Origin of the sequence: Frigoribacterium sp. ACAM 257 (assembly GCF_007954365.1) — a bacterium.
GTDB lineage: Bacteria > Actinomycetota > Actinomycetes > Actinomycetales > Microbacteriaceae > Frigoribacterium.
Genome location: NZ_VOLO01000001.1, coordinates 113986 through 342173 on the forward strand (window position 1 = coordinate 113986; position 228188 = coordinate 342173).

Sequence of the window (228188 nt, forward strand, 5' to 3'; positions counted from 1 at the left end):
CGTCGTCGAGAGGCAGGTTGCTGTACCAGCCGAGGCGTGGACGATGCAGATCACCCGATCGGACCGCACGGGTGAGGTCGCGATCCGTCGCGCCGGCCTGCCGGAGCTGCCGCCGGGTGGCGAAGCCCCCGGCGTTGCTGACGATGTCGATGAGGGCGGCGGTGTGCATGCCGACACTGTCGCGGGGGATCCGCTCCCTTCGCTCGACCTCTCGGCACCACTGTGGAGAACGACGGCTGCTCGACGGGCGGGGGAGGAGTGTGGCGGGAGGGGCTGCCCCGGGCCACGACGCGTGGTGCTGTCGACGGTTCAGGTGCGGACGCCTGCCCCCGGGCAGGCCCGGCGTGCCCACGCAGGCGGCCGACTGCGTCTCCTGAACCGTCGACCGCGGGCGCGGCCTCGGCCCTGCCCACGTCCTTGACTCACCGTCGAGCCCGTTCATAAGGTGGAACGGCGGGGTCACGGGCGACCAGTGGCCTTCGCGCACGATCGACACGTCGAGGAGGACGCATGCAGATCGACCGCAGGGGGCTGCTCGCCGGGGCAGCGGGACTGGCAGGCGTCGCGGCGCTCGCGGGCTGCGCGCCGCGAGCGCAACGGACCGACATCGCCGACTGGCCGACCGAGGTCGGCGACGAGCCCGTCACCATCGACTGGTGGAGCGCCAACATCGCCACCAACGAGGGCGGCGACCTCCGCCCTCGCCTGATCGAGGAGTTCAACAAGCAGTACCCGAACGTGCGGATCAACCTCGTCGCGGCACCTGCCGACACCGACACGAACCGAACGACGCTGACCACCCAGATCGCGGCCGGCTCCCAGAGCCCCGACGTCATCCACGGCGACATCGCCTGGCCCGGCCAGTTCGCCGAGAACTCCCTCGCCACGCCCCTGAGCACCCTCGTCCCCGACGACTTCTGGGACCAGTACCCCGAGGGCCTCCGCTCCGCCGCGAGCGTCGACGGCGAGTACTACATGTTCCCCGTCTACATCGACAACTCGTTCCTGGTCTACCGGCAGGACCTGCTCGACAAGCACGGCCTCCAGGTCCCGGGGTCGTGGGAGGAGGTGGTCGAGACGAGCAAGGCGCTGATCGACACGGGAGACGTCGACTACGGCTTCGTCTTCCAGGGCAACGTGTACGAGGGCATGACGTGCAACGCGGTCGAGTTCGTGGCCGACGCGGGCGGCCGCTTCACCGACGACGACGTCACCGAGTCCACGGCGACGAGCTCGGAGGCGCGACGCGGGCTGGAGTTCATGGCCTCGCTGGTCACCGAGGGCGTGACGCCCCGCGCCTCCTTGACGTACATCGAGCAGGCGAGCCTGGACGCCTTCACGACGGGGCGGGCGGCGTTCCTCCGCAACTGGTCGTACGCGTACGACACCGCGAACAGCCCCGACGCGTCGAGCGTCGCGGGCAAGATCGGCATCCGGTCGCGACCGGGCTTCGACGGCACGGACGAGACGCACACGACGATCGGCGGCTGGGGCAGCTACATCAACCCGCACACGGCGAAGCCCGCGGCGGCGTTGGCGTGGGCGCGGTGGCTGGCCGACGAGGACGCCCAGCAGCTGATCGTGCGCGAGGGCGGCGTCATCCCGGCGCGGACCGCCTCGCTGACGAGCCCCGACGCGAAGGCCGCGGCCAAGCCGCAGTACGAGATCGCGGCCGACTACACGCTCGTGCCGAGGCCGTCCGCGACCGCCTTCTACCCGAAGGTCTCGCAGGGCATCTACGTCAACGCGAACTCGATCGCCGCGGGGCAGTCGGCAGTCGAGACGGGCACCAGCCGGATGCAGCGGCAGATGGACGTGGCACTCGCCGGGCAGGCCCTGTGATGAGCGTTCAGGAGAAGACGTCGGCCTCCCGCCCGACCTCCGGGCTCGCGCCGGCGCCGGGGTCGCCGTCGCCTGAACGCTCAGCGCGCACCTCCCTCGCGCGCACCCGAAATCGCGCCGCGTGGCTCTTCGCGAGCCCGGCCCTGCTCGTCATCCTGCTGGTGACGGTGTTCCCGGTGATCTACTCGGTCGTGCTGAGCTTCGCGCGGGTCACGATCGACTACGACGGCTTCCAGGTCGAGGAGTACACGCTCGCCAACTACGGCGCCCTGCTGCAGAGCCAGGACTGGTACCGCGCCCTCGGCTTCACGATCCTCTACACGGTCATCACGGTGACCATCGAGCTCGTCCTCGGCATGCTCTCGGCGCTCGTGCTCGAGCGGCTCGGCGTGACCCGGGGCTGGATGCTCGCCCTGCTGCTGATCCCGTGGTCGCTCGTGACGATCGTCTCCGCGCAGCTCTGGAAGTACATCTACGACTCGACCTACGGCATCGCGACGTGGGGCATCGCCCTGTTCACGGACAGCCCGCCGGTGATCCTCGGCGAGCCGGTCACCGCCGCCGCCGCCTTGATGGTCGCGGACATCTGGAAGACCACGCCGTTCGTCGCGATCATCCTGCTCGCGGGCCTGGTGATGATCCCCGACGAGCAGTACGAGGCCGCCGAGCTCGACGGCTCGAGCGCGTGGTCGACCTTCTGGCGAGTGGTCATGCCGCAGCTGCTGCCGACGTTCACGATCGCCGTCCTCTTCCGCGTGCTGCAGGCGTTCGGCGTCTTCGACCTGCCCTTCGTCCTCACCCAGGGCGGGCCAGGCACCTCGACCCAGACCCTCGCGATCATGGGCTACAAGGTGCTCTTCCAGGACATCAACATCGGCCCGGGAGCCGCGATCGCCACCTCCACCGCGCTCATCGTTGGGCTCGGCTGCCTGCTGTTCCTGCGGGCGTTCCGCAACCAGGCGAAGGGAGGCGAGTGATGGCTCGCACCAAGATCCGCCGTGGCTGGCGCCGCTGGGTCAACGTGGTCAACATCGGCGGCGTCCTCATCGCGCTCGTGACGGCGATCCCCCTCTACTGGCTCGTGGTGTCCTCGTTCAAGACGGCACCCGAGGTCGCGGCGTCGCCTCCCACGGTCGTGCCCCGGACCTGGACCCTCGAGAACTACGTCACCGCCTTCGTCTCGAACGACCTCGCGGTGTACATGCTCAACAGCGTGATCGTGGCGGTCAGCACGACGGTGCTCGTGCTGGGGCTGGCGCTCTTCGCCGGCTACGCGCTCACCGGTCGCAAGCTGAAGGGCGGCACGACGATCATGACGACGTTGCTCATGCTCTCGGTGTTCCCCGCGATCGCCGTCCTGACGCCGATCTACCTGATCGAACGCCAGCTCGGCCTCCTCAACAGCTACCCGGGCCTGATCATCCCCTACGTCGCGTTCAACCTCCCGTTCGCCATCTGGATCATGCGCAACTACCTCGCCGGCATCCCCGCCACCATCGAGGAGGCGAGCGAGATCGACGGCGCCTCGCCCCTCCGCACGGTGTTCTCGGTCATCCTGCCGATGTCGAAGCCCGGTCTCTTCACGGTCGGCGTCTTCACCTTCACGGCGTCGTGGAGCGAGTTCCTCATGGCCCTCACCTTCAACAGCGAGACGTCGTTCCGCACCATCCCCGTCGGCATCGCGCTCTTCGGCACGCAGTTCACGGTGCCCTACGGGGCGATCTTCGCGGCGTCGGTGTCGGCGACCGTGCCGATCGTGATCCTGGTGCTGATCTTCCGCCGCTCGATCGTCTCCGGGCTGACCTCGGGGGCGGTCAAGGGCTGAGACGAGGAGGCGCGGGCCCGGTCGCGTCGAGGACTCAGGCAGCCCAGGCGGTCGGCTCCCCGGATCCGCGGGGCGGGCTCGGGCGCGGACGTCGTCACCTGATTGCTCGACGGCCTCGGCCGTGCCTGCGCGCTGCGCCCCTGCGCAGCTGCGCGCTGCGCGCCTGCGCCCCTGCGCGCCTGCGCCCCCTGCCCGCCGAGCAGGGCGTGGCCTTGTCGGTACGGTGGGTCGATGACCGACATCGCTGTGACCGTCCTCCCCTCCCGCGACTCGTCAGGTGGGGGAGGCGACGTCTGGGGCGTCGAGCCGGCGATCCGCGCCGTGGCGGCGGCAGGGGCCAAGCTCGTCGAGCTCGGCGACGCCACGCGGTTGATCGTCGTCGGTGGTCGTGTCGACCAGGCCGAGCTGCGCCGTGCGATCGACGAGCACCCTCGCGTCTCGGTCGTGCAGCTGCCGAGCGCCGGCGTCGACTCGTACGTCGAGACGATGCGGGCCACTCGCCGCGACGGCCTGGTCTTCACCAGCGCGAAGGGCGCGTACAGCGCACCGGTGGCCGAGCACGCGCTCGCCCTCACCCTGGCGACCCTGCGGTCGTTGCCGCTGCGCGCCCGTGCGACCTCGTGGGAACACGAGCAGCGCGGCATCTCGCTCAACGGCTCACGGGTGCTGATCATCGGGGCAGGTGGCATCGGCACCGAGCTGCTGCGCCTGCTCGGAGTCTTCGACGTCGAGGTCACGATGGTCGTCCGGACGCCCCGTGAGGTCCCGGGCGCCGCCCGCACCATCACGTCCGAGCGCCTCCCGGAGGTGCTGCCCGACATGGACGTCGTCGTCGTCGCGGCTGCGCTGACCGACGGCACGGCGAAGATCGTCGGCCGAGCCGAGCTCGAGGCGATGAAGTCGACTGCCGTGCTGGTCAACATCGCCAGGGGTCCGCTCGTCGACACCGACGCCCTGGTGGCAGCGCTCGCCGCGGGGCAGATCGGGGGTGCCGGCCTCGATGTGGTCGACCCCGAGCCGCTGCCTGACGGGCACCCGTTGTGGGACGAGCCCCGCGCGCTGATCACGCCTCACCAGGCCAACACGAACTCGATGACCGAGCCTCTGTTCCAGGCTCGCGTCGAGGAGAACGTCCGCGCCCTCGCCGAGGGCGGGCAGCCCGTCGGCGTCGTCGACGTCGACGCCGGGTACTGAACCCGACTCGTCTCGATCGCCTGCAGGCAGGCTGCAGGCCGCGAGGCGCCCTGCGGCCTGCGGCCTGCGGCCTGCGGCCTGCGGCCTGCGGCCTGCGGCCTGCGGCTTGCGGCTTGCGGCCTGCGGCTGGCCTATCGTCGAGGGATCAGGAGACGGACGCCGCGACGTCGCCGTCGTGCGGCGGGCACGGCCCGTCCCGCTCCCGTCGCCTGAATCGTCGACGCGCCAGCCCGCGTAGCCTCGCCCGCATGCCCTCGTCCAGCTCCGTCCGCTCCTCGCCGAGCCCGTCTCGCCCGCCCCGTCCGTCGCGCGCCCCCGACGACCGGTTCCGTGGGCGCATCGCCGGCTTCGGCACCGCTTCCGGCACCCGTGTCGTGATCGGCATGTGGGACGACTCGCCGCTCGGCCGGTTCGCCGACGTGATGCTCGAGGACGAGGCCGGCCACCGCGTCCTGCTGGCGCCGTCGCCCGAGGTCGCCGACTACGTCTCGTCGACCTACTCGTTCGACGAGGTCCAGGTCGTGCCCGTGAGCCGGCGCCGGGTCGACGGCGGCATCGCCGTGACGGCTGGCGACCTCGAGGTGACGCTCGTCGTCGGGCCGATCTCGTGGCTCGGAGTGCTGCTGCGGCTCGTGCCTCGCGGCCTCGCGACCCGACCGGCCTGGCTCACCCTGGTCGATCCCGTCGCGCGCGTGCTCGTCCGCGGCGCCCGCACGGCCGGCACCGCCGGCGGAGGCCGCCGCGAGTACTACGGCGTCACCCTGGCCCGTGACCTCGCCGGCGTCACGGCCACGCGCGGCGGCGTCGACCTCGGCGCCCTCGCCCCGCTCTCGCCCCCGGTCCGCTTCGGGTTCGGCTCGGCGCCCGCGAGGCCGAGCCTCGTCGACGTCGTCAGCACGATCCGTCGCCCGACCTGAGCCGAGGAGGCGCGCGGCAGCCCCGCGAGGACGCGTGCGCCCAGGCCGACCGCACCCGCCGCAGCGGTCTGCGGGAATATCCCGCGCCTCCTGCGGGTCTGCTCCCGTGGGCGTACGTGACACGTCATCGATCCGCGCCCCACCTCACCAAGGAGACCCCATGACCCACGTCCTCGTCCTCGTCGGCAGCCTGCGCGCCGGATCCACCAACAAGCAGATCGCCGAGACCGCGGTGCTGAACGCCCCCGAGGGCGTGACGCTGAGCGTCTACGACGGCATCGCGCACCTGCCCTTCTACAACGAGGACATCGACGTCGACGGCGCCCGTCCGGAGGCGGCGGTCGCGTTCCGCAGTGCGCTCAGCGGCGCCGACGCCGTGCTCGTCGTCACGCCCGAGCACAACGGCACCATCCCGGCCGTGCTCAAGAACGCGATCGACTGGGCGTCGCGCCCCTACGGCGAGAGCCAGATCTCCGGCAAGCCCGTCGCCGTGATCGGCAGCGCGTTCGGCCAGTTCGGCGGCGTGTGGGCGCAGGACGAGACGCGCAAGTCGTTCGGCATCGCGGGCGCGAACGTGCTCGAGGACGTCAAGCTGGCGATCCCCGGCTCGGTCGTGCGCTTCGCCGAGGTGCACCCGAAGGACGACGCCGAGGTCGTGGCACAGCTCGCCGAGGTCGTGTCCGCCGTCGTGGCGTCGACGCGCAGCGTCGCCGCGTAGGCGACTTCTCGCGAGCATCGTCGCAGACGCGACGAGCCAGCAGGAGGCGGGCGAGACCGTCGCGGTCTCGCCCGCCTTCTCGCGCGGTCGCCCGACACCCCGAATTCGGCGTCCCGAAGTTGTCTGATCAGGCCTTTTCTGGCGTGAGCACCGCCTCCGGCGTGCCAAGATCGAGAGGTTCCGGGGCGACGACGCCCGCCGTCGCCGCCACCGAAAGGACCCGTCGTGAGCTTCTGGGCCCTCCTCCTCATCGCCCTCGGCGTCTCTGCCGACGCCTTCGCCGTGGCGCTCGGCAAGGGCCTGCACATGCGCCAGTTCTCGGTGCGCGGGGCGGCGGTCATCGCCGTGACGTTCGGCGTCTTCCAGGCGGCGATGCCCCTCGCGGGCTGGCTGCTCGGCACCGCCTTCGCGAGCTACATCGCGGACTTCGACCACTGGATCGCCTTCGGCCTGCTTAGCCTCATCGGCGCGAAGATGCTCTGGGAGGCGTTCACCAAGGGGGGCGACGACGAGGCCGACGTCGATCGGATCTCCATCCGCGAACTGCTGCTGCTGGCCGTCGCCACGAGCATCGACGCCCTCGCCGTCGGCGTGACGCTCGCGTTCCTGCCGGTGTCCATCGGCGGGGCCGTGCTCTTGATCGGCGTGACGACGACCGTCCTCACCTTCGTCGGCGTGCTCGTCGGCCACCGCGTCGGGGCCCGCTTCGGCAAGCCTGCCGAGATCGCGGGCGGCGTCGTGCTGATCGTGATCGGCACGAGCATCCTGCTCGAGCACCTCGGGGTCCTGGCCTAGCCGTTCCGCAGACGACGGAGGCGCGGTGCCTGTCGCACCGCGCCTCCTCGTGTCCTGCCGCCCGTGTCAGCGGCGGCCGAGCCGGCGCTCTCCGCCGGCGCCCAGCGCGTAGGGGAGGCCGTAGTGGGCGAAGACGTCCGCCTCCTGGGAGGCCTCCAGCTCGCCGTCCGTCTCGATCGACGGCGCGTCCTTGACGAGCTTCTTGTCGAACTGGACCTTGACGTGCTTGGGCGCGACGACGGCGCCGTCGAGCGGCACGAAGAGCAGCTTCTTGCCCACGAGGCCTGCCTGGACCGTCGCGAAGGACGGGCTGTCCGACGACGTGTCGAAGTAGACGCTCTCGAGCTGCCCGATCTTGTCGCCGGCCAGGTCGACGACCGGCAGGCCGATCCAGTCGCGCAGGTTCTCCGCTTCGAACATGACATCCCTCTCTGCTGCACGGATCAGGGCCGGCACGCGTGCCCCCGACGGTAGTAGCCCGGCGTGTGTGCGGGCCGGGCCCGGACGCCCCGTCGAGGACTCAGGCGTGCGCGTCGCGCCCGGCCGCCCCGTCGAGCGCCTGGCACGATGTCGGCATGTCCGACCTGAGTCCTCGACGCGACCCCGCGTCGCGCCCCGTCCTCCTCGTCGTCGACGTCGCCGACGGCGGGCGCGGCGACCCTGCCTTCGAGGCCGAGCTGCAGCGCCTGACGGCCAGCGTCGTGGCGGCGGCCGGCTCCGTCGGCTTCCTCGTCGACCGGGTGCCCGCGGCGCAGACTCCGCAGGACGAGCTCGACGCGCGGCTGGCGGCAGCCGACGCAGTCGTCGTCACCGGGGGAGAGGACGTCGACCCGTCCTTCTACGGCGGCGACCTGAGCGAGCCGCACCTCGGCCAGACGTTCCCGGCGGCAGACCGGGCCCAGGTCGCGCTGGTCCGCAGCGCCGTCGCGGAACGCATCCCGCTCGTCGGCATCTGCCGGGGCATGCAGCTCGTCAACGTCGCCCTCGGCGGCGACCTGGTGCAGCACCTGCACGACGGCGGACACGTCAGCGACGACACCGCGGACAGCATGGTCGACCACCGCGTGCTCGTCGAGCCCGGCAGCGAGCTGGCCAAGGCGCTCGGCGCGACGGAGCTCGACGTGCGGAGCTCCCACCACCAGGCCGTCGGCCGGGTCGCCGCGGGGCTCAGGGTCGTCGCCCGCGCCGACGACGGCACGATCGAGGCGGTCGAGCACGAGGAGGCGCCCGTCTGGTGCGTGCAGTGGCACCCGGAGGACGTGGGCTCGCGCGGCACCGTGCTCACCGATCTGCTGGAGGCGGCGCTGGCCGCTCGCCGCGCCTCCTGACGTCGCCACTGCCGCGCCGCCTGCAAAACCGAATGTCGCTCTGGATCTTGCGGAGGGGCCGGGGGATCGTGTCACACTGGAGGGACGCCCTCGTCGTGGAGTGGCCCATCCCCGAACGCCCGCCCCTCCGCCGCGACGAGCGCGTTCCGCCTCCCGACACCGCCTGCGTCACCGCACCTGGTCCTGTCGGCTGAGCGGTCACTTGACGAGCTCTTCGTCGTGCGCGCCCGGCCGGCCCGTCCAGGAAGGACCGACCGTGACCCAGGACACCCCGCGTCCCGACGACGCCCGCACCGGCACGAGCGCCGGCACGAGCACCAGCACCGGCAGCGTCGCCCTGGCGCCCGAGCGCCCGGCCTCGACCTACACGGGCTCGATGCGGGTCAGCGCCATCGAGGCTCCTGCGCCGCGTCCGACCCACGGCCACGACGGCACGCCGCACGTCCTCACCCCCTCGGCGATCGTCGGGATCGCCGTGCTCGGTCTGGCCACCTTCTTCGCCATCACGACCGAGCTGATGCCCGTGGGCCTCCTGTCGACGATGAGCGCAGACCTGGGGGTCACCGAGTCCCGCATGGGCGTCGTCATCACGGTCTACGCCCTCGCGGTCGCCCTGCTCGCGCTGCCGCTGACGTGGGTCACGGCGCGCGTGCCGCGGAAGGCCGTCCTCGTCGCGACCCTCGGCGGCTACACGGCGTCCAACCTGATCGTCGCGCTCGCCCCGAACTTCGAGACGGTCTGCGCGGGACGCGTCGTGGGCGGCGTCGCCCACGCCCTCTTCTTCTCGGTGGCCTCGGCTTACGCCACGCGCATCGTCCCGCCCCGGCTCGCGGGCCGCGCCATCGCGTTCGTCTACTCGGGCAGCTCGCTCGGCTTCGTGCTCGGCGTGCCCCTGGCGACGGCGGTCGGCGACCACCTCGGCTGGCGCTCCGCGGTGTTCGCCGTGGCGGTCGCCTCCGCCGTCCTCGCCGTCGTGGCGCTGGCGTTCCTGCCCGCGGTCCGGGGGGACTCGTCGCCGCACCTCGGCTCGGTCGCGGCCTGGGCTCGTTCCGGCCTGCTCGCCGTGGTCGTCGCCGACCTCCTCCTCTTCGCCGGGCACTACGTCGTCTACACCTACGTCGGCCCGTACCTCGTGACGGCCGGCCTCGGCGACGACGCCGTCGCGCCCGCCCTCCTCGTGCTCGGGGTCACGGGCATCGTGGGGCTGCTGACCGCGGGGGCCTTCGTCGACCGTGCGCCGCGGCAGACCCTGATCGCGGCCGTCGCCGTCATGGCGCTCGCCCTCGCCGCGCTGCCCCTGGTGCACGGCTCGCTCGTCGGCACCTTCGTCGTCGCCGGGCTCTGGGTGGCGGCCAACGGCACGACCGGCACCTTGTTCATGGCGGCGGCGATCCGCACCGGAGGCGTCAGCCCGGACATCGCCGGAGCGCTCGTCAACGCAGGATCCAACGTGGGCATCGCCGGCGGGGCCGCCCTGGGCGCACAGGTGTTCGGCGCAGCCGGGCTCGGCCTCGGAGCGCTGCCCTTCGTCGCCGCGGTCGTGGTCGGGACGAGCCTCGTGGTCGTCGTCCTCGGTCGCCGGGGCTTCCCCGCCTCGGGCCACGCGCAGTCGACCCTGTCGACCTCGAGCCTCCGCACGATCACGTCGTCCGTGTCGGTCGTGACGGCGTCGATCGCCACCGTGCAGGCCGTCCGTACGGGATCGGTGCCGGCAGGGCCCGCGGTGCGCGGCGGGCGAGGCCGCCGGTAGCTGCCGTGGGGTCCCGGCCGCGCGGTGCCCGGCCGCGCGGTGCCCGGCCGCGTCGAGGACTCAGGTGTCGACCGCTGCCACGCCCCCGAGGTGCTGTCGGCGACGGGCCGCGCGACGTCATCGCCTGAGTGCTCGACCTGTCCTGAGGTCTGAGGCCCGAGGCCCGAGGCCTGAGGCCTGAGGCCTGAGGCCCGAGGCCTGAGGCGCGGCGGCCGCAGCCCGCCGCGCCCGGCCGGGCATCAGCCCCCGGCGAGCCCGTTCTCGTACGCGAAGATCACCGCGTGCACCCTGTCCCGCAGGGCGAGCTTCGCCAGCACGCGGCCGACGTGCGTCTTCACGGTCGACTCCGACAGGTAGAGCTCACCGGCGATCTCCGAGTTGCTGAGGCCCCGTCCGATGGCGACGAGCACCTCGTGCTCGCGCTCCGACAGCAGGTCGAGCGAGGAGGCGCGGCGGGCGCCTGCACGATCGGGCAGCCGCCCCCGGTACAGGTCGAGCATCGCCCGGGTGACACGGGGCGACACGATGGCGTCGCCCGCGGCGACGGTCCTGATCGCGGCGACGAGCTCGGCGGGAGGCGCGTCCTTCAGCAGGAAACCGCTGGCGCCGGCGTTGAGGCCGCCGAACGCGTACTCGTCGAGGTCGAACGTCGTCAGCACGAGCACGCGGGCCTCCGGGCGAGCAGCCACGATGCGGCGGGTGGCCTCGATGCCGTCGAGCCCCGGCATCCGGACGTCCATGAGGACGACGTCAGGGCGCAGCTCGGCATCGCGCTCGACGGCGGAGAGGCCGTCGGCGGCCTCGCCCACGATCCGCAGGCCCGGCTGTGCCCCGAGCACCATGGCCATGCCGGCGCGGAGCAGGTCCTGGTCGTCGACGAGCATCACGGTGGTCTCGGTCACGGCGCCTCCTCGGGCATCGGGTCGGCGTCCCCGACGGGCTGAGCGCCGCCGGCTGCGGTGCCGCGGGCGTCGTCGCCCGGGGCCGGGAGGACGAGGCGCAGCCGCCAGCCTCGACCGCCCAGCTCGTCGCGCGGTCCAGCCTCGAGTCTGCCCCCGAAAAGCGCCGCGCGCTCCCGGAGGCCGACGAGCCCCCGTTCCGTCCCGACCGACGCGGCGGGGACGGCGCCCTCGCCGTCGTCGACGACCTCGACGGTCACCTCGCCGAGTCCGTGTCGGCGGCGGCCGCCGCCCGGCTCGGCGCCCCGCGACGCCGGGCCCCGCAGGACGACCGCGACCCGCGCGGGCCGGTCGGCGTACCTCAGGGCGTTCGTCAGCCCCTCCTGCACGGTCCGGTACAGCACCACCTGCACGGCGGGAGCGGTCGGCAGGTCGCCCTCCCGGGTCAGCGCGACGGGCAGGCCGGCCGAGCGGTAGGTCTCCACGAGGTCGTCGAGCCCGTCGAGGCCCGGCTGGGGAGCGAGCGCCGCGTCCTCGTCCCCGTCGTGCAGCACGCCCAGTAGGCGGCGCATGTCGGCCAGCGCCTCCCTGCCGACGACGCCGATCTGGCGCACCGCGTCCCGGCTGCGTGCCGGGTCGGCGTCGGCCACGGCGTCGGCCCCGTCGGAGAGGCTGATCATGACGGACATGCCGTGGGCGACGACGTCGTGGAGCTCGCGGGCGATCCGCGCGCGTTCCGCGCCCGCGGCGAGGCGCGCCTCCTGGTCACGGTCGCGTTCGAGCTGTGCAGCCCGGTCGATGAGGGCGGCGAGGTACTGGCGCCGGCTGCGCACGTTGAGCCCGACGAGCACGACCACCACGATGCCGAACGCCGCCACCAGGGGCGACTCGAGCTGCGGCACGAGCGTGGCCGAGAGCGCCCCCAGGAGCCCCACGACCGCTGCCGAGCAGCCCCAGGCCCAACGAGCGCCACGGTGCGCCGCGACGGAGTAGAGGGCGATGAGCAGGGCCCAGGGCAGGGCGGGCTCATCGAGCGCGGCCTGGCCGACGAGGGAGACGAAGGCGACCGCGACCACGGTGACCGGCAGGCGGCGGCGCAGCAGCAGCCCGCCGTAGGCCAGGGCCCAGAACACGTACCAGGGCCACGTGGCCGACAGCACGACGACCCACGGAGCGAGCTGCGAGATCCCGCCGGCGAACCCGACCGCGCCGACGACCAGGGCCACGACCACGTCGGTCGCGACGGGGTGCGCGGCGAGCCGACGCCGGACGGCCCCGGGCGGACGCGGGGCCGTCACGACGTCGGCGGCGGCGCGCGCGCGGCCTCCCGGCCCCGGCACGTGGTCGGGCCCCGACGACGAGGAGGCGCGTCTCGAGGTCATCTCAGATGTCGCGGCGCGCAGTCGCCCACGCCGCGGCCGCGGTCGGCACGACGAGCCACGCGGCGAGCACGCCCAGGTCTCGGCCCAGGTCGGCAGCGGGCTCGGTGCCCGAGAAGAGGTGGCTCATGGTCGTCTCAGCGTACGTGAGGAGCAGGACGGACCAGTCGGCGCCCTCGCCCGCGGTCACGAGGACCACGGCCACGGGCAGCACGAGCAGTACCCCGAGGACGATGGCGATCGCCCCGGCCGAGCTCCGGACGAGGGTGGCGACCATCACGGTGAACACCGTGAGCACGACGAGCCACGCCGCCGCGGAGCCGACGGCCTGCAGCACCGGGGGGTCGACCAGCGAGGTCCGGAGGCCCGTGCTCGACAGCACGAGGCTCGACGCCGTCCACGCCGCGACCGACGAGGCCGCCGAGAGCACGACGGCGGCGCCCGCGGCGACGAGGGTCTTGGCCGCGAGCACGTGCAGGCGACGGGGCACGGCCGCCCAGGTGGTCCGCTTCTGGCCGGTCGCGAACTCCTGGGTGACGAAGAGCACGACCAGGACGGTCACGAAGAGCTCGACGACGGTCGTCGCGGGCGCCATCGTGCGGAGGGTCGTCGCCACGCCGCCGGCCAGTGCCCCGGCAGGGTCGGAGGCGTCGGTGAGGGCGACGGCGGCACTCGCCGCGGCGGACAGAACGACGGTCAGCGCCGCGATCAGCCAGGTCGAGCGCAGGCTCGTCAGCTTCGTCCGCTCCGACCGCGCCACCCCGGCGAAGGTCAGGCGCGGCGCTCGGTCGAGGGGGGCGAGAAGGGGTGCGGCGATGGTGGTCACGAGGTGTCTCCGATCGGGAGGGACGAAACGGGAAGGCGAGGGGAAGAGGCAGAGAGGGGGAAGAGAAGGAGGGAGCGCGTCAGCGACGAGCTCGAGCCGGGGCAGCAGGCAGGCCCGCCGTCGAGGACTCAGGAGGTGCTGGTCACGGCACCCCGGTCACGGGCGTCGCCGAGGTGCGCCGGCCGCTCACACCTGAGTCCTCGACCCCGACCGGTACTCGACCGAGTCGTCCGTCAGCCCGAAGAAGGCGTCCTCGAGCGACGTCTGCGTCGGCGTCAGCTCGAAGAGCAGCACCCCCGCGGGCGCGGCCGCACGGGCGACCTGCTCCGCGGTGAGCCCCGTGACCTCGAGGCGGTCGGCCGAGAGGCGTGAGACGGTGCCGCCGAGCTGGCCCAGGAGGTCCTCGAGGCGGTCCGGCGAGTCGGTCCTGACCACGACCTTCCCGCTGCCCTGGCCCGCGAGCACGTCCGCGACGGAGGCGTCGGCGATCACGCGGCCACGGCCGAGCACCACGAGGCGGTCGGCGGTCTGCGCCATCTCGCTCATCAGGTGGCTCGAGAGCAGCACGGCCCGGCCCTCGGCGGCGAGCGAGCGGCAGAGCTGTCTCACCCAGATGACGCCCTCGGGGTCGAGGCCGTTGACCGGCTCGTCGAGCACGAGCGTCCCGGGGTCGCCGAGCAGGGCGGTGGCGATCCCCAGCCGCTGGCCCATGCCGAGCGAGAAGGTGCCGGCGCGGCGCCGGGCGACGGACTCGAGCCCGGCGAGGCCGATGACCTCGTCGACGCGGCGGTCGGGGATGCCGTGCGTGCGGGCGACGGAGCGGAGGTGGTCGCGGGCGGTGCGTCCCGGGTGGACGGCGCCGGCGTCGAGCAGGACCCCCACCTCCTGCAGGGGAGCGGGGCTGTCGGCGTAGCGGCGCCCGTTGACCGTGACCGTGCCCGAGGTCGGCCGGTCGAGCCCGACGACCATCCGCATGGTGGTCGACTTGCCGGCGCCGTTCGGCCCCAGGAACCCGGTGACGGTGCCCGGCGCGACGGTGAACGAGACGTCGTCGACGGCGAGGGAGGTGCCGTGGCGCTTGGTGAGGTGGCTGGCTTCGATCATGTCCACGACGGTACGGAGCGTCGTCCTCGCGCAGATCGGAGCACGGTGCCGTCGTCCTGGCACCGGAGTACCACGCGTCGCGGGAAGTCACGTGCCCGGCCGGTGCCCCGCGCCTGTGGCAGGGTCGACCAGGTGAGCGACCACACCGACGACACCGCCCTGACGCCCGGCACCGCCCCGACCCCCGGCACCGCCCCGACGCCGATGACGGTCCCGACCCCCGACGTCGCCCGCGGTGCGAAGAAGCCGCTGATCCTCAACCTCTTCGAGATGAACTGCGTCGGCCACATCACGCACGGTCTCTGGCGGCTGCCCGGCAACCACCGTCGTGAGTACACCGACATCCGCTACTGGACCGAGCTCGCCCGCCTGGCCGAGCAGGGCGGCTTCGACGCCGTGTTCCTCGCCGACGTGCTCGGCACCTACGACGTCTACGGCGACAGCCCCGCGCCGGCCCTGATGGAGGGCATCCAGGCACCGGCGAACGACCCGATGCTCGTCGTGCCGGCGATGGCGGCGGTGACCGAGCACCTCGGCTTCGGCGTCACGGCGTCGACGAGCTACGAGCCGCCCTTCGCCTTCGCGCGCCGCATGTCGACGCTCGACCACCTCACGGGCGGGCGGGTCGGCTGGAACGTCGTCACCTCGTACCTCCCCTCCGCCGCGCGCAACTTCGGGCTCGACGACCAGATCCCGAAGGAGGAGCGCTACGCCAGGGCGGCCGAGTACCTGGACGTGCTCTACAAGCTCTGGGAGGGCTCGTGGGAGGACGACGCCGTCGTCGCCGACCCGTCCGCCGACGGACTCGCTCCCGGGTCGGGGGTCTACACCGACCCGTCCAAGGTGCACACGATCGACCACGACGGTCGCTTCTACAAGGTCGCCGGGCCGCACCTCAGCGAGCCGTCGCCGCAGCGCACCCCCGTGCTGTTCCTCGCGACCGCGTCGCCGACAGGTGTCGAGCAGGCCGCCCGCAACGCCGAGGTCGTCTTCACCGGCGGTCGCGCGGTGGCGCGCGTCGCCGAGGCCACGCGTGCCGCCGCGGTCGAGGCGGGCCGGGCCGCTGACGACGTCCGCTTCATCGTCCAGGCCGGCGTGGTCACGGCCGAGACCGAGGAGGCGGTGGCAGAGAAGCTGGCCCTCTACCGGTCGTTCGCCAGCGAGCAGGGCGCGCTCGTGCACCGCAGCGTCCCCTTCGACGCGCCGTCGCACGACCCCGCGACGACCGTCCGCGAGGCCCTCGTGGCCGAGGGGCGTCTCGACCACCCGGGGGCCGCCTCCTTGCCTCTCGACATCACGGTCGGCGAGCTGATCGCCAGCGTCGACGAGGCCTGGGGCGGTGCGTTCTTCGTCGCGGGCACGCCGACGGTCGTCGCCGACGAGATCGAGCGCTGGCTCGACGAGGAGGGCATCGACGGGATCAACCTGCGGCAGTACCACTCGTACGACACGCTGCGCGACTTCGTCGAGCTGGTGGTGCCCGAGCTGCGCCGCCGTGGCCGGGTGCGCGAGGCGTACGTGCCGGGCGAGACGCTGCGCGAGCGGTACACGGGGGGCGGGCCGCGCCTCCCTGCCTCGCACCCCGCGGCGGCGTACCGACGCTGAGGAGGCGGCTGCCTAGGCGGCGCGGCGGACGCGGTAGCGCGCGGGCACGGACGGCACGCGCAGCCACGTGGTGCGGCGGACGCCGTCGGACGAGGTCCACTCGACGAAGATCGTGCCGAGCTCGGCGAGGGCGCCGATCTCGGTCGGCGTCGCGACGCCCATCGTCGATCGGCGGCGCAGTGCGTCCGTGCGGCGGGCGACGCCGCCGGGGAGCTCGACGACCACGTCGCGGGGCGTCTGGCCGCCGACGCGGCGGAGCACGAGGCAGGCGCCGAGCGGCAGGGCCGGGTCGCTGCCGTCGTTCGGGACGTCGAGCCAGGTGAGGAAGAAGGAGGGAGCCCGGCGCAGTCGGACGACGCGCTCGGGGCGGACGCGCCGGTCGTCGCCGAGCTGCTGCGGAGCGGAGGCGCGGACGGCGTCGGTGCCGTGTGCGGTCGAGTCCATCGTGGTGTTCCCCTGGGTCGTGGTCGGTCGGCGGCGGTCTCCCGGTGCCTGTACCCAGCGAACCGCGTCCCGGGCCGGGGGACAACGGGGGACGCGGCCCCGGTCCGGGGGGTCGCCGGTCCCCAGTGAGGGGGACACGGGCCTCGCCGCGGGGGGCGCGGGTGCACGGCGGGGGCTCAGCGAGCCCCCCGTCGGGGGTCGTGTCGACGATTCAGGCGTGGACGTCCTCGCCCGGCTGCGCTGCCCGGTGCCACGGGGCGCCGCGACGACGTCTCCTGAATCGTCGACGCACCACCGACACGGCGTCGACGACGCCCGCCTCGGGCCCCGTAGAGTGAGCGCTCACTAGACTGGACGCCGTCACCGAGTCGAAGGAGTCTCATGCACAACTGGGCCGCGAACGTCGAGTACACGACGACCGACCTCCGCACCCCGACCTCGGTCGACGAGCTGCGCGACATCGTCGCGTCCAGCCGTCGGGTCAAGGCGATCGGCTCGCGCCACTCGTTCAACCGGGTCGCCGACACCGACGGGGTGCTCGTCTCCACCGAGGCGCTCGGGCTGCCGATCGAGCTCGACCAGGCCGCCGGCACCGTCCGCGTCGGGGCCGGCACCACGCACGCCGTCCTCGCCCGCGAGCTGCAGTCCCGCGGCCGCGCCCTGCCGAACCTCGCCTCGCTGCCGCACATCAGCGTGGCCGGCGCCGTCCAGACCGGGACGCACGGCTCGGGCGTGCGCAACCCCGCGCTCTCGGCCAGCGTCGCCGCCGTCGAGATCGTGCGGGCCGACGGCTCGCTCGACGTCGTCCGTCGCGGCGACGACGCGTTCGGCGCCTCCGTCGTCGGGCTCGGCGCCCTCGGGATCGTCACCGCGCTGGTGCTCGACACCGTCCCGACGTTCGACGTCGTGCAGACCGTCCACCACGACCTCCCGTGGGAGGCGGCCCTCGAGAACTTCGGCGCGCTGATGGCGCACGCCTACAGCGTCAGCCTCTTCACCCGGTACACCGGCGACGTCGTCGGCCAGGTCTGGGCGAAGGCGAGGGTCGGAGACGCCCCGCTCGCGACTCCGCTCGACCTCGTCGCGCTCGGGGCCCGCCCCGCCTCCGAGGCCGTGCACATGCTGCCCGACACGGCGGCCGACGCCGTCACCCCGCAGCTCGGCGTCCCCGGCCCCTGGCTCGACCGGCTGCCGCACTTCCGCGCCGAGTTCACGCCGAGCGCGGGGGAGGAGATCCAGAGCGAGTACCTCGTCCCCGCCGAGCACGCCCCGGCCGCCGTCGAGGCCCTCCGGGCGATCGGCGAGGGCCTGGCCGACGTGATCTTCGTCAGCGAGATCCGCAGCGTCGCCGCCGACGACGCCTGGCTCAGCCCGAGCGGCGGCCGCGACAGCATCGCGTTCCACTTCACCTGGCGCCGCGACACGGAGGCGGTGCTCGCGGTGCTCCCGAGCGTCGAGGAGGCGCTGGCCCCGTTCGACGCCCGCCCCCACTGGGGCAAGGTGGCCGGCCTCGACCACGGGGTGCTGCGTCGTCGCTACCCTCGACTCGACGACTTCGCGGCCCACGCCGCCGCCGTCGACCCCGACGGGCGGTTCCGCAACGCTCACCTCGACCACCTCGTCTTCGGAGGAACAGCCCGTGCCTGAGACCACCACCACCGCTGTCGCCGGGCCGACGACACCTGCCGCCGTGCCCGTCAGCGGCGTGCCGACCGTGCTCGAGCACGGCCCGTACCGGGCCGAGATCGCCGGCGTCGGTGCGACGCTGCGTTCGCTGACCCACGACGGCCGTGACCTCGTCGTCCCGTTCGGCCTCGACGAGGTGCGTCCGCTGTACCGCGGCGCGCTGCTCGCCCCGTGGCCCAACCGGGTCGTCGACGGCTCGTGGGACGACGACGGGGTCGAACGTCAGCTGCCCCTCAACGAGATCGAGCGGGGCCACGCGCTGCACGGGCTGGTGCAGTGGGCGGACTGGGCGGCCGACCCGGCCGACGAGGACGGCTCGCACCGCGCCTCCCTCGTGACCCAGCTCGCCCCGAGCGACGGCTATCCCTACCGGCTCGAGCTCCGAGCGACGTACGAACTCGGCGACGCCGGCCTGGTCACCACCGTCACGGCGACCAACGTCGGACAGGGCACGGCTCCGTACGGCGTCGCCCCGCACCCGTACCTCGTCGCCGGCGAGGGCCGGGTCGACGACTGGTCCCTGCTGCTCCCGGCGGCGAGCTACCTCGAGGTCACCGAGGAACGCCTCGTCCCGACCGGCGTGCACGGCGTCACCGAGCGTGACGGCTTCGACTTCCGCGAGGCCCGCACCGTCGGCGACCTGTTCGTCGACCACGCCTTCACCGAGATCGACGCCGGTGCGGACGGGCGTGCCACGGTCGAGGTCGTCTCCCGCGACGGGAGCGGCGTCGCGATGTCGTGGGCCGTCTCCGAGCTGCCCTGGGTCCAGGTGCACACGGGCGACCGCCCGGAGCCCGAGCTCGACCGCCTGGGCCTCGCCGTCGAGCCGATGACCTGCCCGCCCGACGCCTTCACCAGCGGCGTCGACCTCGTCCGGCTCGCGCCGGGGGAGTCGCACACCGCGTCCTGGACGATCTCCGCGATCGCCTGACGCGACCCCGCAGGAGGCGCCACCCGGCCTCCGAGGGAGGCGCGACTCGGCCGGGCAGGCCGGGTCGCGCCCGGCCGGGGTCGGCCTACGCGCCGATCGGCTCCGCGCCGAGAGGCTCCGTCTGCCAGGTGACCGCCGAGACGGCGCCGAGCGACCACCGCGCGAGCACGCCGTCGAGGGCGCGACGAGTGCGCCGTGCGGCGAGCTCGTCCCGCACGACGACGTCGAAGCGCAGCATCTCGGTGAGCTCGGTGAGCAGCACCGTCCCCGCGTCGGCGAGCTGCACGAGGTACTGCCCCTCGTCGACCCGCGCCGTCGTGTGCTCGGCCAGGAGCCGACGGGACAGCCAGAACAACCCGGCGCTGTCGTGCGCGGTGTGGACGGTGGCCGTGACGGTGATCATGCGCACATCGTGCCCCGCGTTCCGCTCAGGCCCGTGAACGGCGTGTATCCGGCGTGTGAACCCTGACCCCCGTGTGCGCGACTTGACATCGGTCCCGGCCTGCCTCATAGTTGCCCCGGACCGCAGATGTGAGCGCTCACATGAAACGGTCACATCAGCGTCACCGGGTCGGCACAGCAGCCGCACCGGCGACGTACGGGCCGGACATCGGCACCCGCACGCTCGGCCCGGCAAGACCCCCGCACCTTCCGCGCACCAGCGACACACCACCTGACGAAGAGGTCACCTGTGAACCGCACCGCCCGCACCGCACCCGCCGCCTCGGCTCCCCGCCAGGCCGCACGCGCCTCCTCGGCCCTCTGCCCGGCGGCACCGGCACCGGCCCTCCGCGCCGCCGCCTCCTCGGCCGCCTAGGCCCCCAGCTCCGGCGCACCTCCCCGTGCGCCGGCCGGCCCGACGCGACCCCGGTCGCGACCCGCCGCCCCCGGCCCGGTCCCGCGACGTCCCGCCGCTCGCCCCCGCCGATCCCTGCACCACCCACGCAGCACACCATCCGTCATCGACGACGCCGTCGAGATGACACGGACACGAAGGAATCCCCGTGAACAAGAAGAAGCTCCTCGTCGGCATCGTCGCCGCAGGTCTCGCCGTCTCCCTCGCCGGCTGCGCCGGCGGCGGCCGTGGCGCCGACAGCGGCAGCGGCGACAGCGGCGGAGACAACTCGGGCGCCCTCATCGGCGTCGCGATGCCCACCAAGGTCTCCGAGCGCTGGATCAAGGACGGCGACGCCGTCAAGAGCGCCCTCGAGAAGAAGGGGTACAAGGTCGACCTCGAGTACGCCGACAACAAGATCCCCCAGCAGGTCCAGCAGGTCAGCAACATGATCACCAAGGGCGCGAAGGTCCTCATCGTCGCCTCGATCGACGGCGGCTCGCTCAGCGACCAGCTCGACTCCGCGGCCGCGGCCGGCATCAAGGTCATCTCGTACGACCGCCTCCTGACGGGCAACGAGAACGTCGACTACTACGTGTCGTTCGACAACTACAAGGTGGGCGTCGACCAGGGCACCAGCCTGCTGACCGGCCTCGGCCTCGCCGACGCCGACGGCGCGAAGGTCGACGGCGCCGAGCCCAAGACCATCGAGGTCTTCGCCGGCAGCCCCGACGACAACAACGCGCAGTTCTTCTTCAACGGCGCGATGGACACCCTCAAGCCCTACATCGAGGACGGCTCGCTGACCATCGGCTCCGGCCAGGACCAGTTCACGCAGGCCGCCACGCAGCAGTGGGACCCCGCGACCGCCAAGGCCCGCATGCAGAACCTGGTCGCGTCGACGTACTCGGGCGGCACCAAGCTCGACGGCGTGCTCTCGCCCTACGACGGCATCTCGATCGGCATCATCTCGGCGCTCGAGGGTGCCGGCTACTCGGACGACGCCCTCCCGATCGTCACCGGCCAGGACGCCGAGGCCGCCTCGGTCAAGTCGATCATCGCCGGCCAGCAGTACTCGACCATCTACAAGGACACCCGTCAGCTCGCTGACCAGTCCGTCGTGATGGCCGACGACATCCTCAACGGCAAGACGCCCGAGACGAACGACGACAAGACGTACGACAACAAGGTCAAGGTCGTCCCGACCTACCTGTTCCAGCCCGTCACCGTCACGAAGGACAACTACAAAGAGGTCCTGATCGACAGCGGCTACTACACCGAGGCCGACCTCAAGTAGGTCTCCCCTCCCCGGGGCGCAGGAGGTGCGGTGCACCCGCTCCGCACCTCCTGCGCCCCACAGCTCCGCCCCACCCCATGCACGAAAGAAGGAACACGTGGCGAACACGATCCTCGAGATGCGCGACATCACGAAGACGTTCCCCGGCGTCAAGGCCCTGCAGGACGTCACGCTGGAGGTCGAGCGCGGCCAGGTCCACGCGATCTGCGGCGAGAACGGCGCCGGCAAGTCGACGCTGATGAAGGTGCTGTCGGGGGTCTACCCGTCGGGCTCCTTCGACGGCCAGATCCTGCTCGACGGCCAGCCCGTCGACTTCAAGAACATCAACGACTCCGAGGCCGCGGGCGTCGTCATCATCCACCAGGAGCTGGCCCTCAGCCCCTTCCTGTCGATCGCCGAGAACATCTTCCTCGGCAACGAGCAGTCCAAGGGCGGCTTCATCGACTGGAACAAGACCAACCTCGACGCGGCCGGGCTCCTCGCCCGCGTGGGGCTGCGCGACAACCCGATCACGAAGGTGACCGACATCGGGGTCGGCAAGCAGCAGCTCGTCGAGATCGCCAAGGCCCTCTCGAAGCGCGTCAAGCTGCTCATCCTCGACGAGCCGACCGCCGCCCTGAACGACGACGACTCCGCCCACCTGCTCGACCTGATCAAGAGCCTGCAGGGGCAGGGGATCACGTCGATCATCATCAGCCACAAGCTGAACGAGATCAAGACGATCGCCGACAAGGTCACGATCATCCGCGACGGCAAGACGATCGAGACCCTCGACATGCACGCGGGCGAGGTCACTGAGGACCGGATCATCAAGGGCATGGTCGGCCGCGACCTCGAGAGCCGCTACCCGTCCCACGAGTCCCGCATCGGCGAGGAGCTCCTCCGCATCGAGGACTGGACCGTCCACCACCCCCTCGACTCGAGCCGCGAGATCATCCACCAGGCGAACCTGAGCGTGGCGGCCGGCGAGATCGTCGGCATCGCGGGCCTCATGGGCGCCGGGCGCACCGAGCTCGCCATGAGCGTCTTCGGCAAGAGCTACGGCACCGGCATCTCGGGCACCGTCTACAAGCGGGGCGAGAAGATCGACACCAGCACGGTGAGCAAGGCCATCGACGCCGGCATCGCCTACGCCACGGAGGACCGCAAGAAGTACGGCCTCAACCTGATCGACGACATCACGCGCAACGTCTCCGGCTCGGCTCTCCGCAAGCTCGCGAAGGCCGGCTTCGTGAACAGCTCGGAAGAGAGCACGGTCGCCGAGGGGTACCGCAAGAGCATGAACATCAAGGCGCCGAACGTGGCCGCCCTGACGGGCAAGCTCTCCGGCGGCAACCAGCAGAAGGTCGTCCTGTCGAAGTGGATGTACACCGACCCCGACGTGCTCATCCTCGACGAGCCCACCCGCGGGATCGACGTCGGCGCCAAGTACGAGATCTACACGATCATCAACCAGCTCGCGGACGCCGGCAAGGGCGTGATCGTCATCTCGAGCGAGCTGCCCGAGCTGCTCGGCATCTGCGACCGCATCTACACCCTCTCGGAGGGGCGCATCACGGCCGACGTGCCCGTCGCCGAGGCGACCCCCGAGTTCCTCCTGAAGTACATGACCCTCGAACGAGAGAGCCCCGTCAATGAGCGCGCCTAGCCCCACCCAGGCCTCCGACCCGAAGCCCACGGGCGGGTCGCCCACCTCCCGCCAGCCGCAGAGCGGCTCCGGCGGCAACCCGCTGGTCGGCGCGGTGTCGTACCTCGGCAGCCAGCTGCGCCAGATCGGCCTCTTCATCGCGCTGATCGTCATCGTGCTGTTCTTCCAGATCACGACGAACGGCATCACGCTGGCGCCGATCAACGTGTCGAACCTGGTGGTGCAGAACAGCTACATCCTGATCCTCGCCATCGGCATGGTGATGGTCATCATCGCCGGCCACATCGACCTCTCGGTCGGCTCCATCGTCGCCTTCACCGGCGCCATGGCCGGGGTCATGATCACGCAGTGGGGCCTGCCCTGGCCCGTCGCGGTCGTGCTCTGCCTCGTCCTCGGCGGCCTGGTCGGCGCCTGGCAGGGCTTCTGGATCGCCTACTTCGGCATCCCGGCCTTCATCGTCACCCTGGCGGGCATGCTCGCCTTCCGCGGCGCGGCCCAGATCGCCCTGCAGACGCAGCAGATCTCGCCCTTCCCCCAGGGCTTCCGCGACATCGGCTCCGGGTTCCTCCCGGCCTTCGGCTCGACCGGCTACGAGCCGCTGACGCTCGTGCTCGGCGCGATCGCCGCCGTGGCCCTGATCGGCACAGGGCTCCGCGGCCGTGCCACGCGCCGCAAGTACCAGCTCGAGGACGAGCCGTTCCTGTGGTTCGTCACGAAGATGGTCTTCACCGTCGGCCTCGTGATGTACATCGGGTTCCTCCTCGCCAGCTACTCGGGCACCCCGATCGTGCTGGTCGTCCTGGCCGTGCTCGTGGTCGTGTACTCGACGGTCATGAAGAACTCGGTCTTCGGCCGCCACGTCTACGCCATCGGCGGCAACCTGCACGCCGCCGAGCTCTCGGGCATCAAGACGAAGCGCGTCACGTTCCTGCTGTTCGTCAACATGGGCGTCATCTCGGCCCTCGCCGGCCTGGTCTTCACGGGCCAGCTGAACCTCGCCAGCGGCAGTGCCGGCAACGGGTTCGAGCTCGACGCCATCGCGGCCGTCTTCATCGGCGGCGCGGCGGTCACGGGCGGCATCGGCACGGTCACCGGCGCCATCGTCGGAGGCCTGATCATCGGCATCCTGAACAACGGCATGTCGATCCTCGGCGTCGGCAGCGAGTACCAGTCCCTGATCAAGGGGCTCGTGCTGCTCGCCGCGGTCGCGTTCGACGTGTTCAACAAGCGCCGGGCCGGCTCCAGCGGCAAGTAGCGGCGAGCGAGCTGCCGGCAGGGCAGCTCGACGAGGCTCGTCGACCGGTCGGTCGGTCGACGAATCAGGAGGCGCGGCCCAGGGGGGACCGCGCCTCCGTCGTCCCCGGTCGGTCCCGACGTTCGTGCCTGAGTCCTCGACACGATCAGGGCCCCGGCCCCTGCCTGGCCGGCCGGCCGGCGGGCCCCGGATCGGAAACCGAACGACCTTTAGGATCAGACAGTGGCAACCCTCTTCGACGTCGCGGCCGCGGCCGGCGTCTCGCACCAGACGGTGTCGCGCGTCGTCAACGGCGACCCCACCGTGCGCCCAGCCACCAAGGCGAAGGTCGACGCCGCCGTCGAGAAGCTGAGCTACCGGCCGAGCCTCACCGCGCGGGCGCTCGCCAGCCGCAAGACCCGCTCGATCGGGCTGATCAGCACCGGGTTCCCCTTCTACGGGCCCTCGAGCACGATGCACGGCTTCAACGGCGCCGCGCGCCGAGCCGGCTACCAGGTGTCGATGGCCACCCTCGACGGCGACGACGCCCGGGCCGTCCAGCAGGCCGTCGACGCGTTCGTCGGGCAGGCGGTGGCCGCCATCGTCCTGATCGCGCCCGACGCCGAGGCCCTCGAGGTGCTTCGCTCCTCCCGGGTGGCCGTGCCGCTGGTGACCGCCGACAGCGTCGCCGAGGACGGCCACCACGCCGTGTCGATCGACCAGGCGAGGGGGGCGGAGCTGGCCGTCGAGCACCTCGCGTCCCTCGGGCACCGTTCGGTCGCCCACGTCGCGGGCCCCGAGGCGTGGATGGACGGGCGCGACCGCGAGCGGGGCTGGCGAGACGCGTGCGAGCGCCTGGGCCTCGACGCGGGTCCGCTGCTGCGGGGTGACTGGACGCCCGCCTCCGGCCACCGACTGGGCCTCGAACTGGCAGAGCGGGGCGACGTCACCGCGGTCTTCTGCGCCAACGACCAGATGGCCCTCGGCGCCGTGCACGCGTTCTGCGACGTCGGCCGCGAGGTGCCGCGCGACGTGAGCGTCGTCGGCTTCGACGACGTGCCGGAGGCGGCGCACTTCCTGCCCCCGCTTACGACGGTGCGGCAGGACTTCGAGGCCCTCGGCCGCCGCATCATGGACACGGTCGAGGCGGTGCTCGCCGGCGACGACGGACCCGTCGAGGCCGTGCTGCCCGAGCTCGTCGTCAGGCGCTCGACGGCGGTGCCCCCGCACTGAGGCGAGTTTGCCCGACCCTCGGCAGGACGCGGCCGCGTTGCACGCGGAGCACGCGGCGTGTGAGAATGTGAGCGCTCACTTTCGCGTGGGCAGACCACCAGACCCGCCCCTCCGGGGCTCGCACCACCAGGACAAGGACGTTCCATGGCAGACACCACCGCCGCGCCCGACGCACACGTCGTCGGCGTCGACTTCGGCACGCTGAGCGGACGGGCGGTCGTCGTCCGCGTGTCCGACGGGGCCGAGCTGGGCACCGCCACCCACGAGTACTCGCACGCCGTCGTCGACCGCACGCTGCCCGTCGGCGGCGCGCGCCTCCCCGCCGACTGGGCCCTGCAGGTGCCGAGCGACTACGTCGACGTGCTCAAGGAAGCCGTGCCGCGCGCCCTGGCCGAGTCGGGCGTCGATCCTGCCTCGGTGATCGGGATCGGCACCGACTTCACCGCCTGCACGATGGTCCCCACCACGGCCGACGGCACGCCCCTCAACGAGCTCGAGCAGTTCGCCGACCGGCCGCACGCCTACGTCAAGCTGTGGCGTCACCACGCCGCCCAGGGCCAGGCCGACCGCATCAACGAGCTCGCTCGCGAGCGCGGCGAGTCGTGGCTGCCGCGCTACGGCGGGCTCATCTCGAGCGAGTGGGAGTTCGCGAAGGGGCTGCAGCTGCTCGAGGAGGACCCCGAGGTCTACGCCGCGACCGAGCACTGGGTCGAGGCCGCCGACTGGATCGTCTGGCAGCTCAGCGGCCGGTACGTCCGCAACGCCTGCACGGCCGGCTACAAGGGCATCCTGCAGGACGGCGAGTACCCGAGCGCCGACTTCCTCGCGGCGCTCAACCCCGACTTCGCGGACTTCGCCGAGGCGAAGGTCGCGCACGAGATCGGCGCCCTGGGCGACGCCGCCGGCACGCTGACGGCCGAGGCGGCCGGCTGGACCGGCCTGCCCGAGGGCATCGCCGTCGCGGTCGGCAACGTCGACGCCCACGTCACGGCCCCCGCCGCCAAGGCCACGCAGCCCGGCCAGATGGTCGCGATCATGGGCACGAGCACCTGCCACGTCATGAACGGCGCCGAGCTCGCCGAGGTCCCCGGCATGTGCGGCGTCGTCGACGGCGGCATCACCGAGGGCTTCTTCGGCTACGAGGCCGGTCAGTCGGGCGTGGGCGACATCTTCGCCTGGTACGTCCGCAACCAGGTGCCGCAGTCGGCGGTCGACGCGGCGGAGGCGGCCGGCACCAGTGTGCACCAGTACCTGACCGACCTCGCCTACGAGCAGCCCGTCGGCGCCCACGGCCTCGTCGCGCTCGACTGGCACAGCGGCAACCGCTCGGTGCTCGTCGACCACGAGCTGAGCGGCGTGATCGTCGGCCAGACGCTCGGCACGACCCCCGAGGACGGCTACCGGGCGCTGCTCGAGGCCACGGCGTTCGGCACGCGACGCATCGTCGAGGCCTTCAACGACTCCGGCGTCCCCGTCACCGAGTTCATCGCCGCCGGCGGCCTGCTCAAGAACCGCCACCTGATGCAGACCTACAGCGACGTGCTCCGCATGCCGATCTCGACGATCCGCAGCGAGCAGGGCCCCGCGCTCGGCTCCGCGATCCACGCCGCCGTCGCCGCAGGTGCCTACCCGGACACCCGCGTGGCCGGCGACGCGATGGGCAGCCTGGACCGCGCCTCCTACACGCCCGACCCCGCCGCCGCCGATGCGTACGACGCCCTGTACGCCGAGTACCTGCTGCTGCACGACTGGTTCGGGCGCGGCGGCAACGACGTGATGCACCGCCTCAAGGCGATCAGCAGGGAGGCGCGGGGCGGCTCGCACGCACCGGTCGCCGAGCCCGAGGCGCCCGCCGCCTCCGGCGGCTCGTCTGCTGCCGACGCGGCTGCCGCCGCGGAGGTGACCGCGTGAGCTTCATCGACCGCGCCACCGAGACCGCCATCGACGAGACGCGTCGCGCGGTGTGCGACCTGCACGCCGAGCTGACCCGCTACGGCCTCGTGGTCTGGACCGGCGGCAACGTCTCGCAGCGCGTTCCCGGCACGAACCTGTTCGTGATCAAGCCGAGCGGCGTCGACTACGACGACCTGACGCCCGAGAACCAGATCCTCTGCCACCTCGACGGCAGCGTCGTCGAGGGCAGCCCCGGCAGCGAGCGCAGCCCGTCGAGCGACACCGCCGCGCACGCCTACGTCTACCGCCACATGCCCAAGGTCGGGGGAGTCGTGCACACGCACTCCACCTACGCGACGGCCTGGGCGGCCCGCGGCGAGTCGATCCCGTGCGTCATCACCGCGATGGCCGACGAGTTCGGCGGCGAGATCCCGATCGGCCCCTTCGCGATCATCGGCGACGAGTCCATCGGCGAGGGCATCGTCGGCACGCTCGAGGGCCACCGCAGCCGTGCCGTGCTGATGCAGAACCACGGTGTCTTCACGATCGGCAAGGACGCCCGCGACGCCGTCAAGGCCGCCGTCATGACCGAGGACGTCGCCCGCACGATCCACCTCAGCCGCCAGCTCGGCGAGCCGATCCCCATCCCGCAGGAGAGCGTCGACGCTCTCTTCGACCGCTACCAGAACGTCTACGGCCAGAAGCCCTCAGGAGCACTCGCATGAGCACCGACACGACCAGCACCTCCCGCAGCGCCGCTGCCGCCTCGTCCCACCTCGTCGACCCCGAGGCGTTCCTCGCCTCGAAGCAGGTCTGGTTCCTGACCGGCAGCCAGGGCCTCTACGGCGAGGACACGCTGCGGCAGGTCGCCGAGCAGTCCAAGGCCATCGCCGACGAGCTCGCGGCCGCCGCGGGCGTGCCCGTCGAGCTGGTCTGGAAGCCCGTCCTCACCGACGCCGAGACCATCAAGCGCACGATGCTCGAGGCGAACCTCGACGACTCCGTGATCGGCGTCACCGCGTGGATGCACACATTCAGCCCGGCCAAGATGTGGATCGGCGGCATCGACGCGCTCCGCAAGCCGCTGCTGCACCTGCACACGCAGGCCAACGTCGAGCTGCCCTGGGCCGAGATCGACTTCGACTTCATGAACCTGAACCAGGCCGCGCACGGCGACCGCGAGTTCGGCTACGTGCAGACCCGCCTCGGCGCCCCGCGCAAGACCGTCGTCGGCCACGTCAGCGACCCTCGCGTGCAGCAGCAGGTCGGCACCTGGATGCGCGCCGCTGCCGGCGCCGCCGCGATGCGCTCGCTCAAGCTCGCCCGCTTCGGCGACAACATGCGCTTCGTCGCGGTCACCGAGGGCGACAAGACCGAGGCCGAGCTCGCCTTCGGCGTGCAGGTCAACACCTGGGGCGTCAACGAGCTGGCGGAGGCGGTGGCCGCGGCCCCCGAGACCGCGGTCGACGACCTCGTCGCCCTGTACGAGCGCGAGTACGACGTCGTCCCTGAGCTGCGTGCCGGGGGCGAGTGCCACCAGTCGCTGCGCGACGGCGCCGCGATCGAGATCGGGCTGCGCTCGTTCCTCGAGGCCGGCGGCTTCGGTGCGTTCACGACGAACTTCGAGGACCTGGGGGCGCTGAAGCAGCTCCCCGGCCTCGCCGTGCAGCGCCTGATGGCCGAGGGCTACGGCTTCGGCGCCGAGGGCGACTGGAAGACCGCGGTCCTGGTGCGCGCCGCCGCCGTGATGGGTGCAGGCCTGCCGGGAGGCGCCTCCTTGATGGAGGACTACACCTACCACCTGGTGCCCGGCGCCGAGAAGATCCTCGGCGCGCACATGCTCGAGGTCAGCCCGTCGCTGAGCTCGGCCCGCGCCTCGCTCGAGGTGCACGAGCTCGGCATCGGAGGCAAGGACGACCCGGTGCGCCTGGTCTTCACGGCCGACCCCGGCGAGGCCGTCGTCGTCGCGATGAGCGACGTGCGCGACCGGTTCCGCCTCACGGTCAACGTCGTCGACGTGGTCGAGCCCGACGCCGACCTGCCGAACCTGCCCGTCGGCCGCGCCGTGTGGGAGCCGCGCCCGTCGTTCGCCGTCTCGGCCGAGGCCTGGCTCACGGCCGGTGCCGCCCACCACACCGTGATGTCGACCTCCGTCGGCCTCGAGGCCTTCGAGGACCTCGCGCGCATCCTCGAGACCGAGCTGCTGATCATCGACGAGCACACCACCATGCGCGAGTTCACGCGTGAGGTGCGCTGGAACGCGGCCTACCACCGCCTGGCGCGCGGCCTGTAGCAGCCGGCAGAGCCAGCCGAGGAGGCGGTCCGTGCGGTCCCGAGGGACGCGACGGACCGCCTCCTTCGTCGTCGGGGCGGCACCCGTGGGAACACCGTCCGCGCCTCCGTGGTTGCAGCCCCCATGACCGTTCCCCTCTCGATCCTGGACCTCGCCCCCATCGCACCCGGAGAGACGGCGCGCGACAGCTTCGCGGCGTCGGTCGCCCTCGCGCAGCAGGCCGAGAAGAGCGGCTACCGACGCGTCTGGTACGCCGAGCACCACAACATGGCGACGATCGCGTCGAGCGCGACGTCGGTGCTGATCGCCCACGTGGCGAGCCAGACGTCCACCATCCGGCTCGGCTCGGGCGGCGTGATGCTGCCGAACCACTCGCCGCTGACCATCGCCGAGCAGTTCGGGACCCTCGAGACCCTGCACCCGGGACGCATCGACCTCGGCCTCGGCCGTGCCCCCGGCAGCGACCAGGCGACGTTCCGCGCGCTGCGGCGTGACCCGGCCTCGTCCGAGCGGTTCCCGCAGGACGTCGTCGAGCTGCAGGCGTTCCTCGCCGGCCAGTCCCGCGTCCCCGGCGTCAGCGCGACGCCCGGAGCCGGCACGAACGTGCCGCTGTACATCCTCGGCTCGTCGACCTTCGGGGCGCAGCTCGCCGCCGCGCTCGGCCTGCCGTTCGCCTTCGCGTCGCACTTCGCGCCGGACATGCTGCACGACGCCGTGGCGATCTACCGCCGCGAGTTCCAGGCGTCGACGCAGCTCGACGCCCCGTACGTGATCGCGGGCGTCAACGCGATCGCGTCGGACGACTCCGACGACGCCCACCTGCAGCTGGCCGACGTGAAGCGCGCGCGCCTGCTGATGCTGCTCCGCCAGAGCGGCCAGATCACGGTCGACCGCACGTTCGGCGACGACGAGCTCGACCACCTGCTCCGCACGCCGGTCGGGGCGCACGTCGCGAGCATGACGACCTTCACCGGCGTCGGCACCGGGGAGGAGGTGGCGGACTACGTCGCCGAGTTCGCCCGCAGCGCCGATGCGGACGAGGTCATCGTCGCGCACTCGTCGCTCGCCACGTCGGCCCGCCTGCGCTCGGTCGAGCTGCTGGCCGACGCGCACGCCCGCGTCGCCGCCTAGCCGGAGCGCCCGGCCGCGGGGGCTGGCCCGCCGGCTCGATGCCGCCGGTCGTCGAGCGTTCAGGAGACGACGTCGTCCACGGTCCCGACGGAACGCGTCGCGACCGGGGTCGACCGCCGTCGCCTGAGTCCTCGACGCAGCCGGCCGGGCGGCGTCGTGTCGAGGAGTCAGGAGACGACGTCGCGGGCGGCGCGGCCGGAGGGCGCCGAGCCGGGGTCGCGACGTCGAGACCTGAATCATCGACACGGCCCCGCCGCGGCGATGCAGCACGCGGGCGCGGACACGGGGGAGGCGCGGGCCCTGTCGGACCCGCGCCTCCGGTCGATCTCCCGCCGGGGCTACAGCCCCGAGTGGTCGATCAGCGTGCGGCGACGTCGACGCGCGACGAGCACCGTGCCGGCGCCCGCGAGCAGCAGGGCGAGCACGAGGGCGGGCAGCGCCTCCGAGCCGGTGAAGGCGAGCGGGCCCGAGCCCGCCGCCGTGCCGGGACCGGCCGCGGCGCCGTTGCCCGAGCCGCCGGTGCCGACGCCGCCGGCCCCGCCGGCCCCGCCGGTGGCGGGAGCGGAGGGCGACGGCGAGGCGACGGGGCCGGCCACGATCGTGACGGCGGCGCTCAGCACGGTGCGGGTCTGGACACCGGTCACGGAGACCGTGCGGTCGCCGAGCGTCGCAGGCGCGGTCACCGAGAACGTCGCGACGCCGTCGACCACGTCGACCGTGCCGAGGCTGCTTCCGTCGACCGTGCCCGACGCCTGGCGGTCTCCGTCGAGGCCCGAGACGACGACGTCGAACGTGGCGCCAGGCGCGACCTGCGTGGGCGCGGCGATCGTCGCGTCGGCGCTCAGCGAGACCAGGTCGCGGTCGAGCTGCAGCGCGTTCGCGATGGTGAAGAAGTTGTCGGTCTGGTCGATCAGGCCGACGACGTTCGCGGCTCCCGGGCCGTAGCCGGCGACGCGCAGCTGCGTGCCGGTGTGCTGCTGCGACCCGCCGGCTGCGGCGGTGCCGTAGGCGATCTTCATCGTGCTGCCGTCGAGCGTCGTCAGCGCGGTGCTGAGCGTGGCCGGAGGAGTCGAGTCGACGATCTGGCTCGTGTGGGCGTGGTCGGCCGTGACGATGACGAGCGTCTCGCCGTCGGCCTCGGCGAAGTCGAGGGCCGAGCGGACGGCCTCGTCGAGGTCGAGCACCTCGCCGATCTGGCCGCACGCGTCCGCGCTGTGGTCGCGCTTGTCGATTGAGGCGCCCTCCACCTGTAGGAAGAAGCCGTCGTCGCCGTCGAGCAGGTCGATCGACTTCTCGGTGAGCGAGGCGAGCGACAGGTCGGTGCCGAGGCGGGCCGGATTCGGCTGGCAGGTCTGAGGGGCGAGGTCGGCGCCTCCGACGGTCGCGGTCGTCGACGCGAACCGCGTGGGGAAGTTGCCGTCCGCGAAGGTGCCGAGCACCGGTGCGGTCTGGTCGGCGGCCGTCAGGGCGTCGAGGCCGGCCTGGTCGGTGACGCGCTGGTAGCCGCGGTCGGTCGCCTGGGCGTCGAGGGTCTGGCCGGTCCACTGGCCCGCGCGAGCCGTCTGGCGGAACGACGCCGCGCCTCCGCCGAGGGTGAGGTCGGCGCGGGTGCCGATGATCTGCTCGCTGATCGAGCCGAGGCCGCCCTGGTCGAGGGCGTCCGCGCCGCACTGCGTGACCGAGTCGGGCCCGTAGCAGCTGCGCGCGGCGACGTGGGCGGCCTGCACGGCCGGGGTCGCGTCCTGCAGCTCGGCGGTCGACACGTTGCCGGTCTTGAGGCCGTTCGCCTTGGCGATCTCGACGAGGGTGTCCTGTGCAGCGCCGGCGATGTCGACCGAGATGGCGTTGTCGTACGTCTTCGTGCCGGTGGCCCAGGCCGAGCCGGTGGCCGCCGAGTCGGGGACGTAGTCGGGCTTGCCGTCCTTGCCGAGCGAGTAGGTCGTGTACTGGCCGGTGAGCGGCAGGGCGTCGATGCCGGGCAGCGTCCCGCCGGCGCCGTAGGCGTAGTTGCGGGCCGACGTGATCTCGCTGTCGCCCATCCCGTCGCCGATCAGCAGGATGACGTTCTTCGCCGGCCCGGCCTTCACCGAGTCCAGCAGGGCTGCGGTGCTGTCGTCTGCGCTGCGGGCCGCCCCGCCGTTCTCGGCGACGTCGGCCGGCGTCGCCGCGAGGGCGACGGCCGGGCTGAGGACGAGGGCGAAGGAGGCGAGGGTCGCCGCCGCCCCCGTGGCCAGTGCCGCGCGGCGGCGGCGGGTGTTCGTGGGGGTCACGTGTCTGCTCCAGTGATCGTGGTCGCGAGTGGGCGTGCACTCCCTGCACGTCCGTGCCCAGCAGAACCCGTGCCCGTGTCGTCCCGGTGAACGGGCGCGGTGCGGCAGGTGAACACCCCCGGACGGGGGACGCGACATCGTTTCGCTGCGGTGCGCCACGGCGCGCTGCGGCGTGCGCGGCTACGGCGCGACGTACACCCAGAGCAGCACGACCGCCACGGGCTGCAGGGCGATCCCTCCGACGAGCAGCGTCCGCCTCACGACGGGCCGCTCGGAGACGGCCGGGGCGCCGAGCAGCGGCGTGAGCGGCAGCAGCAGCCGGAAGAGGCTCTGCTGCGGCAGGAACACCGCCACGAGGTAGAGCGCGAAGCTCGCCGTGAACGCGACCGTCTCGTGGCCGAGGCGCAGCGTCGACCGGCGGGTGAACCACACGGCGGCGAGCACGAGCAGCGCGAGCACGAGGGCGATGCCGCCGATGCCGAGCCACCGCCCGGCGAGCAGGAACCACGGCGTCAGGGGCACGAAGGCGGGGCGGCCGACGTAGTCGACCCACCAGGCCATCTCCGTCTGCAGGTAGGCGTCGTGCTGACCGGTCGCGAGGTGCGCGACCACGGGCCAGGCGAGCCCGGCGGCGGCGATCGCCGCCCCCGCCGTCACGATCTGGACGAGGTCGCGCCGGGGCAGCACCTGCCACGGCCACGACGACCCCGACGACGGCCCCGACGACGACGGCCCCGACGACGACGACGGGTCGGCGCGACCTTCCGTCCGCCACCGCACCACCAGGTGCACGGCGAGGGCGAGCGCGAGCGCCAGCGCTCCCGGTCGCGTGAACGCCGCGACCACGCCGCACGCGAGCACGAGCCCGTACCGCCGCTGCTGCATCGCGAGCACGCCCCCGAACAACAGGAACAGCATCAGCCCCTCCGCGTAGCCGACCGAGAACAGGAACCCCAGGGGCCCGAAGCAGAGCAGCAGCACGGCCCAGATCGCGCCCCGGTGACCGACGGCCGAGTCGACGAGCCGGTACAGCACGAGCGCCGCGCCGGCGCCGAAGGCGGTCGACAGTAGCAGCGCCGCGCCGCTGAACGGCAGGCCCGTCGCCACCATCAACAGGTGGCAGAGCGTCGGGAAGACGGGCAGGAACGCCCACTCGTTCGGCAGCACGTTGCCGGCCGCGTCCGTCGGCAGCACGGACGGGTAGCCCTGCAGGGCGATCGTCCGGTAGCGGTCGGCGTCCCACGAGGTGGTGAAGTCGAGCAGCGACAGCCCCGCGCCCGGCGTGCGGAACTCGAAGCCGGCCAGGTGCGCCACCTCCCACACCACGGCGAGCAGCACCAGCGAGAAGACCCGCGACGCCAGGTAGACGGTGAGCACCGTCGACCAGCGGGCGGGCAGCCACGACGCGAGGTCGGGCGACCGGCGCCGGCGGACGGCAGGGCGCAACGAGGAGGCGGTGGTCGCCCCGTCGCTCACGGAGCGTCCCCGGAACTGGTCATCCGGAAGACGTTACCCCGCGACGGCCGGCCGGGTCGCCGCGGGGCACGCCGGGGTCGCCCAGGGGCCAGCGGGGCCGGTCGGGTCGCCACGGGACGCCTCGGCAGGGCACGATGTCCAGATGACCCTGCCCTCCCTCGCCGCGCTCGGCATCGACCCGGTCACCGCCGCGGTCTACGAGTTCGTGCTCACCTGCGGCGACACCGTCGACGTCGCCGCGATCGCCGCGGCCCGCGAGCTGGACGACGCCGTCGTCGTCACCGCGCTCGAGCAGCTCCGCAACATCGGACTCGTGCACCGGACGGCCGAGGGCCACGGCCGACAGGCCCCCGGCTACGGCGCCGTCGACCCTCGCGTCGCCGTCTCCGCCCTCGTCGCCGCGCACGACGAGCAGCTCGCCGACGCCCGCACCGCCGTCTCTGGGCTCGGCGCCCTGTTCGACGACGGTCGGCGCGTCGCCGACCCGTCGGGCACGACGACCGTGCTCACCGGCCACGCGGCGGTGGGCGACTGGTACTCCCGGCTGCAGCACCGGGCGCGGGGCGAGTTCCTCGCCTTCGACCGGCCGCCGTACGTCGTCGCCACCAACGAGTCCGTCGAGCGCGGCGCGCTGAACCGCGGCGTGCACTGGCGGGCGATCTACACCGTGGCCAGCTTCACCGTCGACGGCAGCCTGCAGGGCGTCCACCGCCTCGGTGCCGACGGCGAGGAGGCGCGGGTCACCCACGACCTGCCGGTCAAGCTGGCGATCGCCGACCGCCAGGTCGCCCTCGTGTCTGTCGGGCCGCTCGACGACCCGACGGCGGCCCCCGAGGCGCTCCTCACGGAGTCGCCCGCGCTGATCGCCGCCCTCTGCGACCTCTTCGAGTCGCGCTGGCGGACGGCCGTCCCCGTGCCCGCCCTGGCCGAGACGGCAGGCGCCTCGGGCGAGGGCGCAGGCGCCGCCGTCGACTGGTCCGAGGTCGCGGCCCGGCTCGCGGCGGCCACGCAGGGCTCGAGCCCCGGCGTCCCCTCCGCCGTGCTCGGAGCAGCGGGCAGCCGTGTCTCCGTCGACGGCCCGCCCGACCCGGCGACCGGCCTCCGCGCCCCGACGGTCGACGAGCGCGACCTGCTCGCGTTCGTGGCCGCGGGCGCCACGGACGACGTCATCGCCCGCCAGCTCGGCATCTCGCCGCGCACCCTGCGCCGTCGCCTGCACGACCTCTTCGACGAGCTCGGCGCGAGCAACCGGTTCCACGCGGGCGTCGAGGCGGCGCGACGCGGCTGGGTCTGACGGCCGCCCTGCGCGCCCCTGCCGCGCCTCCTCGGCACGTACCCCGCCCAGGAGGCGCAGGCACGACCGCGTCCCTGTCCAGTGGGCATCGTGGGGGACCGCGCGTACCCCGTCCGGGTGCTTCCGTGTAAATTTCGTGGCCGGTCGAGGACAGTGGCCGGGTTCGGCCATGGCCCCCGGTTGAGGGTCGTCGAATTCTCAGGTAACTCTTACGGATCGACCGTGCCCGACCGGGTGCGGCACCCGGAAGGCATCCTGTGATCACATCGTCCGGCCGACGACGGCCGAAGGCTCCACTCTCCGCACTGCTCATCTCGGGACTCGTCGCCGTCGGCGTCGTCGCGCTGCCGGCCACCTCGGCCGTCGCGGCCGACGGTCCTGCCGTGGTCGGCGACTCCCAGTTCGCGAGCGGGTCATACATCGTCACGCTGCGCGAGCCCGCGGCCGCGACCTACGAGGGCGGCAAGGCCGGCTTCGCCGCCTCAGCAGCCCCCGAGGGCGCGCGTCTCGACGCGCAGGCCGCGCCGGTGCAGGAGTGGTCCGAGCACCTCGAGCAGACCCAGGCCGACGCGGCCGGGGCCGTCGGCGCCACCGTCGACGCGCACTTCTCCGTGACGACGAACGCGTTCGCCGCCGACCTCAGCGCCGACCAGGCTCGGGCGCTCGCCGCCGACCCGTCGGTCGCCGCCGTGTCGAAGAACGAGCTGCTGAAGCTCCAGGCCACGCCGTCGACCGATTTCCTCGGCCTCGGCGACGCCGAGGGCAACGGCGGCGTGTGGGACGAGATCGGCGGGCGTGACGCCGCGGGCGACGGCGTGGTCGTCGGCATCATCGACTCGGGCATCGCCGCGGGCAACGCCTCGTTCGCGGGCGACTCGCTCGGCGAGCAGGACAGCGCCGAGCCGCACCTCGACGGCGACTCGATCGTCTTCGACAAGGGCGACGGCGGCACCTTCACCGGCGTCTGCCAGACGGGCGTCCAGTTCACGGCCTCCGACTGCAACACGAAGCTGGTCGGCGCGCGCTACTTCGTCGACGGCTTCGGCGTCGACAACATCGGCACGGAGGAGCAGGGCGAGTACCTGTCACCTCGTGACGGCAACGGCCACGGCTCGCACACGGCCTCGACCGCGGCGGGCAACGCCGACGTCGAGGTGACGATCGGCGACCGCGACTTCGGCACGATCTCGGGCGTCGCCCCGGCCGCGAAGATCGCGGCCTACAAGGTCTGCTGGGACGGGCCCGACCGGGTCGCCACCGACGACGACGGCTGCGCCACGCGCGACCTCGTCGCGGCCATCGAGGCTGCGGTGACCGACGGCGTCGACGTCATCAACTACTCGATCGGCGGAGGCGGCGCGACGAGCACCTTCTCGGCCACCGACCAGGCGTTCCTCGGCGCGGCGTCTGCGGGCGTCTTCGTGGCGGCCTCGGCCGGCAACGACGGCCCCGCGCCCACGACCGCGGACAACGCGGCGCCCTGGATCACGACCGTCGCTGCCAGCACGATCCCTAGCTACGCGGCCACGGCGCTCACCGGCGACGGCGCGTCGTACCTCGGCGGCTCGATCACCGTGCCGACCGGCACCGAGGGCGTGAGCGGCCCCCTCGTCGACGCGGCGACCCTCGCGGTCGACGGCGCCACGGCAGCCGACGCGGCCCTCTGCCGACCCGACTCCCTCGACGCCGACGCGACCGCCGCCTCCGGCGCGATCGTGCTCTGCGACCGTGGCGTCTACGACCGCACGGCCAAGAGCGCCGAGGTCGAGCGCATCGGCGGCATCGGCATGCTGCTCGTGAACCCCACGCCCAGCTCGGTCGACCTCGACGAGCACGTCGTCCCCACGGTGCACGTCGACGCGGCGTCCCACGACGCCCTGCACGCCTACGCGGCCACCGAGGGCGCGACGGTCACCCTCGTCGACGGCAACCCCGCTGGCCTGCCCGAGCCCGCCACGCCCCAGATCGCCGGCTTCTCGTCGCGCGGCCCGGTGACGGCCGACGGCGGCAACCTGCTGAAGCCCGACATCTCCGCGCCCGGCGTGGCGATCCTGGCCGACGGCGCCAACGCCGCCGGCGAGCCCGGCAGCTACGAGTTCCTCTCGGGCACGTCGATGTCGTCGCCGCACGTCGCGGGCCTCGCGGCGCTCTACCTGTCGCGCACCGTGCACCCCGACTGGACCCCGGCCGAGGTGAAGTCGGCGATGATGACCACCGCCTACGACCTCGTCGGCGCCGACGGCGCCCCCACCCAGGACGTCTTCGCCCAGGGCGCGGGCCACGTCGACCCCACTGCCTTCCTCGACCCGGGCCTGCTGTACCGCAGCGGCACGGCCGACTGGCAGGCGTACGTCGACTCGATCGACACGATCGAGGGCACCGACTCGTCGCTCAACCTCCCGTCGATCAGCGTCGGCTCCCTGGCCGGCACGACGACGGTGACCCGGTCGGTCACCGCCACGGCCCCCGGCACCTGGACCGCCGAGCCGGTCACCTTGTCCGGCGTCACGGCCGCGGTCTCGCCCTCGACCCTGACCTTCGCCGAGGCAGGCGAGACGCAGGACTACACGGTGACCCTCACCCGCACCACCGCCGCGCTCGACGCCTTCGCCACCGGCTACCTCACCTGGACCGACGGCACCCGTGACGCGCGCAGCCCCCTCGCGGTGCGGCCCGTCCAGCTGGACGTCGCCGCGGAGTTCGCGGGCGAGGGAGTGACGGGCGAGGCGACGGTCGACGTGACCGCCGGCGACGCCCTGTCGCTGCCGCTCGCCGCCGAGGGCCTCGCCCTCGGCCAGGTCGCGACGGGCTCCGGCGCTGCCGGCGCCGACGCCGCCCAGGTGCCGCTCACGGTCGCCGAGGGCACGACGCACGCCCGCTTCGTGCTCGACTCGGCCGAGGACACCGCCGACCTCGACCTGCTGCTCTACACGGCCGACGCGTCGGGCCAGCCCGACGAGCTGGTCGGGGCCGCCGCCACCGGCTCGGCCGACGAGCAGCTCGACGTCGAGGCGCCGGCAGCAGGCCGGTACGTGCTGCTCGTCGACTTCTACTCGGGCGCGGGCGACCTCGGCTACACGCTGACGTCGTACCTGCTCGACCCGGCCGCGGCGCAGGGCGGCCTCGCAGTCGACCCGGCCGTGCTCGAGGCGGGACTCGGCGAGACCACGACGGTCACCGCCTCCTGGTCGGACCTCGCGTACGAGAGCAGCTACCTCGGCCGCGTCGTCTACGGCGACACGGGCACGGCGAGCTACCTCACCGTCACCACCGGCGAGGAGCCCGAGACGCCCGTCGACCCGGGCCCCGGCCCGGGGGAGCCCGGCGGTCCCGGCCACGGCGGACCGGGGCACGGAGGGTTCGACCTGCCCGGCCTGATCGGCTGGATCTGGAACGCCATCGGCGACCTGTTCCACCGGTGGTTCCCGGGGCTGCCCTGGCGCTGAGCCGCGGCTGACGCCGCAGCAGGCTGACGCCGCTGCAGGCTGACCGCGCAGGAGGCGGTCCGTACCTTCCCCAGGAGGGTGCGGACCGCCTCCTCGTCGGTCGACCGCGACGCGCCGCATGGCCGCTGAGCGCGACCCTGCGCCTCGTCGAAACACGGAGGGACTAGGTTCGTCACTCGTGACTGGACAGAGCGGCAACACCATGCGCGTGGTGAGCTACAACCTGCGCGAGCACACGGCCAAGGGCGAGATCCGAGCCCTCGCAGAGGACCACAGCGCCGACGTGCTGTGCCTGCAGGAGGCCGACACGAAGGACATCCCCGACGAGTTCGGCGAGTTCTCGCTCGCCGCGTCGACCCGGAACAACCGTCTCGGGCTCGCGGCGTACTACCGCCGCTCGCGCTTCGAGCTGCTGGGCACGAACGTCTACGCGCTGAAGAAGAGCATGCACGACCGCGTGATGTCGCCGGCCCACGAGCGTCTGCTCGCGATGCACCTGCACGACCGCATCTCGGGTGCCGACGTGCTGATCGGGTCGTTCCACGCGGCGCCGCTGACGGCGACGAACGGCCTGCGCAAGAAGCAGGTCGAGTCGGCCCACCAGCTGATGCGGGCCCTCGCGCCCGGCGTGCCGATGCTGATGGTCGGCGACTTCAACTACCCGTGGTTCCACGGCGGGCTCAAGAAGCGCATCGAGCGCGACGGCTTCGTCCTGACCCGCAGCAGCACGCCCACCTACCTCGGCTACAAGTACGTCAAGGGCCACTTCGACTTCGCGACGAGCTACGACCTCACCATCGAGGACGTCGTGACGCTGCCCGCCGGCATCAGCGACCACCGGCCGATCCTCGTGCGCGCCACCGGGCTGGCCACGGCCTAGCGCGTTCCCGGCTCGTCTCTCGACGACGACGAGAGGCCCCGGTGCAGGTGCACCGGGGCCTCTCGTCTGTCGTGCTGTCGTGCCGTCGACGCGCTGGGCGCGACGGGCGTCGAGGAGGCGGGTCGCGCCTCCTCGGGACCGCCTAGGCGGCGAGCGCGAGCGCGTGGGCGCTCACGGCGTAGGCCTGCACGATGGTGCGGCTGGGCTCGCGGCGCCAGCTGCGGCCGGGGATGACCCAGCCCTGGGCGCCCTCGACGGTGACGGTCGCGCCGACACGGACGTCGTCGGTGACGACGTCGCTCCAGGCGCGAACGACGAACTCGGCGCCGGAGGCGTCGACGACGACGAACTCGGCGAGGCGGGCGGTGGACAGGACGGGCTCGGTGGTGACCGTGCCGCTCAGGGTGGTGATGTTCTCGTTCATGCGTGTTCTCTTCTTCGATGTGTGCTGTGTTGCTCAGCGTCGTGGCACGCAGCGCGGGGCATGCGTGGATCGCCGTTCTCGGCGGTGGGGCGGACGGATGTCCTCAGGCTCGGGGAGCCTGGTCGGGCCTCGTCTCGGGCGACGACCGGTGAGTAGGCGAGCGGGTGAGGCTCGGACCGGTGTACACGAGAGCTACAGACGGGATCTGCAGGCTGTTCGACTCGGCCTGCGTGTGGACGACAGGGCCGTGAGTCGGGAACGATCTGAGAGGATCGTTGCCAAGCGACCTGCAACGGTAACACGGCTCTTCCGAAAGCACCAGGGCTGATCCGTGACGTCGCTGAGAACGCCGGAGGAGGCGGTGGTTCGATGAGTGCATGACATCGATCCCCACAATCACCCTGAACAACGGCGTCGAGATCCCCCAGCTCGGCTTCGGCGTGTACCAGGTCGAGCCCGACGAGACGAAGGACGCGACGCTCACCGCCCTCGAGGTGGGCTACCGCCACATCGACACGGCGCAGATGTACGGCAACGAGGCAGGCGTCGGCGAGGCGCTGCGCGAGTCGGGCCTCGACCGCTCCGAGATCTTCGTCACCTCCAAGCTCAACAACGGCTTCCACCGTCGCGACGACGCCCTCAAGGCGTTCGACGGCACGCTCGACGCTCTGAAGGCCGACTACGTCGACCTGTTCCTCATCCACTGGCCCCTGCCGACCACGGACGTCGACTATCTCGAGACCTGGAAGGCGCTCGAGGAGATCTACGCCACGGGCCGCGCCAAGGCCATCGGCGTCTCGAACTTCCACCAGCCGCACCTGCAGCGCCTGCTGGACGAGGCCGACGTCGTGCCCGCCGTCAACCAGATCGAGGTGCACCCCTACCTCGCCAACGATTCGCTGCGCCTCTTCGGCGTCGAGCACGGCATCCACACCGAGGCGTGGTCGCCCATCGCCCAGGGCAAGGTCCTCGAGGACCCGACCCTCGTCGAGATCGCGGAGCGCGTCGGCAAGTCGACCGCCCAGGTGACCCTGCGCTGGCACGTGCAGCGCGGCGACATCGTGTTCCCCAAGTCGGTCACGCGCTCGCGCGTCGAGGAGAACTTCGCCCTCTTCGACTTCGAGCTGTCCGACGCCGACGTCGCGGCCATCACGGACCTCGACAAGGGCGAGCGCACGGGTCCCGACCCCGACACGTTCGACTACATCCCCGGCTGAGCCGCGGTCAGGTCAGGTGACCTGACCTGGATCGTCCGGCCCGCGGGCCGGACCCGGCTGTGCCGACGGGCCGGTCTCCCCGCAGGGGGAGACCGGCCCGTCCTAGTAGGGTCGTCGTCTGCACGGGAGGCCTACCCGAGGCGTCCCCGCGCTACCAGGAGCGAGTGAACAGGGTGCGAACAGTCGTCGGCGTGCTGCGCCTCGTCGTCGCCGCCGTGGGCACGGCCGCCCTCGTGTCGTACTTCTTCTACACGCTCGGCTTCTCGACCTTCTCCACGGTCAACTACTTCGCGTACTTCACGCAGCAGAGCAACACGGCGAACGTGGTCGTCCTCGCCGTCTCGGGGGCGCTGTCGCTCCGCGGCCGACCCGAGGGTCGCGCCTTCGCGGCGGTGCACGCGCTCGTCACCACCTACGTGGTCGTCTCGGGGATCGTCTACGGCATCATCCTGATCGAGTCGCTCAGCAACGACTTCGCCATCGGGGTGCCCTGGTCGACCCAGGTGCTGCACTTCTGGATCCCGGGGTTCCTCGTCGTCGACTGGGTCCTCGCCCCCGGGCGCACCCGCGTCAGCTGGGCGATGCTCTCGGTCGTGCTGGTGTTCCCGGTCGTCTGGGGGATCGCGACCATCGTGCGCGGCGCCGACGTCGGCTGGTACCCGTACTTCTTCCTCGACCCGGCCCAGGTGCGCTGGCCGGACGAGTTCGTCATGTACAACGCGATCGCCCTGGCCGTCATCGTCGGGGTGATGTCGGCCCTGATCGCCCTCAGCCACCTGCGGCCCGGGCCGCGGCCGAGCGTGCTGCTGCGGCGTGGCGAGCGCGCCGAGGCTGCTCAGCCGGCGGGCGCCTCCGAGGAGTCCGTGCCCGTGTCGGGCTCGGGCGCCGGCGTCTCCTCGGCTACGAGGTCGAAGTAGGGCGCGAGGCCCGCGAGCGCATCGGCGACGGCCTCGTCGTCGCCGAGCTCGAGGCTCGCGACCGCGTCGTCCCCGCCCGCCAGCGCGACGAGCACCGGCTCGCCCGTCGAGGGCATCAGGTTGACGAAGACCCGGAAGCCCGAGGAGCCGTCGACGGTCGTCAGCACCGTCGCCTCCGTGCTCCAGGCCCGCTCGTCGAAGCGCAGCCACAGCACCTCCTGCTGGGCGACGCCGAGCGTCTCGATCGCCGCCGTGTGCGTGGTCGGCAGCTCCGGCGAGAACTCGGTCGTCCCCTCCTTCAGGACCCCCAGCGGCAGGGTGACCACGACGCGGTCCACCGACAGGCTCTCGCCGGTGGCGAGCCGGAGCCCCACGCCCTGGTCGCCGTACTGGATCCGCGCGACGGTGCTGCCCCGCAGCACGTCGAGGCCGTCGAGCTGCGCCTCGACGAACGCGGACAGGTCGCCGGTGGCGAACGGCTCGCCGAGCGGGAACAGGCTGCCGAGGTCGGCGGCGACGAGCTCGCCGACGTCGCCCGGGTCCTGTCGCTCGGCGAGGTCGTCCGGCCCGGCGCCCCAGCGCACGGGCAGCGCCTCGTCGAGCACGAACTGCAGCCGGGCGGCGTCGGACACGCCCGTCGCGTCGGGCTCGAGCGACTGCTGCTCGGGCCCGGTGCCGGCGCCGGTGACGGCCTGCGCGACCGTGACGGAGGCGGCCTGGTCGTCGGCCCACCCGGCGGCCGACGCGAAGGAACGCTCGGGGACGCCGTCGAGCGAGGTCGTCTGCCCGCCTGAGGACCGCACCTCGAGCACCTCGCCGAGGCGCACGGTGTCGACCCGGCCGAGGGCGAGCGCGGCGACGAGGGCGGTGGCCGCCTCGCCGTCGAGGGAGGCGGCGCCCAGCTGGACGGGGAACGGCCAGTCGCCCCCGGTGTAGCTGGCGACCCGGCCGCCGACCCGGTCGCGGGCCTCGACCACGACCACGTCGTAGCCCTGGTCGGCGAGGCTGCGGGCCGCGGTGGCCCCGGCCATGCCAGCTCCGACGACGGCGATCCGCTCGCCGGGCTCGGCCACGTCGGCCACGGCCCGCGCGACGTCGAAGCCGCTGGCCCGCGCGCCGCCGAGGGTGCCAGGGGCCGTGCTCGCGGCGGCCTCGCCCGCGAAGAAGAGGCGGTCGTCGACCGGGCTGCGGAGCGCCGCACGGTCGGCCTCGGACGACGACGTCGTGAGGTAGCTGCCCGAACCCCGGGCGAACGGGTCGTCGGCCCAGCCGCTGCGGCGGAACGCGGACGGCGTCGGACCGGCCGAGGGGGTCACGGTGGGGGTCGGCGTGGGCGTCGGAGTGCTGCTCGGCGTCGTCGGTGCGGGGGAGGGGCCGTCGGTCGTGCAGGCCGCGAGCAGCAGCACGGCGGCCCCGGAGGCCGACCCCCTCAGGAACGCGCGACGACTGATGCCCATGGTGCGTCCATCATCGCAGGGCGGGGGCCCGTGCGGCGACGTGGACCGCGGTGTGCGGGGCGCGGCGGACCGCGGCGTGGACGCGCCTCAGGCGTCGACGGCCTCGAGCCAGGTGCGGAGCAGGTCGGTGACCTGGTCGACCGGCATCAGCGACGACGCGTGGTCCTGCCCGACGAGCTCGAAGAACGCTGCGGTCGGCATCCGGCGCGCGGCGTCCTGCGACTCGCGGTGCCGTGCCTCGTCGCGGGTGCCGGCGATCAGCAGGGTGGGCACCGACACGTCGTCGAGCTGTCGGGCCGTGAGCCCGCCGCCCGTCTCGGCCGCCCGGAAGAACGCCGCCAGGGCCAGGGCGTCGTCGTTCATGAAGGCGAGGCGCGTCGCCGGGTCGAGGCGGCGGCCCATGGTGTGCTCCCAGCGCTCGACGAAGGCGGGCATGCCCCCGGTCAGGAGCGCCGCCTCCCAGTCGGGTGCGAAGGTGGCGCCGATGTTGCCGTTCATCGGCGCCCAGCTGCCACCGATCGTCGTGAGCGTGCGGAGAAGCTCGGGCTGGTGCGCCGCGATCGACAGCCCGATGCGGGCGCCGAACGAGTAGCCGACGAAGTGGACGGGCGCGAGATCCGTCGCCTCGAGGACGGCCGCGACGTCGCCACGGTGCAGGGCCATGTCGTACGAGGCGACGTCGTGCGGGGCCCCGCTCCGACCGTGGCCGCGCAGGTCGAGGGCGACGACGGTGAAGTCGCGCTCGAGGTCGCGGAGGTAGCCGAGGCCCCGCCATGCGCCCTTCGACAGGCCGGAGCCGTGCACGAGCAGCAGCGGCGGGCCGTCGCCGGCGACCTCGTACGCGATCTCGGTGCCGTCGACGGGGTTCTGGACGTGATCGCGCATCGGACCAGTCTGGCAGTGCGCCGGCCCGTCGACGATTCAGGCGTCGTCGTCGTCCGGCTGCCCCGGGGCCGGTCCGCTCCGGGTCGCCGTCGCCCGTCGCCTGATTCCTCGACGCGATCCGCTCCGCCCCGCCGCGCCCTGTCGCTCCGACGTCGCGAACGTCGACGGCGGGTCTTCCGGGTCGAGGGCGGGTCACGGACTACCCGCCCTCGACCCGGAAGACCCGCCCTCGGCAAGCACGCGGCGCTGAGGGCGGCACGGGCTGTACGTGGCGGGCGGGCTGCGCGCGCGTGCGGGGGGAGCTGCGAGCGCCGACGCGCGCGGGGGCGGCTGCGGGCGGGCACGATGGGGCGATGATCGACGCGTGGACTGCCGCACAGGTGAAGGCGGCCGAGCAGCCGCACCTCGACGCGGGCGAGCCGCTGATGCAGCGAGCGAGCGAGGGCCTGGCGCGTGAGGTCGAGCGTCTGCTCCGCACCTCCGGCCGGTGGCCCGCACCGGTCGTGCTGCTCGTCGGCAGCGGCAGCAACGGAGGCGACGCGCTGTTCGCCGGTGCCCTGCTGGCCGACGGGGGCTGCACCGTCACGGTCGTCCCGACGGGCAGCCGGCTGCACGAGGAGGGGCTCGCCGCGGCCCGTGCCTCCGGCGCCGTCGTCGACGACGCGGCCCGGTGGTCGACCATCGAGGAGGCGGGCGCCGGGCTCCGGGAATCGGGCGCGGCAGTCGTCATCGACGGTGTGCTCGGCACCGGCACGAGCGCCCACCCCGCCCTGCGCGGCGCGGCCCGGGACGTCGTCGCGGCCCTGCTGCCCTGGGTCACGGCTCCCGAGGGCCCGCTGGTCGTCGCCGTCGACGTGCCGAGCGGCATCGGCCCTGACGACGGCGCCGTCCCCGACCAGACCGTGCTGCCCGCGACGCTCACGGTGACCTTCGGCGCGCACAAGGCCGGGCTCCTGCTCGAGCCCGCCGCCGCGCTCGCCGGCGAGGTGGTGCTCGTCGACATCGGCCTGCTGCCCGACCTGATCGCGGTGCCGCCGGCGGTCAGCGTGCCGGGGCCCGCCTCCTGAGGGCCGGGTCCCGAGCCCGCAGGGCGCCCTCGATCGGATCTAGGACCTGCCCGAGCCGCCCTTGCCCGGCGGCACGACCGACAGCGGGCTCGTGATCGACTCGAGCGACTTCCGCTCGGCCGACACCCCGAAGACGAACGCGATCACGCCTCCGACGAGCATGATCCCCGCGCCGAGGAAGTACCCCGCCGTCAGCGGCCCGCGGTCGGTGCCGTCGCCGATCAGCGAGCCGTAGAGCGTCGGGGCTACCGCGCCGGCGATCTGGCCGAGGGCGAAGAAGTAGCCGATCACCTGGCCGCGCAGCTCGAGCGGGAAGATCTCGCTCACCGTGAGGTAGGCCGAGGAGGCGCCCGCCGACGCGAAGAAGAACGACACGCACCAGAACACGGTCTGGGTCGTCGCGCTCAGCACGTCCATGTGGAACAGCACGGCCGACACGGCGAGGACGACCGCCGAGACGCCGTAGGTCAGGAGGATCATCTGGCGTCGGCCCCACGTGTCGAACAGGTGGCCGAGGAGCAGTGGGCCGAGCAGGTTGCCGATGGCGAACGGGAAGAAGAAGTACTGGGTCGACGCCGGGTCCGTGCCGTAGAAGTTCTGAAGCACCAGCGCGTAGGTGAAGAAGATCGCGTTGTAGAGGAACGACTGCGTGATCATCATCGTCGCGGCGACGAGGGTGCGCTTCGGGTAGTCCTTGATGAGGGTGCGCAGGATGACGCTGAACGGGATCCGGCCCTGGTCGGTCACCTCGAGCGCCTGGTCGTCGCGGACCGGCTCGAGGGTGCGGCCCTCCGCCTCGACGCGGTGCTCGATGTCGGTGACCGTCGCCTCCGCCTCCTCCTCACGGCCGTGGGTCATCAGCCAGCGGGGGCTCTCGGGGATGTGCCGGCGCAGGTAGATGATGATCAGGCCGAGCACCGGGCCGATGAAGAAGCCGATCCGCCAGCCGACGTTCTCGGCGAAGTAGTCGGTGTTCAGCAGGAAGAGGTTGGCGGCCGAGCCGAGGGCCGCGCCGCCCCAGTAGGTTCCGTTGATCGCGATGTCGACGCGGCCGCGGTAGCGCGACGGGATGATCTCGTCGATGGCCGAGTTGATCGCGGCGTACTCTCCGCCGATGCCCATGCCGGCGATGAACCGGAACACCGCCAGGAACGCGAAGTTCGGCGACAGCCCGGCCAGCCCGCTCGCGACCAGGTAGATCGCGAGCGTGAGGATGAAGAGCTTCTTGCGGCCGAGCGTGTCGCTCAGCCGGCCGAAGACCAGGGCACCCGCCACCTGGCCCAGCAGGTAGATCGTGCCGAGGTAGCCGACCTGCGCGGCGGTCAGGCCGAGGTCGGCCTGGAACCCGGCGGAGGCGACGATCTGGATCTCGAGGCCGTCCAGCACCCACGAGAAGCCGAGCCCGACGACGATCGTCCAGTGGAACTTGGTCCAGGGGAGACGGTCCATGCGGGCCGGGACCAGGCTGCGGACGCTGCCGCCGCCTCCTCGGGCCGTGGTCGACGACGAGCTGCTCATGGTGGTCTCCCCTGTGCGCGGTGTGCATCCGTGCAGAGGATGCACGAACATCGGCGACGGTACTCCCGGCGCCGGACGCACGACCGCCCTCCCCGGTCGTCGGGAAGGGCGGTCGTGGGGGGAGCCCCCGGCGGGGCTGCCGACCTGGCTAGTGCGCGACGATCGGCTCGGCGCCCTCGGTCACCGGGGGCCGGCGGACGAAGAACGCGCCGACCACGGCGAACAGCGAGATGATCGCGCCCACCAGGAAGGCCGCGCGGACGCCGGCGCTCGCGGCGGCGATGTCGCCGGCCCCGCCGCTCGCCGCGGACACGGTGGCCAGCGTCATGACGGTCACGAACACGGCCGTGCCGGCCGCGCCCGCGACCTGCTGCACCGTGCCGACGATCGCCGAGCCGTGCGAGTAGAGACGGCCGGGCAGCGAGCCGAGGCCCGACGTGAAGAGCGGCGTGAACATCAGCGCGAGGCCGACGCTGAGGGCGACGTGCGCGCCGAGCACCATCGGGATCGGCGTGGCCTCGGACACCGTCGAGAGGAACCACAGCACCGCGCTGACGAGCACCGTGCCGGGCACGAGCAGCACGGTCGGGCCGTGCTTGTCGAAGATCCGGCCGACGATCGGCGAGAGCACGCCCTGCAGCAGGCCGCCGGGCAGCAGCAGGAGGCCGGTCGCCAGCGGGTCGAGCCCGTGGACGTTCTGCAGGTAGATCGGCAGGACGATCAGGGTGCCGAAGAGGGCGATCATGCCGACGCCGAGCACGAGGACCGAGGTGGTGAAGGTGCGCGAGAGGAACGTGCGCAGGTCGAGCAGCGCCTTGTCGTCGCGCTGCAGGGCACGCTGGCGCAGGACGAACGCGAGCAGCGCGACGACGCCGACGCCGATCGGCAGCCACGCGGGCACCGCCGCCTCGGCGCCCTCGCCGATGGAGCTCAGCCCGAACACGATGCCGCCGAAGGCGAAGGCGGACAGGATGACGGAGAAGACGTCGAGCGGCACCGTGCGGGGGGTCGTGACGTTCTTGACGCGCGCGGCGCCGAGGGCCAGGGCGCCGAGCGCGATGGGCAGCACGAGGATGAACATGAAGCGCCACTCGAAGACGCTGAGGATGAGGCCCGAGATGGTGGGGCCGATGGCGGGGGCGACCGAGATGACGATCGAGATGTTGCCCATCGTGCGTCCGCGCGTGGCGGCGGGCACGAGCGTGAGCACGGTCGTCATCAGCAGCGGCATCATGATGGCCGTGCCGGACGCCTGCACGACACGGCCGAGCAGTAGCACGCCGAAGCCGGGCGCGATCGCCGAGATGGCGGTGCCGAGGCTGAACAGGCTCATCGCCGTGATGAAGACCGGGCGTGTGTTGAACCGCTGCAGCAGGAACCCGGTGATCGGGATGACGACCGCCATCGTCAGCATGAAGCCGGTCGTCAGCCACTGGCCGGCGGTCACGGTGATGTCGAGGTCTCGGGTCAGGCTCGGCAGGGCCACGCCCATGATCGTCTCGTTGAGGATCACGACGAAGGCGCTGACGAGCAGCAGGCCGATGACGAGCTTGTTGCGGGCCGCGAGGGCGGTGTCGTCGCCGTCGGTGGTCGCGCGGACCGAGCCGGTGTCGGCGGCGGTGGACGCGGCGGTGTCGCTCGTCATGTGGTCTCCCTGCAGGGGCTGGCGGGTGGCGGTGTCGGTGTCGGTGTCTCGCCGTCGAGACACCGGTGCAGCGCTCAGGGGCCGTCGTTCATTCCCGACCGGCGACGACGGAGGTGGACGGCAGGGGGCCGAACGCGGCGAGGGCCGACGTGACCAGGTGGTCACGTCGGCCCGTGCCGCCCGGGAGGAGCGGCGGCGGACTAGACGTCCCGTCGCTTCACGAGGGCGAGCGCGACGGCGAACAGCACCACGACCCAGCCCACCAGCACGAGCAGCGCCTGCCAGGGCTCGAGGACGAGCGAGCCGTCGACGCCCGGCATCGTGAGCATCGAGGTGCCGTCGAGCGGGTAGTCGTAGAGGCGGGTCGCGGCCTGGGGCGGAGTGAACTCGTTCAGCGTGTAGATCCAGCCCTTGCCGACGAGGCCCTGCGCGATGCCGAAGATGATCGGCAGCACGAAGACGACCCCGATGGCGGCGGCGATGCCGGCCGCTCCGTTCCGGATGATCGCGCCGAGGCCGAACGAGATCATCGCGGTGAAGGCGACGGCGGCGGCGGCGCCGACGACCGAGGCCCAGAGCCGACCGTCAGCCAGGTCGACGTCGACGCCCTGCCCCGCGAGGAGCGGCGTCGCGACCAGGAGCGCGATCGCCAGGGCGACCAGCGAGACCACGAAGGTGCCCGCGCCGACGAGCACGATCTTGGCGACGAGCGCGGACGTGCGGCGGGGCACCGCGGTGAAGGTGGACCGGATCATGCCGGTGCCGTACTCGCCCGTGATGATGAGGGCGCCGAGCACGGCGGCGACCAGCTGCGCGAAGGGCGAGCCGAAGGTGATGATCGTCACCGCGATCGACTGCTGCTGCTCGGGCGTGGCCTCCGAGCCGGCGAAGACCGACGACAGCGCGGCGCCGAGGGCGGCGAAGCCGATCAGCAGCACGGCGATGACGGCGAAGCACCAGGCCGTCGAGCGGAGGCTGCGGAGCTTGATCCACTCCGAGCGGAGAACGTGGGCGAACGAGACGCCCGAGCCCGCCGCGTGGGCGTGGGTCGTCGGGCGCGGCGTGGTGGTCGTGGTCATCGCGTCGCTCCCGACGTCGTGGCGGATGCGGCGTCGGCGGCCGCGGGGGCGCCTCCTGCGGGGGCCGTGCCTCCCGCGTGGTACTCGACGGAGTCCTGGGTGAGGGTCATGTAGGCCTCCTCCAGGGAGCGGACCAGCGGGGTCAGCTCGTGCAGGACGATGCCCTGTGCGGCGGCGGCCTCGCCGACCTGGGCGGCCGTGACGCCCCGCAGGTCGAGCGCGCCGTCGTCCGTCGTCGTCGCGACGACCTCGGCGTGGCGGGCGAGCAGGTCGGACAGCTGTGCGAGGTGCGGGCTGCGAACGCGCACGCCGTCCCCGGACGCCTGCGCGACGACCTGGCTGACGGGGGCGTCGGCGAGCACGCGGCCCCGGCCGAGCACGATGAGGTGGTCGGCGGTCTGCGCCATCTCGCTCATCAGGTGCGACGAGAGGAACACGGTGCGGCCCTCGCTCGCGAGGTGCCGGGCGAGGGTCCGCACCCACACGACGCCCTCGGGGTCGAGGCCGTTGACGGGCTCGTCGAAGATCAGGGTCGCCGGGTCGCCGAGCAGCGCGGCGGCGATGCCGAGGCGCTGGCCCATGCCGAGCGAGAAGCCGCCGACGCGCTTCTTCGCCACGGGCTCGAGCCCTGTCAGGCCGATGACCTCGCGGACGCGCGCCTTGCCGATGCCGTGCGTCGCGGCCATCGCGAGGAGGTGGTCGGAGGCGCTGCGGCCGCTGTGCACGGCCTTGGCGTCGAGCAGCACCCCGACCTCGCGGAGCGGCGCCCGGTGGTCGGCGTAGGGGCGACCGTTGACGGTCACGGAGCCGGAGGTGGGGCGGTCGAGCCCGACGATCATGCGCATCGTGGTCGACTTGCCCGCGCCGTTCGGGCCGAGGAACCCGGTGACGATGCCGGGGCGCACCGTGAAGCTGACGTCGTCGAGCGCCACCTTCGAGCCGTATCTCTTGGTGAGTGATCGAGCTTCGATCATGGGGGGTGCCTCTCGTCGTCGTGCGGGTGTCGACGCCCCGGGGCGCGCATCGTCACGTGCGGGGGCTGCCGACCTGCGTCGAGCCTAGGAGCGGAGCGCCGCCGCCGACATCCGCCGACCGGACGACCCCGGCCCGCCGCGGCCTGCGACCACCGGGGGAGGAGGCACCCCCGATCAGGCTGTCGTTACACTCGCCCGGTGACGACAGCCACCCTCCTCGCCTCCCTGCCCCTCGCCTCCGGCGGCTTCCTGCTCTTCGACCCCGAGGCGCTCCTGCCGGCCCTCGGGCCCTGGGCGCTCGCGGGCATCTCCCTGATGGTGTTCATCGAGTCGGGCGTGCTGTTCCCTTTCCTGCCGGGCGACTCGCTGCTCTTCACGGCGGGGCTGCTGCACGAGGCCCTAGAGCTGCCGGTCTGGCTGATCGCTCTCTGCGCCTTCGCCGCCGCTTTCCTCGGCGACCAGGTGGGGTACTTCCTCGGCAACCGGTTCGGCCGGCGCTGGTTCCGGCCCGACGCCCGCGTGCTGAAGACGGCCCACCTCGCCAAGGCCGAGGCCTTCTTCGCTAAGTACGGCGGCCTCTCGCTCATCCTCGGTCGCTTCGTGCCCATCGTCCGCACCTACGTCCCGCTCGCCGCGGGCACGGCGGGCTACCGCTACCCGGCGTTCCTCGCCTTCAACGTCATCGGCGCGTTCCTCTGGGCCGTGGGCCTCACGGTGCTCGGCTCGCTGCTCGGCGGCGTGCCGATCATCGCCGACCACATCGACGTCTGGGCGATCGTGATCGTGCTCGTCTCGGTGCTGCCGATCCTGATCACGGTGCTCCGCAAGGCGATCTCGGCGCGGCGCGCGACGCCCACGCCGGGCGCCTGAGGCCTCGGCCGTGCCGCTGAGCCTCGACGACGCGGTCGCGCAGGTCGCCGGCCTCCGTCCCACGGGCCGACACGTCGTCGTCGGCCTGGCAGGCGAACCGGGCAGCGGCAAGAGCACGACCGCCACGGCGCTCGCGGAGGCGCTGGTCGCGGCCGGGATGTCGGCCGTCGTCGTCCCGATGGACGGCTTCCACCTCGCCGGCGCGGCCCTCGCCCGCCTGGGCCGGCTCGACCGGAAGGGCGCGATCGACACGTTCGACGGCTCGGGCTGGCTCGCCCTCCTCCGTCGGCTCCGACGGGTCGAGCACGGCGAGACGGTCTGGGCACCCGACTACGTCAGGGGCCTCGAGGAGGCGGTTGCCGGCTCGATCGAGGTGGCCCCCGACGTCGAGGTGGTCGTCGTGGAGGGCAACTACCTGCTGGTCGACGAGGAACCGTGGAGGAGCGCCCGTGCCGAGCTCGACCTCGCCTGGTGGGTGGAGGTGCCACAGCCCGAGAGGATCCGCCGGCTCGTCGCGCGGCACGTGCGGCACGGCATGTCCGAGGAGGCGGCGCTCGCCTGGGCGTCCGGCCCCGACGAGCGCTCGGCCGCGCTGGTGCGTGCCACCCGCGAGCGCGCCGACGCCGTGCTCGCCGGCTGACCCGGCGCGCGTCCGGAACCCGCGCGGCCGCCGAGACCCGCGGAACCCGCGTGGACCCCGCTGCGCGCGGGAGGGTGCCCGCGGGTCCGAGGGGTGCGGCAGCGGGGGCCGCGCCTGGGGCGGTGTCGGCGGCCGACCGTAGGGTGGGAAGCCATGCACCTCTACCTCATCAGACACGGTCAGACCCCCGACAACGTCCATGGCGAGCTCGGCACGACCGTGCCCGGCCCCGTCCTCACCGACCTCGGCCTCGAGCAGGCCGCGGCGCTGCCCGAGGCGCTCGTCGCGGCGGGCATCGGCGCGCTGTCGACGAGCACCATGGTCCGCACCCAGCTCACCGCGGCCCCGCTCGCCGCCTCCCTCGGTCTCGTGCCGACCGTCCGTGACGGCCTGCGCGAGGTCGAGGCCGGCGAGCTCGAGCTCCGCTCCGACCAGGAGGCCGTGGCGTCCTACCTCGGCACCGTGCTGCGCTGGGTCGACGGCGACCTCGACGCCCACGTGCCCGGGGCAGAAGACGGCCACGCGTTCTTCGCCCGCTTCGACGGGGCCGTCGACGAGGTCGCTGCCGGGGGCCACGACGTCGTCGCAGTCGTGAGCCACGGTGCGGCGATCCGGGGCTGGGCAGGTCGGCGGGCGTCCAACGTCGATGCCGAGTTCGTGCGCGCCCACCAGCTCGCGAACACCGGCGTGGTCGTGCTGGAGGGCGACCCGGGCGAGGGGTGGGTGCTCGTCGAGTGGGCGGGCGAGCCGGTCGGCGGCGCGGCGCTCGACGACCCGGGCGCGAGCGACCCGACCGGCGAGGCCGTCTGACCGGAGGCCTTCAACAGGGCCGAACGGGGTACAGATCGTGAGGCCCGTGTGACTCGTGTTGCTCGTGTCGTGCCGTGTGGCCCTAGCTCTGGGGGTCACCGGGTGACGAGCGAACCTTCTACCTCGGGTTTACCCTCGTGCTCTTCGGCCGTAGGGTGGTCACGCATCCGACCCCACGACGAGCCGCCGACAGGCAGCCCGACGCAGGTCGCCCCCCTCGAGTCAGGACACGATCCCGTGAGTTCTCCGCTGCCTGCACCGCTCCTGCCGGCCCTGCGCTCGCGCACCGCGTTCACCGTCGTGTCGACGCTGCTCCTCGCGATCGTCTTCGTCGTGGCCGGGGTCGTGGTCGGCGGCTCGCCGGCGCGCGCCGCGTCGTACCCCACGTGGGACGACGTCAAGGCCGCGCAGGCGAACGAGTCGTCGAAGCAGGCGCAGATCTCCGAGCTGCAGGGGCTGCTCGACCAGCTGCAGTCCGACGCCGTGAACGCGCAGGCCGAGGCCGAGCGCCTGGGCGCCGCGTTCCAGGCCGCCCAGGACCTCGCGGACCAGGGTGCCGCCAAGCTCGCGGAGCTGCAGGCACAGGTCGACGAGAAGACCGCGATCGCCGACGAGAGCGAGAAGCGCGCCGGCCAGGTGTCCGCGCAGCTCGCCCGCACGGGCGGCGGCGACGTCTCGACGCAGCTCGTCGGCGACGGCGAGGCCGCCGGCGACCTGCTCTACCGCCTCGGCGCGATGAGCAAGATCACCGAGCAGGCCGACGGCATCCGTCAGCAGGCCGTCTCCGACCGCAACGTCGCACAGTCGCTCGGCGACCAGGCTGCCGTCGCGAAGGAGGCGCTGGTCGGCCTGCGCGACACGGCCCAGGTCTCGATGGACGAGGCGCAGGCCGCGGCCGACGCCGCGACCGCTGCGGTGACCGCACAGCAGGAGAACGAGTCGCGCCTGCAGGCGCAGCTCGCCGTGCTGCAGGACGCCACGGCCCAGACCGAGGAACAGTACGAAGCCGGCGTCGAGGCGGAGCGCCAGCGCCTCGCCGCCGAGGAGGCCGCCCGCGCCGCCGAGGCCGCCCGCCAGGCGGAGGAGCTGCGACAGCAGCGCGCCGCGGCAGCAGCGGCCGCGGCCGCCGCGGCGGCAGTGCGCCCCGCCCCGGCCCCCGGGGCTCCTGCCCCTGCGCCCGCAGCGCCCCCCACCTCCGGCGGAGGCGGCGGCTCGGGCTCCGGCTGGGTCCGTCCCAGCGGGGGCGGCATCTCGAGCGGCTACGGCTACCGCGTGAACCCCGTCTCCGGCCAGTGGAAGCTGCACGACGGCGTCGACCTCGCGCCCGGCTGCTCGACCCCCATCTACGCCGCCGCCTCGGGCACGGTCACCTACGCCGGCGGCTACGGCGGCTACGGCAACTACGTGCGGATCTCCCACGGCGGCGGCCTCAGCACGGCGTACGGCCACATCGTCAACGGCGGCATCAGGGTCGGCAACGGCCAGTCGGTCGTCGCGGGCCAGCTCATCGCGCTCGTCGGCTCGACCGGCAACTCGACCGGCTGCCACCTGCACTTCGAGACCCGGGTCAACGGTGCCTCGACCGACCCGGTGCCGTTCATGGCAGCCCGGGGCGTCAGCCTGCGCTAGCGCGGCGTCGACCCGGAGCGCAGGGCCTGCACACCGTGCAGCGAGTGCCCGGGCAGGGATGGCAGGATGTCTCGGTGACGAACGCCGCTCCTCTTGCCCAGAACGCTCCTTCCGTCCCTGCCGCTCTCCCTGCACGGCACGTGCGCCACGTCGCGTGGGACGACCCCAGGGCCCGAGAGCTCCGTTCGCGGATGGACGCCGAGATGAACGAGCGCTACTCCGACCCCGACGTGGTCGAGGACCCGGCCGTCACGGCCCGTCGTGACGCCGCCCTCCGCGTGCACCCCGAGCAGGTCCACACCACCGTGCTCGTCACGGACGACGCCGGTCGTGCCGTCGCGCACGCCGCGCTGCGCGACCTCGACGGCGAGTGGGAGGTCAAGCGCGTCGTCGTCGACCCGGCGGAGCGCGGACGTGGCCTCGGCCGGCTCCTGATGGACGAGCTCGAGGTCGTCGCCCGCGCCGGCGGGGCGGCGCGGCTGATCCTGCAGACGGGTGATCGCCAGCCGGAGGCGGTCCGTCTCTACGAACGCGCCGGCTATCGCCAGATCCCGACCTACGAGCCGTACGTCGAGGCCCTCCCGAACTCGATCTGCTTCGAGAAGGTGCTCGTCGGCGTCTAGGCTGAGCGCGATGATCACGCGACGAGACGCTGCGCTGCAGCTCGATATCCCGCTCGAGATGGCGGTGCGCCACGGCATCCCCGCGAAGCTCACGCTCGACGAGCTGCTCGAGCTGGAGAAGACGCCGCCCGCGTGGCTGCTGCAGTCACGGGCCAACCGCACGGGCAAGCCCGTCTGGGTCGACCTCGCCTGCGTCGTGTGCGGCTACCACGAGGCTTCCCGGCCGAAGAAGTGGTGGCCGGCGTGGACGCACCTGAGCTGCGACGACCACGGCGTCGACGAGCTCCCCGAGCCCGAGCAGGGCACGGCCCGCAGCGAGGTGGCCGGTGTGGGCAGTCGCTTCGTCGCCATCGTGGACGAGCGGCCGTAGTCCGTCCGGCCGGCCGGTCAGCCGCGGTAGCCGACCGACGCCGGGGCGTCGAGGCCGGCCAGCAGGTGCACGAGCGCCTGGCGGGCGTCGTCGGCGAGCATCTGTCGTTGGATGTGCTGGTCGTGCCAGTGCACGAGGTCAGCCGTGCTGACGCCGCTCGTGGTGTCGTCGTCGACCGCCTCGCCTGCCTCGTCCGCCTCGGCGACCACGTAGCGGAACGCCCACGGGTCGCCCTCGTCGGCGAGCGTGGTCCGGTGTCCGAGCAGGCGACCCGTCGAGACGTCGACGAGGACTTCGTGCCCTGGGTCGCCGGGATCGGGAAGCCGGACGTCGACCCGTCCGTGGGGCGACGTCTCGTCCGGCCCCGCGACGCGGGTCCCGAGGACTGCCGTGCCGATCGAGCTGCCCTCGACGGCCCTCGGCACCCCGGATCGAGGAGGCGCGCTCCGGTCGAGCCCCGACACGACGTCGTCGACGACCCGGGTCACCGCGGCCTCGACCGCGTCGTCCGCGGACGCGAGCCGCCGTGCGGAGGCGCGCATCCACCTCTCGAGCACGACGAGCTCGTCCGGCGTGAACGGGTCGGGCTCGAGCGAGTGGACGGAGAAGTCGGCGGCCTCGACCGACCACTCCCACGAGAGGACGACGCGCACCATGGCGGTGCTGCGCGGAAGGAGCGCCAGCACCCCGCGCCGCAGACCAGGGGTCCAGTGCAGCTCGGGGTCGTCGAGCAGGGGGCGCAGCCGGTCGGCCGACGCCCTCGCGCCGGAGGGGACCTCGAACTCGACCAGCACGTTGCGCCAGGGGGTCGCACGGCCGGGGACGACGTCGTGCTCCCGTCGCACGGTGAGGACGGTCGCAGTGTCGTCACCGCGCCGTCGTGGGCCGGAAGCGTCACGGGAGGCAGGGTCGACAGGCACAGGGACGGATCCTGCCACGCTCACCTCCGACCGAGCCGAGCCGAGCCCAGCCGAGCCGAGCCCAGCCCAGCCCAGCCGAGTCCGGCCGGGCCCGACCAGGCTGGGTCCTGCGCGGCTAGAACGTCAGCTGGTCGGGGGAGTCGAGCGGCACCCACCCCTCGGGCAGCCCCGACGGCGGCCGGACCGTCGGCACGACCTGCAGCGAGTCGGCCTCGGCGAGCTGGGCGAGCTCGAGGCCGGTCAGCGAGGCGATGTCGCGCACGGGCACCTGGAAGGTGCGATACGGCCCCAGCGGGGGCAGCTCGTCGTCGTCACGGGCGCGCAGCACGGCCTGCTCCAGCTCGGCGTCGTCGAGCTGGGGGGACTGGTCGAGCAGGTACCCGGCCGTCCGCAGCGCCGCGCCGTCACGTGTCGCCCACGCGGCGACCTTCCAGAAGCGCAGCGGCAGCTGGACCCCCCGGTACGTCGGGTCGTCGGGGTCGAGCACCGGGCCGGTCAGGACGGTCAGCCGCTGCTGGTGCGCGGCGGCGTACTCGAGCACGTGGTCCTCGAGGCCGAGCCAGAGCTCGGACGACTGGTTGAAGTCGCCCGCCTGGGGCGCGGCGTTCGTGTAGGTGAAGGTGTCGAGATTCGCGCGCGAGGCGACGGCGGGCGTTCCCCAGACCGGGTCACGACGCCGCACGAGGTGGCCCCGGTCGAGGTCGTTGCGGGCGTAGACCCCCGGCCCGCACTGCTCAGCGACGGGGACCCGCTCGTCGAGGTGCCAGTCGTCGCCGCGCTCGAGGTCGACCAGGGAGGCGCCGTCCACGTTCACCGCGGTCGCGGCCGCGAGGCGTCGCACCGGGTCGAGCAGCACGGTGAAGTGGGCGTAGGGCAGCTCGCGCACGTCGCGGGGGCCTGCGGCCGGCAGGGGGACCTGCACGGCGAGGAACCCGGGATCGTAGCCGAGGGCAGCCGCCGCCTCGGGCTGGTCGTCTGCGATGGTCATCCGCGCCTCCTGCTGGTCGGTGGGTGGTCTCGGCCCATCGTGCACCGCGCCTCCGACACCGGCCCGCGCCGCGCCGCGCCTGCCGGGCGGGCCGGCCGGCCGACGTCAGTCGGCGAGGATCGCGTAGAGCGCTCGCCGCGTCTCGTCGAGCTTGGCGGTCGCGGCGGCGCGCTGTGCGTCGGTCACGCCGGAGCGGAACTGCTGCACGACGCCGAACAGCTTGCCGAGGCTCTCGCGGAACTCGTCCGAGGCCTCGTCGCCGGTCGTGGCGGCCCAGGCCGCCTCGACGGCGTCCGCGTGCTCGGCCACGTAGCTGCGGCCGGCCTCGGTGAGCGAGTACTCGCCCTTGGCGGCCTCGTCGCCGGCGACGATCAGCTCTTCGTCGACGAGCTGCTGCAGCGTGGGGTAGACCGAGCCGGGGCTCGGCTTCCAGACGCCGTCGGTGCGCTCGGCGATGGCCTTGATCAGGCCGTAGCCGTTCGACGGCGCGTCGGCCAGCAGCGACAGGACCGCGAGGCGGACGTCGCCCTTGCGGGCACGGCCGCGGCCGCCGCGGTGGCCGCCGGGGCCGAAGCCGGGGAACCCGGGGAAGCCGCCGAAGGGGCCGGGGCCCCCGGGGCCGGCGCCGAAGCCGGCGCCGCCGGGACGGCCGCCGCGGGCGAAGGGGCGGCCGAAGCGGCCCCCACCGGCGAAGCGGTCGTGCTGGTCGCGGCGGTCGGAGTGGTCAGGGTGGTCGGGATCCATGTGGTGGTGTGCGTTGCCCATGGGGAAACGTCCTCTCGTTCTCAAGACTGTGTCGCGGTGGTTGTCGCGATGTGTCAAAGATATGTCGTTGACTATCGTTTGTCAACAGTCAGGACAGAACGAAGGAGGCGCACCCTGGTGGGTGCGCCTCCTTCGTCCTGTCCTGGGTCGGCTAGCTGGCCGGGGCGACGCCGAAGGCCGTGGCGAGCTTCTCGATCTTCTGCGCGCGGCCGAGGCGCGGCAGGTCGCTGCCGTCGCGGATGACGCGGCCGCGGCCCTCGAAGTCGGCGAGGAAGTCCTGCGCCCAGGCGACGTCGGAGGGCGTCGGGCTGATGACCTCGTTGATGACGGGCAGCTGCTCGACGTCGAGGCAGAGCTTGCCCGTCAGGCCGAGGGCGACGGCGACGCCCGCCTGCTCGCGGAGCACGGGGTGGCTGCTGCCGACCGTCGGGCCGTCGATCGGGCCGGGCAGGCCGCCGATGCGGCTCGCGACCACCAGGCGGGAGCGGGGGTAGGCCATCGCGAGGTCGTCGGCGCTCGTGCCGGTGTCGCGGCGGTAGTCGCCGCTGCCGAACGCGAGGCGGAACGCGCCGCGCGCCTTGGCGATCGAGGGGCTCTCCTCGATGCCGAGCGCGGACTCGACGAGGGCGAGGACGCGCACCGCGCCTCCCAGGCGGTCGAAGGTCTCGGTGACGTGCTCGGGCGCCTCGGTCTTGGCGAGCATGACTCCCTGCAGGCCGGGCAGGCCCAGCAGGGCGTCGACGTCGTCGGACCAGAAGTCGGTCGAGCGGTCGTTGATGCGGACCCAGGCGCGGCCGCCGGCGGTGAGCCAGGCGACGACGTCGTCGCGGGCGGCGGGCTTGCGGGCAGGGTCGACGGCGTCCTCGATGTCGAGCACGATCTGGTCGGCACGCGAGCGTGCGGCCTGGTCGAAGCGCTCGGGAGTGGTGCCGGGCACGAGCAGCCACGAACGGGCGATGTCCGCCGGCGGCTTCGAGCGGCCCGTCGTCGTCGAGCCCGTGGCGGCGGAGCCGGACGGAGCGGCGTCGGGGGCGCCGGCGGTGGTGGCTGTGTCGGTCATGGGACGTCCTCGTCTGTCTCGTCGCGTGTCGCCGTGTCCGCTCGTCGCGGGCGGCGTGCCCCACCACGCTACCGGCCCCGTCGCGGCGCACGAGCGGCGGCGCGCAGCCGCGCGTCTCCGCGTGCCGGGCGAGGGCTCCCGCCCGGCAGCCGCCGTCGGGCGTACCGTTCAGCGAGACCACAGGCGACACCCGGGGTCACGGAGCACTTCGCGCGTGCCCGGGGCGTCGCGAGGCCACGATCACGAGGAGCTGCCATGACCGACGCGAACACCCCGAGAGACCGCGCCGACGAGGGCGACGCCCGCGACCGCGCCCCGCGCGAGCCGGCCCGCGACCCGCTCGACGACGCCCCGCAGGCCGACCGCGACCCGAGTGCAGGCCCCGCCGCCGACGGCCCTGCCGTCGACTTCGGCGCGCCCGCCGGCTCGAGTTCACCCGCCGTCGACCTCGGCGGACCGGCGGAGCCCGCCGTGGCTCCCGAGGACCGCGTCGAGCTCTCAGGTGAGGGCGACCGCGACGGCTCGGCCGACGGCCGGGCCGACGACGGCTCGGCGACGTCTCCTGACTCGTCGACGGGCCCGGCCGCGCCGCCGGCCGTCTCGTTCGGCGACGCGCCTGCGGACCACGCGAGCGACGTCGCGCGCGACGGTCGCGTCGAGGACTCAGGCGATGACGACGCCCGCGACGGCGTCGACGCGTTCGCAGCACCGGCGGCGACCACGGCACCTGACTCCTCGACCGACGACGAGCGCCTGTCGGGCCCGGACGGTCGTTCGTCGTCTGACCACGCCGACACCGACCACGCCGACACCGAGGTCCTCCACGACCGGGTCGAGTCCGACCGTCGTGACGACGTCGACCGTCGTGACGACGTCGACCGTCGTGACGACGAGGCCCGGGTCGTCCCGCCCGTGGTCGCGCCGACGCCCCCGGCGTCCCGAGCCTGGTCCGCCGCTCCGCAGGACGACTCCGGCCGTCCCCTGCACGACGACGACGCCCTCCGCGCCGCCGAGGCGCACGGTGCCCCGGCCGACGACGCGTCGACCGACGCCGACCGCCGCGACGCCGACCGCCGCGACGACGCGCCGACCGTGGTCGCCCCCGTCGCGGCGCCCGGCCGTGGCGACGACGCGCCCACGACGGCGTGGCGCACTGACGACGGCCGGGTCGCCGGTCGTCCGGGAGGCGCCGGCTCGGCCACGGGATCACAGGCGTATCCGCTCGTGGCCGAGACCGCGGACCCCGTCGCGCTCCGTCGTGAGCTCCTCACCGAGCAGAAGCAGGAGTTCTCCGGCATGCGGTTCGGCGCCGGCCTGCTCGGCTGGTTCGCGGCGACGGGCTTCGGCGTGTCCGTGTTCGTCGTCTTCGCCGCGATCGCGTCGGCCGTCGTCGCCGCCTCGTCGGGCTCGAGCCCGGACGGCTTCCGCGGCTACCTGGGCGACAACGCCGAGGTCCTCTCCCTCACGACCGGGATCGTCGTCCTGGTCATCGTCTTCGCCGGGTACTTCGTCGGCGGATTCACCGCGTCACGCGTCGCTCGCTTCTCCGGGTTCAAGCAGGGGCTGGCCACCTGGCTGTGGGGGCTCGTCATCACGATCGTCGTCGGCGTGATCGGCGCCGTCGTCGGCGTCCAGGCCGGCGACCAGTCCGCACCGAACCCGATGATCCCCTCGATGGACGACATGTCGTCGACCTCCGTCGAGTCGTTCGTCTTCCTCGGTCTGCTGCTGGTGCTGAGCTTCGGCGGGGCCGTGCTCGGCGGCCTCCTCGGCCAGCGCTGGCACCGCAGGGTCGACCGCTTCGTGCCCGAGCACCAGGTCTGATCCCCCAGGTCCTGACGGTCGGTCGGCCGGCCGTCAGGCCCGTCCGGTCATCCCGGATCCGCGACACCGAACCACAGACACAGCCACACGCAAAGGACCCTCATGCACCTCCTCGACCGCTCCTCCTTCGTCCGCAGCACCCTCGCGGCGGTCGCCGCGGGCACGCTCGTGCTCGGCCTCGCGGCCTGCTCGTCCACCTCCGACTCGGAGAGCAACAACACCGCGCCGACGCATCCCGTCAACGCCACCGAGCCCGCGGAGGAGTCGACGGAGGCGCCCCTCGCGATGATCCCGGCGCTCACCGGCGGCGTGGACACGCAGGTCGCCGTCGACGCCTCGTTCGTCGACGCCCTCGGCACCCTCGGCCTCACCCCCGGGGTCGTCGGCACCGCGACGTTCACCGACGGGACGTTCTCGTTCCCCATCACGGGCGGCACCGTGACCTACTACGACCCCGAGGGCGACGTCCGTCCCTACGTGCAGGGCAACATCGACCACGACGCCTCCGGCCTGTCGCTGACCGCGGCCGACGGCACGGTCGTCGAGCTGGGCGACTTCCGCATCGATCCGGGCGAGAGCAAGCTCTTCGGCACCGTGACCGTGGACGGGACGGTGGCGGCCCAGGACGCCTACCTCTTCACGCTCTGGGGCGGCACCCTCGAGCCCCTCAAGACGGAGGGGGCGAACGCCGTGCTCGAGGGCACGACCGTGCACGTAAGCCCCGATGCCGCAGCCCTGCTCAACGCCACGTTCGACACTGACGCGGTCCAGGACCAGATGCTCGTCGGCGTCGCGAAGATCACCGTCGCCACCCAGTAGCCCCGACCGGCGCACTCCGCCGGCAACGGCCGTCGTGGCCGTCGCGGCCGTCGCGGCCGTGACCGCCGTGGCCGCCGTCGCAGGAGCCCCGTCCCGCAGCTCGGGACGGGGCTTCCTGCGTTCGTCGACCCGCGCCTCCTTCGCCGCCCTCCCCGCCGGGGGAGAACGGCAGCGATCAGGACGTCCCCAGCCTCCGTTCCTGGATCGTGCACGGATCAGGACTCGCGGCACCGCCCTCGCGCAGATCAGGACACATCTTCCTGAATGAGGAGGGGGACGGGGAGGCGGGGACGAGCAGGGTTCAAGGGTGCAGCAAGAGAAAGTTCGGCATGCCGAAAGCTGTGTAGGGTCGATGCATGGCGACGACACGACCCCGAGGCTCCGCCGTGCAGGAGGCGCCTGGTCGGCGCCCTGACCGGCGCCCGCACCCGAGGCCGCGAGGCACACTGCTCGGCCCGGCGTTCGTCGCGGCCATCGCGTACGTCGACCCGGGCAACGTCGCGGCGAACCTCACCGCAGGGGCGCAGTTCCAGTACCTCCTGCTCTGGGTGCTCGTCGCGGCGAACGCGATCGCCGTGCTCGTGCAGTACCTGTCGGCGAAGCTCGGGGTCGTCACGGGGCAGTCGCTGCCCGAGGTGATGGGCCGGCGCCTCCCTCGTCCGGCCCGGCTGGCGTACTGGGGGCAGGCCGAGGTGGTCGCGGCGGCCACCGACGTCGCCGAGATCATCGGCGGCGCGCTCGCCCTGCAGCTGCTCTTCGGCGTGCCGCTCGTCGTCGGCGGCCTCATCACCGGGGCCGTCTCGCTCGGGCTGCTGATGCTCACGCAGTACCGCGGCGGGCACGTCTTCCAGTCGGTGATCATCGGCATGCTGGCGATCCTCACGGTGGGGTTCTGCGCCGGCCTGTTCTTCTCGCCGCCGTCGGGCCCCGGCATGCTCGAGGGCCTGGTGCCGCGCTTCGAGGGCGCGCAGTCGGTGCTGCTGGCCGCCTCCATGCTGGGCGCGACGGTCATGCCTCACGCCGTGTACCTGCACTCGGCCCTGGTCCGCGACCACCACGGCACCGTCACCGAGGGCGACGACCGTCGTCGGGTGCTGCGGGCCACGCGCTGGGACGTGGTGCTGGCGCTCGTCGTCGCGGGCGGCGTGAACATCTCGATGCTCGTGCTGGCCGCCTCGACGCTGCCCGGCCGCACCGGCACCGACACGATCCCCGGCGCCCACGACGCCATCCGCGACGCCCTCGGGCCGGTCGTGGGCGTGCTCTTCGCGATCGGGCTGCTGGCGTCGGGGCTCGCCTCGACCTCGATCGGCTCGATGGCCGGCGCCGAGATCATGCACGGGCTGCTCACGGTGAAGGTGCCCCTGTTCGTGCGCCGGGTCGTGACGCTGGTGCCTGCCCTCGTGCTGCTCGCGACGGGCATCAGCCCGACCTGGCTGCTGGTGCTGAGCCAGGTCGTGCTCAGCTTCGGGATCGCGTTCGCACTCGTCCCTCTCGTCGTCGTCACCAGCGACGCCCGCCTGATGGGCACGGGGCGGAACGCGACCGGCACGCGCGTCGCCGCGTGGGCCGCCATCGCCGTCGTCGTCGCGCTGAACGTCGCGCTGATCGTCCTGACGGTGACGGGCGGGGCCTAGGTGCCCGCAGCCTAGGAGGCGGTGGTCCGGTCGTCCGGGTCGGCGCGGCGGGCGTCGTCGGCGTCCTCGTCGCCGGCCGTCGCCTCCTCGTCTCCCCGTCGTCGCTCGGCGCGGTCGTGGGCGGCGAGCATCGCCTCAGCGTGATCCGACTTGGCCTGCCCGATCGCGTCGTCGTCGCCGCGGGCGATGGCGACCCCCTCCCGCACGGTCGCCAGCATCGCCTTCGCCGCCTCCTCGGGAGTGAAGTCGAACTCCCCGCGCTCGGTGCCGTCCCCGGCGTCGGCGTAGTGCCTCAGCTCGTCGCCCTCGCCGGGACGCGGCGGCTGCTCGGCGTGCTCGACGCAGAGCCGGGCGACCTCCTCGGCGTGGGCGTGCATGACGGAGTGCGCCGCGCCCGGCATCTCCCAGAGCCGCGACGACGGCACGAGCCGACCGATCTGCTCGACCCAGCTGCGCGGCGCGACCGCGTCGTGCTCGCCCCGGATGACGAGCGTGTGCGCCCGCACCTTCGGCAGCTGCCGCTCGATCGGGTAGGTCATCATCTTCGGCAGCACCTGCGAGAACCAGTGCACGCCGCAGACGAGGTAGGCCCGCAGCGCGAGAACCTTGACCCGGCCGGGTTCGTGCCAGGCGGCCTGCAAGAACCTGCGCGCCGCGACGGTGACGCGCCGCTCGGCGGGGTTCACGACGGGGCCGATCAACACGAGCGTCGACAGCTCGGGGCGCCGGGCCGCGAGGTCGGTGACGATCTGGGTGCCCATGGAGTGGCCCACGATGATGGGGTCCTTCAGCCCGAGGTCGTCGATGGCGGCGCCCACGAGGTCGGCGAACTGGCGGATCGTCAGTGCTCTGCGGGGATGCGTCACGCCCGCGAAGCCCGGCAGGTCGAGGGCGTGCACGGGGCCGAACGAGTTGAGGTTCGGGGCCAGGCGCTCGAAGTAGTCGGACGAGACCCCGATGCCGGGCACCAGCACGAACGGGCGCTCGCCGGTCGTGCCTATCGTGCTGACTCGGACCCAGAGGTCGCCGCGCTCGACGCGGCTGACGCGGACGCGGGTGCTGGACTCGTCGCGGCCCCGCCTGCGCGTGTGCGTGCGCGGGCTCGAGCCGGTGCGTGTGACGGCCATGCGCCTCCTCGTCGGTGTCCGCGCCGCAGGGCTGCCGGGGGCAGGAGGTGCGGGTCGGTGGGCGTCCAGTCTCGCACCACGGGGGAGGCGTGGGCTCAGCCCCGCAGGACCGGGTCGAGCGCGCGCAGGTTGCGGCGCAGCAGGAGGCGCAGCGCGATCCCGGAGGCCGGGCCGGCGAGGCGCATCCACCAGGCTCCCGGTCGCCAGACGACGCGGATGTCGAGGGTGACGCGGTCGTCGGGGTGGTGCGTGACGAGGTAGCTCTCCCAGCCGCGCTGCGGGTGCCCGACCAGGGCGGCGTGCAGGAACCCCGTCGAGCGGGGCAGCGCGGGCGGGCCGCCGTGCCGCGCCGGTCCGCGCGTGTCGGCGGGCCCGTCGGGGGGCTCGTCGACGGGCACGCCCTCAAGCACCCGGACGACCTTGCAGGCGACCCGGGGCCGCAGCGGCCCGAACGGGATCGCCCACGTGCTGATCGCGCCGACCTGCACCCGCTCGGGCACCTGCAGCGGGACGAAGCCGGAGCCCCGGTGCACCTGCCAGTCGAGGACGGCGTCCCCGGCGATCCGTGCGTCGTCCGGACCGCGGCCGACGAGTCGCGAGACGGCCGTCACGTGGAAGCCCGTCGGCACCGGGCCCGACAGCGTCGGATCGCCCTCGAAGGCCCACGCGTCGACGAACCCGGACGGGACGCTCTGTGACGACATGGGTCGAGCCTGGCACGTCCGCCGGCGCCGCTCGGGCAGGATCGGCGGATGACGACGAGCGCGCCCGGGTTCCTGCTGCTGCACGGCTGGCAGAACAGGCGACCCTCCGATCACTGGCAGCACCTCCTCGCCGACGACCTGCGGGGGCGGGGCCTCGCCGTGCGCTACCCGCAGCTGCCCTCGCCCGACGAGCCCGACCCGTCAGCGTGGGAGGCGGTGGTCAGGTCGGAGCACGCCGCCCTCGGTCCCGGCCCGGTGACGGTCGTCTGCCACAGCTTGTCGACCCTGCTCTGGCTGCGGATCCAGGCCGGGGGGCGCCCCCTCGCGGCGGACAGGGTCGCGCTCGTGTCGCCTCCGTCGCCTGAGCTGATCGCCGGCCAGGACGCCGTGCACGCGTTCGTCGACGGGGGCGAGGCCGACGGCGCGGCCGGGGGCGAGGCCGGCGGTGCGGGGTCGCCGGACGCGCTGCTGTTCGACGGCCGCCTCCTCGGGACGGGTGCCCTCGGCGACGCCGTGGTCGTCGCCGGTGACGACGACCCGTGGCTGCCCCTCGGCCTCGGCGACACCTGGCGGGGGCGCCTGGAAGCCCGCCAGGTCGTCGTCCACGGGGGCGGGCACCTCACTCCCGACTCGGGCTTCGGGCCGTGGCCGGCGATGACTGCCTGGGCCCTCGGCCAGCGAGGAGAGGTCGCGCTCGGCTGATCAGCGGCCCGGCGGCCGGCCGCCAGCTAGCCGCCGGACGGCCGCGCCGGCTGGGCGGGCGGGCGGGTCCGTCGTGCCCGGGCGCACACGAGGGTCCGCTGACGACGAACCCGCCCGCGCGGCGCGCACGGCGCCCTAGGAGGCGGGGGCCAGGAACGCGGCGGCGGCAGCCGACAGGGAGGCCGGGTCGTCGACGCCGCAGAGCTCACGGGCCGAGTGCATGCCGAGCAGGGGGACGCCGACGTCGATCGTGCGGATGCCGAGGCGGGTCGCCGTGATCGGCCCGATGGTCGAGCCGCACGGCACGCTGTTGCTCGAGACGAACTCCTGGAACGGCACCCCGGCCTGCTCGCACGCCCGCACCCACTCGGCGGCGCCGAGGCCGTCGGTGGCGTAGCGCTGGTTGGCGTTGATCTTGAGCAGCGGCCCGCCGTTGACGACGGGCTGGTTCGCGGGGTCGTGCCGCTCGGGGTAGTTCGGGTGGACGGCGTGCCCGGCGTCGGCGCTGAGGCACCAGGAGGCGGCCAGTGCGCGTCGGTGGTCGGTCGCGTCGGCGCCGAGGCCGGCCGAGACCCGCGCGAGGACGTCCTCCAGGAACGGCCCGGCGGCGCCGGAGGGCGTGGCCGACCCGACCTCTTCGTGGTCGAACGCCGCGAACACCGCGACGTGGTCGAGCTCGGCGTCGGCGTCGGCGATCGAGACGAGGGCCGCGAGCCCGGCGTGGGTCGAGGACAGGTTGTCCATCCGGCCGGCCGCGAACAGCTCGCCCGAGAGGCCCAGCACGGCGGGTGCGGCGGTGTCGGCGACGACCACGTCGTAGCCGACGACGTCCGAGCCCGACAGCCCGGCCAGGCCCGCGAGGTGGCCCAGCACGTCGGCCTGGTCGAGCGGACCTGCGCCCACCACGGGGGCGAGGTGACGCTGGGGGTCGAGCTTGAGGCCCTCGGAGTTGACGCCGCGGTCGAGGTGCACGGCGAGCTGCGGGATGCGCAGCAACGGACCGGTGCGCACCAGGTGCGTCTCGCCGGAGCGGGCGACGAGCCGCCCGGCGAACTCGAGGTCACGGTCGAGCCAGGAGTTGAAGAGCGGGCCGCCGTAGACCTCGACACCTGCCTGGACCCAGCCCCGCGTGCCGGTCGTGGGCTTCGGCTTGAGCTTGAAGCCGGGGGAGTCGGTGTGCGCCCCCACGACCCTGAACGGCGTGGTCGACGAGGCGCCGCCCGGCTCGACCCACGCGATCACGGCGCCGTCGCGGACGACGTAGCGCCGCCCCGGGCCTGTCGGCCACGCGGCCGTCTCGTCGAGCGCCGTGAAGCCGGCCGCGTCGAGCCGGCGGGCAGCCTCGGCCGCGGCGTGGAAGGAGGAGGGGGACGCCTGGATGAAGGAGGCGAAGTCGTCGAGGTGCGCACGCGAGGAAGTCATCCCCACCAGCTTGCACCATGCCGCCGACGGCACGTCGCCCTCAGCACCTGGCCGTCAGCACGCCGTCACCCGGGTTCGGCCCTCAGCGGCCGCCGCTGCCGGTGACCTGGGCGCCGGGCTCGGCACCGCTCTCCCCGCGGCCGTCCTCGTCCTCCGCGGTGAGACCGGCCGTGCGGTCGCCGGAGACGCCTGCCGGGTCGACGGCGACGTAGCCGTCCTCGCCCGACATCGGGCCGCCGAGACGCTCGGTGACGTCGCCCTCGGGCGTCACGTCCGTGCCCCGGGCTGGACGGCCCTGGGTGTCGGTGGCGCCGTCGGCCGGGTGGCCGGCCGCCCCGGCGGCGGATGCGTCGTCGTGTGAGGCGAGCGCCGCCTCCTCGACACGCTCCTGCAGGGCGCTGCCCTCGGTGGCGTGGTCGTCGTGGGCCTCGTGGTCGTGGGTGGTGCTCATGGGGCGTCCTCTCGTGGGCGGGGCTGGTCCGACAGTAGGCGTCGGCTCGGTCGTGGGTCAGGGGACGGTCGGCAGCGCGTGCGACCAGAGGTGGAAGAGCGCGTAGGCCCGCCACGGCGCCCAGGGTGCCGAGGCGATCTCGGCCTGCTTCGTCGTGACCCCGCCGAGCGCCCGCCGGAGGACGAGGTCGCCGGCCGGGTACGCGTCGCGGTCGCCCAGGGCACGGACCGAGAGGTAGTCGACCGTCCACGGTCCGATGCCCGGCAGGGCGAGCAGCGACGCCCGGACCGCGGGGGCGTCGCGCTCGGGGGAGATGACGAGACCGCCGGCCACGGCCTCGGCGACGGAGTGCAGGGTGCGGCCACGGGCACCGGTCACGCCCACGGCGGCCCGGAGCTCGTCGACGGGCAGGGCGGCGACGACGTCCGCCCGGGGGAACCGGCGGAGTCCCGTGCCGCCCACGTCGCTGCCGAGCGCGGCGACGAGCCTCCCCGCGAAGGTGCGGGCCGCGGCGAGCGAGACCTGCTGTCCCAGCACCGTAGTGACCGCGGCCTCCCACCCGTCGGGGCTGCCGGTGATGCGGATCCCCGGACGTGCACGGACGAGCGGGCCGAGCACGGGGTCGTCGCCGAGGGCGGCGAGCACCGCGGGGGTGTCGGCGTCGAGGTCGAGCCACCGACGGACCAGCCGCTCGACCCGATCGCGGTCGTCCGGTGAGCAGGCGAGCCCCGAGGAGGCGGTGGCCACGACGCCGACCCCGCTCGGCTCGAGGCGGAGGTCGAGCCGCAGCACGCGGCTCGGCTCGTCCGGCGTCGCCACGTCGACCAGGCGCGAGTGGGTGCCCGCCGTGACGTCGGTCAGCTCCGCACCGGGGACGCTGTGTGCCGCGAGCAGGCCGATCGCGTGGGCGGCGTCGTACGGGCCGTCGGTCTCGAGCCGCAGCTCGAGCGGGCTGGCGACGAGGTCGGTCACCGGGCTGCCTCCCAGACGCCCGACGACCCCCGCCGGTGGCTGTCGACCAGGTGGGTGTCGACGATGCCGGTGGCCTCCATCAGGGCGTGCATGGTCGTCGGGCCGACGAACGCGAAGCCGACGGCCTTGAGCGACTTGGACAGCGCGACCGACTCGGGCGAGGTCGTGGGGACGTCGGCGAGCTCGACGGGACGCGGCGTCTCGGCTGGCCGATGCGACCACACGAGGTCGACGAGCCCGCCGCGCTCGCGGAGGGTCACGGTCGCACGGGCGTTCGTGATCGTCGCGTCGATCTTGAGCCTGTTCCGGACGATTCCCGCGTCGGCGAGCAGTCGTTCTCGGTCGTCGTCGTCGAAGTCGGCCACCAGGTCGGGGTCGAAGCCGCGGAAGGCCGAGCGGAACGCCTCGCGCTTGCGGAGGATGGTGGCCCACGACAGGCCTGACTGGAAGGCCTCGAGGCTGAGCCGTTCGAAGAGCCCGCGCTCGTCGCGGACGGGCATGCCCCACTCGGTGTCGTAGTACTCCCGCATCAGCGGGTCGACCGCGGCCCACGGCGGCCGGGCCAGGCCGTCGTCGCCGACCACGACGCCGCTCACGCGCGGCCTCCCGACGCGACCTGCGACTCGAGCCCGAGCAGGACCGCCTTCGCAGCCTCGCCGCCGCGGTACCGACCCGGGGTGCCGTCGCTGCGGACCACCCGGTGGCAGGGCACCACGACGGGCAACGGGTTCGTGGCGCAGGCCGTGCCGACGGCTCGGACCGCCCGCGGGCTGCCGCTCGCGGCGGCCACGCCCGCGTAGCTCGCCGTCCGGCCGTACGGGATGTCAGGCAGGTGCTCCAGCACCGTCCGCTGGAAGCCCTTCGAGAGCCGCCGGTCGAGCACGAGGTCGAAGTCATGTCGACGCCCGGCGAAGTACTGGTCGATCTCGACGGCGACGTCGTCGAGGCGCCGGGCGGACCGCAGCACGCGTGACCCGACCTGGACGGCGACGCGCTCCAGCACCGCCTCGTGGTCCTCGAGCTCGAAGGCGACGCGGACGAGGCCGACGTCCGTGGCGCAGAGCAGCAGCGGGCCGACCGGTGAGGGGACCGTCCGCCAGAACACGTCGACGGTGCCGACGGCTGCGGCCCTGTCCGCCAGCTGGTCGCGGAGGAGATCGAGGTGCTCGTCGAGTCGGGGACCGGGCGCTGTGCCGGTCGCCTCGACGAGCCGGTGCTCGAGCTCTGTGTCGACGTCGGGTGCGGTGTCGGTCATCGCCGTGCTCCTTCTCGGGGTGTCGTCCGCCGCGGCGCACCGGGTCTGGTCGTCGTCGTCGTCGTGGGGCGGGTCGGACGGGGCGGTGCTGAGAGCGTCTCATCGGTGTCGCCGAGCACGCGGCGCAGCGCAGCGGTGCCGTCAGCCGCCGCGCGACGACAGGCGGCGTGGCTGCGGCCGGTCAGCTCGGCGACCTCGAGGTGGCTGAGCCCGGCGAGATGGTGCAGGACCACCGCGTCGCGCTGCCCCTCGGGGAGCGATCTGACCGCGCGGAGGAGTGAGTCGTCACGAGCGAGCAGCTCGTCGAACGGGGACGCCGGCGACGGCTCCGGGACCTGCTCGACGGGCTCGGGCCGGCGGCTCCGTCCGCGGATGACGTCGAGGGCCTTGCGCCGGGCGACGGTCACGAGCCAGGCCTCCACGTTGACGTCCGTCGGCAGGTCGGGCCACGCGACGAGGGCCGCGAGGAACGTCTCGGACCAGGCGTCGTCGGCGTCGGTCGGGTCGAGCAGTGCGCGACAGACCCGCAGGACCGTGGTGCCGTGCAGCTCGACGACACGATCGAAGGGAGGCACGTCAGAAGAGCCGACCGGAGCCGGACCCCGCCGGCGCCTCGTGGTCGAGCAGGAACCGCTTGCGGTCCAGCCCGCCGGCGTACCCGGTGAGGGACCCGGCCGAGCCGACGACACGGTGGCACGGCACGATGATGCTCACGGGATTGGCCCCGTTGGCCGTGCCCACTGCCCGGGCCAGCCGGACGTCGCCGAGGTCGAGCGCGAGCTGACCGTACGTTCGGGTCTCGCCCCAGGGGATGGCCGCGAGTTGCTGCCACACCCGCTGCCGGAACTCGGTGCCGACCGGTGCGAGAGGCAGGTCGAAGGCACGGCGCTCGCCGGCGAACCACGACGAGAGCTGGCTCTCGACCTCGACGAAGTCGGAGAGCCCCGTGCCCACCGCCGACCTCGGACCGAACCCTGCCGGGTCGGGCAGCCGACGGTGCTCGACGAACCACAGGCCCGTCAGGCCGGCCTCGCCGCCGACGAGGGTGAGGGCGCCCACCGGGCTGTCGATCGTCGTGTGGACGACGGAGATCGTGCTCATCGGGGCTCCTGTCTCGGCTGATCGTACTCATCATGGAGACGCACGCCGCACCTCCTCTGTGAGGTGCGGGGCGAGAACTTGCGCACGGTGCACGGATCAGAACATGAGCCGCGAGTCTCAGCAGAGGCCCCGGCGCGGCCTGGTACTACTGAGGGCGCGCCCTTCGCGGGCGCCACCGGCCCGGTCCGGGGACTCCACGCTGTCGGGTGCGTGTGAGCACCCGGGCCGGGTCCTCCTCGTCCGGGGCCGCGCAGGTCGGTGCAGGTCGGTGCTGGTCGTGGCGGTTCAGGGCAGGTCAGTGCCGGGTCTCGAAGCCGCCCTGCCCCGTGGGCGCGAGCTCCTCCACGTCGACACGCGACACGTCCGCGCCGGCGGGCCCGTCCTCGAGCCAGGCCAGCAGCCGGCCGACGGCTTCGGGCACGCCCTCGACCTCCACCTCGACGGTGCCGTCAGGTCGGTTGCGCACGAAGCCGTCCACCCCGAGGCGATCGGCCTCGCCCTCGGTGGAGAAGCGGTATCCGACGCCCTGCACGGTGCCGTGCACCAGGGCGCGCCGTCTGATCACGTCGTCCATCGCTCGACCGTACCCGCGCCTCCTCGGCTCGGGGCCGTCTGAACCGCGCCCGCGCCTGCTCGGCCCGGGACCGTGCGGATCGCGCCCGTGTCCCGACCGCCCGTCGCGCCCCCCAATCAGGCCCGAGGGCGGGTCGAAGCCGTCGAGGGCGGGTCGCTGACGACCCGCCCTCGACGCATCTGACCCGCCCTCGAGCCCGCAACGCAAGGCAGTGCCGTGCCGCGCCCGGCTGAGCAGCAGCAGAAGCAGCAGAAGCAGCAGAAGCAGCAGCAGCGGCGGCGAGCTAACGGTCGATCGTCGACATGTCCGAGTAGCGCTCGCCCTTCGGCGCCGCGACGTCGTCGAGCTGGTGCACCTGCTCCTCGGTCAGCTCGATCGCGTCGGCCGCCACGTTCTCGTCGAGGTAGGTACGGCGCTTCGTGCCGGGGATCGGCACGATTCCCTCGCCCTTGGCGAGCAGCCAGGCGAGCGCGACCTGGCCCGGCTTGGCGCCGACCTGGCGGGCGACCTCGTCGACCTGCTCGACGATGCGCACGTTGGCCCTGAGGTTGTCGCCCTCGAAGCGCGGGTTGAAGCGACGGAAGTCGTCGTCGGCGAGCTCGTCGACCGAGCGCAGCGTGCCCGTCAGGAACCCGCGTCCGAGCGGCGAGTACGGCACGAAGCCGATGCCGAGCTCGCGCACCGTCGGCAGCACCTCGGCCTCGGCCTCGCGGCTCCAGAGCGACCACTCGGTCTGCAGCGCCGTGATCGGGTGGGTGGCGTGCGCGCGGCGGATCGTCTCGGGCGACGCCTCCGACAGCCCGAGGAACCGCACCTTGCCGGCCTCGACCAGCTCGCCCATCGCCCCGACGGTGTCCTCGATCGGCACCAGGGGGTCGACGCGGTGCTGGTAGTAGAGGTCGACGTGGTCGATCCTGAGCCGCTTGAGCGAGCCGTCGATCGACTTGCGCACGTACTCGGGGCGACCGTCGATCGTGCGCTCGGCCCGCGCCTTCGGGTCGGTGACGTTGCCGAACTTGGTCGCGACGACGGCGTCGTCCCGGCGGCCCTTCAGCGCCCGGCCGAGCAGCTGCTCGTTCGTGTGCGGGCCGTACATGTCCGCCGTGTCGAGCAGGGTGACGCCGTGGCCGAGGGCGGCGTGGATCACGCGCACCGACTCGTCGTCGTCGGTGCCGCTGCCGGTGTAGAAGGCGGACATGCCCATCAGGCCGAGGCCGATGCGGCCCACGTCGAGTCCGCCGTCGACGCTGCCGAGTGTGGTGTTCTTCATGACGTCAGGCAACACCCGTGCGCTGTGCGCCGACCGCCGGAGGTGCGGTGAGCGCCGGGCAGGACCGCAGGAGTCGCGATGAGCGACGGGCGGGACCGCAGGAGGCGCGGTGCAGGGCGGGCCTGCACCGCGCCTCCTCGGGTCTGCCGCCCCTGCCGCCCCTGCCGCCCCTGCGGGGCCCGGGCCTACGCCGTCGTCAGCTCGACCTTGAGCCAGCCCGGCTCGCGCCGGTCGAACGCCTCGTACGCGGCGATCGCGTCGCCGACGGGCTCGCGCTCGGTGATGAGCGCGGTGGGGTCGAAGAGCCCGGCTGCGACCCGCTCGATCAGCGGGGGAGTGACGGAGTGGTGGTCGCAGTTGCCCATCCGGATCGTCAGGTTCTTGAGCATCGCGGCCCCGATCGGGTACGACTCGACGGTGGGCGAGTAGACGCCGATGATGCCGATCCGGCCGTACTTCGCGACGATCTCGACGGCCCAGCGCGCCGCCTGCGACGGCGCGCTGCCGGGCACCCACAGGTCGCCCTGCGGGGCGGCGTCGGGGGCGACCTGGGCGACCTCCTGCTCGAAGCTGCTCTTCTCCTCGTCGGAGGGAGCGGCGGGGCCCGAGACGGGGTGCTGCGCGTCGACCCCGACGGCGTCGATGACGGCGTCGACGCCGTCGCCTCCCGTGAGGTCCTTCACGGCCTGGACCGGGTCCTCGCGGTTGAAGTCGACCACCTCGGCGTTCTGGGCCAGCGCCTGGGCCAGGCGGTCCTCGAGGCCGTCGATCGCGATGACGCGGGAGGCGCCCTGCTGGAACGCGGACGCGATCGCGAACTGCCCGACGATGCCCGCCCCGAGCACGGCGACGACGTCGCCGCGACGGACGCCGGCGAGCTCCGCCCCGAACCAGCCGGTCGGGTAGATGTCGCTGAGCAGGATCGCCTGCTCGTCGCTGACCGTGTCGGGCAGCGGGTGCAGCGTGTTGCGCGCCCACGGCACGCGCACGTACTCGGCCTGCAGCCCGTCGATCGGCCCGGTCGAGGCCGGGCCGCCGAAGAAGGCGGTGCCGGCGTCGCGACCGTTCGCGTTCGCGACGTCGCACTGGGCGGTGTGGCCCTCGCGGCAGTAGCGGCACGCGCCGCACGACACCGTGCTGTTGATCAGCACGCGGTCGCCGGGGCTGAAGCCGCGCACCGCGTCGCCGACCTGATCGACGACGCCGACGGCCTCGTGGCCGAGGATCGTGCCCTCCTGCATCGGGGCCATCGTGCCGCGCACGAAGTGCAGGTCGGTGCCGCAGATCGCGCTGCGGGTGATTCGGACGACGGCGTCGTTCGCGTCCTGGATGGTCGGCTTCTCGACCTCGTCGAGACGGATGTCCCCGATGCCGTGCCAGACGACTGCCTTCATGTGTGCCTCCTCGATCGGTGCGGCGGCGCCCGAGGGAGTCCGCCGGGCACGGCGTGCACGGTAGGCCGGGCCGCCGGCCGGCACCCGTCGAGTCGCCTCCGCGTCCGGGGTACAGGCACCGCACGGTACGAGGTCGGACACGGCGACGCCCCCGACCCGAGGAGGGGCGGGGGCGTCGTGCGGTCCCGGTGCTGCCGAGACGAGGAGGCGCGGGTCAGCCCCGCGAGGAGCGCGCCTCCGCCGCCGTGGCCAGCGCCGCACGACGACGCCGCAGGGCGGCCCCGCCGGCCACGAGGACGACGCCCCCGGCGAGCAGCCCGCCAGCGAGAAGGAGGGGCTGGTCGAGATCGCTGCCGGTGAAGGCGAGCGGGCCCCGGCCACCGGCGGCTCCGGAGGTCGTGCCGCCGCTCGTGCCGCTGCCTGCGTCGGTGCCGCTGCCCGCGCCGCCGGCCGGCGGCACGCTCGGCGTCCCCGTGCCCGGGTCGGTCACGGGCGGATCGATCGGGGGCACCTCGTCCGGCAGGAGGGCGAAGGTCCCCAGGGTCCGATCGACGTAGGCGACGAACTCGACCGGGTCACCGGCTCCGTCGACCGCGAGGCGGTAGGTCGTCCCCGGGACGAGGTCGGTGACGACGAACCGTCCGTCGGGGCCCGTGGTGGTGGTCGCGACCGGTGCGTCGCCGTCGACCGGGAGGACGCTCACCGCGACGCCGGGGGCCGGGACGCCCGCCGGGTCGACGACCGTGCCGTCGACCGCCACGGACGCGGCCGTCGGGACGACGAGACCGACGGGGGCCGACGCCTCTCCCACCTCGGGAGCCGTGAACTCGACGGGGTTCTCCGCGTCGTCGCCGACGATGACCAGGTAGTCGGCGCCGGGTGTCAGCCCGTCGGCGGCGAAGCCTCCGTCGGCGTCGGTGACGACGCTCACGTCCGGCCGTGCCGTCTGGTCCGCGGGGTCGTCGGCGACCGGGACGAAGTCGAGCGTCTGGCCGGCGGCGGGCGTGCCGTCGGGGGCGGTGACGGTGCCCGTCACGTCGACCGTCTCGGGGGCGTCCGGGACGGCTCGCGTGCCGAAGTCGCCCGGCGCCAGGAACTCCGTCGACTCGCCGCTCGTGACGTCGATGACGGAGTAGACACGGTCAGGGTCGAGGCCGGGGAACGTGAAGGTGCCGTCCGCACCGGTCGTGGTCGTGGCGAAGGGCGTGTCCGTGTCCTCGGCGATGACCTGCAGCTCTCGCTCGGGCACGACGACGCCCCGCTCGTCGACGATCGTGCCCTCGAGCGCGACCACCGCGGGGGCCGGCGTCGTCACCGGGAACGCGAAGTCGAGGTCGGCAGCGTCCCCCGGCACCAGGGAGAACCCGACCTGCGGGGCGGCCTCGTCGCCGCGAGGCGTGATCGCCGCCGCGTAGCCGGGAGACGCGACGAGGGCCGGGACGGTCCACCTGCCTCGGTCGTCGGTCTCGGTCACGGCGATCACCCGGCCGTCGATGTCCGTGACGGTGACCGTGGCGCCCGGGTAGGGCGTCGCCGTCTCGCCGGTCCCGATCGTCGCCGTCCCCGACGCGCTGAACGTCTTCGTCGCGAACCAGGTCTGGTACACCGGGAACCCGGTGCGCTGCTGGTACGTGATCGTCAGCGTCTCGAGCGGCACGCTCGGGCTGAACCAGCCGGCCGCGCCCTCGGTGTCGGCCCCGGCGGGGTTGCCGACCAGCGTCGCCGTGGCGGCGTCCCAGCGAGGCTGGTCGCGGGTGCCGGCAGCGTCGCACGACGGCGTACCCGTGCCGGCGCAGTGGTTGTAGGTGCCCTGGAAGCCGAGCTGCACAGCCGTCACGGCCGCGCCTCCGACGCCCGTGGCGGTGATCGTGGCCTGGTCGGCGTCGATGTCGCCGAGCACGAACGACCAGCCCGACGACGGCGTGGCCGAGGCGAACGTGTAGGTGGTCACCGCGGCGCCGGCCGCGGTCGGCGAGTCCTGTGACGGGCGCTGGTTCAGGTAGGGCAGCCCATTGCTCGTGCCGTACTGGCTGCCGGGCGGCGTCGAGGCGGCCTGCCAGGTGCTCGAGCCGCTCGGGACGCTCGCCTGCCGCGAGCTCGAGGTGAAGGTGGTGGCGGGGAACCCGCCGGCGAGGGTCATCGAGCCGGTGTAGGCGCCTGCCGAGCCGAAGACCTGGAACTCGCCCCAGGACGACCCCTGGGCGGCGGAGGCGCTGGTCGCGCCCCCGAGGGCGAGGGCCAGGGCGACGACGCCGGTGGTGGCCCCGGCGGCGAGGCCGCGGAGCGAGGCTCGACGCGGCAGCCGGGACGGCCGGGGTGGCAGGGCAGGCCGGGAGGCTCGGACAACGGAACGGACGGGCATGCGGGCCTCCCAGACGGAGGCCGTGGCGCCCCCGGGGCTGAGGATATTTCATGAACGGCCTGCTTGTCACCCGGTGGCCGCAACACGAGGACGCACTGCCCCCGCGGTCAGGGGGATCACGCTGCCGTGACGTCCCCCGACCGACGGTCTAGCGCTTCTTGACGTTCGAGACCGCGTCCTCGGCGTGCGACGCGGAGCCGTTCTTGGCCTTCTTGTCCGCGCGCTTCTCCTTGAGGCTGCGGACGGCCACCTTCGCGGTGGTCTTCTTCGCTGATTTCTCTGCCATGGTGGTGCCTCCGTCGTCGGACCGAGCTGGTCCGGTGCGCGGAGCCTACGGGCACATCGTCCCCGCGCCTGCCTCGCCGGGCACTCTCACGGCTCGTCCACTGCGGGGACGGTCCGCGCCTCCTCGTCCGGCCCTGCGACCGGACCCTCGTCCGGCGCGGCGACCGGACCCTCGTGCGGCCCGACGACCGGTCGCTCCGCGGCGGTGCGGGCGATGCGGCGGTCACGACCGACGGCCGCGTGGTCGGCACCTGGCGGTGCACGACGACGCGCAGGTCGGTCGCGGTCGAGGTCGATCCCTGGGTAGCGTGGACCGAACGTCGACGCGCCCAGGTGCGACGCCGGGCCGAGCAGTACGCGCAGCACCTCGGCCTAGCGCTCGCCGAGGGCTCCGCGTCGACGCCCACGTCGCCCTGACCCTGCGTCGTGCCGTCCTCAGCACAGGAACCCCGATGACCGACGACGTCGCGACCCCCGCACCCGGTGCGCCTGCCACACCTTCGCCCGACGCCCCGCGCGGCGCCACGGCCCCGACCCGCACCGAGCGGCTCGACGAGCTGCCCTTCACCCGCAAGCACGGGCGCCTCCTCGTCGGCTCGGGCCTCGGCTGGGCGCTCGACGCCCTCGACGTCGGGCTGCTCTCGTTCGTCATCGCCCAGCTCGCCGTCGTGTGGAGCAGCGACAAGGGCGCGCTCGCCTTCGTCGCCTCGGCGGGCTTCGCGGGCATGGCGATCGGCGCCGCCGTCGGCGGCTCGTTGTCGGACCGGCTCGGCCGCAAGACGGTCTTCGCCCTGACCCTCCTGGTCTACGGCCTCGCGACCGGGCTCAGCGCCCTCAGCTGGTCGGTCGGCGCGCTGCTGGTGCTCCGCTTCGTGGTCGGTCTCGGCCTCGGCGCCGAGCTGCCGGTCGCGTCGACCCTCGTGTCCGAGTTCTCGCCGCGCCGCATCCGCGGCCGTGTCGTCGTGCTGCTCGAGGCGTTCTGGGCCCTCGGCTCGATCGCCGCCGCGCTCGTCGGCTGGTTGGTGATCCCGCTGAGCGACGACGGCTGGCGCTGGGCGCTCCTGATCGGCGCGCTGCCTGCCCTCTACGCCGTCTTCGTGCGTCTGCGGATGCCCGAGTCGGTGCGTTTCCTCGAGTCGAGGGGCCGGCACGACGAGGCCGAGCGCACGGTGCGTGCGTTCGAGGAGGCGGCGGGCGTGACCCAGCCTGCCGCGGCACCGCGCGCGGCGGCCGACCTGACCCCGGCCGACACGCGCCCCGCCGATGCGCGCCCCGCCGAGGCGCGCCCTGCCGACGGGCCCCGCGCCTCCTCGGCGGCCGCACTGCTCCGCGACGGTCTGCGCCGCCGCACCGTCGCGATCTGGGTCGTCTGGTTCATGACCAACTTCTCGTACTACGGCGCCTTCGTCTGGCTGCCGACCCTGCTGGTCGAGGCGGGCTTCCCGCTGGTGAAGTCCTTCGAGTACACGCTGCTGATCACCCTGGCGCAGCTGCCCGGCTACGCCGCGTCGGCCTGGCTGATCGAGCGGTGGGGGCGTCGCGGCACGCTGGCCGTGTTCCTGCTCGGGTCGGCCCTCGCCGCGACCGCCTTCGGCTTCGGCGCCGTCAGCGGCAGCGCGACGCAGATCGTCGTGTCGGGCATGTTCCTCTCGTTCTTCAACCTCGGCGCGTGGGGCGCGCTCTACGCCGTCACCCCTGAGCTCTACCCGACGCGCCTGCGCGGCACGGGCGCGGGCTGGGCCGCGGGGGTGGGGCGGATCGCGTCGATCGCGGCCCCGTTGACGGTGCCGCCCCTCCTCGTGCTCGGCGGCACGCCGGTGCTCTTCGCGGTGTTCGGGGGAGTGTTCGTCGTCGCGGCCGTGGCGGCGCTGGCCCTGCCCGAGCTGCGCGGCACGAGGCTCGCCGAGTGAGCCGCTCGACCGCGGCCTCGCGTCGCCGCAACTCGTCCCGCAGCAGGTCCGGCGGCCGGTCTCGCAGCGGTGGTCGCCGCGCGCTGCTCGGCCTCGCGGTCGTGGCCGTCGGCGCCGTGCTCGTGATCGCGTTCCCGCAGCTGCTCGACGGCGGGACGACCGGCGACTCGTCCGACGGGACAGTCCGGCCTCCCTCGGCCGACGCCTCCGTCCCCTCGACCGTCCCTGCCGCGGCCGTCCCCGCGACCGTCGAGCGGGTCGTCGACGGCGACACGGTCGTGGTGGTCCCCGCCGACGGCGCTCGCGAGCGCCTCCGCCTGATCGGCGTCGACACCCCCGAGACCGTCAAGCCCGACGCCCCGGTCGACTGCTTCGGCCCCGAGGCGAGCGAGTTCACGACCGACGCCCTGCCCCTCGGCTCGACCGTCTGGCTCGAGGACGACGCCTCGCAGGGCGACGCCGACCGCTACGACCGGCTGCTCCGCTACGTCTGGACCGAGGGAGGCGGCCTGCTGAACCAGCAGCTGGTCGCGTCCGGCCTCGGCACCGAGGACACCTACGACCAGCCGTACCGCTACCGTGACGCGTTCGTCGCCGCCGAGGCCGCCGCCCGGGCCTCGGGCGCCGGCCTCTGGGGCGCCTGCCGCTGACCTGCCCCCTCCCGCCCCGGGGCTGAACCGTCAGGAAGTGCTCGCGCCGGCCGCCGGGAGAGCGCTTCCCGCCGTTTCGGCCTCGACCGGCCGACCCGGGCGGCTGGGCCACCAGAACGCGTCGCCCGTGAGGAACACCAGCGCCGGCACGAGCACGGTCCGCACGACGAGCGTGTCGAGCAGCACGCCGATGCAGACGATCACGCCGACCTGCGTGAGGGCGACGACGGGCAGCACTCCGAGCACGGCGAACACGGCGGCGAGCAGCACGCCGGCGCTCGTGATGACCGCTCCCGTCGACGACAGCGCCCGCACCATGCCCTCGCGGGTGCCGTGCCGCAGCCGCTCCTCCTTCGCCCTCGTCGTCAGGAAGATGTTGTAGTCGACCCCCAGCGCCACCAGGAAGAGGAACGCGTAGAGCGTCACGCTCGTGTCGAGGGCCGGGAACCCGAGGAGGTGCGTGAACAGCCACGTCGCCGCCCCGAGGCTCGCCGCGAAGGTGGCGAGCACCGACGCGATGAGCAGCACCGGCGCCACGAGCGAGCGCAGCAGCACGGCGAGGATCGCGAAGACGATCGCGAGGATGACCGGGGCGATCAGCCCGAGGTCGTGGGAGGCGGCGGTGCGCTCGTCGTACGCGGTCGCGTCGGTGCCCCCGACGAGGGCGTCGGCCGCCGCGCCTCCGTCGTCGTGCAGGGCGTCGCGGAGGGCCTGCACGGTCGCCGACGCCTCGTCGCTCTCGGGCTCGGCGTCGAGCTGGACGTCGACGCGGGTCAGCCCGTCCGCCTGCTCGCCGGCCGCGGCGCTCGCGACGCCGTCGACGCCCTCGACGATCCGCACGACGTCGTCGGCCGCCGCAGTCGGGGCGAGCACGACCGTCTGGCTCGTGAGCCCGGCCGAGAACGAGTCGTCGACGATCCGCTGAGCCGTGACGGAGTCGGGGTCGCCGAGCAGCTGGTCGGTCTGCGAGAGGCCGACGGCGTAGCCGCCGAGGCCGAGGCAGAGCACACCGAGGCCGGCGACCGCGGCGAGCGCGACGCGGCCGGGCCGGCGCTGGACGCCGCGGCCGAGACGTTCCCAGAAGCCCTGGTGGGGGCGGGCGTGGCCGGCGTGCGTGCCGCCGGCCGACACCGACGCCGACGCCGAGACCGAGGAGGCGCGGGGCACGAACGGCCAGAACAGCCCGCGTCCGCAGACCACGAGCGCCGCGGGCAGCACCACGAGCGCGAAGGCGATCGCGACGACGACGCCGATCGCGCAGGCGAACCCGAGGGCACGGTTGCCCGACAGCTCGGCGAGCAGCAGCGTCGCGAGGCTGAGGGCGACGGTCCCGCCGCTCGCGGCGATCGCCGGCCCGGCGCTCCGCACGGCGGTCCGCATCGCCTCGTGCCGGTCGGGCCGCACGAGCAGCTCCTCCCGGTAGCGGGCGACGAGCAGCAGCGCGTAGTTCGTGCCGGCGCCGAAGACGAGCACCGAGAGGATGCCCGAGATCGACGCGTCGACGGTCACGCCGAACGGCTCGGCGAGGGCGGCGACCACGCGCCCGGCGAGGAAGTCCGCGACTCCGACGACGACCAGCGGCACGATCCAGAGCACGGGGCTGCGGTAGGTCACGATGAGCAGCACGGCGACCACGACGACGGTGACCAGCAGGAGGCGGAAGTCGGCCCCCGCGAACGCGTTCGAGACGTCGTCCTGGAACCCCACCGGGCCGGTCAGGTACGCGCTGAGGCCGTCGGGCAGCCCGGCGGAGGCGGCGTCGCGGAGGCTCGTCGCGCTGCCGCTCACGTCGGCCTCGACGTCGGCGGCGGAGAGCGGCACGGCGACGAGGGCGGCGGAGCCGTCGTCGCTCACCTGCGGGCGGACGGCCTGCGGCGTGGTCGACTGCTCCGCGAGGGCGGACGCGGCCGTGTCGACGGCGGCGAGGTCGGCGCTCGACAGCTCCGCGCCTCCTCGGCTCCAGACCAGGATGCCCACTGTCGCGTCGGCCGACGGGAACTCGTCGAGCAGAGCGGTGACCTGTGCGGCCTCGCTCGAGTCGGGCAGGCCGGACGGCGGGAACGCCTCGTCGTCGCCGGACGGCAGCAGGGCGAGCAGCAGCGCGACGACGACGAGCGTGCCGCCGAGCACCGCCCAGGCGGTGCGGTGTCCGCTGACTAGTCGGGCGAGTGCGCGCACAGGGTCCTCCGTGGATGGTCGAGCAGGATGAGGTGATTCGTCGACAAAGAGTCTTAGCAAATAAGACTATGGCACACGAGAGGTCCGACGTCCGCGAGAATCAGACCAGGAGGCGCGATGACCGACACGACGACGACGCCCGTCCCGCGAGGCGAGGGCACCGCTGACGGCGGTGCGCACGGCGGCGCGCACGACGACGTCGTCCGCCGCGACGTGGTCACCTCGATGCAGCGCCTGACGACCGAGTCGCAGCGCGTCGCCCAGGCGTTCGCCGGGCAGCAGGGCCTCGGCCACATCGACCTCGAGGCGCTGCTGCACGTGATGCAGGCCGAGCAACGCGGCGACCCCGTCACGTCGGGCCGGCTCGGGGACCTGCTCGGGGTCACGTCCGGCGCCGCGACGGGCGTGATCGACCGGCTCGAGCGCGCCGGCCACGTGCACCGCAGCCGCGACGACGCCGACCGGCGCCGCGTGCTCGTGCACTACTCGGAGGCCGCCCGCGCGGTCGCCGGCCAGTTCTTCGGCCCCCTCGGCCGGCTCAGCGCGACCGTGATGGACCAGTTCGACGCCGCCGAGCTGCGCACCGTCCAGCGGTTCCTCGCCGACATGTCCGTCGCGATGGCCGAGCACGCCCGCGGCACCGGTGACCGCTCGGCAGCGGCCGCCGCCCCGACGGCGTCCGCGTCTGCGCCGGCTCCCGTCGCGCCCGCGCCGCCCCTGCACGTCGCGACACCCGACTCCCCGACAGCACCAGGAGCAGCACGATGACCGACTACGTCTCCGGCCTCGACCTCTTCTCGATCGGCATCGGCCCGTCGAGCTCGCACACCGTGGGCCCGATGCGCGCCGCGCGCCTGTTCCTCGAGACCGTCCGCGACGCGGGCCGTCTCGGCGACGTCGCCCGGGTCGAGGTCGTGCTCTACGGATCGCTGGCCGCCACGGGGCTCGGGCACGGCACCCCCTCCGCGGTCCTCGCCGGCCTCGCGGGCCTCGCGCCCGAGACCGGCGACCCGGCCGTGATCTCGCGGATGCAGGAGGCGGTCGAGGCGGGCGGCGGCATCCGCCTGCTCGGCACGCACCAGATCGCCTTCGCCCGCGGCGACCTGCGGATGGCGCCGCTCACGCGCATCCCGCGGCACCCGAACGCGATGGGCCTCGAGGCCCTCGACGCTGCCGGGCAGAGCATCGCGCGCGACACGTTCTTCTCGATCGGCGGCGGCTTCGTCGTGCGCGACGGCGACGACGAGCACGCCGTGCCCGCGCGGGAGGCGCCGCTCGCGTTCCGCGACGCCGACGACCTGCTCCGGCTCTGCGACGCAGAGGGCATCGGCATCGCCGAGCTGGCCTGGCGCAACGAGGTCGCCCTGCACGGCGAGGAGGCGGCGCAGACCGGCCTCGACGCCCGCTGGGCCGCGATGGAGGCGTGCATCGACACCGGCCTCGCCGCCTCCGGCGTCCTGCCCGGCTGGATGAAGGTGCCCCGTCGTGCCCGCCAGGTCGCCGAGCGGCTGCGCCTGCAGGAGGAGCGGGCCGAGCGGTACGCCCTCTCCGGCACCGCGATCGAGCAGGGCCAGGCCTCGTCCCTGCTCACCTCCGACCTGCCCGCCCAGTGGCTGCAGGCCTACGCGATGGCCGTCAACGAGGAGAACGCCGGCGGCGGACGCGTCGTCACGGCGCCGACCAACGGCGCCGCGGGCATCGTGCCGGCCGTGGGCTACTACGCGATGCGGTTCCACGGGGCGACCCGCGCCTCCTTGGCTCGCGACTACCTGCTGACCGCCGCCGCGATCGGGTCGCTCTACAAGCGCAACGCCTCGATCTCGGGCGCCGAGGCCGGCTGCCAGGGCGAGGTCGGGTCGGCCTCGTCGATGGCCGCGGGCGCGCTCACGGGCCTGCTGGGCGGCACGCCGCGCCAGGTCGAGAACGCGGCCGAGATCGCGATGGAGCACCACCTCGGCCTCACCTGCGACCCGGTCGGCGGCTTCGTCCAGGTGCCCTGCATCGAGCGGAACGCCATCGCCGCCGGCACCGCCGTGGCCGCCGCGCGGATGGCCCTGCTCGGCGACGGCAGCCACGTCGTCAGCCTCGACACCGTGATCGAGACGATGCGCCAGACCGGGCGCGACATGGCCGACAGCTACAAGGAGACGAGCCGGGCGGGTCTCGCGGTCAACGTCGTCGAGTGCTGACGGAGGCGCGGGGCCGGCTCGAGACCGGGGCCGCCGAGGAGGCGCGAGCGCTGTCGGACCCCGCCGCTACCGTGGTCGCATGACCCCGCCGCGCCGCCCCTCGTCCCGCTCCGTCGCCAGCCCGGGCGGCGGCACCGACGCCCCGCGGCTCGACCCGCTCGACCCGCAGGGCCTCGTCGACATGGGCGCCGACCTGCTGGGGCCGCGCGACCACCGCGAGCTCGAGCGCTTCGTGGACGCCGACCTGGCCGACCGCGACCTCGAGGGCTCGTCCTTCTCCGAGTGCGTGTTCGAGGCGCCCCGGCTCGACGGCGCCCGGCTGCGCGGCACCCGCATCGTCGAGTCGGTCGTCTCCGACTCCTTCGCCCCCGAGCTCTCGTCGGCCCGGGCGACCTGGCGCGACGTGCGTGTCGAGCGGCCGCGCTGGGGCTCGGCCGAGCTGTTCGACGCCTCGTGGCAGTCGGTGCGGATCGTCGGCGGCAAGATCGACTACCTGAACCTCCGAGGTGCCCGGCTCACCGACGTCGTGCTCGAGGGCTGCGTGGTCGGCGAGCTCGACCTGCAGGGGGCCGAGGCGCTGCGCGTCGCGTTCGTCGACTGCCGCGTCGGCACGCTCGACCTGACCGGCGCCTCGCTCGCCCACACCGACCTGCGCACCACCGACCTCGACCGGGTCGACGGGCTCGACGGCCTCCGCGGCGCGACGATCGACCACCTCCAGCTCGCGTCGATGGCGGGCGTGTTCGCCACTCACCTCGGCGTCGTCGTCGACTGAGCGGACGCCCCGCGGCCTCCGCGGCGGCGGTGCTAGGGTCGCGGTGAGCAACGCGCTCCGGGGTCAGTGCAAATCTGAACCGGCGGTCACAGCCCGCGACCCGGCACGACGCCCTTCGGGGAGTCGTCCGGTTGAACCGGTTCGATTCCGGTGCCGACGGTCACAGTCCGGATGAGAGGAAGCGCGGGCCGGGCGTCGTCTCCGCGGAGCGCGCCCAGCTGAGCGACCCTGCGTCGTCCCCTGGAGCCGCCCCTTCCGGACGGAGACCGACATGACCTCGCTGCACCGCACCTCCTCGTGCGCCCCTGACACCACGCCACGGGCTGCCGCCTGCGCGACGGCTCGAGCAGCCGCTGCCGCGACCGTGACGGCGGGCTGCTGATGTTCACCGGGCTCGTGGAGGAGGTCGGCGAGGTCGTCCGGATCGACGACGTCGGAGACAGCGTCCGGCTCACCGTCCGTGGACCGCTCGTCGTCGACGACGCAGGGCACGGCGACTCGATCTCGGTCAGCGGCGTGTGCCTCACCGTCGTCGACCGCAGCGAGGGCGCGTTCACCGCCGACGTGATGAAGCAGACGCTCACCGTCAGCACCCTCGCCGGGCTCGGCGCCGGGTCGCCGGTCAACCTCGAGCGCGCCGCACGGGTGGGCGACCGCCTCGGCGGGCACATCGTCCAGGGCCACGTCGACGGCACGGCGTCCGTCGTCGAGATCGAGCCGGGCGAGGCCTGGCGTCGCGTCCGGCTGACGCTCGACGACGAGCTGGCGCCGCTGCTCGTCGACAAGGGCTCGGTCACCCTCGACGGGGTCAGCCTCACGGTCAGCGCGATCAGCGAGCCGCACGAGCAGCCCGGCTGGTTCGAGGTCAGCCTCATCCCCGAGACGCTCGCCGCGACGACCCTCGGCGGCGCGGTCGCCGGCAGCCGGGTGAACGTCGAGACGGACGTCGTGGCGCGGCACGTGCGCCGCATGCTCGCGCTCGGGGCAGGGGCGACGTCGTGACCGGCGGCGACGGCAGGAGCGCCGACGGCGTCGTGGCGGGGATCGCCGACGGCGTCGTGGCCGGGATCGACGGCGGCGCACCCGCCGTGGTCCGGGCCGACCCGTCGACCGTGGCCGACGACGCCGAGGCGACCGGCGCCTCCTCGATCGAGGCCGCGCTCGACCACCTGCGCCAGGGCCGTCCCGTCATCGTCGCGGACGACGCGGGGCGCGAGAACGAGGGCGACGTCGTGCTCTCGGCCGAGCTCGCCACCCCCGAGTGGCTCGCCTGGACGGTGCGGGTCTCGTCCGGCTTCGTCTGCGCGCCGATGGCGTCCGAGATCGCCGACGCCCTCGACCTGCCGCCGATGGTCGCCCACAACGAGGACGCCCGCGGCACCGCCTACACGGTCAGCGTCGACGCGTCGGCGGGCGTCACGACGGGCATCAGCGCCTCCGACCGGGCGAGCACGTTGCGGGTGCTCGCCGACCCGGCGTCGGTCCGCGACGACCTGCGTCGCCCCGGGCACGTCCTGCCCCTGCGTGCCCGCCCCGGCGGCGTGCGTGAGCGTGACGGACACACGGAGGCGGCGGTCGACCTGATGCGGGCGGCCGGCCTCCGTCCCGTCGCCGCCATCAGCGAGATCGTCGGCGACGACGGCGAGATGGCGCGCTGGCCCGGTCTCGTCGCCCTGGGCGCCCGCGACGGCGTGCCCGTCGTCACCATCGCCCAGTTGCTCGTCTGGCTCGACCAGCGCGACCAGCGCGACCAGCGCGACCAGCGCGACCAGCGCGAATCATCCACCGCCACCTCCACCCCAGTCACCAGAGGAGACACCGCATGAGCGTCGAGGGCGCCCCCGCAGAGAACGACGTCGACGGGACCGGCGTCCGCGTCGCGATCGTCGCCGGCACCTGGCACGAGACCATCACCGACGGCCTGCTCGCCGGGGCCCTGGCCACCGTCGAGCGGCTCGGAGCGACGGCCGAGGTGCTGCGCGTGCCGGGCAGCTTCGAGCTGCCCGTGGTCGCGAAGGCGGCGCTCGAGGCCGGGGCCGACGCGGTCGTGGCGCTCGGCGTGATCATCCGTGGCGGCACGCCTCACTTCGAGTACGTCTCCGACGCGGCGACGTCGGGGCTGCTCCGCGTCTCGCTCGACACGGGCAAGCCGGTCGGCTTCGGAGTGCTGACCCTCGACGACGAGCAGCAGGGCCTCGACCGGGCCGGCCTGCCCGGCTCGAAGGAGGACAAGGGCGCCGAGGCTGCCCACGCCGCCGTCGCGACGGCCGTCCAGCTGCGCGCCGTCGCCGCGGGCCGCCCCGCCGTCTGACGGTCGGCCCGGCCTGGCCCGGCCCGGGGTGAGCGTCCGAGCGAGAATGGGACGTCGTGACGTGGGGCCCGCGGCTACGACGTCCCTTTCCCGGCAGGTAGCGCCCACCAGCGCTCACGGGCTCAGGGGCTGGGTCCGCGGATGGCGGCCTAGAGCACCTCGTCGAAGAAGGCGCGCATCTGCGCCCACGAGCGGCGGTCGGCGACGGCCTGGTACTGGGCGCCGTGCTCGGGGGAGTCGGTGCCGGGCACCGCGAAGGCGTGCATCGCGTCGCTGTAGCTGACGAGCTGCCAGTCCGGCGCGCCGGCGGTACGGAGCTCGTCCTCGAATGCGACGACGGCGTCGTCGGGAACGACCGGGTCGGCCGTTCCCGTCATGACGAGCAGCGGCGCCGTCACGGCGCCCTCCTCGGCGGGCAGCTGCGTGCCGAGGCCGCCGTGGAACGACGCGACCGCGGCGACGTCGGCACCCGAGCGGGCGAGCTCGAGCGCGCCGGAGCCGCCGAAGCAGTAGCCCATCACGGCGATGCGCGCGGGGTCGACGCCGGGCTCGGCCCGCAGCCGCTCGAGGTTGGCGGCGAGTCGTGCGCGGAACGCGGGGACGTCCCCGTACCAGGCCCCGGCCCGGGCGCCCGCCTCCTCCGGCCCGGGGCGGACGCCCTGGCCGTAGACGTCGCCGGCGAGGGCGACGTAGCCGAGGCGGGCGAGCATCACGGCTCGCACCTTCACGTGGTCGACGACGCCGAACCAGTCGTGCAGCACGAGCACCGCGGGGCGCAGCTCGTCTGCGCCGGCCGACGACGAGGCGGTGCCGGGCGTCGCCAGCCAGCCCTCGAGGGGCGTACCGTCGTCGTCCCAGACGACGTCGCCGCCCTGGACGGTTCCGGTGTCGGGCACCGTGTCGAGCACGGTACGGAGTTCGGGGGAGAGGTCGGGCAGCAGCTCTGTCGTGGTCACGAGCGCGACGCTACTCCCGGCCCGTGAGGCGAGGACGTGCGGAGGCGCGGGTCAGCCGACGAGGCGCCGCACCGCCTCCTCCACGACGTCGCAGCGTCGCTCGTGCGGGCCGCCGTGCAGGTTCGTCGCGGACGGCGTGACGAACCAGCCGAGGACGACGCCGAACACCATGGTCAGCAGCTCGTCGGCGTTCCAGCCTGGCGCGATGTGGCCGGTCTCCTGCGCCTCCTGCACCGCGGCGCGGCGCGCCTCGAGCTGGGCGTGGTCGACCACGCCCGGGCTCGGCAGCGAGGCGCCCTCGATCTGGCCCCAGAGCAGCATGCGCGCGTCGTCGGGGTGCAGGGCGAGGTGGTCGTAGAGGCGACGTGCCCAGTCGGGGAGGTCGTGGGCGTCGAACGGGATGGCCTGCACCCAGCGGTCGATGCTCTCGCCGAGGACGGCGTCGAAGAGGTCGCGCTTCGTCGAGAAGTGGGCGTAGAGCCGCTCCTTGCTCGCCTCGGCCTCGCGCGCGATGGCGTCGATGCGGGCACCGGCGAGGCCGGTGGCGGCGAACTCGCCCCTCGCTGCGGCGAGGATGCGCTCACGGGGCGGGGTCGCACGGCGTTCCATGGCCCGAGTGTAGGGCCGGGGACGTCCTCAGCGCTCGGTCGCCGCCCGCGACATCGGCACGTGCGGGATGCCGTCCTCGAGGAACCCGGGGCCGTCGACGACGAACCCGAAGCGCGCGTACCAGCCCTCGAGGTGCGCCTGCGCGTCGAGCCGCACGAGCCGCCCCTCGGCGCGGTCCAGCGCGAGGCGCATCAGGTCGGCGGCGAGGCCGCGTCCCCGTGCGGCGGGCGCGGTGGCGACCCGCCCGATCCGCAGGGCGTCGGCAGCGGCAGCGGCGCCCGTGTCGTCGGCGTGGTCCACGAGCAGCCGCACGGTGGCGAGCACCTGCTCGTCCTCCTCGGCCCAGAGCATCACCGCGTCGGGCTCGACGTCGCGGCCGTCGAGCTCCGGGTAGGCGCACTCCTGCTCGACGACGAAGACGTCGACGCGCAGCCGCAGCAGGTCGTAGAGACGCAGGGGGTCGATCAGGGCGACGGGGGAGATGCGGAACTGGACGGTCACGTCACCAGGCTAGGGCCACGGCGCGCGGGCAGCCGCCGGACGCTCAGCGCAGCGTCTGGGTCTGCGTCTGCGCCTGCGCCGGCGCGGGCGCGGGCGTCCGCTTCGACCTCAGCGGGCCGGGACAGCCCGCACGCCGATCGTCTGCACTCGCGGCCGGCCCTCCGGCGTCAGCCGGATCTCGATGCGCAACGATCCGCGCCGGGCGGGCAGGTGCCACACCCGGTGAGAGGGAACGGACGAGGAGGCGGCGGGGACGTCGGGCTCGTCGCGCACGATCGAGGAGGCGCCGATCGGCGCGTCCGGCTCGCTCCCGAGCCCGCCCAGCGAGTCGACCGCCTCCGCCCAGAGTCGCCGCCGTCGCTCGAGGGGCACGTCGAGCTCGACGTTCTCGCTGAGGAGACCGGCCGGCACCTCGGCCCCGCGCACGACGGCCTCGACGGCTGCCGCCGCCGCGAGCGTCTCGGGCCACGGCGTCACGACGACCCGCGCCTCCTCGGCGCCGGCCATCATGCCGTCGAGCGCGAGCCCCACGGGGACGGACACCTGGGCGTACGTCGCGTTCTCGAACCCGACGACGCCGAGCCCGGTCGCGGTCTGCCAGCGCATGTGGGCCGAGAAGCCGGGGTAGCCGCCGCTGTGCGAGACGACCGTGCCGAGGTCGGGGTAGTGCTCGACGACGAGGCCGAAGCCGTAGCCGGAGGGATGTGCCCCGAGGCCGGGCACGAACCGCTGCAGCTGCTGCATCTCGCGCCGGGAGGCGCGGCTGAGCACCCCGTCGACGTCGCCGCGGCCCTCGGCGTCGAACGCCGACGCGAGCCAGCGGGCCCAACGGGCGAGGTCGGTGGTCGTGCTGAACAGGCCGCCGATCGGGGAGAAGGCGCCGGGGCCCGAGAAGGGCAGCGGCTCCCAGCCGTCGTCGCCACGGCGATGGCCCACGGCGAGGCCGCCGGAGGCGTCGACATCGCTCGTGAAGCCCGTCGACGTCAGCCCGAGGGGCCCGAGCACCGTGCGCTCGACGACCTCGCGGTACGGGCGGCCGGTCACGGCGGACACGACGCGGCCGAGCAGGGCCCAGCCCAGGTTCGAGTACGCGAACGCCGTGCCCGGCACGCTGTCGAAGCGGAGGCCGCCGCGCAGCAGGCCGTCGAGATCGTCGTCGGTGATCGACTCCTGCCGGTCGCCCCAGGGGTCGTCGGTGGGCAGGCCGCCCGACATGGTCATCAGCATGCGCACGGTCGGCACGGGCGAGTCCGGGGTCGGCAGCACGACGTCGGCGAACGCGGGCACGAAGTCCGTGACAGGCGCGTCGAGCACCAGCCGCCCCTCGTCGCGGAGCGCCAGCAGCGCGACGGCGGTGAAGCTCTTCGTGCACGACGCGATGCGATAGGCCGTGTGCGGGCCGGGCACGGTTCCCGAGGGCGTGCCGTCGAGCGTGCCGCGGCTGCCGTGGTGGGTCACGCCGTCGTGGTCGAAGGTCGCGAAGACGGAGCTCGGCGCCTTGCCGTCTGACTGACGGGCGTCGAACACGGTGTCCACGCCGGAGGTGCGGTGCGGGCTGGTCATGCTGCCTCTCGTCGGCAGGAGGGGCGCGTCGCGTCGTGATCACGCCGGGGGCAGGGGAATGTCACGAGCCGGGCGGCGGGGTGCGCCGCATCCTCTCGTAGGCGTCGAGTGCCTCGCGTCGGGACTGCTTGAGGTCGACCATCGGCTCGGGGTAGTCGTCGCCGTCGACCTCGGGCACCCACTCGCGCACGTAGCCGCGGTGCCCGTCGAACTTGCTGGCCTGCAGCTCGGGGTTGAACACCCGGAAGTACGGGGCCGCGTCGGCGCCGGAGCCAGCAGTCCACTGCCAGTTCGCGGGGTTGTTCGCCTCGTCGGCGTCGACCAGGGTGTCCCAGAACCACTGCTCGCCGACGCGCCAGTCGACCAGCAGGTTCTTGACCAGGAAGCTCGCGGTCACCATGCGCACGCGGTTGTGCATCCAGCCCGTCGTCCAGAGCTGCCGCATGCCCGCGTCGACGAGGGGGACGCCCGTGGTCCCGTGCCGCCAGCGGTCGAGATCGGCCTCGGGAAGCTCCTCCCACGGGAACGCGTCGAACTCGGGCCGGTAGTTCTTCGTCGCGAGGTGCGGGTTCGCGAACAGCACCGTGTGGTTGAACTCGCGCCAGACCAGCTCGCGGAGGAACCCCTGCGCCTGCTCGCGCGAGGCGGCGGGCAGGTCGGCCTGCATGCGGTGCCAGACCTGGAACGGGCTGACCTCGCCCCAGCGGAGGCGCGGCGACAGACGACTCGTCGCCTCCTGTGAGGGGAAGTCGCGCTGGTCGTAGTCGGCGAGGTGCCCCGTCGCGAACTCCTCGAGGACGTCGAGGGCGGCGGCCTCGCCCGGCGTCCACGTCTCGCGGAGGCCGGTGGCCCAGTCGGGATGCGTGGGCAGCAGCTGCCAGGAGTCGAGGTCGTCGCTGGCAGGGAGCACGTCCGGCGCCGTCAGGTGCTCGGGCGCGGCGAGCGGCTCACGGGGCTCGGGCCGGCTGAGGCAGGCGCGCCAGAACGGGGTGAAGACCTTGAACGGCTCGCCCGAGCCGGTCTGCACCGTCCACGGCTCGAACATCAACGAGCCCTGGAAGCTGTGGGCGTCGACACCGCCCTCGTGCAGCGCCGTCTTCAGGGCCGCGTCGACCTCTCGGGCGGCGAGGCCGTAGCGGCGGTTCCAGGACACGGCACCGGCGCCGACCTCGGCGACGAGCGCCGGGACCTCCGTCGCGGCTTCGCCCCGGCGCAGCGTCAGCGCGGCGCCGAGCTCGCGCAGGTCGCGGTCGAGCGACGTGAGGCTGTGGTGCAGCCACCAGCGCGCGGCGCCGCCGAGGGGCCGGATGCCGGGCGACTGCTCGTCGAGCAGGTAGAGCACGACGACTGGCCCTCCGCGCGCCACGGCGGCGTCCAGTGCCGGGTTGTCCGCGATGCGGAGATCGTCGCGCAGCCAGACGATCGTCGGGCTGGTGGTCGAGGAGGCGGTGCTCACGCGGTGCTGTCCGTCCTGGCCGCAGGGGCGGCGTCGTCGGTCCGCGGCGCGGGGGAGGTGCCCTCGCCGTCGGTCGTCAGCTCGCCGTCGGTCGACCCGACGCGCAGCCGGGTGCACAGGTCGGTGAGGGCGACGAGCTCGTCGTGGTCGAGGCTGCCGCCCACCCGCCGCGCGATCGCCGCCGCGTGGCTCACCGCGGTGCGGCGGTAGAGCGCCGACCCCTGGTCGGTCATCGAGACGATGATGCCTCGACCGTCGCCCGGGTCGCTGTGCTTCTCGACGATGCCGCGCGAGGCGAGACGGTCGACGAGGCGGCTGATGCTCGGCTGCGTCAGAAGGAGGTGGCGGGTCAGGTCGCGGATGCGGGCCCTGCGGCCGGGCTGGTTGGACAGGTTGAAGAGGACGTCGTACTCGTTGAACGAGATCTCGTCGGTCGGGAACTGGGCGTTCAGCTCACGCATCACCGTGACCTGCGCCCGGAAGAGCGACTCCCAGGCGCCCACGGCCACCGCTGTCTCGCTCATGCTGCTCCTCGCGCTCTCGGTCCTCTCGAGAGTCTAGGGAACACCGCCGACACGGGGCCGACGCGGCCCCGACGCCTCGTGCCGCCTCCCCGACGACCCGTCCCCTGCCGCGCCTCGCGCCTCGCATCTCGCGCCTCGCATCTCGCGCCTCGCATCTCGTCGAGGGCGGGTCCGCATCGCGCAGGCGTCCGGGAACGACAGAGGGCCGGTCGCTGAGCGACCGGCCCTCATTCCCTTGCACCAGAGTTGTCCTGCAATCACATCCTGCCTCGGCCGCCACAGCAAACGACCTCGACCCGCTCACGATATAACGACCAGGTAACGGTCGTCCAGTTATCGAAACGTTATTTTCCTGGGAACTCTCCGCTAGCGCCGACGGGTGCGTGCGTACCCCGTTGTGTACCCCGATCTGACGACGGGGCAGGGCCGCCTAGAAGAGGTCGGGCGAGGGCGTCGACGCGTGCCGGATCGAGACGTCGGCGTGCCGGTCGAAGCGGTAGCCGGCGCCGCGAACGGTGCGGACGACGTCCTCGAACGCGCCGAGCTTCGAGCGCAGGCGACGCACGTGGACGTCGATGGTGCGCTCGTTGGGCACCTCGTCGTCGCCGTCTCCGTCGGCCCAGAGGCCGCTGATCAGCTCGGACCGCTCGATGGTGCGGCCCTCTCGGAGCACGAGGTACTGCAGCAGCTCGAACTCCTTGTACGTGAGGTTCGCGGCCTCGCCGTCGAGCAGGACGCGCTTGCGCGAGATGTCCACGACCACGCCCCCGCGGGCGCCGGGCTCCTCGGCCACCTCGGCGGCCTGACGACGAGCGGCGACCGCCGACGGGTCCTGCAGGGCGAGCCGGACGACGTCGACGTCGCGTCCCCCGGCGCCGGTGGGGGCGATGGCGACGGCGGCGTGCGTCTCCGCGGCGGGCGCGATCTGGGCGACGAGGGCCTTGATCTGCGCGACGATGTCGCCGAGCTCGGCGCCGGTCTGGGCGGCAGTTACCTCGTCGATGCCGACGTACAGGGCGAAGCCGCGGGCCTCGGTGCCCTCGGGCAGGGCGCGGGGCCGAGGCGCCGCCGGCTCGGCGGTCGCGGGTGCAGATGCGAGAGCGGAGTCGGGCGCAGGTGCGGCAGCTGGCGCACGAGTCAGGGGAGACGTGGCCGAGGAGGTGCGGGCGGGCGAGACGGTGCGGGCGGCGGTGACGGGGCGGTCGAGGATGAGGGACATGACAGGCGGGTTCCTTGCGGGAGGGCGGGACGGCTCGTCGCCCGGCGTCTGCCGGTGGCGGGAGCGTCGCGCTCGACGTGTGACGGTGCTCGATCCCGCCGGCGATGGTGCCGTGCGTCACGAGCAGTCGGTGCGGTGCACCGTCCAGACGCGCGTCGGGTGACGACGCGGAACGTCCGGGAGTCGATGACTCGACGTCCGGGTGGGGACGCGAGCTCAGCTGGCGGTGTCAGCAGCTGCGACTCGGCGAGGTGTGTGGCCGGGTCAGGCACACATTCGACACATGACCGCGTGCATCGACATCATGATGCCGGCGCTCCCGAAGGCCTCGAGGGAGGTCGGAGCGAACACGTGGGAAGTCATGGGCCGATTCTCGGCCAGGGCCGTCGCTCGTGTCAAGGCGACACGACGGAGCGCCCGATCCGTGCACCCGTCGCGAGGACGTGGCCGGATCGGGCGCTCGGGTCGAACAGGGCGGGGCCGGGTCGCTCAGGCGAGGCCGTAGAGGCGGTCGCCCGCGTCGCCGAGGCCGGGGACGATGTAGCCGTTCTCGTCGAGCTTCTCGTCGACGGCGCCCAGGATGACGTGCACGTCACGCCCCTCCATGGCGGCCTCGACGGCGGCGAGGCCCTCGGGGGCGGCGAGGATGCAGACGGCGGTGACGTCGACGGCGCCGCGGTCGAGCAGGTAGTCGATCGCGGCGATGAGCGAGCCGCCCGTGGCGAGCATCGGGTCGAGCACGAAGCACTGGCGGTTCGACAGGTCGTCGGGCAGGCGCTCGGCGTACGTGGTCGGCTGCAGCGTCTCCTCGTCGCGGACCATGCCGAGGAACCCGACCTCGGCGGTCGGGACGAGCTTGGTCATGCCCTCGAGCATGCCGAGGCCGGCGCGCAGGATCGGCACGACGAGCGGGCGCGGCTGGCTGATCTCGAGGCCGGTGGCCGGGCCGACCGGCGTCTCGATGTCGACGGGCGACGTCCGCACGTCACGGGTCGCCTCGTAGGCGAGCAGCGTGACGAGCTCTTCGGTCAGGGCCCTGAAGGTCGGCGACGGCGTGTTCTTGTCGCGGAGCACGGTCAGCTTGTGGGTGATGAGGGGGTGGTCCGCTACGTGCACTCGCATAGGCTCCACGGTAGCGGAGTCGACCGGCCCGCGAGTCCCGTCCCTGGAGCGTCGCCGTGCCCCTCGTCCCGTCGCAGCTCGAGGCGTGGATGGGCGATGCGCTCGCCCAGGCCGAGGGCTGCCGCGTGTCCGACGACGTGCCCGTGGGCGCGGTCGTGCTGGACGCCTCCGGTCGGGTGATCGGCACCGGCCGCAACGAGCGCGAGCTGCTGCAGGACCCGACGGCGCACGCCGAGGTCCTCGCCCTGCGCGCAGCCGCCCGGCACACGGGCGACTGGCACCTCACCGGCACGACGCTCGTCGTCACGCTCGAGCCGTGCCCGATGTGCGCAGGCGCGATCCTCGCCGCGCGGGTGCCGCGGGTGGTCTACGGGGCGTGGGACGACAAGGCAGGAGGTGCGGGGAGCGTCTACGACATCCTCCGCGACCGCAGGCTGCCGCACCGCGCCGAGGTCTTCGCCGGCGTGCGCGAGGCCGAGTGCCGGGCCCAGCTCGACGCCTTCTTCGCCGAGCGCCGCTAGCAGTCGCGCCGACGGGCGCAGCCGCTAGTCGGCGGCCTTGATCACGATCGCGTCGGTGGGCGGATCGACACGGTCCGGCTCGTGCCACACGTCCGGCTCGATGTAGATGACCCGGGCGACGGGCACGGCCTCGCGGACCCGGGCCTCGACGACGTCGATGGCCGCGGACACGTCGCGCAGCGCCGTGCGCCCGTCCATCGCGACCTTGACGGCGACGAGCAGCTCGTCGGGGCCGAGGTAGAGGGTCTTCATGTGCACGATCTGCTCGACCTCGGGCCCGGCGGTGATCGCGGCGCGGATCGCCTCGACGTCGCCGGCCGAGGCGCCCTCGCCGACGAGCAGGCTCTTCGTCTCGATGCCGAGCACGACCGCGACGGCCACGAGCAGCAGGCCGATGGCGAGCGTCCCGATCGCGTCGAAGACGCCGTTCCCGGTGATCCAGGTGAGGACGACGCCGATCATCGCGAAGCTGAGGCCGAGCAGCGCCGCCGCGTCCTCGAGCAGCACGACGGGCAGCTCGGGCGCCTTGGCCCTGCGGATGAACGCGGGCCAGCTCTGCGCGCCCTTCGCGGGGCGCGCCTCCTTGATCGCGGTGCGCAGCGAGAAGCTCTCGAGGCCGAGGGAGATGGCGAGCACGAGGACGGGCAGCCAGGGCACGTCGAGGGGGTGCGGCTCGCGCAGCTTCTCGACGCCCTCGTAGAGCGAGAAGACGCCGCCGACGCTGAACAGGATGATCGAGACGACGAAGGCGTACACGTAGCGCTCGCGCCCGTAGCCGAAGGGGTGCTCCGCGTCGGCGGCCTTGCGGGCCTGCTTGCCGCCGAGCAGCAGCAGCAGCTGGTTGCCCGAGTCGGCCAGGGAGTGCACGCCCTCGGCGAGCATCGACGACGACCCGGAGAAGAACCAGGCGACGAACTTCGTCACCGCGATCCCGAGGTTGGCGCCGAGCGCCGCGAAGATCGCCTTGTTGCCGCCGGACGTGCTCATGTGGAGTCCCCTCGTGTCTGGGGTCGATCTTAGGATGGCCCGATGGTCACGACACTCCCCGCCACCGCAGTTCTCGGAGCCGGCTCGATGGGCGGTGCCGTCCTCGCGGGCCTGCTCGGTCCCGACGTCGTCGTCGAGGGCGGCATCCGCGTCACGAACCGCACCGAGGCGAAGGCGGGGCCGCTCCGAGAGCAGGGCGTCACCTCCCTGGCCACCGAGACCGACCCGGCCGCCAACGCGGCCGCGGTGCGAGGCGCCCGCCTCGTGCTGATCGGCGTCAAGCCGTACATGGTGGTCGACCTGCTGACCGAGATCGCCCCTGACCTCGAGCCCGACGCCGTCGTCGTCAGCCTCGCCGCGGGCGTCACGACGGCCACGATGGAGGCGGCGCTGCCCTCGTCGGTCGTGGTCGTCCGCTCGATGCCGAACACGCCGTCGCACGTCGGTCTCGGCGTCACCGGCCTGAGCGCCGGCTCGCGCTCGTCCGACGACGACCTCGCCCTCGCGCAGCGGCTCTTCGAGGTCGTCGGCGACGTGGTCGTGGTGCCCGAGTCGCAGATCGACGCGCTCAGCACGATCTCCGGCTCGGGCCCCGCCTACGTGTACCTGCTGGTCGAGGCCCTGCAGGAGGCGGCGGTCGGCCTGGGCTTCACGCCCGCCCAGGCGGCCACGATGGTGCAGGGCACCTTCCGCGGAGCGAGCGAGCTGCTCGCCGTGAGCGATCTGGCACCCGCCGAGGAGGCGCCCGCCGAGCTCCGCAGGCGCGTCACCAGCCCCGGCGGCACCACCGAGCGGGCCGTCGCCGTGCTCGAGCAGGGCGGACTCGCCGAGCTCTTCGGCCGGGCGGCCCAGGCCGCCCTCGCCCGCAACCGCGAGATCGCCGAGGGCCGCTGACGCTGCCCGACCGCGCCGCCGCGGCGGGGGTCAGCCCTCGAGCGCCGCGAACTTCTCGATGGTCCGGCTGTCGCCCGACACGATGATGAGGTCGTGGTTGCTGATGACCGTCTCGGGCGTCGCCTCCTTGAAGGCGCCTCCCGGGCTCTTCACGCCCACGACCGTGACGCCGTATTTCGTGCGGATGTTGGACGCCGCCAGGGAGGCGCCCCGCACCGGCTTCGGCGGGTACATCTTGACGATCGCGAAGGCGTCGTCGAACTCGATGTAGTCGAGCATCCGGCCCGAGACGAGGTGCGCGACGCGCTCGCCAGCCTCGCGCTCGGGGTAGATGACGTGGTTCGCCCCGATGCGGGCCAGGATCTTGCCGTGCGACTGGCTGATCGCCTTGGCCCAGATCTGGGGCACCTTGAGGTCGACCAGGTTGGCTGTGATGAGGACGCTGGCCTCGATCGACGAGCCCACGGCGACGACGGCGATCGAGAAGTCCTGGGCGCCGATCTGCTTGAGCGCGTCGATGCTGCGGGCGTCGGCCTGGACGGCGTGCGTCACCCGGTCGGCCCACTTCTGCACGAGCCCGGCGTCGGTGTCGACGGCGAGGACGTCCCGGTCCTGCCGCTCGAGCTGGCCTGCGGTCGCAGCGCCGAAACGGCCGAGGCCGATGACGAGCACCGGCGCGTCGTGCTTGATCCTGTCAACCAACGATCGGTCGCTCCTCGGCTCTCGTGAACAGCTGGCGTCGCTGGCTGGCGGCCAGGGCGACGGAGAGCGTCACTGTACCAACGCGGCCCATCCACATGGTGACCGCGAGGATGTACTTCGCCGAGTCGGGCAGCCGGTCGGTGAGCCCGGTGCTGAGGCCCGAGGTGGCGAAGGCCGAGATGCACTCGAAGAGCACGTGGTCGAGCGGCTCCTTCGTGATGTGCATGATCAGGATGCTCGAGACGGCGACGATCGTGGCGCCCCAGAGCACGACGCTGACCGCCAGGCGCAGCACGTCGCTGGGGATGCGACGGCCGAAGGCCTCCATCGAGCGCTGGCCCCGGGCCTCGGCGAACGCCGCGAGGAAGAGGACCGCGAGAGTCGTCACCTTGATGCCCCCGGCGGTCGAGGCCGAGCCGCCGCCGATGAACATCAGCATGTCGGTGACGAGCAACGACGAGCCGTTCAGATCGGAGATCTGGATCGTCGAGAAGCCGCCCGACCTCGTCATCATGCTGAGGAACAGCGACTGGAACACGGTCGGGCCGGCCTCGATGTCGCCGAAGGTCTCCGGGTTGTCGAACTCGAGGACGATGTAGAGCACCATGCCGAAGACGATCAGGATCGCCGTGGTCAGCAGGGTCAGTTTGACGTGCACCGACCAACGGCGCGGGTTCCGGGGGTTGCGGGCCAGGGCGTAGATCACGGGGAACCCGATGCTGCCGAGGAACACCCCGACCATGATCAGGCTCAGGAACCAGTAGTCGTTCTCGAAGGCCGCCAGTCCGTCGGCGTTCGGCGTGAAGCCGGTGTTCGTGAACGCCATCGCCGAGTAGTAGAAGCTGTCGAGCACGGCGTCGCCGAGGGGGATCCCGTCGATCAGCATCCTCGGGATCATCAGCAGCGCGATGACGAGCTGGATCACGAACGAGCTGAGGGCGACGGTCGTCAGGAGGCCGCCGATCTCGCCGAGCCGGACTGCCTGGCCCTCGGGCACCGGGCCGGCGTGGGCGCGGAGCGGGTTGCTGTCGCCGGCCGCCATCAGCCTGGCCCGCAGGCCGAGCTTGCGCGAGACGACGAGGCCCATGATCGACGCCAGGGTCAGGACACCGATCGCGCCGATCTGGACGCCGACGAAGATCACGACGTGGCCGAAGAGGGACCAATGCGTCGCCATGTCGACCGTGGCGAGGCCCGTGACGCAGATCACCGAGACCGCGGTGAAGAGCGAGTCGGCGAGAGGGGTGACCGTGCGGTCGGCCGATGCCACGGGCAGGGAGAAGACCACCGTGAAGACGAGGATCAGGCCGGTGAAGATCAGGATCGCGAAGCGCGCCGGTGACTTGCGCCCGATGTCGTCGACCCAGTCGGACAGCCGCTGGAACACGCTCGTCGGGGCGGGGGAGGGTCCGCGCCGCGGCGCGACGGAGGCGCGCGTCACAGCCGTCATGGTACATCCGGCCCGTCGTCGTTACTGTGGCTGCATGCCCGACATCTTCGCCGTGATCGCCGACGGCACCCGCCGGGACATCCTCACGGTCCTGCTCGACGCCCACGTCTCCGCCGACTCCCGGACCGGCGACGTCAGCGTCGGCGAGATGGTGTCGGCGCTCGGGCTGAGCCAGCCGACGGTGTCGAAGCACCTGAGGGTCCTCCGCGACGCCGGGCTCGTGCACGTGCGCGAGGAGGGGCAGCACCGCTACTACGGGATCGAGACCGGCCCGCTCGAGACGGTCGACGACTGGCTCGTCCCGTTCCTCGGGGCCGAGCTCGGTGGCGGCCCCGACGCCGTCTCGGGCGCGTTCGCGGCCTGGGCGGGCGCGAGCGTCCCCGCTCCCATCCGCCGGGCCGCCGAGTCGCTGCCCGACGCGACCGACGTCGCGAGCGGGCTGGGACGAGCCGTCGCCGATGCGCAGCACCGCGCCTCCTCGGCCCTGCACGACGCCCAGAGCGCCCTCGACGAGCGCGTCATCGACCCGGTCCGCAAGCGCCTCGGGCGCTGATCGGACCGTTGCACCTGCGGCACGAGCGCCCCTAGAGTGACCACGAGTCACAGGGGCACCTCCTGTCGCTCTCGTCCCGGCGACGTCGTCGGGTCCGCTCTGACAGCCCCAGGAGGCGACGTGACCCAGGATCTCTCGGACGTGAGGTTCCTGACCGTCGCCGAGGTGGCCGGGATGATGCGCGTCTCGAAGATGACCGTCTACCGGATGGTGCACTCCGGCGAGCTTCCCGCCATCCGCTTCGGCCGGTCGTTCCGCGTGCCCGAGTCGGCCGTCGCCGCGGTGCTGCAGAACGGCGTCGCCGACGTCGGCTGACCCGTTTTCGACAATCACGGGTCGCCCTAGTACACTGACCCGAGGCATTTTTCCGCGGTTCTGTTTCGGACCCGGTCGTCCGATCCATGAATCAGTGAGGTCCTCTATGGGTTCTGTCATCAAGAAGCGTCGCAAGCGCATGGCGAAGAAGAAGCACCGCAAGCTGCTTCGCAAGACTCGTCACCAGCGTCGCAACAAGAAGTAGACGTTGTACGAAGTGGCCCTCGACCGTTCCGGTCGGGGGCCACTTGCTTTTCCCTCCGATCTTCCCGGCTTCCTCTCGTCGCCTGAGCCTGTCCCAGCCGCAAATGCCGACCGCATGCAGCCGAAAGGCCCTCTGACGCGGGAAATCCGGTCGTCAGACGCGCCGAGGTCGGGTTCTGCGGCCAGCACGTGCCGACAGCGCAGGAGGCGGCGGCGCGACCCAGCACCTGCTGCGACAGCCGCGCTAGGGTCGAGGGCGTGCCCGTTCCCCGCATCTCCCTGCTGACGAAGCCCGGCTGCCACCTCTGCGACGAGGCGCGCACCGCCCTCGAGGCCGTGCTGTCGGAACCCGAGTTCGCACAGGCCGACCTCGGCTACGCCGAGACGGACATCCTCGGCGACGAGGCCCTGCGTGCCGAGTACGCGGAGGAGATCCCGGTCGTCCTGCTCGACGACCGCGTGCACACCATCTGGCGCGTCGAGCCCGAGCGCCTCCGCACCGCCCTCCGGAAGGCCCTCGCATGACCGTCAAGCACATCGTCATCTGGAACCTCGTCGCGACCGACGACACGTCGCGCGACCACGCCGCCGCCCGCATCGACGAGCTGCTCACGGGCCTCGTGGGCACCGTCGAGTCGATCCGCTCGCTCGAGGTCGTCCGCAACGTCGCCTACCCCGAGACGAACGGCGACGTCGCCGTCGTCGCGGAGTTCGACGACGCCGCCGGGCTCGACGCGTACATCGTGCACCCGGCCCACCAGGAGGCGGCAGCCGAGATCCGCACGCTCGTCACGGGCCGCGGCGCCATCGACTACCAGGCCTGACGCCCAGCGCGAGAGCCACCGCGATTCAGGACGGGCGCCTCCCGCGTTCCTGATCAGTGCACGGATCAGGAACACTCGTCCTCTCCCCGCGGGGATCAGGCAGGAAGTTCCTGAACGAGGGGAAGAGCTACGGCGTGAGGCGGGTCGGCCCGCGGAACAGGAACGTCACCTCGCGCAGGTTCGGCTGGTGCAGCATCAGCATCAGCACTCGGGCCAGGCCCATGCCGAAGCCGCCGTGCGAAGGCGCGCCGTAGCGGAAGAAGTCGAGGTACCCGCCCAGCTCCTCCGGCTTCATGCCCTTCTCGCGGATCTGCGCCTCGAGCACGTCGACGCGGTGCTCGCGCTGGGCGCCGGTGGTGATCTCGGTGCCGTTGTAGATGAGGTCGTAGCTCTTCGTGAGCTGCGGGTCGTCCTCGTGGCGCATGTGGTAGAACGGCCGGATCGACGCGTCGTAGTCGGTGAGGAACACGAAGTCGTGGTCGAAGGTCTCCTTGACGTACGCCGCGATCTGGCGCTCGCCCTCGGGGTCCATGTCGGCGTCCGCACGGGGCACGACGTAGCCGCGGTCGGCGACGATCTGCTTCGCCTCGGCCAGGGGGATGCGGGGGAACGGCGTCGTCGGCACCGTCAGGTCGACGTCGAAGAGCTCCTTGATCGCGGCGCCGTGCTTCTCGACGACGGCGGTGAACGCGGCGACGAGCAGCTCCTCCTGCATCTGCATCACGTCTTCGTGGCTGTCCACGTAGCTGATCTCGGCGTCGACGCTGGTGTACTCCGTCGCGTGGCGCGAGGTGAACGAGGGGTCGGCGCGGAACACGGGGGCGATCTCGAAGATCTTGCCGAAGCCGGCCGACTGGGCCATCTGCTTGAAGAACTGGGGGCTCTGCGCGAGGAACGCGCTGCCCTCGAAGTACTCGACCTTGAAGAGCTCGGCGTTCGACTCGCTCGCCGACGCCATGATCTTGGGCGTGTGCACCTCGACGTAGCCGCGCTCGACCCAGTAGGTGCGCATCGCGTGCTCGAAGGTGGTCTGGACGCGGAAGATGAGGGCGTTGCGAGGGACGCGCAGGTCGAGGAACCGCCAGTCCATCCGCTTGTCGATGCCGCTGTCGGCGGCGATCGGCGTCTCGGGGTCGGCGAGGCTGTCGACGACGAGGCCGTCGATCTTCACCTCGATGCCGCCGAGCTTCACGCGCTCGTCGTGCTTGAGCTGGCCCGTGACCGTCACGAAGCTGCCCTGGGAGAGACCCGAGATCGCATCGGCGATCTCGTCGGTCTCGCCTGCCTCGGCGAGGACGTCGGCGGCCGTGCGGGGACGGACGAGCTGGACGGCGCCGGACTCGTCGCGGAGGACGACGAACTGCACCTTCTTCTGGTCGCGGACCGTGTCGACCCAACCGGACACCGTCACGGGGCCGTCGGGGAGGGGCGAGAGGTCGCTGATGAGGGTGCGTTCGATCACGGGGCGAGAGTTTACCGCGACGTCGAGCTTTCGGGCTCCCGTGAGGGAGGTGGGAGTGCGGGCCCGATCTAGACTGGGGGCCATGCCCGCCCAGCAGATCCACCTCGTGCGCCACGGCGAGGTGCACAACCCCGACCACGTGCTCTACGGCCGACTCGAGGGCTTCGGGCTCAGCGAGCTCGGCCACCGGATGGCCGCCTCCTCGGCCGCGATGCTGCAGGCGCAGGGCGCCCCCGTCGCCGCGGTCGTCGCCAGTCCGCTGCAGCGCACCCGCGAGAGCGCCGCTCCCTGGGCCGCTGCGTTCGGCCTCGACGTGCAGGTCGACGAGCGCCTGATCGAGCCCACGAACAAGTACGAGGGCCGCCGTTCCGACTTCACCGTCGCCAAGCAGCTCGCGGTGCCCGCCGAGTGGCCGTGGATCGTCAACCCCCTCAAGCCGAGCTGGGGCGAGGCCTACGTCAGCATCGCCGCGCGCATGCTCGCCGCGGTCGACGAGGCCTGGTCGAGCGTCGACTCGGGCGACGTCGTGCTGGTCAGCCACCAGCTGCCGATCTGGATGGTGCACCGCAGCGTGACGGGCGCGCGCCTGTTCCACGACCCTCGTCGCCGTCGTTGCTCCCTGTCGAGCATCACGACGCTCGAGCGGCACGGCGGCCGCTTCGTCGAGGTCGGCTACCAAGACCCGGCGGCCGACCTGCTCGAGCGCGCAGTCGACCTCGGGGCGGTCTGATGCGCCGCGCCTCCTTCGCCGTGGGCGCCGTCGCGGCGGCCTCCGCCCTCGCGCTCGTGCTGACGGGCTGCACCTCGCAGTCCGACCCCCTGGCCGAGCAGTACCGCGCCGGCGGCACCGAGAACTACATCAGCGGCGCGGGCACGGTCACCGAGCGTCCCGTGTCCGAGCGCACCGATCCGGTCGACTTCACCGGCACGACCGACGAGGGCGACGAGTTCACGCGGGCCGACCACGACGGGGAGGTCGTCGTCCTCAACTTCTGGTACGCCAGCTGCCCGCCCTGCCGCAAGGAGGCGCCCGACCTGCAGCAGCTCAGCACCGACTTCGCCGACCAGGGCGTCCAGTTCGTCGGCGTCAACGTGCGCGACCAGGCCGACACCGCCCGCGCCTTCGCCGAGAAGTTCGACATCACCTACCCGTCCATCGTCGACACGAACGACGGCGCGGTCCAGCTCGCCCTCGCCGGCACCATCGCGCCGAACGCGGTGCCGACGACGATCGTCCTCGACAAGCAGGGCCGCATCGCGGCCCGCGTGCTCGGCGGCCTCGACGGTCCCAGCACGCTGAAGACGCTGATCAGCGACGCCGTCTCCGAGCAGGACTAGAGGTGTACCAGGGCAACCCCTTCTTCGAGGCGGTCGCGGGCGGCCAGCTCGCCGTCGCCCTGCCGGTGGCCCTGCTCGCCGGCCTGATCTCGTTCCTCTCGCCCTGCGTGCTGCCGCTCGTGCCGGGCTACCTCGGCTACGTCGGGGGCCTCGCCGGAGGCGGTCGTCGCGCCGCCGAGACCGGTGCGGCCGGCGACGCTGCCGGCACCGCTGTCCGAGGGCGGACCGCCACGGCCGTCGCCCCGTCGCCCGCGACCACCGCCTCCCGCGACCGCCGCCGCATGGTGATCGGCGTCCTGCTCTTCATCGCCGGCTTCTCGCTCGTCTTCGTCGGCGGCAGCCTCGCGTTCTCGGCCGCGGGCTTCTGGCTGATCCAGTGGCGCGACCTGATCGTGCGCCTGATGGGCCTCGTCGTGATCGCGCTGGGCCTCGTCTTCGTCGGCCAGTTCACGTTCCTGCAGCGCACGATCAAGCCCGGGTTCGCCCCGGCCACCGGCCTGGCGGGCGCCCCCTTGCTCGGCATCGTGTTCGGCATCGGCTGGACGCCGTGCATCGGCCCGACCCTCACCGCGATCTACGCCCTGTCGTTCACGAGCGGCTCGGCCACGTCGAGCGTGCTGCTCGGGCTCGCCTACTGCGTCGGCCTCGGCGTGCCGTTCCTGCTCGTCGCGCTCGGCTTCGGCTGGGCGACGCGCTCCATCTCGTTCGTCAAGCGCCACATGCGCGTCGTCAACATCGTCGGAGGCTCGATCCTGATCGCCATCGGTCTGCTCATGGTCACCGGGCTCTGGTCCTCCCTCATGTCGCACCTCGGGGCGGTGATCGCGAGCTATGGCACGATCGTCTGACCCCGCGAGCAGCCGCCCGGCCGACGCCGCCGACCTGCAGGACGTGACCGACGTCTCGTCCGACCCGCTCCGCCCGAGCGACCACTACGACTCGGCTCCCGCACGCACCCCGGGCGACCAGGGCGCGGGCTCCGCCGACGTCGTGCAGCCCCGCCTCGGGCTCGTCGGCTACCTCCGCTTCTTCTGGCGCCAGCTGACGAGCATGAAGACGGCGCTGTTCCTCCTCATGCTGCTCGCCGTCGCGGCGATCCCCGGCTCGCTCGTGCCGCAGCGCACCTCCGACCCGAACGGCGTCGTCCAGTACCGCGCCGAGCACCCCGACCTGTTCCCGGTGCTCGACAAGCTGGGCGTCTTCGACACCTACTCGTCGCCGTGGTTCTCCGCGGTCTACCTGCTGCTCTTCATCTCGCTGATCGGCTGCATCGTTCCGCGCACGAAGCACCACTTCGAGGCCCTCCGCTCGAAGCCGCCGAAGACGCCGGCGCGGCTCTCGCGGCTGGCGGGCTACCGCTCCGTGACGCTGCAGACCGCAGGAGGCGCGGCGGACGCCGCCCTCGCCCCCGCCTCCGTCGTCGAGCAGGCCCGCGCGCAGCTGAGGCGCGCCGGGTACCGCACGCAGGTGTTCGGCGACTCCGTCAGCGCCGAGCGCGGCTACCTGCGCGAGACCGGCAACCTCGTCTTCCACACCGCGCTGGTCGGCGTGCTCCTCACGGTCGGGATCGGCGGCGGCTTCGGCTACACCGGCCAGCGCGTGGTCGTCGAGGGCCAGACCTTCACGAACGCCCTCGTCTCGTACGACTCGTTCAACCCCGGCCGCTGGTTCAGCGACTCCCAGCTCTCGCCCTACAACATCACGCTCGACGAGTTCACGACGACCTACGAGGAGTCGAACGCCGACGCGCTCGGACAGCCGCTCGACTACACCGCCGACGTCACGACGACGACGCAGTCGGGCGACACGAGCGAGCACGAGATCAAGGTCAACAGCCCGCTGTCGATCGGCGGCTCGAACGTCTACCTGCTCGGCAACGGCTACGCCGTCGACGTCACGGTGACGGCGCCGGACGGCTCGGTCGCCTTCCGCGACACCATCCCGTTCCTCCCTCAGGACGCGAACCTCACCTCCCAGGGCGTCGTCAAGGTGCCCGACGGGCTGTCGGACCAGATCGGCATGATCGGCTTCTTCTACCCGTCGGCCGTCGAGACCGGCGACGGGTCCGGCATCCTGGCCTCGAGCTACCCCGACCTGCTGAACCCGGTGCTGAGCCTCAACGTCTACCAGGGCGACCTCGGCCTCGACGCGGGCGTGCCGCAGTCGGTCTACTCGCTCGACACCGACGGCATGACCGAGATCGCGGGCGCCGCCGCCGACCAGTCCGCGCTGCAGCTCTCGCCGGGCACCACCGCCGACCTGCCGGACGGGCTCGGCACCGTGACCCTCTCCGACGTCAAGCGCTTCGCCTCCCTCGACGTGCACCACGACCCGTCGCAGCTCTGGGTGCTGCTCTTCGCGGGCCTCGTCTTCGCCGGGTTGCTCACGGCCTTGTTCGTGCCCCGCCGCCGCGTGTGGGTCAAGGCGAGCACGACCGACGGGGGAGTCCGGCTCGAGTACGCCGGCCTCGCCCGCGGCGAGGACCCGACGCTCGCCCGCGCCGTCCGCGACATCGCCCGGACGCACCTCGCCGGGCTCGGCGTGCCCGCCGACGCGGCGCGTGCCGCGACGAGCGACGACGACACCGGCGGCGACGCCCGCGGCGACGCCGGCGACGACCCGGGCGCCGGCCCGGCGTCCCCGCCCGGCTCGACCTCGAACGACCCTGCCCGCTCGACCGAGGCGCCCAGCCGCGCCGGACGTAGGATGCGACCGTGACCGAAGACCTCGCCAACTTCTCGCTCGTCGCCGTGTACTCGGCGATGGCGATCTACACGATCTCGTTCGTGGCCTTCGCCCTCGACCTGGCGAAGCGCTCGGGCGACGCCCAGCAGGAGTCCGCCTCGAGCGCGACCGCGACGGCGGGGCCCGACGCGGGCTCGGTCGGCGGCGCGGCCCGCGGCTCCGCCCGGGCCGCCGTCTCTGGCGGCAGCACGATCGTCCTCGACCGCGAGGCCGCGACCACGGTGTCGGGCGTCGGCAGAGGTGGCGGCGGGGCAGGCGCGGTCGGCACCTCCGGTCCCGGCTCGACCCGACGCCGCCGCGGCTCGAGCTTCGAGCGCGTCGCCACCGCGATGATGGTGCTCGGCCTGCTCGTGCACGTCTCGAGCGTCGTGACCCGGGGCCTCGCCGCGGACCGCGTGCCGTGGGCCAACATGTTCGAGTTCTCGCTCACGGGCACCGCGATCATCGTGGCGGTCTACCTCGTGGCCGGTCGCTTCGTCGACCTGTCGTTCCTCGGCGCCTACGTCATGGGCCTGAACCTCGTGCTGCTCGCGATCGGCAGCGTCAACTACTACGTCGAGGTCGTCCCGCTGCAGCCGGCCCTCCAGTCGGCCTGGCTCGTGATCCACGTGCTCGTGGCGATCCTCGGGACGGGCTTCTTCGCGATCGCTGCCGGTCTCTCGATCGCGCAGCTGATCCAGACCAAGCGCGAGCAGGCGCGGCTGTCCGGCCTCCGGTTCATGGACACCCTGCCCGCGGCGGACCGCCTCGAGGACCTCGCCTATCGCGTCGCCCTCGTCGGCTTCGTGCTCTGGACCTTCACCCTCATCGCCGGGGCCGTCTGGGCCGAGCGCGCGTGGGGCCGCTACTGGGGCTGGGACACCAAGGAGGTCTGGACCTTCATCATCTGGGTCCTCTACGCCGGCTACATCCACGCCCGCGCGACCCGTGGCTGGCGGGGTGCCCGGTCGTCGTGGCTGTCGATCATCGGCTTCGCCGCGGTGCTGTTCAACTTCGGCGTCGTCAACGTCTTCTTCAAGGGTCTGCACGCCTACTCCGGCCTCTGACCCTCCTCGCCCCCCTCCTCATTCAGGAAGATCGGTCCTGATCTGCGCAGCAGGGTGATCGATCGTCCTGATCCGTGCACGACTCAGGACGCCGACGGCCTGACTTCCTGAGTGCTGCACCGGCACGGTCGACGCCGCGGGGCTCGGACTCGGTCCTGGCCCAGCCGGCGACCCGACCTCAGCGGGCGAGCAGCCCGTAGGAGGCGCGCACCCGACCCAGCCACCACTCGCGTCGGGCGTCGGGCGCGGCGTGGGCACGCAGCAGGTCGACATCGACGTCGACGCGTCGCACGTCGATCGACCCGTCCACGGGCACCAGCGGCTCGCGCGTGACGTCGGCGGCCAGCAGAGCCGCGGTCCCCAGGCCGCAGTCGTGGGACAGCTCGGGCAGGGCGCCCGCGAGGTACGCCCCCATGCTCAGCCCCACCGACGTGTCGAGAGCGCTCGAGACGACGACGGGCAGCCCGGCCTGCGAGGTGATGCGGAGCGCCGAGCTGATCCCGCCGAGCGGCTGCGCCTTGACGACGAGCAGGTCGGCCGCGCCCGCACGCGCGACGGCGAGCGGGTCGGCGGCCTTGCGGACGCTCTCGTCGGCCGCGACGAGCACCCCGACGTCGGCCGTGCGGCGCCGCAGCTCGGCGAGCTCGGGCACGGTGGCGCAGGGCTGTTCCGCGTACTCGAGACCGAATGGGGCCAGGGCCCGCAGCGCCTCCTCGGCTCGGTCGACTGTCCAGCCGCCGTTGGCGTCGACCCGGACGCGGCCCTCGGGGCCGACGTGCTCGCGGGCCGCGGCCACGCGGGCGACGTCGTCGGGGAGCGACTGCCCGCGCTCGGCGACCTTGACCTTGACGGTGCGGCAGCCGGGGAACCGGGCGAGCACCCCCGCGACCTCGCCGGGCCCGACGGCGGGCAGGGTCGCGTTGACGGCCACGCGGGAGGTGCGGGGCGCGAGGGCAGGACCCCAGCCGAACTCGACGGCCGCGGCCAGCCAGGCCGCCGCCTCCTCGGGCCCGTACTCGACGAAGGGGCTGAACTCGGTCCAGCCACGAGGGCCCTCGACGAGGAGCGCCTCGCGGACGTCGATGCCCCGGAACCTCGTGCGGAGGGGCAGCTGCACGACGTGCGCACCGGCCAGCAGGTCGTCGAGCGGCGGCAGCTCGGTGCGGGGGAGGAGGGGGTCGGCGGGCGTGCTCACCTCGCCAGTCTCGCACCGCGCCCGCTAGGGTCGGTCTCCATGGCCGCGCGCGATCTGACCCCGTCCGACGACGCCGAGTCCCCTGCCGGCGAGCACGCCGAGCACGCACAGCCCGACGAGGGCACGGACGGCGCCGAGTCCACGGACGGCGGGTCGCGCGACGCCGAGGGGCTCGCGATCTTCGACGACCAGACCCACGACGACTCGGTCGAGCCGGCCCGCAGCTCGCGGCTGGGCGTCGTCGTCCTCGTGCTCGCCGTGCTCCTGCTCGTCCTCGACGGCGTCGCGATCGCCCTGCTCGCGGCCGACGGCGTCACGGCCGCGGCGTCGATCGCGCTGGTCACGATGCTCGCCTCGATCGGCGTGGGCGTCGTCGCGCTCGTCGCCGTCGCGACGCGCCGGGGCCGCTGGCCCGCCGTGGCCGCGGTGCTGCTGAGCGTCCTCGCCAACCCGTTCGTGTTCGTCTGGCTGCTGGGCAACCTCGTCCCCTCGCTCTGACCGTCGGCGACCTGCCTCCGGTCGTAGGCTGGTGGGCATGTCCGCCGCCGTGTCCGACCTGTTCGATCCCGCTGAGTGGCGAGAGGTGCCGGGCTTCGACGGCCTGACCGACGTCACGTACCACGTCGACGTCGAGGGCCGGGTGGCCCGCGTCGCGATCGACCGGCCCGAGGTGCGCAACGCGTTCCGCCCGCGCACCGTCGACGAGCTGTACCGCGTGCTCGACCACGCGCGGCAGCAGAGCCGCGTGGGCGTCGTCCTGCTGACCGGCAACGGCCCCAGCCCCAAGGACGGCGGCTGGGCCTTCTGCAGCGGCGGTGACCAGCGCATCCGCGGCCGTGACGGCTACAAGGCCGAGGGCGCCGAGGCGAACGTGGCCGACCCTGCCTCGGCGGGGCGCCTCCACATCCTCGAGGTGCAGCGGCTGATCCGGTTCATGCCCAAGGTCGTCATCGCGGTCGTGCCGGGCTGGGCGGCGGGCGGCGGCCACTCGCTGCACGTCGTCTGCGACCTCACGATCGCCAGTCGTGAGCACGGCAAGTTCAAGCAGACGGACGCCGACGTCGGCTCGTTCGACGCCGGCTACGGCAGCGCCTACTTCGCGAGGCAGATCGGCCAGAAGCTCGCCCGCGAGGTCTTCTTCCTCGCCGAGGAGTACAGCGCCGACCGCGCCCACGAGATGGGCGCCGTCAACCGCGTCGTCGCCCACGGCGATCTCGAGAAGGAGGCGCTCGCCTTGGCCCGCGTCGTCCTCACCAAGTCGCCCACCGCGATCCGCATGCTCAAGTTCGCGTTCAACGCCACCGACGACGGCATCGTGGGCCAGCAGGTCTTCGCGGGCGAGGCGACCCGCCTCGCGTACGGCACCGACGAGGCCGTCGAGGGGCGCGACTCGTTCCTCGAGAAGCGCGAGCCCGACTGGTCGCCCTTTCCCTGGCAGTACTGACGTGGCAGTGCCGACCCTGGCGCCGCTGACCCTGACGCCGCACGCGGCAGGGCACGAGACGAGGAGGCGCGGCGCGTGACCCGCCCCCTCCTCCCTGTCGACGCGCGCCGCCCGCTCGACGTGCTCGAGGCCCTCCGCGTCGCCCTCGCGGGCGGTCCCGCCGTCGCCCCGCGCACGGACGACCACGTCCCCGCCGACCTGCCCGCCACCGTGCCGCAGCCCGTGGCCCTCGTCGTCGAGACGAGCGGGTCGAGCGGCGTGCCGAAGCGCGTGATGCTGCCCGCCGACGCCCTGCTGGCCGGGGCGGCCGCGGCCGACGGCGCGCTCAGCGGGCCCGGGCAGTGGGTGCTGGCGCTGCCGGCGCACTACGTCGCGGGGACGAACGTCCTCGTCCGGAGCATCGCCGCCGGCACCGAGCCCGAGGTCCTGGCCCCCGGGCACTTCGACCCGACGGCGTTCGCCGAGGCTGCCCGTCGCCTCGAGCACCCCGTCCGCTACGCGTCGCTCGTGCCGGCACAGCTGGCGGCGGTGCTCGACGCCGCCGCGGGCGACGCCGACGTGGCGGCCGCGGCACGGAGCTTCGCCGCGGTGCTGGTGGGCGGGCAGGCGACTCCCGCCTCCCTCGTCGACCGGGCTCGCGCCTCCGGCGTGACGGTCGTCCGCACCTACGGCTCGAGCGAGACGAGCGGGGGCTGTGTCTACGGCGGCGTCCCCGTCGGACGCACCAGGGTCGAGGTCGTCGACGGTCAGGTCGAGCTCGCCGGGCCGTCGCTCGCGCTCGGCTACCTGGGCGACGAGGCTCGCACGGCGGCGGCCTTCGTGGACCGCGACGGGGAGCGCTGGTACCGCACCGGCGACGCCGGCACGCTGTCGGTCGAGGGGGTGCTCACGGTGAGCGGCCGGCTCGACGACGTCGTCGTCTCGGGCGGCGAGAAGGTCTCGCTCGGGCTCGTCGAGCGCGTGGTCCGCGAGCAGCCGGGGCTCGGCGCCGCGGTCGTCGTGCGGGCGCCGCACGACCGGTGGGGCGAGGTGCCGGCGGTCGTCGTGGGGGAGTCCGGCAGCCTCGACCTGCCCGGCCTGCCCGAGCTGCGTGCGGTCGTCGCCGCAGCCCTCGGCCGCGCTGCCGCGCCCGACCGGCTCGTCGTCCTCCCCGAGCTGCCCCTCCTCGCGAGCGGCAAGCCCGACCGCCGCGCCCTGGAGGCTCTCGTCGCGGGCGGGGACGCCGCCCGGAACTAGGATCGGTCGCGTGGCACGAGCGACGACATCCCAGAAGAAGAAGCGCGGCGGCCGACCGGGAGGCCGACCGGGCGCCCAGCGCGCCCGCCGCGTCACGCCCGGCGACTGGATCGGCGGTGCCCGGCTGCGCACGCTGCCCCTCGGCGTCGCGCCCGTCGCGCTCGGCACCGGCGTCGCCCGGGCGAACGGAAGCTGGGACCTGCCGCTGGCCCTGCTCTGCCTCGCGATCGCCGTGTTCCTCCAGATCGGCGTCAACTACGCCAACGACTACTCCGACGGCATCCGCGGCACCGACGCGCACCGGGTCGGGCCGGCGAGGCTGACGGGCTCGGGCAGCGTGCGGCCGAAGACCGTGCTGCGCGTCGCCCTCGTCTTCTTCGGCCTCGCCGCGCTCGCCGGCGTCGTGGTCGTCGTGACGACCGGCTACTGGTGGATGCTCGCCGTCGGGGCCGCAGCCGTGGTCGCCGCCTGGTACTACACAGGCGGCAAGCGCCCCTACGGCTACAACGCCCTCGGCGAGGTCTTCGTCTTCGTGTTCTTCGGGCTGGTCGCGACCGTCGGCACCGCCTTCGTGCAGGTGCACCGGTTCCCCGCCGACGCGTGGGTCGCGGGGATCGCGGCCGGGCTGTTCGCCTGCGCCGTGCTCATGGTCAACAACATCCGTGACATCCCGCAAGACGCGGCGGCCGGCAAGCGCACCCTCGCGGTCGTCGTCGGCGACACGGTGGCGCGGGCCCTCTACGCGCTCTTCCTGCTGCTGCCGTTCCTGCTGTTGGTGTACTTCGGCTTCCTGTACTTCAACGCGCCGTACGTCTACTTCACGTTGATCACGGCCGTGCCCGCAGCCGTCATCGGCGTGACCGGCAAGACGCCGCGCGAGCTGATCCTCGCGCTGCAGCTGTCGTCGCTCACGGCGCTGCTGTTCGGCCTCGGCCTCGGGGCCGCGCTCTTCTTCTGACCGGGAGGCGCGTCCCGCGTCCTGCCTGGGAGGCGCGTCCCGCGTCGTGTCCAGGAGGCGCGTCCCGCGTCGTGTCCAGGAGGCGCGTCCCGCGTCGTGTCTAGGAGGCGCGTCCCGCGTCGTGCCCGTCGCGAGCAGCGTCGGCCTGGTGGGCGTCCCGAGCGGCGTCGTCCTCACGGGCGTCGCGCTCGGCCAGCTCGGCGTCCTCGGCGAGGCTGTCGCCGTCGAGCGGTTCCGGCTTGGAGCGCCGTTCGGCGAGCTCGAGCGCGACCTGCCGACGCAGCGGAGCGAAGAAGAGGTACGAGACGCAGAACGCGACCACGGCGGCGATGAGCGTCGCGAGGTACGGGTTCGGCAGCAGGAGCACGAGCACGACCAGCGCGACCAGGAACACGCCGAGGCGCACGATCGAGTACTTGACCCAGGGTTTCACGCGGCGAGTCTACGCGCGCCCCCTGCGCCTCCCCGCACGCGTGGCGAGCTGCGGACGGGGCTCCCTGCCGACCATCAGGCGACGTCCTGCCGGCCCGCCTATGCTCGGTCCATGGTGAAGTTCTTGGTCGTGGCGATCGTCGCAGCGTCAGCGTTCGTCATCTATGCCCTGATCGACTGCCTCTTCGCCGAGTCGTCCAAGTTCCGGGCGCTCAACAAGCCCATCTGGGCCCTCGTCATCGTGCTGCTGCCCGTCATCGGTGCCGTGCTCTGGTTCCTCCTGGGCCGGGCGCGCAAGTCGGGTCAGTCCGAGTCGCGCCGCTTCGTCGCTCCCGATGACGACCCCGAGTTCTCGGGTCGTTCGAGCTCGACCGTCAGCGACCTCGACCGCGAGACGACCGACGAGCGCATCCGCCGTCTCGAAGAAGAGCTGGCACAGCTCGACGGCGACGACAAGAACGACACGAACGACAAGAACAACGCCTGAGGCCGACGGCGTGGTGCTTCACGGGGGCGACCGCCCCGACGCGGCCGAGTCCGAGCTGCCTGAGGGTGCAGACCGTGCCGCAGGCGTCCCGTCCACGACCTCGGCCAGCCTCGCCAGCGACTACGCCGTCGCGCTGCTCGCCGGCCTGGTCGACGCCGGGGTGCGCGAGCTCGTCCTCAGTCCCGGCTCGCGGTCGCAGGCGATCGCCCTCGCCGCCGCCGAGTTCGAGCGCGCCGGTCGGCTGCGCCTCCGCGTGCGGATCGACGAGCGCTCCGCAGGCTTCCTCGCTCTCGGCCTGGCGGTCGAGTCCGGTGTCCCTGCCGTCGTCGTCACCACCTCCGGCACCGCGGTCGCCAACCTGCACCCTGCGGTGCTCGAGGCCCACCACTCCGGCGTCCCGATGATCGTGCTGACGGCCGATCGTCCCGTCGAGCTCCGGGGCACAGGCGCGAACCAGACCACGCAGCAGCCCGGCGTCTTCGGCGTGGCCGTCCGGATCGGACACGACCTCGAGGCCCCGCGCGCAGGCGCCGTCGACTCCGGGGCGGTCCGCACGGTCGCGCGTGCCGCCGTCGCGACGGCGCTCGGCGCCCCGGACGCCGACCGGGCCCCCGGCGCCCCGTCCGTCCCGGGTCCGGTGCACCTCAACGTCGCGTTCCGCGAGCCGTTGTCGGCTGCTCTCGACGCGCTTCCCGCAGCCCGTCCCGAGCCGGTCGAGGTCGCCTCCTGGTCGCAGGCGGCCCGTGCCGGTGCCGTCCGCGTCGAGGTCGACGTCGAGCCGGCCACGGTCGTCGTCGCCGGCCACGGCGCCGGACCCGAGGCCGAGTCGCTGGCCCGCGGCCTCGGCGCGCCGCTCGTGGCGGAGGTCTCCAGCGGGTCCCACTTCGGGCCGAACCTCGCGCTCGGGTTCCGCACGCTGCTCGGCGAGCCCGAGCTCGGCGGTGCCGTGCGCCGGGTCGTGGTGCTGGGGCACCCGACACTGACCCGCCAGGTCCCTGCCCTGCTCACGCGACCGGGCGTCGAGGTCGTCGTCGTGCGCGGGGCCGCCGCCGACGCCTACGACCCTGGCCGATCGGCCACGGTCGTCGACGCCGTCGACGTGGTCGACACCGCAGGAGGCGCGCCCGACGACCGCGCCCACCGCGCCTGGGTGGGCCGCTGGGTCCACGCCGGACGCCGGGTCGTCGGCGACGACGAGGCCGCGCCCGACCTCGAGGCGGCGACCAGCGACGACGGCTCGGCCCGGGCGCAGTTCCTCCGGGGCGAGGTCGCTCTGCTGCGCCGCTCGGTGACCCGACGTGCCCTGGCCGAGACGCTGTGGCGCGTGACGTGGCCCCACGACCGGCTGGTCCTCGGCGCCTCCCGCCTCATCCGCGAGGTCGACGAGGTCGTGCCGGGCAAGAAGATCCGCGTCCACGCCAACCGCGGCCTCGCCGGCATCGACGGCACGATCGCGACGGCCGCCGGCATCGCCCTCGCGAGCCAGGTCGACGACGGCGCCCCCGGCGTCACCCGGGTCCTCGTCGGCGACCTGACCCTGCTGCACGACGTCGGCTCGCTCTTGTTCGGCGAGGGCGAGGTGCGGCCGCGGCTGCAGGTCGTCGTCGGCAATGACGGGGGCGGCACCATCTTCGACGGACTCGAGGTCGCGGCCACGGCTCCCGTCGACGCGATGCGCCGGGTGCAGTTCACGCCGCACTCGGTCCAGCTCGCCGGGCTCGCGACGGCGTACGGCTGGCACCACGTGCTCGCCTCGACGCGTGCCGAGCTCGACCAGGCGCTCGCCAGGGCCTGGGACGGTCCCGTGCTGGTCGAGGTGCCGCTCGCCCGCTGACCACGCGGCGGAACGCCCCCGGCCGTAGGCTCGGAGGCATGGCCAAGACCTGGACGACCCAGCCGACCGAGATCCTCCGTGCCGGCCCCGACCTGAGCCTCGCCGAGGTCGACCCTGCCTCGACGCCCGGCTTCCCCGGCGACAAGCGCTACGCCGCGCAGGTCCTCGAGTCGGGCCGCGACACGCTCGGCGAGCTGCAGGAGAAGCTCTTCGCCGGCAGCCGCACCGGAGGGTCGCAGGGGAACGTCCTGCTCGTCCTCCAGGGCACCGACACCGCGGGCAAGGGCGGCATCGTGCGGCACGTCGTCGGTGCGGTCGACCCGCAGGGCGTCGCGCACCACGCCTTCAAGGCGCCCACCGAAGAAGAGCTGGCACACGACTTCCTCTGGCGCGTCCGTCGCGAGCTGCCGGGGCCGGGCATGATCGGGGTCTTCGACCGCTCTCACTACGAGGACGTCCTGATCGGCAAGGTCCGACGGCTCGCTCCGCCCGAGGAGATCGAGCGCCGCTACGAGGCGATCGTCGAGTTCGAGCGCGAGCTCGCCGACGCCGGCACGACGATCGTCAAGGTGATGCTCCACCTGTCCCGCGACGAGCAGAAGGCACGCCTGACGGAGCGTCTCGACCGGCCCGACAAGCACTGGAAGTTCAACCCCGGCGACATCGAGGAACGCCTGGTGTGGGACGACTACCAGGACGCCTACGAGACCGCCGTCCGTCGCACGTCGACCGATGCGGCGCCGTGGTTCGTGGTGCCGGCCGATCGCAAGTGGTACGCCCGCGTGGCCGTCCAGCGCCTGCTCGTCGACGCCCTCGAGGCTCGGGGTCTCGACTGGCCGGCCGCCGACTTCGACGTCGAGCTCGAGCGGACGCGCCTGGCCTCGACCTAGGCGCGCCTCCGCAGAGAGTCGCCCGCGCCCCTCGGCAGCCGCAGCCCCTCCGGCAGGCTCAGCAGCGCCAGGGCAGCGAGCACGACGAGCGCGACCTGGTAGCCGGTGGCCGCGCCTCCGACGCCCTCGGCCGTGGCGACCGTGTCCGCGACCCGCACGGTGAGCGCGGTCAGCGCGACGCCGAGGCCGACGGCGAGCTGTCCCGTGATGGAGGCGATGGCGTTCGCCGGGGCGATCTGGGCGGCGGGCACGTCGGCGAACTGCAGGGTGTTGTAGGCCGTGAACCCCACCGAGCGGAACACGCCGCTGACGAGCAGGATCGCCGCCACGAGCACCGGCGACGTCCCCGGCCCCACGAGCGCCGCGGCGACGAAGGTCGCGGCCAGCCCGACCGTGGCGACGACGATGATGGGCACGATCCGGAACCTGTGCATCAGGGGAGTCGTGAACGGCTTCACGCCGAGGTTGCCGACGAAGACCCACATCAGCATCAGGCCGGCCTCGACGGGCGACCAGCCGAGGCCGTCCTGCAGCAGCAGGGGCACGACGAAGGGCACCCCGTTGACGACGGCCCGGTAGAGCGAGCCGCTGAGGTTCGTGACCCTGAACGTCGCGACGCGGAAGGGCTCGAGGTCGAGGAGGGGGTGCCTGGCTCGACGGAACCACCGGCCGGCCGCGAGCCCCAGGGCCAGCGCCACGACGGCGAGGAGAACCCCGAACAGCACCGTGGCCTTGTCTCCCAGCAGCTCGAAGGCGACGACGAGGGCCACGATCGCGCCGACGACGAGCAGCAGCCCCGGCCAGTCGAGCGGGTGCCGGTCGCCGACCTCGGGCGACGGCACGACCCGCCACGCCGCGACGAGCAGCAGCGCGCCGATCGGCACGTTGACCAGGAACACCCACTCCCAGCCCAGGTGCTCGGTGAGCAGGCCGCCGATCAGCGGCGCCACGACGGGCGCCGCGAGGGCCGGCCAGGTCAGGTAGGCGATGGCCTTGATCAGCTCGGACTTCTCGGTGCTGCGCAGCACGATGAGGCGGCCGATCGGCACCATCATCGCGCCCGCGGCCCCCTGGACGACCCGCGCCGTCGTGAGCGCGACGAGATCGGGGCTGAGCGCGCACGCGAGCGACGCGAGCGTGAACAGCACCACGGCCGCGAGGAACACCCGCCGCGCACCCCAGCGCTCGGCGAGCCAGGCACCCAGCGGGATGAACGCCGCCACCGCGACCAGGTAGCCGGTGACGGCGATCCCGAGCTGGGCCGGCTGCACCCCGAAGTCGCGAGCGACGGAGGCGGTGGCCGTCGACAGGATCGTGGCGTCGAGGTTCTCCATGAAGAACGCCGCGGCGACCACCAGCGCCACCGGGCGCGACCAGCGCGGCGCGGCCGCCGCCTCCTCGGCTCCGGCCTGCCCGTCGACGGCGTTCGCCTCGTCGGGCTGCTCGGACCCGGCCCCTGGCCCGGACGCCGGTCTCGACGTCACAGCGAGAACGCGCCGACGACGGGCTGGAACTTCATCGTCGTCTCGGCGACCTCGCGCTCGGGGACCGACTCGGCGACGACGCCGGCGCCGGCGAAGGCCCTGACGGTGCCGTCCGCGTGCACCTGGGCGCAGCGGAGCGCGATCGCCCACTCGCCGTCGCCGTCGGCGCCCACCCAGCCGACCGGCCCGGCGTAGCGTCCGCGGTCGAAGGGCTCCAGGCGCCGGATCAGCTCCAGCGCCCGCGGCGTCGGGGTGCCGGCCACGGCGGCGGTCGGGTGCAGCGCGGCGATCAGGTCGAGCGACGACGACCCGTCCGTCAGCCGCCCGCGCACGTCGCTGGCGAGGTGCCACAGGTTCGGGAGCTTCAGCGTGAACGGCTGCTCGCCGGTCACGACGTCGTCGGCGTGCGGGCCGAGGGAGAGGAGCAGGCTGCGGAGGGCGAAGGCGTGCTCGTCGAGGTCCTTGGTCGAGGTCGCGAGGGCGTGGGCGGCCTGCTCGTCGGTCACCGCGTCGACGCCGCGGGCGCTGCTGCCCGCGAGCACCCGCGCGCTCACCTCGCCCCGCTCGGTCCGGACGAGGGTCTCGGGGCTGGCCCCGACCAGCCCGTCCACGGCGAAGGCGTAGCAGTCGGGGTAGGCCGTGAGGAGGGTCGCGGCCACGAGTCGCAGGTCGGCCTCGGCCGGCAGCCGGCCGACGAGGTCGCGCGCGAGCACGACCTTGCTCACCTCGCCGTGTCGGATCGCCTGGACTGCCTGCGCGACGGCGGCGCCGTAGCCCGGCCCGGACAGCTCGCCGTCGACGAGCCGGAGCTTCGCGGAGGCGCCCACGGGCGACGCCGGGGGCAGCTCGGCACCGTCGACCCGCGTGATCCAGGCGACGCCGTCCCGTCGGCCGAGCACGATGCTCGGCACGATCAGGACGCTCGTGTCGGCCGACTCGTCGTCGAAGGCGAAGGAGCCGAAGGCCATCAGGCCCGTGCCCGGCACGCCCACCTCGTCGACGACGGAGGCGCGGCTCGCGACCGCACGCCAGGCGTCGGCTGCGTCGCGCATCCGGTCGGGCCCGGTGAACTCGAGGCGCAGCGCCTCGCCGATGCCGGCCATGCCCGCACCGCCCCGCACGAAGATCAACGGGCTGCGCGGGTCGACGACGTCGAGCAGCGGGCTGATGTGGTCGATCTGCGTGGTGCGGACGGACAAGGCAGGAACGTGCAGCGACGGGAGGACCACGTCTCGACCCTACTCGGGCCACGCACGGGGCATGCCGGTAGGATCGACCATCGTGACCAAGGCCGACATGAACAAGCAACCTGACGAGGTCGCGTCGATGTTCGACGGCGTCGCCCGCCACTACGACCGCACGAACGACGTGCTCTCCGCGGGCAACGCCGTCCTCTGGCGCGTCGCCACCGTCAAGGCGATCGGTGCGGGCCCGGCCGACCGGGTCCTCGACATCGCCGCCGGCACGGGGACGAGCTCGGCGGCGATCGCGGCCCGCGGCGCCGAGGTGGTCGCGCTCGACTTCTCGCACGGCATGGTCGAGGTCGGCCGTGAGCGCCACCCCGAGATCGAGTTCGTCGAGGGCGACGCCGAGCAGCTGCCCTTCGACGACGCCAGCTTCGACGCCGTCACCATCTCGTTCGGCCTGCGCAACGTCAACCGGCCGAAGCAGGCGCTCGCCGAGATGTACCGGGTACTCAAGCCCGGTGGCCGGCTCGTCGTCTGCGAGTTCTCGACGCCGCCGTTCGGCCCCCTGCGCGCCGCCTACGGCACCTACCTGCGGCACGTCATGCCGGTCGTCGCCCGGGCCGTGAGCAGCAACACGCCCGCGTACTCGTACCTCGCCGACTCGATCGACGCGTGGCCCGAGCAGCAGGTGCTGAGCCAGTGGCTGCGCGGCGCGGGGTTCACCCGGGTGGCGCACCGCAACCTGACGCTGGGCATCGTCGCCCTGCACCGGGGCCGCAAGCCGGCCGACCCGTCGACCCGCGCCTCCGCGGCGAAGAAGAAGTAGCCGCCGCCCCCGGGCGGTCGACCAGACCAGACGAAGGTGACCCCTGTGAACCCGAGTGTGCCGCTCACCCGCCGCAGCAGCTCCCTGAGCTCGTCGCTCGGCCTCGGCGAGAAGCTCTTCGCCTCGCCCGCCGACCGGCGCTTCGTGCAGTCGGTCGACGACGGCCTCGAGCTCGTCGAGCAGGGCCTGCTCCGCGAGATCGCGTTCGCCGACGAGATCGCCGACGCGACGACGCGCTACCTGCTCGCCGCCGGCGGCAAGCGCGTGCGCCCGACGCTGACCCTCCTCATCGCCCAGCTCGGCGACGGGGCGACCCCGGGGATCGTCGCGTCGGCGCAGGCCACCGAGATCACGCACCTGGCGTCGCTCTACCACGACGACGTCATGGACGAGGCGCAGATGCGCCGTGGCGTCCCCAGCGCCCAGACGGTGTGGGGCAACAACGTGGCGATCCTCGCCGGCGACCTGCTCTTCGCCCGGGCCAGCACCATCGTGTCGGGCCTCGGGCAAGAGGCGATCCTGCTGCAGGCCGAGACCTTCGAGCGCCTGTGCCTCGGCCAGCTGCACGAGACCATCGGGCCGCGCGAGGGCGACGACCCGATCGCGCACTACATCGACGTGCTCGGCGACAAGACGGGCTCGCTCATCTCGACCGCCGCCCGTGCGGGCGTCATGTTCTCGGGCGCGCCCCGCGAGTACCTCGCCCCCGTCGCCGAGTTCGGCGAGAAGATCGGCATCGCGTTCCAGCTGATCGACGACGTCATCGACCTCTCCGACCAGGCCGAGGAGACGGGCAAGCGCGCCGGCACCGACCTGCGCGCGGGCGTCGTGACGCTGCCGCTCCTCTACCTCCGCCAGGAGGCGCAGACCGACATGGAGGCGGCGGCCCTGCTGGGCCTCATCGACCAGGTCGTCGACGCCACCCGCGCGGCAGACGACGGCACGGACCCGGTGGACGAGGCGGAGTTCGCCGAGATCGTCCGTCAGCTCCGTGAGCACGAAGTCACCGACCGCACGCGCCGCGAGGCGCACCGGTGGGCGTCGGAGGCGCTGGCCGCCCTCGAGGCACTGCCGGCGGGCCCCGTCAAGAAGGCCCTCACCCGCTTCGCCGACCGCGTGGTCGAGCGCTCCGCCTGATCGGCGACGCGCCTCCTCGGCACTGCCCCACCCACCCCAAGACACCGCACCGTCAGCACGGCCGGCATCGCCGCGCCGCCCACCAGGAGAGAGACAACTCGTGACCACCCTTCGACTGGCCATCGTCGGAGCCGGCCCCGCCGGCATCTACGCCGCCGACATCCTGCTCAAGGCCGAGAAGGCCTTCGACGTGTCGATCGACCTCTTCGAGCAGCTGCCGGCCCCCTACGGTCTCGTCCGCTACGGCGTGGCGCCCGACCACCCGCGAATCAAGGGCATCGTCAACGCCCTGCGCGACGTGCTCGACAGCGGCGACATCCGGGTCTTCGGCAACGTCCGGTACGGCGAGGACATCACGCTCGACGACCTCAAGAAGCACTACAACGCCGTGATCTTCTCGACCGGCGCCATCAAGGACGCCGATCTCGACGTCCCCGGCATCGAGCTCGAGGGCAGCTACGGCGCCGCCGACTTCGTGAGCTGGTTCGACGGCCACCCCGACTTCCCGCGCACCTGGCCGCTCGACGCGAAGTCGGTGGCGGTCGTCGGCGTCGGCAACGTCGCCCTCGACGTGTCGCGCATCCTCGCCAAGCACGCCGACGACCTGCTGCCGACCGAGATCCCCGACAACGTCTACGCCGGGCTCAAGCAGTCGTCGGTCACCGACGTGCACGTCTTCGGCCGACGCGGCCCCGCACAGGTCAAGTTCACCCCGCTCGAGCTGCGCGAGCTCGGCGAGGTGCGCGACGTCGACATGGTCGTCCACGACGAGGACTTCGACCACGACGAGGCCTCGAAGACCGCCATCGCGACCAACAAGCAGGTCTTCGTGATCGACAAGGTGCTGAACCAGTGGCGTCAGCGCGAAGTCGGCACTGCCTCGCGTCGGCTGCACCTGCACTTCTACGCGAAGCCGCTCGAGGTCGTCGGCGACGACGCGGGCCGGGTGGCTGCCTTCCGGTACGAGCGCACTCGCCCCGACGGCCAGGGCGGCGTCGAGGGCACCGGCGAGATCCGCGAGGTCCCGGTCCAGGCGATCTACCGCGCGGTCGGCTACTTCGGCTCGCCCCTCGACGGCATCCCGTTCGACGAGCGCCGTGGCGTCATCCCGAACCACGAGGGCCAGGTGATGGACGACGACAACCAGATCATGCCCGGCGTCTACGCCACCGGCTGGATCAAGCGCGGACCGGTGGGGCTCATCGGCCACACGAAGTCCGACGCCATGGAGACCGTCAAGCACGTCATCAACGACCAGGCGAGCTGGTGGCAGCCCGCCGACACCTCCGACGAGGCCATCCCGGCCCTGCTCGAGCAGCGCGGCGTCGAGTACACCGACCTCGAGGGCTGGCACCGCCTCGACGAGCACGAGCAGTCGCTCGGGGCGCAGCACGAGCACGAGCGCGTGCGCGTCAAGGTCGTGCCTCGCGACGAGATGGTCCGCGTCTCGCGGTCGGGCTCGGAGCCCGTCGCCGGCGCGGAGTCCGTCTCGGCCTAGGGGCAGGCCCGGCCGCGCCTCCTCTCGGGGGCGTGGCCCACGCCTCCTGCGCACTGCCTCCCGCGCACAGCCTCCTGAGCACCGTCCCCTGCACACGGGCGCCTGTGCTCGTGGCTAAGCTGGTGGGCATGGCAGACAGCTCTTTCGACGTGGTCAGCAAGGTCGACAAGATGGAGGCGGACAACGCCCTCCACCAGGCGCAGAAGGAGATCGAGCAGCGCTACGACTTCAAGGGCGTGGGCGCGTCGGTCGACTGGAGCGGCGAGAAGCTGCTGCTCAAGGCGTCGACGGAGGAGCGGGTCAAGGCCGTCCTCGACGTCCTGGAGTCGAAGTTCATCAAGCGGAGCATCAGCCTCAAGCACCTCGACGCGGGTGAGCCCTTCGCCAGCGGCAAGGAGTACCGGATCGAGGCCGCCCTCAAGGAGGGCATCGAGCAGGACGCCGCGAAGAAGATCGGCAAGATCATCCGCGACGAGGGTCCGAAGAGCGTCAAGAGCCAGATCCAGGGCGACGAGCTGCGCGTCCAGTCGAAGAGCCGTGACGACCTGCAGGCCACCATGGCGCTGCTCAAGAAGGCCGACCTCGACGTCGACCTCCAGTTCGTCAACTTCCGCTAGCGCTTCTCGATCGCACGGCCGCTCCGCCCCGCCCTTCCCGGGCCATCCTGCCGCCGCCCTGCGCTCCAGGCCCGCAGATGCCGACCGCAGGCGGCCGAAGCGCGTTCACGTGACCGGATCTGCCACATTTCTGGCTCCTCCGGTCGGGTTCTGCGGGCGTCCTCGTGTGAGAAGGCGCGAGATGGCCGCCACCGCGCCGGCCTGGTCGACGGGCTCGTGCATGACGGGAAATCCCGTTCTCAGAGGGCCCGCGGTCGGCATGTGCGGACCGGGGGCAGGGAGGAGGGGCGGGGTGGTCAGCGGGACCCGCCGGAGGCTGTATATTTGTCTGGCGCCTCCGGTCGGTGATTACATGGGCCGGGCGTGCATGGCAAGTTACCCAAGCGGCCAAAGGGATCTGACTGTAAATCAGCTGGCGTAGCCTTCGGGGGTTCGAATCCCTCACTTGCCACAGTCCTCCTGCCTCACAGGCACGAGGCACCACGACGGACTCGAGAGATCGGGTCCGTTCGTCGTATCGGGGGCAGATCGAGCGCGCACCCGAGGAGACCTCCATGGACGACAGCACCAGCACCAGCCCGAGCACCGGCACCAGCACCGCGGACGTCGCCGAACTCCTGGCCCTCGCCGTCGACGTGACGACGGCCGCTGCTCGGCTCGCCGCGCGCAGGCGTGCCGAGGGGGTCGAGGTCGCCGACACGAAGAGCAGCCTCGTGGACGTGGTGACGCACACGGACCGCGAGGTCGAGGACTTCCTCCGCAGCCGTCTCGCCGAGCTCCGTCCCGGCGACGGCTTCCTCGGCGAGGAGGGCGACCCCGACGACTCCGTCACCGGCCTCACCTGGGTCGTCGACCCGATCGACGGCACCGTCAACTTCCTCTACGGGATCCCGCAGTGGGCGGTGAGCGTCGCCGTCATCGAGGGCGGTCCCGACCCGCTCACGTGGACGGCTCTCGCCGCCTGCGTCGTGAACCCGCTCTCGGGCGAGGTGTACACGGCCAGCCGAGGAGGCGGCGCCTGGCTGGGCGAGGACCGTCTCGCGCCGTCCGCCCCGGCCTCTCTCGCGGAGTCCTTGTTCGCGACGGGGTTCTCGTACGACGCCGACCGGAGGGTCGAGCAGGCTGCCGTGGTCGCTCGCCTGATCGGCCGCGTGCGCGACGTCCGTCGCCTGGGCGCCGCCTCCCTCGACCTCTGCGCCGTCGCGGCGGGCCGTCTAGACGTGTACGCCGAGCGCGGCCTCAAGCCCTGGGACCACGCCGCCGGCGTCCTCGTCGCGCAGGAGGCGGGTGCCGTGGTGCGCGGCGAGGCAGGGCAGGCGCCGAACGGCCAGCTGGTGGTGGCCTCCGCGCCGACCGTCGCTCGAGAGGCCGATGTCCTCCTCGAGGACTCCCAGTTCTGACCTCAGCTCGGGATACCTGCCCTGACCAGGCATTCGTGCGCGTCCTCGACCGCAGGCGAGGGCGTGACACCCGAAGGCGGGTAGCCATCTGGTGAACGAACGGCTACCCTTGACGAGTTCGTTACTTCTCCGTGACCTTCGTCCGGAGTCGTCTCGATGCAGACCTCGAGAGCCGATGAGCCCTCTCCCGCCCGAACCCCGAGGATCCATCACACGTGTCGAAGTCCCACCCCATCGCCGAGCCCGAAGGCGACCAGCAGTCGCGTCGTGCACCCGTCGATCAGCGGGATGATGCGCACGGAGCCCCGGCGCCGCAGGTGTTCCTGACGCGTCGCGAGGCCCGAGAGGCCGAGCGCCGTGCCGAGGCCGCCGCCGCACCCGTCGTCGCCGCTCCGTCCGTCCCTGTCGCCGCCGCTGCACCGATCGTCGTCGAGACGGCCCCCGTCTCCTCGTCCGCCTCCGAGGCGTCCCTCGCCTCCGCGCCGGCCCACGCCACGCGCGCCGAGCGCCGCGCCGCCGAGGCCGAGGCCGCTCGTCGCCGCGGTCGACGCCCCGCCGTCACGGGGGCGTCGTCCTCTCCTCGTGCCGGTGGCCCTGCGCCCCGCGCTCCTCGCCGCAGCGTCGCCCCCGCACCTGTGGCCACGGCCCGCGTCGCCTCCAGGGCTGTCGCTCCTGCGGCCGCGTCGGCCGGTCGCCAGCGCAGCGCGTTCCGCAGCGCCGGCAAGCGCGTCACCGTCGTCGGCGCCATGGTCTTCGCGGGTGCGATGCTCGTCTCCACCTCCGTCCCCGCGAACGCGTTCTTCGTCGACACCGACGAGCGCACGGTCGCGAAGAAGGCGGCGGCCAGCCAGTCGTTCGTGGCCGGTGCCACCGCGGAGGACGCCGCCTCGCGTGACGGGTACTCCGTCACCGAGATGAAGGTCGCGCCCGTCAGCGAGTACGCCTCGACGAGCTCCAGCACGTTCTCCAACGACGTGGCCGGCACCGTCCAGTGGCCGTTCGCGACCGGCGTGCCGATCAGCAGCGGCTTCGGCGCCCGTCACGTCTCGAACTGCGGCTTCTGCAGCACGTTCCACAACGGCCTCGACTTCGTGCCCGGCGCTGGCTCGCCCATCCAGGCCATCGCCGACGGCACGGTCAGCGCGGTCACCGGCCCGGGCGGCGCCTTCGGGAACCACGTCGAGATCGAGCACGTCATCAACGGCCAGAAGGTCGTCTCGACCTACTCGCACATGCAGACCGGATCCGTCCAGGTCTCCGTCGGCCAGACCGTCACGGTGGGGCAGCTCGTCGGCAAGGTCGGCAGCACCGGCAACAGCACCGGCGCGCACCTGCACTTCGAGATCCACCTCGGCGGCGTCCCGGTCGACCCGTACCCGTGGCTCACCGCCAACACGAACTGACACTCGTCGGAGGCGCCCGTCGGCCTGAGCAGGTCGGTGCGTGCCCCCGGTACGCCTCAGTGCGTGCCTCCCGAGACGACGAAGCCCCCGACCACGGTCGGGGGCTTCGTCGTGCGTGGGGGCCGGGGGCCGGCGCTCAGCTCGCGTCGACCGAGGCGAGCCACACGGCGGCGTTCGGGGGCAGCGCAGGACCGTCCAGCACCATGGTCGACAACAGCACGTCGCCGACCGGCAGCTCGACGGCCACGTCGCCCGTGTTGGCGAGCACGGTGACGCCGCCGCTGCGGAAGGCGACCACGCTCTCGTCGTAGCCGTCGACCCACACGAGGTGGGCGGCGCCGAGCTCGTGCTCGGCGCGCAGGGCGAGGGCCGATCGGTACAGCTCGAGCGTCGAGCCCGCCACGCCCTGCTGCTCGTCCCGGGCGTAGGTCGACCAGTCGTCGGGCTGCGGCAGCCAGGAGGCGCCGGTCGCGCTGAACCCGAAGGCCGGCGCCCCCGATTCCCACGGGATGGGCACGCGGCAGCCGTCGCGCCCGTAGCGCTCGCCGTCGGTGCGGAACCACGTCGGGTCCTGGCGGCTCTCGTCGGGCAGCTGGACCGCCTCCGGCAGTCCCAGCTCCTCACCCTGGTAGAGGTAGGCGCTGCCGGGCAGCGCGAGCATCACGGCCGAGGCCGCCCGGGCACGGGCGAGGCCGAGCTCGGGGATCGGCAGGCCGGCGCTCCTCGGGCCGATGCCGTGGCCCTGCGGGTTCTCGGCCGTGAGGGCGAGACGGCTCGCGTGGCGCACGACGTCGTGGTTGCTGAGGACCCAGGTGCTGGGTGCGCCGACGCTCGAGAACGTCTCGATCGACTGGTCGACGACGCGGCGGATCGCGGTCGCGGACCAGCCCGTCTCGAGGTAGGCGAAGTTGAACGCCTGCTGCATCTCGTCGGGGCGCACCCACTTCGCGAGCTTCGACAGGGGCTCGACCCACGCCTCCGCCACCATGACGCGGTCGCCCGGGTACTCGGCCAGCACCTGGTGCCACTCGCGGTAGATCTCGTGCACGCCGTCCTGGGCCCAGTAGGGCGGGGTGGCGTCGGCGCCCTCGCCGCCGCCCATGCTGCCGGCGTCGGCGGGCGGGGTGTAGTCGGGCAGCCCGGCGGCCTTGATCATGCCGTGGGCGACGTCGACGCGGAACCCGTCGACGCCGCGGTCGAGCCAGAAGCGCAGCACGTCGACGAAGTCGGAGCGGACGAGCGGGTTGGTCCAGTCGAGGTCGGGCTGCGAGGTGTCGAACAGGTGCAGGTACCACTGGCCGGGTCGGCCGTCGGGCTCGACGAGGCGCGTCCAGGCCGGTCCGCCGAAGACGGACTGCCAGTTGTTCGGCGGCAGGTCGCCGTCGGGCCCCGTGCCGTCGCGGAACATGTACCGCGCCCGCTCGGCCGAGCCGGGGGCCGCGGCCACGGCGGCGCGGAACCAGGCGTGCTCGGAGGACGTGTGGTTGGGCACGAGGTCGACGATCAGGCGGAGGCCGAGCTCGGTCGCGCGGGCGCGCAGCGCGTCGAAGTCGTCGAGCGTGCCGAAGAGCGGGTCGACGTCGACGTAGTCGGCGACGTCGTAGCCGGCGTCGTGCTGGGGCGACGTGTAGAAGGGCGACAGCCAGACGGCGTCGACGCCGAGGTCGGCGAGGGCGTCGAGCCGCGAGGTGATGCCGGGCAGGTCGCCGACGCCGTCGCCGTCCGCGTCGGCGAACGAGCGCGGGTAGACCTGGTAGATGACGGCCGTTCGCCACCACTCGCCGCCGCGCTCGGCGCCGGACGACGGGGCCGACTCGATGTCGGCGACGGTCGTGGTGTCGGTCTCGGAGGGGGAGTCGAGCGTGTCGCCCGTGGTCTCGTGTGAGGACATCCCGCCACGATACGGCAGCTGCGGGGCCCGTCCGCCCGGTAGCGTGGGACTCCCACGACACGGATCGGCGGACCCCTGGACTCCTTCAGCGACCTCGCGAACGGCGACTGGTCCGACGACCCCCGCCCGTTCCCCCTGGCCCTCGGCACGAACGTCTTCGGCTGGACGGTCGGCGCCCCGACGGCGCTCGAGCTGCTCGACCTGTTCGTCGGCGACGGGGGTCGCGTCGTCGACACGGCCGACGTGTACTCGGCCTGGCTCCCGGGCAACTCGGGCGGCGAGTCCGAGGCGATCATCGGGCGGTGGCTCGCCCGCCCCGGCAACCGCGACCGTGTCCTCGTGAGCACGAAGTGCGGTCAGCACCCGGCCGCGCCCGGCCTGTCCAGGGCGAGCATCCGCGCCGCCGTCGAGGCCTCGCTCACCCGTCTCCGCACCGATCGCATCGACCTGTACTCGGCGCACTTCGACGACGACGAGACGCCGCTCCGCGAGACCGTGACGGCCCTGAGCGAGCTGGTCGACGAGGGCAAGATCCGCTTCGCCGGGGCCTCCAACTACTCGGCCGCCCGCCTGCGCCAGGCCCTCGCCATCGCCGACAGCGACGGCCTGCACCCGTTCTCCGTCGTGCAGCACCCCTACAACCTGGTGAGGAGGGGCGAGTACGAGACCGAGACCGCCCCGGTCGTCGACCACTTCGGCCTCGCCCTCCTCCCGCACTCGTCGCTCGCCAGCGGCCTGCTCACGGGCAAGTACCGGGGCGGAGACGCCCCGCGGTCGTCGCCGCGCGAAGGGCGGGCGGCGAGCTACGCCACCCCACAGGCCCTCGGGGTGGTCGAGGTCGTGGCCGAGGTCGCCGAGCGGCACGAGGTCGCGCCCGCAGCCGTCGCCGTGGCCTGGCTGGCATCGAGGCCAGGTGTCGTGGGGGCACTGGCCAGCGCTCGCACCGTCGAGCAGCTGGACGACCTGCTGGGAGCGGCGTCGGTCGAGCTCGACGCGCGCGACCTGGCGGCCCTCGACGCGGCGTCCGCACCGCAGCCGACCTAGGCGGCGCCTCCCCGGCGGGCCGAGCGGGCTCCCCGGGAGGCGGGGCGTCAGCGGCCGAGGACGACGATCGTCCGGGCGCCCGGGTCCCAGCGCCGACCCGCGACGAGGCCCGTGACCGTGACCGTGCCCGTGGCCTTGGCGCCCGCGTCCTCGGGGGCCCCACGCGCCTCCTCGTCCTCGAACGCCTCGACGGCGGTGAGGGCCTGGCCCACGGACTCGGCGTCGAGCCGGCTCGCCAGGGTGACGTGGGGCACCCAGAGCCCCGGAGAGGAGTGCGGCACGTCGTCGTCGCCGCCCACGATCGCGTGCACCTCGGCGTGCAGCTCGAGGAGAGCGCGCGTGGCGACGACCGAGCGCACGAGCACGTGCCCTCGACCGCGTCCGAAGACCAGCGGCGCCCCCAGCTCGATCGGCAGCGGCAGCAGCCGGTCGAGCAGCGCGGCCAGCGCCTGGTCGGTCCTGCCGTCGATGCTGCGCCGTGCCAGCAGCGTCACGTGAGGGGCGTTCGAGCTGCTCGCGTGGTCGGCCTGCGAGGGCAGCCCGGCATCGGACAGCGCGGCCCACTGGGCACGTATCCGGGCGTCGGCCGGGCCGTCGAGCAGGAGTTCGATGCTGTGCACCCGTCGATGATGCCCTCGTCGAGGAGGCGCGGGCGGGGTGTCCTCAGAGCGGTCTCGGCTCTGCTAACCTTGTCTGGTGCCGAACGGCAGTCGCCCTCCTGGGGTCGACTGAAAGCGGTCACGCCCCGATAGCTCAGTGGTAGAGCACTTCCATGGTAAGGAAGGGGTCGTCAGTTCAAACCTGACTCGGGGCTCCGGCTGGTCACGGTCACACCGTGCAGACAGCTTGCGGCGGGGTAGCTCAGTTGGTTAGAGCACACGGCTCATAATCGTGGTGTCGCGGGTTCGAGTCCCGCCCTCGCTACCGCAAGGCCCTGATCGTGCACAGCACGAGCGGGGCCACTGTGTTTCCTGGAGCGGTTCCGCTGCTCGCCGACGCGGCCCTTCCTGATCGCGGCGACCCGGCCGTCGCATACGCTCAGGGGATGTCCCCGAGCATCCACAGCATCGGCACCGCCGTCCCGTCGACGATCATCGGGCAGGACCACATCCGTGACGTGTTCCGCAGCCAGCCGGGGCTCGGCCGCCTCGCCCCCCGCCTGATCGGGGCGGTGTTCGACGGCGCCCAGATCGCCACCCGCCACACGGTGATCGACGAGCTGGGGTCCGAGCAGACCGAGCACGCCGGACAGACGCGCGAGGGCGCCGAGCAGCCCGGGGGCGCCGACTCCGCACCCATCCCGGTGTTCTTCGACCGGGCCGGGGGCCGGATCCTCCGCCCCGGCACCGGGGCCCGCAACGACGTCTACGTCCAGCGCAGCCCCGACCTCTTCGTCCGGGCGGCCGAGGAGGCGCTGGCCGGCGCCCCGGGGATCACCGCAGCAGACGTCACCCACGTCGTCACCGTGTCGTGCACCGGCTTCTTCGCGCCCGGGCCCGACTACCTGCTCGTGCGCCGCCTCGGGCTCGCGCCCTCGACCCGCCGCCTGCACATCGGCTTCATGGGCTGCTACGGCGCCTTCCCCGCCTTGCGGGCCGCCCGCGACACCTGCCTGGCCGAGCCCGACGCGGTCGTGCTCGTCGTCTGCGCCGAGCTCTGCACCCTGCACCTGCGGAGCTCGGACGACCCCGACGCGATCGTCGCCTCCTCCGTCTTCGCGGACGGTGCCGCCGCCGCCGTCGTGTCGTCGCGACCAGCCGCGAGCAGGTCGCCGGTGCTCGACCTCGACGTGCTCGAGACCGTGCTCACGCCCGTCGGCGCGGACGACATGGCCTGGAGCATCGGCGACCAGGGCTTCGACATGGTGCTGAGCAGCTACGTGCCGCACATCGTCGAGGAGCACGTCGACTCCGCGCTGGCACCGCTGCTCGAAGCCGGCGGCGTCACCGTCGCGGACGTCGACGACTGGGCCGTGCACCCGGGGGGCCGCAGCATCCTCGACCGGGTCGAGTCGCAGGTCGGCCTCAGCGAGGCGCAGCTGGCGCCGTCGCGCAGGGTGCTGCGCGACTACGGCAACATGTCGAGCGCGACGGTGCTGTTCATCCTCCGGGAGCACCTCGAGGGCCGCAGGGTCGAGGGTCGAGGAGGCGAGGGCGCGGACGACGCGCCCGTCACCTCGGCCGCACGGCGGGTCTGCGCGATGGCCTTCGGGCCGGGCCTCACCGTCGAGAGCGCGCTGCTCACCCGCCGGGTCGGCGCCTGAGCGTGGTCCTCTCCGAGGTGCAGCCGTCGCGGGACCCGCGTGGTCCCGTCGTCGACGTGGCGAGGCGCGAGGTCGGGCTCCGCGAGCTGATGGACGACCCCGACTGCGACCTCGGCCAGCTGAGGCGCACCTACGCCGTCTTCCCCGTCGTCAACGGCCTCGTCGCCGGCTGGCGGCGGGCGTACCGCGAGAGGATCCGTCCGCTCCTGTCCGCGGATCGGTCGACGACCCTGCTCGACCTCGGATCGGGCGGCGGGGACCTCGCGCGGTCGCTCGCCCGGTGGGCCCGCCGCGACGGGCTGCGCCTGGCGGTGACGGCCGTCGACCCCGACCGTCGGGCCCACGACTTCGCGAGCGCCCGACCAGCCGTCGGCGTCGTCCACCGGTGCGCGTCGAGCGGCGACCTCGTCGACGCGGGCGAGCAGTTCGACGTCGTCGTCTCGAACCACGTGCTGCACCACCTCGACGACTCGTCCAGGGCTGCAGTCCTGTCCGACAGCCGCGCGCTCGCCCGGCGGCTCGTGCTGCACAGCGACATCCGGCGGTCGCGGGCCGCCTACGCCGGGTACTGGGTCGGGACGCTGCCGCTGGCGCGCACCTCCTTCGTCCGGGTGGACGGGCTGCGCTCGATCCGCCGCAGCTGGACCGACGCGGAGCTGGCCCGCGAGCTGCCCGTCGGCTGGACGGCGGTCCGCCGGCCGCCCTTCCGCGTCTGGGCCGTGCTCGACCTCGCCGCGGGCGCCGCGGACCCTGGGCCGCGCTCGTGATCACGCACGACGTCGTCGTCGTCGGCGGGGGGCCGGTCGGCGTGCTGGCCGCCGCCCTGCTCGCCGCTCGTGGCCTCGACGTCCCCGTCTGGGAGCGTCGCGCCGAGGAGCCGAGCCTGTCCCGCGCCATCGGCGTGCACCCGCCGTCCCTGGACGTGCTCGACCGGGTCGGCGCGGCCAAGCCGCTCGTCGCCGATGCGGTGCCCGTGCGTCGCGGCGTCGCGCGCAGCGGCGGGCGCACCCTCGGCACGGTCGACTTCGACCGGGCACATCCCCGCTGGCCGTTCGTCGCCGCCCTGCCGCAGCACCGCACCGAGCAGCTGCTGCGCCAGCGGCTCGAGTCGCTCGCACCGGGCTCGCTGCGGCGGGGCGTCTCGCTGGACGCCCTCGAGCAGGAGCCCGAACGCGTCCTGCTCCACGGGACGGCCGAGGGGCGGACGGTGGAGGCGGCAGCCCGCTTCGTCATCGCGGCCGACGGTGCGCGCAGCTCGCTGCGCGGCGCCCTCGGGATCGACGCGCCCCTGAGGCGCTACCCCGATCGCTACGTGATGTGCGACGTCGCGGACGACACCGGTCTCGGCGCCGACGCCGTGGTGCACCTGGAGCGTCGGGGCGTCGTCGAGTCGTTCCCCCTGCCGGGCGGGGTGCGCCGCTTCGTGGTCCTGCTCGACGCGGACGGCGACGACGACGGCGACGTCGGCGTGGTGCAGGATCGCGACGCCGCACCCGACGCCGAGCTGGTCGCGAGCCTCGTCGCCGAGCGCACCGGCCTCGACCTCGACCCCGGCACGGCGACCATGACGAGTGCGTTCGGCGTGCAGCGGCGGCTGGCCCGGCGCACCGTCGCCGGACGGGTCGTCCTGATCGGCGACGCCGCCCACGAGATCAGCCCGATCGGCGGCCAGGGGATGAACCTCGGCTGGCTGGACGCGGCCGCCGTCGCACCCGTCCTCGCCCGGGCGCTCCGCGCCGCAGGAGGCCGACGCCTCGACCCGGCCGCCTTCCGGGCCTACGAGGAGGCGCGTCGCCGGTCGGTCGTCCGCTCGGCGCGCCAGGCGGAGATCAACATGGCCCTCGGCCGTCCCGTCGGGACCGTCGTCGGTGCAGCTCGGCAGGTCGGCCTGTCGGCGGCCCTCCACCTGCCGACCCGCCGCCTCCTCGCCTCGCTCTACTCGATGCGCTTCGTCTGACCGACACACCTCGCCCGCCAGGTAGGTCCGTGCAGATCAGGCGACGAGGGCCGTGCCCGCGAGGGCGAGCGACACGACGAGCACGAGTGCAGCGGCGATGACCAGCCGGAACAGCCCTCGCGTGGCCGCGCCCCGACGCACGAGCCTCGCCCCGACGACGGACAGCACGAGGGCGGCTGCCGCCCCGACGAGACCCGCGCCCGTGCGGACGGGCGTCAGGGACCCGTCGAGGAGGAGCCCACCGGCCGTCACGACCGCCGCCGTCCCCAGGGCGGCGAAGGCCACGAGCCCCGCGCGCAGGCGTCCGAGGCGGTGGGGGAGCCCGACGACGCCGGTCCGGGCGTCGTCCTCGAGGTCGGGCAGCACGTTGGTGAAGTGGATCGCGACGCCGAAGGCCGCGCCCACGACCAGGGCCCAGGCCGCAGGTGCAGCCGGCGGCGCGTCGGCGAGGGTGACCACGGCGGGCAGGGCCCCGAAGCCGAGGAGGAACGGCACGGCCGACCAGGCCGTGCGCTTGAGCCCGAGGTTGTAGGCCCAGCCGGCGGCGAGGAAGACGAGGTGGGCGATGCCGGCGGCCCAGCCGAGGACGAAGGTCAGGCCGATCGCGAGGACGGTGACGACGCTGACAGCGACGACCGCGGCGGCCGTCGAGACGAGGCCGAGGGCGAGGGGCTTGTCGCGGCGCCCGACCTGACGATCGCGTGCCGCGTCGACGAGGTCGTTGGAGAGCCCGATCGACAGCTGGCCGGCCAGCACGGCGGCGCCGAGAAGCAGGGTGCGACCGACCCCGAGGCCGACCGCCGTCGCGAGGACGACCGAGAGCACCGTCACCGCGACGGTAGGGCCGGGGTGCGTGGACCGGGCCAAGGCCGCGATCGTGGAGACGCGCGAGGCCGTCACGCGTACGACCTGCGGAGACGAGAGCGCACGCGGGGGGAGGCCCGAGAAGTGGGTCGAGGGGGAGAACGAGTGAGCACGTCCGGGCCGGGGGAGACCCGGACGTGCCCGTCAGCCGCTCGGGACCCGTGAAGGGACAGATGGATCAGGACCTGTCCCGGGCCGTCGATCGAGGGCTCGCGTCGAGTTACCATCCCAGACGTGGGGGAAGTGTACGACGCGAGCCCTCGCAGCGGTAGAGCCATCGAGCAGACTCGGCTACTGGCCGCGACCGGTCTTCTCCTGGAGGCGGTCGATGTGCTCGCTCGCCTTGGCCTTGCTGAGGTCGGCGGGCAGCTCTTCGCCTGCCTCGCGGGCGAGCGTGTCGAGGTAGCTCTTCTGCGGGCCGGTCATCGGCTCGTCGCCGGTGACCCAGTCCTCAGGGTCTTTGGAGGCGGTGGTGGAGGGGTCGGGACGTTCGCCGCCCAGGGTCTCGCCGCTGCCTTCGTCGGCGCTGCCAGCGTCGGCGCCGGAGGCAGGTGCTCCGCCGCCCTCGGGTGCTGCGGGGTCGACGGGCGTGATGTCAGGGTCGATGTTCGAGTCGCTCATGGGGAGAACGTACGCCGCGCCCCCGACATCGGCCCCGGTTAGACTCGACGCCGTGCCTGTGAACCCCGATCTGCAAGGGCGGGTCCTCCCGCCGGCCCCCGCCTACCTCGTCGGCCGGGAGAAGGTGCGCGAGTTCGCCCGCGCCACCGGCTCGACCAGCGCCCTGTCGCTCGACCCCGAGGCCGCGCGTGCCGCGGGCCACGCCGACGTCGTCGCCCCGCCGACCTTCCCCGTCGTCGTGCAGGAGGCGACCCTCGCGCAGCTCCTCGCCGAGCCCGACGCGGGCATCGACTTCTCCCGGGTGGTGCACGGCGAGCAGCGCTTCCGCTACAGCCGGCCGGTGGTGGCGGGCGACGAGCTCACGGCCACGCTGACGGTGACCAGCGTCAAGTCCCTCGGCGGCAACTCGATGGTGACCGCCTCCTCCGACATGGTCGACCAGGCCGGGGCGCACGTCGTCACCGCGGTGTCCACCCTCGTGGTGCGGGGGGACGACGCGTGAGCGCCCTCGAGGTGGGCCAGGTCGTGGCCCACAAGACGTACCCGCTGACACGTGACTCGCTCGTCCGCTACGCCGGCGCCTCCGGCGACTTCAACCCGATCCACTACCGCGACGACGTCGCGGAGTCGGTCGGCCTGCCGGGCGTGCTCGCCCACGGCATGCTGACCATGGGCACGGCGGTGCAGCCCGTCGTCGAGTGGCTCGACGGCTCGGGCGACGACGCCGGTGTGATCGGATGGATCTCGGACTACCAGGTCCGCTTCACGCGCCCGGTGGTCGTGCACCCGGCCGAGGGTGCCGAGCTGTCGGTGACCGCGAAGGTCGCGGCGCTCGACGACGAGGCCGGCACGGCCCGGGTCGACCTCACCGTGACGGTCGACGACAAGACCGTGCTGGGCAAGGCCCAGGTCGTGGTGACCCTGGCGTGACCTCCTTCTCCGAGCTGACGACGATGCGCGTCGGAGGCGAGCCCGGGCGGTTCGTCACGGTCGACGGCACGGACGAGCTGATCGAGGTCGTGCGCGCCGTGTGGGCCGACGACGAGCCCTGGTTCGTCCTCGGCGGCGGCTCGAACACCGTCGCCGCCGACGAGCCGTTCGACGGCACCGTCGTCCACGTGCGCACGCGAGGCGTCGAGCGGCTGGACGACGTCGACGACCGGGTCCGCCTCCGGGTCGCCGCGGGCGAGCCGTGGGACGACCTCGTGGCCCTCACGGTCGACGAGGGCTGGTCCGGCCTCGAGGCGCTGAGCGGCATCCCCGGCTCGACGGGCGCCTCCCCGATCCAGAACATCGGCGCGTACGGGCAAGAGGTCTCGTCGACGGTCGTGTCGGTCGACTTCCTCGACGCCGACACCGGCGAGTTCGTCCGTGTGCCCGCGGCGAACCTCGGCCTCGGCTACCGCACGAGCGTGTTCAAGCAGGGCAGGGCAGGCGTCGTGACCGCTGTCGAGTTCGCGCTCCGCGACGGGGGAGGCGCGAGCGAGCAGGTCTCGTACCCGCAGCTCGCCGGGGCCCTCGGCGTCGACCTCGGGGCCCGGGTCTCGGTCGCCGACGTGCGGTCGAGCGTGCTGGCCCTCCGCGCCTCCAAGGGCATGGTGCTCGACGCCGGCGACCGCGACACGTGGTCGAGCGGCTCGTTCTTCACCAATCCGGTGGTGTCCCGACAGGCGGCCTCGGAGCTGCCCTCGGACGCCCCGCGCTGGCCGATCGACCCCGAGCCCGAAGATCAGGTCGTGCCGCTCGGCGAGGCTCCGGCACCGCCGCCTCCGCCGACGAGCGGGGCCGTCAAGCTCAGCGCCGCCTGGCTGATCGAGCAGGCGGGCGTCGCGCGCGGCTTCCGCCTGCCGGGCTCGGGAGCCGCGATCTCGACGAAGCACACGCTGGCCCTGACCAACCGGGGCAGCGCCTCCGCCGGCGACGTGGTCGAGCTCGCCCGCTTCGTGCAGCAGCGGGTGCTGGCCGAGTTCGGCGTCCTGCTGCGCCCTGAGCCGGTGCTGCTGGGCCTCGACCTCTGACCCGACGTCGGTCGTCTGCGGTGCCCGTGGGGCGGTCGTTCACCGGGACAGCTGCTCGGGCTCCTTCGGATCGCTTGAGGTCACGTGACGTCGCGAAGGCCGCCGTCAAGCTCCGCGACCGCAAGCCCACGTTGACTACCTCGCAGGAGAAGCACCTGGTGCAGCTGCACCGCACCGGCGCCCACACGACGAGCGACATCGGGCGGCAAGAGGGCCCGATAGGGGATCGTCCTGCGGCCGCAGCTGACCGGACCCGCGGTCATCGTGCTCTAGGCCTTCACCGACGTGTTTCCGCCTCCTCCTCCGGAGTAGCTCTCGTCGGGAGCGCTGTCCGATGGACGACTGGCTACGGGGCGCAGGCTTCTGTGGAACGTGCTGACGAGTGTCAGTCTCGGTCGCGTCGCCCATCGCGATGCAGGCCGACGATGATCGCGGTGAACCCGATGGGAAGACCTAGGTAGACCGGCATCATCGGGGCATGAGAGCCGGGACAGTCGCCTGCAGAAAGACCCTCGCTGGTGTCCTGGCTGTTCTCAGCGATGTCGATCCGTATGGTCTCGAGCCTGGTCAGCCGGACGGTGCTCCGTCGGATGAGTACGAGATGGAGGCAGTCGATCTGGTTCGCATCCTCCTCGAAGTCGGCACCGTCACCAGCCATGATGTCGAAGCGGTCTGGATGCGCTGGTTCTCGGAGTCGCTCGTCCTTCGACTCGGACCGCCCCGAACGGCACGACTGGTCGATCGCTTGAACGGACTCGTGGAGAGCGCCCGGTAGGGGATCGGCTACCGAACGGGCGGCACCTCTCGTCGTGCAAGTCGGCGCAGGCTCGATCCCGCCGTGACGCCGGCACCTGTTGCGGCAACGAGGCCGACAGTGGCCCCGGAAAGCGGATCACCGACGAGGAGACCCATGGCCAGGCCTGCGGGGACACCGATAACTGCTGCTGCGGCCGATACCGCTGATGTCCGGCTCCTCGCTCTGCCCCAGCGGTGTCGCTGCCGCCACAGCGACGCGCAGCCGAGTCCGGCAACTGCTCCGATGAGGGCGAACGCCACGGCAGCAGGAACTGCGTAGACGAGCGCGATGACGACCCATCCCGCGATCCCGGCGCCGTCGAGTCCGGCGAAGGCGCCCCACACGACCATCCACACGATGGGCAGCAGCAGCGCACAGCCGGCACCGACCACTGCCCCCGTCCCGACCAAGACGCGCACATCCGATCGCGGCGCGCGCACCGGACGTTCCACGGCAACGCTCATGAGGACTCCCCCTTTTCCATGAGGCTAGAGCTTGGGCCCGGGCATGAGCATCCCCCCGACCAGGTGCGTCAACTCTCCTGAGATGCAGGGCTCGAGGTCGTGCGTCGGTTGATGGTGTCGCCGTTCCAGGAGAGGTCGGAGTTCTCGTCGACCGGGTATGCCTCGAAGCGGTCGTCTGTGAGGATCGAGTCGATGAGCGTTCGGGAGCCGGCGACGATCGTGGAGTCCCAGTCGATCTCGGTGGCCAGTACCCAGGCGTGGTCTTCAGGCCAGAGCAACTGCGGTGGTTCGTCGGTTCGGAAGCCGATGTGTCGACCCCAACCGGGCTCTGCGAGCTCCGCGGTGTCGGTCTGGGCCAGGACGTAGTCGTACCGATCGATGGTCACCGATCGGCCGACGAGGCCCTGGCCGGTGCCGCCGACCCAGTACGCCGCGAGGGCGTCGTCCGGTGTCGCGGTCTGGACCCTCAGCAGCGGTGCAAGGGCTGCCAGCACTTGCGGGTCGAGGTACCCGACGTCGCTGGTGCCACCACGTGGCTCATCGAGGTCGAGCAGCCGCTCCCACTGGACGAGAGGGTGCATGACCTTGCCGGCTGCCGTGGCGACGTCAGACCACCGGCGGCTTTCCCAGGCGCCGCCTCCCGTGGGTCGAGGGTGAAGGACGCGCGCATAGGCCTCGAAACCGTACCCCGCGACGGAGCCGACCCTCGCCCAGCCTCCGAGGCGGTACATCCGCGGCCCTAGCCAGGCACCGCGTTCGACATCGTCGATGATCTCCATGGTCGCGACCTTGTCATGCGTGCGAAGCCGTGCCAAGGACGAGTACTCGTTCAGGGACTGCGTCGGACTGGGGGATCGGTCGGCGGCGATGCTTCGTAGCTTGCCTAGTCCATGCGCTAGCTCAGTTCTCGTGAGGCCCGGGACAGCTGCCCGTGGCTCCTGGTCCACTTCTAGACTGGCGCGGTGACGCAAGTGGCTGGGGTCGGCTTCGACCTCGACGGGACGCTGTTCGATCACTACGGTTCAGCCCGGTCTGCCGTGGTCCACTTCCTCGGCTCGCTCGGTGTGGTCGCGTCGGACTCGACTCTCGACAGCTGGTTCGACGCCGAGGAGCAGCACTTCGAGCGCTGGCGTGCGGGCGAGATCAGCTTCTCGGAGCAGCGCCGTGAGCGCCTGCGCTCGGTCCTCCCTCCGCTCGGGGTCGACGTCCCTTCCGGTGACGTCGATGTCGACGAGCTGTTCGGCGGTTATCTGCGGGCGTACGAGTCGTCATGGCGAGCATTCCCGGATGCGCTTCCACTTCTTCAGAGCCTGCGTGCGTCCGGTCATCGCATCGGGCTGCTGACGAACGGGACGGAGGCTCAGCAGCTAGCGAAGCTCCGGCGCACAGGTCTCCTCGTCGAGTTCGATGTCGTCTGCACGTCTGAGCGCATCGGTTTCTCGAAGCCCGACGTGAGGGCCTTCGCCGTCCTCGCCTCCGAGCTCGGAGTCCGGCCGGGGGCATGCCTGTTCGTCGGCGACGACCCGAGGAAGGACGTCGACGGAGCCAGGGCAGCCGGGATGAAGGCGCTGCTGGTCGACGGCCACAGGCGTCGTGGGCTTCCGATCGGTGAGTTGGTCGGGTCCGCCATCGCCCGTTCTGCGGGTGCCCGTGAGGGGATCGTCGAGGGGGCGGTTCGGGGAAGGTCGACCACGGCCGGACAGTGGTCGATCCGAGCAGGTCTCGAGCCCTTGAGACCAGGGCCGCATTGCCGCTAGCGTGGAATTAGGCCCAGACCCCGCCTGCCCATCACGGACTTCTCGTGTCCAGTGATGCCCAGTGCTGCGGCGGCCTGTCGACCTGAACCCGGTAGGCCGTCGCGTCCCCCGATCGGCGTTTCGGCCCACCCCTGCCCTGTTGCACGCTGTGCAGTGCACGTCGTAGGACGTCTCTAGGCCCGCCCGCCCTTTGCGGGCGACATGTGTTGTGCGTACGGTGGTCGTGTCGTTCGGGGATTCGGGTCCCCGATTGACGGGTGGGGCCGCCATGTCGGGTGCATGAAGCCGGCTCCGCCGCTCTCAGCTCCGCACCGCTCTTGACGCAGGAATGCCGATCTCGATCGTGGCGCCCGATGGACCGTCCTTGAGTGGCTGGACCACAGGTCACGACCGTCCCTGCCGCTCGAGCACTCGACGACGCGAACGCGTTTACCAACTGGGCCGGCTTATGTCTAGTTCTGCCGTGGTGGTGTTCGGCAGGAGCAGTCTGGTGACGTCTTGAGCGCGGTTCAGGTTCTCAAGGCGGGCGATCGCACCGTTCGGGTTCGGTGCGAGCTGCGGGCGGCAGGGTCCCGATCGGGTCGGGACCCTGCCGCTCTTCGTCCGGCAGCGGTCTACAGTCGGGTCCTGAGGAGAGGCAAGCGGACACGTCCTGAGGCGTGGTGCGGTCACGATGCGTGGCACCGCGGACACGGCCGGCGCAGTGCGAAGTGAGATCCGCACACCCCCACACAGCCCAGACCCTGCTGTCAGCACCGTTTCGGCGTTCTCCCCATCGGAGTGCCCCATGGGATACATCGTCTACGACGGCGACGTCCTCGAGTTCAAGGTCGAGGATCGTCTCCTCGCCCATCTCCAGATCGTCATCGTGAACAAGTTCCGACAGAACGAGTCCTTCATGTTCTCCTGGAAGGAGCCGGTCGAGACCGGCGACGGAAGGTCCACCGTCTGGTTCTCGCCGAACATCGGCCTGCGGTTCAAGTTCGCCGGGAGCCGCACGGTCGAGATCAACCCGACGTGGCTCGCTGCCCTGTACGCCAGCGCCGCCTCGGGCAGGGGCCTCTACCCGGAACCGGAACCCGACGTGGATCCCCTGACCGACCTCCCCGGGGTGACCGGGAGGCACGTCGACTGGGCCAACGACCGCCCTGAACCGCCACGGACCCGGGCGGCCAGGCCGCCGGGTCGCTCCTAGCCCGGCAGACGCAGACGCAGACGCAGATAGTTCTAGCGGGGGTGCCCGGTAGGGGATGGCGCACCGAAGGCGCCGGCGTCACTCGGGCGGTCGCCCGTTCCGCCCGTCGACCCCTCGGCCGCTCCCGCCCCCCCGCGCGACGGCTGCAGACCACGTCTCGAGAACCCGGCTGTCACCGATCCCGGGAGATGATGGGTCATGTCCAACGCCGACGGCCTCCGGTCTCGCCTTCAGCAGCGACGGGTCCCTCGCGTCGCTGCTGTGCTTCTCGCAGCAGCTCTCGTGCTCCTCGTCGTGCTTCCCCTGTTGCCCAGTCCCTCCGTCTCGGGCGGCGCGCGACTCGGGTTGTTCCTCCTGCCCCTCCCGCCGCTCCTGGCTCTCGGGGGCTCACTCGCAGCCCTTCTCGACCGGAAGATCGGCAAGAACAGCACGACCCTGTGGGCCGTGGGCTCAGCCGTGTTCGGGCTCGTCTGCGTCCCGGCACTCCTCGTGTTCGTCACCCTCACGGCGGGGCCCTGAAGGGCGGTCTGCCTGTCCGACGCGACCACGAGGGGCTGACCTTCGTCGTCCATCCCGACGGCGCACCCGTTCCCGACGACGTCGACCGGCTCCCGGACGACGTCCCGGTGCGCGAGCGATCCCGACAGGGGACGGGCGAGCGGTCAGGACTGGCGGGAGACGAAGACGTTCTCGGACACGGCTGTGAAGCCGTCCGGTGCGCTCATGCCGTCGGGGACGATCGAGTACGTGATGCCGTCGGGCCCCGCGGCCCGGGTGACGCCTCCGCCACAGCCGACGATCCAGTCGTCCGCATCGGGATAGGCGATCACGCACGAGGTGTCGTCGTCCTGGTGGCTCGCCACCCAGAGCTCTGCCCCGTCGTGTTCCCCTACCCATCGGATCGACTCCCGGTCCAGGTCCTCCGTGGCGTAGGAGGGGAGCTCCGCCGGCAGCGGATGATCGACCGTCGGGGCCTGGTCCAGGTCGCTGGAGGTCCGCAGAGTCCGCCCGTGCCCCCGCCGTCAGCCGTGCACGGAGGGCAGCCAGCCCCGCTGCATCGCGAGGGTGACCGCTCGGGTGCGGTCGCCCACGCCGAGCTTCTCGAACACGTGCTGCAGGTGCGTCTTGACGGTGGCCTCGCCGACGAAGAGCCGCAGCCCGATCTCCCTGTTCGAACAGCCCTCGGCGACCAGGACGAGCACCTGCGTCTCTCGGGGACTGAGCGGGCTCGCTCCCGCGCCGCCCGCTCCCGCGCCGCCCGCACCCGCGCCGCCTGCGCCTGCGCCCGGGCCTGCGGCTCCGCCCCCGCCCTCCGGCCCGGCCCCGTCGGGCTCCGCCGCCCGTCGAGCACGGCCCACGAGCAGCGCCGCCATCGACGGCGCGAGCGCGACCTGCCCGGCGACCACCGAGCGGAGCCCCGCGAGCAGCTCCTCCTCGGGCGCCGCCTTGAGCAGGTAGCCGCTCGCGCCTGCCTCGACGGCGCCGAGGATGGCGTCGTCCGACTCGTAGGTGGTCAGCACGACGACGCGGGCGGTCGGGACGTCCCGGAGCACCCCCTCCGTCGCGGCGACGCCGTCGAGCCTCGGCATGCGCAGGTCCATCAGCACGAGGTCGGGCCGCAGCTCGGCGGCGAGCTCCACTGCCTCGACCCCGTCGGAGGCCTGGCCGACCACCTCGAAGTCGGGCGTGGCCGTGAGCATCGCGGCGAGCCCCTGCCGCATGATCGGGTGGTCGTCGACGACCAGGGTGCGGACGCTCACGACGGCTCCCCGCTCGGCAGGTGCGCCGTCACGGTCGTGCCGCCGCCGACCACGCTGACGACCCCGAGCCGCCCGCCGGCCAGCCGCAGCCGCTCGTCGAGTCCGTCGAGCCCGAAGCCGTCCCGCGCGGCGGCAGGGTCGAACCCGCCACCCTCGTCGCTCACCGAGAGCACGGTGTCCGTCCCGGACCCGCGGGCGAGCGCGACGTGCGCCGAGCGCGACCCGCTGTGCTTGCGGACGTTGGCCAGCGCCTCCTGCGCCGCCCGGATCACCACGACCTGGTGGTCGCGCGGCAGGACGAGCCCCGGCTCGACGTCGACCGCCACGGCGACGCCGCTCTCGCGCGAGAACCGCGAGGCGAGCCGTCGCAGTGCGTCGGCGAGGTCGCCGCTGTCGAGCCCGGAGGAGGCGGTGGCCGCGACGAGCGTGCGGGCGTCGGTCAGCGCGTCCCTGGCCGACGACTCGATGAGCTCGAGCTGCGCGAGGCCGGCCGCGGCGTCGCCGGCCGCGACCGACGACCGTGCCTGTTGGCTGAGCATCACGAGCCCGGTGAGGCTCTGCGCGACCGTGTCGTGGATCTCGCGGGCGAGGCGCTCACGCTCGGCCACGGTGCCGGCCTCGCGGTGCCGGGTCGCCAGCTCGTCCTGGGCGGCGCGCAGCTCGTCGAGCAGCCGGCCCCGCTCGGCGCCGGTGTGGGCGATCGACGTGATCCACAGGCCGAGGGCGATGCTGAACAGCAGCGAGAGCCCCTCGCTCGTGGCGGCCGTCGCGAGCGTGTCGGGCGACCAGCCGAGGCTCGCGACGAAGCCCGCCGAGATCGCGAGGCAGAGCAGGACGTTCGCGACGACCGCCGAGCGGGGCGTCGGGAGCACGGTCCAGAGCAGGGGCATGAGGAACGCCTGGACGACGGCGAGCTGCGGCGCGCCGGCGACGGCGAGCCCGCCGACGACCACGACCGCCGCGACGACCGTGATCTCCGCCCGGCCCACCTGGTCGTCGTCCCTCCGCACCACCGGCCGTGCGAGCAGCAGCCAGGTCAGGACGGACAGCCCGGTCGCCGCGAGGGCGAGCGGGCGGCTGCCGACGGCGCTGCCGCCGTCGTCGCTGCGGCTGCCGGCCTCGGAGGCGAGAGCGAGCACGACGAGCACCACGGCCGTCGCCCCGGCCCCGACGTCCCACCAGCGCATCGCGACGCGGCTCGTGCCCGGGCGCGCGCCCGGGTCGCGGCTCGCGGCGGGAGCGCCCTCGGCTGCCGTGGCGGTCATGTCCGTCACCGTACCGTCCCGCGAGCCCGCGGTGAGGCGTCCTTCCGGCCCCAGCGGAACGTCAGCCGGGCCGCGACCGCGCCGGCCACGAGCCAGACGGCCAGCCAGAGGGCCACGCCCGGCAGGTCCCAGGTGCCGCCGACCTCGGCCGCCGCCGACGACTCGGGCAGGAACACGCTCCGCATGCCCTGGGCGAGCCACTTCAGCGGGAACGCCGAGGCGACCTGCTGGAGCCACGTCGGCAGCTGGGCGAACGGCAGGTACACGCCCGACACGAACTGCAGCACGAGCGTGATCGGCACGATGACGGCCGTGGCGCTGCGCCCGGTGCGGGGGACCCGCGACAGGGCGATCCCGATCAGCGCCGAGCCGGCGAGGCCGAGCAGCCACACCCCGCCGAAGGTCGCCCACGACGACGCCTCGGTCGGCAGCGGCACCCGGAACAGCACCCGGGCGAGGACGAGGAGGAGCGCCACCTGCAGCAGGTTCGTCACGACCACCTGCCCCAGCTTCCCGAGGAACCAGGAGGCGACGGGCAGCGGGGTGCCCGCCAGCCGCTTCAGGGTGCCGTCGGAGCGCTCGACGGCGATGTCGATGCCGAGGGCCTGGACGCCGGAGAGCAGGACGCCCGCGGCGATCATCCCCGGCAGGTAGTACGCGGCGGCGTCGACGGCAGAGCCGTCCGGCCGCACCCCGTACGAGCCTGACGCGCTGAAGGCGGTCGAGAAGATCGCGAGCATCACGACGGGGAAGAGGAACGTGAAGAACACCGTGTCGCCGGCGCGGAAGTAGGTCCGCACCTCGTGGCGCACCTGCACGCCGGCCAGGGCGAGCACGCGGCTCACGACGTCGCCGCCTCGGCGACGAGCTCGAGGTAGACGTCCTCGAGCGACGGGCGCACGACCTCGAGGTCGCGCAGCTCCGCCCCCGCGCCGTGCAGGCGCGCGACGAGGCCGCCAGGGTCGGCCGTCCGCTCCTCGTGCCGGCCGCCCGCGTCCGACCAGCGCACCAGCGGGGTCCTGGCCGCGGCGCTGCCGATCTCGTCGGGGCGTCCCTCGGCGACGACGCGCCCCTCCGTGACGACCGCGACGCGGTCGCTGAGCTGGGCGGCCTCGTCGAGGTAGTGGGTGGTGAGCAGGATGCTCGTGCCGTCGCCGGAGAGCGACCGGATCAGGTCCCAGAACCGGCGACGCGCCTCCGGGTCGAAGCCCGTCGTGGGCTCGTCGAGGAACAGCAGCTCGGGATCGCCGACGATGCCGAGGGCGACGTCGACGCGGCGGCGCTGGCCGCCCGAGAGCGCCCGCACCCGCGTGCTCGCCTGGGCCTCGAGCCCGACCGCGGCGACCACCTCGTCGACGTCGCGCGACCGCGGGTAGAGGGCCGCCATGTGGGCGACCTGCTCACGGACGGTCGAGGTCCCCTGCTCGGCCGAGGTCTGCAGCACGATGCCGATGCGGGCCTTCCAGTCGAGCCCGCCGTGTCGCGGGTCCGTGCCGAGCACGAGGGCTTCGCCACCGGTGCGGTCGCGGTGCCCCTCGAGGATCTCGATCGTCGTCGACTTGCCGGCGCCGTTCGGGCCGAGCAGGCCGAGCGTCTCGCCGGGCTCGAGGTCGAACGAGACGCCGTGCAGGGCGGTCGTGCGCCCGTAGGTCTTCGTGAGGTCGCGCACTCGCACGACGGGCTGTGGGGTCATGCTCCGAGCCTCGGACAGGAGGCGCGGGCACGGCACCCCGGTTCGGGCTACCCGCATCCCCCGACCGGTGGATGCTGCCGGTGGACCCGACCGGTGGACCGGATCGGCGGACCCGGCCCGCGCCTCCTACGAGAAGAGGCGCTGGAGACGCTGCACGCCCTCGAGCAGCTGGTCGTCGCCGAGGGCGTACGACAGGCGCAGGTAGCCGCTCGGCCCGAACGCCTCGCCGGGCACCGTGGCGACGTCGGCCTGGTCGAGGACCAGGTCGGCGAGCTCGAGGGAGGTGGTGGGCGTGACGCCGCCCCACTCACGACCCAGCAGGCCGCTGACGTCGGGGTAGACGTAGAACGCGCCCTCGGGGGTCGGGGCGACGACGCCGTCGATGGCGTTCAGCTCGTCGACGATGCGGCGACGGCGCACGTCGAAGGCCCGGCGCATCGCCTCGACCTCGTCCTGCGGGCCGGTGAGCGCCGCGAGGGCGGCGCGCTGGGAGACGTTCGACACGTTCGACGTGAGGTGCGACTGCAGGTTGGAGGCGCCGGCGATGACGTCGGCCGGGCCCACCATCCAGCCGACGCGCCAGCCGGTCATCGCGTAGGTCTTGGCGACGCCGTTGACGAGGATCGTCTGCCCGGCGAGCTCGGGCACGGCCTCGGTGATCGAGACGGCGCGCACGCCGTCGTAGACGAGGCTCTGGTAGATCTCGTCGCTGATCACCCAGGTGCCGGTCTCGAGCGCCCACCGGCCGATGGCCTCGACCTCGGCGGGGGAGTAGACGGCCCCGGTCGGGTTCGAGGGCGAGCAGAACAGCAGCACCTTCGTGCGCGGGGTCCGTGCGGCCTCGAGCTGCTCGACCGTGACCTTGTAGCCCTGGTCGGCGCCGGCGAAGACCTCGACCGAGACGCCGCCCGCGAGGGAGATCGCCTCGGGGTAGGTGGTCCAGTACGGAGCGGGCAGGAGGACCTCGTCGCCCTCGTCGAGCAGCGCCTGGAACGCCTGGTAGACGGCTTGCTTGCCGCCGTTGGTGACGACCACCTGAGTCGGGCGCACCGAGGTGCCGCTGTCGCGGAGGGTCTTCTCGGCGATCGCCTCGCGCAGCTCGGGCAGGCCCGCGCCGGCCGAGTAGCGGTGGTTGCGCGGGTCGCGCGCCGCCGCGACCGCCGCCTCGACGATGTGGTCGGGCGTCGGGAAGTCCGGCTCGCCGGGGCCGTAGCTGATGATCGGCCGGCCCTGGGCCAGGAGCGACTTGGCCTTGGCGTCCACCTTGAGGGTGGCCGACTCGGCGATGGAGGCGATGCGGGACGAGAGGCGGCGTGTCGGCTGGGTCACGACGGCCACCCTATCCGGCGGCCCGGGGCCCCGACAGGGCACGCGGGCCGGGCCCGTCGGCGCGCCCCGGCTTTGCAACACCGCAGGCGCTCACCTACACTTGTCGAGGCGGTCGGACACCGCGGAGTCGGCGCGCGCCTCAGGGCGAGCACCGGTCGCAGTCCGGCCCGGGGGCTCCGGCCCCATAGGGCGGTGGCTCAATTGGTAGAGCAGCGGTCTCCAAAACCGCAGGTTGCAGGTTCGAGTCCTGTCCGCCCTGCAGCCCGGCCGGGCTGCCCCGACTGGTCCACCAGAGACCAGCGGGGCGGCCCGGATCACGGACCAGGCCCTCGGGTCGACCCTCGGAAGGTAGATACGACAGTGGCGAGAAAAGACCTCGACGTCCCCAGTGAGGACGTCGTCGACAAGGCGAAGTCCGACAGCGCAGCGCGTCGCAGTCCCTTCGCCCGCATCGCCCTGTTCATCCGCCAGGTGATCGCCGAGCTCAAGAAGGTCGTCACCCCGACCCGCAAAGAGCTGCTGAGCTACACCGGCGTCGTGCTGGTCTTCGTCGTCATCATGATGGCGCTGGTCACCGGCCTCGACTCGCTCTTCGGCCTCGTCGTCGGCTACGTCTTCGGCAACGGCCCCACCGGCAGCTGACCCTGCCCGCCGGCTGCCGGACCACCCGGTCCGCGCCGTGCCCCTCGATCCTCTGCGGTCGGCAAGCCGACATCGCCGGCCGACCCCCTGAACGGAAGTAGATACACAGTGCCTGACAACGAGCGCGACGACATCGATCTCGCCCCCGCCGCCGAGCAGTCCTCCGAGGTCGCCGAGACCCAGGAGGGCGACGTCGTGGACGTCGACTCCGACGGCGACCAGGGCTCGGCCGAGGAGTCCGCGATCACCGTCGTCGACGAGGGCGACGAGGGCACGACCGACACGGACGACCTCGACGGCCTGCTCGACACGCTCGCCGAGGCCAGCGACCCCGAGGCCGACGCCGTCGTCGACGACGCGCTCGACATCGACGACGCCGCCGAGGCGGAGGCCGCCGTCGAGGCGACCGACGACGAGGCCGACTCCGAGGCCGAGGAGCTGGCGAACGAGGGTGACGCCCCCGGCGCGAACGCCGTCATCGCCGAGGCCGAGCAGTCCGTCCAGGACGCCGACGCTCAGGTGGCCCAGGACGACGTCGACCTCGACGTCGTCAGCGAGCAGGCCGACGCGGTCGCGACCGAGGCCGAGGACGAGGCCGAGGTCGACCCCTACGAGGCCTTCCGCTACGACCTGCGCGGCAAGCCCGGCAAGTGGTACGTCATCCACAGCTACGCCGGCTTCGAGCGACGCGTCAAGCAGAACATCGAGAACCGCATGGTCTCCCTGACCATGGAGGACTACATCTACCAGGTCGAGGTCCCCATGGAGGACGTCGTCGAGATCAAGAACGGGCAGCGCAAGCTGGTCACCCGCGTGCGGATCCCCGGCTACGTGCTCGTCCGCATGGACCTCAACGAAGACTCCTGGTCGGTCGTCCGCCACACCCCCGGCGTCACCGGCTTCGTGGGCAACGCCCACAACCCGACGCCCCTCCGCTTCGAGGAGGCCTTCCAGATGCTGAAGAGCCTCGTCCAGGTGCAGGAGGCGGCACCCGCCGCCAAGGGCTCGGCCAAGGGCGGCAAGCAGGCCCAGCGGGTCATCCCCGCCGAGGTCGACTTCGAGATCGGCGAGACGATCACCATCAAGGAGGGCTCGTTCGCCGGGCTTCCCGGTACGATCAACGAGATCAAGCCCGAGAGCGGCAAGCTCACGGTGCTGGTCTCCCTGTTCGAGCGCGAGACTCCCGTCGAGCTCAGCTTCGACCAGGTCACCAAGCTCTAGTCCCCCAGGACGACAGCCCCACAGCTCCCCTAGATCACCGGAGTCCGCACCGCGGACCACCGGGAGAGCGGACCGCGACCGCGGCCAGCTCGAACCCCACGAGAAGGAAAAGAACATGGCACCGAAAAAGAAGGTCACGGGTCTGATCAAGCTTCAGATCAACGCCGGCGCCGCGAACCCGGCCCCGCCCATCGGCCCGGCCCTGGGTCAGCACGGCGTGAACATCATGGAGTTCTGCAAGGCGTACAACGCCGCGACCGAGTCGCAGCGCGGCAACGTCGTCCCCGTCGAGATCACCGTCTACGAGGACCGTTCGTTCACGTTCGTCCTCAAGACCCCGCCCGCCGCGGAGCTCATCAAGAAGGCCGCCGGCGTCGCCAAGGGCTCGTCGACCCCCCACACCGACAAGGTCGGCAAGCTCACCATGGACCAGGTCCGTGAGATCGCCACCACCAAGCAGGCCGACCTGAACGCCAACGACATCGACGCCGCGGCGAAGATCATCGCCGGCACCGCCCGTTCCATGGGCATCACGGTCGACGCCTAGCCACACCCCCTCGTGCAGGCGACCCGCCTGCACGCACCAGACACCAGTGGGAGAGCCGGCCAGGCTCGCTACCACGTCCCCAGCAACGAAGAGGTCCAACATGGCTCAGAAGTCCAAGGCGTACCGCGCCGCCGCCGAGAAGATCGAGGCCGGCAAGTTCTACAGCACCAGCGAGGCCGTCGCCGTCGCTCGTGAGACCGGCTCCAAGAAGTTCGACTCCACGGTCGAGGTCGCGCTGAAGCTCGGCGTCGACCCGCGCAAGGCGGACCAGATGGTGCGCGGCACCGTGATCCTCCCGCACGGCACGGGCAAGACCGCCCGCGTCATCGTCTTCGCCACGGGTGCTGCGGCCGAGGCCGCCATCGCCGCCGGTGCGGACGAGGTCGGCGGCGACGAGCTCATCGAGAAGGTCGCGGGCGGCTACACGTCGTTCGACTCGGCCGTCTCTACGCCCGAGCTCATGGGCAAGGTCGGCCGCCTCGGAAAGGTCCTCGGACCCCGTGGCCTCATGCCCAACCCGAAGACGGGCACCGTGACCCCCAACGTCGCGCAGGCCGTCAACGACATCAAGGGCGGAAAGATCGAGTTCCGTGTCGACAAGCACGCCAACGTGCACTTCGTCATCGGCAAGGCCGGCTTCTCGGAAGAGCAGCTGAACACCAACCTCGACGCCGCCCTCGACGAGGTCGTCCGTCTGAAGCCGTCCTCCTCCAAGGGCCGCTACATCACCAAGGGCACGCTGTCGACGACCTTCGGTCCCGGCATCCCCCTCGACATCAACGTCTTCTAGGCCGCAGCTGCCCAGGCAGCGCACCTCGATCACCTGATCGTCACGACAGGCCGTCCCGCTCTCGAGCGGGGCGGCCTTCGTCGTCCCTGCGCCCGCACCGCCGGCGCCCGCACCCTCCGCACCTACACCTGTCGTTCCCGCGTGCACCCGTGGGCGCGCGCGAGAGTCCGCGCGGGTTCCGCGGGTCTCGGCGCGATCGCCCGCGTCAGGCGAACGGGGCGCCGTCGTCGTGCCCCCGCGCCCGCACCTGCCGCGCCTGCATCCGTCGTTCCCGCGGACACCCCGCGTTCCCGTGTGCACCCGTCGGCGCGCGCGAGGGTCCGCGCGGGTTCCGCGGGTTCCGCGGGTTCCGCGGGTGTCGCTGGGGTCAGCCGCGCCCGGCGCGCACGGCGAGCACGAGGAGGCGCGGGTGCGGCACCATGGAGACGTGACCGTCACCGCCCGCCCCGCCACCGCCTCCGACGCCCCGGCCCTCGCCTCCGTGGCGGCTCTCACGTTTCCCCTGGCCTGCCCGCCCGGCACCGACCTGGCCGACATCGCCCGGTTCGTGACGACGGTGCTGAGCGAGCGGCGGTTCGACGAGTACCTCGCCGATCCGACTCGGCACGTGCTCGCCCTGGAGGACGACGCGGTCGCACCCGCGACCCCGCTGCTCGGGACCCCGCTGCTCGGGACCCCGCTGCTCGGGTACGCGATGCTCGTCACGGGCGACCCTGCCGACGCCGACGTGGCGGCCGTGGTCGCCGCCCGCCCCGCCGTCGAGCTGAGCAAGCTCTACGTGGCCCCTGACGCCCACGGGCAGGGTGCGGCGCGCGTGCTCATGGAGGCGACGCTGGCGACGGCCAGGTCGACCGGCGCCTCCTCGATCTGGCTGGGCGTGAACCAGCAGAACCTGCGGGCCCAGGCCTTCTACGCCAAGCACGGGTTCGAGGGGGCCGGCACCAAGCGGTTCACCGTGGGCACGGAGACCCACGACGACTTCGTGCTCGTGCGCGCGCTCTAGGCCGCGCAGCGGACCCCGGGCGAGGTCGTCACTCGTCCGCCACGCGCAGCACCAGCTTGCCCCGCGTGTGGTTCTGCTCGAGACGGCTGTGGGCGTCGGCGGCGTCGGCCAGGTCGTAGATGTCGTCGACGTGCACGCGCAGGTCGCCGGAGTCGATGAGGCGGGAGAGCACCGCGAGGGTCGCCGCGTCGGGGCAGACGGCGAAGCCCGTGGACCGGACGCCCTTCGCCTCGGCCTTGGCCGCGAAGGCGCGCCACGACCGGAGCGGAGCGTGCACGGCGAGGCCGCCCGGCCGCAGCACGGCCAGGGACTGCGCGGCGACGTCGTCGTCGTCGACCAGGCCGATGACGACGTCGACGTCGCGGACGCTGCGGGAGAGCTCGACGGAGCCGTAGTCGACGACCTCGTCGGCACCGAGGTCACGCAGCCAGCCGCTGTTGCGCTGCGACCCGGTGGCGACGACGTGCGCGCCGAAGTACGACGCGAGCTGCACGGCGAAGTGCCCCACGCCTCCGGCGCCGGCCTGGACGAGCACCCGCTGGCCCTCGTGCGCCTTGGCCACCTCGACGACCATGCCCCAGGCGGTCAGGGCAGCGAGCGGGACGCCGGCGGCCTCGACGTGCGAGAGCGTCGCGGGCTTCCGGGCGAGGGAGGTGGCAGGCACGCTGATGTACTCGGCGTACGTGCCGCTCGTGTGCGGGAACGCGGCCATGCCGAAGACCTCGTCGCCCGGGCGCAGCGGGTGGGCGGCGTACGGAGCCTCGACGACGACGCCGCTGAAGTCGTGGCCGAGCACCGCCGGCCAGGTGCGGACGGCGCCGCTGTCGGCGCGACCGGAGCGGGCCTCGGCGTCGACCCGGTTGACGCCGGCGGCGTGCACCGCGACCAGCACGTCCGAGCCGACGCGGCAGGGCCACGGCAGGTCCGCCGCGACCAGCTCCTCGGGCCCTCCGGTCTTCTCGATCACCATGGCACGCATCGTCGTGTGCGTCATCGGGCTCCTCTGTCCGTCCACGGCGCCCCGCCGGGGCGCCCGTCACCCCAGTGTCGACAGCGGATGAGTCGGTCGTGTTTCACGGGTGTCACCGTCTGGCGAAACCTCGCTACGGTGACGTCATGACACCCTCGACGCCCGCCGCTGCGACCACCGTCCCCGCCGTCGTGCCCGCGACCGTGCGACTGCTCGCGGCCCTGGCCGTGGTCGCGGCCGTCGTGGGCCAGTGGGTGCGGAGCGTCGAGAGCCCCGTGTACCAGTTCGCGAACTTCTTCGGCTACTTCACGATCCAGTCGAACCTGATCGCCGCGGTGGCGTTCGTCGTCGGCGCGGTGTTCCTGCTGCGCCGCCGGGCCGCGCCCGAGTGGAGCATCGTGCTTCGCGGCGCCGCCGCGACCTACATGGTCACGACCGGCATCGTCTACAACCTGCTGCTCACGAACGCGGCCCTGGACAACTCGTTCAACGTGCAGTGGTCGAACGACGTGCTCCACAAGTGGATGCCGCTCTTCGCGCTGCTCGACTGGGTGCTGGTCGGCGACCGGGGGCGCATCGCGTGGCGTCGGCTCTGGGTGTTCCTTGTCTACCCGCTGGTCTGGGTCGTCGTGGTGCTGCTGCGCGCGCAGTCGTTCGTGCCGTACCCGTTCCTCGACGTCGAGCGCCTCGGCGCGGGCGGGGTCGCGGTCTGGTGCCTGGTCATCGCCGTCGTGATCGTGGGGCTGAGCGCCCTCGTCATCGTGCTGAGCCGGGTGCGGGTGCTCGGGGTCGACCACGGGGGAGCAGCCCGACGCAGCGAGCCACGCCGCCGCGACGCGGCTCAGCGCAGCGGGTCGTAGGGCGGCGGCTCGTAGGCCCGGACGCCGGGGGCGAACGGGTCGACCGGGGCCTGGCGCGCGAGGGTGTCGAGCACGGTGTCGGCGAGGCCCACGAGGCGGTGGATCTCGTCGTCGTCGCGGTCGACCCACCGGCACTGCGGCACGGAGTCGACGGGGACGAAGTCGAGGTGCTGCTCCCACACGACGAGGGTGCGCTCGGCACCGAGGACGTACTGCTGCCAGAACACCTGCCGCAGGTACGAGCGCGGGATGCTCGTCCAGGCCTTCTTCGTGGTCTTGATCTCGCAGAGCTCCACGGTGCCGTCGTCGCGCACGGCCACGCCGTCGGGCGTCGCGAGGTGTCGCTGCTGCTCGTGGGCGTGGAACAGCTTCGAGCTCGGCGCGATGCGGTGCTCGGACAGCACCCAGCGGGCGATCTCCGGCTCGCGGGCACGACCGTGGTCGGTGTAGGCGTTGCCGCCGAAGCCGTTGCCGTACAGCTTGTCGAGCACGACGGCCTGCACGGCGCGGGGGCTCGAGAGCCGCGCGACGTCGGTGGCCGTGATGCCGCGGCTGCGGGCACGCAGCCACGCGATGCGGTCGGTCGAGTCGGCGAGCACGCGGAGCTCGTGCGCCGGACGGCGCGGAGCCGGGGGAGGCGCGGCGAGGGTCTCGTCGTCGTCCCAGAGCGAGAGCATGGGCTGGACGACGGACATGCCTCCATTGTCGCTCGTGACCGGGGCAGGTCGCGACAGGGCGCCTCCTCGTGTCGGCGCCGGTCGGCGCCGGTCTGCGACAGTCGGCGTCGGCCGGGCGTCAGACCGCGGCGGCGAGCTCGTCGATGGCGGCGGGGGAGAGCGCGTGGTGGATCGCGAGCATGCTGGCGCCGATCACGGCCGCCCTCTGGCCCGAGCGCGACTGGACGATGCTCAGGTGCTCGGTGGCCAGCGGCATCGAGCGCGAGTAGACCACCTCGCGGACGCCGGCGATGAGGTGCTCGCCGGCCTGGGCCATCGAGCCGCCGATCGCGATCGTCGACGGGTTGATGAGGTTGACGCACGCCGTCAGCACCTCGCCGATGTCCCGTCCGGCCTGGCGGACGGCCTGGATGGCGTCGATGTCGCCCCCGCGCACGAGGTCGATCACCTCGGCGCCGCCGGCGACGTCGTGGCCCTCACGGCGGAGGGCGGCCGCGATGGCCGGTCCCGAGGCGACGGCCTCGAGGCAGCCCACGTTGCCGCAGTGGCACGCGATGCCGGCGCCGCGCGGCACCTGGACGTGGCCGATGTCGCCCGCGATGCCCTGGGCGCCGCGCTGCAGCCGGCCGCCCGAGATGATGCCGGAGCCGATGCCCGTGGCGACCTTGACGAAGAGGAAGTGGTCGACGTCCGGCCACGCGAAGCTGCGCTCGCCCAGGGCCATGATGTTGACGTCGTTGTCGACCAGGACCGGCACGTCGAGGTGGCCGCGCACCCACCCGGGGACGTCGAAGCCGTCCCAGCCGGGCATGATCGGCGGGTTCACGGGCCGGCCGGTGCTGAACTGCACGGGGCCGGGGAGCCCGATGCCGACCCCGATCAGGTCGCGGCGGCTGCGTCCGAGCTCGGCGAGCAGGGCGTCCGCCTCGGCCACCATCGTCGCGAGCACCGGCTCGGGTCCGTCGGCGATGTCGAGCAGCGAGCGTCGCCCGATGAGCGTCTCTCCGACGAGGTCGGTGAGCACGAGGTTGAGGTGGCCGGCGCCGAAGTCGGCCCCGAGCACGACCCGGGCCGACGGCACGAGGGCGACGCGGGAGGGCGGGCGACCGCCCGTCGAGACGGCGTCGGCGAAGGGCCCGACGAGCCCGAGCTCGACGAGGGCGTCGAGCCGCAGCCCGACGGTCGACCGGGCGAGACCGGTCATCGCGGCGAGCTCGGCGCGGGTGCGCGGGCGGCCGTCGCGCAGCAGCTGGAAGAGCTCGCTGGCGCCGGTGCCGCCGAGCGCGGACGACCGCGTCGTGTCGGACATGCTGAGCAGTAAAGCACAGGGCGAGGCGACTGCCGAGACAAGGGCGCCGATCGATGACGACTTTTGCTTGCGCTCCGACAGAAGTGGTCCTATGGTCGGTCTCGATCAGCGGTGATCGACTCCCCACGAGGGGCAGCGACGCCGTACTCGCCCCACTCGAAGAGGAGTCCCCCTGGTGACATCACCGATCTCGGTCCAGCTCTACACGGTCAGGGACGCCATCGCGGCCGACCTGCCCGGCACCCTCCAGCGCCTCGCCGACATCGGCTACACGCAGGTCGAGCCGTGGGGCTTCGTCGAGCGCGTCGAGGAGTACGCCGAGGCGCTGCCCGCCGCCGGCCTCACCGCGCCGAGCGCCCACGCCAAGCTCGTCGGCCAGGACCTCGAGCCGATCTTCGCCGCAGCCGTCCGGCTCGGCGTGGGCACCGTCATCGACCCGCACATCGACGAGACGCGCTGGGTGACCCGCGAGGACGTCGAGGCGATCGCCGCCGAGTTCGTCGCGATCTCCGACGCCGCAGCGGCCCACGGCCTCTCGGTCGGCTACCACAACCACGAGTTCGAGCTCGAGTCCGTCATCGACGGCACCCCTGCCCTCGAGATCTTCGCCGCGGCCCTGCCGGCCGGCGTCGTCCTCGAGATCGACACCTACTGGGTCGAGGTCGGCGGCGTCGACGCTGCCGAGCTGCTGGCCCGTCTCGGCGACCAGGTGCAGTTCCTGCACGTCAAGGACGGCCCCAAGAGCAAGGACGACTCCGAGCAGGTCGCCGTCGGCAAGGGCGTCATGCCCGTCCGCGACATCCTCCGGGCCGCCCCGCAGGCCCTCGCCGTCGTCGAGCTCGACGACACCCGCGGCGACGTGTTCACCGCCCTGACCGACAGCTACGAGTTCCTGCAGGGAGTCCGCGCATGACCGACACCGCCACGACCGCCGACACCGTCGCCTCCCGCGACGCCCGCACAGGCCCAGTCGGGGTCGGCGTGATCGGCGCCGGAGTGATCAGCGACCAGTACCTCGGCAACCTGACGAAGTTCCCCGACCTCGAGGTGCTCTTCGTCGCCGACATCGACGAGCCCCGGGCCGCGGCCCAGGCCGAGAAGTGGGGCGTGCCCGGCAGCGGCTCGGTCGACGAGCTGCTCGCCCACGACGGCGTCGAGATCGTCGTGAACCTCACTATCCCTGCCGCCCACGTCGAGGTCGCGCTGAAGGCCGTCGCAGCCGGCAAGCACGTCTGGGGCGAGAAGCCCTACGCCCTCGACCGCGAGAGCGGCGCCCGTCTGCTGCAGGCCGCGAAGAAGGCGGGGGTGCGGGTCGCCGTCGCTCCCGACACGTTCCTCGGGTCGGGCATCCAGACCGGGCTCCGCGTCGTCCGTCGCGGCGACATCGGCACGCCCCTCACCGGCCTGACGCTGTTCCAGGTGCCCGGCCCGGAGTCGTGGCACCCGAGCCCCGAGTTCTTGTTCGCCTACGGTGCCGGTCCCATGTTCGACGTCGGCCCTTACTACCTGACGACCCTCGTGCAGGTCTTCGGCCCGGTCGCGAAGGTGACGGCCACCTCCTCGAAGGCCCGCGAGACGCGCGTCATCGGCTCCGGCCCCAAGGCGGGCACCGAGTTCCCCGTCGAGGTGCCCACGCACATCAGCGCCCTGCTGCAGTTCGAGAACGGCGCGAGCGCGCAGGCCGTCTTCAGCTTCGACTCGAAGCTGGCCCGTGCCGGGTTCGTCGAGATCGCGGGCACCGAGGGCACCGCCGTCTTCCCCGACCCGAACGAGTTCGAGGGCGACACCGTCGTGCACACCGGCGGCGAGGAGCCGACCGTCGTGCCCGCCTCCGGCTCGACGTTCACCCGCGGCACCGGCGTGGCCGAGCTCGCCCAGGCGATCCGCGAGGGCCGTCGCGAGCGCGTCCCCGGCGAGCTGGCGTTCCACGTGCTCGACGTCATGGTCTCGCTGGCCGAGTCGGCCGAGCGCGGCGAGGGCGTCGTCGTCGAGTCGTCGCTCGAGCCCACGCCCGAGCTGCCAGAGGACTGGGACCCGTCCGTCCCGACCCTCGGCTGAGCCGTCGGCGGGCCGGCCTCGACGACGAGGCCGGCCCGCCACCGGGACACCGTCCCCCCTCCACTTTCCCTCCCGAAGCACCGAAGCACCGAAGCACCGAAGCACCGAAGCACCACAGCACCACAGCACCACAGCACTTCCCCCGCTCGATGAAGAGACCTCTCGAAGATGAGAAACCAGGAGAAGACATGAACACCAAGAAGTTCCGCTGGGTCGCCGCCGTCGCCGTCGGCGTCGTCGCAGCAGGCTCGATGACCGCGTGCTCCGCCTCCGGCGGCAGCGGCGACAGCGACACGATCACCTACTGGGCCAGCAACCAGGCCCCCACGGTCGAGCGCGACGCCGAGATCCTGCAGGAGTCGATCGACCGCTACACCGAGGAGACCGGGGTGGAGGTCGACCTCGAGGTCATCCCGTGGTCCGACCTCTACAACCGCATCCTCACCGCCGTCTCGAGCGGCGAGGGCCCCGACGTGCTCAACATCGGAAACACCTGGGCGGTGTCGCTGCAGTCGAGCGGCGCGTTCGTGCCGTGGGAGGGCGAGGCCCTCGACGAGATCGGCGGCCAGGACCGCTTCGTCCAGTCGAGCTTCGCCACCGGCGGCGCCGAGGGCCAGGCCCCGACGTCCGTGCCGATCTACGGCCTGTCGTACTCGCTGTACTACAACACCGCCATGTTCGAGGCGGCCGGCATCACCACGCCGCCCGCCACCTGGGACGAGTTCGTCGAGGACGCCAAGAAGCTGACGATCGACACCGACGGGGACGGCCAGATCGACCAGTGGGGCGTCACGATGGCGGGCTCGAGCATCACGAACAACGCCCACCAGGCGTTCGTCCGCGGCCTGCAGAACGGCGGCGAGCTGTACGACGGTGACGGCAACCCCGACTTCGGCAACGACGGCGTCGTGACCGGCGTCAAGGAGTGGGTCGACCTGATGGCCGTCGACAAGGTCGTCTCGCCGTCCGACGCCGAGAGCGTGAACGGCTCCGACATGGCGGCGACCTTCGCGGAGGGCCAGGCCGCGATGTTCTTCGACCAGGCGCCCGGCGACAACCTCAAGTCGCGCAACTTCACGGACTACGCCGCGGCCCCGGTGCCGATGGAGACCGCCGACGCCACCGGCCTCGAGGGCACCCAGAGCCACGTCGCCGGCATCAACGTCAGCGTCTTCGCGAACTCGGGCAACAAGGAGGCGGCGATCGACTTCGTCAAGCACCTCACGAGCGACGACGAGCAGAAGTACCTCAACGAGTCGTTCGGCTCGCTGCCCGTGGTCACCACCGCGTACGACGACCCGGCGTTCCAGACGGACGTCATCAAGCTGAAGCAGACGATCCTCGCGGACCACGCCCAGCCCATGCCCCTCTACCCCTCAGAGGGACAGATGGAGACCCTGGTCGGCACCGCGATCAAGGACCTCCTCGCCACCGCGGCCCAGGGCGGCTCCGTCAGCGAGGCCGACGTGAAGTCGGCCCTCGAGGACGCGAACAGCCAGATGACCACGGGTCAGTAGCCCCGTCCCACCGTGCGGGGACCCGTCCGGTCGGCAGCGCCAGCGCTGTCGGCCGGGCGGGCCCCCCTGCCCCGCCCGAGAGGACCGTCATGACCGTCAACGTTCTGCCCCCCGCCACCGCCGAGAAAGAGTCGGCCCCCGATCCGCACCAGCAGGCTCCGATCGAGCCCGCGAAGCGCAAGAAGCACCGCTCGCCGCTCGCCTACTTCCTGGTCGCCCCCGCTGCCCTGGCCGAGCTCCTCGTCCACATCGTCCCGATGGTGCTCGGCATCTGGATCGCGTTCATCACGCTGAACCAGCTGAGCATCGCCAACTGGGTCAACGCGCCCTTCGTCGGCCTGCAGAACTTCGTCACGGCCCTCGACCCGAGCTCGCCCATCGCCGGCCAGCTCTACGGGGCCCTCGGCCGCACCCTGCTCTTCACCGTGATCGTCGTCGCGATCGCCTGGAGCATGGGCATGCTCGGCGCCGTGCTTCTGACCAGCTCGTTCAAGGGGCGCGGACTGCTCCGCACGCTGTTCCTCGTGCCGTACGCGCTGCCCTCCTACGTCGGCACCATCGCCTGGGCCTTCATGTTCAACCAGCGCGACGGGGCCATCAACCGGTTCCTGGTCGACGACCTCGGGATCCTGCAGGACAGGCCCTTCTGGCTGCTCGGCGGGAACTCGTTCTGGGCGATCGTGATCGTGACGGCCTGGCAGTTCTGGCCCTTCGCGTTCCTCATGCTGCTCGCGGCGCTGCAGAACATCCCGGGCGACGTGTACGAGGCCGCCAGCCTCGACGGCGCGAGCCTCTGGAAGCAGTTCACGAACATCACGCTGCCGATGGTGAAGCCGGCCAACGCCGTCCTGCTGCTCATCATGAGCCTCTGGATCTTCAACCAGTTCAACGTGCCCTACGTGCTCTTCGGCCCGGCCTCGCCCGAGCAGGCGACGCTCATCTCGCCGCTGATCTACCAGCAGAGCTTCAACAACTGGAACTTCGGCCTCGGCGGCGCCATGAGCGTGATGCTCCTGGTCGTGCTGCTGATCGCGTCGGCGTTCTACATCCGGATGGTCCTCCCGAAGGGGCAGCACGACAATGATTGAGACCCGCGGCTTCAAGATCTTCCGCTTCTTCGGACTGGCGTTCCTGTCGCTGGTCGTGATCGTCCCGCTCTACGTGGTGCTCACGACCTCGATCAAGCCGCTGGCCGACGTGCAGGGCCTGTTCACCTGGATCCCCTCGCGCGTCACCCTCGAGCCCTACGTCCAGATCTGGCAGACGGTGCCCCTGGCGTCGTACTTCAAGAACAGCCTGATCGTGACCATCTCCGCGACGATCCTGTCGGTGGCGATGGCCGTGCTGGCCGCCTACGCGCTGGCTCGCCTGCGCTTCAAGGGCCAGCGCAGCTTCAGCCTCGTGGTGCTGTCGACGCAGATGTTCCCCGGCATCCTGTTCCTCCTGCCGCTGTTCCTGATCTTCGTGCAGATCCAGCGCACGGTCGGGGTGCAGCTGACGGGCAGCTACCTGGGTCTGATCATCACCTACATGACGTTCAGCCTGCCGTTCTCGATCTGGATGCTGACGGGCTACTTCGCCTCCATCCCGAAGGAGCTCGAGGAGGCGTCGATGATCGACGGCACGGGTCGCCTCGGCGCCCTGTTCCGCGTGATCATCCCCGTCGCGAAGCCCGGCATCATCGCCGTCGCGGTCTACGCCTTCATCACGGCCTGGGGCGAGGTGCTCTTCGCCTCGGTGCTCACGAGCAAGGACACCCGCACCCTGTCGATCGGCCTGCGGGCGTACGCCTCGCAGCAGGACGTCTACTGGAACCAGCTGATGGCGGCCTCGGTCGTCGTGTCGCTGCCGGTGCTGATCGGCTTCATGCTCGTGCAGAAGCACCTGATCACCGGTCTGTCGTCCGGTGCCGTCAAGTGACGCCGACCGGCCGGGCGTGACGGGGGAGGGGCGGTGACCGACGTGGGGGAGGCGCCGCCTCGCCTCGCGGACGTCGCTCCGACCCGGAGGGTCACGGCCCCGGTCGCGCCCCTCCGGGTCGGGGTGGTGGGCGGCGGCTTCATGGGCCGGGTGCACACGGCCGCGGCCAGGGCCGCGGGCGCGCAGGTGGTCGCGGTCGCGTCCTCCAGCGCGGCCAGCGCCTCCTGGGCCGCCGACGCCCTCGGCATCCCGACCGCGCACGAGAGCGTGCACGACCTGCTGGACGACCCCGGCGTCGACGTCGTCCACCTCTGTGCCCCGAACGCCGTGCACGCCGGCCTCGCCCTGGCCGCCCTGGCGGCCGGCAAGCACGTCGTCTGCGAGAAGCCCCTCGCCACCTCGGCCGTCGAGGCCGAGGCGCTCGTCCTCGCCGCCGGCGCGGCAGGGCGGACGGCGGCGGTGCCGTTCGTCTACCGGTACCACCCGATGGTGCGCGAGGCGCGGGCCAGGGTGGCCGCCGGCCGCACCGGTCGGGTGCTGAGCGTCCGCGGCAGCTACCTCCAGGACTGGCTGCTCGACCGCGACGACGTCGACTGGCGCGTCGACTCGGCCGCCGGAGGTCCGTCGAGGGCCTTCGCCGACATCGGCAGCCACCTCGTCGACCTGGTGGAGTTCGTGCTCGGCGACCGCGTCGCGCGCCTCTCGGCCGTCGTCGACCGCGTGCACGACGAACGCGGCGGGCGCCCCGTCGACACCGAGGACGAGGCCGCCGTCGTCTTCGAGACGGCCGTCGGCGTCATCGGCACCCTCTTCGTGTCGCAGGTGGCGCCGGGGCGGAAGAACCGCCTCCTCGTCGACGTCGCCGGCACGGCCGAGAGCCTCGAGTTCTCGCAGGAGGAGCCCGACCGGCTCTGGATCGGACGTCGCGCCGCGTCCGAGGTCGTCGCGCGCGACGCGGCCCGGCTCTCGCCGGACGCCGCCCGCCTGTCGACGCTGCCCGCCGGGCACCCGATGGGCTACCACGACGCCTTCACCTCGTTCGTCCGGGACGTCCACGACGCCGTGCGCGGCGGACGGCCCGAGGGGCTGCCGACCTTCGAGGACGGCCGCCGCGCCGTCGTCGTCACGGAGAGCGTCCTGCTCGCCGCCGCCGAGCGGCGCTGGGTGGACGTGCCCTCGTGAGCGACCGCCCCGTGCGCGGAGTGGACCAGGATGGAGCTGCGCCGTCGCGCCGACGCGCCGATGCACCCACGACGAGAGAGGTCGACATGGGCGAGAGCTCGCACCCCGTCACGCTGTTCACCGGCCAGTGGGCCGACCTGCCGCTCGAGGAGGTCGCGGCGCTCGCCGCGGGCTGGGGCTACGACGGCCTCGAGATCGCCGCGTCGGGCGACCACCTCGACCTCGAGCGCGCCGACGAGGACGACGCGTACCTCCGCGGCCGCCTCGACGTCCTCGAGCGGCACGGCCTCGGCGTCTGGGCCATCTCGAACCACCTCACGGGACAGGCCGTCTGCGACGACCCGATCGACTTCCGGCACCAGGCGATCGTCCGGCCGAGCACGTGGGGCGACGGCGAGCCCGAGGGCGTCCGTCAGCGCGCGGCCGAGGACATGAAGCGGGCGGCCAGGGTCGCCCGGCGGATGGGCGTCGACACGGTCGTCGGGTTCACGGGATCGAAGATCTGGCCGTACGTGGCGATGTTCCCGCCCGTGCCCGAGAGCGTCATCGAGGCCGGCTACGAGGACTTCGCGGCCCGCTGGAACCCCATCCTCGACGTCTTCGACGGCGAGGGCGTGCGGTTCGCCCACGAGGTGCACCCGTCCGAGATCGCGTACGACCACTGGACGAGCGTCCGCGCGCTCGACGCGATCGAGCACCGCGACGCCTTCGGCTTCAACTGGGACCCGTCGCACATGCTCTGGCAGGGCGTCGACACGATCGGGTTCATCGTCGACTTCGCCGACCGGATCTACCACGTCGACTGCAAGGACACCCGCGTCCGGCCGAGCAGCGGCCGCGCCGGCGTGCTCGGCTCGCACCTGCCCTGGGGCGACCCGCGCCGCGGCTGGGACTTCGTCTCGACCGGGCACGGCGACGTCGACTGGGAGTCGGCGTTCCGCACCCTCGACGCCGTCGGCTACGCCGGGCCGATCTCGATCGAGTGGGAGGACGCCGGCATGGACCGGCTGCACGGGGCGCCCGAGGCGCTGGCCCACGTGCGCTCGCTGCTCTGGCCCCGGCCGACCGCCTCCTTCGACGCGGCCTTCTCGAACCAGTAGCCCCTCCTCCGCCCCCTCCTCATTCAGGAACATCGGTCCTGATCCGCGCGGCGGGGGGAGGCGCGTTCCTGATCCGTGCACCGTTCAGGAACCGCGAGGGCGCAGTTCCTGAATGCGGAGGGCGAGCCGAGACCCGAGCCCTGACAGAAGTCCGACACAGAGAAGAGAGACACCGTGCCCCGCACCCTCCAGCCCGGACAGTCGAGCCGCGTGCTCGTCATCGACCCTGCCACCGGCGCCGTCGAGGTCGCGCTCGAGAGCGCGAGGGTGCTCGTCGAGGCGCCCAACTGGAGCCCCGACGGCCGCTGGCTCGTCGTCAACGCCGACGGGCTGCTCTGGCGCCTGCCGGCGGACGCGCGGGGCGTCGACGAGACGGCGCTCCAGCCCGTCGCGATGGGCGACGTCCCCGAGATCAACAACGACCACGTGATCGCGCCCGACCAGGGCAGCGTGTTCGTCAGCTCGCGCGACGGCCACCTCTACGAGGTCCCGTGGGACGGCGTCGCGCCCGGCGGCGAGGCACGCCGCGTCACGCGCGAGCACCCTGCCGACCGGAACCACAAGAACTACCTGCACGGCGTCTCGCCCGACGGCGCGACCCTCAGCGTGATCGTCGGCGCGCTGCCCGAGGCGGCAGCCGACCCGGACGACGAGGAGGCGCGGGCCGGCTGGCAGACGAACGTCGTGCTGGTCTCGGTGGCCGACGGCGCCCCGACCTCCGTGACCGCGGACGGCCATCCCGACGACGGTGCGGAGTTCTCGCCGGACGGTCGGCACGTCTGGTTCAACTCGGAGCGGGCGTCGGACGGCGTGGCGGGCCACGCGCAGCTGTTCCGTGCCCGGCCCGACGGCGGCGACCTCGTGCAGGTCACCGACGACGAGCTCGTGAACTGGTTCCCGCACGTCTCGCCCGACGGGGCGACCCTGCTCTGGCTCGGCTACCCGACGGGCACGCTCGGCCACCCCGAGGACCGCGACGTCGTGCTCCGGACCCTGCCGCTCGGCCCGGACGGGCTGCCGGTGCCGGGGGAGCAGTCGCACGACGTGCTGCGGCTGCTCGGCGGCCAGGGCACGGTCAACGTGCCCTGCTGGGCGCCCGACTCACGGCGCTTCGCCTGCGTCGACTACCCGCGCGGCTGACCGAGCACGACGGGAGACGCCGAGGGCGGGCCCCGGCGCCGCACCGGGTCCGCCCGAGGACTCGGACGTCAGGCCGTCAGGCCGTCGGCAGCAGCTCGGCGACCTTCCCGCCCGCGATGCGCAGGCGCCGCTCGGCCCGCCGGGCCACGGCCGAGTCGTGCGTGACGATGACGAGGGTCAGCTCGCGGTCGCGCCAGACGCCCTCGAGCAGGTCCATGATCTCGTCGCGGGTGGCCTCGTCGAGCGACCCGGTCGGCTCGTCCGCCAGCAGCACGGTCGGCTCCTTGACCAGGGCGCGCGCGATGGCGACCCTCTGCTGCTGACCGCCGCTGAGCTCGCCCGGCAGGTGGTCGGCGCGCTCCGCGAGCCCGACCGAGGCCAGCGCCTCCTTCGCCCTCGTCCGTCGCTCGGGGCGGGGCACCGAGTCGTCCGCGAACGCCGTCTCGACGTTCTCGGACGCCGTCAGGGTCGGTATCAGGTTGAACCCCTGGAACACGAAGCCGACGTCGCGGGCCCGCACCGCCGCCAGCGCGCGGTCGCCCGCCGTCGAGAGGTCCGAGTCGCCGAGGCGGACGGTGCCGCTCGTCGGCCGGTCGAGTGCCCCGAGCATCTGCAGCAGGGTCGACTTGCCGCCTCCGGTCGGCCCCTGGATCGCGACCATCTGGCCGGCGGGGATCTCGAGGTCGACCCCGTCGAGGGCCGTGACCGTCCGCTTGCCCTGCGCGTAGGTCTTGGTGACGTCGGTGAGCGTGTACATGGGCGCGGTGCCTCCGGAGGCGGTGGTCGGGTCGGCGAGGCCGGCGGGTGCCGGCAGGGTGCTGGGGCTGGGGCTGGGGCGGGTGCTGGTGCTGGGGCTGGTGGCGCCGGCCGGGTCGACGAGCGCCCCGGTCATGCGACGCTCCTCAGCGCCTCGGCCGGGCGGAGCCTCGACGCGCGCCACCCGCCCACGGCCCCGGCGAGCAGCCCGCCGACGACGGCCAGCCCGACCGCGAGGAGCACGACCGAGATCGTGACGGGAGCGTGCAGGACGACGTCGGTCGTGGCCGCGGCCATCTGCTGGCCGAAGCCGCCGCCGCCGCCCGCCGCCGCGCCTCCTGCATCGGCCGCCGCACCGGGACCGCCGGCGCCGGGACCCGCCGCCGCGGTCGTGGCCGCGGCGGACAGGGTCGGCGCGACGAGGTTCACGACGAGCACCCCGACGAGACCTGCCGCGACGCCGACGACGCCGCCGACGAGGCCCTGCACGAGCGACTCGCCCGCCACCTGCCGGGTGATCCGCGCGTTGCTCCAGCCGATCGCCTTGAGGGTGCCGAACTCGCGGGTGCGCCGGCCGACGCCCGACACGGTGAAGAGGATCGCGATGAGGAACGCCGCGGCCAGCACGATCACCGAGAGCCAGGTGCCGAGCTTCCCGATCAGGTCGGAGGCGGTCGTCAGCGAGCCGGAGACGCTCGACGCGAGGTCGGACTGCGTGCTCACGGTCGCGTCGGGCAGGGCCGCCTGCAGGTCGGTCTTCAGGGAGTCGACGCCGCTGGCGCTCGCCGCGGTCACGAAGACGTCGCTGATCTGGTCGGTCAGGCCGCTGAGCGCCTGCGCCGTGTCGAGGGGGACGTACGCGTCGGAGGCGGTGGCCGCGTCGGACGACGTGGACGCGACGATCCCCACCACGGCGAAGTCCGTGCCGCCGACGGCCAGCGTGTCGCCGACCGCGAGCTCGGCGCTCGTGGCGTAGGTCTGGTCGAGCACGACGACGTCGGCGCCCGCGTCGTCGGCGGTGAGGGCGCGGCCGTCGACGAGCGACGCGCTGGTCAGGGGGCCGACCGAGGCCGCGCTCGGGTCGAGGCCGGTGACCGAGAACTGGTCGACGTCGAAGGCGCTGCCGCCGGCGCCGTCCGCCCCGCCGGTGGGAGGTGCGGGCTGGGTGCCCGAGTCGGTCCCGTCCGTGCCGGTGCCGGTGCCGCCGTCCGCGCCCGCACCTCCTGCGGTGCCCTGGGAGAAGTCGGGCAGCGTGCCCGAGAAGCTCGAGTTCTCGAGGCTGAGCGTGGCCGTCGCGGCGGACACGCCGTCGACGCCCTCGACAGTGGCCAGGGCCGACGAGTCGAAGGTCGCGGTGCCGCGGGCGGCCGAGAGGGTGCTCTGGGCGACCTCGGTGCTGCCGTCGTCCGTCGTCGTGCCGTCGCCGGAGCCGAAGGCGAACTGCTGGCCGGGGCCTCCGCCGTCCGCGCCCGGCTCGGCCGCCTGGGTGATCGTGACGTCGGTGCCGACCCCGTAGACGGACTCGAGCACGGACGACTGGGCGTTCCGCACGCCGGCCGCCACGCCGCTGACGATGATGACGAGCGCGATGGCGAGCGCCATGCCCGCCGCGACGACCACGGTCTGCTTGCGTCTGTTGCTCAGCTCTCTGAGCAGGTAGGTCAGGAACATCGGGGGTCTCCTCGGTGCAGGGGGATCCACAAGGGGATCGGGTCGGAGGCGACGCTAGGCACGCGGTCTCGCAGCACTCGATGGGCCGCCCATGAGGTTCCTATGAGCGACGCGCAGCCGACGCATCGGAGCAGCACAGTCCGTTCATAGGAACCGGCTCGAAGCTGAGTAGGTGACCACGACGACCCCCACCCCTGCACAGGCCCCCCGACTCACCCGGGCCGACGGCTCGCCCCTCAGAGTCCTCGTCGTCGACGACGAGAACAGCCTCACCGACCTGCTCTCGATGGCCCTCCGCTACGAGGGGTGGGACGTCAAGGCCGCCGCCGACGGGCAGGGCGCTCTCGCGCTGGCCCGCGAGTTCCAGCCCGACGCGATCGTGCTCGACTGGATGCTGCCGGACATCGACGGCATCCAGGTGCTCGGCCGCCTGCGTGCAGGGGGCGACGACACCCCGATCCTGTTCCTCACCGCGAAGGACTCGGTCGAGGACCGCGTGTCCGGCCTCACCGCCGGCGGCGACGACTACGTCACGAAGCCGTTCTCCCTCGAGGAGGTGGTGGCCCGGCTGCGAGGCCTCATCCGCCGGTCGGCCTCGGCCGTCAGCGAGGCCGGCGACAGCCGCATCGTCGTCGGCGACCTGGTGCTCGACGAGGAGAGCTACGAGGTGCACCGCGGCGACCGCGAGGTCGAGCTGACCGCCACGGAGTTCGAGCTGCTGCGCTTCCTGATGCGCAACCCGCGCCGGGTGCTCAGCAAGGCGCAGATCCTCGACCGCGTCTGGAGCTACGACTTCGGCGGCAAGTCGAGCGTCGTCGAGATCTACATCTCGTACCTCCGCAAGAAGATCGACGCGGGTGAAGAGGCGATGATCCACACCGTGCGCGGCGTGGGCTACGTCATCAAGCCCACGTCGTGAGCGCGGCCGCACCCGGAGGGTCCCGTCTCGGCGGGCTCCTCGGGCGCGTGCCCCGCGCCTCCGCCCCCCTCACGCTCCGCAACCGCCTGATCCTCAGCATCGTCGCCATCGTCGTGCTCCTGACCGTGGTCATCGGCACCGTGAGCGTGGTCGCGCTCCGCGGCTCGCTGATGCGCCAGCTCGACGACGACCTCGCGAGCGCGACCGGCCGGGCCGTGGCCGCCGCCTCCGTCGGGGGATCGTCCGGCCGCCCGAGCCTGAGTCCGGACAGCGACGCGCTCGGTGCGCCCCGCCAGGCGCCGGGCACCTTCACCGCCGTGCTCGTCGGCGACGTCGTGCAGCAGGCCTTCACCGTGACCGAGAGCGGCGAGCTCGAGGACCCGCTGACCGACGAGATCACCTCGGCGCTGGCGACCGTGCCCGACGCGGGCGGCCCGGTCACCGTGTCGCTCGGCTCGGACCTCGGCGGCTACAGGGTCGAGGCCGTCCCCGTGACCCTCACGTCGCGGAGCGGCGGCACCGTGTCGTCGGGCTACCTCGTCGTGGGCCTGCCGACCGACAGCGTGACCCAGACCGTCGCCGGGATGATCGCCTCCATCGCCTTCGTCACCCTGCTCGGCCTCGTCGTCGCGATCCTGATCGCCTACGCCGTCGTGCGGCGGGCGCTGCGGCCCCTCGAGCGGCTGTCGGACACGGCGCTGCGCGTCGCCGAGCTGCCCCTCGACCGCGGCGAGGTCGCGCTCGCCGAGCGCGTCGACGAGCAGGACACCGACACCCGCACCGAGGTCGGCCGGGTGGGCGCGTCGCTCAACCACATGCTCGGGCACGTCGCGGCGGCGCTGGAGGCGCGGCAGCAGAGCGAGAACAAGGTGCGGCAGTTCGTCGCCGACGCCTCGCACGAGCTGCGCACCCCCTTGGCGTCCGTCCGCGGCTACGCCGAGCTGACCCGGCGGATGGGCACGGGCCTGCCCGACGACGTCGTCTACGCGATGGGCCGCATCGAGTCGGAGTCGCTGCGCATGACGTCGCTCGTGGAGGACCTGCTGCTCCTCGCCCGCCTCGACGAGGGTCGTGACATCGTCGTGGCCGACGTCGACCTCACCCGCGTCGTGCTCGACGCCGTCAACGACGCAGGGGTGGCCGACCCTGCCCACGACGTCGACGTCGTGCTGCCCGACGAGCCGGTGGTCGTGCCGGGCGACGCGATGCGGCTGCACCAGATCGTCGCGAACCTGCTCACCAACTCCCGGACCCACACGCCGGAGGGCACGCCCGTGCACGTCGCCCTGGGCGTCGACGAGGTGGCGCGCCGTGCCGTCGTCACGGTGTCCGACGAGGGCCCCGGCATCGACCCGGCGGTGCTGCCCGTGCTGTTCGAGCGCTTCGCCCGGGCCGACAGCTCGCGGTCGCGCAAGGCCGGCTCGACCGGGCTGGGGCTCGCGATCGTCGAGGCCGTCGCGCACGCCCACGGCGGCGACGTCGCGGTCTCGAGCAGCCCCGACGGCGCCGCCTTCACGGTGCGCCTCCCGCTCACCGTGCCGCCCGCGCCCGCGCCCGCGTCGCCGCCTGCCGCTGCCGCCTGACCTGCGCCCGTCGTGCACCCCGGAGTGGACGATGCACCCCGTCGTTACGAGGTGCATCGTCCACTTCGGGGTGCCGGGCGCGGGCGCGGGCGCGGGCGCCGCACGAGCCGCCGCCGTCACGCGGCGCGGGTCGACGGGGATTCCCGCTCGCGTGAGCAGGGCGGCGAGGCGGCGCGGGGCGGACCGCGCTGCCGTGCGACGCCACCGAGCAGGCGGAGCCGAGCACCACGGCCCTCGTCTGCAACACGAGCCGGCCTCGAGGGTCGAGCGCGTCCCAGGTCGGCTGTTCCACGAAGACGCCTCGGCGCACGCGCACGACCTGGCGGGCCGCGACGGCCCGACGCAGGCTACGAGCCTCGCGCGACTGTGCGCCGTGCGTGGCGGCGAACGAGAGCGGGACGGTCAGCGGGTCGAGGTCGAGGAGGGGCATCCCGACACTGTCGGGGACGCGGGCGGTCAGGCGCGCGTCGGTCGCGCCTCCTGTGGATCGTCGGCGGTCCGTCCACAGCTCGCGGCGATCGGCCGGCACGTGCCTGTAGACCGGCGGACACCTCGCCGTGGACGATGCACCCCGATACGACGGGGTGCATCGTCCACTACGGGGTGCGTAGCGACCGCCGACCGACCGCAAGAGGCGCGACTTGCGTCGACGCGCCTCCTGCGTCTACTGTGTACCCAGCCCAAGACCGCCGGTTGTCCTCGTCTGCTCGCAGACGGAGGCCGAAGGTTCTCGAGAGAGAGCGACCAGCGCAGGTGTGTGAAGTCGTTCCTCGCTTCTGCGAGATCCAGCTCCGTGCGCCAGCGCCGGAGCTTTTTCCATGCCCCGTCCTCGGACGAGACGTGAGCGAGTGCCAGGGGGCTGCCGGCACACCCACGTTTTAGGAGAGCCATGGCGAACAAGGAAGCATCGGTCGCCGAGCTCACGGAGAACTTCCGTAGCTCGACCGCCGTTCTGCTCACCGAGTACCGCGGTCTCACTGTGGCAGAGCTCAAGGAGCTCCGCACCGCCATCAGTGCAGACGCGACGTACGCCGTGGTGAAGAACACGCTCAGCAAGATCGCGGCGAACAACGCCGGCATCAGCTCGTTCGACGACGAGCTCGTCGGCCCGTCTGCGATCGCCTTCGTGCACGGAGACCCTGTCGCCGTCGCCAAGAGCATGCGTGACTTCGCCAAGGCACACCCCGCGCTGATCGTGAAGGGCGGTTACTTCGACGGTAACGCCCTGACCGCAGCCGAGGTCACCAAGCTCGCCGACCTCGAGTCGCGGGAGGTGCTGCTGGGCAAGCTGGCCGGCGCCTTCAAGGCCTCGCTGTTCGGCGCTGCTTACCTGTTCAACGCTCCGCTGTCGCAGGCCGTCCGCACGGTCGAGGCGCTGCGCGCGAAGCAGGAAGCCGACAGCTAACAGCTGTCGCAGCAACCACCACCACTTAAAGAACACAACAAGGAGAACACCATGGCGAAGCTCACGCAGGACGAACTGATCGAGGCCTTCAAGGAGCTCACGCTCATCGAGCTCAGCGACTTCGTGAAGAAGTTCGAAGAGGTCTTCGAGGTCACCGCTGCTGCCCCCGTGGCCGCTGCCGGTGCCGCCGGCCCCGCCGCCCCCGCCGAGGAGGTCGAGGAGAAGGACAGCTTCGACGTCGTCCTCGAGGCTGCCGGCGACAAGAAGATCCAGGTCATCAAGGAGGTCCGCGCGCTCACGAGCCTCGGCCTCGGCGAGGCGAAGGCCGTCGTCGACGGTGCCCCCAACACCGTCATCGAGGGTGCGAACAAGGAGACGGCCGAGAAGGCCAAGGCTCAGCTCGAGGCTGCCGGCGCCACCGTCACCCTCAAGTAGTCTGCGGGGCCCACGGCCCCTCGCGATCTCGGTCGCACAGCACTGCCTGCTCGTCCGCGAGCACACGAGGCGCCGCTCCCCACGGGGAGCGGCGCCTTCGTCGTTCTCGGCTGCGGTACGGGTCCGGGCCGAGGTCGACCCGGCGCTGCAGCCTCAGCCGCGGGCGACGACCGAATGGCGCCGGCCGTAGAGCGCGTACACCGCGACCCCGACGCCCATCCACACGGCGAAGGCCGCCCAGGTGACCCAGCCGAGCGTCACCATGAGAAGCACGCAGGTCGCGAACCCGAGCAGCGGCACGACCGGGTACAGCGGCACGCGGAATGTCCGCTCGAGCTCGGGCCGGTTGCGGCGCAGCCAGATGACCGACAGGTTCACGAGCGCGAAGGCGAAGAGCGTGCCGATGCTCGTCGCGTCGGCGAGGGCGCCGAGGGGGATGAACGCGGCGGTGACGGCGACCGCTCCGCCGACGATCAGCGTGCCCGCGACGGGCGTGCGCGTCCGCGGCGAGATCCGGCCGAGGACCGACGGGACGAGCCCGTCGCGCGCCATCGACAGGAAGATGCGCGTCTGCCCGTAGAGCACGGTCAGGACGACGGAGGCGATGGCCGCGACCGCGGTCACCGCGAAGAGGAACGCCACCCAGGGCTGGCCCGTGATGTCGGCCACGATCGTCACGAGGGTCGCCTCGCCGTCGGTGAAGTCCTGCCAGGGGCGTGCGCCGACCGCGGCGACGGCGACGAGGATGTACAGCGCCGTGATGATGACGATCGAGGCGACGATCGCCCGCGGCAGGTCCCGCTTCGCGTCCCGCGCCTCCTCGCCGGCCGTGGACGCCGCGTCGAATCCGATGTACGAGAAGAACAGGCGGGAGGCGGCGGCCGAGACCCCGGCGGCGCCCATCGGCGCGAGGGGCTCGAAGTTGCCCGCGCTGAAGGCCGTGAACGCGACGGCGACGAAGAAGACGAGCAGGCCGACCTTGACCACGACCAGCACCGTGTTGACCCAGGCGCTCTCGCGGGCACCCGGCACGAGCACGAGCGTGGCGAGCAGCACCAGCGCGGCGGCGGGCAGGTTCAGCAGGCCGCCCTCGGCCGGCGGACCGGCGACGACGTCGGGCAGCGAGAGGCCGAAGACGCGCAGGGCCTCGTCGACGTACTGGCCGGCTCCCACCGCGACGGCCGCGACCGAGACGGCGTACTCGAGCACGAGGCACCAGCCGCAGACCCACGCGACGCCCTCGCCGAGGGTCGCGTAGGCGTAGCTGTAGCTCGAGCCGGAGACGGGCACGCTGCCCGCCATCTCGGCGTACGACAGGGCGGAGAGCAGGGCGGCGACTCCGGCGAGGACGAAGGCGAGCCAGACAGCGGGCCCGGCGAGGGGCACGGCCGTGCCGAGGACGACCAGGATGCCGGTCCCGAGTGTCGCCCCGATGCTGATGGCGGTCAGGTGCCAGACGCCGAGGGTGCGGCGCAGTCCGCGGGCATCGGACGCCTCGGCCTCGCGGGCGAAGGCCTCGAGCGGCTTGCGACGCAGCAGCTGCTCACCGAGCGAGGGGCGGGCGGAGGCGGGAGCCGAGGAGGCGCGGGTCAGGTCGTCGTGCACCGCGAGAGGCTACCGCACGGCGAGACGTCGGCCCGGCCCCGGGCGCGCCCGGTCAGTCCTCGTCGACGTGCAGCCCGAGCTGGCGCACCCGGGCGATCGCCTCGCGGCGGGACGTCGCCTGCAGCTTCCGGTAGATGCTCCGGACGTGGCTCTTGACCGTGTTGACCGAGATGAACAGCTGGCTCCCGATCTGCCCGAGGGTCTGGCCGGTCGCGAGGTGCCGCACGATGACGAGCTCCCGGTCGCTCAGCGGCTCCGCGAGCGGCGGCACGTCCGGCCCCTCGGCGGAGTGCAGCCGGCCGAGCACCCCGAGGATCGCCTGCGGCTGGTCGCGCTGCACGGCGCGCGCGACGAGGTGGTCGAGCAGGGGCTCCGGGAGGGTGCCGAAGACCCAGCTCGCGCCCGAGTGGCCTGCCTCGAGCAGGGCGCGGTCGAAGGCGATGTCGGCCTGCGCGGTGTCGCCCTGGGCCAGGTGGGCGGCCGCGGCGACGGCGTGCACGTGCCCGATGGTGCGCTCCGAGTGCAGGTCGCCGAGCACCAGGCACGCCTCGAGGTCGTCGAGGGCAGCCTGGGGCTCGCCGGTGGAGAGGTGGATGAGGGCGAGCACGCGGGCGGGACACTCGATGTGGCGGTCGCCGGGCGAGAGGGGCTGGGCCAGGCGCCGCGCCTCCTGCGGCTGTCCGAGCTGGAGCATGGTCTCGGCTCGGAGGGCCGTGGCCGACCGGCCGAGGACGACGGCGCCCGTGAACCCCTGCACGAGACGAGAGATGCGGCCGAGGTGGTCGAGGACCTCGATCGAGCGGCCCTGGGCGAGCAGGACGCTGGCCTCGGCGAACCAGCCGAGCGCCTCCCAGTCGCTGCCGCGCGCCGCGAGGTGCACCCGAGCGACGAGCTCGTCGTGGCCGCCGGGGGACTCGTCGCGCTCGAGCGCGAGGTGCAGCCGTGCGATCTGGGCGAGGGCGCCGAACGAGCTGGCCAGCAGGTCGGTGCCGTCGGCGAGCTCCGCGGCGTGCTCGAGGTGCTCGTCGGCGAGCGCGAACTCGCCGAGCAGGACGGCGACGTAGGCGAGGGCCGAGAGGCACTCGACGCGCTCGGCGATGCTCAGGTGCTCCTCGCCGAGGCCCGAGGCGAGGCCCAGCGCGAACTGGGCCTGGTCGTACTCGCCGTAGTGCAGCCGGATCAGGCCGAGCTGCAGCGAGAAGGAGGCGCTGAGGCTGATCCGGGCCGTGATCGACTCGGAGACGTCGCTCTCGATCATCGTGCGGGCGACCTCGAGGTGCTCGTGGGCGACGACGAGGTTGCCGAGCGTCCGCAGCGCGGCGCCGAGGTGCACGTGGTAGCCGGCCCGCACCTCGAGGGGCAGCCCGGGGTCGGCGTCGATGGCCTTGGCCACGCCGCGGAACCAGGGCAGCGCGGCGCTGCGCGAGCGCGAGCCGATCGAGCGGTAGCTCGCGGCGAGGGCGAGCAGGATGAGCGGCCGGCCGCTCCACTCCGCCTCGGGAGCAGATCGGACGGCCTCGCGCAGACGGGCCCCCTGGAGGGGGGCTATCTGGCTCCAGGCCTGCTCGATGGCGTCGAGTGAGGCCCGCGCGTCGGCGGGCTGGAGCTCGACCCCGGTCGGGTCGGGTGATGCATCGTCAAGGGTGCGCACGGGTCCTACCTCTGCCGCATCGGGTAGTTCCCCGGTCGGGTCGGGGAATGCGGCGCCAGGGTGTGGTCAGGCACCCTGGCTACCCAGCATAAATGAGCGATGTTCCCGTCTGTGCGTCTCGCGGCCAGATTGCCCCAGGAGTGGGGGGACGCGCCGCGGGCGTAGCCTCGCCACATGAGCATCGCGCGCGGGGCAGGCGGAGGAGGCGGCGGCGGTCGAGCAGGCGGCGGCGGCGGCGGTCGAGGCGGCCGGGTGTCGAGCGGCGACGCGGCGGCCCAGAAGGCGGCGAACGCCGCCGCGCCCAAGATCCCCGACCTGTTCCGGCGGATCCGCGGCCTCTTCTCTCCCCACCGCAAGGCCCTCCTCGTCACCGTGGTGCTGGTGCTCGTCGGCGCGGCGATCAGCGTCGCGCCTCCGTTGCTCACGAAGCAGGCCTTCGACCGCGGGCTCTTCCCCGCGGGCGGTCCCGACGTCCCGGTGCTGATGGAGCTCGTCGGCCTGATGATCGGGCTGTGGGTGCTGTCGGCCGGGATCGGCGTCTGGCAGACCTACCTCACGGCGACGGTCGGCAACAGCGTGATGGGTGCCCTGCGGATCCGGCTGTTCGGGCACCTCCAGCGCATGGAGCTCGCGTTCTTCACCAGGACCAAGACGGGCGTCATCCAGTCCCGCCTGCAGAACGACGTCGGCGGCGTCGCGAACGTGCTGAGTAACACGATCTCGAGCGTGCTCGGCAACACCGTCACGGTGATCGCCGCGTTCATCTCGATGCTCGTGCTCAGCTGGCAGATGACCGTCGTCACCGTCATCTTGCTGCCGCTTCTCGTCGTGGCGCAGCGCCGCGTGGGGCAGGTGCGGGCGCGCATCGCCACGAAGACGCAGGAGTCGCTGTCCGACATGACGGCGATCACGCAGGAGGCGCTGAGCGTCAGCGGCATCCTGCTCGCGAAGAGCTTCAACCAGCAGCGCAGCGAGGTGGAGCGCTACTCGGCCGAGAACCGCACGCAGATCGGCCTGCAGGTGCGCCAGCAGATGAGCGGCCAGTGGTTCTTCGCGGTCGTGCAGATCTTCCTGTCCGTGATCCCGGCGCTGATCTACCTGGTGGCCGCCTGGCTCATCCTCCGCGACGTGCCGGTCACCGCCGGCACCATCGTCGCGTTCACGACCGTCCAGGCGCGGCTGACGTTCCCGCTGATGGGGCTCCTCCGGGTGGCCCTCGACCTGCAGACCTCGGGCGCGCTCTTCGCCCGCATCTTCGAGTACCTCGACCTGCGCCCTGCGATCACCGACGGCGGTGCCTCCGCGACGGTGGACGAGGCCCAGCTCGGCCGCGTGGAGTTCGACGACGTCGAGTTCGCCTACCCCGACGCCGAGCCGGGGCAGCGGACCCTCCGGGGCGTCTCGTTCGACATCGAGCCGGGCCAGTTCGCGGCGTTCGTCGGCCCGAGTGGTGCCGGCAAGACCACGGTGTCCTACCTCATCCCGCGCTTCTACGAGGCGACGGGCGGCAGCGTCCGCTTCGCCGGCACCGACGTCCGCGACCTGCGGCAGGAGTCGCTGGTCGAGAACATCGGCATCGTCAGCCAGGAGACCTACCTGTTCCACGCGACGATCGGCGACAACCTGCGCTACGCGCGTCCGGACGCCACCGACGAGCAGCTGGTCGACGCCGCCCGGCAGGCGAACATCCACGAGACGATCGCGTCCTTCCCGGACGGCTACGACACGGTGGTGGGCGAGCGCGGCTACCGCCTCTCCGGCGGCGAGAAGCAGCGCATCGCCATCGCGCGGGTGCTGCTCAAGGACCCGGCCGTGCTGGTGCTCGACGAGGCGACGAGCGCGCTCGACACCGTGTCCGAGCGGGTCGTGCAGGAGGCGCTGGACACGGCCACGAGAGGGCGCACGACGATCGCCATCGCCCACCGCCTCTCCACCGTCCGTCACGCGGACGTCGTCTTCGTCGTCGACGGCGGCCGGATCGTCGAGCGCGGCACGCACGACGAGCTCGTCGCCCTCGGCGGCGTGTACGCCGACCTCTACGGGCAGCAGGTGGCGTCGACGACGTGACCGGCGCCTCCTCGATGGGTGTCGGAGAACATGGACGGGGTACACGTCGTGTCACCAGTGCGTGACAGCTCTGGCGTGGTGCCCTCGATCGGTGGTACATCTGGGGGACACATCAGTTGAGGCTGTGTCAGGTCGGGTGCGGCTCGACGGACGCACCCGGGGGAAGAGGCCACACGTGTCGAGTTCCACCAGCACCAGCACCAGCACCAGCACCGACGACGAGACGTCCTCGCCTGCCCGGCGGCGCTCACCGCTGCGGGCCCTCTTCGGTCGCGGCTCGCTCGACATCCAGTCGACCCTGCTGGTGATGCTGCTCGCGGTCAGCTTCCTGGCCGCGATCGTCATCGGCAGCGTCGGCTACGTCAACGGTCGTGACTCGCTCCGAGCGGCCGCGTTCGACCAGGTCACGAGCATCCGCGAGTCGCGGGCCCGCGACGTCGAGCGCACCCTCGCGGGCGTGCAGCAGGCCGTGGTGCTCGACAGCCGCAACGACAGCGCCCTGCAGGCCTCGCTCGACTTCAACGCCGGCTTCGCCGCGCTCGACGAGCAGTCCATCGACCCTGCCCGGCAGCAGGCGGTGACCGCGTACTACGAGGACACCTTCGTGCCTCGGCTCGACGAGGCGACCGGCTCGTCGACCGACCCGTCGCTCCTCGAGCCGACGTCACCGGCGCAGGCGTACCTGCAGTCGCTCTACACGGTCCCCTTCGACGACGACTTCGACGCCTCGCTCGCCTTCGACGCCGCCGACGACGGCAGCGCCTGGTCGCAGGCCAGGAGCGACCACCACGACTACTTCCGCGAGATGGTCGACCAGCTCGGCTACGAGGACGTCCTGCTGCTCGACCTCGACGGCGACGTCGTCTACTCGGCCTTCTCGGGCGTCGACCTCGGCACGAACGTCGAGGACGGCCCCTACTCGCGGACACCGCTCGCCGACGTCTGGGCCACGGCGCTCGAGTCCAACACGGTGGACTCGTCGTTCACGACCGACTTCGAGCCGTACGCCCCCTCGCTCGGCGTGCCGACCGCGTGGATCGCGTCGCCGGTGGGCTCGGGCGCCGACGTCAGCGGCGTGCTCGCCGTGCAGGTGCCCACCGAGACCATCGACTCGGTCATGACCGGCGACGAGGGCTGGGCCGACCAGGGCCTCGGCCGCACCGGCGAGGCCTACCTCGCGGGGCCGGACGAGACGATGCGCTCGACGTCGCGCGAGCTGATCGAGCACCCGGACACGTTCGCCGCCGACGTCGTCGACCACGGCACCCCGACGGACGTCGCCCAGCGACAGGTGGCGACCGGCAGCTCGGTGCTGCTGCAGCCGGTGGCGACGACCGCCGTCGAGGCGGCCCTGCAGGGCCGGACCGCGACGACGGTCAACACCGACTACCTCGGCCACGAGGTGCTGGCCGCCTACGCGCCGATCGACGTCGAGGGCCTCAACTGGGTCGTCGTCGCGAAGGTCGACACCGCGGAGGCCTTCGCCCCGGTCGACGTCTTCACCCGCAACCTGCTGCTCTCGACGGCGGCGATCATCGTCGTGGTGTCGTTGCTCTCGCTGCTGCTGGCCCAGGTGTTCGTCCGGCCGGTGCGGCGCCTCCAGCACGCCGTCAACCGCGTCAGCGGGGGCGAGATCGGCGTCGAGGTGCCCGTGAAGGGCCACGACGAGTTCAGCGAGCTGGGCGGCGCCTTCAACGACATGAGCCGCAGCCTCAAGGTCAAGCAGGACCTGATCGACGAGCAGCGCCGCGAGAACGACCGCCTGCTGCGGACCCTCATGCCGGAGGCGATGGCGAAGCGCTACAAGGAGGGCGAGGAGACGATCGCCGAGGACCATACCGACGTCGCCGTCGTCTACGCCGACGTCGCCGGCTTCGACGACTTCAGCCGCGGGATGCGCTCGGGCGAGCGGCTCGCCCTGCTCGACGGGCTGTGGCGGTCGTTCGACGAGGCGGCGGAGCGGCTCGGCGTGGAGAAGGTGCGGAGCAGCCAGCAGGGCTACCTCGCCAGCTGCGGGCTCACGGTGCCGCGCATCGACAACGCCCGCCGGGTGGTCGACTTCACCCTGGAGCTGGAGGGGATCCTCGAGCGGTTCAACGCGACCAACTCGTCCCGGGTCGCGCTGCGGGCGGGCATCGACACCGGGCAGGTGACCAGCGGCCTCGTCGGCCGGACGAGCATGGTCTACGACATGTGGGGCGACGCCGTCACGCTGGCGCACCGCGTGCAGGACGTCTCGTCGCAGGCGGGCATCTACGCCACCGAGCGGGTCGTGCAGAAGATCGGCGACGGCGTGCCGGCCGTCGACTCCGGCACGGTGACGACCCAGTCGGGCGAGCAGCGCGTCTTCCGCCTCGAGCGGCCGGCCGCCTGATGACTGCGCTCTGGCAGCAGCCCTGGTTCTGGCCGGTGCTCGCCGTGGTCGTCGGGCTGCCGGTGTTGCTGATCGTCCTCACCGAGGTCGCGAGCACCCTGCAGCGCCGTGGAAACCCCGGCGCGCGTGTCGTGCGGCTGATCCGCACCTACGTGGTGCCGACGGCCGCGGTGTCGGTGCTGGTGGCACAGGTCACCCTCGCGGTCGACTCGAGGGACTTCACCTGGACGAAGGTCGCGACGACGGCTTTCGGGTTCCTGGTGATCGTCGCCCTGCTGAACGCCGTCAACCTCACGCTCTTCACGAACGCCGAGAAGGGCAGCTGGCGCGACCGCCTCCCGTCGATCTTCGTCGACATCGGCCGCATCGTGCTCATCGCCATCGGGCTCGCCGTGCTCTTCAGCACGGTCTGGGGCACGGACGTCGCCGGGCTTTTCACGGCGCTGGGCGTCACCTCCATCGTGCTCGGCCTGGCACTGCAGGGCGCCATCGGCAGCGTGGTGTCCGGCCTGCTGCTGCTGTTCGAGCAGCCGTTCCGCCTCGGCGACTGGCTCGACGCCGGCGGCGTGCGCGGCCGCGTCGTCCAGGTCAACTGGCGCGCGGTGCACATCGACACGGGCAACGGGATCCAGATCACGCCGAACGCGTCGCTGGCCGGCTCGTCGTTCACGAACCTCAGCCGCGGCGACGGCAGCTACACCGTGACCGCCCCGGTGGCCTTCACCACCGACGACCCGCCCGCCGAGGTCGTCGCGCTGCTGCAGCGGGTCGCGGCCGCGCTGCCCGAGCTGTGGCCCGGGACGACGCCGGTCGCCGTCCCGCTCGGAGGAGCGGCGTACGAGGTCTCGTACGAGGTGCGCGGGCCGGCCCAGGAGGGCTCGTCGCTCGCCACGTTGCGCAGCTGGCTCTGGTACGCCGCGCGCCGCGCGGGCCTCGGGCTCGACGGGGACACGACCGACGCCTTCGTGACGCCCGGGCGGATCGAGCAGGCCGTCGCGGCCGTCGCCCCGACCCTGCAGGTCACGGCGGACGACGTACCTGCCCTCGTGCCGTCGGTGCGCCTCGAGCGCTACGCCGCCGGTGAGGTCGTGCTGCCGCTCGGCGTCGTCCCCGAGGCGCTCCGCTTCGTGCTGAGCGGTGCCGTCGCTCTCGGAGTCCCTCAGCCCGGCGGGGTGCTGCTGCCGGTCTCACGCGTCGAGCAGGGCGACTTCGTCGGCCAGACCGTCCTGACCCGTGAGCCGACCAGCACCCGTGCCGTCGCGGTCTCCGAGGTCGCGGTGCTCGTCGTCCCCGGCGACACGCTGGACGCCCTCGTGAGAGCGCGTCCGCGCCTGGCCCGCGAGCTGGGCGAGGTCATCGACCGCCGCCGGGTCGCCGCCCGCGAGGTCGTGGAGACGTCGGGCGGCGGCACGGGGTCCCGGGGGCGGCTGGCGGGCTGACCGGCCGCCGCCGCGCCTCCTCGACACAGGCCTCGGCTCCGGGGGCGTGCATCAGTCGCGCAGGGCCAGCATCGCCCGCATCGCGTCGACGTCGCTCTGCTGCGTCATGATCATGCCGCTCGCGAAGGCGTCGACCTGGGGGTCGTCGCTGCGGGCGAGCACGGCCTCGGCCATCTCGATGCCGCCCAGGTGGTGGTCGATCATCAGGGTGAGAAAGAGCCGCTCGGCGTCGACGCCGTCAGCGGCCCGCAGCTCGGCCATCTGCTCGGACGTCGCGAGGCCCGGCATCGGCTCGCCGGGCACGTGGCTCGGCGCGGGCGAGCCGGAGACGCCCCCGCCGCCGGAGACGCCCCCGCCGCCGTGGTCGTGGCCCGCGAGCTGACCGTCGAGGGTCGGCTGCGTCATCCAGGTCATCACGGGCTGCGACGGCGCCTGCGGCACGCCCCACACCTCGAGCCAGGCGTACATCTGGCCGGCCTGCTGCGACTGGGTCGCGGCGATGTCGTAGGCGATCGTGCGCACGTCGTCCGAGGTCGAGCGGTCGCGGATCGCGAACGACATCTCGACCGCCTGCTCGTGGTGCACCTGCATGTCGCGGGCGAAGCCCGCCTCGACGCTGTTCGTGCCGGGCACGACGGGCGCCGACGAGGTGAGGCGCCCCACGGCGACGCCCGTGCCGAGCACGAGCAGCAGCGCGACCGCGGCGGCGATCACGAGGCGGAGGCGACGACCCGAGGAGGCGCCTGTCGCGCCCGCCTCGGTCGTCACGTCGTCGAGGTCGTCCGTCACGACACCTTGCCGGGCCCGTCGACCCCGCCGGTGCAGGGAGCGCCGGGCTCGGGGGCGTCGGCCGACTTCCAGTACTTGGTGACGAAGTCGGAGACGGCGTCGGCCTCGGGGTCGTCGAAGGCGAGCTGGGCGCCCCAGGCGCTGACGGCCATCGGGGTGTCCATGCCCTCGTAGGGCGAGACGACCGAGTAGGTGGAGGGCGCGAGGTCGGTGATCTGCTCGATCTGCTCGTCGGTGACCTGGGCCGGGTCGTAGGTGAACCAGATCGCGCCGTGCTCGAGGTCGTGCACGGCGTTCTCGTTCGGCACCTGCTCCGTGTACACGCCGCAGTTCATCCACGCCGCGGCGTGGTCGCCGCCGGCCGGGGGAGTCATCTCGTAGTCGACGGCGCCCGTGACGTGGTTGGCCGTGAGGTCGTCCCAGGTCTGCACGCCCGCGACGTCGATCTCGCTGCGGTCGGCCCGGGGCGTGCCGCTCGTCACGACGACGGTGACGATCAGGGCGACCGCGGCGGCGCCCGCGACGGAGGCGGTCACGATGCCGATGGTCCGGTTGCGCCTCGACCTGGCCTGCTCGCGCTTGAGCGCGGCGACCTTCTCCTGCCGGCGCGCGTCCCGCTGCTGCTTCACGCTCATCGAGCTCGGGTCGGGCTTCGATCCGGGGGTGTTCTTGTCGCTGCTGGCCACAGTGGGGTCCTCTGGTGTCGGGGATGCGTCACCGATTTGTCCCACACCTGTCTGGGAAGACCGTCACAGCGGGGTCGGCTCGGCTCGTCACGTCATCGGCCGAGAGCCGCCGGTAGAGTCGGGCGGAGACATCCGGAACGCTAAGGAGCACCTGTGAAGTACGCCGAGACCGTCCTCGACCTCGTGGGCGACACCCCGCTGGTGAAGCTCAACAAGGTCACCGAGGGCATCACGGCCACGGTGCTCGTCAAGGTCGAGTACCTCAATCCCGGCGGCTCGTCGAAAGACAGGATCGCGACCCGCATCATCGACGCGGCGGAGCGCGACGGGCTCCTCCTGCCCGGCGGCACCATCGTCGAGCCGACGAGCGGCAACACCGGCGTGGGCCTCGCGCTCGTCGCCCAGCAGCGCGGCTACCGCTGCGTCTTCGTGCTGCCCGACAAGGTGGGCGACGACAAGAGGAACGTGCTGAAGGCCTACGGCGCCGAGACCGTCGTCACCCCGACCGCCGTCGAGCCGTCGAGTCCCGAGTCGTACTACAGCGTGAGCGACCGGCTCGTCCGCGAGATCCCCGGGGCGTTCAAGCCGAACCAGTACGCCAACCCCGCGGGCCCGCAGAGCCACTACGAGACGACCGGCCCCGAGATCTGGCGCGACACCGAGGGGCAGGTGACCCACTTCGTCGCCGGCGTCGGCACGGGCGGCACGATCAGCGGGACGGGCCGCTACCTGAAGGAGGTGTCCGGCGGGTCGGTGCAGATCATCGGCGCCGACCCCGAGGGCAGCGTCTACAGCGGCGGCACCGGACGCCCCTACCTCGTCGAGGGCGTCGGCGAGGACTTCTGGCCGTCCGCGTACGACCCGAGCGTCGTCGACAGGATCATCGCCGCCTCCGACGCCCGGTCGTTCGAGCTGACCCGTCGCCTCGCCCGCGAGGAGGGCCTGCTGGTCGGCGGGTCGTCCGGCCTCGCCGTGGCCGCCGCACTCGACGTGGCTCGCGAGCTCGGTCCCGACGACGTCGTCGTCGTGCTGCTGCCCGACGGCGGGCGCGGCTACCTCGGCAAGATCTTCAACGACGCGTGGATGCGCTCGTACGGCTTCGCCGACAGCGTCGACGGTCGCACCGTGCGGGACCTGCTCGCGTCGAAGACCGGCTCGCTGCCGGCCCTCGTGCACGCGCACCCGTCCGACACCCTGCACGACGTCATCGACATTATGACCACCTACGGCGTCTCGCAGATGCCCGTCCTCTCCGCCGAGCCCCCCGTGGTGATCGGCGAGGTCGTCGGCGCAGTCGAGGAGAAGACGCTGCTCGAGGCGGTCTTCGCCGGGGGAGCGAGGATGGGCGACGCGCTGTCGACCGTGGTCGGTGCGCCCCTGCCCCTGATCGGCATCAACGAGTCGGTCGAGAACGCGCGCGCTGCGCTCGAGACGACCGACGCGCTCCTCGTCACCGACGACGGCAAGCCGGCCGGCGTCGTGACGCGGCACGACGTGCTGGCCTTCCTGTCGTCCTGACACCCCGCCGCACCACCACCAGACTCCCCGCGTCACTGAAGGGCATCTCCATGAGCACCTCTGACCACGGCTTCTCAACCAGGGCCATCCACGCCGGCCAGGAGCCCGACCCGCGCACGGGCGCGGTCGTGCCGCCGATCTACCAGTCGTCCACCTTCGTGCAGGACGGCATCGGCGGGTTCCGCGACGGCTACGAGTACGCCCGCTCGGCGAACCCGACCCGCGACTCCCTGCAGGAACTGCTCGCGTCGCTCGAGGGCGGCACGGCGGCCTTCAGCTTCGCCTCGGGCCTCGCTGCCGAGGACGCCCTGCTGCGCTCGGTCCTGCGACCTGGCTCGCGCGTCGTGATGGGGAACGACGTCTACGGCGGTACGCACCGGCTGGTGAACCGGGTCTGGACGCCGTGGGGAGTCACCCTCGAGACCGTCGAGATGACCGACCTCGACGCCGTCAGGGCTGCGGTGCGCCCCGGCGAGACCGACGTGCTCTGGGTCGAGACCCCGAGCAACCCGCTGATGAAGGTCAGCGACGTGACGGCGCTCGCCGAGATCGGGCACGCCGCAGGGGCGTTGGTCGTCGTCGACAACACCTTCGCGTCCCCGGCGCTCCAGCAGCCGCTGGCCCTCGGCGCCGACGTCGTCGTGCACTCGACGACGAAGTACATCGGGGGGCACTCGGACGTCGTCGGCGGCGCGGTCGTCGTCCGGGACGACGAGCTGGCCGAGAAGATCGGGTTCGTCCAGTTCGGCGCCGGGGCCGTCTCGGCCCCGATGGAGGCGTGGCTCACTGTGCGCGGGATCAAGACGCTCGCCGTACGAGTCGAGCGGCACTCGTCGAACGCCCTGGCGATCGCGCGCGAGCTCGAGGGGCACCCTGCCGTCGAGCGCGTCTTCTACCCGGGTCTCGAGTCGCACCCGGGCCACGAGCTGGCGGCCCGCCAGATGAGCGCCTTCGGCGGGATGCTCTCCGTCTCGCTGACAGCGGGGGCCGCCGCCGCCCGCCGCTTCGCCGAGTCGACCGAGCTCTTCCAGCTGGCGGAGTCGCTCGGCGGCGTCGAGTCGCTGATCGGCTACCCGACCGAGATGACGCACGCGTCCGTGCGCGGCACCGAGCTCGAGGTGCCCGACACGGTCGTCCGCCTCTCCGTCGGCATCGAGGACGTCGCCGACCTCCTCGCCGACGTGCGCCAGGCGCTCGACCGCGCGCAGGCCTGATCCCCGGGGCGCCTCCCGGTGGGGCGCCTCCGGGGCAGACCGGGCGTCGGAGGCGGCACCTAGGGTGAGAGCATGACGACCGCCCCCGAGAGCACCCTGCCCGCGGGCGGAGTGCTCTCGCCGGCGTACCGGCTGGCCACGCTCGGCATGGTGGCCCTGATCGGCATCGCGGCGTTCGAGTCGCTGGCGATCACCACGGTGATGCCGATCATCGCGCGCGAGCTCGACGGCGAGGCGCTCTACTCGGTCGCCTTCGCCGCCCCGCTCGCGTCCGGAGTCGTCGGCATGGTCGTGGCCGGCAACTGGGCCGACCGCAGCGGTCCCCGGGTCGTGGTCACTGCCTCCATGGTCCTCTTCGCGATCGGCCTCGCCATCGTCGGCACCGCACCCGACATGGTCGTGCTGCTGCTCGGGCGGCTCGTCCAGGGCCTCGGGAGCGGCGCCGTCATCGTCGGCCTCTACGTCATGGTGTCGAAGCTGTACCCGCCGGCGCTGCACCCGTCGATCTTCGCCGGGTTCGCGGCGGCCTGGGTGGTGCCCGGCCTCGTCGGCCCCGTGGCCGCCGGCACCGTCGCCGAGCTGGCCAGCTGGCACTGGGTGTTCCTCGGCGCCTTGGTGATCGCGGTGCCCGCGTTCGCGATGATCCTCCCGAGCCTGCGGCGCATCCCGCCCACCCTGCCTGGTCCCGACGGGGCACGCGTGCCGTGGAGCCTCGGGCGGATCGCCTGGTCGATCGCCGCGGCCCTCGCCGTGATGGCCCTCAACCTGCTGTCCGAGCTTCCGCTCGCGGCCGCGGCGGCCGTGCTCGCCGCAGCCGTGGTCGTGCTCGTCGTCGCGCTGCGCCCCCTGCTGCCGCGCGGCGCGCTCGTGGCGGCCGCCGGTGTGCCCGCCCTCGTGCTGCTGCGCGGCCTCGTGGGCGCGGCGTTCCTGGGCAGCGACGTGTACCTGCCCTACATGCTCTCGGCGCAGTACGACTTCGCGCCCGCCGCCTCCGGCATCACCCTCACCCTCGGTGCCGTCGCCTGGGCCGCGGCGAGCTGGGCACAGGGCCGGCTGGGCGACCGGGTCGCCCAGCGCACCGGCATCCGGGCCGGCATCGTGCTGGTGCTCGTCGGCGTCCTCTCGGCCGGTGCGTCGGCCCTGCTGCACCTGCACCCGGCCGTCGTCATCACCGGCTGGGCCCTCGCCGGCGCGGGGATGGGCTTCATGTACCCGCGCTTCTCCGTCCTGGTGCTGCGCTGGTCGCGCGACGACGAGAAGGGATTCAACAGCTCGGCCCTGACGATCGCCGACTCGTCGGGCTCGGCGATCGCGCTCGCCGTGACCGGGGCTGCGTTCCTCCAGCTCGGCGGCGCCGACGAGCCGCGCGCGTTCGTCGCCTGCTTCGCCGTCGCGGCTGTGGTCGCGCTCACGGCGCTGCTGGTGAGCGGGCGGGGAGCTCCGCGGGGTCGCTGAGCGCGCCTCCCCGTGCCTCGGTCGAGGGTCGCCCGCCCGAGTCTGCATAATGGTCTGCAGCGCGCGATGTGTACGGTCACATCGCCGATCAGCGATGGAGCGACGTGAAGCACGAGGTCGAGAAGGTGCGCGCTCCGAACATCCGCGACGTCGCGGCCCTCGCCGGGGTCTCGTACCAGACGGTGTCACGGGTGCTCAACGACAGCCCGAGCATCCGCCCTGCGACGCGTCAACGCGTCCTCGACGTCATCGACCAGATCGGCTACCGGCCGAACCAGGCGGCCCGGGCGCTGTCGACGAGCCGCTCGAAGGCCATCGGTGTCCTCACCCTGCAGAACGTCCACTTCGGGCCGCAGACCATGGTCAACGCCATCGAGGTCGAGGCGAGGGCCGCCGGCTACCGGCTCAGCATCGCCAGCACCTCGAGGGCCGACGACGACGTGCGGGCGAGCATCGACCTGCTGAGCAACCAGGCGGTCGAGGCGATCATCGTCATCGCGCCCCAGCGCAAGTTCTTCGCCGTGCTCGACGAGCTCGAGCTGGGGGTGCCGATCGTCGCGCTCGACTCGTCGCCGCGCACCAACGCGCACAGCCTCGCGGTCGACCAGCACGCCGGTGCTCGCCTGGCGACGAGGCACCTGATCGACCTCGGCCACAAGCACATCGTCCACGTCGCGGGCCCGCAGGACTGGATCGAGGCCGACGAGCGGATGCAGGGCTTCCTCTTCGAGATGGGAGAGGCCGACCTCTCGGTCGAGCCGCCCATCCTCGGCGACCTGACGGCCGACTTCGGCTACCTCGCCGGTCGCGAGCTGCTGCGGCGCCGCGACTTCACGGCCGTCTTCTCGGCGAACGACCTCATGGCGGTCGGGCTGCTGCACGCGTTCCGCGAGGCCGACGTCGACGTGCCGAGGGAGGTGAGCGTGGTCGGCTTCGACGACTCGCCGACCGCTCCCCATCTGTGGCCGCCCCTCACGACGGTCCGTCAGGACTTCGCGCTGATCGGTCACCGGGCCGTCGAGCTCGTGGTCGCCGAGCTCGACGGCAAGCCCGTCGAGGGGCGCACCTTGATCGCTCCGGAGCTCGTGGTGCGGGGCTCGACCGACCGGCCCTGGTTCCTCTAGGAGCGTCGTCGCGAGTCGGTCCGTCGACACCGGCGGCGGGTCTCGTGACGACCCGCCGCCTCCTCGGCTCCCCGTGGCGACACGCGGCGGACAGAGCCATTTGACAGGGACCCGCGCCGGGATTAGCTTTGCTCCAGTCGCGGTGTGAACGGTCACATCCTGCGCTGTACGGGCCCACCCGAGGGGCCGGGGCCCAGGGCGACGAGAAGACGATGGTTCCCGCCGGCCCAGGCCGACGGTGACGACGACGAAGTCGATACATGGAGGTCAGCGTGCGCGCAGCACAGATCACGATGAGCGGGAGCCGCGGGGGTGCCGGCCGTGGCCGTTGACTCGCCCGTCATCCTCGAGATGCGCTCCATCACCAAGGAGTTCCCCGGCGTCAAGGCGCTCGACGACGTGTCGATGCAGGTGCGCGCCGGTGAGGTGCACGCCATCTGCGGCGAGAACGGCGCCGGCAAGTCGACGCTGATGAAGGTGCTCTCGGGGGTCTACCCCTTCGGTACCTACGCCGGCGACATCGTCTACCAGGGCGACGTCCAGAAGTTCCGCGACATCAAGTCGAGCGAGTCCGCCGGGATCGTGATCATCCACCAGGAGCTCGCGCTCATCCCCGAGCTGTCCATCACGGAGAACATCTTCCTCGGCAACGAGCCCACCCGCTTCGGCGCCATCGACTGGCAGTCGGCCAAGACCCGCGCCGTCGACCTGCTCGCTCGCGTCGGCCTCAAGGACGACCCGGACACGGCCGTCAAGAACCTCGGCGTCGGCAAGCAGCAGCTCGTCGAGATCGCCAAGGCGCTGAACAAGAACGTGAAGCTGCTCATCCTGGACGAGCCCACCGCGGCCCTGAACGAGGCGGACTCGCAGCACCTGCTCGACCTCATCCGCGGCCTCAAGGGCCGGGGCATCTCGTCGATCATGATCAGCCACAAGCTCAACGAGATCGAGGCCATCGCCGACTCGATCACGATCATCCGCGACGGCAGGACGATCGAGACGCTCGACGTCAAGGCCGACGGCGTCAACGAGGACCGCATCATCCGCGGGATGGTCGGGCGCAACCTGGCCAGCCGGTTCCCCGACCGCACACCGTCGATCGGCGAGGTGTTCTTCGAGGTCAAGGACTGGTGGGTCCGCCACCCCCAGACCGCCGAGCGCTTCGTCTGCAAGGGCTCGTCGATCACGGTCCGCAAGGGCGAGATCGTCGGCCTCGCAGGCCTCATGGGCGCCGGCCGCACCGAGCTGGCGATGAGCATCTTCGGCCGCTCGTACGGACAGTTCGTCTCGGGCGAGATCGTTAAGGACGGCGAGCGGATCGAGATCAAGAACGTCCGCGACGCCATCGACAACGGCCTCGCCTACGTCTCGGAGGACAGGAAGGTGCTCGGCCTCAACCTGCTCGACGACATCAAGCGCTCGACCGTCGCGGCCAAGCTCTCGAAGATCTCGCGCGCCTCCGTCGTGAACACCTACGAGGAGCACTCGATCGCGGAGGAGTACCGCAAGAGCCTCCGGGTCAAGACGCCCACCGTCGACGAGGGAGTCGCGAAGCTCTCCGGCGGCAACCAGCAGAAGGTCGTGCTGGCGAAGTGGATGTTCACCGACCCCGACCTGCTCATCCTCGACGAGCCGACCCGCGGCATCGACGTGGGCGCCAAGTTCGAGATCTACAACATCATCAACCAGCTCGCGGCCCAGGGCAAAGGCGTGATCGTCATCTCGTCCGAGCTGCCCGAGCTGCTGGGGCTCTCCGACCGGATCTACACGATCTTCGAGGGCACCGTCACCAACGAGATCGACGCGGCGGACGCCGACGCCGAGACGCTCATGCGCACCATGACGTCGAAGAAGAAGGAGCAGGCCGCATGAGCGGAATCAAGGACCTGAAGAAGGTCTTCGGCGGCAACACGTCGAACGCCCGGCAGTTCGGCATGATCGCGACCCTCGTCGTGGCCATCGTCATCTTCCAGTTCCTCACGGGCGGGCTCACCCTCGAGCCGACGAACCTCATCGCCCTGGTGAGCCAGTACTCGTACATCCTGATCCTGGCCATCGGCATGGTTATGGTCATCGTCGCCGGCCACATCGACCTGTCGGTCGGCTCCGTCGCCGCGTTCGTCGGCATCATGGTCGCGACGTCGATGACGACCTGGAACTTCCCCTGGCCCGTCGCCATCGTGTTCGGCCTCGTCGTCGGCGCGGCCATCGGAGCCTGGCAGGGCTTCTGGGTCGCCTACGTCGGCGTCCCGGCCTTCATCGTCACGCTGGCGGGCATGTTGCTCTTCCGCGGTGCCAACCAGTTCGTCGGCAACGCCACGACGCTGCCCGTGCCCGAGGCCTACACCGTCATCGGCGCCGGATACCTGCCCGAGTTCGGGCCGAACACCGGCTACAACAACGCGACCCTGCTGCTCGGGCTCATCCTCGCCGCGGTCGTCGTGTGGCGTGAGTTCCGCCTCCGTCGTGTGCAGCGCACCATGGGCAGCGAGATGGCCCCGCTGTGGGTCAGCTTCGTCAAGCTCGCCGTGCTCGTCGCGATCATCCTCTACGCGGCCACGCTCTTCGGCGGCGGCCGGGTCGGCACCTCGTTCCCGGTGTCGGGCATCATCCTCGGCGTGCTCGTGCTGGTCTACGGGTTCATCACGCAGAACACGATCTTCGGACGCCACATCTACGCGGTCGGCGGCAACTCGCACGCCGCCGAGCTGTCCGGCGTCAACGCGAAGCGCATCAACTTCTTCGTGATGATGAACATGTCGGTGCTGGCCGCCCTCGCCGGCATGATCTACGTCGCTCGCGCCGGCGCCTCCGGTCCCCAGGACGGCCTGAACTGGGAGCTCGACGCCATCGCGTCGGTCTTCATCGGCGGCGCGGCCGTCGCCGGCGGCATCGGCACCGTGACCGGCTCGATCGTCGGCGGGTTCGTCATCGCCGTCCTGAACAACGGCCTCCAGCTGATGGGCGTCGGCTCCGACAAGGTCCAGATGATCAAGGGCCTCGTGCTCCTGATCGCCGTCGCCGTCGACGTCTACAACAAGAGCCAGGGCCGCCCCTCGATCACCGGTTTCCTGACTCGCGGCCTGCGTCGCGACAAGGACGGGATCGCCGCCCCGGCCGCCTCGGTCGAGACGACGACCGCCGGTCGCCAGTCCGGCTCCGGCGCGACGACCGACGCCCCCGCCGGCGCCGTGCACCCGAACGGCGACCTCACCGACGTGCAGCGACCCAAGTCGACCACGCCCAACTAGACCCGCACCTCGCGCGCCCGTCCACCGACGGCCGGGCGCGCCTCCTCCTGGGAGCACCTGCTCCCACCTGCAGTCCCCCCTACAAGAAAGTAGACACAGCATGCGCAAAATCGCGCTGGCGACCATGGCGGTCGCCGCAGCAACGACGCTGATCCTGAGCGGCTGCTCGAACTCGGCTCGCACCGACGCCGGCTCGGGCGACGCTGCCTCCGGCTTCGAGCAGGGCTCGACCATCGGCGTGGCGCTCCCCGCCAAGACCTCGGAGAACTGGGTGCTCGCGGGCGACCTCTTCACCGAGGGCATCACCGAGGCGGGCTTCGAGCCCGACGTGCAGTACGCGGCCGCCTCCGGCACCGTCGCGAACCAGCAGGAGCAGATCCAGTCGATGGTCACCAAGGGCGCGAAGGTGATCATCATCGGCGCGGCCGACGGTGCCCAGCTCGGCACCCAGGTGAAGGCCGCCCACGACGCGGGCGCCGTCGTCATCGCCTACGACCGCCTCATCCTCAACACCGAGGACGTCGACTACTACGTCGCCTACGACAACTTCAACGTCGGCGAGCTCCAGGGCCAGGCCCTGCTCGACGGCATGAAGGCCAAGAAGGCGGAGGGCCCGTACAACATCGAGCTCTTCTCCGGCTCGTCCGACGACGCCAACTCGGCCGTCTTCTTCGACGGCGCCATGAGCGTCCTGCAGCCCGCCATCGACGACGGCACCGTCGTCGTCGCCTCGGGCCAGACCGACATCAAGCAGACCGCGACCGACGGCTGGAAGGCCGAGAACGCCCAGCGCCGCATGGACTCGCTGCTGACCAGCACCTACGGCACCGCCGAGCTGGACGGCGTCCTGAGCCCCAACGACACGCTGGCCCGCGCCATCATCACGTCGGTGCAGGGCGCCGGCAAGGACGTCCCGGTCGTCACCGGCCAGGACTCCGAGGTCGAGTCGGTCAAGTCGATCATGGAGGGCGTGCAGTACTCCACGATCAACAAGGACACCCGTGCCCTGGTCGCCCAGGCCATCGACATGGTGACCTCGCTGTCCGAGGGCGACGCGGCCGAGACGAACGACGACGAGTCGTACGACAACGGCTCCAAGGTCGTCCCGGCCTACCTCCTGCCCCCGCAGATCGTCACCAAGGAGAACGCTGCCGAGGCGTACGCCAACGACCCCACCCTGGGCCCGCTGACGAAGTAGCACCACCGCACCACCGCACCACCACGAGAGCCGATCGCCCTGCACCGGGGCGGTCGGCTCTCGCCGTTGCCCCTCCTGCCTCCTGCCTCCTGCCTCCTGCCTCCCGCCTCCTTCGCCGCCGGCTCCACCTCCCTGTCCTCGAGGGCGGGTCATCGCGGCCGAGGGCGGGTCCGCCACGACCCGCCCTCGACGCATCCGACCCGCCCTCGAGTCGGGCCTAGGACCACGGGCGCCCGACCCGGACGCCGTGCGACTCGAGGCGGCGACACAGCGCACCGGGCCGCCACGCCTCGTCCCACCCCCAGCGGACCATGTCGTTGCCGAGCCCCCGGAGGTGGTTCTCACGCTCCTTCTCGGCGAGCACCGCCTCCAGCGCGAACGCCTCGCCCCGGAGCGAGTACTTGTCGTCGCCGTCCGCCTCACCGATGAGGCCGAGGCGTCGCCAGAAGAAGTCGACGTCGAAGCCGTGGCCGGAGGGCGACGGGAAGGGCTCTTGCCGATCGGGCCTCTCGAGATGCGACTCGAACATGCGGACCGCGCTGAGCGACTCCAGAGGCGACCGACTGGCCGGCGACGCGACGACCAGAGCAGCCCGCGCCCGCACGAGTCCGCGTGCTCGTCCGTGTCGGGCGAGCTCGACGGCCAGGGCCTCGGGGTCGACGAGACCGCGCGCGAGGGCCGCGTCGATGGCGGCCACGCTCGTGACCAGCGGCTCGGTCAGGGCCACGTCGACCAGCGTCCGGACGATCGGCGTGACGAGCAGGCCGTCCAGCTCGACCCCCTCGCAGTGCAACCGGCTCCTGTGGGCACGGATCGCCGCCTCAGATCGGCCGCCGTTCACGTCGAAGCGGAGCGAGTCGGCCTGCTCGACGAGGCGACCGACGAGCGGCAGCCCCCACAGGACCGCTGCCGACACGTGGCTGACGAGGACGTGACGCCGACGGCGCAGCACGACCTCGCGGACCCTGGTCCTCGCCTGTTCGTCGCGGCGCAGCCCGATCCACTCGGCCGAGTCGACGTAGCTGCCGAGCCGGAGCCTGGTGAGGGTGCCAGCCGCAGCGGCCTCGCGCAGCTGCGGTGCGTCGAAGCGGTGAGAACGGACGGGCGGGAGAGGGGGCCTGGTGAGAGTCGTGTCCATGGGTCGAGCCTCGACCGGACGGGCGGACCGGCGGGCGACGCCACCGTGAGCTGTGGGCACGTCGCGGCGTCCGCCTCCTCGTGGAGGAAGCACCCCACCAGCCGTGAGCGCGTGCCGAGGGCGGGTCGGATGCGTCGAGGGCGGGTCCGTCGCGACCCGCCCTCGACGCGTCTGACCCGCCCTCAACGGCGGAAGCGCACAGTACGGTGGGGCCGTGACGGCAGGGGACGAGGAGGCGGCGGCCGCGACCCGGCGCCCGGTCACGATCGAGCTGCTGCTCGCGTCGCCCCGCTCCCGTTACGTCGGTCGTCCCGCCGACGGCGCTGAGCCGCCGCCCGCCGTGCCCGAGCTGCACGAGAGCGTCGAGGTCCGCGCCGGCCTCGGCATCGTCGGCGACCGCTACTTCGCGAAGCCCGCGCACCGGGGCGCGTCGGTGACGCTGTTCGCGGCGGAGTCCCTCGAGGCGGTCGCACGCCTCCTCGGCCTCGACCACCCGCTCGACGTCGTCGCCGCCCGTCGCAACGTCGTCACGCGCGGGCTCGACGTCGACGCGCTGCGCGGGCACACGATCAGCCTCGACACCGGCGACGGCCCTGTGCTGCTGCGCGTGAACCGGCCCGCGAACCCGTGCGCCTGGATGGACCACGTGCTGGCGCCCGGTGCCTTCCGGGCGATGAGGGGGCTCGGCGGCATGCGCTGCGAGCCGCTCACGGACGGCGTCCTCAGGGTCGGCCCCGCACTGGTCGAGATAGGCCCGCAAGGCCCGCAAGGCCCGCGAGGCCCGAGCGCGGCCTAGGGGCGCGAGGAGGAGGCGGTCACTGCCACCAGGTCGGCATCATCGCCGTCATGGTGTCGAGCAGGGCCCTGCGGCTGGTGCGCTTGCCCCGCAGCCACGCCTCGATGGCCCCGACGAGTGCGTGGGCGAACCAGCCGGCGGCGATGTGCACCGAGAGCCCCTCGGGCAGCGAGCCCTCGGGCAGCCGCTCGATGTGCTGCAGGGACGAGGTCTCGAAGTGCCCCGCGAGCGCCTGGTGGATCGAGGCGTCGAGGGCGTCGGGGAGCGCGAGCCGGTACATGTCGCGGTAGCGGACGACGTGGTCGACGACGCGCTCGATGCCCCGCTGGGTGATCGCAGCGCCGTCGGCCTCGGTCGACGCCGCCCTGGCCGCCTGGTCGTCGAGACGGATCTGGTCGAGCTCGGGGGTGATGACGTCGGTCAGCAGGCCGCCCGGCGAGGTCGCGTGGCTGTAGAAGGTGGCGCGGTTGATGCCCGCGGCCCGCGTGACGTCGGCCACCGTGATGGTCGACACGGGCTGCTTCGACGCGAGCTCGACGATGGCGCCGTGCAGCGCCTTGGTCGTCTGGACGATGCGGGCGTCGACCATGGAGGCCTCCTGGATGTCGTGCCGGAGCCGCGGCGGGGAGCCTGGCTGAGCCGAGCCTAGTGGTGCTCGACAGGCGTCGGCCTCGGCGACGCCGTGTCGCGCAGCTCGACGTCCGGCGCGGGCGGCGGCCCTGTCGGACGGGGCGACCTGGCGGTAGCATCGACGACGATCGCACCTGTCGACCGCGCCCGTCGTCCCGTGTCGCGTCGCCCCTCCCCCCACCCATCCGCCCCTGCCCGCACGTCGTTCGGTCGAACCGATTCGAGTGCCCGGGGTCGACACCTCGTGAGGACCCCCTTGAGCATCGTCGTCCACCCCGGTGACGCCCTGACCCGTCGTCAGCGGCTCGTCTACGTGATCGTCCTGGGCGCCCTCACCGCGCTCGGCCCGCTCACGATCGACCTCTACCTGCCTGCCTTCCCGTCGCTCGAGGACGACCTGGGCGTCACCCCGGGCCTCGTGCAGCTCACCCTCACGGCGACGACCATCGGCTTCGGCGTCGGGCAGCTGCTGGTCGGGCCGTGGAGCGACAAGGTCGGTCGCCGCCTGCCCCTCATCGTGGCGACCGCCGTGCACATCGGTGCCAGCATCGGCGCGGCGGCCGCGCCCGACATCACCTGGCTCGCCGTCTTCCGCGTGCTCCAGGGGATGGGCGCGGCAGCCGGCGGCGTCGTCGCCATGGCCACCGTGCGCGACCTCTTCGGCGGCCTGCCGCTCGTCCGCATGCTGTCGCGCCTCGCGCTCGTCACGGGCCTCGCTCCCGTGCTCGCCCCGGTCGTCGGCTCGCAGCTGCTGCGGTTCACGGACTGGCGCGGCATCTTCTGGTTCCTCGTCGCCTACGGCGTGCTCATCCTCCTGGCGGCGATCTTCCTGATCGTCGAGACCCTGCCCGAGTCGGCCCGCCACGGTGCCGGGCACACGACCCTCCGTCAGCGCTACAGGGCGCTCTTCAGCGACCGGGTCTTCGTCGGCGTCGCCCTGATCGGCGCGATGGTGTTCTCGGGGCTGTTCACGTACCTGTCCGCGTCGTCGTTCCTGTTCCAGGACGTCTACGGTCTCGACGCCCAGCAGTACGGCTACCTCTTCGCGATCAACTCGCTCGGCATCGTCGTCGGCGTGCAGGTCAGCTCGCGGCTCGCGCGACGAGTGCCTCCGGCCTACATCCTCGCGGGCTCGACGACGGTGCTGATCGTCAGCGCAGGCCTGATCGTGCTGCTCGACTCGCTCCACGTGGGGCTGCTCGGGATCCTCGTGCCGCTCTGGTTCTTCATCGCGGCGTGCGGGTTCACGTTCCCGCAGGTACAGGTGCTGGGCCTCGCGAACCACGGTGCCGAGGCCGGCACGGCGGCGTCCTTGCTCGGGGCCCTCAACTTCGGCCTCGCCGGCATCATCTCGCCGGTCGTCGGGTTCCTCGGGATCGACACCGCGGTGCCGATGGGGAGCGTGATGATGGTCACCTCGGCGATCGCGATCCTCAGCCTGTGGCTGCTGGTGCGGCCGCGCAGCGTCCCGGCGCTCGCGCACTAGCCGGCCCCGAGGAGGCGCGGAGCAGACCCGAGGAGGCACGGGCCGTCCAGGGCGGGCCGCGCCGCACCTCCGTCGGTAGTGTCGGCGGATGGACCCGTCGCCCCTCGCCCCGAAGCCGCCCACCCCGAGGGAGGCCACCGTCGCCCGGCGCGTGCAGCGCCGGTGGTGGGTCTTCAGCGCCCTCGGCGCCATCGGCGTCGTGCTGCTGATCGGCGTCGTCGTGACCGCGAGGGCAGGGCGTCTCGGCATCGACGAACGGGTCATGAACGAGCTCGTCGAGCACCGGAGCGACTTCTGGATCGCCCCGGCCCTCGTCTTCGACACGGTCGGAGCGGGGCTGATCGGCGTCTTCGTCGTGCCGATCGGCGTCGCCGTCGTCTTCCTGCTGCGGCGGCGTCCGTGGGCGGCGCTCTACTGGATCTGCGCCTGCGCCCTGAGCGCCGGGATCGTGCAGGTCGTCAAGCACGCCTTCGGGCGCGCGCGGCCGACCGAGATCCTCGTGGTGAGCGACTACGGCTCGTTCCCCTCCGGCCACACGGCGAACGCGGCGACCCTCGCCGTCGTGCTCGGCGTCGTCCTCCGCCGGGTCTGGGTCTGGGCCGCCGGCGTCGCCTGGACCGTCCTGATGCTGCTCAGCCGCACCTACCTGGGGGCGCACTGGCTGACCGACACGATCGGCGGGCTGCTGATCGGCGCCGGCGTCGCGGTCGTCCTCTGGGCGCCGGTGGCGCACCGGCTGCTCGACGAGCAGGAGCGGGTCAGGGGCCGCGGCTGGGCGTGGCAGGCGCGTGACGGTGCGGGTGCCTAGGCTGACCCCATGACCGACCCCCTCGACCAGGCCAGAGCCGAGGCCGCCGCGGCGGTCGCCGTCGCCGAGCAGGCGAAGCGCGACGCGGAGGCCGCCCTGGCGCGGGCCGAGCAGCTCGCGGCCGAGGCCGAGGCGGCAGCGCAGGAGGCGGCCGAGGCCGAGGCGGCCGCGCCGGCTCCCGAGGCGGCAGCGCCTGCTCCCGGGGACGAGGCGCCCGGTCCCGTCGACGCGACCACCGCCTCCTCGGGTCCGCTCTCGCCGGCCGCAGTCGACGCGGTCCGCGCGGGCTACGCCACCGAGGGCCCCGCCCTCGAGATCGGCTCGCTCGTCAACGGCGACGCGCTCCCCGACGTCCCCGTCCGGATCCCGCTCGGCATGCTGAACCGGCACGGCCTGATCGCGGGAGCGACGGGCACCGGCAAGACGAAGACCCTGCAGGTGCTCGCCGAGCAGCTGTCGGCGGCTGGCGTGCCCGTCTTCGCGGCCGACGTCAAGGGCGACCTGTCGGGCCTCGCCGCCGCGGGCGAGCCGAGCGAGAAGCTGCTCGCGCGGACGCGCGGCATCGGCCAGGACTGGACGCCCCTCGCGGCCCCCGCCGAGTTCTACGCCCTCGGCGACGGCGGCCAGGGCATCCCGGTGCGGGCGACGGTCAGCGGCTTCGGGCCGATCCTCCTGAGCAAGGTGCTCGGCCTCAACGACACGCAGGAGTCCAGCCTCGGGCTCGTCTTCCACTACGCCGAGCAGGCGGGGCTGCCGCTGCTCGACCTGGCCGATCTCCGCAGCGTGCTCACGTACCTGACGAGCGACGACGGCAAGGCCGAGCTGGTCGAGCTCGGCGGCCTCAGCAAGGCGACCGTCGGTGTCGTGCTGCGCGAGCTGATCACCTTCGCCGACCAGGGCGCCGACCGCTTCTTCGGCGAGCCCGAGATCGACACGGCCGTGTTCCTCCGGAAGGCTGCGGACGGGCGCGGCATCGTCAGCCTGCTCGAGCTGCCCGGCGTGCACGACGAGCCGGCGCTGTTCTCGACCTTCCTGATGTGGCTGCTCGCCGACCTCTACAACGACCTGCCCGAGGTGGGCGACCTCGACCGCCCGAAGCTCGTCTTCTTCTTCGACGAGGCGCACCTGCTGTTCGCGGGTGCCTCGGACGCCTTCCTCGAGCAGGTGACGCGCACCGTGCGGCTGATCCGGTCGAAGGGCGTCGGCATCGTCTTCGTCACGCAGACCCCGAAGGACGTGCCCGGCGACGTCCTCGCGCAGCTCGGCTCGCGGATCCAGCACCAGCTGCGTGCCTTCACGCCCGACGACGCCAAGGCGCTCCGGGCCACGGTCTCGACCTACCCGACCAGCGACTACGACCTCGGCGCCGTGCTGACCACCCTGGGCACGGGGGAGGCGGTCGTCACCGTCATGAACGAGAAGGGCGCGCCGAGCCCGGTCGCCTGGACGCGGGTGCGGGCCCCTCAGGGGTCGATGTCGCCCCTGCCCCCCGACGAGATGACGGCCCGGGTCGCGGCGTCGCCGCTCTGGCCGGTGTACGGCACGCCGGTCGACCGGGACTCCGCCCGCGAGATGCTGGCCCGCAAGCTCGAGGCCGCGGCCCTGCGTCGTCGCGAGCTCGACGAGGCGACCGCGCGCGACGAGGCCCTCGTGCTCGAGGCGAAGGAGGCGGCGGCCAGGGAGAAGAGCGACGCCGCGGCCCTCAAGGCGGCGGAGAAGGAGCGGAAGGCCGCCCAGGCCGAGTACGAGCGCCAGCAGCGCGAGTTCGAGAAGGCCGAGCGGGCCGCCGCGACGACGAGGGCGCGTCGGGCGGGCGGCTCGACCCGCTCCTCCTCCTCGTCGTCCGGGCGTGGGCGCGCCGGCGGCGGCTCCGGCGGCGTTCTCGGGGACGTGCTCGGCTCGAGCGCCGGCAAGACGATCGTCCGCGAGGTGGTCAAGGGGATCTTCGGGACCCTGCGTCGGCGCTGAGGACGCCTGCCACCGCGCCGTGCAGGAGCGGTCGCCCGCGAGTCGGGGGCTCAGGCCGTGAACATCTCCCAGACGAGGGCCAGCACGCTCGTCGCGACGGCGAATGCGAGCACGACCAGACCGGTGCTGAGCCACCGGCGGCCCTCGTACCACGACCGGCTCTCGGGCCAGGTGCGGTAGAACTCGGCACCGGACATGGGGCGCGAGACGGTCGTGACGGCGCTGCCGAGCGCGTCGGTGACGGCCGTGATCGCCTCGTCCGGCCAGTAGCCGCCCCGCATCCGGAACAGCACCCGGCCGTCGTGGCCGAGGGCGATCAGCTGCGGCACGGTCTCGCTCGAGGCGCCACGGTAGGTGCGCGCGACGAGGAGGGTCGCCACGGCGTCGCGGGGGAGCCGGACGCTTCCCGGCAGCCACCCGCGCTTGAAGAACTCCGTGGAGCTGACGCCCGCGTACGAGACCCTGAAGCGCCAGTACATGAGCAGGCCGACGACGAGCGCGACGTCGGCGACCCAGAGGACGGCCGGCCAGCGGTCGGTCGGCCACGTCAGCCAGAGCAGGGCGGCGAGGACGGGCGCGAGGCTGAGGACTGCCGTGAGGACGGCGGTCCTGGCGATCGTGCGGCGGGGCACCGCGATCACCGCGAAGTCGTCGCGCGCGACGGATGTCACCATCTCGGTCTCTGCCCCCTCGGCCCTCGGCTGCCTCCCCCCTCAGAGAGGACCGCCGTCGTCACGACGGCCTGCCGTGGCCTCGATCATAAAGGAGGCGGCACCGGTGGCGGACCGCTCTGTCCGGTCCGTGAGCGGCGGCCCCGCATAGTCCCCGCGACGTCCCCGCGTCGTCCCCGCGCCGGCCCGCACGTGTCCGGCGATCTCGTCAGCGGTCGCGGAGCTTCTCGAGGTCGCGTCGTTCGCGTTTCGTCGGCCGGCCGGCACCCCGGTCGCGGACCGGGACGATCGCGGCTTCCTCGCGCGGCGGAGGAGGCGGCGTGAGGTCGGTCATCGCCTCGGCGGCGACGGAGGCGCCCACCCGCTTCACGAGGCACGTGCGGACCACGAGGATCCGGTCGAAGCCGGCGACGCGGACCCGCACCTCGTCGCCCGGCCGCACCGACTGCGACGCCTTGACGCGTTCCCCGTTCACCCGGACGTGTCCCGCGCGGCAGCCCGCCGTCGCCGCGGACCGCGTCTTGTAGACCCGTACGGCCCACAGCCAGCTGTCGACGCGGGCGGATGCGGGGGAGTCCATCCGACGATGCTACGTCGGCGCCGCCGACGGCCGCCCGCCGCGTGCCGCGGTCGTCAGGTCGCCGCTCGCGACGTCCGCAGGAGCCCGCGCCGTCCGCTACCATGGACGAGGTCGTGCGCCAGTGATGCTGTCGCCGCCCTGGAGGATTCGCCTAGTGGCCTATGGCGCACGCTTGGAAAGCGTGTTGGGTGCAAGCCCTCAGGGGTTCGAATCCCCTATCCTCCGCACGAGAAAGGCCCTCCCCCTTCGGGAGGGCCTTTCTCGTTCTCCCTCGGTTCGCCCTCCGGGCGACACGAGATGGCCCTCCCCTCCGGAGGGCCATAGCTAGTCCTCCACTGGTTCGCCCTTCGGGCGACACCGGAGAGGCCCTCCCCCTTCGAGAGGGCCTTTCTCGTTCGCCCTCCGGGCGACACGGTGCGACGGGCTCAGGAGGCGGCGGTCCCGTCGAGCATCAGAGTCATGTACCGCAGGTCCAGCCAGCGGCCGAACTTCACGCCGACCTCGCGGAGCAGCCCCGCGTCCTCGAACCCGAGCGACCTGTGCAGCCGCACCGAGCCCTCGTTGCCGGCCTCGACGAGGGCGACCATGACGTGGTGGCCGGCCTCCGTGGCCCCGGCGACCAGCGCCTCCAGCAGGCTGCGTCCGATGCCGGCTCCCTGGTGGCCCTCGCGCACGTAGACGCTGTTCTCGACGGTGTGGCGGTAGCCGTCCTTGGCGTGGAACGGGCCGAAGCTCGCATAGCCGACCACGAGGTCGCCCTCGACCGCGACGAGCGCGGCCGTGCCGGGGCGACGGTGGGCGTCGAGCCAGTCACGGCGTCCCTGCAGGTCGGGCACCGCGTCGGTCCAGATCGCGGTCGAGCGGGCGACGGCGTCGGCGTGGATCTCGAGGACCCCCGGCAGGTCGGACTCGGCGGCGGGACGGATGATCACCCGTCGATCCTACGAGGGGGACGACCCTGTGAACCGACGGAGGCGCCGGTCGGACCCGAGGACGCCCGCGTAGGTTCTGCTCATGACTGACGACACCTACACCGCGTCCTTCCTCGGCGACGACGGCCAGGAGGCCCGCACCGAGCAGCTCGAGTCGATCGGCGGCCAGCCGCAGAAGAGCCTCGTCCGCCCTGCCGCCGACGGCGGCGACGACGTCAACTGGGAGCTCGACGCCGACGCGTCCGCCGACGGCCGAGCCGTATACCGCTCCCTCGGCGTGGCGCAGCACGACTACTCCTGAGCTCGCTCGGTCCTGCGCGGTGACCACAGGGTGCAGCGGAGGGCCGTCGCGGGGGTAACATATCGCCACGGCGCACCCGCGCCCCTCAGCCAGACCGCGCACGACGGCGTGCGCACAGGAGGCGCTCGTGACCACACGACGTGACGGATCCCGCTCGGTGCTCCGCAAGAAGCCCGTGCAGCAGATCGAGGACGAGACCGGGGGCACAGGGCTCTTCAAGAGCCTCGGCCTGTGGCAGCTGACGGCCATCGGCGTCGGCGGCATCATCGGGGTCGGCATCTTCTCGCTGGCCGGGCTCGTCGCCCACGGCGACGACGCCAACCCGGGCGTCGGGCCGGCGGTGCTGTTCTCGTTCTTGATCGCGGGCCTCGCGAGCGCGGCGGCGGCACTCTCGTACGCCGAGTTCGCGGGCATGATCCCGCGGGCCGGCTCCGCCTACACCTACGGCTACGTCGCCCTCGGCGAGATCATCGGCTGGTTCATCGGCTGGGACCTGCTGCTCGAGTACGTGGCCATCGTGGCCGTCGTCGCGATCGGCATCTCGGGCTACTTCGACGCGTTCCTCTCGGGACTCGGGCTGCACCTCCCCGACGCGATCGCGTCGACGCCCGACGCGGGGCAGGGCGGCGTGGTCAACCTGCCCGCGATCGTCGTCTGCCTGGTCGTCACCTTCATCCTCAGCCGCGGCTCGAAGGCCTTCGGGCGGTTCGAGATCGTCGCCGTCGGCATCAAGGTGCTGCTGGTGCTGTTCATCATCGGCATCGGCCTGTTCCACCTGAGCGCGGAGAACTTCTCGCCGTTCGTGCCCAACGGCTTCGGACCCGTCTTCACCGGGGCCGCCACCGTCTTCTTCGCCGTCTTCGGCTACGACGCCATGAGCACCGCGGCGGAGGAGAGCGTCGACGGCAAGAAGCACATGCCGAAGGCGATCATCCTGTCGCTGATCATCGCGATGATCCTCTACGTCGCCGCCACGCTGGTGCTCACCGGCATGCAGGACTACCGCGAGATCGACCCGGCCGCCGGCTTCGCCTCGGCCTTCAGCAGCGTCGGCCTGCCGGTGGTGGCGACGATCATCTCGGTGTTCGCGGTCATCTCGATCCTCACCGTCATGCTGACCTTCCTGCTCGGCGTCACGCGCGTCTGGTTCTCGATGAGCCGCGACGGCCTTCTGCCCGGTTGGTTCGCACGGACCGACCGCAAGGGCGTCCCGCAGCGCGTCACGTGGATCGCGGGCATCGCCTCCGCGCTGCTCGCCGGGGTGTTCCCGATCCGCGCCGTCGCCGACCTGACGAACATCGGCATCCTCGCCGCGTTCGTCGTCGTCTGTGTCGCCGTCATCGTGTTCCGCTACCGCAAGCCCGACGAGCCGCGCACGTTCCGCCTCCCGTTCATGCCCTTCGTCCCGGCCTTCGGTGTGCTGGCGAGCGGGTTCCTCATCTCGCAGCTGCACTGGGAGACCTGGCTGCGCTTCGGCATCTGGCTGGTCGTCGGCCTCGTGCTCTACTTCGGCTACGGGCGGAGGCACTCGCTGCTGAACCCCGACAGCCCCCGCCTGCCGCGCTGACGCCGAGCAGCCCCTCCCCGGTGCCTCCGAGCCCGCCGGACGTAGGCTGGGCGACGTGTCCACCCGCATCTACATCACGTCCGCAGAAGGCCACACCGGCAAGTCGACGATCGCCCTCGGCGTCCTCGACACGCTGAGCCACGAGGTCGGCCGGGTGGGGGTGTTCCGCCCCGTGGCGCGCTCGACGCGCGAGCCCGACTACGTCCTCGAGCTGCTGCTCGCCCACGACAGCGTCGACCTCGACTACGAGGAGTGCGTCGGGGTCACCTACGACGACGTGCACCGTGACCCCGACGCCGCGCTCGCCGCCATCGTCAGCCGGTTCTCGGCCGTCGAGCGGCAGTGCGACGCGGTCGTCGTGATCGGCTCCGACTACACCGACGTCGGCAGCCCCACCGAGCTGTCGTTCAACGCCCGTGTCGCTGCCAACCTCGGCGCCCCCGTGCTGCTCGTCCTCGGCGGCCGCAGCGCCGCGGACGGCACGACCCCGCGCACCGGGGCGGACATGCGCCAGGTGGCCGAGGTCACGACGGCCGAGCTCCGCAACGAGCACGCCAGCCTGCTCGCCGTCGTGGCGAACCGGGTCGAGCCCGAGCACCTCGACGACGTCGTCCGGGGCATCGGCGAGGCGCTCGCCGCGAGCCCCTCGGGTGCCGTGCCCGTCTGGGCGCTGCCGGAGGACCGCCTCCTCGTGGCGCCCACCGTCCGCGCCGTGCTCGACGCGACCGGGGCGACCTTCGTCCGCGGCGACGAGGCCCTGCTCGACCGCGAGGTCGAGGGCGTCGTCGTGGCCGCCATGTCGATGGAGAACGTGCTGCCCCGCCTGATCGAGGGCGCCGTCGTGGTCGTGCCGGGGGACAGGTCGGACGTGCTGGTCGCGACGGTGCTCGCCCACGCGTCCGAGACGTTCCCCTCGCTCGCGGCCGTCGTGCTGAACGGCGGCTTCGCCCTGGCGCCCCAGGTCGACAGGCTCGTCGAGGGCCTCGGCAGCACGCTGCCGATCGCCCACAACGAGCTCGGCACCTACGACACCGCGCTCGCGATCACCCAGACCCGCGGGCGTCTCGCCGCCGACTCTCCCCGCAAGTACGACCTGGCGCTCTCGCTGTTCGAGACGCACGTCGACGGGGCCGAGCTGCTGCGCCTGCTCGAGGTCAGCCCCTCCGGAGTGGTGACGCCCCTCATGTTCGAGCACCAGCTGCTCGAACGGGCCCGCAGCGTGAAGAAGCACATCGTGCTGCCGGAGGGCGGAGACGACCGCATCCTCCGTGCGGCGTCGACGCTGCTGCAGCGCGGCGTGGCCGATCTCACGCTCCTCGGCGACGAGACCGTCATCCGGGCACGCGGTGCCGAGCTCGGCCTCGACCTGGCCGACGCCCGCGTGCTCGACCCCTTCGACGCCAGCCTGCAGGTGATGTTCGCCGCGGAGTACGCGAAGCTCAGGGCGCACAAGGGCATCTCCGCGAGCATGGCGATGGACACCGTCACGGACGTCTCGTACTTCGGCACGATGATGGTCAAGCTGGGGCTCGCCGACGGCATGGTCTCGGGGGCCGCGCACACGACGGCCCACACCATCCGTCCGGCCTTCGAGGTCATCAAGACGGTGCCGGGCGTGGGCGTCGTCTCGAGCGTGTTCCTGATGGCGCTGGCCGACCGCGTGCTCGTCTACGGCGACTGCGCCGTGATCCCCGACCCCACCGCCGAGCAGCTCGCCGACATCGCCATCTCGTCGGCCGAGACCGCGGTGCAGTTCGGCATCGAGCCCCGTGTGGCCATGCTCAGCTACAGCACCGGCGACAGCGGCTCGGGCGCGGACGTCGAGAAGGTCAGGGCGGCGACCGCCCTCGTGCGTGAGCGTCGTCCCGACCTGCTCGTCGAGGGCCCGATCCAGTACGACGCCGCCGCCGACCCCGTCGTGGCCGCCGCGAAGATGCCCGACTCCGACGTGGCGGGCCGCGCCACGGTGTTCATCTTCCCGGACCTGAACACGGGCAACAACACCTACAAGGCCGTCCAGCGGAGCGCCGGCGCGGTCGCGATCGGGCCCATCCTGCAGGGCCTCCGCAAGCCGATCAACGACCTCTCACGCGGCGCGCTCGTCGGCGACATCGTCAACACGGTGGCCATCACGGCGATCCAGGCAGGCACCGAGGCAGCCGGCACCCCGCGGGCCGCCGCACCCACCACCGAAGGGAACACCCCGTGAGCGCAGTCCTCGTCGTCAACTCCGGCTCGTCGTCGTTCAAGTACCAGCTGATCGAGCTGGACGACGAGACGACGCTCGCGTCGGGGCTCGTCGAGCGGATCGGGGAGGCGGTGGGCCAGACCCGGCACCGCAACCACCTGACCGGTGCCGAGAGCAGCAACGACTCGCAGTCGATCGCCGACCACGCGGCCGGCTTCGAGGCGATGATGGCGGCCTTCGCCGCGCAGGGCCCGTCGTTCGAGGAGCACCCGCCCACGGCCGTCGGCCACCGGGTCGTGCACGGGGGAGTCGACTTCGACCGGGCGACCCTCGTCACCGACGAGGTCGAGAAGGCGATCGACCGCCTGTCCGCGCTGGCCCCGCTGCACAACCCCGCCAACCTGCAGGGCATCAGGGCCGCGAAGGAGGCGTTCGCCGACGTGCCCCACGTGGCCGTGTTCGACACGGCGTTCCACCAGACGCTGGCTCCTGCCGCGTACACCTACGCCATCGACGCCGAGCTGGCCGAGAAGCACCACGTGCGCCGGTTCGGGTTCCACGGCACCTCCCACAAGTACGTGTCCGAGAAGACCGCCGAGTTCCTCGGGCGTCCGCTCGCCGAGCTCAAGATCATCGTCCTGCACCTCGGCAACGGCGCCTCCGCCGCGGCGATCGACGGCGGCCGGTCGATCGAGACGAGCATGGGGATGACCCCTCTCGAGGGCCTCGTCATGGGCACGCGGTCAGGAGACATCGACCCCGCCGCCGTCTTCCACCTGCACCGCGAGGCCGGCCTCGACTTCGACGAGCTCGAGACCCTGCTCAACAAGGGCAGCGGCCTGCTCGGCCTCACCGGCAGCGGCGACATGCGCGACGTGCAGGACAGCGCCTCCCGCGGCGACGCCGTCTCCGAGTGGGCGCTGGCCGTCTACCGCCACCGCATCCGGCACTACGTCGGCGCCTACGTCGCGCAGCTCGGCGGCCTCGACGCAGTGGTGTTCACGGCGGGCGTGGGCGAGAACAACGCGCTGCTCCGCCGCCGCACGCTGGCGGGGCTCGAGTTCCTCGGCATCCGCGTCGACGACGACCGCAACGAGCTGGCCTCGCGGGACGCCCGCCGCATCTCGCCCGAGGGCGCCCCCGTCGAGGTTCTCGTCGTCCCCACGAACGAGGAGCTCGAGATCGCCCGGCAGGCTGCGGCGCTCCGCTGACGACCGGCCCCCTCGACACGAGAGAGGCCCCGGAGGCGCACGTCGCGCCTCCGGGGCCTCTCTCGTCAGCAGCAGGGCACCGTGTGCCGGCCGCCCTGGCTCAGTACTTGATCGTGGCGAGCGCGTCCGACACGGGCGTCGCGCCCGAGACGAGCTCGAACTGCGTCTTGACCGCTGTGCCCTCGATGATCGCCGTGGCGATTACCTCGGCCACGTCGGCACGGGAGACCGTGCCGCGCTCGACGGTCTGGCCGACCGTGACCTGGCCGGTGCCGGGGTCGTCGGTGAGGCCGCCGGGGCGCACGACGGTCCAGTCGAGGCCGTCGCGGGCGCGCAGGTCAGCGTCGGCCTCGCTCTTCGCGCGCATGTACACCTGGTAGACGGCGTCGTCGTCCTCGGCGGGCAGCTGCGCCTTCTCCGGGTCGAAGTCATCGGTGCCGATGGCCGACACCATGACGTAGCGGGCGACGCCCGCCTTCTCCGCCGCGTCGGCGAGCAGGACCGCGCCGTCGCGGTCGATCGTGAGCTTGCGCTCTGCGCCGCTGCCGCCCCCGCCGCCGGCCGCGAAGACCACGGCGTCGGCACCGTCGAGGTGGCCTGCGAGGGTCTCGACGTCCGTCTGCTCCAGGTCGAGGACGAGCGCACGGGCACCCGCCGCCTCGAGGTCGGACGTGTGGTCGGGGTTGCGGACGATGCCCACCGGGTCGTGCCCGGCGTCGGCGAGTCGGCGTTCGAGGAGCTGGGCGATCTTGCCGTGTCCTCCGGCGATGACGATTCTCATGCACCCAGGGAACACCCCGTGTCGCGCAGACCACTCAGCACCCGCTAAACTTCTCTAGGCTCCTCACGTGGCGCCATCCAGGCCAACTCCCCCAGGGCGGAAACGCAGCAAGGGCAACCGGGCTCTGGCGGGTGCGTGAGGGGTCTCCACTTTTTAAGGGGCCGTGCTGCAGGTGGCTCCCAGCAGGCCGTAGTTCACCGTTCTCGTGGCCGAGACCGGCGACAGCCACGGCGCGGTGCCGGCCGTCCCCTGCACGCGGAAGGTCGCGGTGCTGACGCCGAGGATCTCCGCAGGGACCTGCCAGCGCTTGGTCGTGACCGTGTCGACCGGGAGCGTCACGCCGACCCTGTAGACGTTCCACGACGGCGGCTCGGCTCCGCCGTCCGGGAGAGGCGTCGGGACGTCCCACGTCAGCACGGGGGCCCCGAGCAGGCCGCCGCCGGTGCACCCGATCGTCGACGCGCCCACCAGCGTGCCCGTTCTCGCCGTGGCGGTCGCCGTCGCGCGGTCGGCGAAGGCCGCGAGGGTGGGCTCGGGGGGCGCGGCCGTCAGGGCGGCGGCGAGGGCGACCACGACGACGGTCGAGACGACGGCCGTGCCGGCAGTGCCGGAGGTGCGGTGCCGGCCGGCCGCGTGACGCGGCCCGTCCTCGGGGCGGGCGGGCGCCTCCTCGGCTCCGATCTCGTGCGGACGGGCAGGGGCAGGGGCGTGCTCGGTGGCGGCGAGGTCCTCCGCGCGGGGGCGGCGGAAGCCGATCATGGCGAGCATGCCGAAGAGGGTGCCGACGACGAACACCCAGCCTGGCGCGAGGGCCTGGTCGACCCACTCGCCGAGGCGCGGCGCCGACCAGAAGACGCGGTCCGCCTCCGCCACCACGACCGGCTCCGGATCGGTCACCGGGTTCGCGTCGCCCTTGAGGACGAGAGACCGGGAGGCGCCGCCTGCGTCGTCCGTCTCGACCACGCGGTGGGTGACGCGGACGCCGTCCGCTCGGGGCACGCTCACGACGTCGCCGACGGCGACCTCGGCTGCGGGGACGGTCCGTGCGAGCGCGAGCGCACCGGTGGGGATGTCCGGGGACATCGAGCCGGAGCGGAAGATCAGGGGAGTGACGCCCGCGAAGACGGCGAGGGCCGCGGCCGTCAGGCAGACCACGCCGGTGAGCGCCCCGGCCCACAGCACCACCTCGCGGGCGAAGAAGCGCGCCCTGGCGTTGCGGCGGGCGTGGTCGGCCGGCGGCCGGTCGTGCCGCGCGCGTCCGGGGGAGGACGCCATGGGTGGCTCCCCTCGTCGTGCGTCGGGCAGGTGGATCGTGAGGGGAACGGCGGAGTCGGGCACCCGACGCCGGACTCCGCCGTCCCCGTGTCCGGGCCGCGTCCGCCACGGAGGTGGCGGGGGCCTCGGGACGCCCGCCCTGGGAGGCGGGAGCTGGGAGGACTGGGTGCCGCTACTGCTGGGTCGCGGTCACCGTCATGGTCGCGGTCACGGTCTTGCCCTGCACGGTGTTGGTCGCGTCGGCGGGGACCTCGGCGCGGACGCAGAGGTACTCGACCTGGTTGACCGTGAGCGCCCTCGCGGCCGCCGTCGCCGGGCCCGCGCTGAGCTTCGTCGTGCTGGGCGTGACCACCGTGGCGGGGGTCGCGCTGAACGTGGTGGCGTTGCAGGTCGGCGGCGTACCGACGTTGTAGGTGCCCGTGCCGAGGCTCGCGACGCCGAAGTTCAGCACCGGGCCGAGGACGGCCGCGTCGGCGCCGCCGGCGACCGTCGTGTAGGCGTAGTTGAAGGGGAGCGTGCCGCCGTTCCGCACCGTGAGGAGCGCGTACGTCTGGTCGCCAGGCTTCGCCGCGGTCATCGTCAGGCCGGTGAGGGCCGTCGTGACGTCCTGGTCGTTCAGCTTGAGGTCGAGCGTGCCCGTGCTGAAGCTGCCGGTCGCGGTCACGGTGTCGGTGAACGCCGCGAGGGTCGCGACGGTCCCGAGCCCGAGCACGGTGCCGAGGGCGAGGACGGCCCTGACCTTGCCCGAGACGGAGAGGCGGTGGGCGCGCGAGGACGCCGTGGCTGCAGACATGCGGGTGTCTCCTGATCCTGATCCTGACCGGTCTGCCGCGAGGGTGGGTCGCGGCCGGTGCGTCCCCGCTGGTGAGGCGGATCGGCGCGAGCTGGTGAGGCTCGCCCGGTGGGTCGAAGATACCAAGGAGGCGCGGCTCGCGCCAGGGGGCGCACCCACCCCCGATGAGGGGCCGAGACCACCTCCCTCCCGGCGCGGACGTCGGTGGCCCCGACTACTCTTGTCCCGTGGTCACAGCCCTGTATCGCCGTTACCGGCCAGAGAACTTCGCCGAGCTGATCGGACAGTCGCAGGTGACGGATCCGCTCCGCACGGCGCTGCGCGCCGACCGCGTCAACCACGCCTACCTGTTCAGCGGCCCGAGGGGCTGCGGCAAGACGACGTCGGCCCGCATCCTGGCGCGCTGCCTCAACTGCGCCGAGGGCCCGACCGACACCCCGTGCGGCGTGTGCGACTCGTGCGTCGAGCTGGCGCGCGACGGCGGCGGCTCGCTCGACGTGATCGAGATCGACGCGGCGAGCCACAACGGCGTCGACGACGCTCGCGACATCCGCGACCGCGCCGTGTTCGCCCCGGCGCGTGACCGCTTCAAGATCTTCATCCTCGACGAGGCCCACATGGTCACGCCGCAGGGCTTCAACGCCCTCCTGAAGGTCGTGGAAGAACCGCCGGAGCACGTGAAGTTCATCTTCGCGACGACCGAGCCCGACAAGGTGATCGGCACGATCCGGTCCCGTACCCACCACTACCCGTTCCGGCTCGTGCCGCCCGCGCAGATGCTCGAGTACGTGCAGCAGCTCGCCGAGAGCGAGGGCGTCGCGGCGGCGCCCGGCGTCCTGCCGCTCGTAGTCCGTGCGGGCGGCGGCTCGGTGCGCGACACCTTGTCGCTGCTCGACCAGCTCATGGCCGGCAGCGAGAGCGGCGGCATCGAGTACGAGCGCGCCGTCGCCCTGCTCGGCTACACGCACGCCGCCCTGCTCGACGACGTCGTCGTCGCCCTGGGGCAGCGCGACGGCGCCGCCGCCTTCGCGGCCGTCGACCGCGTCGTCCAGACCGGCCAGGATCCTCGGCGCTTCGTGGAGGACCTGCTCGAGCGGCTCCGCGACCTCATCGTGGTCGGCGCGACCGTCGAGGGCGCCTCCGCCGTGCTGCGCGGCGTCACGCCCGAAGAGCTCGACCGGCTCGTCCAGCAGTCCCACTCCTTCGGCGCGGCCGAGCTGTCGCGCTCGGCCGACGTGGTCAACCGGGCCCTCACCGACATGACGGGCGCCACGTCGCCCCGTCTCCACCTCGAGCTGATGATCGCGCGCGTTCTCGTGCCCGAGGCAGACGAGACGACTCGGGGCGCTCTCGCCCGGGTGGAGCGGCTCGAGCGGCGCGTCGGAGTCGACGGTGCCGCCGGCGACGCTGCTCATCCCGCGCAGTCGGCCGTGGCCGCGCCGTCCGCATCGTCAGGGTCCTCGCGACCCTCGGGCCAGCGAACGGACCGCCCGTCGTCAGTCAGCGGCAGCGGGGCGGGAGCCCCTCAGCAGGCCTCGACCGCCGCGTCAGCGGTCGGGTCGTCCGACCCCGCTGCGGCCTCGGCGGCGTGGGGCGCCGTCGCTCCCGCAGCGACCGTGCCCGAGGCAGCGGCCGCGGCTGCGGCTGCGCCGACGGGGGCCGAGCCTGCGGCGGCGGCGGCGGCGAGCGAGCCCGCGGCCGCCGAGCCGACCGCGACCGAGCCGGCGACGCCCACGGCCGCGCACTCCGCCGCCTGGGCGCAGACTCCCGCGGTCGAGGGCGCCGTCCCGCCGTCCGGCGGCACGGCAGCTCCCGTCGGCACGGTCTCCCTGCAGCAGATGCGCGACGCCTGGCCCGAGATCGTCGAGGCGGTCGAGAAGGCGCGTCGCACCGCCTGGATGGTGGTCGTCACCGCCAGCGTGCAGGGCTACGCGGACGAGGTGCTCACCCTCGCGTTCCCCAGTGCGCACGACGTCGACGAGTTCAAGAAGCCCCAGGGCGCGGGCGAGGGCGTCAGCGAGTACCTCCGGCGCGCCATCCAGCAGGTGCTTGGCGTCCGGGTCAAGTACATCGCCCGTGTCGAGGGGCCCGCCGACGGGCCTGCCCCCGCAGCGGCCGCCGCCGTGGCTCCGACCGAGCCCGCACCGGCCCGCGAGGGCGAGCCCGCGCCGGTCGCTCCCGCTGACCAGCCGGCCCCGACCGCGGCGGCCCCCGAGCAGCGGACGGCGCCCGCGCCGGTGTCGGCCCCGTCCGAGGCCGCTCCGTCCGCGCCCGAGCCGCGCCCGGCGTCGGCACGGTCGACCGCGCCTGCGCAGGCCGAGGTGCGGCCGCCGGCCGGGCCCGTCACCGGGTGGGACGTGGCGACCATCCCGCAGACGCCCCCGCCCGAGCCCGACGAGCCCGAGTTCATCACGGAGGAGCCTGCAGGCGGCGTCCCCACGGTCGACGCAGCTCCGCCGCCTTCCGACGTGGCCCCGGCCGCGCCGTCGGCGCCGGCGGCGCGCGCCGCGGCAGCACCGCCTCAGGCGCAGGGACCGAGCGCGAGTCAGCGCCGCGCCGCCGCGGGCGACCCCCGTCGTGGCATCCCGGCCGGGTCGCGCTACGGCGAGGCCGTCGTCCGCGAGATCCTCGGCGCCCAGTTCATCGAAGAAGAGACGATCGCTCCCCGCGTCACGCCTCAGAGAAGCGAGTAGCCCGTGTACGAGGGAATCGTCCAGGAGCTGATCGACGAGTTCGGTCGCCTGCCGGGCATCGGGCCGAAGTCGGCGCAGCGCATCGCCTTCCACATCCTGCAGACCGAGACGTACGACACCACGAGGCTCTCCGAGCTGCTCGTCGACGTCCGCACCAAGGTGAGGTTCTGCGAGATCTGCGGCAACGTCACCGAGCAGGAGCGCTGCTCCATCTGCCGCGACCCGCGTCGCTCGCCGGCCACCATCTGCGTGGTCGAGGAGGCGAAGGACGTCCAGGCGATCGAGCGCACCCGCGAGTTCCGCGGGCTGTACCACGTGCTCGGCGGCGCCATCAGCCCGATCGACGGCGTCGGCCCTGACGACCTCCGGATCCGCCAGCTCGTCCAGCGTCTCGCCGACGACACCGTGCAGGAGGTCATCATCGCCACCGACCCCAACCTGGAGGGCGAGGCCACGGCGACGTATCTGTCGCGGATGCTCGCGCCGTTCGGGCTGCGCGTGACGCGGCTCGCGTCCGGTCTGCCGGTCGGCGGCGACCTCGAGTACGCCGACGAGGTCACCCTCGGTCGTGCGTTCGAGGGCCGACGGGTCGTCTCCGACTAGCGGAGCCGGCCCGCCTGTGGGCCGCGGTCCTGCGGGGCGTGGTCGTGCGGGTCGCTGTCCCGCGGGTCGCTGTCCTGCGGGTCGCTGTCCTGCGGGTCAGAGCCGCGCGCGGCGGGCCCGCACGCCGCTGTAGAGCCCGAATGCGATCAGCCCGACCGCGACGACCGACAGCACGACCACGCCGGCAGGCAGGCCGGCCAGGGCCCTGAGGGCCCCGTCCAGCCCGCTGGCCTCCTCGGGGTCGGCCGTGACCGCCGCCACCGCGAAGAGCACGCCGACGACCGCGATCGCGACGCCCTTCGCGACGTAGCCGACGACCCCGAGCGCGACGGTCACACGGCCGGCTGTCCCCGGGGGCACGACCAGGTCCTCGCGGAATCCCTGCCGGACGCCCTTCACGACGAAGTAGACTCCGATCGCGACGACGGCGAGTGCCAGCACCACGAGCAGCACGACCCCGCCGGGGGTCGCGATCAGGCGCGAGCTCAGGCTCTGGGTCTGGTCCGAGCTGTCCGACGACCCGCCGCGAGCAAACGTGAACGCCGTGAGGCCGACGGCGAGGTAGGCCACGCCCTTGCCGCCCTCCTTCGCCCGGCCGGCCCACGCCTCCTTGTCGGAGCCCCGCACCAGGGCGGCCTCCAGGAGCTGGAAGAGGCCGAGGGCCCAGAGCCCGACGACCACGACCCACAGGACGGCAGCGCCGCCGGGGCGCGAGGCGAGCTGCCCCAGTGCGCCGCCCTGGTCGGCCTCGCCGCCGCCGCCCGTCGCGATGCCGAGCGCGATCCCGCCGATGAGCACGTGCAGCAGCCCGTTCATCGCGAACCCGACGCGGGCCAGGGCGCGGAGGGCGCGGCTGTCCTGGAGGCGGCTGGCGGATCCGCGGGCGTCCGCGACGGCGTCGGTCATGCATCCACGCTAGAGGTCGGAGCCGCGGTCGGTCCGGTCGTGGCCGGCACCGGGGGGAGAGTCGTCCGCAGGCGCGTCGCGACCGGTCGTCACACGGGCCGGGCACCTCCTAGAATCGTCGGACGCAGGCGCCCCAGACCGACCGCGCCCGCCTCCTCCTGCCACCCACCTCCTGGAGCCGCCACCGTGAGCTTGATCGTGCAGAAATTCGGCGGGTCCTCGGTCGCCGACGCCGAGAGCATCAAGCGCGTCGCCAAGCGCATCGTCGAGACGCGCAAGGCCGGCAACGACGTCGTGGTCGCGGTCAGCGCCATGGGCGACACGACCGACGAGCTCCTCGACCTCGCCGCCGAGGTGACGCCGATGCCCGGCGGGCGCGAGCTGGACATGCTCCTCACCGCGGGCGAGCGCATCAGCATGGCCCTGCTCGCCATGGCGATCCGCAGCCAGGGCGTCGAGGCGCGGTCGTACACGGGCAGCCAGGCCGGCATGATCACCGACGCCCAGCACGGCAAGGCGCGCATCGTCGACGTGACGCCCGGCCGCATCCGCGAGGCGCTCGACGCCGGGTCGGTCGCGATCGTCGCGGGCTTCCAGGGCTTCAACCGCAGCACGGGCGACATCACGACGCTCGGCCGGGGAGGCTCTGACACGACCGCGGTGGCCCTGGCCGCCGCGCTCGACGCCGACGTCTGTGAGATCTACACCGACGTCGACGGCGTCTTCACGGCCGACCCCCGCGTCGTGCCGCGCGCCCGCAAGCTCGACCGCATCACCAGCGAAGAGATGCTCGAGCTCGCGGCGGCCGGCTCCAAGGTGCTGTACATCCGTGCCGTCGAGTACGCCCGACGCCACGGCGTCACCCTGCACGTCCGCTCCTCGTTCCACAACGGCGAGGGCACGCTGGTCGTCAACCCGAAAGAGGGAGAGAACGTGGAAGAGCCCATCATCAGCGGTGTCGCGGGCGACCTGAGCGAGGCCAAGGTCACCGTCGTCGGCGTCCCCGACGTCCCCGGCAAGGCCGCGCAGATCTTCCGCACGGTCGCCAAGACCAGCGCGAACATCGACATGATCGTGCAGAACGTCTCGGCCGCGTCGACGAGCCGCACCGACATCTCGTTCACGCTGCCGAAGTCCGAGGGGTCGGTGGTGCTCAACGCGCTCGAGTCCGACCGGGCCGAGATCGGCTTCGAGTCGCTGCAGTACGACGACCAGATCGGCAAGCTCGCCCTGGTCGGCGCCGGCATGCGCACGAACGCGGGCGTCTCGGCGCGGCTGTTCACCGCCCTGTTCGAGGCGGGCATCAACATCGAGATGATCTCGACCAGCGAGATCCGCATCTCGGTCGTCACCCGCGCCGACACTCTCGCCGAGGCGCTGCGCGTCGTCCACACGGCGTTCGAGCTCGACGCCGACGTCGACGCCGTCGTCTGGGGCGGCACCGGTCGCTGACCGGTCCGCCCGCGACGCCCCTCCCCGGTCACCACCCCCTCACACCCCCAGGAGCACGAGATGTCTGAAGGTCTGCGCGTCGGCGTGGTCGGCGCCACCGGCCAGGTCGGCAAGGTCATGCGGAAGCTGCTCGACGAGCGCGACTTCCCGATCGCCGAGATCCGCTTCTTCGCCACGGCGCGCTCCGCAGGCACGACGCTGCCCTTCCGCGGCGTCGACGTCGTCGTCGAGGACGTCGAGACGGCCGACCCGGCCGGGCTCGACATCGCCCTCTTCTCGGCCGGCGCCACCGGCAGCCGTGCGCACGCCCCCCGCTTCGCCGAGGCCGGCGTGCTCGTGATCGACAACTCGAGCGCCTGGCGGATGGATCCCGACGTGCCGCTCGTCGTCAGCGAGGTCAACCCTCACGCGATCGACCAGGCCGTCAAGGGCATCGTCGCGAACCCGAACTGCACGACCATGGCCGCCATGCCCGTGCTCAAGGTGCTCGACGCCGAGGCGACGCTCGAGCGCCTGATCGTGAGCACGTACCAGGCCGTCAGCGGCAGCGGCCTCGTGGGCGCCGACGAGCTCCTCGGCCAGGCGCGCGCGGCCCTCGAGGGAGACGCGGCCGGCCTCGTCCACGACGGAGGCGCGGTGCAGATGCCGGAGCCCGCCGTCTACGTGCGCCCCATCGCCTTCGACGTCATCCCGCTCGCCGGCTCGATCGTCGACGACGGCCTCGACGAGACCGACGAGGAGAAGAAGCTCCGCAACGAGAGCCGCAAGATCCTCGAGCGTCCCGACCTGCTCGTCAGCGGCACCTGCGTGCGCGTCCCCGTCTTCACCGGCCACTCGTTGTCGATCAACGCCGAGTTCGCGACCGAGCTGACGGCCGCCCGTGCCCGCGAGCTGCTCGCCGACGCCCCCGGCGTCGTCCTCACGGACGTGCCCACGCCCCTCGAGGCCGCCGGCAAGGACCCGTCGTTCGTCGGTCGCGTCCGTCAGGACGAGGGCGTGCCCGGCGGCCGCGGCATCGCCCTCTTCATCAGCAACGACAACCTCCGCAAGGGCGCCGCGCTGAACGCCGTGCAGATCGCCGAGATCGTCGCGGCGCGCCGTCTCGCGACGGCGTAGCTCCCGCCACCCAACCCGCACCTCCCTCGCTCCGAAGACCGGGCATGAACCGTTCCGTGCCCGGCCTCGTCGCCCTGCTCGCTGCCGCTGCCGCCGCCGCCGTCCTGACGGGCTGTGCGGGCCCGGTCGCGGACGGGCCGCCCGCCTCGTCGGCCGTCCCCGAGGGGGACGGCCCTGTCGTGGCCTTCTACGGCGACTCGTACACGCTCGGCACGGGAGCCTCCGACGCGTCCCGCCGCTGGTCGACCGTCGTCAGCGAGGAGCGCGGCTGGCGTGAGTACAACCCGAGCGTCAACGGGCTCGGCTTCGTCAACCACCGCACGTCGTTCGAGGGCGGCGACCTGCCCGGCCTCGTCATCGACGCCGACCCGGACATCGTCTTCGTCACGATGGGGCTGAACGACAACTTCTCGTACGACGCGCGCGCCGACGAGGTCCACGCCCAGATCGGCGACGACCTCGACCGCATCGCCTCCGCACTGCCCGACGCCCGCCTCGTCGTCGTCGAGCCGTTCTGGTACACGGACGAGCGGCCGGCCAGCGTCGACGTCATCAGCGGCTGGGTCCGTGACGCGGCCGACGAGGTCGGCGCGGACTGGGTGCCGGGCGCCTCCCGGTGGCTCGAGGGGCACCCCGAGTGGATGGCCGCGGACGGGCTGCACCCGAACGACGACGGCTACGCGGAGATGGCCCGCCGGATGGACGCCGAGCTGACGGCGCTCGGGCTCTGAGCCGACGGGCTGACCGCCGAGGCCGTCACCGGCTCGGCATCGAGCCGTGCCCGGTCCCGCACCCAGACGCGACGCCTAGACTGCACCTCGTGACCGAAGCATCGAAGGCAACGAAGCCCGTCGACGTCGCCCTCATCGGGGCCGGCGTCATGAGCGCCACGTTGGGCGCCATGATCAAGCAGCTCGAGCCCACCTGGACCATCCAGGTGTACGAGGCGCTCGGCGACGTCGCACAGGAGTCGAGCAACCCCTGGAACAACGCCGGGACGGGCCACTCCGCCCTCTGCGAGCTGAACTACACGCCCGAGCGCGCCGACGGCACGATCGACACGAGCAGCGCCGTCAAGGTCAACGAGCAGTTCCAGGTCTCCCGGCAGTTCTGGTCGTTCCTCGTCGCCGAGGGGGCCCTGCCCGAGCCGTCCGCCTTCATCAACTCGACGCCGCACATGAGCTTCGTCTGGGGCGAGGCCAACGTCGAGTACCTGCGCAAGCGGCACGAGGCCCTCCGCGACCACCCGCTCTTCGCCGGGATCGAGTTCAGCACCGACGCCTCCGTGATCCGGTCGTGGGCCCCGTCGCTCATCGTCGGTCGCGCGAAGGACCAGCCGATCGCCGCGACCCGCATCGAGGCGGGCACCGACGTCGACTTCGGCAGCCTGACGCGCCTCCTGCTGACCTACCTGGAGGAGAACGAGGCACGCATCGAGCTCGACCACCGCGTCACCGGGCTGACCAAGCTGGCCGACGGCACCTGGCGGGTCGCCATGCGCCGTCAGGTCGGGGGCACGCCCACGAGCGTCGACGCCCGGTTCGTCTTCGTCGGCGCCGGGGGAGGCGCCCTGCACCTGTTGCAGAAGTCGGGCATCGACGAGATCAAGGGCTTCGGCGGGTTCCCGGTCAGCGGCGAGTTCCTCCGGACCGACGACCCGGCCGTGGTGGCGAAGCACGCCGCGAAGGTCTACGGCAAGGCCGCCGTCGGGTCGCCCCCGATGTCCGTGCCGCACCTCGACACCCGCGTCGTGGACGGCCAGGCGAGCCTGATGTTCGGGCCGTACGCGGGCTTCAGCCCCAAGTTCCTCAAGAACGGCTCGTGGTTCGACCTCTTCGCCTCGATCCGACCGCACAACCTCTACCCGATGATCCGGGCCGGGCTCGCCAACCTGTCGCTGGTCAAGTACCTGGTCGGCCAGCTGATGGCGAGCAGCGACAGCAAGTTCGAGTCGCTGCGCGAGTTCATGCCCGACGCCGACCCTGCCGACTGGTACCGCATCACCGCGGGCCAGCGCGTCCAGGTCATCAAGAAGGACGCGAAGAAGGGCGGCGTGCTGCAGTTCGGCACCGAGGTGGTCTCGGCGGCCGACGGCACGATCGCGGGCCTCCTCGGGGCCTCGCCCGGCGCCTCCACCGCCGTGCCCATCATGTTGTCGGTGCTCGAGCGCTGCTTCCCCGACCGGATCGCAGGGTGGACGCCGACCCTCAGTCGCATGGTCCCGACCTACGGCGACCAGCTCGCCGACGACGAGGTGCGCGCCGCGGCCACGCTCGGAGCGACCGCCGAGGCCCTGCGGATCCACGCCTAGCCCCCGGGGCAGTTCTCGGTCTCGCTGATCGCAGGAGGCGCGGGCCGACTCGGGCCCCGGCCCCGGCCCCGGCCTCGGCTTGACGTCGAGTCGAACATGTGTTCGACTCTGCAGATGAGGTGGAGCGAGCAGGCGACGACGACGACCGACGCGTCGGCGCTGCCCGGGTTGGCCAGGCTGTCGAACCTGGTCGCCTCGGTCACGACGCCCGAGTTCGCCGGGGTGACGTTCCACGAGATCCTCGCGAAGAGCGCCCTGAACCGTGTGCCGGGCAGCGACTCGGCCCTGCCCTTCGGCTGGACGATCAACCCGTACCGCGGGTGCAGCCACGCCTGCGTCTACTGCTTCGCGCGTCCGACCCACGAGTACCTCGACCTCGACGGCGGCGACGACTTCGACCGGCAGATCGTCGTGAAGGTGAACGTCGCCGAGGTGCTGTCCCGCGAGCTGCGTCGCCCGTCGTGGCAGCGTCACCCCGTCGCGCTCGGCACGAACACCGACCCTTACCAGCGCGCCGAGGGCAAGTACCGGTTGATGCCGGGCATCATCGCGGCCCTGGCCGACTCGGGCACCCCGTTCAGCATCCTGACCAAGGGCACCCTGCTGAGGCGCGACCTGCCGCGCCTCGTCGAGGCGGCTCAGCAGGTGCCCGTCGACATCGCGATGTCGATCGCGATCCACGACGACGACCTGCAGCAGTCGGTCGAGCCGGGCACGCCGACGACGGCCGCACGCCTCGCGACGGTCCGTGCCGCGACCGACGCAGGGCTCCGCTGCTCCGTGTTCATGATGCCCGTGCTGCCGTGGCTGACCGACGACCTCGACCACCTCCACCGGGCCCTCGCCGCCGTGCGCGCCTCCGGGGCGACGAGCCTGCTGTACTCGGCCCTGCACCTCAAGCCCGGTGTCAAGGAGTGGTGGTCCGCCTGGCTCGAGCGCGAGCACCCCGAGCTCGTCACGCGGTACCGCGACATGTACGCGACGAGCACCTACGCGCCCCTCGGCTACCGCAAGTGGCTCGCAGCCCGCATGCGGCCCCTGCTGGCCGAGCACGGGCTCGAGCACGGCACGGCCGACCCGGCGACGGGCTCCACCCGCTCGAGTGCCCTCGACGACGCGGCGGCGGCCCGGGGCACGCTGGGCTTCGGCGCGGACGGACGACCGCGCTCGCTCATCGCGCACGAGCTGCCGGGCGGTGCGCGGTCGCCGCAGCCGCGCCTCTTCTGACCGCGCCGCCGCCCATCGCGTCCCCGTCGCGGAGGTCGGGGCACAACCGAGCCGCGGGCTGGGCCTCGCCCCGTCGAGTGCCCCTAGATAACGGGGTACAGGACGGGTCCTCGTTCTGGCATGATCGTCCTGCCCGACACGTCGACCAGGAGGGGGCCGCCATGCTGCTCGGCCTCCCTGCACACCTCGTCCCGCAGACCGTGGGCCGTGCGCTGTCCCGTGCCTGCCACGTCATCGCGAGCGTCGTCCTCGTGAGTGCCGGCCTGTTGCTGATCGTGAACCAGGTCGCCGAGCCGTCGTATCTGCTCTGGCCCGCTCTCGTGGCGTTGTTGCCGATGCTCGGCATGCTCTTCGTCGTCGAGCGATTCCGCAGCACGACCGCCGTCCTCGCGTACCTCGCCATCGGCTCGGCGTGCCTCTACTGGTACGCGGTCACCCTGTTCGCCCAGATCCCCTCGGTCCAGGCATCCGACGCCTTCTCCCTCTCGCTGCCGAAGATCGCCCTCGTCATGGTCGGCGGCAGCGGGCTGCGTTCCCGGGGCAGCCTGCTCTGGGCCACCGCAGGCTTCGCCCTGGGGGAGCTCGTCACCCAGCTGGCGACGTGGCAGACCGGCGCGACGCCGCGTCTCGACGTCGCGGTCCTCTTCGCATGGCTCCTCGTGTCCGTGACGGCGACGTCGTCCCTTCTCGCACGGGGACGCGTCGACCGTGCCCAGCCGAGCCTGCACCGGGCGGCCTTCGACCAGCAGAAGCAGGCCATCCGCCACGACGTGGAACAGCAGGCGTCGGCGCTGCTGCACGACACGGTGCTGAACCATCTCGCCTCCATCACGGCCGGGGGGCCCGGCCCGCTCGACTCGGCGACCGCGGCGTCGATGGCGACCGACCTCGAGGTGCTCGTCGGCCAGGAGTGGCTCGTCGACGAGACCAGGGCCCCGGCCCCGGCCTCCCCGACGACCGGGCCCGGCGACTGGGCGACGTCCGAGCTGGGCCGCGCCGTCGCACGGGCGCGCGAGGGCGGGCTCGAGGTCGGCGTCACGGGCGACCTCGGCGCGGTGGTCCGCCTGGCCCCCGCGGTCTGCCGCGCCCTGGGGCTCGCCGTGGCCCAGTGCCTCACGAACGTCGCCGTGCACAGCGGTACGGACCGCGCTGAGGTCGTCGTGTACGGGGACGGCGTCGACCTCACGGTCATGATCATCGACGACGGGGTCGGCTTCGACGCCGCGGCCACGGCGCCCGACAGGCTCGGCCTCAAGAACTCGGTCGAGGCCAGGACGAGGCGGGTGGGGGGCTCGGCGCAGATCTGGTCCTCGCCCGGCAGCGGCACCTCGGTCATGCTCCGCGTCCCGGTCGCACCCACCGACTCGGTCGGTCCGCCTGGGGAGGCGGTGGCTGGCTCGGTCATCGCCGATCCCGGCCCCGTCGACCTGGCGTCCCCCGCCGCAGGCAGGGGAGCACCGTGACCCGCCGCAGTCCGCAGCAGGTCGATCCGCTCGGCGCTCTCAGCTCCCGCCCCGTCACGGCGCTCGCCGCGGTCGCGGCGGTCGTCTACGCGACGGTGTCGATCGTCGTCACGCGCGACGAGATCGTGGTGCCCGCCGCCGCCGTCGGGGCCCTCGTGGCGCTCGGGGCGGCGGGGGTCGTCCTGGTGCTCGCCTCGAGTCCCCTCCGGGCACCGCTCACCCGGTGGTCGGTCGCGGGCGTGGTCGCGCTCGGTGCCCTCGCCGCCGTCCTCGCCGCCGTCGCGTCCGCGGGCCACAACTCCATGGTCCGCGACGACTGGGCCTCCCTCGCCGTCGGGCTGCTCCTCGCGGGCCTCGCACCGTACCGCCCCGCGCTCGACCTCGTGGTCGCGGGGCTGGCGTCCGCAGTCGTCCTCACGGCGGTCGTGCTCGTCGAGAGCGAGGCGTTCCTCACCGATGTCCCCGTGCTGGTGTTCGTCGTGGTCGCCGTGACCCCGGTGCTGGCGCTCTCGCTGGCCGGGGCGTCGTTCTCGGCCGCCTTCACGACGATGGTGGAGCGGTGGATCGCGGGCGCCTCCTCGGCTCGTCAGGCCAGCGCCGACGAGTTCCGCTCGAGCGTCGCCCGGAGCGTGCAGCAGGACAGGGTGACCATCCTCAACCGCGACGTCGCGCCGTTCTTCGGCGAGGTCGTCGCCGCGGGCGTCGTGACGGAGGCGGACGTCGAGCGAGCCCGCCGGATCAGTGCCGACCTCCGCAGCACCATGGTCGCCGAGGCGGACCGCAGCTGGCTCGAGCAGGTGCTGGCCGACCCCTCCACCCGAGTGTCCGGGGCCGTCGTGGACGTCGGCCGGGCGGCAGACCGGATGACGGCCGCGCACCGCACGTCCCTGCGCGCGCTGCTCGTGGCCCTCGGCGAGAGCGACGCCGTCCAGCCGGACGCCGTGCGCATCGAGCTCGAGGTCGGACACGGTGCCGAGGAGGAGCGGGTCGAGGCCCGCATCAGCGTCGCCACGGCCTCGTCCGAGTCCGCCGTCCGCCATCGTCTGGCGCCCTACTTCGCCGTCGTGCGGATCGTCTTCGACGACCTGCAGGTCGATCCCGCCCCGCCCCTCCTGACACTAAGGTTTTCTTATGACCAGCACTGAGCCGAGCGGCCGCTCGTCCCTCCGTCCGGGCTTCGGCCGGCCCGGTGCCGCCCCGTCGTGGAGCACCGTGGGCCCCGGCTCCGAGGCGCCCTCGACGCGCCGCGTCCGCCTCGCCATCCTCGACGACCACGAGGTGCTGCTCGACAGCCTCTCGAGCTGGATCAACGTCAACGCGTACGACTTCGACCTGGTCCTGACGGCCCACACGTGGCTGCAGCTCGTGCACAGCGACAACTTCCCGACCGACCTGGTGTTCCTCGACTTCCAGCTCAAGGAGCCGGTCTCGATCGAGGCCCGGGTGCGGACGTGCCGTGCCGCCGGCGCCAAGGTGATCGTCCTGTCGAGTCTCGACACCCGCGAGTCCCGCGAACGCGCCCTCGACGCCGGTGCGTCGGCCTTCCTCTCGAAGGCGCTCCCCATGCGGGAGGTGATGGACGCGGCCCGTCAGGTCATGGGCGTGGCTCGCGACGCGTCGCCTCAGCGTGACTGGCGCCCCCTGCCGGTGGGAGCTGCGAACCAGAGCCGCCCGAAGCTCAGCGCGGGCGAGTCCGAGGCGTTCCGGCTCTACGTGTCGGGCTTCAGCACCAACGAGGTCGCGGCCCAGATGAACGTGCAGTACGAGACGGCCAAGACCTATCTCCGGCGCGTCCGAGAGAAGTACGCGAAGGCCAACCGGCCCGCGAGCAAGAAGTCCGAGCTGATCCGTCGCGCGGCGGAGGACGGCTACCTGCAGTAGTGGCGAAGCTGTACTTCCGCTACGGCGCGATGAACAGCGGCAAGAGCACGGCGTTGCTCCAGGCCGCGTACAACTACGAGGAACGCGGGCAGCGTGTCCTGCTGGCCAAGCCACGGGTCGACACCAAGGGCGACGACGCGATCGTGTCGCGCCTCGGCGTGACCCGGCCGGTCGACGTGACGTTCGCACCGGACGACGACGTCCGCGACGTGTTCTGCCGCTCCCGCGAGCGGGTCCGGGCGGACACCGGCACCGACCTGTCGTGCCTGCTGGTCGACGAGGTGCAGTTCCTCACGCCGGGCCAGGTCGACGATCTGCTGCGGATCGCGGTGCTCGAGGGCGTCCCCGTCCTCGCCTACGGCATCAGGACGGACTTCCGCACCGTCGCCTTCCCGGGCAGTCGCCGCCTCCTCGAGGTGGCGCACTCGCTCGAGGAGCTCAAGACGATCTGCCGATGCGGCCGCAAGGCGGTCTTCAACGCACGCAAGCTCGGCGATCGCTTCGTCTTCGACGGCGACCAGGTCGCGATCGACGGCCGAGAGGTCACGTACGAGTCGCTCTGTGCCGCCTGCTACCTCGCCGAGAGCGACGGGCGCCTGGCCTGACCCGCCGGGTCCGGCGACCCGCCGAGGCCGCTGGCGGAAGCGATCCGTCGATGCCGATGCCGATGCCGATGCCGGCGTCGGCGTCGGAACGAGTCCGCGGGGTGATGTCGCTCGAGGGCGGGTCATTCGGGCCGAGGGCGGGTCCGCACCGACCCGCCCTCGACCCGGATGACCCGCCCTCGATCAATCGTGGGGCGGGCGGGGACCGCCCCACCAGAGGGCACAAGAAAAGACGGCCAGACCCGAAGGGTCTGGCCATCTTCGTGGGGCGGGCGGGGACCGCCCCACCAGAGGGCACAAGAAAAGACGGCCAGACCCGAAGGGTCTGGCCGTCTTTTCGTCGGGGTAGCGGGATTCGAACCCACGACCTCCTCGTCCCGAACGAGGCGCGCTACCAAGCTGCGCCACACCCCGAGGTGTCGCCCGGCCCGTGGGCCGAGTGGAGCAACCTGACAAGGATAGCGGATCTTTCGACCCGCTCGCACCACCGAGCGGCGGCAGCCGGGGTCAGGCGGTGAGCGTCACGACCACGGCCTCAGGTCGGCAGTCGAAGCGCACCGGCGCGTAGATCGACGTGCCGAGCCCGGCGGAGATCTCGAGGTGGGCGGTCTTGCGAGCGTGGCTCCACGTGCTGAGTCCGCTGACCTTGCCACGGGGCACGTCGCAGTTCGTGACGAGGGCGCCGTAGCCGGGCAGGCGCACCTGGCCGCCGTGCGTGTGCCCGCCGAAGATGACGTCGGCGCCGTTGTTCACGAACGAGTTCAGGACGCGCTGGTAGGGAGCGTGGGTCACCCCGATGCTGATGGGGTCAGGTCCGCGTCGGTCGTCGTGCCAACGGACGTTCTCACGCAGGTCGTCGAGCGCCCCGGGGAGGCGGTCGAGACGGTCCCAGCCCCGGTGGGCGTCGTTGACGCCGAAGAGCTCGAGGCGGGACCCCCGGATCTCGATCGCGCGGGCGGCGTTGTTCAGGTCGAGCCAGCCGAGGTCGGCGAAGAACGCCTCCATCCGGCCGATGTCGAGGGGCGTCGGCGCCCGGGTGACGGCACTCGGCCCGCCGAAGTACGCGAACGGGTTCTTGGGGAGCGGCCCGTAGTAGTCGTTCGACCCGTTGACGAACACGCCGGGCACCCCGCGGAACGGCTCGAGGGTGTGCTCCAGGGCACCGTGGGCGTCGACGTGACCGATGTTGTCGCCCGTGTTGACCACGAGGTCCGGCTCGTAGACGGCCAGGCCACGCACCCACTCCTGCTTCTCTGTCTGCCAGGGAGCGAGGTGCAGGTCGCTGAGGTGCAGGATCGTCAGCGGGCGAGAACCGGCTTCGAGGATGCTGAGCACCTCGTGCCGCACGGTGAACCGGTTCCGCTCGACGAGACTGCCCCAGGCGAAGGCACCCAGGCCGACGGCCGCGCCCGCCAGTGCGGTCGCGGCCGTCGCCCTGCCGAGGGGGAGGGGCGTCACTTGCAGCTGCCCGGGTCGGCGCCCTGCGGGTCGCCGAAGAGGGTGAGCCCCACGGCAGCGTCCTTGGCGATCGACGTGCCGGGCGCGGGATCGGTGCCCGCCACACGGCACTGGTTCTTGCCGTCGCCTGCCGCGTAGCCGGTGACGGTCACCTTGTCGGCCCCGAATCCTGCCGCCGCGATGGCCGTCTTCGCGTTCGCCACGGTCTGCCCGGTCACGTCGGGGACGGCAGCCGCACCCGAGCCGTCGCTCGTGAAGACCTGGACGGATTCTCCCTTGCTGAGGACGGTGCCCGCTGCCGGGCTCGTTCCCACCACCTGACCTGCGGGGAGGGCCGAGGCCTGCGTGCCGCCGTCCTTGTAGATGAGGGACAGGCCCTTGAGCATCGTCTGCGCCGCGGAGACGCTGCTGCCGCCGAGCTCCGGGACGGACACGCCGGACCCGCGCACGATCGAGGCGTCGGGCTTGAGGAAGGCCGTGCCGGGGTAGACGGTGTTGTTGACGGTCTGCACCGCTCGGAACAGGTCTGCACGTGTCGTGGCGTACTTGCCGCCGGCGATGGGCGAGCCGTAGCTGCGGAGGCTGATCTTCTTGCCGTCCCAGTTGCCCTGCCAGACGGCCGTGGCGAGCTTCGTGGTGGCACCGACGATCCAGATCTGGTCCTTGTCGTCCGTCGTGCCCGTCTTGCCGATCTCCGGGTAGCCGTCGCGGGGGAGAGCGCCGGTGCCCGTGCCGTTGGTCCAGAGCCCGGACATCGCGACGCTGGCCGCAGCGGCGACCTGGGGGTCGAGCGCCTGGGTGCACTCCTGCGGCTGGCCGCCGAGGGCGTTGCCGTCGTCGTCGACGATGTTGTCCACCACGATGGGCGAGCAGTACTTGCCGCCCGCGGCGATGGCGGCGTAGGCCGTCGCCATGGTCAGCGGGGCCACCTCGTTCGACCCGAGGATGGACGAGGGGTTCGTGTACTCGACGTCGCGGCCGTCGGCGCGGTGGAAGCCGAGCTTCTGGGCGACGTTCGCGATGTCCTTGAGGTCGAGCTTGGAGGCCATGGCGGCGTAGGCCGTGTTCATCGACTTGGCCGTGGCCGTGGTGACCTGCATGTTGCCGGGCTTCTCGCCGGCGTCGTTCTTCGGCGCCCAGCCGCTGGTCCTGTCCCCGCCCGCCGTGAGGTAGAAGGTCCGCGGGGTCGCGTTGACCGACTCGTAGATGCCGTGGCCCTGCTCGATCCAGTCGATGAGCGTGAAGGGCTTGTAGGTCGAGCCCGGCTGGAAGCCGCCGGATCCGCCGTAGTCCTTGTCCGTGCTGAAGTTGATCGACGTCTGCGTGCGGTCACCCGTGTCGACCTCGGAGAACGCGGTGTTCTGCGTCATCACGACCACTCGGCCCGTCCCGGCCTCGACGGAGTTCACGGCGCTGCCGAGCTTGAGGCGCGTCTCGGACGCAGGTGCCCACTTGTCGAGCTGGCCCTTGGCGTTGGCCGTCAGGTCGAGGTTGAGCGTCGTGTAGACGTTCAGCCCGCCCGTGTTCCAGTTCGCGAGCCGCTCCTCCTCGGTGGCACCGAGGACAGCGAGGTTCTTGATGTTCTTCTTCACGTAGTCGCAGAAGTACTGGGCGCCGGCGGCCGTGACCGCGGCACAGCCCTGGGTCGGTGCCGTGAGGTGCACGTAGCCGGCGATGTCGGTCGCCAGGGAGGCCTGCTCCTGCGCCTGGTCGATGAAGCCCTCGGCGAGCATCGACTTGAGGATCACGTCGCGGCGGGCCTTGTTGCCGTCGTATTTCTCCGGGGTCGACAGGTTGCGCGTGTCGGGGTACTGCACGATCGCGATGAGGCTCGCGGCCTCTTCCGTGGTGAGGTCCGACGCGTTCTTGTTGAAGTAGTGCTGGGCGGCGGCCTGCACGCCGTAGGTCTGGTCGCCGAAGTACGCGATGTTGAGGTACGCGAGGAGGATCTCGTCCTTGGTGTACTTCTTCTCGAGCCCGATGGCGAACTTCATCTCCTCGAGCTTGCGGTCGACCGTCGTCTTGATGGCGTCCTCGTAGGCCGCCTTCTTCTCGTCGGGGTCGGTGATGAGCTGCGACTGCGCGATGCGGATGTTCCGGACGAGCTGCATGGTCAGCGTCGACCCGCCGCCGCTCGCGCCGAGTTCTCCGCCGCCGACCGACCCGACGGCCGCGCGCACCAGCGACGTGACGTCGACGCCGCCGTGCTCGTAGAACCGGCGGTCCTCACCGGCCACGACCGCGTCCTTGAGGGACTGCGACACCTGGTCCCACTCGAGCTCGACCCGGTTCTCGCTGTACAGCGTGGCGAAGGGGACGTCCTGTCCGCTCTGCTTCGCGTAGAGGGTGTTGCGCTGCTGCAGCTTGCCGATCTCGATGTACTCCGGGATCGACTCGAAGACCCCGATCGTGCTCGAGGCCGTCATGCCGGCGACCGCGATCGCGGGGGTCACCCCGATGGTCACGAGGAGCCCGGCCAGGACGCTGAAGCCGATGAACCCGAAGAGCGCCCCGATGACGGACGTGGGCTTCGATTTTTGGGCAGACATAAGATCAGGGTAAGTGACACCGCCGACATCCGAGCTGACAGGAACCACAAATGGTCCTTTGGGAGTACATGACCACGCCGCTCATGGTGCACAACAGCACCGCGATCCTGAACAACTGGGGGAGCGACGGCTGGGAGCTGGTGCAGGTGACGCAGGGCCCCGAGGGGGGCCCGGTCGCGTGGCTGAAGCGCCAGAAGCAGGACTCGTAGTGGGCCGCGTCGACGACCGGCTCGCCGAGCTCGGGCTCACCCTCCCGACGGTGGCTGCGCCGGCAGGCGTCTACGTCCCCGCCGTGCGGGTCGGCACGGCCGTCTACACGGCGGGCCAGCTGCCCTTCGTCGACGGCGTCCTGCCCGCGACGGGCAAGGTCGGCGACGGCCCGGGGCTCGTCGCCCCGGCCAGGGCTCGCGACCTCGCGGCCACGTGCGTCCTGAACGCGCTGGCCGCGGCCGCCTCGGTGCTCGGATCGCTCGACGACGTGGCCAGGGTCGTCAAGGTCACGGGCTTCGTCGCCTCTGAGCCTGGTTTCTCGGGCCAGCCCGGGGTCCTCAACGGCGCGTCCGAGCTGCTGGGCGAGATCTTCGGCGATGCCGGCGTCCACGCCAGGAGCGCGGTCGGCGTCGCCGTGCTGCCTCTCGACTCGCCCGTCGAGGTGGAGCTCCTGCTCGAGGTCGCGCCGACCTCCTGACCTCCGGCGGGCACGAGGCCCCGAGACGAGCGCCTGAGGGGCGTCGCGTCCCGGGGCCTCGTCCGTCAGCGCATCTCTGCCGAGATCACTGTCATGACGGCCGAGTCGGCGAGGGTCGTCGTGTCGCCGACCTCGCGCCCCTCCGCGACGTCCCGC

215 protein-coding genes, 6 tRNA genes, 1 other RNA gene, 1 pseudogene and 1 riboswitch (2 of these 224 only partly in view) are annotated in these 228188 nt (G+C 72.7%); of the genes and pseudogenes, 137 read left to right on the top strand and 86 right to left on the bottom strand.

Annotation, left to right across the window (positions count from 1 at the left end; translation table 11 throughout):
• On the bottom strand, window positions 1–169 hold the 5' end (the start) of the coding sequence (locus ES689_RS00525) for a type IV toxin-antitoxin system AbiEi family antitoxin domain-containing protein (protein WP_146898833.1). 986 nt of this gene lie to the left of the window's left edge; the window shows 169 of its 1155 coding nt (coding positions 1–169); the start codon lies at window positions 167–169; its stop codon lies beyond the left edge, outside the window.
• 341 nt (window positions 170–510) lie between these two features.
• Between ES689_RS00525 and ES689_RS00530 the strand changes: the two genes are divergently transcribed.
• The 7 genes from ES689_RS00530 to ES689_RS00560 all read left to right on the top strand — a co-directional run bounded on the left by ES689_RS00530 (window position 511) and on the right by ES689_RS00560 (window position 7291).
• Window positions 511–1842, top strand: coding sequence for an extracellular solute-binding protein (locus tag ES689_RS00530; RefSeq protein ID WP_146898835.1), 1332 nt, complete (start codon window positions 511–513; stop codon window positions 1840–1842).
• Window positions 1842–2819 (top strand): carbohydrate ABC transporter permease, encoded by a 978-nt coding sequence (locus ES689_RS00535; protein ID WP_146898838.1) that lies wholly within the window; start codon window positions 1842–1844, stop codon window positions 2817–2819. Before ES689_RS00530 ends, ES689_RS00535 begins: the two co-directional genes overlap by 1 nt.
• Window positions 2819–3667, top strand: coding sequence for a carbohydrate ABC transporter permease (locus tag ES689_RS00540; RefSeq protein WP_146898840.1), 849 nt, complete (start codon window positions 2819–2821; stop codon window positions 3665–3667). Before ES689_RS00535 ends, ES689_RS00540 begins: the two co-directional genes overlap by 1 nt.
• Before the next feature lie 231 nt (window positions 3668–3898).
• The gene (locus ES689_RS00545; RefSeq protein ID WP_146898841.1) at window positions 3899–4861 is read left to right on the top strand and encodes a D-isomer specific 2-hydroxyacid dehydrogenase family protein; all 963 of its coding nucleotides are present in this window, start codon (window positions 3899–3901) and stop codon (window positions 4859–4861) included.
• Between the two features lie 248 nt (window positions 4862–5109).
• Window positions 5110–5778, top strand: a complete 669-nt coding sequence (locus ES689_RS00550; RefSeq protein ID WP_223269304.1) for a hypothetical protein — start codon at window positions 5110–5112, stop codon at window positions 5776–5778.
• A gap of 160 nt (window positions 5779–5938) precedes the next feature.
• Window positions 5939–6496: an NADPH-dependent FMN reductase gene (locus ES689_RS00555; RefSeq protein WP_146898843.1), complete on the top strand. Its 558-nt coding sequence runs from the start codon at window positions 5939–5941 to the stop codon at window positions 6494–6496.
• 225 nt (window positions 6497–6721) lie between these two features.
• Complete coding sequence (locus ES689_RS00560) at window positions 6722–7291, top strand: manganese efflux pump MntP family protein (protein ID WP_146898845.1); 570 nt, start codon at window positions 6722–6724, stop codon at window positions 7289–7291.
• Window positions 7292–7357: 66 nt separating this feature from the next.
• On the opposite strand, the gene ES689_RS00565 is transcribed toward ES689_RS00560, so the two are convergent.
• Window positions 7358–7711 carry a PRC-barrel domain-containing protein gene (locus ES689_RS00565; RefSeq protein ID WP_146898848.1) on the bottom strand — a complete coding sequence of 118 codons (354 nt, stop codon included), beginning with the start codon at window positions 7709–7711 and terminating at the stop codon, window positions 7358–7360.
• 155 nt (window positions 7712–7866) lie between these two features.
• Here ES689_RS00565 and ES689_RS00570 point away from each other — a divergent pair, with 155 nt between their 5' ends.
• Both ES689_RS00570 and ES689_RS00575 read left to right on the top strand, forming a co-directional pair.
• Window positions 7867–8619 carry a gamma-glutamyl-gamma-aminobutyrate hydrolase family protein gene (locus ES689_RS00570; protein ID WP_146898851.1) on the top strand — a complete coding sequence of 251 codons (753 nt, stop codon included), beginning with the start codon at window positions 7867–7869 and terminating at the stop codon, window positions 8617–8619.
• A 256-nt stretch (window positions 8620–8875) separates the two neighbouring features.
• Window positions 8876–10369 (top strand): MFS transporter, encoded by a 1494-nt coding sequence (locus ES689_RS00575; protein WP_146898854.1) that lies wholly within the window; start codon window positions 8876–8878, stop codon window positions 10367–10369.
• Between the two features lie 239 nt (window positions 10370–10608).
• On the opposite strand, the gene ES689_RS00580 is transcribed toward ES689_RS00575, so the two are convergent.
• The 4 genes from ES689_RS00580 to ES689_RS00595 all read right to left on the bottom strand — a co-directional run bounded on the left by ES689_RS00580 (window position 10609) and on the right by ES689_RS00595 (window position 14577).
• Window positions 10609–11253: a response regulator transcription factor gene (locus tag ES689_RS00580; RefSeq protein WP_146901579.1), complete on the bottom strand. Its 645-nt coding sequence runs from the start codon at window positions 11251–11253 to the stop codon at window positions 10609–10611.
• 14 nt (window positions 11254–11267) lie between these two features.
• Window positions 11268–12650: a sensor histidine kinase gene (locus tag ES689_RS00585; protein ID WP_146898857.1), complete on the bottom strand. Its 1383-nt coding sequence runs from the start codon at window positions 12648–12650 to the stop codon at window positions 11268–11270.
• A gap of 1 nt (window position 12651) precedes the next feature.
• Complete coding sequence (locus tag ES689_RS00590; protein WP_146898860.1) at window positions 12652–13473, bottom strand: hypothetical protein; 822 nt, start codon at window positions 13471–13473, stop codon at window positions 12652–12654.
• A gap of 186 nt (window positions 13474–13659) precedes the next feature.
• A complete protein-coding gene (locus ES689_RS00595) occupies window positions 13660–14577 on the bottom strand; it encodes an ABC transporter ATP-binding protein (RefSeq protein ID WP_146898863.1) in 918 nt (305 codons plus the stop codon).
• A gap of 132 nt (window positions 14578–14709) precedes the next feature.
• Between ES689_RS00595 and ES689_RS00600 the strand changes: the two genes are divergently transcribed.
• Window positions 14710–16182, top strand: a complete 1473-nt coding sequence (locus tag ES689_RS00600; protein ID WP_223269305.1) for an NtaA/DmoA family FMN-dependent monooxygenase — start codon at window positions 14710–14712, stop codon at window positions 16180–16182.
• A gap of 12 nt (window positions 16183–16194) precedes the next feature.
• Here the strand turns inward: ES689_RS00600 and ES689_RS00605 are convergent, their stop codons facing one another.
• Window positions 16195–16626, bottom strand: coding sequence for a hypothetical protein (locus ES689_RS00605; protein ID WP_146898865.1), 432 nt, complete (start codon window positions 16624–16626; stop codon window positions 16195–16197).
• Window positions 16627–17007: 381 nt separating this feature from the next.
• Between ES689_RS00605 and ES689_RS00610 the strand changes: the two genes are divergently transcribed.
• Both ES689_RS00610 and ES689_RS00615 read left to right on the top strand, forming a co-directional pair.
• A complete protein-coding gene (locus ES689_RS00610; protein WP_146898868.1) occupies window positions 17008–18273 on the top strand; it encodes an FAD-binding protein in 1266 nt (421 codons plus the stop codon).
• On the top strand, window positions 18266–19243 hold the full coding sequence (locus tag ES689_RS00615) for an aldose 1-epimerase family protein (RefSeq protein ID WP_223269306.1): 978 nt from the start codon (window positions 18266–18268) through the stop codon (window positions 19241–19243). Before ES689_RS00610 ends, ES689_RS00615 begins: the two co-directional genes overlap by 8 nt.
• 85 nt (window positions 19244–19328) lie before the next feature.
• On the opposite strand, the gene ES689_RS00620 is transcribed toward ES689_RS00615, so the two are convergent.
• Complete coding sequence (locus ES689_RS00620; RefSeq protein ID WP_146898872.1) at window positions 19329–19646, bottom strand: hypothetical protein; 318 nt, start codon at window positions 19644–19646, stop codon at window positions 19329–19331.
• 288 nt (window positions 19647–19934) lie between these two features.
• Between ES689_RS00620 and ES689_RS15985 the strand changes: the two genes are divergently transcribed.
• The 9 genes from ES689_RS15985 to ES689_RS00660 all read left to right on the top strand — a co-directional run bounded on the left by ES689_RS15985 (window position 19935) and on the right by ES689_RS00660 (window position 30807).
• Window positions 19935–20060 carry a hypothetical protein gene (locus tag ES689_RS15985; RefSeq protein ID WP_255515919.1) on the top strand — a complete coding sequence of 42 codons (126 nt, stop codon included), beginning with the start codon at window positions 19935–19937 and terminating at the stop codon, window positions 20058–20060.
• A 187-nt stretch (window positions 20061–20247) separates the two neighbouring features.
• Window positions 20248–21375 carry a multiple monosaccharide ABC transporter substrate-binding protein gene (gene chvE, locus ES689_RS00625; RefSeq protein WP_146898875.1) on the top strand — a complete coding sequence of 376 codons (1128 nt, stop codon included), beginning with the start codon at window positions 20248–20250 and terminating at the stop codon, window positions 21373–21375.
• Window positions 21376–21472: 97 nt separating this feature from the next.
• Window positions 21473–23023, top strand: coding sequence for a multiple monosaccharide ABC transporter ATP-binding protein (mmsA, locus tag ES689_RS00630; RefSeq protein WP_146898878.1), 1551 nt, complete (start codon window positions 21473–21475; stop codon window positions 23021–23023).
• Window positions 23010–24278, top strand: coding sequence for a multiple monosaccharide ABC transporter permease (gene mmsB, locus ES689_RS00635; RefSeq protein ID WP_146898881.1), 1269 nt, complete (start codon window positions 23010–23012; stop codon window positions 24276–24278). Before mmsA (ES689_RS00630) ends, mmsB (ES689_RS00635) begins: the two co-directional genes overlap by 14 nt.
• A gap of 222 nt (window positions 24279–24500) precedes the next feature.
• Window positions 24501–25490, top strand: a complete 990-nt coding sequence (locus ES689_RS00640) for a LacI family DNA-binding transcriptional regulator (RefSeq protein ID WP_146898885.1) — start codon at window positions 24501–24503, stop codon at window positions 25488–25490.
• A gap of 144 nt (window positions 25491–25634) precedes the next feature.
• On the top strand, window positions 25635–27401 hold the full coding sequence (gene araB / locus ES689_RS00645; RefSeq protein WP_146898888.1) for a ribulokinase: 1767 nt from the start codon (window positions 25635–25637) through the stop codon (window positions 27399–27401).
• Window positions 27398–28108 (top strand): L-ribulose-5-phosphate 4-epimerase, encoded by a 711-nt coding sequence (locus tag ES689_RS00650; protein ID WP_146898891.1) that lies wholly within the window; start codon window positions 27398–27400, stop codon window positions 28106–28108. Before araB ends, ES689_RS00650 begins: the two co-directional genes overlap by 4 nt.
• Complete coding sequence (gene araA / locus ES689_RS00655) at window positions 28105–29676, top strand: L-arabinose isomerase (protein ID WP_146898894.1); 1572 nt, start codon at window positions 28105–28107, stop codon at window positions 29674–29676. The genes ES689_RS00650 and araA overlap by 4 nt, the downstream gene beginning before the upstream one ends.
• A 123-nt stretch (window positions 29677–29799) precedes the next feature.
• Window positions 29800–30807 (top strand): LLM class flavin-dependent oxidoreductase, encoded by a 1008-nt coding sequence (locus ES689_RS00660; RefSeq protein WP_146898897.1) that lies wholly within the window; start codon window positions 29800–29802, stop codon window positions 30805–30807.
• Between the two features lie 338 nt (window positions 30808–31145).
• Here the strand turns inward: ES689_RS00660 and phoA are convergent, their stop codons facing one another.
• The gene (gene phoA, locus ES689_RS00665; RefSeq protein ID WP_223269307.1) at window positions 31146–33077 is read right to left on the bottom strand and encodes an alkaline phosphatase; all 1932 of its coding nucleotides are present in this window, start codon (window positions 33075–33077) and stop codon (window positions 31146–31148) included.
• A gap of 180 nt (window positions 33078–33257) precedes the next feature.
• Window positions 33258–34553 carry a hypothetical protein gene (locus tag ES689_RS00670; protein ID WP_146898903.1) on the bottom strand — a complete coding sequence of 432 codons (1296 nt, stop codon included), beginning with the start codon at window positions 34551–34553 and terminating at the stop codon, window positions 33258–33260.
• 142 nt (window positions 34554–34695) lie between these two features.
• Between ES689_RS00670 and ES689_RS00675 the strand changes: the two genes are divergently transcribed.
• The 3 genes from ES689_RS00675 (at window position 34696) to ES689_RS00685 (ending at window position 40173) form a co-directional block, all read left to right on the top strand.
• Entirely contained in the window at window positions 34696–35847 is a 1152-nt protein-coding gene (locus ES689_RS00675) for a LuxR C-terminal-related transcriptional regulator (protein ID WP_191330102.1), read from the top strand.
• 257 nt (window positions 35848–36104) lie between these two features.
• Complete coding sequence (locus ES689_RS00680) at window positions 36105–39293, top strand: S8 family peptidase (protein WP_146898906.1); 3189 nt, start codon at window positions 36105–36107, stop codon at window positions 39291–39293.
• A 178-nt stretch (window positions 39294–39471) separates the two neighbouring features.
• On the top strand, window positions 39472–40173 hold the full coding sequence (locus ES689_RS00685; protein ID WP_314103501.1) for an endonuclease/exonuclease/phosphatase family protein: 702 nt from the start codon (window positions 39472–39474) through the stop codon (window positions 40171–40173).
• Window positions 40174–40315: 142 nt separating this feature from the next.
• On the opposite strand, the gene ES689_RS00690 is transcribed toward ES689_RS00685, so the two are convergent.
• Window positions 40316–40597 carry a hypothetical protein gene (locus tag ES689_RS00690; protein ID WP_123546785.1) on the bottom strand — a complete coding sequence of 94 codons (282 nt, stop codon included), beginning with the start codon at window positions 40595–40597 and terminating at the stop codon, window positions 40316–40318.
• 377 nt (window positions 40598–40974) lie between these two features.
• Between ES689_RS00690 and ES689_RS00695 the strand changes: the two genes are divergently transcribed.
• Window positions 40975–41814, top strand: a complete 840-nt coding sequence (locus ES689_RS00695) for an aldo/keto reductase (protein ID WP_146898909.1) — start codon at window positions 40975–40977, stop codon at window positions 41812–41814.
• A 173-nt stretch (window positions 41815–41987) separates the two neighbouring features.
• Window positions 41988–42731 (top strand): Pr6Pr family membrane protein, encoded by a 744-nt coding sequence (locus ES689_RS00700; RefSeq protein WP_146898912.1) that lies wholly within the window; start codon window positions 41988–41990, stop codon window positions 42729–42731.
• Here ES689_RS00700 and ES689_RS15475 read toward each other — a convergent pair.
• Together ES689_RS15475 and ES689_RS00720 are read right to left on the bottom strand one after the other, a co-directional pair.
• A complete protein-coding gene (locus tag ES689_RS15475) occupies window positions 42650–44188 on the bottom strand; it encodes an FAD-dependent oxidoreductase (protein ID WP_191330104.1) in 1539 nt (512 codons plus the stop codon). The two genes, ES689_RS00700 and ES689_RS15475, sit on opposite strands and share 82 nt — an antisense overlap.
• 87 nt (window positions 44189–44275) lie before the next feature.
• The gene (locus tag ES689_RS00720) at window positions 44276–45073 is read right to left on the bottom strand and encodes an alpha/beta fold hydrolase (protein ID WP_146898915.1); all 798 of its coding nucleotides are present in this window, start codon (window positions 45071–45073) and stop codon (window positions 44276–44278) included.
• Window positions 45074–45426: 353 nt separating this feature from the next.
• Between ES689_RS00720 and ES689_RS00725 the strand changes: the two genes are divergently transcribed.
• The gene (locus ES689_RS00725; RefSeq protein ID WP_146898917.1) at window positions 45427–46140 is read left to right on the top strand and encodes an NAD(P)H-hydrate epimerase; all 714 of its coding nucleotides are present in this window, start codon (window positions 45427–45429) and stop codon (window positions 46138–46140) included.
• A gap of 39 nt (window positions 46141–46179) precedes the next feature.
• Here the strand turns inward: ES689_RS00725 and ES689_RS00730 are convergent, their stop codons facing one another.
• The 4 genes from ES689_RS00730 to ES689_RS00745 all read right to left on the bottom strand — a co-directional run bounded on the left by ES689_RS00730 (window position 46180) and on the right by ES689_RS00745 (window position 51356).
• A complete protein-coding gene (locus ES689_RS00730) occupies window positions 46180–47658 on the bottom strand; it encodes an MFS transporter (protein WP_146898920.1) in 1479 nt (492 codons plus the stop codon).
• Between the two features lie 148 nt (window positions 47659–47806).
• Window positions 47807–49303, bottom strand: a complete 1497-nt coding sequence (locus ES689_RS00735) for a DHA2 family efflux MFS transporter permease subunit (protein ID WP_146898923.1) — start codon at window positions 49301–49303, stop codon at window positions 47807–47809.
• 200 nt (window positions 49304–49503) lie between these two features.
• The gene (locus ES689_RS00740; protein ID WP_146898926.1) at window positions 49504–50382 is read right to left on the bottom strand and encodes an ABC transporter permease subunit; all 879 of its coding nucleotides are present in this window, start codon (window positions 50380–50382) and stop codon (window positions 49504–49506) included.
• Window positions 50379–51356 (bottom strand): ABC transporter ATP-binding protein, encoded by a 978-nt coding sequence (locus ES689_RS00745; RefSeq protein WP_146898928.1) that lies wholly within the window; start codon window positions 51354–51356, stop codon window positions 50379–50381. The genes ES689_RS00740 and ES689_RS00745 overlap by 4 nt, the downstream gene beginning before the upstream one ends.
• A gap of 198 nt (window positions 51357–51554) precedes the next feature.
• Between ES689_RS00745 and ES689_RS00750 the strand changes: the two genes are divergently transcribed.
• The 6 genes from ES689_RS00750 (at window position 51555) to ES689_RS00775 (ending at window position 56298) form a co-directional block, all read left to right on the top strand.
• Window positions 51555–52226 carry a DedA family protein gene (locus ES689_RS00750; protein WP_146898931.1) on the top strand — a complete coding sequence of 224 codons (672 nt, stop codon included), beginning with the start codon at window positions 51555–51557 and terminating at the stop codon, window positions 52224–52226.
• Window positions 52227–52236: 10 nt separating this feature from the next.
• A complete protein-coding gene (locus tag ES689_RS00755; RefSeq protein WP_146898934.1) occupies window positions 52237–52866 on the top strand; it encodes a nucleoside/nucleotide kinase family protein in 630 nt (209 codons plus the stop codon).
• 153 nt (window positions 52867–53019) lie between these two features.
• Window positions 53020–53676: a histidine phosphatase family protein gene (locus ES689_RS00760; protein ID WP_146898936.1), complete on the top strand. Its 657-nt coding sequence runs from the start codon at window positions 53020–53022 to the stop codon at window positions 53674–53676.
• A gap of 237 nt (window positions 53677–53913) precedes the next feature.
• Window positions 53914–55305, top strand: a complete 1392-nt coding sequence (locus tag ES689_RS16035) for a peptidoglycan DD-metalloendopeptidase family protein (RefSeq protein WP_146898939.1) — start codon at window positions 53914–53916, stop codon at window positions 55303–55305.
• 74 nt (window positions 55306–55379) lie between these two features.
• Window positions 55380–55928 (top strand): GNAT family N-acetyltransferase, encoded by a 549-nt coding sequence (locus ES689_RS00770; RefSeq protein ID WP_223269308.1) that lies wholly within the window; start codon window positions 55380–55382, stop codon window positions 55926–55928.
• Window positions 55929–55938: 10 nt separating this feature from the next.
• Window positions 55939–56298 carry a hypothetical protein gene (locus tag ES689_RS00775; RefSeq protein ID WP_146898942.1) on the top strand — a complete coding sequence of 120 codons (360 nt, stop codon included), beginning with the start codon at window positions 55939–55941 and terminating at the stop codon, window positions 56296–56298.
• A 17-nt stretch (window positions 56299–56315) separates the two neighbouring features.
• On the opposite strand, the gene ES689_RS00780 is transcribed toward ES689_RS00775, so the two are convergent.
• The 4 genes from ES689_RS00780 to ES689_RS00795 form a co-directional block, all read right to left on the bottom strand.
• Entirely contained in the window at window positions 56316–57143 is an 828-nt protein-coding gene (locus tag ES689_RS00780) for a hypothetical protein (RefSeq protein WP_146898944.1), read from the bottom strand.
• A 190-nt stretch (window positions 57144–57333) separates the two neighbouring features.
• Window positions 57334–58206, bottom strand: a complete 873-nt coding sequence (locus ES689_RS00785) for a DNA/RNA non-specific endonuclease (protein WP_146898947.1) — start codon at window positions 58204–58206, stop codon at window positions 57334–57336.
• A 105-nt stretch (window positions 58207–58311) separates the two neighbouring features.
• Entirely contained in the window at window positions 58312–58971 is a 660-nt protein-coding gene (locus ES689_RS00790; RefSeq protein WP_223269309.1) for a PadR family transcriptional regulator, read from the bottom strand.
• A 151-nt stretch (window positions 58972–59122) separates the two neighbouring features.
• Entirely contained in the window at window positions 59123–60031 is a 909-nt protein-coding gene (locus tag ES689_RS00795) for a CoA ester lyase (protein WP_146898951.1), read from the bottom strand.
• A 255-nt stretch (window positions 60032–60286) separates the two neighbouring features.
• Between ES689_RS00795 and ES689_RS00800 the strand changes: the two genes are divergently transcribed.
• The 3 genes from ES689_RS00800 to ES689_RS00810 all read left to right on the top strand — a co-directional run bounded on the left by ES689_RS00800 (window position 60287) and on the right by ES689_RS00810 (window position 64311).
• Complete coding sequence (locus ES689_RS00800) at window positions 60287–61855, top strand: hypothetical protein (protein ID WP_146898954.1); 1569 nt, start codon at window positions 60287–60289, stop codon at window positions 61853–61855.
• Between the two features lie 102 nt (window positions 61856–61957).
• Window positions 61958–62674: a hypothetical protein gene (locus tag ES689_RS00805; protein WP_146898957.1), complete on the top strand. Its 717-nt coding sequence runs from the start codon at window positions 61958–61960 to the stop codon at window positions 62672–62674.
• Window positions 62675–63030: 356 nt separating this feature from the next.
• A complete protein-coding gene (locus ES689_RS00810) occupies window positions 63031–64311 on the top strand; it encodes an Nramp family divalent metal transporter (RefSeq protein ID WP_146898960.1) in 1281 nt (426 codons plus the stop codon).
• 11 nt (window positions 64312–64322) lie between these two features.
• On the opposite strand, the gene ES689_RS00815 is transcribed toward ES689_RS00810, so the two are convergent.
• Window positions 64323–65438: an alpha/beta fold hydrolase gene (locus tag ES689_RS00815; protein ID WP_146898963.1), complete on the bottom strand. Its 1116-nt coding sequence runs from the start codon at window positions 65436–65438 to the stop codon at window positions 64323–64325.
• A 95-nt stretch (window positions 65439–65533) separates the two neighbouring features.
• Window positions 65534–66142, bottom strand: coding sequence for a DUF1990 family protein (locus tag ES689_RS00820; RefSeq protein ID WP_146898966.1), 609 nt, complete (start codon window positions 66140–66142; stop codon window positions 65534–65536).
• A 48-nt stretch (window positions 66143–66190) separates the two neighbouring features.
• Between ES689_RS00820 and ES689_RS00825 the strand changes: the two genes are divergently transcribed.
• Window positions 66191–66844: an alpha/beta hydrolase gene (locus ES689_RS00825; protein WP_146898968.1), complete on the top strand. Its 654-nt coding sequence runs from the start codon at window positions 66191–66193 to the stop codon at window positions 66842–66844.
• 135 nt (window positions 66845–66979) lie between these two features.
• On the opposite strand, the gene ES689_RS00830 is transcribed toward ES689_RS00825, so the two are convergent.
• From ES689_RS00830 to ES689_RS15480, 12 genes are all read right to left on the bottom strand, one after another.
• Window positions 66980–68266 carry a M18 family aminopeptidase gene (locus ES689_RS00830; RefSeq protein ID WP_146898971.1) on the bottom strand — a complete coding sequence of 429 codons (1287 nt, stop codon included), beginning with the start codon at window positions 68264–68266 and terminating at the stop codon, window positions 66980–66982.
• Window positions 68267–68348: 82 nt separating this feature from the next.
• The gene (locus ES689_RS00835; RefSeq protein WP_146898974.1) at window positions 68349–68717 is read right to left on the bottom strand and encodes a hypothetical protein; all 369 of its coding nucleotides are present in this window, start codon (window positions 68715–68717) and stop codon (window positions 68349–68351) included.
• 57 nt (window positions 68718–68774) lie between these two features.
• Entirely contained in the window at window positions 68775–69689 is a 915-nt protein-coding gene (locus tag ES689_RS00840) for a DNA-3-methyladenine glycosylase (RefSeq protein WP_223269310.1), read from the bottom strand.
• Window positions 69686–70285, bottom strand: a complete 600-nt coding sequence (locus tag ES689_RS00845) for a DNA-3-methyladenine glycosylase I (protein ID WP_146898977.1) — start codon at window positions 70283–70285, stop codon at window positions 69686–69688. The genes ES689_RS00840 and ES689_RS00845 overlap by 4 nt, the downstream gene beginning before the upstream one ends.
• On the bottom strand, window positions 70282–70944 hold the full coding sequence (locus tag ES689_RS00850) for a methylated-DNA--[protein]-cysteine S-methyltransferase (protein WP_146898980.1): 663 nt from the start codon (window positions 70942–70944) through the stop codon (window positions 70282–70284). The genes ES689_RS00845 and ES689_RS00850 overlap by 4 nt, the downstream gene beginning before the upstream one ends.
• Window positions 70941–71519, bottom strand: coding sequence for an RNA polymerase sigma factor (locus ES689_RS00855; RefSeq protein ID WP_146898984.1), 579 nt, complete (start codon window positions 71517–71519; stop codon window positions 70941–70943). The genes ES689_RS00850 and ES689_RS00855 overlap by 4 nt, the downstream gene beginning before the upstream one ends.
• Before the next feature lies 1 nt (window position 71520).
• Complete coding sequence (locus ES689_RS00860; RefSeq protein ID WP_191330106.1) at window positions 71521–72045, bottom strand: methylated-DNA--[protein]-cysteine S-methyltransferase; 525 nt, start codon at window positions 72043–72045, stop codon at window positions 71521–71523.
• Between the two features lie 295 nt (window positions 72046–72340).
• Window positions 72341–72619 (bottom strand): acylphosphatase, encoded by a 279-nt coding sequence (locus tag ES689_RS00865; RefSeq protein ID WP_146898987.1) that lies wholly within the window; start codon window positions 72617–72619, stop codon window positions 72341–72343.
• Window positions 72620–72902: 283 nt separating this feature from the next.
• Window positions 72903–73889: an aldo/keto reductase gene (locus tag ES689_RS00870; RefSeq protein ID WP_146898990.1), complete on the bottom strand. Its 987-nt coding sequence runs from the start codon at window positions 73887–73889 to the stop codon at window positions 72903–72905.
• Between the two features lie 185 nt (window positions 73890–74074).
• Window positions 74075–75283, bottom strand: a complete 1209-nt coding sequence (locus tag ES689_RS00875; RefSeq protein ID WP_146898993.1) for an alcohol dehydrogenase catalytic domain-containing protein — start codon at window positions 75281–75283, stop codon at window positions 74075–74077.
• A 214-nt stretch (window positions 75284–75497) separates the two neighbouring features.
• Window positions 75498–77645 carry a carboxypeptidase-like regulatory domain-containing protein gene (locus tag ES689_RS00880; RefSeq protein WP_146898996.1) on the bottom strand — a complete coding sequence of 716 codons (2148 nt, stop codon included), beginning with the start codon at window positions 77643–77645 and terminating at the stop codon, window positions 75498–75500.
• 148 nt (window positions 77646–77793) lie between these two features.
• Window positions 77794–77931 (bottom strand): hypothetical protein, encoded by a 138-nt coding sequence (locus ES689_RS15480; protein ID WP_191330107.1) that lies wholly within the window; start codon window positions 77929–77931, stop codon window positions 77794–77796.
• On the opposite strand from ES689_RS15480, the gene ES689_RS00885 reads away from it, so the two are divergent.
• The 3 genes from ES689_RS00885 to ES689_RS00895 are packed head-to-tail and all read left to right on the top strand — an operon-like array spanning window position 77925 to window position 80490.
• Complete coding sequence (locus tag ES689_RS00885) at window positions 77925–78347, top strand: DNA glycosylase AlkZ-like family protein (protein ID WP_255515945.1); 423 nt, start codon at window positions 77925–77927, stop codon at window positions 78345–78347. The two genes, ES689_RS15480 and ES689_RS00885, sit on opposite strands and share 7 nt — an antisense overlap.
• A 35-nt stretch (window positions 78348–78382) precedes the next feature.
• A complete protein-coding gene (locus ES689_RS00890) occupies window positions 78383–79840 on the top strand; it encodes an MFS transporter (protein ID WP_146899002.1) in 1458 nt (485 codons plus the stop codon).
• The gene (locus ES689_RS00895; RefSeq protein WP_146899005.1) at window positions 79837–80490 is read left to right on the top strand and encodes a thermonuclease family protein; all 654 of its coding nucleotides are present in this window, start codon (window positions 79837–79839) and stop codon (window positions 80488–80490) included. The genes ES689_RS00890 and ES689_RS00895 overlap by 4 nt, the downstream gene beginning before the upstream one ends.
• A gap of 30 nt (window positions 80491–80520) precedes the next feature.
• Here the strand turns inward: ES689_RS00895 and ES689_RS00900 are convergent, their stop codons facing one another.
• Entirely contained in the window at window positions 80521–82668 is a 2148-nt protein-coding gene (locus ES689_RS00900) for an MMPL family transporter (RefSeq protein ID WP_146899008.1), read from the bottom strand.
• A gap of 117 nt (window positions 82669–82785) precedes the next feature.
• Between ES689_RS00900 and ES689_RS00905 the strand changes: the two genes are divergently transcribed.
• The 6 genes and pseudogenes from ES689_RS00905 (at window position 82786) to ribH (ending at window position 87943) form a co-directional block, all read left to right on the top strand.
• Window positions 82786–83436, top strand: coding sequence for a MarR family winged helix-turn-helix transcriptional regulator (locus ES689_RS00905; protein WP_146899011.1), 651 nt, complete (start codon window positions 82786–82788; stop codon window positions 83434–83436).
• Window positions 83433–84857 carry an L-serine ammonia-lyase gene (locus ES689_RS00910; RefSeq protein ID WP_146899014.1) on the top strand — a complete coding sequence of 475 codons (1425 nt, stop codon included), beginning with the start codon at window positions 83433–83435 and terminating at the stop codon, window positions 84855–84857. The genes ES689_RS00905 and ES689_RS00910 overlap by 4 nt, the downstream gene beginning before the upstream one ends.
• 79 nt (window positions 84858–84936) lie before the next feature.
• Window positions 84937–85632, top strand: a complete 696-nt coding sequence (locus ES689_RS00915) for a pentapeptide repeat-containing protein (protein ID WP_146899017.1) — start codon at window positions 84937–84939, stop codon at window positions 85630–85632.
• 50 nt (window positions 85633–85682) lie between these two features.
• Window positions 85683–85819, top strand: a riboswitch (FMN riboswitch).
• 194 nt (window positions 85820–86013) lie between these two features.
• Window positions 86014–86634: a riboflavin synthase gene (locus ES689_RS00920; protein WP_146899020.1), complete on the top strand. Its 621-nt coding sequence runs from the start codon at window positions 86014–86016 to the stop codon at window positions 86632–86634.
• Window positions 86635–86744: 110 nt separating this feature from the next.
• A pseudogene (gene ribB, locus ES689_RS00925) lies at window positions 86745–87368 on the top strand (3,4-dihydroxy-2-butanone-4-phosphate synthase); the annotation flags it as partial.
• An 86-nt stretch (window positions 87369–87454) separates the two neighbouring features.
• Window positions 87455–87943 (top strand): 6,7-dimethyl-8-ribityllumazine synthase, encoded by a 489-nt coding sequence (gene ribH, locus ES689_RS00930; protein WP_146899023.1) that lies wholly within the window; start codon window positions 87455–87457, stop codon window positions 87941–87943.
• A gap of 149 nt (window positions 87944–88092) precedes the next feature.
• Here ribH and ES689_RS00935 read toward each other — a convergent pair whose 3' ends face one another.
• The 8 genes from ES689_RS00935 to upp form a co-directional block, all read right to left on the bottom strand.
• Window positions 88093–88899: a dienelactone hydrolase family protein gene (locus tag ES689_RS00935; RefSeq protein ID WP_146899026.1), complete on the bottom strand. Its 807-nt coding sequence runs from the start codon at window positions 88897–88899 to the stop codon at window positions 88093–88095.
• Between the two features lie 51 nt (window positions 88900–88950).
• Complete coding sequence (locus tag ES689_RS00940; RefSeq protein ID WP_146899029.1) at window positions 88951–89508, bottom strand: TetR family transcriptional regulator; 558 nt, start codon at window positions 89506–89508, stop codon at window positions 88951–88953.
• A gap of 27 nt (window positions 89509–89535) precedes the next feature.
• The gene (locus tag ES689_RS00945; protein WP_146899032.1) at window positions 89536–90009 is read right to left on the bottom strand and encodes a GNAT family N-acetyltransferase; all 474 of its coding nucleotides are present in this window, start codon (window positions 90007–90009) and stop codon (window positions 89536–89538) included.
• A 108-nt stretch (window positions 90010–90117) separates the two neighbouring features.
• Window positions 90118–91572, bottom strand: a complete 1455-nt coding sequence (locus ES689_RS00950; RefSeq protein ID WP_146899035.1) for a serine hydrolase — start codon at window positions 91570–91572, stop codon at window positions 90118–90120.
• 61 nt (window positions 91573–91633) lie between these two features.
• Entirely contained in the window at window positions 91634–93028 is a 1395-nt protein-coding gene (locus ES689_RS00955) for a deoxyribodipyrimidine photo-lyase (protein ID WP_146899038.1), read from the bottom strand.
• Window positions 93025–93552 (bottom strand): MarR family winged helix-turn-helix transcriptional regulator, encoded by a 528-nt coding sequence (locus ES689_RS00960; RefSeq protein ID WP_146899041.1) that lies wholly within the window; start codon window positions 93550–93552, stop codon window positions 93025–93027. Before ES689_RS00960 ends, ES689_RS00955 begins: the two co-directional genes overlap by 4 nt.
• Window positions 93553–93982: 430 nt before the next feature.
• Entirely contained in the window at window positions 93983–94771 is a 789-nt protein-coding gene (locus ES689_RS00965) for a winged helix-turn-helix domain-containing protein (RefSeq protein ID WP_146899044.1), read from the bottom strand.
• Window positions 94772–95260: 489 nt separating this feature from the next.
• A complete protein-coding gene (upp, locus tag ES689_RS00970; RefSeq protein WP_146899046.1) occupies window positions 95261–95893 on the bottom strand; it encodes a uracil phosphoribosyltransferase in 633 nt (210 codons plus the stop codon).
• Between the two features lie 56 nt (window positions 95894–95949).
• On the opposite strand from upp, the gene ES689_RS00975 reads away from it, so the two are divergent.
• Window positions 95950–96414, top strand: coding sequence for a nucleoside deaminase (locus ES689_RS00975; protein WP_255515922.1), 465 nt, complete (start codon window positions 95950–95952; stop codon window positions 96412–96414).
• A gap of 24 nt (window positions 96415–96438) precedes the next feature.
• Here the strand turns inward: ES689_RS00975 and ES689_RS00980 are convergent, their stop codons facing one another.
• Window positions 96439–97401, bottom strand: a complete 963-nt coding sequence (locus tag ES689_RS00980) for a cation diffusion facilitator family transporter (protein WP_146899049.1) — start codon at window positions 97399–97401, stop codon at window positions 96439–96441.
• A 42-nt stretch (window positions 97402–97443) separates the two neighbouring features.
• Between ES689_RS00980 and proC the strand changes: the two genes are divergently transcribed.
• Entirely contained in the window at window positions 97444–98295 is an 852-nt protein-coding gene (gene proC / locus ES689_RS00985) for a pyrroline-5-carboxylate reductase (RefSeq protein WP_146899052.1), read from the top strand.
• A 30-nt stretch (window positions 98296–98325) separates the two neighbouring features.
• Here proC and ES689_RS00990 read toward each other — a convergent pair whose 3' ends face one another.
• Window positions 98326–98997 carry a TrkA family potassium uptake protein gene (locus ES689_RS00990; RefSeq protein WP_123546732.1) on the bottom strand — a complete coding sequence of 224 codons (672 nt, stop codon included), beginning with the start codon at window positions 98995–98997 and terminating at the stop codon, window positions 98326–98328.
• Window positions 98990–100447, bottom strand: a complete 1458-nt coding sequence (locus tag ES689_RS00995) for a TrkH family potassium uptake protein (RefSeq protein ID WP_146899055.1) — start codon at window positions 100445–100447, stop codon at window positions 98990–98992. The genes ES689_RS00990 and ES689_RS00995 overlap by 8 nt, the downstream gene beginning before the upstream one ends.
• 34 nt (window positions 100448–100481) lie before the next feature.
• Between ES689_RS00995 and ES689_RS01000 the strand changes: the two genes are divergently transcribed.
• The 5 genes from ES689_RS01000 to ES689_RS01020 all read left to right on the top strand — a co-directional run bounded on the left by ES689_RS01000 (window position 100482) and on the right by ES689_RS01020 (window position 102343).
• Entirely contained in the window at window positions 100482–101000 is a 519-nt protein-coding gene (locus ES689_RS01000) for a helix-turn-helix transcriptional regulator (RefSeq protein WP_146899058.1), read from the top strand.
• 120 nt (window positions 101001–101120) lie between these two features.
• On the top strand, window positions 101121–101315 hold the full coding sequence (locus ES689_RS01005; protein ID WP_146899061.1) for a helix-turn-helix domain-containing protein: 195 nt from the start codon (window positions 101121–101123) through the stop codon (window positions 101313–101315).
• Window positions 101316–101421: 106 nt separating this feature from the next.
• Window positions 101422–101520: a 30S ribosomal protein bS22 gene (locus tag ES689_RS01010; protein ID WP_003792170.1), complete on the top strand. Its 99-nt coding sequence runs from the start codon at window positions 101422–101424 to the stop codon at window positions 101518–101520.
• A 257-nt stretch (window positions 101521–101777) separates the two neighbouring features.
• Window positions 101778–102044: a glutaredoxin family protein gene (locus tag ES689_RS01015; protein WP_146899064.1), complete on the top strand. Its 267-nt coding sequence runs from the start codon at window positions 101778–101780 to the stop codon at window positions 102042–102044.
• A complete protein-coding gene (locus ES689_RS01020) occupies window positions 102041–102343 on the top strand; it encodes a Dabb family protein (protein ID WP_146899068.1) in 303 nt (100 codons plus the stop codon). Before ES689_RS01015 ends, ES689_RS01020 begins: the two co-directional genes overlap by 4 nt.
• A 127-nt stretch (window positions 102344–102470) precedes the next feature.
• On the opposite strand, the gene aspS is transcribed toward ES689_RS01020, so the two are convergent.
• Window positions 102471–103805 carry an aspartate--tRNA(Asn) ligase gene (aspS, locus tag ES689_RS01025; protein WP_146899071.1) on the bottom strand — a complete coding sequence of 445 codons (1335 nt, stop codon included), beginning with the start codon at window positions 103803–103805 and terminating at the stop codon, window positions 102471–102473.
• A gap of 82 nt (window positions 103806–103887) precedes the next feature.
• On the opposite strand from aspS, the gene ES689_RS01030 reads away from it, so the two are divergent.
• The 5 genes from ES689_RS01030 to ccsB are packed head-to-tail and all read left to right on the top strand — an operon-like array spanning window position 103888 to window position 108934.
• Window positions 103888–104535 (top strand): histidine phosphatase family protein, encoded by a 648-nt coding sequence (locus tag ES689_RS01030; protein ID WP_146899074.1) that lies wholly within the window; start codon window positions 103888–103890, stop codon window positions 104533–104535.
• Complete coding sequence (locus tag ES689_RS01035; RefSeq protein WP_146899076.1) at window positions 104535–105143, top strand: TlpA disulfide reductase family protein; 609 nt, start codon at window positions 104535–104537, stop codon at window positions 105141–105143. Before ES689_RS01030 ends, ES689_RS01035 begins: the two co-directional genes overlap by 1 nt.
• A 59-nt stretch (window positions 105144–105202) precedes the next feature.
• On the top strand, window positions 105203–105991 hold the full coding sequence (locus ES689_RS01040; RefSeq protein WP_370512335.1) for a cytochrome c biogenesis CcdA family protein: 789 nt from the start codon (window positions 105203–105205) through the stop codon (window positions 105989–105991).
• On the top strand, window positions 105975–107861 hold the full coding sequence (locus tag ES689_RS01045; protein ID WP_146899081.1) for a cytochrome c biogenesis protein ResB: 1887 nt from the start codon (window positions 105975–105977) through the stop codon (window positions 107859–107861). Before ES689_RS01040 ends, ES689_RS01045 begins: the two co-directional genes overlap by 17 nt.
• Window positions 107858–108934, top strand: coding sequence for a c-type cytochrome biogenesis protein CcsB (gene ccsB / locus ES689_RS01050; RefSeq protein WP_223269311.1), 1077 nt, complete (start codon window positions 107858–107860; stop codon window positions 108932–108934). Before ES689_RS01045 ends, ccsB begins: the two co-directional genes overlap by 4 nt.
• A 178-nt stretch (window positions 108935–109112) precedes the next feature.
• Here ccsB and ES689_RS01055 read toward each other — a convergent pair whose 3' ends face one another.
• The gene (locus ES689_RS01055) at window positions 109113–110129 is read right to left on the bottom strand and encodes an o-succinylbenzoate synthase (protein ID WP_223269312.1); all 1017 of its coding nucleotides are present in this window, start codon (window positions 110127–110129) and stop codon (window positions 109113–109115) included.
• A gap of 39 nt (window positions 110130–110168) precedes the next feature.
• Between ES689_RS01055 and ES689_RS01060 the strand changes: the two genes are divergently transcribed.
• The 4 genes from ES689_RS01060 (at window position 110169) to ES689_RS01075 (ending at window position 113767) form a co-directional block, all read left to right on the top strand.
• A complete protein-coding gene (locus ES689_RS01060; RefSeq protein ID WP_146899084.1) occupies window positions 110169–110627 on the top strand; it encodes a hypothetical protein in 459 nt (152 codons plus the stop codon).
• Between the two features lie 37 nt (window positions 110628–110664).
• Window positions 110665–111573, top strand: a complete 909-nt coding sequence (locus ES689_RS01065) for a 1,4-dihydroxy-2-naphthoyl-CoA synthase (protein WP_146899088.1) — start codon at window positions 110665–110667, stop codon at window positions 111571–111573.
• Window positions 111574–111648: 75 nt separating this feature from the next.
• On the top strand, window positions 111649–112809 hold the full coding sequence (locus ES689_RS01070) for an AMP-binding protein (protein WP_191330109.1): 1161 nt from the start codon (window positions 111649–111651) through the stop codon (window positions 112807–112809).
• A gap of 10 nt (window positions 112810–112819) precedes the next feature.
• Window positions 112820–113767: a 1,4-dihydroxy-2-naphthoate polyprenyltransferase gene (locus ES689_RS01075; protein ID WP_223269313.1), complete on the top strand. Its 948-nt coding sequence runs from the start codon at window positions 112820–112822 to the stop codon at window positions 113765–113767.
• 100 nt (window positions 113768–113867) lie between these two features.
• Here ES689_RS01075 and ES689_RS01080 read toward each other — a convergent pair whose 3' ends face one another.
• Entirely contained in the window at window positions 113868–114200 is a 333-nt protein-coding gene (locus tag ES689_RS01080) for a DUF4229 domain-containing protein (RefSeq protein ID WP_146899091.1), read from the bottom strand.
• Between the two features lie 111 nt (window positions 114201–114311).
• Here ES689_RS01080 and ES689_RS01085 point away from each other — a divergent pair, with 111 nt between their 5' ends.
• From ES689_RS01085 to ES689_RS01095, 3 genes are read left to right on the top strand one after another with little or no spacing between them, the layout of a single operon-like run.
• A complete protein-coding gene (locus ES689_RS01085; RefSeq protein ID WP_146899094.1) occupies window positions 114312–114686 on the top strand; it encodes a PLD nuclease N-terminal domain-containing protein in 375 nt (124 codons plus the stop codon).
• Window positions 114687–114696: 10 nt separating this feature from the next.
• Window positions 114697–116520 carry a 2-succinyl-5-enolpyruvyl-6-hydroxy-3-cyclohexene-1-carboxylic-acid synthase gene (gene menD, locus ES689_RS01090; RefSeq protein WP_146899097.1) on the top strand — a complete coding sequence of 608 codons (1824 nt, stop codon included), beginning with the start codon at window positions 114697–114699 and terminating at the stop codon, window positions 116518–116520.
• 38 nt (window positions 116521–116558) lie between these two features.
• Entirely contained in the window at window positions 116559–117410 is an 852-nt protein-coding gene (locus tag ES689_RS01095) for a PPK2 family polyphosphate kinase (RefSeq protein WP_146899100.1), read from the top strand.
• Here the strand turns inward: ES689_RS01095 and ES689_RS01100 are convergent.
• Together ES689_RS01100 and ES689_RS01105 are read right to left on the bottom strand one after the other, a co-directional pair.
• Complete coding sequence (locus ES689_RS01100; RefSeq protein WP_146899102.1) at window positions 117407–118894, bottom strand: MFS transporter; 1488 nt, start codon at window positions 118892–118894, stop codon at window positions 117407–117409. The genes ES689_RS01095 and ES689_RS01100 overlap by 4 nt on opposite strands.
• Window positions 118891–120123, bottom strand: coding sequence for an isochorismate synthase MenF (locus ES689_RS01105; protein WP_191330111.1), 1233 nt, complete (start codon window positions 120121–120123; stop codon window positions 118891–118893). Before ES689_RS01105 ends, ES689_RS01100 begins: the two co-directional genes overlap by 4 nt.
• 52 nt (window positions 120124–120175) lie before the next feature.
• Here ES689_RS01105 and ES689_RS01110 point away from each other — a divergent pair, with 52 nt between their 5' ends.
• The 7 genes from ES689_RS01110 (at window position 120176) to ES689_RS01140 (ending at window position 126962) form a co-directional block, all read left to right on the top strand.
• A complete protein-coding gene (locus ES689_RS01110; RefSeq protein ID WP_223269314.1) occupies window positions 120176–120907 on the top strand; it encodes a demethylmenaquinone methyltransferase in 732 nt (243 codons plus the stop codon).
• A gap of 45 nt (window positions 120908–120952) precedes the next feature.
• Window positions 120953–122044, top strand: coding sequence for a polyprenyl synthetase family protein (locus ES689_RS01115; protein ID WP_146899105.1), 1092 nt, complete (start codon window positions 120953–120955; stop codon window positions 122042–122044).
• Between the two features lie 100 nt (window positions 122045–122144).
• Window positions 122145–123542, top strand: a complete 1398-nt coding sequence (locus tag ES689_RS01120) for an FAD-dependent oxidoreductase (protein ID WP_146899108.1) — start codon at window positions 122145–122147, stop codon at window positions 123540–123542.
• Between the two features lie 128 nt (window positions 123543–123670).
• Window positions 123671–124159, top strand: coding sequence for a YajQ family cyclic di-GMP-binding protein (locus ES689_RS01125; RefSeq protein ID WP_123546714.1), 489 nt, complete (start codon window positions 123671–123673; stop codon window positions 124157–124159).
• Between the two features lie 369 nt (window positions 124160–124528).
• Window positions 124529–124610: transfer RNA gene (locus ES689_RS01130), tRNA-Tyr, on the top strand.
• A 103-nt stretch (window positions 124611–124713) separates the two neighbouring features.
• Window positions 124714–125559, top strand: a complete 846-nt coding sequence (locus ES689_RS01135; protein WP_146899111.1) for an inositol monophosphatase family protein — start codon at window positions 124714–124716, stop codon at window positions 125557–125559.
• A gap of 215 nt (window positions 125560–125774) precedes the next feature.
• Entirely contained in the window at window positions 125775–126962 is a 1188-nt protein-coding gene (locus tag ES689_RS01140) for a M23 family metallopeptidase (protein ID WP_146899114.1), read from the top strand.
• 136 nt (window positions 126963–127098) lie between these two features.
• Here ES689_RS01140 and ES689_RS01145 read toward each other — a convergent pair whose 3' ends face one another.
• A complete protein-coding gene (locus ES689_RS01145; RefSeq protein WP_146899117.1) occupies window positions 127099–128853 on the bottom strand; it encodes an alpha-amylase family glycosyl hydrolase in 1755 nt (584 codons plus the stop codon).
• Window positions 128854–128988: 135 nt separating this feature from the next.
• Here ES689_RS01145 and ES689_RS01150 point away from each other — a divergent pair, with 135 nt between their 5' ends.
• Window positions 128989–129897, top strand: a complete 909-nt coding sequence (locus ES689_RS01150; protein WP_370512336.1) for an aldo/keto reductase — start codon at window positions 128989–128991, stop codon at window positions 129895–129897.
• 47 nt (window positions 129898–129944) lie between these two features.
• On the opposite strand, the gene ES689_RS01155 is transcribed toward ES689_RS01150, so the two are convergent.
• Complete coding sequence (locus ES689_RS01155; protein ID WP_146899123.1) at window positions 129945–130517, bottom strand: 2'-5' RNA ligase family protein; 573 nt, start codon at window positions 130515–130517, stop codon at window positions 129945–129947.
• A 122-nt stretch (window positions 130518–130639) separates the two neighbouring features.
• On the opposite strand from ES689_RS01155, the gene ES689_RS01160 reads away from it, so the two are divergent.
• From ES689_RS01160 to ES689_RS01180, 5 genes are all read left to right on the top strand, one after another.
• Window positions 130640–130711: transfer RNA gene (locus ES689_RS01160), tRNA-Thr, on the top strand.
• A gap of 36 nt (window positions 130712–130747) precedes the next feature.
• A tRNA-Met gene (locus tag ES689_RS01165) sits at window positions 130748–130821 on the top strand.
• Between the two features lie 121 nt (window positions 130822–130942).
• A complete protein-coding gene (locus ES689_RS01170) occupies window positions 130943–132160 on the top strand; it encodes a type III polyketide synthase (RefSeq protein ID WP_146899125.1) in 1218 nt (405 codons plus the stop codon).
• Window positions 132161–132162: 2 nt separating this feature from the next.
• Window positions 132163–132927 (top strand): class I SAM-dependent methyltransferase, encoded by a 765-nt coding sequence (locus tag ES689_RS01175; protein ID WP_223269315.1) that lies wholly within the window; start codon window positions 132163–132165, stop codon window positions 132925–132927.
• Window positions 132924–134117 carry an NAD(P)/FAD-dependent oxidoreductase gene (locus tag ES689_RS01180; RefSeq protein ID WP_191330113.1) on the top strand — a complete coding sequence of 398 codons (1194 nt, stop codon included), beginning with the start codon at window positions 132924–132926 and terminating at the stop codon, window positions 134115–134117. Before ES689_RS01175 ends, ES689_RS01180 begins: the two co-directional genes overlap by 4 nt.
• Before the next feature lie 36 nt (window positions 134118–134153).
• Here ES689_RS01180 and ES689_RS01185 read toward each other — a convergent pair whose 3' ends face one another.
• Both ES689_RS01185 and ES689_RS15760 read right to left on the bottom strand, forming a co-directional pair.
• Window positions 134154–134948: a UbiA family prenyltransferase gene (locus tag ES689_RS01185; protein ID WP_255515925.1), complete on the bottom strand. Its 795-nt coding sequence runs from the start codon at window positions 134946–134948 to the stop codon at window positions 134154–134156.
• Between the two features lie 324 nt (window positions 134949–135272).
• Window positions 135273–135482 (bottom strand): DUF3072 domain-containing protein, encoded by a 210-nt coding sequence (locus tag ES689_RS15760; protein ID WP_223269422.1) that lies wholly within the window; start codon window positions 135480–135482, stop codon window positions 135273–135275.
• A gap of 172 nt (window positions 135483–135654) precedes the next feature.
• On the opposite strand from ES689_RS15760, the gene ES689_RS01195 reads away from it, so the two are divergent.
• From ES689_RS01195 to ES689_RS01210, 4 genes are all read left to right on the top strand, one after another.
• Complete coding sequence (locus tag ES689_RS01195; protein WP_133737874.1) at window positions 135655–136104, top strand: MaoC family dehydratase N-terminal domain-containing protein; 450 nt, start codon at window positions 135655–135657, stop codon at window positions 136102–136104.
• Window positions 136101–136532: a MaoC/PaaZ C-terminal domain-containing protein gene (locus ES689_RS15765; RefSeq protein ID WP_146899131.1), complete on the top strand. Its 432-nt coding sequence runs from the start codon at window positions 136101–136103 to the stop codon at window positions 136530–136532. Before ES689_RS01195 ends, ES689_RS15765 begins: the two co-directional genes overlap by 4 nt.
• A complete protein-coding gene (locus ES689_RS01205; RefSeq protein ID WP_223269317.1) occupies window positions 136529–137620 on the top strand; it encodes a UDP-N-acetylmuramate dehydrogenase in 1092 nt (363 codons plus the stop codon). The genes ES689_RS15765 and ES689_RS01205 overlap by 4 nt, the downstream gene beginning before the upstream one ends.
• Window positions 137621–138098: 478 nt before the next feature.
• The gene (locus ES689_RS01210; protein ID WP_146899136.1) at window positions 138099–138395 is read left to right on the top strand and encodes a hypothetical protein; all 297 of its coding nucleotides are present in this window, start codon (window positions 138099–138101) and stop codon (window positions 138393–138395) included.
• Window positions 138396–138403: 8 nt separating this feature from the next.
• Here the strand turns inward: ES689_RS01210 and ES689_RS01215 are convergent, their stop codons facing one another.
• Together ES689_RS01215 and ES689_RS01220 are read right to left on the bottom strand one after the other, a co-directional pair.
• Window positions 138404–138880 (bottom strand): hypothetical protein, encoded by a 477-nt coding sequence (locus ES689_RS01215; protein ID WP_146899139.1) that lies wholly within the window; start codon window positions 138878–138880, stop codon window positions 138404–138406.
• A 68-nt stretch (window positions 138881–138948) separates the two neighbouring features.
• Window positions 138949–139659 carry a hypothetical protein gene (locus ES689_RS01220; protein ID WP_146899142.1) on the bottom strand — a complete coding sequence of 237 codons (711 nt, stop codon included), beginning with the start codon at window positions 139657–139659 and terminating at the stop codon, window positions 138949–138951.
• A gap of 183 nt (window positions 139660–139842) precedes the next feature.
• Between ES689_RS01220 and ES689_RS01225 the strand changes: the two genes are divergently transcribed.
• The 3 genes from ES689_RS01225 (at window position 139843) to ES689_RS01235 (ending at window position 142351) form a co-directional block, all read left to right on the top strand.
• Window positions 139843–140637 (top strand): HAD family hydrolase, encoded by a 795-nt coding sequence (locus tag ES689_RS01225; protein WP_146899145.1) that lies wholly within the window; start codon window positions 139843–139845, stop codon window positions 140635–140637.
• Window positions 140638–141424: 787 nt separating this feature from the next.
• A complete protein-coding gene (locus ES689_RS01230; protein WP_191330115.1) occupies window positions 141425–141832 on the top strand; it encodes an ATP-dependent DNA ligase in 408 nt (135 codons plus the stop codon).
• A gap of 261 nt (window positions 141833–142093) precedes the next feature.
• Window positions 142094–142351 carry a hypothetical protein gene (locus tag ES689_RS01235; protein ID WP_146899148.1) on the top strand — a complete coding sequence of 86 codons (258 nt, stop codon included), beginning with the start codon at window positions 142094–142096 and terminating at the stop codon, window positions 142349–142351.
• Window positions 142352–142494: 143 nt separating this feature from the next.
• Here the strand turns inward: ES689_RS01235 and ES689_RS01240 are convergent, their stop codons facing one another.
• The 6 genes from ES689_RS01240 to ES689_RS01265 all read right to left on the bottom strand — a co-directional run bounded on the left by ES689_RS01240 (window position 142495) and on the right by ES689_RS01265 (window position 147879).
• The gene (locus ES689_RS01240; protein WP_191330117.1) at window positions 142495–142662 is read right to left on the bottom strand and encodes a hypothetical protein; all 168 of its coding nucleotides are present in this window, start codon (window positions 142660–142662) and stop codon (window positions 142495–142497) included.
• Window positions 142663–142854: 192 nt separating this feature from the next.
• Window positions 142855–143592, bottom strand: a complete 738-nt coding sequence (locus tag ES689_RS01245; protein ID WP_223269318.1) for a response regulator transcription factor — start codon at window positions 143590–143592, stop codon at window positions 142855–142857.
• Window positions 143589–144857, bottom strand: coding sequence for a sensor histidine kinase (locus ES689_RS01250; protein ID WP_146899153.1), 1269 nt, complete (start codon window positions 144855–144857; stop codon window positions 143589–143591). Before ES689_RS01250 ends, ES689_RS01245 begins: the two co-directional genes overlap by 4 nt.
• 5 nt (window positions 144858–144862) lie before the next feature.
• A complete protein-coding gene (locus ES689_RS01255) occupies window positions 144863–145702 on the bottom strand; it encodes an ABC transporter permease (protein ID WP_146899156.1) in 840 nt (279 codons plus the stop codon).
• Entirely contained in the window at window positions 145699–146550 is an 852-nt protein-coding gene (locus ES689_RS01260) for an ABC transporter ATP-binding protein (RefSeq protein WP_146899159.1), read from the bottom strand. Before ES689_RS01260 ends, ES689_RS01255 begins: the two co-directional genes overlap by 4 nt.
• 126 nt (window positions 146551–146676) lie before the next feature.
• Complete coding sequence (locus ES689_RS01265; RefSeq protein ID WP_146899161.1) at window positions 146677–147879, bottom strand: pyridoxal phosphate-dependent aminotransferase; 1203 nt, start codon at window positions 147877–147879, stop codon at window positions 146677–146679.
• Between the two features lie 186 nt (window positions 147880–148065).
• On the opposite strand from ES689_RS01265, the gene ES689_RS01270 reads away from it, so the two are divergent.
• The 6 genes from ES689_RS01270 to ES689_RS01295 all read left to right on the top strand — a co-directional run bounded on the left by ES689_RS01270 (window position 148066) and on the right by ES689_RS01295 (window position 152082).
• Window positions 148066–148138, top strand: a tRNA-Trp gene (locus tag ES689_RS01270).
• Window positions 148139–148239: 101 nt separating this feature from the next.
• Window positions 148240–148521 (top strand): preprotein translocase subunit SecE, encoded by a 282-nt coding sequence (gene secE, locus ES689_RS01275; protein ID WP_123546700.1) that lies wholly within the window; start codon window positions 148240–148242, stop codon window positions 148519–148521.
• Between the two features lie 108 nt (window positions 148522–148629).
• A complete protein-coding gene (gene nusG / locus ES689_RS01280) occupies window positions 148630–149742 on the top strand; it encodes a transcription termination/antitermination protein NusG (protein ID WP_146899164.1) in 1113 nt (370 codons plus the stop codon).
• A 115-nt stretch (window positions 149743–149857) separates the two neighbouring features.
• Window positions 149858–150289 (top strand): 50S ribosomal protein L11, encoded by a 432-nt coding sequence (rplK, locus tag ES689_RS01285; protein ID WP_123546698.1) that lies wholly within the window; start codon window positions 149858–149860, stop codon window positions 150287–150289.
• Window positions 150290–150389: 100 nt separating this feature from the next.
• A complete protein-coding gene (gene rplA, locus ES689_RS01290) occupies window positions 150390–151079 on the top strand; it encodes a 50S ribosomal protein L1 (protein ID WP_123546697.1) in 690 nt (229 codons plus the stop codon).
• A gap of 427 nt (window positions 151080–151506) precedes the next feature.
• A complete protein-coding gene (locus ES689_RS01295; protein ID WP_146899167.1) occupies window positions 151507–152082 on the top strand; it encodes a GNAT family N-acetyltransferase in 576 nt (191 codons plus the stop codon).
• A 28-nt stretch (window positions 152083–152110) separates the two neighbouring features.
• Here ES689_RS01295 and ES689_RS01300 read toward each other — a convergent pair whose 3' ends face one another.
• Complete coding sequence (locus tag ES689_RS01300; protein WP_223269319.1) at window positions 152111–153076, bottom strand: NADP-dependent oxidoreductase; 966 nt, start codon at window positions 153074–153076, stop codon at window positions 152111–152113.
• 122 nt (window positions 153077–153198) lie between these two features.
• Here ES689_RS01300 and ES689_RS01305 point away from each other — a divergent pair, with 122 nt between their 5' ends.
• A complete protein-coding gene (locus ES689_RS01305) occupies window positions 153199–153912 on the top strand; it encodes a Pr6Pr family membrane protein (protein WP_191330119.1) in 714 nt (237 codons plus the stop codon).
• On the opposite strand, the gene ES689_RS01310 is transcribed toward ES689_RS01305, so the two are convergent.
• Window positions 153894–154607: a YqaJ viral recombinase family protein gene (locus ES689_RS01310; RefSeq protein WP_223269320.1), complete on the bottom strand. Its 714-nt coding sequence runs from the start codon at window positions 154605–154607 to the stop codon at window positions 153894–153896. The two genes, ES689_RS01305 and ES689_RS01310, sit on opposite strands and share 19 nt — an antisense overlap.
• Window positions 154608–154707: 100 nt before the next feature.
• Window positions 154708–155898 carry an ROK family transcriptional regulator gene (locus ES689_RS01315; protein WP_146899170.1) on the bottom strand — a complete coding sequence of 397 codons (1191 nt, stop codon included), beginning with the start codon at window positions 155896–155898 and terminating at the stop codon, window positions 154708–154710.
• A 175-nt stretch (window positions 155899–156073) separates the two neighbouring features.
• Between ES689_RS01315 and ES689_RS01320 the strand changes: the two genes are divergently transcribed.
• The 8 genes from ES689_RS01320 (at window position 156074) to ES689_RS01360 (ending at window position 164815) form a co-directional block, all read left to right on the top strand.
• Window positions 156074–156811, top strand: coding sequence for a sugar phosphate isomerase/epimerase (locus ES689_RS01320; RefSeq protein WP_146899173.1), 738 nt, complete (start codon window positions 156074–156076; stop codon window positions 156809–156811).
• Window positions 156808–157956, top strand: a complete 1149-nt coding sequence (locus ES689_RS01325) for a Gfo/Idh/MocA family protein (RefSeq protein WP_146899176.1) — start codon at window positions 156808–156810, stop codon at window positions 157954–157956. The genes ES689_RS01320 and ES689_RS01325 overlap by 4 nt, the downstream gene beginning before the upstream one ends.
• Before the next feature lie 188 nt (window positions 157957–158144).
• Window positions 158145–159473, top strand: coding sequence for a sugar ABC transporter substrate-binding protein (locus ES689_RS01335; protein ID WP_146899179.1), 1329 nt, complete (start codon window positions 158145–158147; stop codon window positions 159471–159473).
• An 89-nt stretch (window positions 159474–159562) separates the two neighbouring features.
• Window positions 159563–160561 carry a carbohydrate ABC transporter permease gene (locus tag ES689_RS01340; protein WP_146899182.1) on the top strand — a complete coding sequence of 333 codons (999 nt, stop codon included), beginning with the start codon at window positions 159563–159565 and terminating at the stop codon, window positions 160559–160561.
• Window positions 160554–161393, top strand: a complete 840-nt coding sequence (locus tag ES689_RS01345) for a carbohydrate ABC transporter permease (RefSeq protein WP_146899186.1) — start codon at window positions 160554–160556, stop codon at window positions 161391–161393. Before ES689_RS01340 ends, ES689_RS01345 begins: the two co-directional genes overlap by 8 nt.
• Before the next feature lie 33 nt (window positions 161394–161426).
• A complete protein-coding gene (locus tag ES689_RS01350) occupies window positions 161427–162575 on the top strand; it encodes a Gfo/Idh/MocA family protein (RefSeq protein ID WP_223269321.1) in 1149 nt (382 codons plus the stop codon).
• Window positions 162576–162661: 86 nt separating this feature from the next.
• A complete protein-coding gene (locus ES689_RS01355) occupies window positions 162662–163675 on the top strand; it encodes a sugar phosphate isomerase/epimerase (RefSeq protein WP_146899189.1) in 1014 nt (337 codons plus the stop codon).
• A 174-nt stretch (window positions 163676–163849) separates the two neighbouring features.
• Window positions 163850–164815 (top strand): PD40 domain-containing protein, encoded by a 966-nt coding sequence (locus tag ES689_RS01360; RefSeq protein ID WP_146899192.1) that lies wholly within the window; start codon window positions 163850–163852, stop codon window positions 164813–164815.
• A 76-nt stretch (window positions 164816–164891) separates the two neighbouring features.
• Here the strand turns inward: ES689_RS01360 and ES689_RS01365 are convergent, their stop codons facing one another.
• Together ES689_RS01365 and ES689_RS01370 are read right to left on the bottom strand one after the other, a co-directional pair.
• Entirely contained in the window at window positions 164892–165572 is a 681-nt protein-coding gene (locus ES689_RS01365) for an ABC transporter ATP-binding protein (protein ID WP_146901648.1), read from the bottom strand.
• Between the two features lie 131 nt (window positions 165573–165703).
• Window positions 165704–167242, bottom strand: a complete 1539-nt coding sequence (locus ES689_RS01370; RefSeq protein WP_146899195.1) for an ABC transporter permease — start codon at window positions 167240–167242, stop codon at window positions 165704–165706.
• 172 nt (window positions 167243–167414) lie between these two features.
• On the opposite strand from ES689_RS01370, the gene ES689_RS01375 reads away from it, so the two are divergent.
• The 4 genes from ES689_RS01375 (at window position 167415) to rplL (ending at window position 171584) form a co-directional block, all read left to right on the top strand.
• Entirely contained in the window at window positions 167415–168161 is a 747-nt protein-coding gene (locus ES689_RS01375; RefSeq protein ID WP_123546686.1) for a response regulator transcription factor, read from the top strand.
• A 47-nt stretch (window positions 168162–168208) separates the two neighbouring features.
• The gene (locus tag ES689_RS01380) at window positions 168209–169744 is read left to right on the top strand and encodes a cell wall metabolism sensor histidine kinase WalK (RefSeq protein WP_146899198.1); all 1536 of its coding nucleotides are present in this window, start codon (window positions 168209–168211) and stop codon (window positions 169742–169744) included.
• Window positions 169745–170633: 889 nt separating this feature from the next.
• Window positions 170634–171149 (top strand): 50S ribosomal protein L10, encoded by a 516-nt coding sequence (rplJ, locus tag ES689_RS01385; RefSeq protein ID WP_123546685.1) that lies wholly within the window; start codon window positions 170634–170636, stop codon window positions 171147–171149.
• 51 nt (window positions 171150–171200) lie between these two features.
• Entirely contained in the window at window positions 171201–171584 is a 384-nt protein-coding gene (gene rplL / locus ES689_RS01390) for a 50S ribosomal protein L7/L12 (RefSeq protein WP_123546684.1), read from the top strand.
• Between the two features lie 153 nt (window positions 171585–171737).
• Here the strand turns inward: rplL and ES689_RS01395 are convergent, their stop codons facing one another.
• Both ES689_RS01395 and ES689_RS01400 read right to left on the bottom strand, forming a co-directional pair.
• Window positions 171738–173189, bottom strand: a complete 1452-nt coding sequence (locus ES689_RS01395; protein ID WP_223269322.1) for an APC family permease — start codon at window positions 173187–173189, stop codon at window positions 171738–171740.
• A gap of 52 nt (window positions 173190–173241) precedes the next feature.
• Window positions 173242–174840: a LuxR C-terminal-related transcriptional regulator gene (locus tag ES689_RS01400; protein WP_146899201.1), complete on the bottom strand. Its 1599-nt coding sequence runs from the start codon at window positions 174838–174840 to the stop codon at window positions 173242–173244.
• Between the two features lie 174 nt (window positions 174841–175014).
• Here ES689_RS01400 and ES689_RS01405 point away from each other — a divergent pair, with 174 nt between their 5' ends.
• The 3 genes from ES689_RS01405 to ES689_RS01415 all read left to right on the top strand — a co-directional run bounded on the left by ES689_RS01405 (window position 175015) and on the right by ES689_RS01415 (window position 180720).
• Window positions 175015–176907, top strand: coding sequence for an ABC transporter ATP-binding protein (locus ES689_RS01405; protein ID WP_146899204.1), 1893 nt, complete (start codon window positions 175015–175017; stop codon window positions 176905–176907).
• A 175-nt stretch (window positions 176908–177082) separates the two neighbouring features.
• Window positions 177083–179281: an adenylate/guanylate cyclase domain-containing protein gene (locus ES689_RS01410; protein ID WP_146899207.1), complete on the top strand. Its 2199-nt coding sequence runs from the start codon at window positions 177083–177085 to the stop codon at window positions 179279–179281.
• Window positions 179281–180720: a mechanosensitive ion channel domain-containing protein gene (locus tag ES689_RS01415; RefSeq protein WP_146899210.1), complete on the top strand. Its 1440-nt coding sequence runs from the start codon at window positions 179281–179283 to the stop codon at window positions 180718–180720. The genes ES689_RS01410 and ES689_RS01415 overlap by 1 nt, the downstream gene beginning before the upstream one ends.
• A 51-nt stretch (window positions 180721–180771) precedes the next feature.
• Here ES689_RS01415 and ES689_RS01420 read toward each other — a convergent pair whose 3' ends face one another.
• On the bottom strand, window positions 180772–181509 hold the full coding sequence (locus ES689_RS01420; RefSeq protein ID WP_223269323.1) for a DUF305 domain-containing protein: 738 nt from the start codon (window positions 181507–181509) through the stop codon (window positions 180772–180774).
• On the bottom strand, window positions 181506–182195 hold the full coding sequence (locus tag ES689_RS01425; protein ID WP_223269324.1) for a DUF3105 domain-containing protein: 690 nt from the start codon (window positions 182193–182195) through the stop codon (window positions 181506–181508). Before ES689_RS01425 ends, ES689_RS01420 begins: the two co-directional genes overlap by 4 nt.
• Window positions 182196–182348: 153 nt before the next feature.
• Here ES689_RS01425 and ES689_RS01430 point away from each other — a divergent pair, with 153 nt between their 5' ends.
• The 7 genes from ES689_RS01430 (at window position 182349) to ES689_RS01460 (ending at window position 191955) form a co-directional block, all read left to right on the top strand.
• Window positions 182349–183713 carry a cystathionine beta-synthase gene (locus ES689_RS01430; RefSeq protein ID WP_146899213.1) on the top strand — a complete coding sequence of 455 codons (1365 nt, stop codon included), beginning with the start codon at window positions 182349–182351 and terminating at the stop codon, window positions 183711–183713.
• 50 nt (window positions 183714–183763) lie between these two features.
• Window positions 183764–184927 (top strand): cystathionine gamma-synthase, encoded by a 1164-nt coding sequence (locus ES689_RS01435; RefSeq protein WP_146899216.1) that lies wholly within the window; start codon window positions 183764–183766, stop codon window positions 184925–184927.
• Window positions 184928–184999: 72 nt separating this feature from the next.
• Complete coding sequence (locus ES689_RS01440; RefSeq protein WP_146899219.1) at window positions 185000–186382, top strand: MFS transporter; 1383 nt, start codon at window positions 185000–185002, stop codon at window positions 186380–186382.
• Window positions 186383–186486: 104 nt separating this feature from the next.
• Entirely contained in the window at window positions 186487–187506 is a 1020-nt protein-coding gene (locus ES689_RS01445) for a LacI family DNA-binding transcriptional regulator (protein WP_146899222.1), read from the top strand.
• 351 nt (window positions 187507–187857) lie between these two features.
• Window positions 187858–189378, top strand: a complete 1521-nt coding sequence (gene mmsA / locus ES689_RS01450; RefSeq protein WP_146901662.1) for a multiple monosaccharide ABC transporter ATP-binding protein — start codon at window positions 187858–187860, stop codon at window positions 189376–189378.
• A complete protein-coding gene (gene mmsB, locus ES689_RS01455; RefSeq protein WP_146899224.1) occupies window positions 189375–190757 on the top strand; it encodes a multiple monosaccharide ABC transporter permease in 1383 nt (460 codons plus the stop codon). The genes mmsA (ES689_RS01450) and mmsB (ES689_RS01455) overlap by 4 nt, the downstream gene beginning before the upstream one ends.
• A 100-nt stretch (window positions 190758–190857) precedes the next feature.
• Window positions 190858–191955, top strand: coding sequence for a sugar-binding protein (locus tag ES689_RS01460; protein ID WP_146899227.1), 1098 nt, complete (start codon window positions 190858–190860; stop codon window positions 191953–191955).
• Window positions 191956–192172: 217 nt separating this feature from the next.
• On the opposite strand, the gene ES689_RS01465 is transcribed toward ES689_RS01460, so the two are convergent.
• Window positions 192173–193093 carry a hypothetical protein gene (locus tag ES689_RS01465; RefSeq protein ID WP_146899230.1) on the bottom strand — a complete coding sequence of 307 codons (921 nt, stop codon included), beginning with the start codon at window positions 193091–193093 and terminating at the stop codon, window positions 192173–192175.
• 214 nt (window positions 193094–193307) lie between these two features.
• Between ES689_RS01465 and ES689_RS01470 the strand changes: the two genes are divergently transcribed.
• Window positions 193308–193889: an MOSC domain-containing protein gene (locus ES689_RS01470; RefSeq protein ID WP_223269325.1), complete on the top strand. Its 582-nt coding sequence runs from the start codon at window positions 193308–193310 to the stop codon at window positions 193887–193889.
• Window positions 193890–193908: 19 nt separating this feature from the next.
• On the opposite strand, the gene ES689_RS01475 is transcribed toward ES689_RS01470, so the two are convergent.
• A complete protein-coding gene (locus tag ES689_RS01475) occupies window positions 193909–194478 on the bottom strand; it encodes a TetR/AcrR family transcriptional regulator (RefSeq protein WP_146899233.1) in 570 nt (189 codons plus the stop codon).
• Between the two features lie 297 nt (window positions 194479–194775).
• Here ES689_RS01475 and ES689_RS01480 point away from each other — a divergent pair, with 297 nt between their 5' ends.
• The 3 genes from ES689_RS01480 (at window position 194776) to ES689_RS01490 (ending at window position 198781) form a co-directional block, all read left to right on the top strand.
• A complete protein-coding gene (locus ES689_RS01480) occupies window positions 194776–196005 on the top strand; it encodes a multidrug effflux MFS transporter (protein WP_146899236.1) in 1230 nt (409 codons plus the stop codon).
• An 88-nt stretch (window positions 196006–196093) separates the two neighbouring features.
• Window positions 196094–196813 carry a phosphatase PAP2 family protein gene (locus ES689_RS01485; protein ID WP_146899238.1) on the top strand — a complete coding sequence of 240 codons (720 nt, stop codon included), beginning with the start codon at window positions 196094–196096 and terminating at the stop codon, window positions 196811–196813.
• Window positions 196814–196822: 9 nt separating this feature from the next.
• Entirely contained in the window at window positions 196823–198781 is a 1959-nt protein-coding gene (locus tag ES689_RS01490; RefSeq protein ID WP_146899241.1) for a helicase HerA-like domain-containing protein, read from the top strand.
• A 50-nt stretch (window positions 198782–198831) separates the two neighbouring features.
• Here the strand turns inward: ES689_RS01490 and ES689_RS01495 are convergent, their stop codons facing one another.
• Together ES689_RS01495 and ES689_RS01500 are read right to left on the bottom strand one after the other, a co-directional pair.
• On the bottom strand, window positions 198832–199455 hold the full coding sequence (locus ES689_RS01495) for a hypothetical protein (RefSeq protein WP_146899244.1): 624 nt from the start codon (window positions 199453–199455) through the stop codon (window positions 198832–198834).
• A gap of 205 nt (window positions 199456–199660) precedes the next feature.
• On the bottom strand, window positions 199661–200032 hold the full coding sequence (locus tag ES689_RS01500) for an RNA-binding S4 domain-containing protein (protein WP_146899246.1): 372 nt from the start codon (window positions 200030–200032) through the stop codon (window positions 199661–199663).
• A 140-nt stretch (window positions 200033–200172) separates the two neighbouring features.
• On the opposite strand from ES689_RS01500, the gene ES689_RS01505 reads away from it, so the two are divergent.
• Window positions 200173–200257 (top strand) — tRNA-Ser (locus tag ES689_RS01505).
• A 200-nt stretch (window positions 200258–200457) separates the two neighbouring features.
• Here the strand turns inward: ES689_RS01505 and ES689_RS01510 are convergent.
• Window positions 200458–200964: a GNAT family N-acetyltransferase gene (locus ES689_RS01510; RefSeq protein WP_146899249.1), complete on the bottom strand. Its 507-nt coding sequence runs from the start codon at window positions 200962–200964 to the stop codon at window positions 200458–200460.
• An 82-nt stretch (window positions 200965–201046) separates the two neighbouring features.
• On the opposite strand from ES689_RS01510, the gene ES689_RS01515 reads away from it, so the two are divergent.
• From ES689_RS01515 to ES689_RS01530, 4 genes are all read left to right on the top strand, one after another.
• Complete coding sequence (locus tag ES689_RS01515) at window positions 201047–201265, top strand: hypothetical protein (protein ID WP_146899252.1); 219 nt, start codon at window positions 201047–201049, stop codon at window positions 201263–201265.
• A gap of 127 nt (window positions 201266–201392) precedes the next feature.
• Complete coding sequence (locus ES689_RS01520; RefSeq protein WP_123546666.1) at window positions 201393–202832, top strand: amino acid permease; 1440 nt, start codon at window positions 201393–201395, stop codon at window positions 202830–202832.
• A gap of 55 nt (window positions 202833–202887) precedes the next feature.
• Window positions 202888–205041, top strand: coding sequence for a phosphate acetyltransferase (pta, locus tag ES689_RS01525; RefSeq protein WP_146899255.1), 2154 nt, complete (start codon window positions 202888–202890; stop codon window positions 205039–205041).
• Entirely contained in the window at window positions 205038–206231 is a 1194-nt protein-coding gene (locus ES689_RS01530; protein WP_146899258.1) for an acetate/propionate family kinase, read from the top strand. The genes pta and ES689_RS01530 overlap by 4 nt, the downstream gene beginning before the upstream one ends.
• Before the next feature lie 100 nt (window positions 206232–206331).
• Here ES689_RS01530 and ES689_RS01535 read toward each other — a convergent pair whose 3' ends face one another.
• Window positions 206332–207012: an SDR family oxidoreductase gene (locus ES689_RS01535; RefSeq protein WP_146899261.1), complete on the bottom strand. Its 681-nt coding sequence runs from the start codon at window positions 207010–207012 to the stop codon at window positions 206332–206334.
• A 54-nt stretch (window positions 207013–207066) separates the two neighbouring features.
• Between ES689_RS01535 and ffs the strand changes: the two genes are divergently transcribed.
• Window positions 207067–207163: signal recognition particle sRNA small type (gene ffs, locus ES689_RS01540), an RNA gene on the top strand.
• Window positions 207164–207165: 2 nt separating this feature from the next.
• Here the strand turns inward: ffs and ES689_RS15770 are convergent.
• Window positions 207166–208287, bottom strand: coding sequence for a signal peptidase I (locus tag ES689_RS15770; RefSeq protein ID WP_223269326.1), 1122 nt, complete (start codon window positions 208285–208287; stop codon window positions 207166–207168).
• A gap of 172 nt (window positions 208288–208459) precedes the next feature.
• Complete coding sequence (locus tag ES689_RS01550; RefSeq protein WP_146899264.1) at window positions 208460–209080, bottom strand: TasA family protein; 621 nt, start codon at window positions 209078–209080, stop codon at window positions 208460–208462.
• 227 nt (window positions 209081–209307) lie between these two features.
• Between ES689_RS01550 and ES689_RS01555 the strand changes: the two genes are divergently transcribed.
• Both ES689_RS01555 and recR read left to right on the top strand, forming a co-directional pair.
• The gene (locus ES689_RS01555) at window positions 209308–211773 is read left to right on the top strand and encodes a DNA polymerase III subunit gamma and tau (protein WP_223269327.1); all 2466 of its coding nucleotides are present in this window, start codon (window positions 209308–209310) and stop codon (window positions 211771–211773) included.
• Between the two features lie 3 nt (window positions 211774–211776).
• Entirely contained in the window at window positions 211777–212376 is a 600-nt protein-coding gene (gene recR / locus ES689_RS01560; RefSeq protein ID WP_146899270.1) for a recombination mediator RecR, read from the top strand.
• A gap of 96 nt (window positions 212377–212472) precedes the next feature.
• Here the strand turns inward: recR and ES689_RS01565 are convergent, their stop codons facing one another.
• Entirely contained in the window at window positions 212473–213282 is an 810-nt protein-coding gene (locus tag ES689_RS01565; RefSeq protein WP_146899273.1) for a DUF1206 domain-containing protein, read from the bottom strand.
• Between the two features lie 186 nt (window positions 213283–213468).
• Between ES689_RS01565 and ES689_RS01570 the strand changes: the two genes are divergently transcribed.
• From ES689_RS01570 to ES689_RS01610, 9 genes are all read left to right on the top strand, one after another.
• Complete coding sequence (locus tag ES689_RS01570; protein ID WP_146899275.1) at window positions 213469–214734, top strand: aspartate kinase; 1266 nt, start codon at window positions 213469–213471, stop codon at window positions 214732–214734.
• A 60-nt stretch (window positions 214735–214794) separates the two neighbouring features.
• Complete coding sequence (locus tag ES689_RS01575) at window positions 214795–215850, top strand: aspartate-semialdehyde dehydrogenase (protein WP_146899278.1); 1056 nt, start codon at window positions 214795–214797, stop codon at window positions 215848–215850.
• A gap of 44 nt (window positions 215851–215894) precedes the next feature.
• Window positions 215895–216581, top strand: a complete 687-nt coding sequence (locus tag ES689_RS01580; protein ID WP_146899280.1) for an SGNH/GDSL hydrolase family protein — start codon at window positions 215895–215897, stop codon at window positions 216579–216581.
• A gap of 89 nt (window positions 216582–216670) precedes the next feature.
• On the top strand, window positions 216671–218161 hold the full coding sequence (locus tag ES689_RS01585) for a malate:quinone oxidoreductase (protein ID WP_146899284.1): 1491 nt from the start codon (window positions 216671–216673) through the stop codon (window positions 218159–218161).
• Window positions 218162–218275: 114 nt separating this feature from the next.
• Window positions 218276–219388 (top strand): Rv2578c family radical SAM protein, encoded by a 1113-nt coding sequence (locus tag ES689_RS01590; RefSeq protein WP_146899288.1) that lies wholly within the window; start codon window positions 218276–218278, stop codon window positions 219386–219388.
• 161 nt (window positions 219389–219549) lie between these two features.
• Window positions 219550–220851, top strand: a complete 1302-nt coding sequence (locus tag ES689_RS01595; protein ID WP_146899291.1) for a sensor histidine kinase — start codon at window positions 219550–219552, stop codon at window positions 220849–220851.
• On the top strand, window positions 220848–221996 hold the full coding sequence (locus ES689_RS01600) for a hypothetical protein (protein ID WP_146899294.1): 1149 nt from the start codon (window positions 220848–220850) through the stop codon (window positions 221994–221996). Before ES689_RS01595 ends, ES689_RS01600 begins: the two co-directional genes overlap by 4 nt.
• Entirely contained in the window at window positions 221983–222732 is a 750-nt protein-coding gene (locus ES689_RS01605) for a response regulator (RefSeq protein WP_146899297.1), read from the top strand. The genes ES689_RS01600 and ES689_RS01605 overlap by 14 nt, the downstream gene beginning before the upstream one ends.
• On the top strand, window positions 222732–223337 hold the full coding sequence (locus ES689_RS01610; protein ID WP_146899300.1) for a thymidine kinase: 606 nt from the start codon (window positions 222732–222734) through the stop codon (window positions 223335–223337). Before ES689_RS01605 ends, ES689_RS01610 begins: the two co-directional genes overlap by 1 nt.
• A gap of 340 nt (window positions 223338–223677) precedes the next feature.
• Here the strand turns inward: ES689_RS01610 and ES689_RS01615 are convergent.
• The 3 genes from ES689_RS01615 to ES689_RS01625 all read right to left on the bottom strand — a co-directional run bounded on the left by ES689_RS01615 (window position 223678) and on the right by ES689_RS01625 (window position 227344).
• Window positions 223678–223751, bottom strand: a tRNA-Pro gene (locus ES689_RS01615).
• Between the two features lie 93 nt (window positions 223752–223844).
• Window positions 223845–224795: a metallophosphoesterase gene (locus tag ES689_RS01620; RefSeq protein ID WP_146899303.1), complete on the bottom strand. Its 951-nt coding sequence runs from the start codon at window positions 224793–224795 to the stop codon at window positions 223845–223847.
• Complete coding sequence (locus ES689_RS01625) at window positions 224792–227344, bottom strand: transglycosylase domain-containing protein (protein WP_146899307.1); 2553 nt, start codon at window positions 227342–227344, stop codon at window positions 224792–224794. Before ES689_RS01625 ends, ES689_RS01620 begins: the two co-directional genes overlap by 4 nt.
• Before the next feature lie 50 nt (window positions 227345–227394).
• Between ES689_RS01625 and ES689_RS15490 the strand changes: the two genes are divergently transcribed.
• Together ES689_RS15490 and ES689_RS01630 are read left to right on the top strand one after the other, a co-directional pair.
• The gene (locus ES689_RS15490) at window positions 227395–227553 is read left to right on the top strand and encodes a hypothetical protein (RefSeq protein WP_191330121.1); all 159 of its coding nucleotides are present in this window, start codon (window positions 227395–227397) and stop codon (window positions 227551–227553) included.
• Complete coding sequence (locus ES689_RS01630) at window positions 227553–228032, top strand: RidA family protein (RefSeq protein WP_146899310.1); 480 nt, start codon at window positions 227553–227555, stop codon at window positions 228030–228032. The genes ES689_RS15490 and ES689_RS01630 overlap by 1 nt, the downstream gene beginning before the upstream one ends.
• A 65-nt stretch (window positions 228033–228097) precedes the next feature.
• On the opposite strand, the gene acs is transcribed toward ES689_RS01630, so the two are convergent.
• Window positions 228098–228188: the end of an acetate--CoA ligase gene (gene acs / locus ES689_RS01635; RefSeq protein ID WP_146899313.1), read on the bottom strand. Its footprint extends 1895 nt past the window's final position; the window shows 91 of its 1986 coding nt (coding positions 1896–1986); its start codon lies off the right edge, out of view; its stop codon occupies window positions 228098–228100.

Coding starts and splice junctions, on each gene's coding strand:
- ES689_RS00530 (WP_146898835.1), top strand. CDS start 511: ATGCAGATCGACCGCAGGGGGCTGCTCGCCGGGGCAGCGGGACTGGCA.
- ES689_RS01020 (WP_146899068.1), top strand. CDS start 102,041: ATGACCGTCAAGCACATCGTCATCTGGAACCTCGTCGCGACCGACGAC.
- ES689_RS00565 (WP_146898848.1), bottom strand. CDS start 7,711: ATGTTCGAAGCGGAGAACCTGCGCGACTGGATCGGCCTGCCGGTCGTC.
- ES689_RS00880 (WP_146898996.1), bottom strand. CDS start 77,645: ATGCCCGTCCGTTCCGTTGTCCGAGCCTCCCGGCCTGCCCTGCCACCC.
- ES689_RS00995 (WP_146899055.1), bottom strand. CDS start 100,447: ATGACGGCTGTGACGCGCGCCTCCGTCGCGCCGCGGCGCGGACCCTCC.
- ES689_RS01440 (WP_146899219.1), top strand. CDS start 185,000: ATGACGACCGCCCCCGAGAGCACCCTGCCCGCGGGCGGAGTGCTCTCG.
- ES689_RS01010 (WP_003792170.1), top strand. CDS start 101,422: ATGGGTTCTGTCATCAAGAAGCGTCGCAAGCGCATGGCGAAGAAGAAG.
- ES689_RS00820 (WP_146898966.1), bottom strand. CDS start 66,142: ATGTCGTCACAGAGCGTCCCGTCCGGGTTCGTCGACGCGTGGGCCTTC.
- ES689_RS00805 (WP_146898957.1), top strand. CDS start 61,958: ATGCACCTCCTCGACCGCTCCTCCTTCGTCCGCAGCACCCTCGCGGCG.
- ES689_RS00540 (WP_146898840.1), top strand. CDS start 2,819: ATGGCTCGCACCAAGATCCGCCGTGGCTGGCGCCGCTGGGTCAACGTG.
- ES689_RS00905 (WP_146899011.1), top strand. CDS start 82,786: ATGACCGACACGACGACGACGCCCGTCCCGCGAGGCGAGGGCACCGCT.
- ES689_RS01125 (WP_123546714.1), top strand. CDS start 123,671: ATGGCAGACAGCTCTTTCGACGTGGTCAGCAAGGTCGACAAGATGGAG.
- ES689_RS00940 (WP_146899029.1), bottom strand. CDS start 89,508: ATGGAACGCCGTGCGACCCCGCCCCGTGAGCGCATCCTCGCCGCAGCG.
- ES689_RS00815 (WP_146898963.1), bottom strand. CDS start 65,438: ATGGCCGTCACACGCACCGGCTCGAGCCCGCGCACGCACACGCGCAGG.
- ES689_RS00760 (WP_146898936.1), top strand. CDS start 53,020: ATGCACCTCTACCTCATCAGACACGGTCAGACCCCCGACAACGTCCAT.
- ES689_RS00605 (WP_146898865.1), bottom strand. CDS start 16,626: ATGGACTCGACCGCACACGGCACCGACGCCGTCCGCGCCTCCGCTCCG.
- ES689_RS01210 (WP_146899136.1), top strand. CDS start 138,099: ATGAGAGCCGGGACAGTCGCCTGCAGAAAGACCCTCGCTGGTGTCCTG.
- ES689_RS00835 (WP_146898974.1), bottom strand. CDS start 68,717: ATGAGCACCACCCACGACCACGAGGCCCACGACGACCACGCCACCGAG.
- ES689_RS01500 (WP_146899246.1), bottom strand. CDS start 200,032: ATGGACTCCCCCGCATCCGCCCGCGTCGACAGCTGGCTGTGGGCCGTA.
- ES689_RS01310 (WP_223269320.1), bottom strand. CDS start 154,607: ATGTCCGTCGTCCAGCCCATGCTCTCGCTCTGGGACGACGACGAGACC.
- ES689_RS01345 (WP_146899186.1), top strand. CDS start 160,554: ATGATTGAGACCCGCGGCTTCAAGATCTTCCGCTTCTTCGGACTGGCG.
- mmsB (WP_146898881.1), top strand. CDS start 23,010: ATGAGCGCGCCTAGCCCCACCCAGGCCTCCGACCCGAAGCCCACGGGC.
- ES689_RS01550 (WP_146899264.1), bottom strand. CDS start 209,080: ATGTCTGCAGCCACGGCGTCCTCGCGCGCCCACCGCCTCTCCGTCTCG.
- ES689_RS00785 (WP_146898947.1), bottom strand. CDS start 58,206: ATGACCATCGCAGACGACCAGCCCGAGGCGGCGGCTGCCCTCGGCTAC.
- ES689_RS00800 (WP_146898954.1), top strand. CDS start 60,287: ATGACCGACGCGAACACCCCGAGAGACCGCGCCGACGAGGGCGACGCC.
- upp (WP_146899046.1), bottom strand. CDS start 95,893: ATGCGAGTGCACGTAGCGGACCACCCCCTCATCACCCACAAGCTGACC.
- ES689_RS01305 (WP_191330119.1), top strand. CDS start 153,199: ATGACACCCTCGACGCCCGCCGCTGCGACCACCGTCCCCGCCGTCGTG.
- ES689_RS00675 (WP_191330102.1), top strand. CDS start 34,696: ATGACCCTGCCCTCCCTCGCCGCGCTCGGCATCGACCCGGTCACCGCC.
- ES689_RS01300 (WP_223269319.1), bottom strand. CDS start 153,076: ATGACGCACACGACGATGCGTGCCATGGTGATCGAGAAGACCGGAGGG.
- ES689_RS00745 (WP_146898928.1), bottom strand. CDS start 51,356: ATGATCGAAGCTCGATCACTCACCAAGAGATACGGCTCGAAGGTGGCG.
- ES689_RS00690 (WP_123546785.1), bottom strand. CDS start 40,597: ATGAACGAGAACATCACCACCCTGAGCGGCACGGTCACCACCGAGCCC.
- ES689_RS01085 (WP_146899094.1), top strand. CDS start 114,312: ATGGTGAAGTTCTTGGTCGTGGCGATCGTCGCAGCGTCAGCGTTCGTC.
- ES689_RS01135 (WP_146899111.1), top strand. CDS start 124,714: ATGGACGACAGCACCAGCACCAGCCCGAGCACCGGCACCAGCACCGCG.
- ES689_RS00775 (WP_146898942.1), top strand. CDS start 55,939: ATGATCACGCGACGAGACGCTGCGCTGCAGCTCGATATCCCGCTCGAG.
- ES689_RS01095 (WP_146899100.1), top strand. CDS start 116,559: ATGGCCAAGACCTGGACGACCCAGCCGACCGAGATCCTCCGTGCCGGC.
- araB (WP_146898888.1), top strand. CDS start 25,635: ATGGCAGACACCACCGCCGCGCCCGACGCACACGTCGTCGGCGTCGAC.
- ES689_RS00735 (WP_146898923.1), bottom strand. CDS start 49,303: ATGACGAGCGACACCGCCGCGTCCACCGCCGCCGACACCGGCTCGGTC.
- ES689_RS00870 (WP_146898990.1), bottom strand. CDS start 73,889: ATGAAGAACACCACACTCGGCAGCGTCGACGGCGGACTCGACGTGGGC.
- ES689_RS01515 (WP_146899252.1), top strand. CDS start 201,047: ATGACTGACGACACCTACACCGCGTCCTTCCTCGGCGACGACGGCCAG.
- ES689_RS01260 (WP_146899159.1), bottom strand. CDS start 146,550: ATGACCCCACAGCCCGTCGTGCGAGTGCGCGACCTCACGAAGACCTAC.
- ES689_RS00620 (WP_146898872.1), bottom strand. CDS start 19,646: ATGATCACCGTCACGGCCACCGTCCACACCGCGCACGACAGCGCCGGG.
- ES689_RS01030 (WP_146899074.1), top strand. CDS start 103,888: ATGCCCGCCCAGCAGATCCACCTCGTGCGCCACGGCGAGGTGCACAAC.
- ES689_RS00830 (WP_146898971.1), bottom strand. CDS start 68,266: ATGACTTCCTCGCGTGCGCACCTCGACGACTTCGCCTCCTTCATCCAG.
- ES689_RS00960 (WP_146899041.1), bottom strand. CDS start 93,552: ATGAGCGAGACAGCGGTGGCCGTGGGCGCCTGGGAGTCGCTCTTCCGG.
- ES689_RS01230 (WP_191330115.1), top strand. CDS start 141,425: ATGGGATACATCGTCTACGACGGCGACGTCCTCGAGTTCAAGGTCGAG.
- ES689_RS00720 (WP_146898915.1), bottom strand. CDS start 45,073: ATGCGCGATCACGTCCAGAACCCCGTCGACGGCACCGAGATCGCGTAC.
- ES689_RS01315 (WP_146899170.1), bottom strand. CDS start 155,898: ATGTCCGACACGACGCGGTCGTCCGCGCTCGGCGGCACCGGCGCCAGC.
- ES689_RS01145 (WP_146899117.1), bottom strand. CDS start 128,853: ATGTCCTCACACGAGACCACGGGCGACACGCTCGACTCCCCCTCCGAG.
- ES689_RS00555 (WP_146898843.1), top strand. CDS start 5,939: ATGACCCACGTCCTCGTCCTCGTCGGCAGCCTGCGCGCCGGATCCACC.
- ES689_RS01250 (WP_146899153.1), bottom strand. CDS start 144,857: ATGACCGCCACGGCAGCCGAGGGCGCTCCCGCCGCGAGCCGCGACCCG.
- ES689_RS00585 (WP_146898857.1), bottom strand. CDS start 12,650: ATGACCTCGAGACGCGCCTCCTCGTCGTCGGGGCCCGACCACGTGCCG.
- ES689_RS00825 (WP_146898968.1), top strand. CDS start 66,191: ATGACGACGAGCGCGCCCGGGTTCCTGCTGCTGCACGGCTGGCAGAAC.
- araA (WP_146898894.1), top strand. CDS start 28,105: ATGAGCACCGACACGACCAGCACCTCCCGCAGCGCCGCTGCCGCCTCG.
- ES689_RS01370 (WP_146899195.1), bottom strand. CDS start 167,242: ATGTTCCTGACCTACCTGCTCAGAGAGCTGAGCAACAGACGCAAGCAG.
- ES689_RS00795 (WP_146898951.1), bottom strand. CDS start 60,031: ATGACCGACACAGCCACCACCGCCGGCGCCCCCGACGCCGCTCCGTCC.
- ES689_RS00865 (WP_146898987.1), bottom strand. CDS start 72,619: ATGGACGACGTGATCAGACGGCGCGCCCTGGTGCACGGCACCGTGCAG.
- ES689_RS00890 (WP_146899002.1), top strand. CDS start 78,383: ATGACCGACGACGTCGCGACCCCCGCACCCGGTGCGCCTGCCACACCT.
- ES689_RS01575 (WP_146899278.1), top strand. CDS start 214,795: ATGTCTGAAGGTCTGCGCGTCGGCGTGGTCGGCGCCACCGGCCAGGTC.
- ES689_RS15480 (WP_191330107.1), bottom strand. CDS start 77,931: ATGGCAGAGAAATCAGCGAAGAAGACCACCGCGAAGGTGGCCGTCCGC.
- ES689_RS01590 (WP_146899288.1), top strand. CDS start 218,276: ATGAGGTGGAGCGAGCAGGCGACGACGACGACCGACGCGTCGGCGCTG.
- ES689_RS01170 (WP_146899125.1), top strand. CDS start 130,943: ATGTCCCCGAGCATCCACAGCATCGGCACCGCCGTCCCGTCGACGATC.
- ES689_RS01415 (WP_146899210.1), top strand. CDS start 179,281: ATGACTGCGCTCTGGCAGCAGCCCTGGTTCTGGCCGGTGCTCGCCGTG.
- rplJ (WP_123546685.1), top strand. CDS start 170,634: ATGGCGAACAAGGAAGCATCGGTCGCCGAGCTCACGGAGAACTTCCGT.
- ES689_RS01000 (WP_146899058.1), top strand. CDS start 100,482: ATGCCCGACATCTTCGCCGTGATCGCCGACGGCACCCGCCGGGACATC.
- ES689_RS00790 (WP_223269309.1), bottom strand. CDS start 58,971: ATGGGCAACGCACACCACCACATGGATCCCGACCACCCTGACCACTCC.
- ES689_RS00860 (WP_191330106.1), bottom strand. CDS start 72,045: ATGAGCACGATCTCCGTCGTCCACACGACGATCGACAGCCCGGTGGGC.
- ES689_RS01045 (WP_146899081.1), top strand. CDS start 105,975: ATGGCACGATCGTCTGACCCCGCGAGCAGCCGCCCGGCCGACGCCGCC.
- ES689_RS01335 (WP_146899179.1), top strand. CDS start 158,145: ATGAACACCAAGAAGTTCCGCTGGGTCGCCGCCGTCGCCGTCGGCGTC.
- ES689_RS00660 (WP_146898897.1), top strand. CDS start 29,800: ATGACCGTTCCCCTCTCGATCCTGGACCTCGCCCCCATCGCACCCGGA.
- ES689_RS00850 (WP_146898980.1), bottom strand. CDS start 70,944: ATGACCGACACCGCACCCGACGTCGACACAGAGCTCGAGCACCGGCTC.
- ES689_RS01595 (WP_146899291.1), top strand. CDS start 219,550: ATGCTGCTCGGCCTCCCTGCACACCTCGTCCCGCAGACCGTGGGCCGT.
- ES689_RS00810 (WP_146898960.1), top strand. CDS start 63,031: ATGGCGACGACACGACCCCGAGGCTCCGCCGTGCAGGAGGCGCCTGGT.
- ES689_RS00550 (WP_223269304.1), top strand. CDS start 5,110: ATGCCCTCGTCCAGCTCCGTCCGCTCCTCGCCGAGCCCGTCTCGCCCG.
- ES689_RS00725 (WP_146898917.1), top strand. CDS start 45,427: ATGATCGACGCGTGGACTGCCGCACAGGTGAAGGCGGCCGAGCAGCCG.
- rplL (WP_123546684.1), top strand. CDS start 171,201: ATGGCGAAGCTCACGCAGGACGAACTGATCGAGGCCTTCAAGGAGCTC.
- ES689_RS01435 (WP_146899216.1), top strand. CDS start 183,764: ATGAGCACCTCTGACCACGGCTTCTCAACCAGGGCCATCCACGCCGGC.
- ES689_RS00910 (WP_146899014.1), top strand. CDS start 83,433: ATGACCGACTACGTCTCCGGCCTCGACCTCTTCTCGATCGGCATCGGC.
- ES689_RS00545 (WP_146898841.1), top strand. CDS start 3,899: ATGACCGACATCGCTGTGACCGTCCTCCCCTCCCGCGACTCGTCAGGT.
- ES689_RS01220 (WP_146899142.1), bottom strand. CDS start 139,659: ATGGAGATCATCGACGATGTCGAACGCGGTGCCTGGCTAGGGCCGCGG.
- ES689_RS01475 (WP_146899233.1), bottom strand. CDS start 194,478: ATGGTCGACGCCCGCATCGTCCAGACGACCAAGGCGCTGCACGGCGCC.
- ES689_RS01065 (WP_146899088.1), top strand. CDS start 110,665: ATGTCCGCCGCCGTGTCCGACCTGTTCGATCCCGCTGAGTGGCGAGAG.
- ES689_RS00695 (WP_146898909.1), top strand. CDS start 40,975: ATGACATCGATCCCCACAATCACCCTGAACAACGGCGTCGAGATCCCC.
- ES689_RS01340 (WP_146899182.1), top strand. CDS start 159,563: ATGACCGTCAACGTTCTGCCCCCCGCCACCGCCGAGAAAGAGTCGGCC.
- mmsA (WP_146901662.1), top strand. CDS start 187,858: ATGCGCTCCATCACCAAGGAGTTCCCCGGCGTCAAGGCGCTCGACGAC.
- ES689_RS00580 (WP_146901579.1), bottom strand. CDS start 11,253: ATGCTCGTCGACGACCAGGACCTGCTCCGCGCCGGCATGGCCATGGTG.
- ES689_RS01355 (WP_146899189.1), top strand. CDS start 162,662: ATGGGCGAGAGCTCGCACCCCGTCACGCTGTTCACCGGCCAGTGGGCC.
- ES689_RS01565 (WP_146899273.1), bottom strand. CDS start 213,282: ATGACCGACGCCGTCGCGGACGCCCGCGGATCCGCCAGCCGCCTCCAG.
- ES689_RS01625 (WP_146899307.1), bottom strand. CDS start 227,344: ATGTCTGCCCAAAAATCGAAGCCCACGTCCGTCATCGGGGCGCTCTTC.
- ES689_RS15770 (WP_223269326.1), bottom strand. CDS start 208,287: ATGGCGTCCTCCCCCGGACGCGCGCGGCACGACCGGCCGCCGGCCGAC.
- ES689_RS00950 (WP_146899035.1), bottom strand. CDS start 91,572: ATGACCAGCCCGCACCGCACCTCCGGCGTGGACACCGTGTTCGACGCC.
- ES689_RS00915 (WP_146899017.1), top strand. CDS start 84,937: ATGACCCCGCCGCGCCGCCCCTCGTCCCGCTCCGTCGCCAGCCCGGGC.
- ES689_RS01460 (WP_146899227.1), top strand. CDS start 190,858: ATGCGCAAAATCGCGCTGGCGACCATGGCGGTCGCCGCAGCAACGACG.
- ES689_RS01490 (WP_146899241.1), top strand. CDS start 196,823: ATGACCGACCCCCTCGACCAGGCCAGAGCCGAGGCCGCCGCGGCGGTC.
- ribH (WP_146899023.1), top strand. CDS start 87,455: ATGAGCGTCGAGGGCGCCCCCGCAGAGAACGACGTCGACGGGACCGGC.
- ES689_RS01495 (WP_146899244.1), bottom strand. CDS start 199,455: ATGGTGACATCCGTCGCGCGCGACGACTTCGCGGTGATCGCGGTGCCC.
- ES689_RS00730 (WP_146898920.1), bottom strand. CDS start 47,658: ATGAGCAGCTCGTCGTCGACCACGGCCCGAGGAGGCGGCGGCAGCGTC.
- ES689_RS00920 (WP_146899020.1), top strand. CDS start 86,014: ATGTTCACCGGGCTCGTGGAGGAGGTCGGCGAGGTCGTCCGGATCGAC.
- ES689_RS01365 (WP_146901648.1), bottom strand. CDS start 165,572: ATGTACACGCTCACCGACGTCACCAAGACCTACGCGCAGGGCAAGCGG.
- ES689_RS00740 (WP_146898926.1), bottom strand. CDS start 50,382: ATGACCACGACCACCACGCCGCGCCCGACGACCCACGCCCACGCGGCG.
- ES689_RS01580 (WP_146899280.1), top strand. CDS start 215,895: ATGAACCGTTCCGTGCCCGGCCTCGTCGCCCTGCTCGCTGCCGCTGCC.
- proC (WP_146899052.1), top strand. CDS start 97,444: ATGGTCACGACACTCCCCGCCACCGCAGTTCTCGGAGCCGGCTCGATG.
- ES689_RS01060 (WP_146899084.1), top strand. CDS start 110,169: ATGGCCGCGCGCGATCTGACCCCGTCCGACGACGCCGAGTCCCCTGCC.
- rplA (WP_123546697.1), top strand. CDS start 150,390: ATGGCTCAGAAGTCCAAGGCGTACCGCGCCGCCGCCGAGAAGATCGAG.
- ES689_RS00570 (WP_146898851.1), top strand. CDS start 7,867: ATGTCCGACCTGAGTCCTCGACGCGACCCCGCGTCGCGCCCCGTCCTC.
- ES689_RS01405 (WP_146899204.1), top strand. CDS start 175,015: ATGAGCATCGCGCGCGGGGCAGGCGGAGGAGGCGGCGGCGGTCGAGCA.
- ES689_RS15475 (WP_191330104.1), bottom strand. CDS start 44,188: ATGGGCATCAGTCGTCGCGCGTTCCTGAGGGGGTCGGCCTCCGGGGCC.
- ES689_RS00965 (WP_146899044.1), bottom strand. CDS start 94,771: ATGTCCCTCATCCTCGACCGCCCCGTCACCGCCGCCCGCACCGTCTCG.
- ES689_RS00610 (WP_146898868.1), top strand. CDS start 17,008: ATGCACAACTGGGCCGCGAACGTCGAGTACACGACGACCGACCTCCGC.
- ES689_RS00535 (WP_146898838.1), top strand. CDS start 1,842: ATGAGCGTTCAGGAGAAGACGTCGGCCTCCCGCCCGACCTCCGGGCTC.
- mmsB (WP_146899224.1), top strand. CDS start 189,375: ATGAGCGGAATCAAGGACCTGAAGAAGGTCTTCGGCGGCAACACGTCG.
- ES689_RS00980 (WP_146899049.1), bottom strand. CDS start 97,401: ATGAGCACGTCCGGCGGCAACAAGGCGATCTTCGCGGCGCTCGGCGCC.
- ES689_RS01325 (WP_146899176.1), top strand. CDS start 156,808: ATGACCGACACCGCCACGACCGCCGACACCGTCGCCTCCCGCGACGCC.
- rplK (WP_123546698.1), top strand. CDS start 149,858: ATGGCACCGAAAAAGAAGGTCACGGGTCTGATCAAGCTTCAGATCAAC.
- ES689_RS01465 (WP_146899230.1), bottom strand. CDS start 193,093: ATGGACACGACTCTCACCAGGCCCCCTCTCCCGCCCGTCCGTTCTCAC.
- ES689_RS01485 (WP_146899238.1), top strand. CDS start 196,094: ATGGACCCGTCGCCCCTCGCCCCGAAGCCGCCCACCCCGAGGGAGGCC.
- ES689_RS01215 (WP_146899139.1), bottom strand. CDS start 138,880: ATGAGCGTTGCCGTGGAACGTCCGGTGCGCGCGCCGCGATCGGATGTG.
- ES689_RS00875 (WP_146898993.1), bottom strand. CDS start 75,283: ATGAAGGCAGTCGTCTGGCACGGCATCGGGGACATCCGTCTCGACGAG.
- ES689_RS15490 (WP_191330121.1), top strand. CDS start 227,395: ATGGTCCTTTGGGAGTACATGACCACGCCGCTCATGGTGCACAACAGC.
- ES689_RS00595 (WP_146898863.1), bottom strand. CDS start 14,577: ATGATCGAAGCCAGCCACCTCACCAAGCGCCACGGCACCTCCCTCGCC.
- ES689_RS01605 (WP_146899297.1), top strand. CDS start 221,983: ATGACCAGCACTGAGCCGAGCGGCCGCTCGTCCCTCCGTCCGGGCTTC.
- ES689_RS01035 (WP_146899076.1), top strand. CDS start 104,535: ATGCGCCGCGCCTCCTTCGCCGTGGGCGCCGTCGCGGCGGCCTCCGCC.
- ES689_RS01535 (WP_146899261.1), bottom strand. CDS start 207,012: ATGAGAATCGTCATCGCCGGAGGACACGGCAAGATCGCCCAGCTCCTC.